Origin of the sequence: Thiomicrorhabdus cannonii (assembly GCF_013391695.1) — a bacterium.
In the GTDB taxonomy this organism is placed as follows: Bacteria; Pseudomonadota; Gammaproteobacteria; order Thiomicrospirales; family Thiomicrospiraceae; genus Thiomicrorhabdus; species Thiomicrorhabdus cannonii.
In genome coordinates, this window is record NZ_JACBGH010000001.1 from 1 (window position 1) to 230,686 (window position 230,686).

233 protein-coding genes, 1 tRNA gene and 2 riboswitches (1 of these 236 cut by a window edge) are annotated in these 230,686 nt (G+C 52.3%); of the genes, 137 read left to right on the forward strand and 97 right to left on the reverse strand.

What is annotated here, in order from left to right; genetic code table 11:
* The coding region (locus tag HZ297_RS00005) for an IS3 family transposase (protein WP_178860669.1) at window positions 1–146 on the forward strand (146 nt) is incomplete at its 5' end.
* Between the two features lie 65 nt (window positions 147–211).
* Here HZ297_RS00005 and HZ297_RS00010 read toward each other — a convergent pair.
* The 9 genes from HZ297_RS00010 to mutL form a co-directional block, all read right to left on the reverse strand.
* Window positions 212–1,531, reverse strand: a complete 1,320-nt coding sequence (locus HZ297_RS00010; RefSeq protein WP_178860671.1) for an adenylosuccinate synthase — start codon at window positions 1,529–1,531, stop codon at window positions 212–214.
* A gap of 71 nt (window positions 1,532–1,602) precedes the next feature.
* Window positions 1,603–2,772 carry an ATP phosphoribosyltransferase regulatory subunit gene (locus HZ297_RS00015; RefSeq protein WP_178860674.1) on the reverse strand — a complete coding sequence of 390 codons (1,170 nt, stop codon included), beginning with the start codon at window positions 2,770–2,772 and terminating at the stop codon, window positions 1,603–1,605.
* A 106-nt stretch (window positions 2,773–2,878) separates the two neighbouring features.
* Window positions 2,879–3,067, reverse strand: a complete 189-nt coding sequence (locus HZ297_RS00020) for a DUF2065 domain-containing protein (protein WP_178860676.1) — start codon at window positions 3,065–3,067, stop codon at window positions 2,879–2,881.
* 55 nt (window positions 3,068–3,122) lie between these two features.
* On the reverse strand, window positions 3,123–3,980 hold the full coding sequence (gene hflC / locus HZ297_RS00025; RefSeq protein ID WP_178860678.1) for a protease modulator HflC: 858 nt from the start codon (window positions 3,978–3,980) through the stop codon (window positions 3,123–3,125).
* A complete protein-coding gene (gene hflK, locus HZ297_RS00030; protein WP_178860680.1) occupies window positions 3,980–5,197 on the reverse strand; it encodes an FtsH protease activity modulator HflK in 1,218 nt (405 codons plus the stop codon). The genes hflC and hflK overlap by 1 nt, the downstream gene beginning before the upstream one ends.
* Before the next feature lie 171 nt (window positions 5,198–5,368).
* Window positions 5,369–6,676 carry a ribosome rescue GTPase HflX gene (gene hflX / locus HZ297_RS00035; RefSeq protein WP_178860682.1) on the reverse strand — a complete coding sequence of 436 codons (1,308 nt, stop codon included), beginning with the start codon at window positions 6,674–6,676 and terminating at the stop codon, window positions 5,369–5,371.
* 77 nt (window positions 6,677–6,753) lie between these two features.
* Window positions 6,754–7,020 (reverse strand): RNA chaperone Hfq, encoded by a 267-nt coding sequence (gene hfq / locus HZ297_RS00040; protein ID WP_218644492.1) that lies wholly within the window; start codon window positions 7,018–7,020, stop codon window positions 6,754–6,756.
* A gap of 275 nt (window positions 7,021–7,295) precedes the next feature.
* Window positions 7,296–8,246 (reverse strand): tRNA (adenosine(37)-N6)-dimethylallyltransferase MiaA, encoded by a 951-nt coding sequence (gene miaA, locus HZ297_RS00045; protein WP_178860684.1) that lies wholly within the window; start codon window positions 8,244–8,246, stop codon window positions 7,296–7,298.
* Window positions 8,247–8,275: 29 nt separating this feature from the next.
* On the reverse strand, window positions 8,276–10,108 hold the full coding sequence (gene mutL, locus HZ297_RS00050; RefSeq protein WP_178861511.1) for a DNA mismatch repair endonuclease MutL: 1,833 nt from the start codon (window positions 10,106–10,108) through the stop codon (window positions 8,276–8,278).
* A 296-nt stretch (window positions 10,109–10,404) separates the two neighbouring features.
* Here mutL and apbC point away from each other — a divergent pair, with 296 nt between their 5' ends.
* Window positions 10,405–11,529 (forward strand): iron-sulfur cluster carrier protein ApbC, encoded by a 1,125-nt coding sequence (gene apbC, locus HZ297_RS00055; protein WP_343034727.1) that lies wholly within the window; start codon window positions 10,405–10,407, stop codon window positions 11,527–11,529.
* 28 nt (window positions 11,530–11,557) lie between these two features.
* On the opposite strand, the gene HZ297_RS00060 is transcribed toward apbC, so the two are convergent.
* A complete protein-coding gene (locus HZ297_RS00060) occupies window positions 11,558–11,869 on the reverse strand; it encodes an STAS domain-containing protein (RefSeq protein ID WP_178860686.1) in 312 nt (103 codons plus the stop codon).
* 263 nt (window positions 11,870–12,132) lie between these two features.
* On the opposite strand from HZ297_RS00060, the gene metG reads away from it, so the two are divergent.
* The 10 genes from metG (at window position 12,133) to HZ297_RS00110 (ending at window position 21,795) form a co-directional block, all read left to right on the forward strand.
* On the forward strand, window positions 12,133–14,217 hold the full coding sequence (metG, locus tag HZ297_RS00065; protein ID WP_178860688.1) for a methionine--tRNA ligase: 2,085 nt from the start codon (window positions 12,133–12,135) through the stop codon (window positions 14,215–14,217).
* Between the two features lie 186 nt (window positions 14,218–14,403).
* Entirely contained in the window at window positions 14,404–14,982 is a 579-nt protein-coding gene (rsxA, locus tag HZ297_RS00070; RefSeq protein ID WP_178860691.1) for an electron transport complex subunit RsxA, read from the forward strand.
* Window positions 14,979–15,527, forward strand: a complete 549-nt coding sequence (gene rsxB, locus HZ297_RS00075; protein WP_178860693.1) for an electron transport complex subunit RsxB — start codon at window positions 14,979–14,981, stop codon at window positions 15,525–15,527. The genes rsxA and rsxB overlap by 4 nt, the downstream gene beginning before the upstream one ends.
* Window positions 15,527–17,947: an electron transport complex subunit RsxC gene (gene rsxC, locus HZ297_RS00080; protein WP_178860695.1), complete on the forward strand. Its 2,421-nt coding sequence runs from the start codon at window positions 15,527–15,529 to the stop codon at window positions 17,945–17,947. The genes rsxB and rsxC overlap by 1 nt, the downstream gene beginning before the upstream one ends.
* The gene (locus HZ297_RS00085) at window positions 17,944–18,969 is read left to right on the forward strand and encodes an RnfABCDGE type electron transport complex subunit D (RefSeq protein ID WP_343034728.1); all 1,026 of its coding nucleotides are present in this window, start codon (window positions 17,944–17,946) and stop codon (window positions 18,967–18,969) included. Before rsxC ends, HZ297_RS00085 begins: the two co-directional genes overlap by 4 nt.
* A 10-nt stretch (window positions 18,970–18,979) precedes the next feature.
* A complete protein-coding gene (rsxG, locus tag HZ297_RS00090) occupies window positions 18,980–19,615 on the forward strand; it encodes an electron transport complex subunit RsxG (protein ID WP_178860697.1) in 636 nt (211 codons plus the stop codon).
* A complete protein-coding gene (locus HZ297_RS00095) occupies window positions 19,608–20,372 on the forward strand; it encodes an electron transport complex subunit E (RefSeq protein ID WP_178860699.1) in 765 nt (254 codons plus the stop codon). Before rsxG ends, HZ297_RS00095 begins: the two co-directional genes overlap by 8 nt.
* Window positions 20,373–20,394: 22 nt before the next feature.
* The gene (gene nth / locus HZ297_RS00100) at window positions 20,395–21,027 is read left to right on the forward strand and encodes an endonuclease III (RefSeq protein ID WP_178860701.1); all 633 of its coding nucleotides are present in this window, start codon (window positions 20,395–20,397) and stop codon (window positions 21,025–21,027) included.
* Window positions 21,028–21,113: 86 nt separating this feature from the next.
* Window positions 21,114–21,548 (forward strand): DUF1841 family protein, encoded by a 435-nt coding sequence (locus tag HZ297_RS00105; RefSeq protein ID WP_178860704.1) that lies wholly within the window; start codon window positions 21,114–21,116, stop codon window positions 21,546–21,548.
* A 25-nt stretch (window positions 21,549–21,573) separates the two neighbouring features.
* Window positions 21,574–21,795 (forward strand): hypothetical protein, encoded by a 222-nt coding sequence (locus HZ297_RS00110; protein WP_178860706.1) that lies wholly within the window; start codon window positions 21,574–21,576, stop codon window positions 21,793–21,795.
* A gap of 17 nt (window positions 21,796–21,812) precedes the next feature.
* On the opposite strand, the gene HZ297_RS00115 is transcribed toward HZ297_RS00110, so the two are convergent.
* Genes HZ297_RS00115 through HZ297_RS00125 form a run of 3 tightly spaced genes read right to left on the reverse strand, consistent with a single transcriptional unit; the run spans window position 21,813 to window position 26,793 of the window.
* Window positions 21,813–23,015: a methyl-accepting chemotaxis protein gene (locus HZ297_RS00115; RefSeq protein ID WP_246261554.1), complete on the reverse strand. Its 1,203-nt coding sequence runs from the start codon at window positions 23,013–23,015 to the stop codon at window positions 21,813–21,815.
* A 56-nt stretch (window positions 23,016–23,071) separates the two neighbouring features.
* Entirely contained in the window at window positions 23,072–24,196 is a 1,125-nt protein-coding gene (locus HZ297_RS00120) for a fused response regulator/phosphatase (protein WP_178860708.1), read from the reverse strand.
* Window positions 24,193–26,793, reverse strand: coding sequence for a CHASE domain-containing protein (locus HZ297_RS00125; protein WP_178860710.1), 2,601 nt, complete (start codon window positions 26,791–26,793; stop codon window positions 24,193–24,195). Before HZ297_RS00125 ends, HZ297_RS00120 begins: the two co-directional genes overlap by 4 nt.
* Before the next feature lie 222 nt (window positions 26,794–27,015).
* On the opposite strand from HZ297_RS00125, the gene HZ297_RS00130 reads away from it, so the two are divergent.
* Window positions 27,016–27,480 (forward strand): peroxiredoxin, encoded by a 465-nt coding sequence (locus tag HZ297_RS00130; protein ID WP_178860712.1) that lies wholly within the window; start codon window positions 27,016–27,018, stop codon window positions 27,478–27,480.
* A 98-nt stretch (window positions 27,481–27,578) separates the two neighbouring features.
* Here HZ297_RS00130 and dbpA read toward each other — a convergent pair whose 3' ends face one another.
* Window positions 27,579–28,958 carry an ATP-dependent RNA helicase DbpA gene (dbpA, locus tag HZ297_RS00135; protein ID WP_178860716.1) on the reverse strand — a complete coding sequence of 460 codons (1,380 nt, stop codon included), beginning with the start codon at window positions 28,956–28,958 and terminating at the stop codon, window positions 27,579–27,581.
* A 171-nt stretch (window positions 28,959–29,129) separates the two neighbouring features.
* Window positions 29,130–30,806: a glutamine--tRNA ligase gene (gene glnS, locus HZ297_RS00140; RefSeq protein ID WP_178860718.1), complete on the reverse strand. Its 1,677-nt coding sequence runs from the start codon at window positions 30,804–30,806 to the stop codon at window positions 29,130–29,132.
* Window positions 30,807–31,055: 249 nt separating this feature from the next.
* On the opposite strand from glnS, the gene HZ297_RS00145 reads away from it, so the two are divergent.
* A complete protein-coding gene (locus HZ297_RS00145; RefSeq protein ID WP_178860720.1) occupies window positions 31,056–32,426 on the forward strand; it encodes an L-serine ammonia-lyase in 1,371 nt (456 codons plus the stop codon).
* Between the two features lie 146 nt (window positions 32,427–32,572).
* On the opposite strand, the gene HZ297_RS00150 is transcribed toward HZ297_RS00145, so the two are convergent.
* Together HZ297_RS00150 and HZ297_RS00155 are read right to left on the reverse strand one after the other, a co-directional pair.
* On the reverse strand, window positions 32,573–33,145 hold the full coding sequence (locus tag HZ297_RS00150; RefSeq protein WP_178860722.1) for a hypothetical protein: 573 nt from the start codon (window positions 33,143–33,145) through the stop codon (window positions 32,573–32,575).
* Window positions 33,146–33,334: 189 nt separating this feature from the next.
* Complete coding sequence (locus HZ297_RS00155; protein ID WP_178860724.1) at window positions 33,335–34,627, reverse strand: sensor domain-containing diguanylate cyclase; 1,293 nt, start codon at window positions 34,625–34,627, stop codon at window positions 33,335–33,337.
* 215 nt (window positions 34,628–34,842) lie between these two features.
* Window positions 34,843–35,053, forward strand: a riboswitch (cobalamin riboswitch).
* Window positions 35,054–35,246: 193 nt separating this feature from the next.
* On the opposite strand from HZ297_RS00155, the gene HZ297_RS00160 reads away from it, so the two are divergent.
* The 9 genes from HZ297_RS00160 (at window position 35,247) to HZ297_RS00200 (ending at window position 45,136) form a co-directional block, all read left to right on the forward strand.
* A complete protein-coding gene (locus tag HZ297_RS00160; protein ID WP_178860726.1) occupies window positions 35,247–37,115 on the forward strand; it encodes a TonB-dependent receptor plug domain-containing protein in 1,869 nt (622 codons plus the stop codon).
* The gene (locus tag HZ297_RS00165; RefSeq protein ID WP_218644493.1) at window positions 37,115–38,581 is read left to right on the forward strand and encodes a cobyric acid synthase; all 1,467 of its coding nucleotides are present in this window, start codon (window positions 37,115–37,117) and stop codon (window positions 38,579–38,581) included. The genes HZ297_RS00160 and HZ297_RS00165 overlap by 1 nt, the downstream gene beginning before the upstream one ends.
* An 8-nt stretch (window positions 38,582–38,589) precedes the next feature.
* Window positions 38,590–39,462 (forward strand): ABC transporter substrate-binding protein, encoded by an 873-nt coding sequence (locus HZ297_RS00170; RefSeq protein WP_178860728.1) that lies wholly within the window; start codon window positions 38,590–38,592, stop codon window positions 39,460–39,462.
* A gap of 121 nt (window positions 39,463–39,583) precedes the next feature.
* A complete protein-coding gene (locus HZ297_RS00175) occupies window positions 39,584–40,927 on the forward strand; it encodes a GGDEF domain-containing protein (RefSeq protein WP_178860729.1) in 1,344 nt (447 codons plus the stop codon).
* A 23-nt stretch (window positions 40,928–40,950) separates the two neighbouring features.
* Window positions 40,951–41,562 (forward strand): cob(I)yrinic acid a,c-diamide adenosyltransferase, encoded by a 612-nt coding sequence (cobO, locus tag HZ297_RS00180; protein WP_178860731.1) that lies wholly within the window; start codon window positions 40,951–40,953, stop codon window positions 41,560–41,562.
* Complete coding sequence (locus HZ297_RS00185) at window positions 41,562–42,257, forward strand: Dph6-related ATP pyrophosphatase (RefSeq protein WP_178860733.1); 696 nt, start codon at window positions 41,562–41,564, stop codon at window positions 42,255–42,257. Before cobO ends, HZ297_RS00185 begins: the two co-directional genes overlap by 1 nt.
* The gene (locus HZ297_RS00190) at window positions 42,250–43,353 is read left to right on the forward strand and encodes an aminotransferase class I/II-fold pyridoxal phosphate-dependent enzyme (protein WP_178860735.1); all 1,104 of its coding nucleotides are present in this window, start codon (window positions 42,250–42,252) and stop codon (window positions 43,351–43,353) included. The genes HZ297_RS00185 and HZ297_RS00190 overlap by 8 nt, the downstream gene beginning before the upstream one ends.
* The gene (gene cbiB, locus HZ297_RS00195; RefSeq protein WP_178860736.1) at window positions 43,344–44,282 is read left to right on the forward strand and encodes an adenosylcobinamide-phosphate synthase CbiB; all 939 of its coding nucleotides are present in this window, start codon (window positions 43,344–43,346) and stop codon (window positions 44,280–44,282) included. Before HZ297_RS00190 ends, cbiB begins: the two co-directional genes overlap by 10 nt.
* Window positions 44,279–45,136: a cobalamin-binding protein gene (locus HZ297_RS00200; protein WP_178860738.1), complete on the forward strand. Its 858-nt coding sequence runs from the start codon at window positions 44,279–44,281 to the stop codon at window positions 45,134–45,136. The genes cbiB and HZ297_RS00200 overlap by 4 nt, the downstream gene beginning before the upstream one ends.
* Before the next feature lie 124 nt (window positions 45,137–45,260).
* On the opposite strand, the gene cobS is transcribed toward HZ297_RS00200, so the two are convergent.
* The 10 genes from cobS to HZ297_RS00250 all read right to left on the reverse strand — a co-directional run bounded on the left by cobS (window position 45,261) and on the right by HZ297_RS00250 (window position 52,125).
* A complete protein-coding gene (gene cobS / locus HZ297_RS00205; RefSeq protein ID WP_178860740.1) occupies window positions 45,261–45,989 on the reverse strand; it encodes an adenosylcobinamide-GDP ribazoletransferase in 729 nt (242 codons plus the stop codon).
* Window positions 45,986–46,630 (reverse strand): histidine phosphatase family protein, encoded by a 645-nt coding sequence (locus HZ297_RS00210; RefSeq protein WP_178860742.1) that lies wholly within the window; start codon window positions 46,628–46,630, stop codon window positions 45,986–45,988. Before HZ297_RS00210 ends, cobS begins: the two co-directional genes overlap by 4 nt.
* Window positions 46,620–47,657 (reverse strand): nicotinate-nucleotide--dimethylbenzimidazole phosphoribosyltransferase, encoded by a 1,038-nt coding sequence (cobT, locus tag HZ297_RS00215; RefSeq protein ID WP_178860744.1) that lies wholly within the window; start codon window positions 47,655–47,657, stop codon window positions 46,620–46,622. The genes HZ297_RS00210 and cobT overlap by 11 nt, the downstream gene beginning before the upstream one ends.
* A gap of 29 nt (window positions 47,658–47,686) precedes the next feature.
* Window positions 47,687–48,223, reverse strand: a complete 537-nt coding sequence (cobU, locus tag HZ297_RS00220) for a bifunctional adenosylcobinamide kinase/adenosylcobinamide-phosphate guanylyltransferase (RefSeq protein ID WP_178860747.1) — start codon at window positions 48,221–48,223, stop codon at window positions 47,687–47,689.
* Window positions 48,224–48,225: 2 nt separating this feature from the next.
* Window positions 48,226–48,432 (reverse strand): hypothetical protein, encoded by a 207-nt coding sequence (locus HZ297_RS00225; RefSeq protein WP_178860749.1) that lies wholly within the window; start codon window positions 48,430–48,432, stop codon window positions 48,226–48,228.
* Window positions 48,433–48,441: 9 nt separating this feature from the next.
* The gene (kdsB, locus tag HZ297_RS00230) at window positions 48,442–49,203 is read right to left on the reverse strand and encodes a 3-deoxy-manno-octulosonate cytidylyltransferase (protein WP_178860751.1); all 762 of its coding nucleotides are present in this window, start codon (window positions 49,201–49,203) and stop codon (window positions 48,442–48,444) included.
* 29 nt (window positions 49,204–49,232) lie between these two features.
* Window positions 49,233–49,433 (reverse strand): Trm112 family protein, encoded by a 201-nt coding sequence (locus tag HZ297_RS00235; protein WP_178860753.1) that lies wholly within the window; start codon window positions 49,431–49,433, stop codon window positions 49,233–49,235.
* Window positions 49,434–49,463: 30 nt separating this feature from the next.
* On the reverse strand, window positions 49,464–50,540 hold the full coding sequence (lpxK, locus tag HZ297_RS00240; protein ID WP_178860755.1) for a tetraacyldisaccharide 4'-kinase: 1,077 nt from the start codon (window positions 50,538–50,540) through the stop codon (window positions 49,464–49,466).
* Window positions 50,541–50,562: 22 nt separating this feature from the next.
* On the reverse strand, window positions 50,563–51,294 hold the full coding sequence (locus HZ297_RS00245) for a ComEC/Rec2 family competence protein (protein WP_178860757.1): 732 nt from the start codon (window positions 51,292–51,294) through the stop codon (window positions 50,563–50,565).
* A 195-nt stretch (window positions 51,295–51,489) separates the two neighbouring features.
* Window positions 51,490–52,125, reverse strand: coding sequence for a helix-turn-helix domain-containing protein (locus tag HZ297_RS00250; protein ID WP_178860760.1), 636 nt, complete (start codon window positions 52,123–52,125; stop codon window positions 51,490–51,492).
* A gap of 173 nt (window positions 52,126–52,298) precedes the next feature.
* Between HZ297_RS00250 and HZ297_RS00255 the strand changes: the two genes are divergently transcribed.
* The 42 genes from HZ297_RS00255 to HZ297_RS00460 all read left to right on the forward strand — a co-directional run bounded on the left by HZ297_RS00255 (window position 52,299) and on the right by HZ297_RS00460 (window position 80,355).
* Window positions 52,299–52,583, forward strand: a complete 285-nt coding sequence (locus HZ297_RS00255) for a helix-turn-helix domain-containing protein (RefSeq protein WP_178860761.1) — start codon at window positions 52,299–52,301, stop codon at window positions 52,581–52,583.
* Between the two features lie 108 nt (window positions 52,584–52,691).
* Window positions 52,692–53,180 carry a helix-turn-helix transcriptional regulator gene (locus HZ297_RS00260; RefSeq protein WP_178860763.1) on the forward strand — a complete coding sequence of 163 codons (489 nt, stop codon included), beginning with the start codon at window positions 52,692–52,694 and terminating at the stop codon, window positions 53,178–53,180.
* The gene (locus HZ297_RS00265) at window positions 53,173–55,326 is read left to right on the forward strand and encodes a Mu transposase C-terminal domain-containing protein (RefSeq protein ID WP_178860765.1); all 2,154 of its coding nucleotides are present in this window, start codon (window positions 53,173–53,175) and stop codon (window positions 55,324–55,326) included. Before HZ297_RS00260 ends, HZ297_RS00265 begins: the two co-directional genes overlap by 8 nt.
* 57 nt (window positions 55,327–55,383) lie before the next feature.
* Window positions 55,384–56,124 carry an AAA family ATPase gene (locus HZ297_RS00270; protein WP_178860767.1) on the forward strand — a complete coding sequence of 247 codons (741 nt, stop codon included), beginning with the start codon at window positions 55,384–55,386 and terminating at the stop codon, window positions 56,122–56,124.
* Complete coding sequence (locus tag HZ297_RS00275) at window positions 56,121–56,747, forward strand: hypothetical protein (protein WP_178860769.1); 627 nt, start codon at window positions 56,121–56,123, stop codon at window positions 56,745–56,747. The genes HZ297_RS00270 and HZ297_RS00275 overlap by 4 nt, the downstream gene beginning before the upstream one ends.
* Window positions 56,737–57,084 (forward strand): helix-turn-helix domain-containing protein, encoded by a 348-nt coding sequence (locus HZ297_RS00280; RefSeq protein WP_178860771.1) that lies wholly within the window; start codon window positions 56,737–56,739, stop codon window positions 57,082–57,084. Before HZ297_RS00275 ends, HZ297_RS00280 begins: the two co-directional genes overlap by 11 nt.
* Window positions 57,071–57,292 carry a hypothetical protein gene (locus HZ297_RS00285; protein ID WP_178860773.1) on the forward strand — a complete coding sequence of 74 codons (222 nt, stop codon included), beginning with the start codon at window positions 57,071–57,073 and terminating at the stop codon, window positions 57,290–57,292. The genes HZ297_RS00280 and HZ297_RS00285 overlap by 14 nt, the downstream gene beginning before the upstream one ends.
* A 1-nt stretch (window position 57,293) precedes the next feature.
* Window positions 57,294–57,590, forward strand: a complete 297-nt coding sequence (locus HZ297_RS00290; protein WP_178860775.1) for a hypothetical protein — start codon at window positions 57,294–57,296, stop codon at window positions 57,588–57,590.
* A 10-nt stretch (window positions 57,591–57,600) separates the two neighbouring features.
* Complete coding sequence (locus HZ297_RS00295; RefSeq protein ID WP_178860777.1) at window positions 57,601–58,215, forward strand: DUF3164 family protein; 615 nt, start codon at window positions 57,601–57,603, stop codon at window positions 58,213–58,215.
* A gap of 8 nt (window positions 58,216–58,223) precedes the next feature.
* Window positions 58,224–58,400, forward strand: a complete 177-nt coding sequence (locus HZ297_RS00300) for a hypothetical protein (protein ID WP_178860779.1) — start codon at window positions 58,224–58,226, stop codon at window positions 58,398–58,400.
* Complete coding sequence (locus HZ297_RS00305; RefSeq protein ID WP_178860781.1) at window positions 58,397–58,672, forward strand: DUF6874 family protein; 276 nt, start codon at window positions 58,397–58,399, stop codon at window positions 58,670–58,672. The genes HZ297_RS00300 and HZ297_RS00305 overlap by 4 nt, the downstream gene beginning before the upstream one ends.
* A gap of 95 nt (window positions 58,673–58,767) precedes the next feature.
* Window positions 58,768–59,199 carry a gp16 family protein gene (locus HZ297_RS00310; protein WP_178860783.1) on the forward strand — a complete coding sequence of 144 codons (432 nt, stop codon included), beginning with the start codon at window positions 58,768–58,770 and terminating at the stop codon, window positions 59,197–59,199.
* Entirely contained in the window at window positions 59,196–59,759 is a 564-nt protein-coding gene (locus HZ297_RS00315; protein WP_178860785.1) for an HI_1489 N-terminal domain-containing protein, read from the forward strand. Before HZ297_RS00310 ends, HZ297_RS00315 begins: the two co-directional genes overlap by 4 nt.
* Window positions 59,743–60,183, forward strand: a complete 441-nt coding sequence (locus HZ297_RS00320) for a Mor transcription activator family protein (protein ID WP_178860787.1) — start codon at window positions 59,743–59,745, stop codon at window positions 60,181–60,183. The genes HZ297_RS00315 and HZ297_RS00320 overlap by 17 nt, the downstream gene beginning before the upstream one ends.
* Before the next feature lie 8 nt (window positions 60,184–60,191).
* The gene (locus tag HZ297_RS00325; protein WP_178860789.1) at window positions 60,192–61,079 is read left to right on the forward strand and encodes an AAA family ATPase; all 888 of its coding nucleotides are present in this window, start codon (window positions 60,192–60,194) and stop codon (window positions 61,077–61,079) included.
* A gap of 204 nt (window positions 61,080–61,283) precedes the next feature.
* Window positions 61,284–61,493, forward strand: a complete 210-nt coding sequence (locus HZ297_RS00330; RefSeq protein ID WP_178860792.1) for a hypothetical protein — start codon at window positions 61,284–61,286, stop codon at window positions 61,491–61,493.
* 150 nt (window positions 61,494–61,643) lie between these two features.
* Window positions 61,644–62,078, forward strand: a complete 435-nt coding sequence (locus HZ297_RS00335) for a DUF5675 family protein (protein ID WP_246261556.1) — start codon at window positions 61,644–61,646, stop codon at window positions 62,076–62,078.
* Complete coding sequence (locus tag HZ297_RS00340) at window positions 62,078–62,635, forward strand: hypothetical protein (RefSeq protein ID WP_178860797.1); 558 nt, start codon at window positions 62,078–62,080, stop codon at window positions 62,633–62,635. Before HZ297_RS00335 ends, HZ297_RS00340 begins: the two co-directional genes overlap by 1 nt.
* Window positions 62,636–62,637: 2 nt before the next feature.
* The gene (locus HZ297_RS00345; RefSeq protein WP_178860799.1) at window positions 62,638–63,021 is read left to right on the forward strand and encodes a DUF2730 family protein; all 384 of its coding nucleotides are present in this window, start codon (window positions 62,638–62,640) and stop codon (window positions 63,019–63,021) included.
* Window positions 63,018–63,308, forward strand: a complete 291-nt coding sequence (locus HZ297_RS00350; protein WP_178860801.1) for a VpaChn25_0724 family phage protein — start codon at window positions 63,018–63,020, stop codon at window positions 63,306–63,308. Before HZ297_RS00345 ends, HZ297_RS00350 begins: the two co-directional genes overlap by 4 nt.
* 197 nt (window positions 63,309–63,505) lie before the next feature.
* A complete protein-coding gene (locus HZ297_RS00355; protein WP_178860802.1) occupies window positions 63,506–64,069 on the forward strand; it encodes a DUF3486 family protein in 564 nt (187 codons plus the stop codon).
* Window positions 64,069–65,619, forward strand: a complete 1,551-nt coding sequence (locus HZ297_RS00360; RefSeq protein WP_218644494.1) for a hypothetical protein — start codon at window positions 64,069–64,071, stop codon at window positions 65,617–65,619. The genes HZ297_RS00355 and HZ297_RS00360 overlap by 1 nt, the downstream gene beginning before the upstream one ends.
* A 10-nt stretch (window positions 65,620–65,629) precedes the next feature.
* Entirely contained in the window at window positions 65,630–67,204 is a 1,575-nt protein-coding gene (locus HZ297_RS00365; RefSeq protein ID WP_178860804.1) for a DUF935 domain-containing protein, read from the forward strand.
* The gene (locus HZ297_RS00370; protein WP_178860806.1) at window positions 67,194–68,402 is read left to right on the forward strand and encodes a phage head morphogenesis protein; all 1,209 of its coding nucleotides are present in this window, start codon (window positions 67,194–67,196) and stop codon (window positions 68,400–68,402) included. Before HZ297_RS00365 ends, HZ297_RS00370 begins: the two co-directional genes overlap by 11 nt.
* 326 nt (window positions 68,403–68,728) lie before the next feature.
* Window positions 68,729–69,739 carry a hypothetical protein gene (locus tag HZ297_RS00375; protein ID WP_178860808.1) on the forward strand — a complete coding sequence of 337 codons (1,011 nt, stop codon included), beginning with the start codon at window positions 68,729–68,731 and terminating at the stop codon, window positions 69,737–69,739.
* 2 nt (window positions 69,740–69,741) lie between these two features.
* On the forward strand, window positions 69,742–70,260 hold the full coding sequence (locus HZ297_RS00380; protein WP_178860810.1) for a hypothetical protein: 519 nt from the start codon (window positions 69,742–69,744) through the stop codon (window positions 70,258–70,260).
* Window positions 70,261–70,315: 55 nt separating this feature from the next.
* Complete coding sequence (locus HZ297_RS00385; protein WP_178860812.1) at window positions 70,316–71,338, forward strand: phage protease; 1,023 nt, start codon at window positions 70,316–70,318, stop codon at window positions 71,336–71,338.
* A gap of 11 nt (window positions 71,339–71,349) precedes the next feature.
* A complete protein-coding gene (locus HZ297_RS00390) occupies window positions 71,350–71,751 on the forward strand; it encodes a hypothetical protein (protein ID WP_178860814.1) in 402 nt (133 codons plus the stop codon).
* A 22-nt stretch (window positions 71,752–71,773) separates the two neighbouring features.
* Complete coding sequence (locus tag HZ297_RS00395; RefSeq protein WP_178860816.1) at window positions 71,774–72,679, forward strand: Mu-like prophage major head subunit gpT family protein; 906 nt, start codon at window positions 71,774–71,776, stop codon at window positions 72,677–72,679.
* 70 nt (window positions 72,680–72,749) lie between these two features.
* Entirely contained in the window at window positions 72,750–73,160 is a 411-nt protein-coding gene (locus HZ297_RS00400; RefSeq protein ID WP_178860818.1) for an HI1506-related protein, read from the forward strand.
* Window positions 73,161–73,171: 11 nt separating this feature from the next.
* Window positions 73,172–73,573: a gp436 family protein gene (locus tag HZ297_RS00405; RefSeq protein ID WP_178860820.1), complete on the forward strand. Its 402-nt coding sequence runs from the start codon at window positions 73,172–73,174 to the stop codon at window positions 73,571–73,573.
* 8 nt (window positions 73,574–73,581) lie between these two features.
* Window positions 73,582–74,034: a phage virion morphogenesis protein gene (locus HZ297_RS00410; RefSeq protein WP_178860822.1), complete on the forward strand. Its 453-nt coding sequence runs from the start codon at window positions 73,582–73,584 to the stop codon at window positions 74,032–74,034.
* Complete coding sequence (locus tag HZ297_RS00415; RefSeq protein WP_178860824.1) at window positions 74,031–74,552, forward strand: phage protein Gp37; 522 nt, start codon at window positions 74,031–74,033, stop codon at window positions 74,550–74,552. The genes HZ297_RS00410 and HZ297_RS00415 overlap by 4 nt, the downstream gene beginning before the upstream one ends.
* Complete coding sequence (locus HZ297_RS00420; RefSeq protein WP_178860826.1) at window positions 74,549–75,163, forward strand: phage baseplate assembly protein V; 615 nt, start codon at window positions 74,549–74,551, stop codon at window positions 75,161–75,163. The genes HZ297_RS00415 and HZ297_RS00420 overlap by 4 nt, the downstream gene beginning before the upstream one ends.
* A gap of 17 nt (window positions 75,164–75,180) precedes the next feature.
* Entirely contained in the window at window positions 75,181–75,357 is a 177-nt protein-coding gene (locus HZ297_RS00425; protein WP_178860828.1) for a hypothetical protein, read from the forward strand.
* Window positions 75,358–75,367: 10 nt separating this feature from the next.
* The gene (locus tag HZ297_RS00430; protein WP_178860830.1) at window positions 75,368–76,543 is read left to right on the forward strand and encodes a phage tail sheath protein; all 1,176 of its coding nucleotides are present in this window, start codon (window positions 75,368–75,370) and stop codon (window positions 76,541–76,543) included.
* Window positions 76,540–77,040, forward strand: a complete 501-nt coding sequence (locus HZ297_RS00435) for a phage major tail tube protein (protein ID WP_178860832.1) — start codon at window positions 76,540–76,542, stop codon at window positions 77,038–77,040. The genes HZ297_RS00430 and HZ297_RS00435 overlap by 4 nt, the downstream gene beginning before the upstream one ends.
* Before the next feature lie 35 nt (window positions 77,041–77,075).
* Entirely contained in the window at window positions 77,076–77,357 is a 282-nt protein-coding gene (locus HZ297_RS00440; protein ID WP_218644495.1) for a phage tail assembly protein, read from the forward strand.
* A gap of 8 nt (window positions 77,358–77,365) precedes the next feature.
* Window positions 77,366–77,494 (forward strand): GpE family phage tail protein, encoded by a 129-nt coding sequence (locus HZ297_RS00445; protein ID WP_178860834.1) that lies wholly within the window; start codon window positions 77,366–77,368, stop codon window positions 77,492–77,494.
* A 17-nt stretch (window positions 77,495–77,511) separates the two neighbouring features.
* Window positions 77,512–79,629, forward strand: a complete 2,118-nt coding sequence (locus HZ297_RS00450; RefSeq protein ID WP_178860836.1) for a tape measure protein — start codon at window positions 77,512–77,514, stop codon at window positions 79,627–79,629.
* Window positions 79,622–80,155, forward strand: a complete 534-nt coding sequence (locus HZ297_RS00455; protein ID WP_218644496.1) for a phage tail protein — start codon at window positions 79,622–79,624, stop codon at window positions 80,153–80,155. Before HZ297_RS00450 ends, HZ297_RS00455 begins: the two co-directional genes overlap by 8 nt.
* On the forward strand, window positions 80,152–80,355 hold the full coding sequence (locus HZ297_RS00460) for a tail protein X (RefSeq protein WP_178860838.1): 204 nt from the start codon (window positions 80,152–80,154) through the stop codon (window positions 80,353–80,355). Before HZ297_RS00455 ends, HZ297_RS00460 begins: the two co-directional genes overlap by 4 nt.
* Here HZ297_RS00460 and HZ297_RS00465 read toward each other — a convergent pair.
* Window positions 80,339–80,644, reverse strand: a complete 306-nt coding sequence (locus HZ297_RS00465) for a hypothetical protein (RefSeq protein ID WP_178860840.1) — start codon at window positions 80,642–80,644, stop codon at window positions 80,339–80,341. The genes HZ297_RS00460 and HZ297_RS00465 overlap by 17 nt on opposite strands.
* 49 nt (window positions 80,645–80,693) lie before the next feature.
* Here HZ297_RS00465 and HZ297_RS00470 point away from each other — a divergent pair, with 49 nt between their 5' ends.
* From HZ297_RS00470 to HZ297_RS00510, 9 genes are all read left to right on the forward strand, one after another.
* Window positions 80,694–81,692 (forward strand): phage late control D family protein, encoded by a 999-nt coding sequence (locus HZ297_RS00470; RefSeq protein WP_178860842.1) that lies wholly within the window; start codon window positions 80,694–80,696, stop codon window positions 81,690–81,692.
* A 5-nt stretch (window positions 81,693–81,697) separates the two neighbouring features.
* Window positions 81,698–82,033 carry a GPW/gp25 family protein gene (locus HZ297_RS00475; protein WP_218644497.1) on the forward strand — a complete coding sequence of 112 codons (336 nt, stop codon included), beginning with the start codon at window positions 81,698–81,700 and terminating at the stop codon, window positions 82,031–82,033.
* 15 nt (window positions 82,034–82,048) lie between these two features.
* Entirely contained in the window at window positions 82,049–82,948 is a 900-nt protein-coding gene (locus tag HZ297_RS00480; protein WP_178860846.1) for a baseplate assembly protein, read from the forward strand.
* On the forward strand, window positions 82,941–83,492 hold the full coding sequence (locus tag HZ297_RS00485; RefSeq protein ID WP_178860848.1) for a phage tail protein I: 552 nt from the start codon (window positions 82,941–82,943) through the stop codon (window positions 83,490–83,492). The genes HZ297_RS00480 and HZ297_RS00485 overlap by 8 nt, the downstream gene beginning before the upstream one ends.
* Window positions 83,489–84,106, forward strand: coding sequence for a phage tail protein (locus HZ297_RS00490; RefSeq protein WP_178860850.1), 618 nt, complete (start codon window positions 83,489–83,491; stop codon window positions 84,104–84,106). The genes HZ297_RS00485 and HZ297_RS00490 overlap by 4 nt, the downstream gene beginning before the upstream one ends.
* A gap of 1 nt (window position 84,107) precedes the next feature.
* Window positions 84,108–84,431, forward strand: coding sequence for a hypothetical protein (locus HZ297_RS00495; RefSeq protein WP_178860851.1), 324 nt, complete (start codon window positions 84,108–84,110; stop codon window positions 84,429–84,431).
* A 726-nt stretch (window positions 84,432–85,157) separates the two neighbouring features.
* Window positions 85,158–85,409, forward strand: a complete 252-nt coding sequence (locus HZ297_RS00500; RefSeq protein ID WP_178860853.1) for a hypothetical protein — start codon at window positions 85,158–85,160, stop codon at window positions 85,407–85,409.
* 138 nt (window positions 85,410–85,547) lie between these two features.
* Window positions 85,548–85,961, forward strand: a complete 414-nt coding sequence (locus tag HZ297_RS00505) for a hypothetical protein (protein WP_178860855.1) — start codon at window positions 85,548–85,550, stop codon at window positions 85,959–85,961.
* Window positions 85,962–86,318, forward strand: coding sequence for a DUF1353 domain-containing protein (locus HZ297_RS00510; protein WP_178860857.1), 357 nt, complete (start codon window positions 85,962–85,964; stop codon window positions 86,316–86,318).
* A 2-nt stretch (window positions 86,319–86,320) separates the two neighbouring features.
* On the opposite strand, the gene HZ297_RS00515 is transcribed toward HZ297_RS00510, so the two are convergent.
* The gene (locus HZ297_RS00515) at window positions 86,321–86,992 is read right to left on the reverse strand and encodes a DUF6710 family protein (protein ID WP_178860859.1); all 672 of its coding nucleotides are present in this window, start codon (window positions 86,990–86,992) and stop codon (window positions 86,321–86,323) included.
* Between the two features lie 192 nt (window positions 86,993–87,184).
* Between HZ297_RS00515 and HZ297_RS00520 the strand changes: the two genes are divergently transcribed.
* Window positions 87,185–87,967 carry a DNA adenine methylase gene (locus tag HZ297_RS00520; RefSeq protein WP_178860862.1) on the forward strand — a complete coding sequence of 261 codons (783 nt, stop codon included), beginning with the start codon at window positions 87,185–87,187 and terminating at the stop codon, window positions 87,965–87,967.
* 80 nt (window positions 87,968–88,047) lie between these two features.
* Here the strand turns inward: HZ297_RS00520 and HZ297_RS00525 are convergent, their stop codons facing one another.
* Window positions 88,048–89,811 carry a DNA internalization-related competence protein ComEC/Rec2 gene (locus tag HZ297_RS00525; protein WP_178860864.1) on the reverse strand — a complete coding sequence of 588 codons (1,764 nt, stop codon included), beginning with the start codon at window positions 89,809–89,811 and terminating at the stop codon, window positions 88,048–88,050.
* Here HZ297_RS00525 and HZ297_RS00530 point away from each other — a divergent pair.
* Window positions 89,810–90,373 (forward strand): DUF2062 domain-containing protein, encoded by a 564-nt coding sequence (locus tag HZ297_RS00530; protein ID WP_178860866.1) that lies wholly within the window; start codon window positions 89,810–89,812, stop codon window positions 90,371–90,373. The genes HZ297_RS00525 and HZ297_RS00530 overlap by 2 nt on opposite strands.
* Before the next feature lie 97 nt (window positions 90,374–90,470).
* On the opposite strand, the gene HZ297_RS00535 is transcribed toward HZ297_RS00530, so the two are convergent.
* Window positions 90,471–92,882: a Lon protease family protein gene (locus tag HZ297_RS00535; RefSeq protein WP_178860868.1), complete on the reverse strand. Its 2,412-nt coding sequence runs from the start codon at window positions 92,880–92,882 to the stop codon at window positions 90,471–90,473.
* A 178-nt stretch (window positions 92,883–93,060) separates the two neighbouring features.
* On the reverse strand, window positions 93,061–94,278 hold the full coding sequence (locus HZ297_RS00540) for an ammonium transporter (protein ID WP_178860870.1): 1,218 nt from the start codon (window positions 94,276–94,278) through the stop codon (window positions 93,061–93,063).
* 43 nt (window positions 94,279–94,321) lie between these two features.
* Between HZ297_RS00540 and HZ297_RS00545 the strand changes: the two genes are divergently transcribed.
* From HZ297_RS00545 to HZ297_RS00570, 6 genes are all read left to right on the forward strand, one after another.
* A complete protein-coding gene (locus HZ297_RS00545) occupies window positions 94,322–95,257 on the forward strand; it encodes a 1-aminocyclopropane-1-carboxylate deaminase/D-cysteine desulfhydrase (protein ID WP_178860872.1) in 936 nt (311 codons plus the stop codon).
* Window positions 95,258–95,383: 126 nt separating this feature from the next.
* The gene (locus HZ297_RS00550; protein ID WP_178860874.1) at window positions 95,384–96,508 is read left to right on the forward strand and encodes an NAD(P)/FAD-dependent oxidoreductase; all 1,125 of its coding nucleotides are present in this window, start codon (window positions 95,384–95,386) and stop codon (window positions 96,506–96,508) included.
* 31 nt (window positions 96,509–96,539) lie between these two features.
* On the forward strand, window positions 96,540–96,926 hold the full coding sequence (locus tag HZ297_RS00555) for a DUF6858 family protein (protein WP_178860876.1): 387 nt from the start codon (window positions 96,540–96,542) through the stop codon (window positions 96,924–96,926).
* Window positions 96,927–97,080: 154 nt separating this feature from the next.
* Window positions 97,081–97,533 carry a hypothetical protein gene (locus HZ297_RS00560; RefSeq protein ID WP_178860877.1) on the forward strand — a complete coding sequence of 151 codons (453 nt, stop codon included), beginning with the start codon at window positions 97,081–97,083 and terminating at the stop codon, window positions 97,531–97,533.
* A gap of 18 nt (window positions 97,534–97,551) precedes the next feature.
* Window positions 97,552–98,037, forward strand: a complete 486-nt coding sequence (gene greB, locus HZ297_RS00565; RefSeq protein ID WP_178860879.1) for a transcription elongation factor GreB — start codon at window positions 97,552–97,554, stop codon at window positions 98,035–98,037.
* A 176-nt stretch (window positions 98,038–98,213) separates the two neighbouring features.
* The gene (locus tag HZ297_RS00570; protein ID WP_178860881.1) at window positions 98,214–98,684 is read left to right on the forward strand and encodes an HAD family hydrolase; all 471 of its coding nucleotides are present in this window, start codon (window positions 98,214–98,216) and stop codon (window positions 98,682–98,684) included.
* 32 nt (window positions 98,685–98,716) lie between these two features.
* Here HZ297_RS00570 and HZ297_RS00575 read toward each other — a convergent pair.
* From HZ297_RS00575 to HZ297_RS00615, 9 genes are all read right to left on the reverse strand, one after another.
* Window positions 98,717–98,812, reverse strand: a tRNA-Sec gene (locus HZ297_RS00575).
* A gap of 5 nt (window positions 98,813–98,817) precedes the next feature.
* Window positions 98,818–100,752, reverse strand: a complete 1,935-nt coding sequence (selB, locus tag HZ297_RS00580; RefSeq protein ID WP_178860883.1) for a selenocysteine-specific translation elongation factor — start codon at window positions 100,750–100,752, stop codon at window positions 98,818–98,820.
* A 7-nt stretch (window positions 100,753–100,759) separates the two neighbouring features.
* Entirely contained in the window at window positions 100,760–102,193 is a 1,434-nt protein-coding gene (gene selA, locus HZ297_RS00585) for an L-seryl-tRNA(Sec) selenium transferase (RefSeq protein WP_178860886.1), read from the reverse strand.
* 20 nt (window positions 102,194–102,213) lie between these two features.
* Window positions 102,214–103,311, reverse strand: a complete 1,098-nt coding sequence (locus HZ297_RS00590; protein ID WP_178860888.1) for a YeeE/YedE family protein — start codon at window positions 103,309–103,311, stop codon at window positions 102,214–102,216.
* 174 nt (window positions 103,312–103,485) lie between these two features.
* Entirely contained in the window at window positions 103,486–104,211 is a 726-nt protein-coding gene (gene prxU, locus HZ297_RS11965; protein ID WP_178860889.1) for a thioredoxin-dependent peroxiredoxin, read from the reverse strand.
* Window positions 104,212–104,681: 470 nt separating this feature from the next.
* Window positions 104,682–106,580 carry a TniQ family protein gene (locus tag HZ297_RS00600; RefSeq protein WP_178860891.1) on the reverse strand — a complete coding sequence of 633 codons (1,899 nt, stop codon included), beginning with the start codon at window positions 106,578–106,580 and terminating at the stop codon, window positions 104,682–104,684.
* The gene (locus HZ297_RS00605; protein ID WP_178860893.1) at window positions 106,577–107,428 is read right to left on the reverse strand and encodes an ATP-binding protein; all 852 of its coding nucleotides are present in this window, start codon (window positions 107,426–107,428) and stop codon (window positions 106,577–106,579) included. Before HZ297_RS00605 ends, HZ297_RS00600 begins: the two co-directional genes overlap by 4 nt.
* Window positions 107,415–109,379, reverse strand: coding sequence for a TnsB C-terminal domain-containing protein (locus HZ297_RS00610; protein ID WP_178860895.1), 1,965 nt, complete (start codon window positions 109,377–109,379; stop codon window positions 107,415–107,417). The genes HZ297_RS00605 and HZ297_RS00610 overlap by 14 nt, the downstream gene beginning before the upstream one ends.
* The gene (locus HZ297_RS00615) at window positions 109,370–110,026 is read right to left on the reverse strand and encodes a TnsA endonuclease N-terminal domain-containing protein (RefSeq protein ID WP_178860897.1); all 657 of its coding nucleotides are present in this window, start codon (window positions 110,024–110,026) and stop codon (window positions 109,370–109,372) included. The genes HZ297_RS00610 and HZ297_RS00615 overlap by 10 nt, the downstream gene beginning before the upstream one ends.
* Window positions 110,027–110,453: 427 nt before the next feature.
* Between HZ297_RS00615 and hsdR the strand changes: the two genes are divergently transcribed.
* Genes hsdR through HZ297_RS00635 form a run of 4 tightly spaced genes read left to right on the forward strand, consistent with a single transcriptional unit; the run spans window position 110,454 to window position 117,554 of the window.
* The gene (gene hsdR / locus HZ297_RS00620) at window positions 110,454–112,889 is read left to right on the forward strand and encodes an EcoAI/FtnUII family type I restriction enzme subunit R (protein ID WP_178860899.1); all 2,436 of its coding nucleotides are present in this window, start codon (window positions 110,454–110,456) and stop codon (window positions 112,887–112,889) included.
* Window positions 112,890–112,927: 38 nt separating this feature from the next.
* On the forward strand, window positions 112,928–114,388 hold the full coding sequence (locus tag HZ297_RS00625; RefSeq protein WP_178860901.1) for an N-6 DNA methylase: 1,461 nt from the start codon (window positions 112,928–112,930) through the stop codon (window positions 114,386–114,388).
* On the forward strand, window positions 114,388–116,115 hold the full coding sequence (locus HZ297_RS00630; RefSeq protein ID WP_178860903.1) for a restriction endonuclease subunit S: 1,728 nt from the start codon (window positions 114,388–114,390) through the stop codon (window positions 116,113–116,115). Before HZ297_RS00625 ends, HZ297_RS00630 begins: the two co-directional genes overlap by 1 nt.
* Window positions 116,112–117,554: a coiled-coil domain-containing protein gene (locus tag HZ297_RS00635; RefSeq protein WP_178860905.1), complete on the forward strand. Its 1,443-nt coding sequence runs from the start codon at window positions 116,112–116,114 to the stop codon at window positions 117,552–117,554. The genes HZ297_RS00630 and HZ297_RS00635 overlap by 4 nt, the downstream gene beginning before the upstream one ends.
* A gap of 139 nt (window positions 117,555–117,693) precedes the next feature.
* Here the strand turns inward: HZ297_RS00635 and HZ297_RS00640 are convergent, their stop codons facing one another.
* The gene (locus HZ297_RS00640) at window positions 117,694–118,311 is read right to left on the reverse strand and encodes a GDSL-type esterase/lipase family protein (RefSeq protein WP_178860907.1); all 618 of its coding nucleotides are present in this window, start codon (window positions 118,309–118,311) and stop codon (window positions 117,694–117,696) included.
* Window positions 118,312–118,489: 178 nt separating this feature from the next.
* Between HZ297_RS00640 and HZ297_RS00645 the strand changes: the two genes are divergently transcribed.
* Window positions 118,490–119,677 (forward strand): SPM autocatalytic domain-containing protein, encoded by a 1,188-nt coding sequence (locus tag HZ297_RS00645; RefSeq protein ID WP_178860909.1) that lies wholly within the window; start codon window positions 118,490–118,492, stop codon window positions 119,675–119,677.
* 9 nt (window positions 119,678–119,686) lie between these two features.
* Here HZ297_RS00645 and HZ297_RS12150 read toward each other — a convergent pair whose 3' ends face one another.
* The 15 genes from HZ297_RS12150 to HZ297_RS00720 form a co-directional block, all read right to left on the reverse strand.
* A complete protein-coding gene (locus HZ297_RS12150; RefSeq protein WP_178860911.1) occupies window positions 119,687–120,973 on the reverse strand; it encodes an HD domain-containing phosphohydrolase in 1,287 nt (428 codons plus the stop codon).
* Between the two features lie 204 nt (window positions 120,974–121,177).
* Window positions 121,178–121,717, reverse strand: coding sequence for a chemotaxis protein CheW (locus HZ297_RS00655; protein WP_178860913.1), 540 nt, complete (start codon window positions 121,715–121,717; stop codon window positions 121,178–121,180).
* Window positions 121,717–123,960 (reverse strand): methyl-accepting chemotaxis protein, encoded by a 2,244-nt coding sequence (locus HZ297_RS00660; protein ID WP_178860915.1) that lies wholly within the window; start codon window positions 123,958–123,960, stop codon window positions 121,717–121,719. The genes HZ297_RS00655 and HZ297_RS00660 overlap by 1 nt, the downstream gene beginning before the upstream one ends.
* A gap of 27 nt (window positions 123,961–123,987) precedes the next feature.
* A complete protein-coding gene (locus tag HZ297_RS00665) occupies window positions 123,988–124,221 on the reverse strand; it encodes a hypothetical protein (RefSeq protein ID WP_178860917.1) in 234 nt (77 codons plus the stop codon).
* Window positions 124,221–124,308: riboswitch (cyclic di-GMP riboswitch) on the reverse strand. (Overlaps the previous gene by 1 nt.)
* Window positions 124,309–124,442: 134 nt before the next feature.
* Complete coding sequence (locus tag HZ297_RS00670; protein WP_343034733.1) at window positions 124,443–125,348, reverse strand: bile acid:sodium symporter family protein; 906 nt, start codon at window positions 125,346–125,348, stop codon at window positions 124,443–124,445.
* A gap of 41 nt (window positions 125,349–125,389) precedes the next feature.
* Complete coding sequence (locus HZ297_RS00675) at window positions 125,390–126,118, reverse strand: DUF445 domain-containing protein (protein WP_218644501.1); 729 nt, start codon at window positions 126,116–126,118, stop codon at window positions 125,390–125,392.
* A 38-nt stretch (window positions 126,119–126,156) separates the two neighbouring features.
* A complete protein-coding gene (acpS, locus tag HZ297_RS00680; RefSeq protein WP_178860919.1) occupies window positions 126,157–126,534 on the reverse strand; it encodes a holo-ACP synthase in 378 nt (125 codons plus the stop codon).
* Between the two features lie 13 nt (window positions 126,535–126,547).
* Entirely contained in the window at window positions 126,548–127,297 is a 750-nt protein-coding gene (gene pdxJ / locus HZ297_RS00685; protein WP_178860921.1) for a pyridoxine 5'-phosphate synthase, read from the reverse strand.
* Between the two features lie 120 nt (window positions 127,298–127,417).
* A complete protein-coding gene (gene recO, locus HZ297_RS00690) occupies window positions 127,418–128,137 on the reverse strand; it encodes a DNA repair protein RecO (protein ID WP_178860923.1) in 720 nt (239 codons plus the stop codon).
* Window positions 128,138–128,149: 12 nt separating this feature from the next.
* A complete protein-coding gene (era, locus tag HZ297_RS00695) occupies window positions 128,150–129,076 on the reverse strand; it encodes a GTPase Era (RefSeq protein ID WP_178860925.1) in 927 nt (308 codons plus the stop codon).
* Window positions 129,077–129,124: 48 nt separating this feature from the next.
* Window positions 129,125–129,835, reverse strand: coding sequence for a ribonuclease III (rnc, locus tag HZ297_RS00700; RefSeq protein WP_178860927.1), 711 nt, complete (start codon window positions 129,833–129,835; stop codon window positions 129,125–129,127).
* A 1-nt stretch (window position 129,836) separates the two neighbouring features.
* A complete protein-coding gene (gene lepB / locus HZ297_RS00705) occupies window positions 129,837–130,607 on the reverse strand; it encodes a signal peptidase I (RefSeq protein ID WP_178860929.1) in 771 nt (256 codons plus the stop codon).
* Window positions 130,607–132,415 carry a translation elongation factor 4 gene (lepA, locus tag HZ297_RS00710; protein WP_178860931.1) on the reverse strand — a complete coding sequence of 603 codons (1,809 nt, stop codon included), beginning with the start codon at window positions 132,413–132,415 and terminating at the stop codon, window positions 130,607–130,609. The genes lepB and lepA overlap by 1 nt, the downstream gene beginning before the upstream one ends.
* A gap of 238 nt (window positions 132,416–132,653) precedes the next feature.
* A complete protein-coding gene (locus tag HZ297_RS00715) occupies window positions 132,654–134,105 on the reverse strand; it encodes a DegQ family serine endoprotease (protein WP_246261557.1) in 1,452 nt (483 codons plus the stop codon).
* A 104-nt stretch (window positions 134,106–134,209) separates the two neighbouring features.
* A complete protein-coding gene (locus HZ297_RS00720; RefSeq protein ID WP_178860933.1) occupies window positions 134,210–134,665 on the reverse strand; it encodes a SoxR reducing system RseC family protein in 456 nt (151 codons plus the stop codon).
* Between the two features lie 176 nt (window positions 134,666–134,841).
* On the opposite strand from HZ297_RS00720, the gene nadB reads away from it, so the two are divergent.
* Window positions 134,842–136,461, forward strand: coding sequence for an L-aspartate oxidase (nadB, locus tag HZ297_RS00725; RefSeq protein ID WP_343034734.1), 1,620 nt, complete (start codon window positions 134,842–134,844; stop codon window positions 136,459–136,461).
* A 73-nt stretch (window positions 136,462–136,534) separates the two neighbouring features.
* Here the strand turns inward: nadB and HZ297_RS00730 are convergent, their stop codons facing one another.
* On the reverse strand, window positions 136,535–137,074 hold the full coding sequence (locus tag HZ297_RS00730) for a chemotaxis protein CheW (RefSeq protein ID WP_178860935.1): 540 nt from the start codon (window positions 137,072–137,074) through the stop codon (window positions 136,535–136,537).
* A gap of 230 nt (window positions 137,075–137,304) precedes the next feature.
* On the opposite strand from HZ297_RS00730, the gene ygfZ reads away from it, so the two are divergent.
* Entirely contained in the window at window positions 137,305–138,393 is a 1,089-nt protein-coding gene (ygfZ, locus tag HZ297_RS00735; protein WP_178860937.1) for a CAF17-like 4Fe-4S cluster assembly/insertion protein YgfZ, read from the forward strand.
* A 121-nt stretch (window positions 138,394–138,514) separates the two neighbouring features.
* Here the strand turns inward: ygfZ and lysS are convergent, their stop codons facing one another.
* Both lysS and prfB read right to left on the reverse strand, forming a co-directional pair.
* Window positions 138,515–140,029, reverse strand: a complete 1,515-nt coding sequence (gene lysS, locus HZ297_RS00740) for a lysine--tRNA ligase (protein ID WP_178860939.1) — start codon at window positions 140,027–140,029, stop codon at window positions 138,515–138,517.
* Window positions 140,030–140,117: 88 nt separating this feature from the next.
* A protein-coding gene (gene prfB / locus HZ297_RS00745) for a peptide chain release factor 2 (protein ID WP_178860941.1) occupies window positions 140,118–141,213 on the reverse strand; the annotation gives its coding sequence in 2 pieces (ribosomal slippage) (window positions 140,118–141,140 and window positions 141,142–141,213; 1,095 coding nt in all).
* A 316-nt stretch (window positions 141,214–141,529) separates the two neighbouring features.
* Here prfB and HZ297_RS00750 point away from each other — a divergent pair.
* Entirely contained in the window at window positions 141,530–142,249 is a 720-nt protein-coding gene (locus HZ297_RS00750; RefSeq protein ID WP_178860943.1) for a DUF5610 domain-containing protein, read from the forward strand.
* A 68-nt stretch (window positions 142,250–142,317) separates the two neighbouring features.
* On the opposite strand, the gene HZ297_RS00755 is transcribed toward HZ297_RS00750, so the two are convergent.
* Both HZ297_RS00755 and HZ297_RS00760 read right to left on the reverse strand, forming a co-directional pair.
* Entirely contained in the window at window positions 142,318–142,971 is a 654-nt protein-coding gene (locus tag HZ297_RS00755; RefSeq protein ID WP_178860945.1) for a response regulator, read from the reverse strand.
* A gap of 53 nt (window positions 142,972–143,024) precedes the next feature.
* On the reverse strand, window positions 143,025–145,055 hold the full coding sequence (locus HZ297_RS00760) for an ATP-binding protein (protein WP_178860947.1): 2,031 nt from the start codon (window positions 145,053–145,055) through the stop codon (window positions 143,025–143,027).
* A gap of 200 nt (window positions 145,056–145,255) precedes the next feature.
* Between HZ297_RS00760 and HZ297_RS00765 the strand changes: the two genes are divergently transcribed.
* Both HZ297_RS00765 and trxA read left to right on the forward strand, forming a co-directional pair.
* Window positions 145,256–146,647 carry a class II fumarate hydratase gene (locus HZ297_RS00765; protein ID WP_178860949.1) on the forward strand — a complete coding sequence of 464 codons (1,392 nt, stop codon included), beginning with the start codon at window positions 145,256–145,258 and terminating at the stop codon, window positions 146,645–146,647.
* 41 nt (window positions 146,648–146,688) lie between these two features.
* Window positions 146,689–147,054, forward strand: coding sequence for a thioredoxin (gene trxA / locus HZ297_RS00770; RefSeq protein WP_178860951.1), 366 nt, complete (start codon window positions 146,689–146,691; stop codon window positions 147,052–147,054).
* A 105-nt stretch (window positions 147,055–147,159) separates the two neighbouring features.
* Here the strand turns inward: trxA and HZ297_RS00775 are convergent, their stop codons facing one another.
* Entirely contained in the window at window positions 147,160–147,792 is a 633-nt protein-coding gene (locus tag HZ297_RS00775; protein ID WP_178860953.1) for a CBS domain-containing protein, read from the reverse strand.
* A 239-nt stretch (window positions 147,793–148,031) separates the two neighbouring features.
* Here HZ297_RS00775 and HZ297_RS00780 point away from each other — a divergent pair, with 239 nt between their 5' ends.
* From HZ297_RS00780 to HZ297_RS00790, 3 genes are all read left to right on the forward strand, one after another.
* The gene (locus HZ297_RS00780; protein ID WP_246261558.1) at window positions 148,032–148,913 is read left to right on the forward strand and encodes a polyprenyl synthetase family protein; all 882 of its coding nucleotides are present in this window, start codon (window positions 148,032–148,034) and stop codon (window positions 148,911–148,913) included.
* Window positions 148,914–149,041: 128 nt separating this feature from the next.
* Window positions 149,042–149,422, forward strand: a complete 381-nt coding sequence (gene queD / locus HZ297_RS00785) for a 6-carboxytetrahydropterin synthase QueD (protein ID WP_178860957.1) — start codon at window positions 149,042–149,044, stop codon at window positions 149,420–149,422.
* A 150-nt stretch (window positions 149,423–149,572) separates the two neighbouring features.
* Window positions 149,573–150,358, forward strand: coding sequence for a prepilin peptidase (locus HZ297_RS00790; RefSeq protein WP_178860959.1), 786 nt, complete (start codon window positions 149,573–149,575; stop codon window positions 150,356–150,358).
* A gap of 86 nt (window positions 150,359–150,444) precedes the next feature.
* On the opposite strand, the gene HZ297_RS00795 is transcribed toward HZ297_RS00790, so the two are convergent.
* Window positions 150,445–150,738, reverse strand: coding sequence for a DUF3579 domain-containing protein (locus HZ297_RS00795; protein ID WP_178860961.1), 294 nt, complete (start codon window positions 150,736–150,738; stop codon window positions 150,445–150,447).
* A gap of 371 nt (window positions 150,739–151,109) precedes the next feature.
* Here HZ297_RS00795 and aroG point away from each other — a divergent pair, with 371 nt between their 5' ends.
* Window positions 151,110–152,180 carry a 3-deoxy-7-phosphoheptulonate synthase AroG gene (aroG, locus tag HZ297_RS00800; protein ID WP_178860964.1) on the forward strand — a complete coding sequence of 357 codons (1,071 nt, stop codon included), beginning with the start codon at window positions 151,110–151,112 and terminating at the stop codon, window positions 152,178–152,180.
* Between the two features lie 72 nt (window positions 152,181–152,252).
* On the opposite strand, the gene thiL is transcribed toward aroG, so the two are convergent.
* The 8 genes from thiL to glyA all read right to left on the reverse strand — a co-directional run bounded on the left by thiL (window position 152,253) and on the right by glyA (window position 159,539).
* Window positions 152,253–153,296 (reverse strand): thiamine-phosphate kinase, encoded by a 1,044-nt coding sequence (gene thiL, locus HZ297_RS00805; protein ID WP_178860966.1) that lies wholly within the window; start codon window positions 153,294–153,296, stop codon window positions 152,253–152,255.
* 80 nt (window positions 153,297–153,376) lie between these two features.
* Entirely contained in the window at window positions 153,377–153,865 is a 489-nt protein-coding gene (gene nusB / locus HZ297_RS00810; protein WP_178860968.1) for a transcription antitermination factor NusB, read from the reverse strand.
* Between the two features lie 10 nt (window positions 153,866–153,875).
* Window positions 153,876–154,337, reverse strand: coding sequence for a 6,7-dimethyl-8-ribityllumazine synthase (gene ribH / locus HZ297_RS00815; RefSeq protein WP_178860970.1), 462 nt, complete (start codon window positions 154,335–154,337; stop codon window positions 153,876–153,878).
* 142 nt (window positions 154,338–154,479) lie between these two features.
* A complete protein-coding gene (gene ribBA / locus HZ297_RS00820) occupies window positions 154,480–155,595 on the reverse strand; it encodes a bifunctional 3,4-dihydroxy-2-butanone-4-phosphate synthase/GTP cyclohydrolase II (protein ID WP_178860972.1) in 1,116 nt (371 codons plus the stop codon).
* A gap of 61 nt (window positions 155,596–155,656) precedes the next feature.
* On the reverse strand, window positions 155,657–156,307 hold the full coding sequence (locus HZ297_RS00825; RefSeq protein ID WP_178860973.1) for a riboflavin synthase: 651 nt from the start codon (window positions 156,305–156,307) through the stop codon (window positions 155,657–155,659).
* Between the two features lie 94 nt (window positions 156,308–156,401).
* Window positions 156,402–157,553, reverse strand: coding sequence for a bifunctional diaminohydroxyphosphoribosylaminopyrimidine deaminase/5-amino-6-(5-phosphoribosylamino)uracil reductase RibD (ribD, locus tag HZ297_RS00830; RefSeq protein WP_178860975.1), 1,152 nt, complete (start codon window positions 157,551–157,553; stop codon window positions 156,402–156,404).
* A 24-nt stretch (window positions 157,554–157,577) separates the two neighbouring features.
* Complete coding sequence (gene nrdR, locus HZ297_RS00835) at window positions 157,578–158,096, reverse strand: transcriptional regulator NrdR (protein WP_178860977.1); 519 nt, start codon at window positions 158,094–158,096, stop codon at window positions 157,578–157,580.
* A gap of 171 nt (window positions 158,097–158,267) precedes the next feature.
* Window positions 158,268–159,539: a serine hydroxymethyltransferase gene (glyA, locus tag HZ297_RS00840; RefSeq protein ID WP_178860979.1), complete on the reverse strand. Its 1,272-nt coding sequence runs from the start codon at window positions 159,537–159,539 to the stop codon at window positions 158,268–158,270.
* A 243-nt stretch (window positions 159,540–159,782) separates the two neighbouring features.
* Here glyA and ettA point away from each other — a divergent pair, with 243 nt between their 5' ends.
* The 4 genes from ettA to HZ297_RS00860 all read left to right on the forward strand — a co-directional run bounded on the left by ettA (window position 159,783) and on the right by HZ297_RS00860 (window position 163,503).
* Complete coding sequence (ettA, locus tag HZ297_RS00845) at window positions 159,783–161,453, forward strand: energy-dependent translational throttle protein EttA (RefSeq protein WP_178860981.1); 1,671 nt, start codon at window positions 159,783–159,785, stop codon at window positions 161,451–161,453.
* Window positions 161,454–161,474: 21 nt separating this feature from the next.
* Window positions 161,475–162,383, forward strand: a complete 909-nt coding sequence (locus HZ297_RS00850; RefSeq protein WP_178860983.1) for a sensor domain-containing diguanylate cyclase — start codon at window positions 161,475–161,477, stop codon at window positions 162,381–162,383.
* A 37-nt stretch (window positions 162,384–162,420) separates the two neighbouring features.
* A complete protein-coding gene (locus tag HZ297_RS00855) occupies window positions 162,421–162,909 on the forward strand; it encodes a DsrE family protein (protein WP_178860985.1) in 489 nt (162 codons plus the stop codon).
* Window positions 162,910–163,050: 141 nt separating this feature from the next.
* Window positions 163,051–163,503 carry a GNAT family N-acetyltransferase gene (locus HZ297_RS00860; RefSeq protein WP_178860987.1) on the forward strand — a complete coding sequence of 151 codons (453 nt, stop codon included), beginning with the start codon at window positions 163,051–163,053 and terminating at the stop codon, window positions 163,501–163,503.
* 91 nt (window positions 163,504–163,594) lie between these two features.
* On the opposite strand, the gene HZ297_RS00865 is transcribed toward HZ297_RS00860, so the two are convergent.
* The 4 genes from HZ297_RS00865 to dapA all read right to left on the reverse strand — a co-directional run bounded on the left by HZ297_RS00865 (window position 163,595) and on the right by dapA (window position 171,647).
* Window positions 163,595–165,508, reverse strand: coding sequence for a 5'-nucleotidase C-terminal domain-containing protein (locus tag HZ297_RS00865; protein WP_178860989.1), 1,914 nt, complete (start codon window positions 165,506–165,508; stop codon window positions 163,595–163,597).
* 173 nt (window positions 165,509–165,681) lie between these two features.
* Window positions 165,682–169,551, reverse strand: a complete 3,870-nt coding sequence (purL, locus tag HZ297_RS00870; RefSeq protein WP_178860991.1) for a phosphoribosylformylglycinamidine synthase — start codon at window positions 169,549–169,551, stop codon at window positions 165,682–165,684.
* A 59-nt stretch (window positions 169,552–169,610) separates the two neighbouring features.
* Window positions 169,611–170,741, reverse strand: coding sequence for an outer membrane protein assembly factor BamC (locus tag HZ297_RS00875; RefSeq protein ID WP_178860993.1), 1,131 nt, complete (start codon window positions 170,739–170,741; stop codon window positions 169,611–169,613).
* A 30-nt stretch (window positions 170,742–170,771) separates the two neighbouring features.
* Window positions 170,772–171,647: a 4-hydroxy-tetrahydrodipicolinate synthase gene (gene dapA, locus HZ297_RS00880; protein WP_343034737.1), complete on the reverse strand. Its 876-nt coding sequence runs from the start codon at window positions 171,645–171,647 to the stop codon at window positions 170,772–170,774.
* 203 nt (window positions 171,648–171,850) lie between these two features.
* Here dapA and HZ297_RS00885 point away from each other — a divergent pair, with 203 nt between their 5' ends.
* Together HZ297_RS00885 and HZ297_RS00890 are read left to right on the forward strand one after the other, a co-directional pair.
* A complete protein-coding gene (locus HZ297_RS00885) occupies window positions 171,851–172,321 on the forward strand; it encodes a peroxiredoxin (RefSeq protein WP_178860995.1) in 471 nt (156 codons plus the stop codon).
* Between the two features lie 94 nt (window positions 172,322–172,415).
* A complete protein-coding gene (locus tag HZ297_RS00890; protein ID WP_178860996.1) occupies window positions 172,416–173,825 on the forward strand; it encodes a PhoH family protein in 1,410 nt (469 codons plus the stop codon).
* A 91-nt stretch (window positions 173,826–173,916) separates the two neighbouring features.
* Here HZ297_RS00890 and HZ297_RS00895 read toward each other — a convergent pair whose 3' ends face one another.
* The 6 genes from HZ297_RS00895 to HZ297_RS00920 form a co-directional block, all read right to left on the reverse strand.
* Window positions 173,917–174,867 (reverse strand): LysR family transcriptional regulator, encoded by a 951-nt coding sequence (locus HZ297_RS00895; protein ID WP_178860998.1) that lies wholly within the window; start codon window positions 174,865–174,867, stop codon window positions 173,917–173,919.
* A gap of 164 nt (window positions 174,868–175,031) precedes the next feature.
* Window positions 175,032–175,853, reverse strand: a complete 822-nt coding sequence (locus HZ297_RS00900) for a potassium channel family protein (RefSeq protein ID WP_178861000.1) — start codon at window positions 175,851–175,853, stop codon at window positions 175,032–175,034.
* 33 nt (window positions 175,854–175,886) lie between these two features.
* Window positions 175,887–177,149 carry a UbiH/UbiF/VisC/COQ6 family ubiquinone biosynthesis hydroxylase gene (locus HZ297_RS00905; protein WP_178861002.1) on the reverse strand — a complete coding sequence of 421 codons (1,263 nt, stop codon included), beginning with the start codon at window positions 177,147–177,149 and terminating at the stop codon, window positions 175,887–175,889.
* The gene (locus HZ297_RS00910) at window positions 177,146–178,366 is read right to left on the reverse strand and encodes an FAD-dependent monooxygenase (protein ID WP_178861004.1); all 1,221 of its coding nucleotides are present in this window, start codon (window positions 178,364–178,366) and stop codon (window positions 177,146–177,148) included. Before HZ297_RS00910 ends, HZ297_RS00905 begins: the two co-directional genes overlap by 4 nt.
* Window positions 178,367–178,382: 16 nt before the next feature.
* On the reverse strand, window positions 178,383–179,774 hold the full coding sequence (pepP, locus tag HZ297_RS00915; RefSeq protein WP_246261559.1) for a Xaa-Pro aminopeptidase: 1,392 nt from the start codon (window positions 179,772–179,774) through the stop codon (window positions 178,383–178,385).
* Between the two features lie 41 nt (window positions 179,775–179,815).
* Window positions 179,816–180,406 (reverse strand): UPF0149 family protein, encoded by a 591-nt coding sequence (locus tag HZ297_RS00920; protein ID WP_178861006.1) that lies wholly within the window; start codon window positions 180,404–180,406, stop codon window positions 179,816–179,818.
* 164 nt (window positions 180,407–180,570) lie between these two features.
* On the opposite strand from HZ297_RS00920, the gene HZ297_RS00925 reads away from it, so the two are divergent.
* Together HZ297_RS00925 and HZ297_RS00930 are read left to right on the forward strand one after the other, a co-directional pair.
* Window positions 180,571–180,840 (forward strand): cell division protein ZapA, encoded by a 270-nt coding sequence (locus HZ297_RS00925; protein WP_178861008.1) that lies wholly within the window; start codon window positions 180,571–180,573, stop codon window positions 180,838–180,840.
* Window positions 180,841–181,192: 352 nt separating this feature from the next.
* Window positions 181,193–181,840: a 5-formyltetrahydrofolate cyclo-ligase gene (locus HZ297_RS00930; RefSeq protein WP_178861009.1), complete on the forward strand. Its 648-nt coding sequence runs from the start codon at window positions 181,193–181,195 to the stop codon at window positions 181,838–181,840.
* Window positions 181,841–181,934: 94 nt separating this feature from the next.
* Here HZ297_RS00930 and HZ297_RS00935 read toward each other — a convergent pair whose 3' ends face one another.
* Together HZ297_RS00935 and tsaE are read right to left on the reverse strand one after the other, a co-directional pair.
* Window positions 181,935–183,443, reverse strand: coding sequence for an N-acetylmuramoyl-L-alanine amidase (locus tag HZ297_RS00935; RefSeq protein WP_178861011.1), 1,509 nt, complete (start codon window positions 183,441–183,443; stop codon window positions 181,935–181,937).
* Window positions 183,444–183,519: 76 nt separating this feature from the next.
* The gene (gene tsaE / locus HZ297_RS00940; protein ID WP_178861013.1) at window positions 183,520–184,023 is read right to left on the reverse strand and encodes a tRNA (adenosine(37)-N6)-threonylcarbamoyltransferase complex ATPase subunit type 1 TsaE; all 504 of its coding nucleotides are present in this window, start codon (window positions 184,021–184,023) and stop codon (window positions 183,520–183,522) included.
* Window positions 184,024–184,073: 50 nt separating this feature from the next.
* Between tsaE and queG the strand changes: the two genes are divergently transcribed.
* Window positions 184,074–185,267, forward strand: coding sequence for a tRNA epoxyqueuosine(34) reductase QueG (gene queG / locus HZ297_RS00945; RefSeq protein ID WP_178861015.1), 1,194 nt, complete (start codon window positions 184,074–184,076; stop codon window positions 185,265–185,267).
* Here queG and HZ297_RS00950 read toward each other — a convergent pair.
* On the reverse strand, window positions 185,264–186,643 hold the full coding sequence (locus HZ297_RS00950) for an anti-phage deoxyguanosine triphosphatase (protein WP_246261560.1): 1,380 nt from the start codon (window positions 186,641–186,643) through the stop codon (window positions 185,264–185,266). The two genes, queG and HZ297_RS00950, sit on opposite strands and share 4 nt — an antisense overlap.
* A 171-nt stretch (window positions 186,644–186,814) precedes the next feature.
* On the opposite strand from HZ297_RS00950, the gene HZ297_RS00955 reads away from it, so the two are divergent.
* From HZ297_RS00955 to HZ297_RS00990, 8 genes are all read left to right on the forward strand, one after another.
* Entirely contained in the window at window positions 186,815–187,000 is a 186-nt protein-coding gene (locus tag HZ297_RS00955) for a hypothetical protein (protein ID WP_178861017.1), read from the forward strand.
* A gap of 77 nt (window positions 187,001–187,077) precedes the next feature.
* Window positions 187,078–188,298 carry an APC family permease gene (locus tag HZ297_RS00960; protein ID WP_343034740.1) on the forward strand — a complete coding sequence of 407 codons (1,221 nt, stop codon included), beginning with the start codon at window positions 187,078–187,080 and terminating at the stop codon, window positions 188,296–188,298.
* The gene (locus HZ297_RS00965; protein WP_178861019.1) at window positions 188,295–188,951 is read left to right on the forward strand and encodes a DUF2238 domain-containing protein; all 657 of its coding nucleotides are present in this window, start codon (window positions 188,295–188,297) and stop codon (window positions 188,949–188,951) included. The genes HZ297_RS00960 and HZ297_RS00965 overlap by 4 nt, the downstream gene beginning before the upstream one ends.
* A gap of 125 nt (window positions 188,952–189,076) precedes the next feature.
* Window positions 189,077–191,443: an AsmA family protein gene (locus tag HZ297_RS00970; RefSeq protein ID WP_178861021.1), complete on the forward strand. Its 2,367-nt coding sequence runs from the start codon at window positions 189,077–189,079 to the stop codon at window positions 191,441–191,443.
* Window positions 191,444–192,223, forward strand: a complete 780-nt coding sequence (locus tag HZ297_RS00975) for an SDR family NAD(P)-dependent oxidoreductase (RefSeq protein WP_178861024.1) — start codon at window positions 191,444–191,446, stop codon at window positions 192,221–192,223. It begins immediately after the preceding gene.
* Between the two features lie 179 nt (window positions 192,224–192,402).
* Complete coding sequence (locus HZ297_RS00980; RefSeq protein WP_178861026.1) at window positions 192,403–193,290, forward strand: substrate-binding domain-containing protein; 888 nt, start codon at window positions 192,403–192,405, stop codon at window positions 193,288–193,290.
* The gene (locus HZ297_RS00985) at window positions 193,291–195,297 is read left to right on the forward strand and encodes a putative bifunctional diguanylate cyclase/phosphodiesterase (RefSeq protein WP_178861028.1); all 2,007 of its coding nucleotides are present in this window, start codon (window positions 193,291–193,293) and stop codon (window positions 195,295–195,297) included.
* A gap of 111 nt (window positions 195,298–195,408) precedes the next feature.
* A complete protein-coding gene (locus tag HZ297_RS00990; RefSeq protein ID WP_178861030.1) occupies window positions 195,409–197,124 on the forward strand; it encodes a proline--tRNA ligase in 1,716 nt (571 codons plus the stop codon).
* Window positions 197,125–197,235: 111 nt separating this feature from the next.
* Here the strand turns inward: HZ297_RS00990 and HZ297_RS00995 are convergent, their stop codons facing one another.
* Window positions 197,236–198,435 (reverse strand): Bcr/CflA family efflux MFS transporter, encoded by a 1,200-nt coding sequence (locus tag HZ297_RS00995; protein WP_178861032.1) that lies wholly within the window; start codon window positions 198,433–198,435, stop codon window positions 197,236–197,238.
* Window positions 198,436–198,732: 297 nt separating this feature from the next.
* Between HZ297_RS00995 and ald the strand changes: the two genes are divergently transcribed.
* Together ald and HZ297_RS01005 are read left to right on the forward strand one after the other, a co-directional pair.
* A complete protein-coding gene (gene ald, locus HZ297_RS01000; protein WP_178861034.1) occupies window positions 198,733–199,848 on the forward strand; it encodes an alanine dehydrogenase in 1,116 nt (371 codons plus the stop codon).
* 5 nt (window positions 199,849–199,853) lie between these two features.
* Window positions 199,854–200,654, forward strand: a complete 801-nt coding sequence (locus tag HZ297_RS01005) for a M90 family metallopeptidase (protein ID WP_178861036.1) — start codon at window positions 199,854–199,856, stop codon at window positions 200,652–200,654.
* On the opposite strand, the gene HZ297_RS01010 is transcribed toward HZ297_RS01005, so the two are convergent.
* On the reverse strand, window positions 200,623–200,952 hold the full coding sequence (locus HZ297_RS01010; RefSeq protein WP_178861038.1) for a hypothetical protein: 330 nt from the start codon (window positions 200,950–200,952) through the stop codon (window positions 200,623–200,625). The genes HZ297_RS01005 and HZ297_RS01010 overlap by 32 nt on opposite strands.
* 192 nt (window positions 200,953–201,144) lie before the next feature.
* Here HZ297_RS01010 and ylqF point away from each other — a divergent pair, with 192 nt between their 5' ends.
* The 6 genes from ylqF to HZ297_RS01040 all read left to right on the forward strand — a co-directional run bounded on the left by ylqF (window position 201,145) and on the right by HZ297_RS01040 (window position 206,983).
* Window positions 201,145–202,086: a ribosome biogenesis GTPase YlqF gene (ylqF, locus tag HZ297_RS01015; protein WP_178861040.1), complete on the forward strand. Its 942-nt coding sequence runs from the start codon at window positions 201,145–201,147 to the stop codon at window positions 202,084–202,086.
* 170 nt (window positions 202,087–202,256) lie between these two features.
* A complete protein-coding gene (locus HZ297_RS01020; RefSeq protein ID WP_178861042.1) occupies window positions 202,257–203,552 on the forward strand; it encodes an efflux RND transporter periplasmic adaptor subunit in 1,296 nt (431 codons plus the stop codon).
* Complete coding sequence (locus tag HZ297_RS01025; RefSeq protein WP_178861044.1) at window positions 203,549–204,250, forward strand: ABC transporter ATP-binding protein; 702 nt, start codon at window positions 203,549–203,551, stop codon at window positions 204,248–204,250. Before HZ297_RS01020 ends, HZ297_RS01025 begins: the two co-directional genes overlap by 4 nt.
* Window positions 204,247–205,452 (forward strand): ABC transporter permease, encoded by a 1,206-nt coding sequence (locus tag HZ297_RS01030; protein ID WP_178861046.1) that lies wholly within the window; start codon window positions 204,247–204,249, stop codon window positions 205,450–205,452. The genes HZ297_RS01025 and HZ297_RS01030 overlap by 4 nt, the downstream gene beginning before the upstream one ends.
* A gap of 212 nt (window positions 205,453–205,664) precedes the next feature.
* Window positions 205,665–206,312: a phosphoribosyltransferase gene (locus HZ297_RS01035; RefSeq protein ID WP_178861048.1), complete on the forward strand. Its 648-nt coding sequence runs from the start codon at window positions 205,665–205,667 to the stop codon at window positions 206,310–206,312.
* The gene (locus tag HZ297_RS01040) at window positions 206,309–206,983 is read left to right on the forward strand and encodes a dienelactone hydrolase family protein (protein WP_178861050.1); all 675 of its coding nucleotides are present in this window, start codon (window positions 206,309–206,311) and stop codon (window positions 206,981–206,983) included. Before HZ297_RS01035 ends, HZ297_RS01040 begins: the two co-directional genes overlap by 4 nt.
* Before the next feature lie 69 nt (window positions 206,984–207,052).
* Here the strand turns inward: HZ297_RS01040 and HZ297_RS01045 are convergent, their stop codons facing one another.
* The 8 genes from HZ297_RS01045 to HZ297_RS01080 all read right to left on the reverse strand — a co-directional run bounded on the left by HZ297_RS01045 (window position 207,053) and on the right by HZ297_RS01080 (window position 213,242).
* Entirely contained in the window at window positions 207,053–207,871 is an 819-nt protein-coding gene (locus HZ297_RS01045; protein ID WP_178861052.1) for a PilZ domain-containing protein, read from the reverse strand.
* Window positions 207,872–207,888: 17 nt separating this feature from the next.
* Window positions 207,889–208,152 carry a hypothetical protein gene (locus HZ297_RS01050; RefSeq protein WP_178861054.1) on the reverse strand — a complete coding sequence of 88 codons (264 nt, stop codon included), beginning with the start codon at window positions 208,150–208,152 and terminating at the stop codon, window positions 207,889–207,891.
* A 38-nt stretch (window positions 208,153–208,190) separates the two neighbouring features.
* Entirely contained in the window at window positions 208,191–208,646 is a 456-nt protein-coding gene (locus HZ297_RS01055) for an efflux RND transporter periplasmic adaptor subunit (protein WP_178861056.1), read from the reverse strand.
* A 121-nt stretch (window positions 208,647–208,767) separates the two neighbouring features.
* A complete protein-coding gene (locus HZ297_RS01060; RefSeq protein ID WP_178861058.1) occupies window positions 208,768–210,126 on the reverse strand; it encodes a TolC family protein in 1,359 nt (452 codons plus the stop codon).
* Window positions 210,127–210,163: 37 nt separating this feature from the next.
* Window positions 210,164–210,673 (reverse strand): thioredoxin family protein, encoded by a 510-nt coding sequence (locus HZ297_RS01065; RefSeq protein WP_178861060.1) that lies wholly within the window; start codon window positions 210,671–210,673, stop codon window positions 210,164–210,166.
* A 45-nt stretch (window positions 210,674–210,718) separates the two neighbouring features.
* On the reverse strand, window positions 210,719–211,249 hold the full coding sequence (locus HZ297_RS01070; RefSeq protein ID WP_246261561.1) for a TlpA disulfide reductase family protein: 531 nt from the start codon (window positions 211,247–211,249) through the stop codon (window positions 210,719–210,721).
* Between the two features lie 110 nt (window positions 211,250–211,359).
* On the reverse strand, window positions 211,360–212,067 hold the full coding sequence (gene hda / locus HZ297_RS01075) for a DnaA regulatory inactivator Hda (RefSeq protein ID WP_178861062.1): 708 nt from the start codon (window positions 212,065–212,067) through the stop codon (window positions 211,360–211,362).
* The gene (locus tag HZ297_RS01080) at window positions 212,067–213,242 is read right to left on the reverse strand and encodes a DUF8605 domain-containing protein (RefSeq protein ID WP_178861064.1); all 1,176 of its coding nucleotides are present in this window, start codon (window positions 213,240–213,242) and stop codon (window positions 212,067–212,069) included. Before HZ297_RS01080 ends, hda begins: the two co-directional genes overlap by 1 nt.
* A gap of 200 nt (window positions 213,243–213,442) precedes the next feature.
* Here HZ297_RS01080 and purM point away from each other — a divergent pair, with 200 nt between their 5' ends.
* The 5 genes from purM to HZ297_RS01105 all read left to right on the forward strand — a co-directional run bounded on the left by purM (window position 213,443) and on the right by HZ297_RS01105 (window position 217,196).
* Window positions 213,443–214,492 carry a phosphoribosylformylglycinamidine cyclo-ligase gene (purM, locus tag HZ297_RS01085; RefSeq protein ID WP_178861066.1) on the forward strand — a complete coding sequence of 350 codons (1,050 nt, stop codon included), beginning with the start codon at window positions 213,443–213,445 and terminating at the stop codon, window positions 214,490–214,492.
* 104 nt (window positions 214,493–214,596) lie between these two features.
* Window positions 214,597–215,259 (forward strand): phosphoribosylglycinamide formyltransferase, encoded by a 663-nt coding sequence (purN, locus tag HZ297_RS01090; RefSeq protein WP_178861068.1) that lies wholly within the window; start codon window positions 214,597–214,599, stop codon window positions 215,257–215,259.
* 21 nt (window positions 215,260–215,280) lie between these two features.
* The gene (locus HZ297_RS01095; protein WP_178861070.1) at window positions 215,281–216,066 is read left to right on the forward strand and encodes a DUF3108 domain-containing protein; all 786 of its coding nucleotides are present in this window, start codon (window positions 215,281–215,283) and stop codon (window positions 216,064–216,066) included.
* Complete coding sequence (gene dcd / locus HZ297_RS01100) at window positions 216,063–216,680, forward strand: dCTP deaminase (RefSeq protein ID WP_178861072.1); 618 nt, start codon at window positions 216,063–216,065, stop codon at window positions 216,678–216,680. The genes HZ297_RS01095 and dcd overlap by 4 nt, the downstream gene beginning before the upstream one ends.
* Window positions 216,681–216,725: 45 nt before the next feature.
* Window positions 216,726–217,196: a hypothetical protein gene (locus HZ297_RS01105; protein ID WP_178861074.1), complete on the forward strand. Its 471-nt coding sequence runs from the start codon at window positions 216,726–216,728 to the stop codon at window positions 217,194–217,196.
* Window positions 217,197–217,288: 92 nt separating this feature from the next.
* Here the strand turns inward: HZ297_RS01105 and ilvA are convergent, their stop codons facing one another.
* Window positions 217,289–218,815, reverse strand: coding sequence for a threonine ammonia-lyase, biosynthetic (gene ilvA, locus HZ297_RS01110; protein ID WP_178861076.1), 1,527 nt, complete (start codon window positions 218,813–218,815; stop codon window positions 217,289–217,291).
* Between the two features lie 274 nt (window positions 218,816–219,089).
* On the opposite strand from ilvA, the gene HZ297_RS01115 reads away from it, so the two are divergent.
* From HZ297_RS01115 to HZ297_RS01150, 8 genes are all read left to right on the forward strand, one after another.
* The gene (locus HZ297_RS01115; protein ID WP_178861077.1) at window positions 219,090–221,075 is read left to right on the forward strand and encodes a TonB-dependent receptor domain-containing protein; all 1,986 of its coding nucleotides are present in this window, start codon (window positions 219,090–219,092) and stop codon (window positions 221,073–221,075) included.
* Between the two features lie 84 nt (window positions 221,076–221,159).
* Window positions 221,160–221,786, forward strand: a complete 627-nt coding sequence (locus HZ297_RS01120; RefSeq protein ID WP_178861079.1) for an SCO family protein — start codon at window positions 221,160–221,162, stop codon at window positions 221,784–221,786.
* Between the two features lie 92 nt (window positions 221,787–221,878).
* Entirely contained in the window at window positions 221,879–222,364 is a 486-nt protein-coding gene (locus tag HZ297_RS01125; protein ID WP_178861081.1) for a copper chaperone PCu(A)C, read from the forward strand.
* Window positions 222,365–222,482: 118 nt separating this feature from the next.
* On the forward strand, window positions 222,483–222,971 hold the full coding sequence (locus tag HZ297_RS01130) for a hypothetical protein (protein WP_178861083.1): 489 nt from the start codon (window positions 222,483–222,485) through the stop codon (window positions 222,969–222,971).
* A 166-nt stretch (window positions 222,972–223,137) separates the two neighbouring features.
* The gene (gene rpiA, locus HZ297_RS01135; protein WP_178861085.1) at window positions 223,138–223,800 is read left to right on the forward strand and encodes a ribose-5-phosphate isomerase RpiA; all 663 of its coding nucleotides are present in this window, start codon (window positions 223,138–223,140) and stop codon (window positions 223,798–223,800) included.
* 128 nt (window positions 223,801–223,928) lie between these two features.
* Complete coding sequence (locus HZ297_RS01140) at window positions 223,929–224,429, forward strand: TlpA disulfide reductase family protein (protein ID WP_178861087.1); 501 nt, start codon at window positions 223,929–223,931, stop codon at window positions 224,427–224,429.
* 33 nt (window positions 224,430–224,462) lie between these two features.
* Entirely contained in the window at window positions 224,463–225,743 is a 1,281-nt protein-coding gene (gene hemL / locus HZ297_RS01145) for a glutamate-1-semialdehyde 2,1-aminomutase (protein ID WP_178861089.1), read from the forward strand.
* A gap of 85 nt (window positions 225,744–225,828) precedes the next feature.
* Window positions 225,829–226,368: an elongation factor P hydroxylase gene (locus tag HZ297_RS01150; RefSeq protein ID WP_178861091.1), complete on the forward strand. Its 540-nt coding sequence runs from the start codon at window positions 225,829–225,831 to the stop codon at window positions 226,366–226,368.
* Between the two features lie 93 nt (window positions 226,369–226,461).
* Here HZ297_RS01150 and mpl read toward each other — a convergent pair whose 3' ends face one another.
* Window positions 226,462–227,850 carry a UDP-N-acetylmuramate:L-alanyl-gamma-D-glutamyl-meso-diaminopimelate ligase gene (mpl, locus tag HZ297_RS01155; RefSeq protein WP_178861093.1) on the reverse strand — a complete coding sequence of 463 codons (1,389 nt, stop codon included), beginning with the start codon at window positions 227,848–227,850 and terminating at the stop codon, window positions 226,462–226,464.
* A 67-nt stretch (window positions 227,851–227,917) separates the two neighbouring features.
* Here mpl and HZ297_RS01160 point away from each other — a divergent pair, with 67 nt between their 5' ends.
* The 3 genes in view from HZ297_RS01160 to HZ297_RS01170 are tightly spaced (at most 53 nt apart) and all read left to right on the forward strand, a layout consistent with a single transcriptional unit that may run on beyond the window.
* On the forward strand, window positions 227,918–229,123 hold the full coding sequence (locus HZ297_RS01160; protein WP_178861095.1) for a ribonuclease D: 1,206 nt from the start codon (window positions 227,918–227,920) through the stop codon (window positions 229,121–229,123).
* Between the two features lie 53 nt (window positions 229,124–229,176).
* The gene (locus tag HZ297_RS01165; RefSeq protein WP_178861098.1) at window positions 229,177–230,463 is read left to right on the forward strand and encodes a 6-phosphofructokinase; all 1,287 of its coding nucleotides are present in this window, start codon (window positions 229,177–229,179) and stop codon (window positions 230,461–230,463) included.
* A gap of 17 nt (window positions 230,464–230,480) precedes the next feature.
* A protein-coding gene (locus tag HZ297_RS01170; RefSeq protein ID WP_178861100.1) for a DUF2062 domain-containing protein crosses the window boundary here: on the forward strand, window positions 230,481–230,686 show its start. 319 nt of this gene lie beyond the right edge of the window; the window shows 206 of its 525 coding nt (coding positions 1–206); its start codon is at window positions 230,481–230,483; the stop codon falls past the right edge of the window.

Genomic DNA, 230,686 nt, shown 5'->3' on the forward strand with positions numbered 1-230,686 from the left:
ATCATGCTAAAGCGTTTAAAGATGCTGATCATCTGATTCAAGAAGTGCATGACTATATTGAGTACTATAATCACAAACGCATCAAGCAGAAACTCAAAGGCCTGAGTCCGATAGAGTATCGAAATCAGGCCTTGGGTACCGCTTAACTAAAATGTCCAAGTTTTTGGGGTCACTTCACAAGTCCGGTTTTTTTATGATATGCCGTCAGCGATTATTTGAACGGGTCTTCGATCACCAGCGTTTCGGCACGATCCGGTCCGGTGGACAGAATCGAAACCGGCACACCCACTTCTTTTTCCAGGAAACGGATATAGTTCTTAGCGGCATCTGGCAAAGCATCCCATGACTGAATGCCAACCGTTGACGTTTTCCAGCCCGGCATGGTCACATAGTTAGGTTCGCACCCCTCGTATTCGTCGGCACTGTAAGGCGGCAGATTAACCGTTTCGCCGTTATAGGTGTAAGAAACGCAAATCTTCACCTCTTCCAATTCGTCCATGACATCCAACTTGGTCAAGCACATACCGCTCAAACCGTTGATTTGAGCCGAACGGCGCAAAGCGACCGCGTCAAACCAACCGCAACGGCGCTGACGTCCAGTCGTCGCACCGAACTCGCGGCCACGGGTTCCCAACACTTTGCCGATAGGATCGCCCTTGTCGCTGGCCACGTCATACACCAGTTCCGTCGGGAAAGGGCCGCCGCCGACACGTGTCGCGTAGGCTTTGGTAATCCCCAAAACATAATCGATTTGCGTCGGTCCTACACCCGCGCCCGCGGCAGCGCCGCCGGCAGTGGTGTTGGAGGAGGTCACATAAGGATAGGTACCCTGGTCGATATCCAGCAGCGTGCCTTGCGCCCCTTCAAACATCAGGTTTTTGCCTTGGCGGTTATACTGGTCGATCAAATTCGGAATATCCGCCAGCATCGGGACAATCAACTGGCTGTAACGTTCGCATTTGGCCCAAAGTTCATCGAAACTGACCGGCTCAACCTTGTAGTAGTGCTCGAGCATATGGTTGTGATAGGCCAACGTTTCCGCCAGCTTCTCTTTGAATTTAGCCATGTTTTTCATATCGCCGGCACGCAGACCGCGGCGCGCCACCTTGTCTTCGTAAGCCGGACCGATACCACGACCGGTCGTGCCGATGGCTTTGTTGCCACGGGCGATTTCGCGCGCTTTGTCCAGCGCGACGTGGTAATCCAGAATCAAAGGACAGGCTTCGCTGACTTTCAGACGGTTTTTAACCTTCAACCCCGTTTCTTCCAACTGGGCGACTTCCTTTTCCAGAGCATCCGGCGCCAATACCACGCCGTTTCCAATGAAACACTCCACTTCCTCGCGCAAAATACCGGAAGGAATCAGGTGCAAAACAGTCTTCTTACCGTCAATCACCAAGGTATGGCCGGCATTATGGCCGCCCTGAAAACGCACCACCGCGGCAACTCGATCCGTCAGCAGATCAACGATCTTGCCTTTACCCTCATCGCCCCACTGGGTACCCACAACAACAATATTACGCTTTGACATATGTTACTTCTTAAACGTTAAAGAATTCTAAACCGATAACCTGTAAACCGCCGCAAACAGAGCGCATCAGATTATTTCAAAACCCATTGCCCGGCTTCTGCAACTAATCGCACGGCAGAAGCCTCAAGCGTCGCAAAATCATAGCAACTCACAACCTGATAGCCCTGCTCTCTCAACTCGGCAATCTTCTGCTTCATCGCCAAATCGGCCGCAACCGGCGCATAAACCACGCCTTTGGAGTTTTCGGCAACCGGCTCCAATAAATCCAATGCGGTGCGCAAATCCAAACTAAAACCGGTTGCCGGCAGCGACAACCCGAAATCGGCGCCGATACCGTCATAACGTCCGCCTTTGGCAATCAACTGCAGGCGGCGACCGCAACTGTAACAGCCGAAAATCACACCGGTATGATATTGATAACCGCGGATATCCGCCAGATCCAGATGAATATTCAAACCTTGCGTTGTCGAAATATGCGCAACCACTTTCTCCAGGTGCTCCAACGCGCCGTCCAGAACCGTCGACAGTCCGCCCAGATTGTTTTTGGCCTGCTGAATCACCGCACTGGCTTCGCCCGTCAATTGCATCAGAGCGGCAAAAACCGGCTTCAATGGTGCAGAAAGCGCCGACGCTTCCAACCAGGCGTTGTATTCCGGTATCGCCTTGCGTTTCAGAATATCCAACAACGCCGCTTTATCATCGGCACTCAACGCGGCCAGCGACATCAATTCGTCAACCACGCCGACATGCCCCAAACTCAGCTGTAAATTAGGCAAGTTAAGAACTTTAAGACTGTCGAGCATCAATTCGATGACTTCGATGTCGCTTTCCACACCGGCATGACCAAACAGTTCGGCACCGACTTGAATCGGGCTGCGCGAACCTTTCGCCTTGTTATTGCGGGTTTTAAGCACCTCACCGACATAGCACAAACGCGAAATCTGATCCGCAGCCTTCAGACGGTTGCTGACAATACGCGCCACCTGCGGCGTCATATCGGCACGCACCCCCATCATACGTCCGCTTTCCTGATCGGTAAAACGGCAGGTGTCAATCGCGCGATGGCGTCCTGTCCCGGTCAGCAAAGAATCGGTAAATTCCGCAATGGGCGGCAGCACCAGGTCATAACCGCTCAAATGAAAGCTGTCGATCAATTTGCGACGGTAAAATTCCAGCTTGTGGGCTTGAGGAGGCAAAAGGTCTTCTAGGCCTTCGGGCGTAAACCACGTCGATTGTTGCATCTTAAACTTCTTTTTCTTAACTTAAATTTTGTATGGCTTGTGCAATCAACACACCATTTATCAACTAATTCGCAAACCGATCTATTTTAAATCAATTTGGCGGCGTTTAATCAAAAATTAACAATAAAAGCATGCCAATACTGATACTGGCGAGTCCCATTATCCGCAATTGTCTCTCCGACAACTGCACCGCTTCCAGCATGGTTCTGCGCCACAGTTCCGGAAACACAAACGGCAACAAGCCTTCCAGAACAAACACCAACGCCAATGCGATCAATAATGTATTTTCAGCCATAGTTCCATAAAAAAGGTGGGTTACCCCACCTTTTTATTCCTGCAATGTGCCGCGATTATTTTACCGCGCCATTGAAATACTTGAAGAAATCCGCCTTCGGATCCACCACCATCACATCGGACTTGTCTTTGAACGATTTCTGATACGCATTCAGACTGTGGTAGAACGAATAGAACTCGGCATCCTTGTTATAGGCTTGCGCATAGATTTCAGCCGCTTTGGCATCGCCCTTACCGCGCAACACTTCCGCTTCAGAGTAGGCTTCAGCCAGAATAACCACGCGCTGACGATCCGCATCGGCACGAATTTTCTCTGCCGCCTCGGAACCTTTGGAGCGCAAATCCTTGGCCACACGGTTACGTTCCGCTTCCATACGGCGATACACCGAATCACTCACGTCTTTTGGCAGATCGATACGCTTGATGCGAATATCGGTAATCTCAATCCCGAACTCATTGGCGGCATTCGCCGTGGTGTCTTTGATTTTTTTAGCGATTTCGATACGCTCGCCCGAGATCACTTCTTTGACGGTACGGTTACCGAATTCGGCACGCAGACCGTCTTTAACGATCTGACCCAGACGCATACCCGCCAAACGGTTGTCACCGTTCATAGTGGTGTAGAACTTTTCAACGTCCTTGATACGCCACTTCACAAACGAATCCACTTCCAGGTTTTTCTTCTCGCTCGTCAAATAACGTTCCGGCGCGGCATCCAATGTCTGCACGCGTGCATCGAACTTACGTACGTTGTTGATAAACGGCGTTTTGAAATGCAGCCCCGGTTCGACGTCGGTCTTGACGATTTCACCCAGACGCAACACTACCGCCGTTTCCCATTGATTGACGGTAAACAGCGCATTGCTGCCGATAAACAAGACCGCGGCTACCAAAATAGATAATACGGATTTCATCAACGTAACTCCCTATTCTTCAGATATTCACGGATATTGCTTCTGCTGGATCCGGCTGTACCGCTCTGACTGTTGTTGACCATCGGCGTCGCTACCGCTGGCGACTCTTCCAGCTTAAAGGGAACCGTGGCCTGCCCGCTCACCATTTTATCCAACGGCAGGTAAAGCAAGTTATTGCTGCTCTCAGACCCCACAAACACCTTGCTGGTTGAACTCAATACGTTCGAAATCGCATCGATATACAAACGGTTACGCGTCACTTCCGGAGCTTTCTTATATTCACTCACAATACTGGTAAAACGCGCCGCTTCACCCGTTGCCTGTGCAATCACCTGATCATGATAAGCGCTCGCCTCTTCCAATTGACGGGCGGCCGCACCGCGTGCCTTCGGCAGAATATCGTTGGCATAGGCTTCGGCTTCGTTAATCAGACGCTCGCGGTCTTCACGCGCCTTGACCACATCGGCAAAGGCAGACTGCACTTGCTCAGGCGGCTGAGCATCCTGCAGGTTGACGCTCGTCAACAGCAAGCCGACACGGTAGTCATCCAGATTGGCCTGCGCTAACTGCTGTACTTTCAGCACGACTTCGTTGCGCCCTTCGGTCAATACGAAGTCCATGGTGTTCTGTCCTACGACTTCACGCAGCGCACTTTCTGTTACAGCGCGTAAGGTGTCATCCGGATCAGCCACATTAAACAGATACTGATTGGCACTTTGAATTTTGTATTGCACGGCGATTTTCAGATCGACAATGTTTTCGTCTTTGGTCAGCATCAAGGATTCGTTCGGCACATTGCCGGCACGGTTGCGTGAATCCGAACGATAACCGATTTCCGCAGTACGGATCTGGTCCACGTTGACGATACGCACCGTTTCAATCGGATAAGGCAGATGCCAATGCGGACCGGCTTTAGTTTCTTCGACAAACGCACCGAAACGCGTAACCACGCCGCGCTCGGCCGGATCGACGATATAGATACCGGAAAGCAACCAGATAACCACAATGACCGCCACGATCAGGCTTCCGCCAAAACCGCCGACACCACCGCCGCTGAACTTATCGTTGGCACCGCCTAAAATGCCTTGCGCCTTTTTCAGCAACGCATCTAGATCAGAATCGTCATTACCACGTTTTGGTGGTCTGTTCTGCCCGCCCTGATTTCCCGGGCCACCCCAAGGATCTTGGCCGGGTTTACCTGGTTCATTCCAAGCCATTAAACTCTCTCCATCGTTTGGCTTAGTCTTGACTGACCAAACCGCCTTTATTTTTGAGAACACGAAATGGGGACATTTTAGAGTTAAAGCACACAAATGTCACCCATTAAAACTTTTTATTGCGCACAAAAAACGTCGTCAAAAAAACTCAACAGGCCGGGTAGGCGTGCCTCAGGCCGCCTCGTCCGACAACACCTTAGCCTCCAGCAACTCCTGCCACTGCTGCACCTGCTCCCATTCCTGCCGGGTTAGATACATCTTAAACAAGCTATTGCCCTGCTCGTCGTAGCCTTCCTCCAGAATCGTGCCCAACTCATAGAGTTCGGCGCGGCGTTTGCCGGCTTTGACATCCAACGTCAGCGAAACGGTGTAGAAAGCCCCCTTGAAGAAAGAGGCCACACTGTCCATCAGCAGATCGACACCCTGCCCGCTTTTGGCCGAAAGCCAGACGCGGATCGGCGTGCCATGTTCGTCCACATCGACTTTCGGCTCTACCGCCGGCTCCAACTTATCGATTTTATTGAACACCATCAACTGCGGTACATCCTGTGCGCCGACCTCGGCAATCACATCCAAGACATCGGCGATCTTCTCTTCGCGGTGCGGATCCGCCGCATCGATCAGATGAATCAGCAAATCCGCTTCACGCGTCTCTTCCAACGTCGAGCGGAACGCCGTCACCAGATCGTGAGGAATGTGACGGATAAACCCGACCGTATCGGCAAAAATCACCGTACCGGCGCCCGGCAGACGCACCCGGCGCAACGTCGAATCCAGCGTCGCAAACAGACGGTCTTCCGCATAAACGCCGGCGCTGGTCATCAGATTGAAAAGCGTCGATTTACCGGCGTTGGTATAACCCACAATGGTAATGGCCGGCAATTCCGATTTCTGGCGCGCTTTTCGTCCCAAATCACGCTGCTTGCGCACCTTTTCAATGCGCGATTCAAGCTGCTTGATCCGCCCCTGAATCAGACGTCGGTCGGTTTCCAGCTGGGTTTCCCCCGGACCGCGCGCACCAATCCCGCCTTGACGGTCAAGGTGAGACCAACCGCGCACCAAACGGGTCGACATGCGTTTGAGCTGCGCCAGCTCCACCTGCAGCTTACCCTCATGCGAGCGGGCGCGCTGTGCGAAGATATCCAGGATAAGACCCACACGGTCCAGCACCTGACATTCCAAATAGCGCGAAAGGTTACGTTCTTGCGCGGGCGTCAGTGCATGGTTGAAAATCACCACATCGGCTTCATGCAAGGCGACCGCGTCTTTGATCTCTTCGGCTTTGCCTTTACCTACAAAGTATTTGGAGTCTGGATGCTGGCGTTTGGTAGTGATAAGTTGACAGATTTTGGCGCCCGCAGAATCGACGAGTTCATGAAACTCGTCCAACTCTTCACGATCCGCCTCATTATGAAAATCGACATGAACCAGAACGGCACGCTCCATTTCATGTCGATCAAGACGATCAAATAATTCCATTTAACAGTTCAATTCCCGGGTTGAGAGTGATTTGGGCTTAATGATAAGAATTGACTGCTCAGATACGATTAGACGGATTAGGCATCCGCATCATGACTGTCGTCGGTTCCAAATTCGTAAGCCTTGGGGTCACGCATCGGCACAATCGTGGAGATGGCGTGCTTGTACACCATTTGGGTCACATTGCTTCTTAACAACACCACAAACTGGTCAAACGAATCAACTCGTCCTTGCAACTTGACGCCGTTTACCAGATAGATAGACACGTTGATCTTCTCTTTACGCAACGCGTTTAAATAAGGGTCTTGAATCGGCAATGCTTTCGCCACCTTTTTTGTCTCCATGATTATTTCCTATTATTTTTAATATTTTTAATGTTATCAAGGGTTTGTTATTTTTGACTGCTCTATAGTCGCCCATTCGCGCGTTAAGTAAAAAAACGCCTTAACTGCTAGAATTTCACTACCACACCCCATGCCGTACAAGCATATCACAGCACAAGTATTTCTGAATCAATCAATTTTATTCGGCAATAAAGCACATTCCCACGCCCCACTATTCTAGTGTCTTTTTGTGCAGTTTCAATGAGGGACTATTGAAAATTGATTTTCCACGCCCTCTAAGAGGCTTCAATTAAATTTTGCACCACCGCCAAACGCTCCTCGCGTGTGGTGGCAAAAGGGTCGATTACCCGCATGCCCTGCTCCTTACGCAGCCAGGTCAATTGTCGCTTGGCCAACTGTCGCGTCGCCACGATTCCTTTGTGCACAAAGGTTTCGTAGTCGGTCTCGCCGCTTAAAAACGACCACGCCTGTCGGTAACCGACGCTGCGGATAGAAGTCATCTCAGGATGCAAGTCACCTCGTGCCATCAACTGTTTGACCTCATTCAAAAAACCCGCCTCCAGCATCGCCTCGAAGCGCCGGGCGATCTGCTCGTGCAATCGCGCCCGGTCCTCCGGGATCAAGGCGACCTTGACGAGCTCAAAGGCGCTCAACCCCGTTTTGGCAGGCTCGCGCAATTCCGTCAGGGTCTTGCCACTGACCTCATAGACTTCCAAAGCGCGGATCAAACGCTGCGGGTCATTCGGATGAATACGCGCCGCCGAAACCGGATCAACCTCGCTCAAACGCGCATGCAAACTGGCCGGATCGCTCTGCCACTGCGCCAACAGCCGTTCGCGCACCGCCTCGTCGGCGGACGGCAAGTCGGACATTCCCTGTTGCAAGGCATTGAAATACATCATCGTGCCGCCCACCATCACCGGCAGACGGCCACGCGCCAAAACAACCTCCACCAAACGATGCACATCCTCCACAAATTCCGAGGCCGAATAACTCTCCGCAGCATCATGCGTGTTGATCAGATGATGCGGCACGGCGCGCAACTCCTCGTCACTGGGTTTGGCCGTACCGATATCCATATCACGGTAGATCAAGGCCGAATCGACACTGATAATCTCGATCGGATAAAGCTTGGCCAAATCCATCGACAACTGGCTTTTACCCGAGGCGGTCGGCCCCATAATGGCGAGTACACGCTTATTTTCAATCCAGCTCTGCAACGACATCCCTTACCTTTTTTTGTTTATTAGCCGCTTTACTGACCGCGCATAAACAGTCCGTCCAACTGCTCCATCGACAACTGCACCCAGGTCGGCCGCCCGTGGTTGCACTGATCGGAGCGCTCGGTCGCCTCCATCTCCCGCAACAGGGCATTCATCTCTTCAATGGTCAGCTGACGGTTGGCGCGCACCGAACCGTGACACGCCATGGTCGACAACATGGCATTCAAGCGCTCTTCAAATTGCTGCGTCTGTCCGGCAACCGCCAGATCGGCCAGCATATCGTTGACCAAACGGACAATATTACCCTTCGCCAACAACGCCGGCACCGCGCTTACTTTCAATTGTTCCGGACCGAGCGGTTCCATCTCGAATCCCAATTTGGCAAACCAGTCGGCATACTCCTGCCACACCAGCAGCTGCGACGCATCCAACGTCAGCACCATCGGCACCAGCAAGGGCTGACTGATTAACGCACGCTGCTGCCACTGCTTTTTCAAGCGCTCATACACCACACGCTCGTGTGCCGCATGCATATCCACCAACACCAAACCGCGCGCATTCTCCGCCAGAATAAACACGCCATGCAGCTGCATTTTGGCAAAACCGAGCTTAAACTCGCTGACATCCGCAGGCGGCATTTCCGCTGCGGACGACAAGGTATTATAGGAAGCAAGCGGCTCCGCCACACCCGCCGACGACGGCATTTGAAACTGCAAAGCGGCTTGCAGCTTGCCAGACCCGGCCTGTTGAGTTTTAAAAAACGCCGTCTGCGCGTTTAAACGACTGTTGCCGTCGAAACCTTCTGCAACCGCAGCTTCCATTGGCATGCCTAGCGTTTTACCGCTGCCGTGCTCGGCATTCAGCGGCTTGGCCACGGCATCTCTGACCGAGCGCCGCAAAAAATCATACGCCCACGAACCGTTGGCAAAACGCACTTCATACTTGGCCGGATGCACATTCACATCCACCAGATCGTGCGGCATTTGCAGAAACAACACATACGCCGGATGGCGGCCATGATAGAGCACATCCGCATACGCCTGCTTGACCGCATAGGACAACAGACGGTCACGCACAATCCGGCCGTTCACAAACAGATACTGCATGTCGGTCTGGCTGCGGTTAAAGGTCGGCAACCCCACCCATCCGTTAAGCTGAATCTGCTGCCCCTCGAACTCAATCGACAGGCTCTGCTCAACAAACGGCTGGCCCATCAATTGGGCAAGGCGTTTACGCGCGCTTGCCTCATCGCTGACAGGCAACACCTGGCGCACCACCTTATCGTTATGCACCAGCTTGAATCCCACATCCGGGCGGCTCAACATGACACGCTTGACCAGCTGGTCGATATGCATAAACTCGGTTTGCGGTGAGCGCAAGAAACGTTTGCGCGCCGGCGTATTGAAAAACAAGTCCTCCACCGACACCTGCGTGCCGACGCGACCGGCCACCGGCGTAATGTCACCCCAATGTCCTTCGCCCTCACCGCGCAACTGCCAGGCGGCCGGACTGTCGGCGGTTTTACTGGTCAGACTGAAGCGCGAAACCGAACTGATACTCGCCAGCGCCTCGCCGCGAAATCCCAGGGTCGCCACCGCCGCCAAATCTTTTAAACTCTGGATTTTACTGGTGGCATGGCGGCTCACCGCCAGCAACAACTCCTCTTTGGGAATGCCGCAGCCATTGTCGGTAATCTGAATCAGCTTCTCGCCGCCCTGCTCAATGACGATATCGATTTGTGTCGCACCGGAATCGAGCGCGTTTTCCAGAAACTCCTTGACCACCGACGCAGGGCGTTCCACCACCTCACCGGCCGCAATCTGGTCGGCAAGATGCGAAGGCAACAAGGCTATCGGAGCGCGCATATCCGCCGCCGAAAGCGCCGCCCGCTTTTGATTTTCCGCACTCTGTTCCGCGTTATTCACCTTCAACATCCCATACCGCATAAATCGGTCAAACCCGAATAGTCGCGCATTATAACACCGCTCCCGCCGGATGGCGCGCCCTTAGCCAACTGCCCCGCCTAAAACCTTAACAAAACCCCACCCTTTCATTAAAACCCCATAAAGTGTAATTTTTTAATCCGCACCCGGCCTGTTAAAATGACCGCACTATTTTGCTGCACCATTTTGTTTTAAGGCTTTTAACAAAGGATTTCACTGTGGGTATTTTGAACAAACTTTTCGGCAACGGCATCTCCGAAGCCCAACAAGAACAAATCGAATCGGCGCTGAAAACCGTCATCGAACCCACTTCACAAAAAGATTTTCTGAGCCTTAAAGCGGTCAGCAATATGCAGCTCAAAAAAGGCGTTCTGCAACTGGAACTCACCCTGCCGTTTCCCTGCAAGAGCCTGTGGCCTGCGCTGGAGCAACGTCTCAGCCACGCCTTGACCCAGCTGAACGACATCAGCAGCGTGAGCTTTGCCTGGCACACCAAAATCGTGTCGCACGACGTACAAAAAGGCGCCACCCCGCTACCGGGCATTAAAAACATTATCGCCGTGGCGTCAGGCAAAGGCGGCGTGGGCAAATCCACCACCAGCGTCAACCTGGCACTGGCTCTGCAACAGGAGGGCGCGCGCGTCGGCATCCTCGACGCCGATATTTACGGCCCCAGCCTACCCACCATGCTCGGCATCAAGGACAAGCCGCAATCCAAAGACGGCAAAACCATGCAGCCGCTGATCGCCTACGGTTTACAAGTTATGTCCATCGGTCTGTTGATTGAAGAGGACTCCCCGATGATCTGGCGTGGCCCAATCGTCACGCAAACGCTGACGCAACTGCTCAAGGAAACCCAGTGGGATGATCTGGACTATCTGATTATCGACCTGCCGCCGGGAACCGGCGATGTGCAACTGACACTGGCGCAGCAGATTCCGGTCACTGGTGCGATTATCGTCACCACGCCGCAACAGGTGGCGTTGATTGATGCCAAAAAAGGGTTGAAGATGTTCGAGAAAGTCGAGATTCCGATTCTCGGCGTGATTGAAAACATGGCCACCCATATCTGCAGCCAGTGCGGCCATGAAGAGGCGATTTTTGGTGAGCACGGCGGCGAAACGCTGGCCAAGACCTACGGGGTGGATTTTTTGGGCTCCCTGCCGCTGGAAAAGCGCATCCGTGAAGAGGCGGATCGCGGCGAACCGACCGTCACCGCCGAACCGACCAGCGCCATCGCCCAGAAATACCGTCATATCGCTCATCAGGTGGGCGCCAAAATCGGCGTGAGCAAGCGCAACTACGGCAACCTGTTTCCGAATATCGTTATTCAGAAAAGTTAAGTTTAATTAAAATTTAGCCACGCAGGCCTCAAGCCTGCGGTTGCACCGCAAACAGCTGGTCGAAATGCGCCACCTTGAGAATATCCATGACCGCCTGATTGACGTGGACAATCTGGATACGGCGCTTATCACCGCCGGTGCGCTCGCGCAATAACAGCAGCATCCCCAAGGCAGAGCTGTCGAGATAATCGGTTTTGAACATATCGATGACAAATACGCTGCCGGCATCCGCCAGATAAGGCTTGTAGGCATCGTTGAAATCGTCATAGCAGCTCACATCAAAGCTCCCCTCAATGCTGATGACCACCTTGTTTTCCGCTACCTGACAATGAACGCCCACTCTACCCTCCGATTAACGTCCGTGCGTTTTGCATACGCACACTCTATTTTCAGGTGAATGATAAAGGAGTCATCCGGGCGTTTCAAACACAATCTGCAAAAAGACGTATCTTGCCCGGCCGGCCATACGGCAAAACTGCCGGTTAACCGGCAATTTTGAAAAACAATCAACACACCCGGCGCTTCAAACTGGCTATAATACTCGGTTAATTTCAATCTCAATGTAAATGCTTACAACAAACAGCAATGATGGATGCCACCAAGATGTCTGAAAACCAGCTCTCACACGCTCAAACACCACGCAAAATCCTGATCACCAGCGCCCTGCCGTACGCCAACGGGCCGATTCATCTGGGACATTTGGTGGAATATATCCAGACCGATATCTGGGCGCGTTTTCAGAAAATGCGCGGACATCACTGTACCTACGTCTGCGCCGACGACGCTCACGGCACGCCGATCATGTTGCGCGCCCAGGCCGAAGGCATCACGCCCGAACAGTTGATTGAAAAATCCTCGCAGGAACATCAGGCGGATTTTGCCGGTTTCAATATCGGCTTCGATCACTACCACAGCACCAATTCGCCTGAAAACGAAGAACTGGCCGGCTATATCTACACCCAACTGAAAGACAAGGGGCATATCAGCCGCAAGACCATTACCCAGTTCTACGACCCTGAAAAATCGATGTTCCTGCCGGACCGTTTCATCAAGGGTACCTGCCCCAAATGTAAGGCCGAAGACCAATACGGCGACAACTGCGAAGTCTGCGGTGCAACCTATAGCCCGACCGAACTGCTCAACCCCAAATCGGCGGTATCGGGCGCCACACCGATTGAAAAGGAAACCGACCACCTGTTCTTCGAGCTGTCGCACTTCGAAGACATGCTTAAAGAGTGGACCCACAAAGGCCATTTGCAGACGCAGATTTCCAATAAACTCGACGAATGGTTCGAATCCGGCCTGCGCGGCTGGGACATCTCCCGCGACGCACCCTACTTCGGCTTCCAGATTCCGGGTGAAACCGACAAATATTTCTACGTGTGGCTGGACGCGCCGGTCGGCTATATGGCCAGCTTCAAAGCTTATTGTGCCAAGAGCGGCCTGAACTTTGACGACTACTGGGCCAAAGACAGCGATGCCGAGGTGTACCACTTTATCGGTAAAGACATTATCTATTTCCACGCGCTGTTCTGGCCGGCGATGCTGTCCGGCGCCGGCTTCCGCACGCCGGATGCGATTTACGCCCACGGCTTTTTGACGGTTGACGGCCAGAAGATGTCCAAATCGCGTGGCACCTTTATTATGGCGCGTACCTATCTGGACCACCTGAATCCCGAATACCTGCGCTATTATTTCGCCGCCAAACTGAACAGCCGCATCGACGACATCGATCTAAACCTCGAAGACTTCGTGCAGCGCGTCAACTCGGATCTGGTCGGCAAAGTCGTCAATATCGCCAGCCGCTGCGCCGGTTTTGTGATGAAAAAATTCGACGGCCAACTGGCTTCTGAATGGTCAGCTTCGGCACAAGCGGTTTATCAAGGCTTGGCCAATGAAGCGGAGATGATTGCCGAACTCTACGAAAAACGCGAATACGGCCAGGCGATGCGTGAAATCATGGCGTTGGCCGACCGCGCCAACGAATACATTGCCGAAACGGCACCTTGGGTCTTGGCCAAAGAAGAAGGCAAGGAAAAAGAGCTGCACGAGTCGGTCAGCGTCGGCATCAACCTGTTCCGCGTCTTGATAACCTATCTGGCACCGGTGATTCCGGCCACGGCAGAAAAAGCGCGTGACTTCCTGAAACTTGACGGTTGGAACTGGTCGGATGTGCAGCAGCCTTTGATGGGGCACACCATCAATCCGTTTAACGCGCTGTTGACGCGTCTGGAGATGGATCAGGTCAATAAAATGCTCGACGCTTCCAAACAGACATTGCAAGCTACCGCACCGAAAGCAGCGGAAAAACCCGCCGAAAAAACTCAACAGGCCGGGTCGGTCAGCTACGACCCGTTGATGGAAGAGATCGAGATTAGCGATTTCGGCAAGATCGACCTGCGCATCGCCAAAATCGTCAATGCCGAAGCGGTACCGGAAGCCGACAAGCTGCTGAAACTGACGCTGGATATCGGTTTCGAACAACGTCAGGTCTTCGCCGGCATCAAATCCGCCTATGAACCGGAACAGCTGATTGGTAAACTGACGGTGATGGTGGCCAACCTCAAGCCGCGCAAAATGCGTTTCGGCATGTCGGAAGGCATGGTGCTGGCGGCCGGTCCTGGCGGGAAAGACCTGTACGTACTCTCACCGGATGAAGGCGCACAGCCGGGCATGCGCGTTAAGTAAACTGAGAAAAATTAACCATCATATTTAATGAACCACAGAGGCACAGAGGCACAGAGAAAATTCAGACGATGATTACTAAGCGCTTAATTCCGTATGCAGTTTAGTGAGGAAGTCTCTGCAAAATGATTATGTTTTGATAAACTCTGTGCCTCTGTGTCTCGGTGGTTAACTCATTAAAGGACACAGATGCAAGAATACGTTCTGATTCTCATTAGTACCGTTTTGGTCAATAACTTCGTATTGGTCAAGTTCTTGGGTCTGTGCCCGTTTATGGGCGTTTCCAAAAAGACCGATGCGGCGCTCGGCATGGGATTGGCCACGACTTTTGTCATGACCCTTTCCTCGGTATTGAGCTACCTGATCTACACCTATCTGCTGCAACCCTTTGGCTTGGAATACCTGCAAACCATTGGCTTTATCCTCGCCATCGCCGCGGTGGTCGGCTTTACCGAAATGGCCATCCACAAAACCAGTCCGGCGCTTTATCAAGTACTCGGCATCTACCTGCCGTTGATTACCACCAACTGCGCGGTACTGGGCGTAGCACTCCTCAATATCGGGGAAAAACACGACTTCATCTCCTCGGCCGTGTATGGTTTCGGCGCCGCCGTCGGTTTCACGCTGGTGATGATTCTGTTTGCTTCCATCCGCGAACGCGTCGACGCCTCCGACGTTCCCGCGCCCTTTAAAGGCGCGCCGATTGCCCTGATTACCGCCGGTTTGATGTCAATGGCCTTTATGGGCTTTGGTGGGTTGGTCAAATGATTGAAGCGGTAATTGTCTTTCTCGGTCTGGCGATTCTCTTCGGGCTGCTGCTCGGTTATGCCTCCATCCGCTTCAAAGTGGAGGGCAATCCCCTGGCCGAACGCATCGACAAGGTGCTGCCGCAGACGCAATGCGGGCAATGCGGTTTCCCGGGCTGCAAACCCTATGCCGAAGCGCTGGCCAAAGGCGAGTCGGAGGTCAACCTCTGCATTCCCGGCGGCACCGAAGTGATGATTCAGATCTCCGAAATCACCGGCCGCGAACCCAAGGAAATGGATGCCGAAGCGGCCGAACCCAAGCCCAAAGAGGTCGCCTTTATTGATGAAGACCTCTGTATCGGCTGCGTGCTGTGCATCAAGGAGTGTCCGGTGGATGCGATTCTCGGCGCCACCAAACAGATGCATACCGTCATCCAGAAAGAGTGCACCGGCTGCGAGAAATGCGTGCCGGTCTGCCCGGTGGACTGCATCTCCATGCTGCCGATCGAAGTCACCACCAAGAACTGGCAGTGGCCGGAACCGCAAACCGTGCAGGAGGCCAAATAATGGGACTTTTGCAACGACTCGCCAAACTCTTGCCGCTTGCCGACCACTGGTTGCACCGCTTCCACGGCGGGGTTTCGCCGCAATACAATAAATCGCTATCCGCCAGCCAGCCGTTGCGCGCCACGCTGATGCCCTCGCAACTGGTATTGCCGTTGCAGCAACCGGTTGGCCTGCCGGCCGAACCGATTGTACAGGTCGGCGAACGCGTCAAGAAAAACCAGCTGCTGGCGCGAGCCGGCAAAGACCCGCGTAAAGCGCTGGTCGTACCGATTCACGCCCCGACTTCCGGCACCGTTACCGCCATTATGCCGATGACGCTGCCGCACCCTTCCGGCTTGGAGGATTGGTGCATTGTGCTCACGCCCGACGGATTGGATGAGGCGATTGACAACGCGCTGCAAGTCGACGGCTCGGCACCGCAAACCCCGCAGGCGCTCAAAGACATCCTGCTGCAGGCCGGCATTATCGGCATGGGCGGTGCAGGCTTCCCCACCTACGCCAAAATCCCGGGCGAAGCGGGCAAAATCCACACCTTGCTGGTCAACGGCGCGGAGTGCGAACCCTTTATCACCTGCGACGATCTGCTCATGCAGACTCATGCCGACGAGATTGTGCGGGGCGCGCTGATCACCGCGCACGCTTTGGGCGCAAAACGCATTCTCTGCGGTATCGAAACCAACAAACCGGCCGCGATCGATGCGATGCGGCGCGCCGCCAAACAATTCCAGCAAGACAACCTCAAGGTTGAGATCAAAGAGGTCGCCACGGTCTATCCGATGGGCGGGCAGAAACAACTCACTTACGAACTGACCGGCGTGGAGATGCCGAGCAAAGCGCATGCGGTGGATGTCGGCCTGTTGATGATGAACGTTGCCACCTACAGTGCGATCTATCGAGCCGTGACCCTCGGCGAACCGCTGACCGCGCGTATTGTCACCGTGTCCGGTTTGGGGCTGGAAAAACCCTTCAATATGCCGGTGATGATCGGCACGCCGTTTGCCGAGCTGGCCGAAGCCGCCAAACCCAAAGTCGCGCTGGATTATCCCCTGGTCATGGGCGGCCCCATGATGGGCTTTCAGGTGCAGAACAATCAGGTGCCGGTGCTCAAAACCACCAACTGTATTCTGGCCAATCCGCCCGAGCCGGCAGAGATGCAGATGCCCTGCATCCGCTGCGGCGCCTGTATGGACGCCTGTCCGGTCAATCTGCTGCCGCAACAGATGTACTGGCATGCCCAGGCACATGAGTTCGACAAGGTCGAAAAACTCAATGTCTTCGACTGCATTGAATGCGGCTGCTGCAGCTATGTCTGCCCTAGCCACATTCCGCTGGTGCAATACTACCGCCACGCCAAATCGGAAATCAAAACCATCAAAGCCGAGGCGCAGGCAGTGGAACTGGCCAAACAACGCCACGAATTCAAACTGGCGCGTATCGAACGCGAGAAAGAGGAACGTGAAGCCCGTCTAAAAGCCAAAAAAGAAGCGGTAAAACAAGCCGTTGCGCAAGAAGCTGCCAGTGAAACCTCGGCAACAAAAGATAGCGCTACAGCCGCCAAATCCGGCGCGGCTGCGGCGGCGGCCCGTGCGGCGGCAGCCAGAAAAGCCAAAGCTGCGACGGCTTCCACGGATAATCAAGCCATTCTCGGCTCTTCGCCGAGTTCTTCGTTTCCGTCCGCCCGCCTGAAAGCCATCGAAGCGGCCAAGGCCGCCAGCGCCCGTGCCGCCAAACAAACGGCGGAAAATTCGCCAGAAGAAACTCAACAGGCCGGGTCTGACGACACCGCCGCACCCGCCATGGATGCCAAAGCCGCGGCACGCAAAGCCGCACAATTGGCGGCGCAAAAACGCGCTCAGGCAAAAGCCACTGCGAATGTTGAGGTTTCGGATAATAAAGAAACTGCCGATAAACCTGATACCAAACCTGATCCCAAAGCCGCTGCTAAGGCCGCGGCCATGAAAGCGGCGGCGAAACGTCGCGAAAAAACCCAACAGGCCGGGGCGGAGGGCAATTCAGAGGCACTAGCTCCGCAACCTACCGATTCAACAGATAACGATTCAACAGATAACGTTAAGACGGCCCCTGTCGATTTAACCGGCAGCAGCGCAGAAACACCCGCTTCACAGAAAGAGGCGGCGCGCAAAGCAGCGATGGCGGCCGCCAGAGAGGCCGCGAAAGCACGTGCAGCGGCCAAAAAACAGCCCGCGCCTCAGGCAACAAATGCTGCCGAGCCAAGTGCCCGCGAGACTGATGCGGCGACTGATGCGGCGACTGATGCGGAGTTAGATCCGGCCGAAGCCGCGCGCCTGAAACGCGAAAAGGCCATGCAGGCCGCTAAAGCCCGTGCCGTCCAGAAACGCCAGGCTGCAGACAACTCAAACACTGCGTCAGACGCCAGTTCACAGGAGTCCTCATCGTGACCGCCCTTTCCTCCCCTTACGCCCACAACAACCAAAGCGTCCGTAAGGTCATGCTGCAGGTGCAGTTGGCAGCCCTTCCCGCCCTGCTGGCGCATATCTACCTGTTTGGCTACGGTATCGTCATCCAATGGCTATTGGCGGTGGCCACGGCGATCGTGGTCGAATACACCCTGCTGAAATTGCGCGGCCGTCCGGTACTGCCTTTTATGACCGATATGAGCGCGTTGATTACCGTCACCGGCCTGGTGTTCTGCATTCCGCCGGAAGCGCCCTGGTGGGTGGTGGTCAGCGGCAGTGCCTTTGCGCTGATTTTCGGTAAACATCTCTACGGCGGCCTGGGCTACAACCCCTTTAACCCGGCGATGCTCGGTTATGCCTTCCTGCTGATCTCCTTCCCGGTGCCGATGACGCAATGGACCATGCCGGGCGAGGTGGTCGGCTATACGCTGGACTTTATGCATTCGGCACAGGTGATCTTTATGGGACACTTTGACGGCAACAGTCTGGACATGATTACCGGCGCCACCCCCTTGAACGAACTGCGTACCGGCCTGTCGCAAGGGGTGATGGTGCCTGACACGCTGCGCGCTCACGACAGCCAACTGCCGTGGGGACTGAACAGCTGGGCGTGGATCAATATCGCCTTTATTCTCGGCGGGCTTTATATGATTTTGAACGGCACCATCAGCTGGCAGTATCCGGTCGGCTTCCTTGGCGCGCTGTCGGCGATGGCCTTTATTTTCGAGCAGATTGATCCGGCCACCTATCCGCCGTTGAGTTTTGTGTTGTTAAGCGGCGGCACCATGCTGGCGGCCTTTTTTATTATCACCGACCCGGTCACGGCGAGCACCACGCCGCGCGGCAAGCTCATCTATGCCGCCGGCATCGGCGTACTGGTGTATGTGATCCGCTCGTGGGGCGCTTTTCCGGACGGTATCGCTTTTGCGATTCTGCTGATGAATATCGCCGTCCCCTTGATCGACCAATACACCCAGCCGCGGGTTTTCGGCCACCGCCGTTAAGGAGTTTTGGATGTCTTCAAGCGTTTCTTTATGGCAGACCATGGCGCGTTCCGCAGGCAAACTCAGTCTGTTTGTCGGGCTCAGCGTGGTGTTATTGCTCGCGGTCAAACAACTGACCGACTCCCCGATCGCCGACGCCGAACGGGCGACCTTGCTGAATACCTTTAACCAAGTTTTGCCGCCGGAGCTTTACGATAACGACCCGCTCAAGGATACGATGCAGATCACCGATCCCAATCTGCTGGTTCAGCTGGGAACGCTCTCGCCGGTCACCGTCTACCGTGCGCGCAAGAACGGCCAACCCGCCGGACTGCTGCTGACCAGCATCGCGCCCAACGGTTACAGCGGCAACATCACGCTGCTGGTCGGTGTCATGGCCGACGGCCGCGTTTCCGGGGTACGCGTGCTCAAACATCAGGAAACGCCCGGCCTGGGCGACAAAATCGAAATCCACAAAAGCCCGTGGATTCTGGAATTCAACGGCCGCAATTTGCGCGACGACAATGAGCCGCGCTGGGCGGTGAAAAAGGACGGCGGCGACTTCGACCAGTTTACCGGCGCCACCATAACGCCGCGCGCGGTGGTTCAGGCCGTCAGAAAGACGCTAGAAATGATTAACCAAGCAGGAGGTTCCCTGTATGAGTGAAGCCATTATTCCATCCTCACAAGCTCAACAAGATACCCCTGCGACGGCCAAATCGGCACGCTGGCAGGAGTATAAAAAAATCGTCGACAACGGCCTGTGGCAGAACAACCAGGCGCTGGTCGCCCTGCTCGGATTGTGTCCGTTGCTGGCGGTCTCCAACAACACCGTCAACGGCTTGGGACTGGGCTTGGCGACCCTGGCGGTGCTGATGGTCTCCAATGCGCTGGTGTCGCTTATCCGCAACCATGTTTCCGATGAAATCCGCATTCCGGTGTTTATCGCCATTATCGCCACCGCCGTGACCATCATCGACCTGCTGATGAACGCCTACTTCCACACGCTGCACGGCATTCTTGGCATTTTCATTCCGCTGATCGTGACCAACTGCGCCATTCTGGGGCGTGCCGAGGCCTATGCCTCCAAACAGCCGCTGGATCGCGCCCTGCTCGACGGCTTCTTTATGGGCCTGGGCTTTATGCTGGTACTGGTGATTTTGGGCGCACTGCGCGAAGTGATCGGTAACGGCACCCTGTTTGACCAGGCCTATCTGATGTTCGGCGAAGCGGCACGCAGCTGGACGATCCATCTCGGCGACGATTACCAGGGCGTATTATTGGCGATTCTGCCGCCGGGCGCCTTTATCGGACTGGGATTGCTCATCGCCTTTAAAAACATGCTGGATGCCAAAAAGGCCGCTAAACGCAGCAATCCATTAGGTATTCAGGTGGCGGTCACGCCGATGTCTTCCCCTAAATAATTCAGCTAAACAATTCAGTCTTATGAACAAGCAAAAACGCCTGGAAATCTTTCAACGTCTGAGTGCGGCGATTCCCGAACCGGAAACGGAACTGCATTACAGCACCCCGTTCGAGTTGCTGATTGCGGTGATTCTTTCGGCGCAGGCGACCGACAAAGGCGTCAATATCGCCACCGCCAAACTGTTTCCGGTAGCGAATACGCCGGAGGCGATTTATGCGCTGGGCGTGGACGGATTGAAGGAATACATCAAGACTATCGGGCTCTTTAATACCAAAGCGGAAAACATTATCAAAACCTGCAAAATGCTGGTCGAGCTGCACGGCTCGCAGGTGCCCGACAACCGCACGGATTTGGAAGCCCTGCCCGGCGTCGGGCGCAAGACCGCCAATGTGGTGCTTAACACCGCCTTCGGTCAGCCGACCATGGCGGTGGACACGCATATTTTCCGCGTCTCCAACCGCACGAATATTGCACCTGGCAAGAATGTGCTGGAGGTGGAAAAGGCGCTCTTGAAAAACGTGCCCAAAGAATACCTGATTCCGGCGCACCATCTGCTGATTCTGCACGGCCGTTACACCTGCACCGCACGCAAACCGCGCTGCGGCGCCTGCTGCATTTACGACCTGTGCGAATACAAAAACAAATCCGAATAACTTTTAACCACGAAGAACACGAAGGACCCGAAGATTTTTCTATCTCCCATCCTTCGTGCTCTTCGTGCACTTCGTGGTTCAATAAGATGTTATATACTTCAGAACGAGATAAACTTAGACAATTTTATGTGGATTGCTGGAAAAAAGCCCGCATGGGACTGCCGATGGAAGCCATGGAACAGATGGTCGCCCGCGTGATCGAAATGCATCCCGAATACCATGCGATGCTCGAGAACGAAAAACACCTCGGCAACGAATACAAACCCGAGGATGGCGAGACCAACCCGTTTCTGCACATGGGCATGCATCTGGCGTTGCAGGAACAGGTGACTTTGGATCGTCCGCAGGGCATCCAAAAAGTCTACCGGCAGCTGGGTGAAAAACTGGGGGATGTGATGGCGACCGAACACGCCATGATGGACTGTCTAGCGGAAGTGTTGTGGATTGCGCAACGCGACCAGACCGAACCGGACGAACAGGCTTATTTGCAATGCCTGCACATGCTGTTATTTAAACATTGAAACAAATCCAAACAAGCGAGACAAGATGAACGCCAGCCCATTGCAACGCGCCCTGCGCAACAGTATCGTTATCAGCCTGATTGTGGCCGCCTTGGTGATGGTTCAAAAAGGTTCGGCGCTGGACAGTCTGCTGACCGGCCTGTTCACTTTTGCGGTGACGCTGCCGGCGCTGTGGCTGTCGTTCCGCTATACGCAGCGCATTGCCGAAAAATACGCCGCTTCAAGCGACGACGACAAACAGCCCTAAAGATTTAACCCCAAAACTTATTGCGTTTTAAACTGTCTGATCAGCTTGCACAGCTGCTTGGAGAGCGTGCCCACATGATGTCCGGCCTGATTGGTATGCGAGGCACCATCGGCCACATGATGCGCCACCTCACTGATATGGGCGATATTGCGATTGACGTTTTCCGCCTGCTGACGTTGCTGCTGGGATACCTTCGTCATATGCGAATGGGTTTGATCGATCGTATCCACCGCAGACTTAATGGCGGTTAGCGAGTCACCCGCCGCATTCGCCTTATTGACGCTCAAATGCGCCTGTTCACGGCCGCGGTTCATCACGCCCACTGCCTGCTGCGCTGCGGATTGCAGGCGCTCGATGGTCTTCTCGATCTGCTTGGTCGACTCCTGAGTGCGGCTTGCCAAAATGCGCACCTCATCCGCGACCACCGCAAAGCCTCTGCCATGCTCACCGGCACGCGCCGCTTCAATCGCCGCGTTCAGGGCCAGCAGATTGGTTTGCTCGGCAATGTCCTTGATGACATCCAGTACGCTGCCGATAGTTTCGCTATCCGTTTCCAGGCGCTTGATCACCTGTGCGGCCTGCTCGACCTCTTCGGCCAGACGGCTGATGGTCTGCACGGTTTCATTGACGACCTGCCCGCCCTTATCGGTGGCGGAATTTGCCGCATCGGCGGCAGACAATGCCGCCGCTGCCTGTTGCGACATCGCCTCCACTGCCGTATTCATGTTTTTCATGGCGGAGGCCACCAATACCGTATCCTGCTGCTGCTGTTCGACACTGTGCTGGGTTTTGGCCGTCACTTCGTTCAACTGTTCGGAAGCCTTGTTGAGCTCATCCGCCACATCGGCGATGCGTTTGACCATTTCGCGCAGATTCTGTCCCATCAGATTAAAGCTGTAGGCCATTTCGCCAATGAAGTCATTGCTTTGCAAGGTACATTTCTGCGAGATGTCGTTATTGCTGATGGCATTGGCCACCTCGCCGATGCGCTGCAAACGGCGCAGCAACATCTTGTTCAGCAGCCAGAAATTGATAAAGCCGATGCTGATACCGGCCACAATGCATGACAGTACAAACCATATCAGCATGCCCTCCTTCCACACCACGAACAGGTCGGCAAAAAACGGAAAGGTTATGCCCATAAAAAAGCCAAACCCCATAAAGGCCAAAAACATATTACGCAGAATGCTCGGCTGGCTAAAATCAAAGGAGAACATCATTCACTATCCTGATTACGTTTAATATGCGATTTTAAAAGCATGAATTAGGCCAAAATTCAGAGTTGTAAATGCACCAGTGTCACATCGTCTTTCAGACCGTAATCACCGCTGAAGGCTTGCACGCTCTCATAAAGCTTTTCCAAAGGGGAGTGCGTTGCCAGCAGGGCTTCAAACTCCAATTGAATGCGCTGCTGTCCAAAACGCTCTTTCAGCGGAGACAGCGCCTCTATCAAACCGTCCGAATAAACGAACAAATCACTGCCGGCCTCAGCGTCCATTTCTACCGCCTCCGGCGGCATTCCCTCCAAAGACACGACCCCCAACGCAAACGTGCTCGACGGGATGCACCCGGCCAAGCGCTGCTGTTTGAAATAGAGGGCATCGGCCATGCCGCAATTCCAGATGCGCAACCGCGCGCGCGATGGCTGCCACTCCACCAGCACGCTGGCCATAAAGATATCGGCCGGCATCTTGCGGTACAACTCCTGATTCAAACGCAGCAGAATCGTTTCCATGGACGCCCCCTGCTCCGCCAGCAGGTAGAACAGTGCGGACACCAGCGGGCCGCCCAGAGCCGCGGCCAAACCATGCCCGGTAAAGTCGCCGATCAACAGATAACGCTTACCGCAGGGGGTTTGCGCGGAGAGCACCAAATCGCCGTTGGTCGTACTTAAGGGCGCCATTAACACGCGCAGATTGTCGCTGACAAAAAATGCATCGTCACGCATATTCAAAATAACGTTCTCGATATAGTTGCGCTCTTTATTCAACAGCGCATTCTGATGCGTCAGCAGACGATGACTGCGGGACAGGCTCAAATGGGTACGCATCCGTGCCAGCAGCAATGCTTCGGTAAACGGCTTGGTAATGTAATCCACCGCCCCCATCTCCAGGCCGCGTTTCTCATCGGCCACTTCCGACATCGCCGTCAGAAACATAATCGGAATATCACGCGTCGAGGCCACGGTTTGCAGACGTTGGCACACCTCAAAACCATCCATGCCGGGCATATTGATATCCAACAGAATCAAATCCGGTTTACGTTGCGCCACCGCATCCAGGCAAGCCTGTCCACTTTCCAGCAACAGCAGTTCAAACTGGTCTTCCAGCAAATCCTCGAGTACAAAACGGTTGATCGGCTCATCGTCCACGGCCAGAACATAGGGTTTGAGGTGTGTCATCTGTTTGTCTCCGACATCGTGAGGCTCTGCACCGTTGAGGATGACTCGAAAGGCGGCTGCAATAGCAACGTGAACTTCAACACGGCACCGCTTTCGCTGCCGTTCTCGGCCCAAATCTTACCGTTATGGGCTTGAATGATGTCTTTACAAATCGACAACCCCAGACCGGTTCCGCGCTGCCCGCTATCCAGCTGTTTGCTTTGCACAAACTTGTCAAAAATCTGCTCCAGAGCGTTTTCAGGGATGCCCTGCCCCTGATCGGCAACCGACACCAGTAAATGTGCCTGATCATAAATCTCATAATGGATTTTAATGCGCCCGCCGGCATGGGAGAACTTGATCGCATTCGACAACAGGTTGGCCAGAACCTGCGAGATACGCAAGCGGTCAAAATAGGCAAACTGCGGAGCCAGAGGCATTTCGACGCGCAGTTGGCGCTCCTTCAAGAGTGAGGCCTGCTCGGCCACCACCTGTTCAATCAGCGTCTTCAGCTCCTGCTGCTGCAGATTGAAATCCATTTTGCCCGTTTCCAACTTGGCCGAGTCAAGCAGGTCATTCAACAGCGCCATCAAACGCTGCGCACTGGTATTAATCATTTCAAAATAACGCTTCAGCTTATCCGCACTGGCCTGACCGACGCGACTCTCCCCCAGATTGGCATAACTTAAAATGCCGTGCAGCGGCGTGCGGATTTCATGCGACATATTGGCCAAAAACTCGGATTTGGCCTGACTGGCCTTTTCGGCAATCTCCTTGGCCTGGATCAATTCGGTCTGCAACGCCTTACGGCGCGAGATATCACGGAAGGCGACATGAATGATCGTGCGGCCATAGAGCTCGAGACGGGTCAGCACCACCTCCGTCCAGAAAGGATCGCCGTTGGCGCGGCGGTTCAACCACTCGAAGGTGTGCGAACCTTTCTTTAGACACAGCTTGAACATCCGCACCCCCTTGCGGAAAGAACGCTCGCCGTCCGGCTGGTACTTTGGCGAAAACACACGGTTCGGCAGCTTGAGTATCTGCGCTTTGGAGGCGTAACCGAAGGTTCTTAAAGTCGCCTCGTTGCAATCGATGACATGACGCCCTTCGGTCAGAAAAATCCCGTCGGTCGATTTCTCAAAGACCGTTTCAAAGGCATGCTTCTGCTCCTGCAATTCCCGCGTGTATTTTTTAATTTCCGCCTGCAGCTCGCTGTTATCCAGCGACAGCGCGCGAAACGTCAGGCGCTCGGTCATGTCGCGCACAAACGCCGCCACGACCTCCTGACCATCCAATTCGAACTTGGTCGCGCTGATCTCCACCGGGAACTCGCTGCCGTCCTTGCGGCGGTGCACACTCTCCGCCAGAATGCGTTTGCCCGGTACGATAGACTCGCACATCTGCTTGAGTTCGGCCGCGCTGAAGCGTGCATCAATCTGCGCCAGATGCAGATTCAGATACTCCTCGCGGGTGTACCCGAGATTACGGCATGCCGCCTGGTTCACATTGAGGATTTCGCCGTCGCAGTTGACCAGCTGGAAGGCATCCGAACTCTGCTCCAGCAGCTCCTGATAACGCGCCTTCTCGGCCTGCAGCACCTTTTTGCTCTGCACCCCCTGATAGCGGTAACGCAGATAGAAAAACACCAGCAAAGCCACAAAGAAACTCATCAACAAGCCGCTCAGCAAGGGTTTTTTGCTGACAAATTGCGGATGGGCAAGCGCGCGGCTGTTCTGCATCAGGTCGATACTGGCCGACAACTCCCACACGCGGGTGCCGATCAGCAATCGGTAGGTCAACTGGCGGAATCCGGGGCTGTCGCTGTCGATCGCTTCATTCACATAAGACTGCGGCGCTTCGGTGACATCGGTAATCGCATAATGGAGCGTGCGGTTGAGGAAAAAGTCCTCTTTAACAAAATCCAAAAACTCCTTCATGCGCAGGATCAGCAACACAAAGCCCTGCAATTCCGAATCCGGGCCGCGTTTGAAGATAGGCTGGTAGAGCAAGGCCGCATGCTGGGTCTCGACCTCCTGCACCAGACGCGTCGGCGCAGTGATCACCAGCTGGTTTAACTTCATGGCGCGTTCAATGGCGGTGCGTTCCGGCGCAATGGAAATCACATTGAGACCGAAGGCGCTTTCATTGCCCTCCAGCGGGTAGATGTAGTTGACCGGTACATAATAATCAGCCAAGGGCGCGCTCACCATTTGGCCGTCAATCAGCGAACGGATCCTGAAATCGCTGCGGCTCTCCTGACTGACGGCCGTTTCAAAATCGTTTCTATCCTCCTGATTCACAACAGGCAGCCACTCCAGCGCCTGAATGGCATTTTTCGACGAGGTCAACACCTGCGCATAGCTCAGGAACTCGTTTCGCGTCACCTTTTCGTTGAATTTAAAAACGGCGGCAAGGCTGTTTAAACGTTCCGTCTCGGTGCGCATGGCCCGATCGACCGCCACAAAAAAATTATTGGCATCCTGCTCAAAATGCTTTTCAAGCTGGCTCTGTTGCTCGACAACCAGTTCGTTATAGCGCACCACGCTAAAGACCGCGCCTAATGCCAGAACGAAAAAACTAAACAGATAGATGTGCTTGAGAGACTGGAACAGATTCACGTATGGGTATCTTTTGTTAAGGTGGTGTCGATGCGTTCTGCTCAGGCCGTGCGTCACAACCTGAAGACAAGACACCATTTTAGCCCAAACTCTTTTACCCGCCTAAAAAAACCGGTTTGGGCTGCTATAAATAAGCAGCTATAAATAATCTGCCGTAAACTTCGCAAACCCGCCGCTTTTAAGTATGATGAAACCCCGCTATCAAACACAAGGAAATCAATCATGTTACAACCTCATCAACCTGCTCCGGCGTTTCAGACCGTCAACCAGCACAACCAGCCGGTCAGCCTGGAAAGTTTTAAAGGCCGCAAAAACGTGGTGCTCTATTTCTACCCCAAAGACGACACCCCCGGCTGCACCATCGAAGCCAATGAATTCACGCGTTTGGCTTCCGAATTTGCGGCGGCCGATACGGTGGTGCTGGGCGTCAGCAAAGACAGTTGCGCGAGCCATCAGGCGTTCATCGACAAGTTCGGATTGCAAGTCGATTTATTGTCCGACGAAGACGGTTCCTTGTGCGAGGCCTACGGCGTCTGGCAGGAGAAAGAGAAAAACGGCGTGAAAAAAATGGGCATCGTGCGTTCCACCTTTGTCATCGACAAAAACGGCACATTGGTCAAAGCGCTGTACGGCGTCGCCCCCGAAGGCCATGCGCAAGCGATGCTGGACGCGGTCAAAACACTTTAAAGCGGTCAATTTCGGCAGAAACACCAAGCAAACGGGGCGCAAAAGCGCCCCGTTTTTTTGGCCCAAAAATTCTCAACAGGCCGGGTATAGAAGAGCGCTTATTCCACCCGGCCGACTTTGAATTTACGCCCTTTGATTTTACCCTGATTCAACGCGCTGACCACCTGACGCGCCGCGTCCCGCTCCACCGCGACATAGGTGGAATGTTCCACCACATCGATCTTGCCGACCAATGATGCGTCAATGCCGGCTTCCTGCACAATCGCCCCCAGCACGTCACCGCGCCGCACCTTGTCTTTGCGCCCGCCGGAAATATACAGAGTAATGTACTCCGGCAAACGCTGCGGATTGCGCACTTGCGGCACGGTGTCGATCGACTCGTACTGCAACACCTGATCCTGCACCGCACATAAATTATCGAGTTTGTAACGCTCCTTCTCGGTGAACAGCGTCATTGCAATCCCTTCCATGCCGGCACGCCCGGTTCGGCCGATACGGTGCACATAGGTCTCATGATTGCGCGGAAACTCGTAGTTGATCACCACCGGCAACGCCTCGATATCCAGACCACGCGCCGCCACATCGGTCGCCACCAGAAAATGCACGCTGTGATGCTTGAAACGAATCAGAATCTGATCGCGCTCGCGCTGCTCCATATCGCCATGCAACGCCAAGGCGCTGAAGCCTTTGTCGTTGAGGTAATCGGTCACTTCCTGCGCCAAGGCCTTGGTATTACAGAAAATCATGCCGTGTTCAAAATCGTTGTAAGCCAGCAAACGCGCCAGACTCGGCAGCTTGTCCTTGTGATGACACAGATAAAACTGCTGATCGATGGTCTCCAGATCGTGCTGCACCTCCACCGTCACCTGGCGCGGGTTTTTCTGGAAGCGGCGGCTGATGTATTCGATATCGTCCGGAAAGGTCGCCGAAAACAGCGAGGTCTGGCGGGTGTTCGGGGTGTAGCCGATGATCTCCACCATCTCCTGTTTGAAGCCCATTTCCAGCATGCGGTCGGCCTCGTCCAGCACCAGCGTATGCACCTGATCCAACTGCAGATGGCCTTTTAGAATATGGTCTTTCAAACGCCCCGGCGTACCCACGACGATATGCGCACCATGTTCCAAGGTGCTGATCTGCGGGCGCATCGGCACGCCGCCGCACAGCACCACAATTTTGACGTTGGGCTGAAAACGCGCCAGACGACGCAGCTCTTCGGCCACCTGCGTGCTCAGCTCGCGCGTCGGGCAGATCACCAAACCCTGCACGGCCAGCGTTTTCGGGTCGATCTTGTCGAGCATGGCAATGCCGAACGCGGCGGTTTTACCGCTACCGGTCTTGGCTTGCGCAATCAGATCCATGCCGGCCATCGCCAAAGGCAAGGCGGCGCGTTGAATGTCGGTCATCTGCACATAGCCGAGGGCTTGCAGGTTCTCCAATTGAGCGGCGGGAATGGGCAGATCGGCAAAACTCAGTGACATAAGATTCTCTCTTAAGAAGACGCGGGTAATTTAGGGTTGCACTTTTAACCACAGAGCACACGAAGAGCACGAAGTAGTTCTAAAACCCATTTAGAATCTTCATGGCCTTCGTGCTCTTCGTGGTTTTATTCAAACAAGGCATCCATTACTCAAAACAGACACCCCGTTGGCTTAACTGTTCCAGGTTTCGCGCAACGCCACCGTGCGGTTAAACACTAAGCTGTCGGCCTTGTTATCGCGGCAGAAATAGCCTTCGCGTTCAAACTGGTAAGCCACTTCCACCGGGGCATCCGCCAATCCAGGCTCGACAAAACCGTGTTTGACCACCAACGAATCCGGATTCAGCACACTCTCGAAATCATCCGCCTTGCCCGGATTCGGCACCGTGAACAGACGGTCGTAAATGCGGAACTCCGCCGATACGGCTTTGGTTGCTTCGACAAAATGGATGACACCTTTGACCTTGCGACCGTCAGCCGGGTTTTTACCCAGTGTTTCAGGATCGTAAGTGCAATAAATGGTGGTGATATTACCGTCGGCATCTTTGTCCGCACGCAGCGCCTTAATGATATAGGCGTTACGCAGGCGCACCTCTTTGTCCAATGCCAAACGCTGGAATTTGTTATCCGGCGCCACTTCGGCGAAATCGGCACGGTCGATATACAGTTCACGGCCGAAGAAGATTTCGCGTTTGCCCATCGCCTCATTCTGCGGGTGCATCGGTGCCTGAATCGTTTCTGGTGCACTGTCCGCATAGTTTTCGATAATGACTCTGACCGGGTCGATGACGCCCATGGTGCGCGGCGCAACCACGTTCAAGTCGTCACGCACCGCCGCTTCCAGAATATTCATGCCGGTCATGCTGTCTACTTTGGAGATGCCGATGCGTTCGGCAAAGTCGCGCATCGCCGCCGGCGTATAACCGCGACGACGCATCCCTGAAATGGTCGGCATACGCGGATCGTCCCAGCCTTCCACCAGCTTGTCGTCCACCAGCTGATGCAGCTTGCGCTTGGACATCACCGTATATTCCAGATTCAGACGCGAAAACTCGTACTGGTGCGGACGGTCCGGCTTGTTGAAATCGTCCAGATTGTCCAGCACCCAGTCATACAAGCGGCGGTTGTCCTGGAATTCCAGCGTACACAGCGAATGGGTAATGCCCTCGATCGCATCGGAAATACAGTGCGCAAAATCGTACATCGGATAGATGCACCATTTGTCGCCGGTTTGGTGGTGGTGTTCGAAACGCACGCGGTACAGGGTCGGGTCGCGCATACACATGAATGACGACGCCATATCGATCTTGGCGCGCAACACACATTCGCCCTCTTTGAAACCGCCGGCGCGCATCTTCTCGAACAACGCCAGATTTTCTGCAGGCGACGTATCGCGGTAAGGGCTGTCTTTGCCCGGCTCGGTCAGGCTGCCGCGGTATTCACGCGTTTCTTCGGCATTCAAAAAACAGACATACGCCAAACCTTTGTTGATCAGCTCGACCGCGTACGCATAGAACTGGTCAAAATAGTTCGACGAGTAACGCGGCTCGCCTTCCCATTCAAAGCCCAGCCACGCCACATCGCGTTTGATGGATTCGACATACTCGAGGTTTTCCTTGGCCGGATTGGTGTCGTCAAAACGCAGATTACATTTGCCCTGATAGTCGAGCGCCAAACCGAAATTCAGACAGATGGATTTGGCGTGGCCGATATGCAGATAGCCGTTAGGTTCCGGCGGAAAGCGCGTGGTGATGCTCTGGTGCTTATGATTCGCCAGATCGTCGTTAATGATATTACGGATAAAATTCACGGGACGTTCCACGCTGTCGGCTTTAACCTTGTCGCTCATCTGTTCAAAAACCTGTTTAAATTGTGCAAAAAGACCGGCAAACACCCGGCCTGTTGAGTTTAAAAAATGAAAAAAATTATAGCATCAAATCCGCCATTACTCGGCTTGTTTTGATGAAATCATCTGTCTGCCAGCCTCTCCACATGCAACGCTTAAACCAGGTTGGCTGTGCGTCGTGTATTTTTGCTTTGCAAGCCGGCTCAACTGTGTCTATGATGGAAAAACTCAACCATAAACGGTCAAAACCTTATGTTTATTAGTGCCTTAGAGCTTTTTAAGATCGGTATCGGCCCGTCCAGTTCGCACACCATCGGCCCGATGATCGCCGCGCGACAATTCATGCAAACGGTTGCGACCTATCTGCAGCCGCAAACTGCGGCAGACTGGCAAGTTCACTGCATTTTGAAAGGATCGCTGGCCTATACCGGCAAAGGCCACGCCACCGACCGCGCGGTGATGTTAGGACTGCACGGCTACGAAGCGGAAAACCTGCACGGCCTCAATGTCAGCGATCTGGTCGAGACACTCGCTACACGCCAACAGCTTGATTGCGCCGACCATCGAATCGCCTTCAAGATGCCCGACAATATCGCGTTCGATTTTGGCGAGCCGTTGCCCGAACACCCTAACGGCATGATTCTGCGCCTGCTGGATGAGAGCGGCCAAACCGCTCTGGAAGAAACCTATTTCTCGATTGGCGGCGGGTTTATCGCCACCAAAGCACAACTGCAAAAACAGGCTGAAACGGCGTTTGTGGAACCGGCTTTAGCTAGCCCCTATCCTTTCGACACGGCAAAATCCATGCTGGCCATGGCCAAACAAAACAGCCTTTCGATTGCCGAAATGAAACTGGCCAATGAGCTCACGCGTTACAACCTGACCGAACTTCATACACGGCTCGATGCCATCTGGCACGCCATGCGCGATTGTGTCGAAGCGGGCTTGAAAGCCGAAGGCACCCTGCCAGGCGGTTTGAACGTGAAACGCCGCGCCAAGGCGTTATTGGCGCAAATCGAAAACGACCCGGAAACGACGGTTAATGACTGGCTGTGCGCCTATGCGATGGCGGTCAACGAAGAAAACGCCGCCGGTCATCGCGTGGTCACGGCCCCCACCAACGGTGCGGCCGGCGTGATTCCGGCGGTGCTCTATTACTACGTTACACATCACCGCACACCGATTGAAACAATCCGCGAATTCCTGCTTACCGCCAGTGCCATCGGCGGTCTGATCAAGCACATGAGTTCCATTTCCGGCGCCGAAGTCGGCTGCCAGGGCGAAGTCGGCTCCGCCTCGGCGATGGCGGCCGCCGGGCTTTGCGCCATTCGCGGCGGCACACCCGAACAGATCGAAAACGCCGCGGAAATCGCGCTGGAACACCACTTGGGCATGACCTGCGATCCGGTGATGGGCTTGGTGCAGATTCCGTGCATCGAGCGCAACGGCTTCGGCGCTATCAAGGCCTATGCGGCGGCCTCTTTGGCGCTACGCGGCAACGGCGAACACTTTATGCCGCTGGACAGTTGCATCAAGGCCATGAAAGAGACCGGGCTGGAGATGTCGCACAAATACAAGGAAACCTCATTGGGCGGGCTGGCGGTTCATATTATTGAGTGCTGATACCGCTTTAATGAAAGAGTAACCGAATTTTATGATTGATTTATTGAACTACAGAGACCACGAAGAGCACGAAGACTTTGAAAAACTTCGTGATCTTCGTTGTCTTCGTGGTTCAGTTTTTTTGAATTTTCAAAAGAGTGCGTGACTTACTGCAAATCCGCCTTATCCGCCGGCACATAACTCAACTTGAGCAGACGCACTTCGCGCTGGGTTTCGGGATTGCGGTAAATGGTATGCATCGGCTCGCTGCGGACGAACTCGTAATTTTCATCCATAAAATGGCTGCGTTCTTCAAAAAAGCGTTTCAGAATCGAATGTTCCAACGTCCAGCCCTTGGGCATCGCCACGCCCTTGACCGCCTCCGGCGCATTCAATCCGGCCAGACAGATGAGGGTGTTGTCTTTGAGTTTGGTGAACTGCACTTTCAGCCAGTCACACTGGCCTTCCATCTCGCCGAATTGCGTCACCATGACCATATCGGCGCTTTGCCCGGCTTCCGCATCGGCGGCATTGATCAACCCCGCCTCCTGCAATGCCGTCATAAAGACGCGCACGGCCTGCAAATCCAAAAAACCAATGCGCAGCAAATCGTTGTCGGCGCATAACGCCATCGGATGTAAACTGCTATCCACCGTCGACAACGCCGCCAAAGCATCCGCTTTGCGTGCCGCTTGCGCCTTATTCACCACTATGCTGTAACCTTCAATCAGAACTGCCATCGTCTTTCCCTTTTAATTGGACACTTGGGCACCTCGACTAACCCCAGATTGACTTCTGCGGGACTTAAAGTTTCCTTATGCGAGGTGCCCACTTATTAACCGTCCTTACCTCTTCTGCGCATTATACCGACTTGGCGTGTTTTATACAGAAGCCTGCACGCCGGGCTGTCCAAAAGTGGGATGACGCCGTCAATTCTCCAATATTTTGTCGTAAATAATGCTGCGATTACGCCCCTGCTCCTTGGCGCAGTAGAGTGCCTTGTCGGCCTGAGACAACAGGGTTTCAAAATCGTCCGATCCGTCGTGCGAACATGACAACCCGATTGACAGCGTAACCGGTGCCACGCCCGTGGCTTTCCAATCGGCCCCGCGCATGGCCAGATGCAACTTATCCATCATCGGCTGCAAATGGTCGCAGTCATTCAGCGGCGCCACCCACACAAACTCTTCGCCGCCCCAACGGTATAAAACATCGGTGCTGCGCATCTGCGCCTGTAAAAGTTGCCCCACATAGGCCAACACCCGGTCGCCGCTCTGATGTCCGTAAAGATCGTTGATGTCCTTGAAAAAGTCCAGATCAAGCACCGCCACGCCCATTTTCTGGCCATGCCGTTTTGCCAGCTGAAACAGGCGCGCCGCCTCGCGTTCGCCTGCACGGCGATTCATCAGGCCGGTCAGCGGATCGTGTGCCGCCAGATTTTCCAATTGAAATTCGAGTTTCTTGTGATCGGTGATATCCCGCACCATCCCCACCACATGGGTGGGACGGCCCTCTTCATCGCGCTGACAGACCTTGCCGGTATCATCCACCCAGATATAGTGACCATTGCGGTTTCTGAGGCGGTAACGCGCCTGGTAAATGGTGCGTTTTTCCGCCAGATGCTCGTCCAAAATGTCTTTGACGCGCTCAAAGTCGTCGGGATGGACGTTTTTAACCCACGTATCCAGATGCGGCGTCATCTCATCCGGCCCATACCCGAGCATCCGTTTGAGCTTATCACTGAAAAACACCGAATTGTCCTCCAGCTGCCACTCCCAGAAACCGTCGGCCGCCTCGTTCAGCGCAAACCAGATACGGTTGTTGCGCGCATTCAAATCCACCTCAAGCGCCAGACGCTGATTGATATTGCGCGCCACCGAAACGAAATAGGTGTGCCCGGCATAGTCAAAATGCGAGGTATTGACCTCAACCGCCACTTCGCTGCCGTCCTTGTGGGCATGGCGGCCGATAAACCGGAATACCTCGTTGGCCAGAATCACCGCCTTGATTTCGCTCCATTGCGGCAATCCGGTCACATCCTTCTGCAAACTCAATACCGAATGCTGCAATACCTCGTCCGCTTTGTAGCCCAAATCCTCATAGCCCTGGCGGTTGCACCAGACGATATTGGAGGTTTCAGGATCGATCAGATAGACCGCATCATACACCGCCGCAAAGATCTGTTCGCACGGCGGCAACGAACCTGTCTCAATAAATTTCATACACCCACACTCTTGCGAATCGAAAAAACGCCCCGCAGGACAGCTAAATTAAATAACAGCTTATTTTATAGGGTCATAACAAGCTCTTGCAACGTAAAACTGCGTAACACCCATTGATTATACCTATCATACAGACAAGTTCCATAAAGCCAAAAACGCTCCGCGCCCCCTCTAGCGGCCTTGTACAAAGCGGTTGCCTGCCTATCTCTTAGCATGTAGAATACCGCGTTTCAGGTGCCTACCCGCCAATCGGGTAAGTTAAACGGGAAGTTTGGTGCGGGTCGTTTTTAACAACCTCATTCCAACGCTGCCCCCGCAACGGTAATAGAGAAGAAGGATGGTTATGCCATTGGAAACCGCGGTTTCCGAGAAGGTCATCCCAAAGTGCTCTTAAGCCCGGATACCGGCCTGAAAACCGTGCGCCGCCTAAGCGGCGTACTCAACCGATTGCGGTGGGCAATACGGAAGAATAGGCCAACTTGGCTGCGCAGAAGCAAGGCAAATCCGCTTCGCGCAAACAACGTAATTTATTCTCAACAGGCCGGGTACGCACACACGTTGCACCCCCGCTGTTTCCGTTTGCCTTCGTTCATATAAAATTATGAAATGAAGGAATATCATGAAATTAAATCCCCTTGTAAAGGCGATTTCAATCGCTTTACTCTCAGCACCGCTTGTTGCCACAGCCAATACAGAGCTCGAGCAGATCGTGGTCAGTGCCAACAATACCGAACAGTCCTTGCGCGACGTCACGTCGAATATCACGCTGATCAGCGCCGAAGAAATCGCCGAGAAACAGTATCAAACGCTGGCAGATGCTCTCAAAACCGTGCCCGGCCTCAGCGTAAAAGGTTCCGGCGGCTTGGGCAAGGCCACCTCGGTGTATCTGCGCGGTTTTGAAAGCAAAAACATTCTGATTCTGGTTGACGGCATGGATATGACCGACCCGGCCGGTTTGGGCGGCGCCAACCTCGAAAACATCTCCCTTAGCGATGTGGCACGCATTGAAATCATCAAGGGGCCGCAATCCGGCGTGTGGGGCGCCAACGCAACCGCCGGCGTGATCAATATCGTGACGCAAAAAGGGCGGGATCACAGCCACGTCGCTCTGGAGGTTGGCAGCGACCACACACGCAAAATAACCACCGGCATCAGCGCAGGCAATGAGCAATTCGATTTCAACTTCAATCTGATGAGCTTGGCCACCGATGGTTTCTCGGCTCTCAGACCGGCACAAGAGAGCCACGCATCATTCGAGAAAGACGGCTACCAACAAAACGATGTCAGCTTCAAAATGGGCATTCAACCAGCACCGCAGCACCGACTCGAAACCCTCATCAAACAATCAAGCGGCCAAAACGACTACGACAGCACCACCAACCCGGATGACACCACCAACAGCAGCCGCTTCGAACAATCGGTGCGCCAACTGCAATATCTGTTCAATTCCCCAGTGTGGAACAGCCGGGTGCATATCAGTCAAAACAGCCTCGACCGAACGCATATCGGCTACGGCAGTGAATATCACGGGCTCATCAATGAGCAGGGCGTGCAGCTGGGTCGTCGTTACGGCGAAGACAATTTCATGCAGATCGCCCTCAACCATAAAGAATATCTGGCCGAGACAACCTATCTGCCGCGCGGCCGTTTCAATAATGTCAGCTACGCGCTGACACACTCCCATCATCTGTTCGGGTCACTGACCCTGAACGAATCGTTGCGCTACGACGAATTTGACCGGTTTGACAATGCCGTCACCGGCAAAATCGGTTTCAGAAACCTCTTTACCTCCGATGTCTTTGTCGGCGCCAATATCGGCACCGCCTATAACGCCCCTACCTTGTCGCAGTTGTCGCGTCCCAATCCAGAGGCATTAAACCCCGAAAAATCGGAAAGTTATGACATTACATTGGGCCTGTACGGACTTGAGGTGACCTATTTCGACAACCGCATAAAAGACCTGATCGAATATGTCCCCTCGCCGCCGCCCTACACGCAACCCTACTACTATAAAAATGCCGAGCAGAAAGTGATCAGCAAAGGGGTGGAACTCGCCTACAAACGCAGTTTTGACGCGCTGGATACCGACATGCTGCTCAACTACACCTGGCTTAGCGCCAAAAACGAAAACGGCGACGATCTGCCTTACCGCCCCAAACAACAAGGCAGTCTGGCGCTCGACTATTACGGCATTAAAAACTGGCATATCGGCCTCGAAACCCGCTACATCGGCGAGCAATTTGCGACCACTTACAACAATGACGATGCCGAAGGCAATCCCTACCACATCGACATCGGCCATTATTTTGTGACCGACCTGAAAGCCGATTACCAGATCACGCCCAACCTCAGCCTCTACGGCAGAATCGTCAACCTAACCGATGACGCCTACACCGAAAACGTCAGCAAGGCCACACAAACCACCGCCAACTACGTCTACAGCAACGGCGGCCGACAATTCTTTATGGGAATCAAAGGTCAACTCTAATGTCACACGGCACCCTCATGATCCAAGGCTGCACTTCCGACGCCGGCAAAAGCACGCTGGTGGCCGGACTGTGCCGCGTGCTGCAAACACGCGGCTATAGCGTCGCGCCCTTCAAGCCGCAGAACATGGCGCTCAACTCCGCCGTCACTGCTGACGGCGGCGAGATCGGCCGTGCGCAGGCGTTGCAGGCGCAGACCGCCAAAGTGCCGTTGAGTGTGCACATGAACCCGGTGTTGCTCAAACCCAGCAGCGATACCGGCGCGCAGGTCATACTGCAAGGCCAGTCCATCGGCAATCTCAATGCCATGGACTATCACGCCTACAAACCCAAAGCCGCGCAAGCGGTTTTCGATTCCTTCCAAATACTCTCAGAACTTTATCCAAACATCATCGTTGAAGGCGCCGGCTCCCCCGCCGAAATCAATCTGCGGCAAGGCGATATTGCCAACATGGGCTTTGCCGAAGTGGTCGATTGTCCGGTCATTCTCATTGCCGACATCGACAAGGGCGGCGTCTTCGCGCATATCGTCGGCACGCTGGCGTGCCTGAGTCAATCTGAAAGGGATCGGATTAAAGGTTTTGTGATCAACCGCTTCCGCGGCGACATCGCTTTACTGCAAGACGGGTTGGATTGGCTCGAAGCCAAAACCGGCAAGCCGGTTTTAGGGGTGCTGCCCTATCTGCACGGCTTGCATCTGGATGCCGAGGATGCTGTAAGTGTGAACCACAGAGGCACAGAGACACAGAGCTCCAATGTCATTAAAATCATAAGCCCGCTGCTGCCGCATATTTCCAACCACACCGACCTCGATCCGCTGATACACCATCCGCAGGTCGATTTCCGCTGGGTCAAACACAACGAATCCATTCCGCCGGCCGATCTGGTCATTCTGCCCGGTTCCAAAAGCGTGATGGCCGACCTGGCCTGGCTTAAAGAGCAAGGCTGGCCATCCTATCTGCAAAAACATCTGCGTTACGGCGGCAAGCTCATCGGCATCTGCGGCGGCCTGCAAATGCTGGGAGAAAAACTGCTCGATCCCAATGGAATCGAATCCGATATCGCGGAAATGGACGCTTTGGGCTTTATGCCCTACCACACCGTCTACGGCGAAAAAAAGCAACTCAAAAACCGAACAGGCCGGGTATTGCTGGGCGAGCAAACCGCCGCCATGCAAGGCTACGAAATCCATCAGGGCTGCACCGATTTCGGCACGCTCACGCCCGCCATCCGTTTCGACAATACCGAAACCGACGGCGCCATCAGCGACGACAACCGGATTCTGGTCACCTATTGTCACGGCCTGTTCGATCAGGCGCCCGCTTTGCAAGCGTTGCTGGCTTGGACCGGCCTGTCCGAAACCGAAGTCTTCGATCTGAATGCCTATCGGGAAACGCAAATCGAGCGGCTCGCCGCGTGTTGCGCGCAACATCTCGACATCGATAAAATTCTGGAGATTATGGAGTGATTGACGGCATGATTCATAAGATTGCAAAATGGTGTTTACTGTTTCTCTTCACATTAGTAACGCAAGCCCACGCCGATTGTCCGCGCATTATCAGCCAATCGCCCTATATCACCCATCAGCTCGACTATCTGGGATTAAAAACGTGCCTGGTCGGCAGCAGCCGTTACAACCCAGAGTTGGGCTTGCCGACCACCGGCGGACTGCTCGACCCTGACGCACACGCCATCGCCGAGTTACAGGCGGATTTATGGATCACCTCCGACTGGACCAAACAACGCGACTTTGACGCTATCCAACCGACCGTCAAACACGCTTTGCGTCTGCAGAGTTTCGGCTCCATGCAGCAGATCGAAGACAATCTGATGGAAGTCGCCAAGGCCAGCGGCCAGCCTGCCGCCCTCCAAAAGGCCCAAGATTTCCCGGCGCAGTGGCGCCGCAAAGCCCAGGAAGTCAGGTCATTGAATCCGACATCGCCCAAAGTCCTGCTGATCTCCTCGTGCTCCGGCCAGCCGTACGCTTTCGGCCGGGACGCGTTTCTATCGGACCTCTTCACACAGATGGGCTTTGAAATCGTCGGCAAGCCACAGCGCATCACCCACCTTCCCATTACGCCCCAACAGAATGCATTGGAAGCCCTGATTGCCGAACTGCAGCCGCAAATCGTGTTTATTTTTGAGCGCCAGCTCGCGCCCGCCTGCCAGCTGATGCAGTTGCCAAAAGGCACGCGGATTATCACACTCGACGGCACCCATTTTTTGCAGCCCGCCCCGCTGTTAATCACCGCGATGCAGCGCTTTGAGCAACAGTGGCGGCGCGACGATTTTGGGCTTCGCAAGCTTCACGACCTTCATGACAAAACACTTATCAAACATCAAGAGTAGATTGAATCAGCATCGGGCGTCCATTTAGTGTATAACTAGAGGTTTTACATTCCTTCACACGCAGGGATATGGCATGAACCTTCATCGTCTTTTGAGCAGTGAAATTATGAACAATACCACTATGTTACAATCCTTTTTTATCGGCCAGCTTTATACGTCCGAACATAACGCCCTGCTGGAAAAACACCGCACTTTTATCGCAGCGGCCACGTTGGATTGCGCCCAGGCATTTTACGAAGTGCTATTGAACGATCCGGCCAGCAAACGCTTCCTCACCAACGAGCTGGTCGAAAACCAGCTCAAGGGCGACCTGCAACGCTGGCTGGCCACCACCCTGAGCGCCAAGCAGGATGAAGAGGCGGTTTTAAAGATCGTCAACATCCAGCGTCATGTGGGTGAAGTGCACACACGAATCGACGTGCCCATGTCATTGGTCAACAGCGCCATGAGCGTCATCAAACAGGTGCTGTTCAACGACATTCAGGACAACCAGGCGATTGGCTGCCACGAAAAAACCGAACTGGTCATCCTGCTTAACACCCTGCTGGATTCCAGCCTGAGCCTGATTAACGAATCCTATCTGGAAGGCCGCGTCAACAACGAACGCACTGCGCAGGAGTACCGCAACCGCTCGACGGCCCATGAAATCGCCATCGAAGTCGAACGCATCCGCGGCGCCCTATTCGGCTGGATGACGCAGTTCATGGCCGATCTGCTGTCCGGCACCCAGCAGCGTCTCATCAATATCCACCACCAGGAGTTCGCGCTGTGGATTCGCCATAAGCTCGGCTTTGTCTGCATGGACGATAGGGTCGTCAACAAAATCAAACACAATCTCGATGAACTGCAGACCTCGCTCGATGCGCTCTACCACCATCCCGACCAGCAGCGCGAAGAGCGCGTACAGAAAATCAGCGCGCTCACCAACGAATGCGGCTGGCTGCTGGGACAGATTGCCGACCATAATATCGAAAACGCCACCCGCGAAGACGCGCTGACCAGTTTGATAGAGCGCCGTTTTATGCCGCCGATTCTGCAAAGCGAAACCCAGCTCGCGATAAAGACCAATACGCCCTATTCGATTATGATGATCGACATCGACAACTTCAAAAAAGTCAACGACATCCACGGCCATCAGGCGGGTGACGCCGTGCTTTCGAGTATCGGCCGCACCCTCAAGCGCTCGCTGCGCGTCACCGATTACGCTTTCCGCTACGGCGGCGAAGAGTTCATGATTCTGATGCCGGAAACCGCGTTGAAAAACGCCGAACGCGCCGCCGAAAAACTGCTCGATAAAATCCGTCAGACCGACATCAAGATCGACAACGGCCGCCTGCTCAAAGTCACCGCTTCCATCGGTCTGGCGGCCTTCGACGGCCACCCCGATTACGAACAGATCATCAAACACGCCGACGAAAAACTCTATGAGGCCAAACACAACGGCAAAGACCGCTACGAAGCTTAACCCTTGATACAACGAGTGACCCGATGCAAACCCCGCAAGAGAAAAAAGACCATTACCATAAAATCCGCATGGAACGTAAAAAGGTGCAGATCGACGCCGCCATCGCCCGCGCCAATACCGAAAAGGGCCTGTTACTGGTGATTACCGGCAACGGCAAAGGCAAATCCACCTCGGCCTTCGGCATGGTGGCGCGCGCCTTGGGCCACGGCAAAAAAGTCGGCGTCTGCCAGTTTATCAAAAGCCGCACCGATACCGGCGAAGAGGCCTTTTTCAACGCCCAGCCGAATTGCGAATGGCACGTGCTGGGCGACGGCTTCACCTGGGAAACGCAAAACCGCGCGCAAGACATCGCCACCTCCGAGCGCGGCTGGGCGGTCGCCACCAAAATGCTGACCGATCCGAGCTTTGATCTGGTGGTGCTCGACGAGCTGACCTATCTGTTGAGCTACGACTACCTCGACAAAGACGTGGTGCTCAACGCCATCAGCGAACGTCCGGAAATGCAGCACGTCGTCGTCACCGGCCGCTCGGCGATTGCCGAACTGCGCGAAATGGCCGATACCGTCTCCGAAATCAAGGACGAAAAGCACGCCTATAAAAGCGGCATCAAAGCGCAGAAAGGCATAGATTACTGATGTTGAGCCTATCGCCCCACGCCAATATTCAACAGGATTCACACCGCTTCGCCAGCTCCTGGAGCGGCGGCAAGGACGCCTGCATGGCGCTCTATCTGCTGATGCAGGCCGGCCATCAGCCGCAATTTCTGCTGACCATGATGCACGAAGACGGCCAAAGTTCACGCGCGCACAATTTGCCTAAATGGCTGATTGAAGCGCAAGCCGCCGCCATCGGCATCCCCAACATTCTGCAAGCCAGCGACAAGCCGAACTACAAAGACAACTATCTGCACGCCCTGCAGCAGATGAAACAGCACGGCATCAACAGCATCGCCCTGGGTGACATCGATCTGCAGATTCACCGCGATTGGCAGCAAGAACAGACTCAAAGCGTTGCTGTCACGCCGCTGTTCCCGTTATGGCTATTGGATCACCGCGCACTGGTCGATCACCTCATCGAAGTCGGTTTTAAGGCGCTCATCATGGCGGTCAATCCGCAAAAAGCGCCCGAAAGCCTGCTCGGAAAACTACTGGATCAGACCACCCTGGCCGAACTCGAAGCGCTTGGCATTGATGTCTGCGCCGAAGGCGGCGAATTCCATACCGTCATCATCGACGGCCCGATTTTCAGGCAGCCGATTGAACTGCCCGAACCGATTCTGCGTCGCGGTGCCGAATTCGGTTACAGCTTTCTGGATTTCAGCCGTGGCTGATGCGTCGTCCGCCGTGCATGGCGGCCAAGTCTATGCCTATGCACGGCAGACCGGTTTGCCCGAAGCGGAAGCGCTGGCGCAGGTGCTGGATTTTTCCGCCAGCATCAATGCCGTCACGCCCATAATCGACTGGCCGAATCTGCTGCAAACCATCCAGCAGCGCCTGCCGCACTATCCAGACCAACAGGCGGTCACACTCAAACAATCACTGGGCGCACGTTTTGAATTGGACGCCGACGCCATCGCGCTGACGCACGGTATCACGGCCGCCATCCACGATTTTTTCGCCGCGCAACGTCCCGCCAAGGTCGTGCTGATGACCCCGCTTTACGGCGAGTACCTCAAGGCCGCGCAGCGCTTTGCCGGTGAGGTGATTGAACTGCCGCTGCAAGCGGCGGATTCACCAAGTGCGCTGCTTGCACACCCGACCTTTCAAAACCTGCCGGCCAACAGCTGGGTGGTGCTGGTCAACCCGTCCACCCCGCAAGGCCACTTCAGCAGCCCGCAAGCGTGGTTGCCGTTTTTAAGCCATTTAAAAACTCAACAGGCCGGGTTGCTGGTGGACGAGGCCTTTCTGCCGTTTATCGGTTTTGAAGCAAAACACAGCTTCAGACAATTTCTAACAGAATTTAACAACCTGTTGATTTTTCAATCCTTAACCAAATACTACACCTGCCCAAGCGCTCGTTTGGGGGCGGTTTTCGGCGATCCGGAACTGCTGCAAGCCCGCTTCGATAACGGCTGGCCGGTGTCGGTGTTTGACGAACAATATCTGCTACAGGCGTTGGCCGACCCAACCCTGGAGGCACGCACCCGCGATTGGCTGCACTCGGCCAAACCTGAATTCATCGCGGCGTTACAGACCTTAGCGGTGGTTGAAAAAATCTACCCAAGCGACGCCAATTATCTGCTGCTCAAACTGACGCGTCCGGTGGCCGACATCCAAGCCAAACTCCAGCCGCAGGGCATGCTGATTCGCGACTGCCAAAGCTTTGGGCTGGATGCCTGCCATGCCCGCATTGCAATTAAACTGCCCGCCGAAAATGCCCGGCTCATTGCCGCACTATGTCAACTTGAGGCGTCTCCATGCTGCTGAGTGATCCGGGCTTTATTCTGGCCGTGGCGCTACTGGCCGTGATGATTGACCGGCTGTTCGGCGAGTTTCTGAACCGCTGGCATCCGGTGGTATGGATGGGCAAGCTGATTGCGGGATTTGAAGCGCGTTTTTACGCCGACTCAATCGCTCGCGGTTGCCTGTTGGTGGCTTGGGTGCTGGCCATATCGCTGGCGGCGACGCTGGGCGTGCTGTTGGCACTGCATGCTCTGCCGGACGGTTTGAACCTGTTGGTGAGCGGCGTGCTGGCCTCTACGCTACTGGCGCACCGCATGCTGTATGACTCTGTCAAAGCCCTTGTCACCAGCAACGACCCCAATGCCGCTGTGGCGATGCTGGTGAGCCGCGATACCGCCGATTTAAGCCAAAGCGACTGCTACAAGGCCGGTATTGAAACCTATGCCGAAAACCTCTCCGACGGTTATATCGCCCCGTTGTTTTATCTGCTGCTGTTCGGCCTGCCGGGCATGGTGCTGTACAAGGCAATCAACACGCTCGATTCGATGATCGGCTACCGCACCGCACGCTATGAGCGTTTCGGCAAGGCCGCCGCCCGTCTGGACGATGTCGCCAACTGGCTGCCGGCACGAATGACCGCCGTTCTGATTATGCTGTTGCACGGCCAGTGGCGCTTCTGGCGTTTTCACGCGCAAGGCCGCGGCCACGCCAGCCCCAATGCCGGCCATCCGATTACCGCCATGGCCTTGGCGATTGACGTCAAACTCGGCGGGCCAACCCGTTATTTCGGCCAGTGGCACAACAAGCCTTATTTTGGTTCTGAAAAGGCGTCTGAAACGATTTCAACCGATGACGTTTTACATGCCTTACAGACCCGCAACCGGCTCGACCTGATTATTCTACTGAGTTTAAGCGCCGCCTTGCTGGCCACACTTGAAGGAAATGGATTATGACTCCCTGGCTCGGCCGTTTATGGCTGCTTTTTGCTGTGCTGACAATCTCGGTTCAGATGGCTCAGGCCGCCCCCGTGCAACGCATTGTGAGCCTAGCACCGCATCTTACCGAAATGCTCTATTCGGCCGGCGCCGGCGACAAACTGGTCGGCGTCGTCAACTACTCCGACTATCCCCAAGCCGCACTCAAATTGCCGCAGGTCGGCAGCTACAACGCCATTAATCTGGAGGCGATTATCGCCCTGCAACCCGACCTGATTCTGACCTGGCGTTCCGGCAATCGTGTGCAGGACAAGGAGCGTTTGCAGTCACTGGGTTTGACGGTGTTTGAAAGCGAGGTCGAAAATTTGGAGGATATTTCCGATCTGATCGCCAAATTGGGCGAACTGGCCGGCACACAGGAGATTGCGCAACCAAAAGCCGCGGCCTTGCGTGCCGAGCTGCAAAGCCTGCGGGAGCATTACCAACAGAAAACGCCGGTTTCAGTGTTTTACCAGATCTGGAACAAACCCTTCATCACCATGAACGGCCGGCAGTTTATCAGCCAGGGCTTGGACGTCTGCGGCGCGCATAATATTTTCGCCGACCTGCCCACCCTCACCGCGCAGGTCAATCTGGAAACCATTATCAGCCGCAATCCGCAGGTGATTTTATTGGGCGGACAACAGCACTTCCAGCACTCCTGGCTGGCTGACTGGCAAGCCATGCCGCAAGTCACCGCCATTCAAAACCGCCAGATTCACCGCCTCAACAACAATCTCTACCAGCGTCCCACCGAGCGATTTATCCACGCGCTGACGCCGCTGTGCGAACTTTTGGACAATGCCCGTCAGGCCTACGGCACATCAAACTAAAGAGGGATTCGATTGGGGTGCCCTTTTTGTGGTTACTATTTTTGGGCACGCAAAAATAGTGACGAGAAGCCTTTGAGGATTTCAAACCCATGCCATAAAGCCAAAGGCTTCTCAATTGCAGTCGCTAAAAATTGAAATAAAACCCGACAAAAGCGATCATCACCACCAGTTCGGTGATTTCGATCGACGCGCCGAGCAGGTCGCCGTTCAAACCGCCGAGCAACTTGAAAGCCCAAACACGCACTACCCACCACGACAGCAGCAAACTTAGACCCCAAAACTGCGTTGTCCACAAAATGCCCGCCACACCGAGGAGCACCCACACCCACATCCTCTTTTTGGGCAGGTGCAAAATCATGTCGCGCGCGATGCCGCCGCTGACATAGGGCGTGGTCAATAACAGCGCCTGCGCCGACAAGCGCCCCCAAAACGGCACCAGCAACAGCACCCAGCTCAAATCGGCGCTCAGCAATTCCGTCAGCGCAATCCATTTCAGCAACAATAGCAGCGCGATGGCAATCGCCCCGCCGCTGCCGATGCGGCTGTCATGCATAATGTTCAGCGCCCGTGTTTTGTCGCCGTGCGCCCCCAACCAGGCGTCGCTACTGTCCGCCAATCCGTCCAGATGCAAGCCGCCACTCACCCACACCCAAAAGGCCAATACCAGGCCGGCTACCAGATTGGCCGGCAACCACAACGCCAGCTGTGCCAAGCCCCACAGCATCAGGCCGATGACCAAGCCCACCAGCGGATAATAGGCCAGCGAGGCCCCCGATTCCTTGGCGGAAACCTCGGCATAACTCGGCGCCGGCAACCGTGTTAAAAACTGCCATGCCAACCAAAAAGATTTCATTCTGTTTTCTCCTGCCAAGAGTCGGCTTGGATGATTTCACGCAACTGGCAAAAAGGGCCTTCAGGCGTGGCCGTGACCTCGATGCCTACCCGGCAGCCGTAGCCGATTTGCAACTGAAACAACTGTCTGTCTTCTATACCCAATACGCTTTGTAGCACCAACCGCATCGGGCCGCCGTGGGTCACAATCAACAGGTATTCAACCTTATCGGCCAACGCCTGCTGAAGCGTGTGTTGCCAGGCAGCCAGTACGCGCTGCTTAAAGGCCGCATAAGGTTCCGCGCCGGGAATATCAGTGTGAAAAGGGTCTTGCAGATAGGCTTGCAACAATCCGGGAAATTGCGTCTGCACACTGCCATAAGGCAATCCGTCGAAGAGACCGAAATCGCGTTCCTGCCAGGATTCATCGAAAACACTCTCGGAAAAAGCGTTGCTAGAAAACTCAACAGGCCGGGTCTGCAGTTGCGTTTGAACAAATCCGGCGCAACGCACTAGTGGTGAGGAAATCAGGCGGGACGGCTCTGATTTGGGCCACGCCGTCTGCATCTGCGCCCAGCCTTGCGGGTTTAAAGGGCTATCGGTACGACCGCGCAGCCAGGCGTTATCGGCGCACTCGCCGTGGCGCAGCAGCTCAATCCGCACCCGATACCCCGGCCTGTTCAAAGGTCGCCATCTGCGCGTGCAGCGCGCAGGCCAGCTTGATCAGCGGAATCGCCAGCGCCGCGCCGCTGCCTTCGCCCAAGCGCATTTGCAGGTCAATCAACGGCGCAACCCCCAAATCGGCAAACACCGCCTGTTGCGCCGGTTCCACCGACTGATGGCCGAACACCATCCACTCTTTGGCTTGCGGCGCAACTTTGCAGGCCAGCAAAGCGGCGGCACAGCTGATCACGCCGTCAATCACCATCGGCAAGCCGTGGCGTGCGCCATGCAAATACGCGCCCGTCAACGCGGCGATTTCCAACCCGCCGACATGGCGCAACACACCCATCGCATCCGTCATCGCATGACGGTGCAAATCCAGAGCGGTTTGAATCACTTTAGCTTTATGTTGTTTCTGCTTGTCATTAATACCGGTACCATGACCGACAACCGTTTCAATCGGCACATCACACAGCTGACTGATGATCGCCGCCGCGGCCGTGGTATTGCCGATTCCCATCTCCCCGCCGATAAACAGGTCGGCACCGGCTGCCAGCGCACGCTCCACCGCCGCTTCACCCGCCTGCAAAGCGGCTTGCAGTTCGCTTTCGGTCATCGCCGCTTGCTGCATGAAATTGGCTGAACCGCTCGCGACGCGCACCGAAACCAGATTCGGCAAGGGCCCTAAATCCGCAGTCACATCGTTAAACACCCCCACGTCCACCACTTCAAACTGCGCGCCGTTTTCACGCGCCAACACCGTAATGGCGGCGCCGCCCGCAGCAAAATTCTTGACCATCTCCTGCGTGACCACCGCGGGAAAAGCCGACACCCCCTCTGCGGTGACGCCGTGATCGGCGGCAAACACCGAAATCCACGGCAATTTGATCTCGGGGCAAACCTCGCCCTGACACCCCGCCAACCAGATCGCCAATTCTTCCAAGCGCCCCAGAGAGCCGGCCGGTTTGGTCAACATGGCCTGGCGTGCGGCGGCGGTTTGCAGGGAGGTTTGGCAAAGTGATTTCATGGGGGTCCTTTATTGATACACAGAAAGATTTAGGCAGGTGCTTTTAGGGTCATCGGCAATCCGGCGGCCATAAAGGTCACCCTATCGCTCAGTTCGGCGACTTGCTGATGCAGCCGCCCGAGTTCATCGACAAAACGGCGCGTGAATTCGCCGAGCGGCACCACGCCCAAACCGATCTCGTTGCTCACCAGAATCAGCGTGCCTCGAAAGCGCGGCAGAATTTCCAATAACCCGGCCTGTTCAGTTTGCAAACAGTCGTTTTCGAGCAGATTCAGCGTCCATAAGGTCAGGCAATCCACCAATATGCAGCTGTCGGGATGATTATAGGCTGTCAGTGTTTGGGCGAGATGAACGGGCGTTTCGACCGTCTGCCAATGCGCCGGTCGATCCTGCTGGTGTTTCAGAATGCGTTTGAGCATCTCCGCATCCGCCTCGCCATTCGGCAGCGTGCTGGCGGCGGTGGCCACGTAAATGACCTGTGACCCGGCCTGTTCGGATTGGGTGGCGCGCTGTTCGGCAAAACGGCTTTTGCCGGAACGGGCACCGCCGAGGATGAATTCGACCATCGCTAGTGCCCGGCCGGATTGGTGAGGAAATAATAGATCATATAGCCGACGTACATCACCAGCATGACGATACTCAGCAAGGTCACCGGACGCAGCCCTTTCTGTTCGACCACAATGCCCTGCTGCGCGAGCTTGCGCAGGCGCAGTTTGTGTTTAATCAACCAGTAGAAAAAGTAGGCAATGGCGGCAAGCGACAGGTATTTGAGCATAAGAGCGCTTTATTGAGGGGCCATCAAGCGGCGTACGCGTTCCAGATCGGCCAAGGTATCGACGCCGACCCCTGCCTCGCACAAGGCGTCCAGCACCAGAATTTTCTCGCCGTGCCACAAGACGCGCAGCTGCTCGAGTTTCTCGACCTGCTCCAGCGCACATTCCGGCCAGGCCACGTACTGTTTCACAAAGCCGGCGCGGTAGGCGTAAAGCCCGATATGACGTTTGTAATCCCAGTTGGCTGGCAACGTTTTGGGCTCTTTATTGAAGGTGTCGCGCGACCACGGCAGCGGCGCGCGGCTGAAGTTGATGGCACGGTTGGCCACATCGCGGCTGACCTTGACTGCATTCGGATCAAACAGCGTTTCGATGTCGTGGATCGGCTCGCACAGCGTCGCCATGGAGATTTCCGGATGGTCGCGCAGCCCGTCGGCCACCTGATGAATCAACTCCGGCGGCAGCATCGGCTCGTCGCCCTGAACGTTAACAATGATTTCGTCACCGCCGATATGCGCCAGATCAATCACTTCGGCAATGCGCTCCGTACCCGACTGGTGGTGCGCCCCGGTCAAGCACACTTCCGCGCCAAACGCCTCGCAAACGGCCTGCACCTCTGGCGATTCGGTGGCGATGATAATGCGCGCCGCACCCGACTTTTTCGCCTGCAACCAGGTCCACTGCACCATCGGTTTGCCATGAATCTCCATCAACGGCTTGCCCGCCAGACGACTGGACTCGAAACGCGCCGGAATAATCACACTAAAGGCCATCTTTACAACACCCTATCAAAAAAGGAGGATTACGCCTTTTGGGCGCGGTATTTTTCAGCTTCTTCGGCGCTAATCTGGCGCGCTTCGTCTTCCAGCAGAATGGGGATGCCGTCACGCACCGGATACGCCAAGTTGGCCGCGGTGGAGATCAGCTCCTGCGTGGTTTTGTCGTAAATCAGCTTGGTTTTACTGACTGGGCAAACCAGTATTTCTAACAGTTTCGGGTCCATAAGGTCTCACTATCTGTACTTAAGCTGCGCTTAAGCGTGGGTTGATTCGGTTAAGGTCGCCAGGCTCCGCTTGGCTTGGATACGCGCGACAATCTGCGCGCTCAATGCCGCATCCACATCGGGCTGCACATCCAACACCCACCAATCGCGCTCGGCCAGCTCGGGATTGCGCGTTAAAAATGGGCTACATTTTACCGCATCTTTGGCGGTCATGATGAGCGGATTTTGCGGGTTCAGCGCCAGCAGTTCCTCGGGCTGATAGGCGTGATGGTCGGCAAACGGATGCGCATTCACCGTCATCCCCAAGCCGCGCAAACTCTCAAAAAACCGTTCGGGATTGCCGATACCGGCCAGGGCTTCGACCGTTCGGCCGGCAAAACTTTGCGGCGTCTGAATCCGTGACGCCTCAAACAGATGGCGCAGGCGCAACGGCTGTAACGCCATCGCATAACTCTTGTGATCCCACGCCTGTATCCACCCCTGCACCCTGGCCGGTTGTTGGATGAGGTTCAATTCGCCGTTATACACCAAGAAATCGACCTGCTGCAATCGATCAAGCGGCTCTCGCAAAGGCCCGGCAGGCAGACACAAACAATTGCCGAACAGGCGCTCGCTATCGACCAGCACAATTTCCAGATCGCGCGGCAAGCCGTAATGTTGCAGGCCGTCGTCGCTGATGACCACATCCAGCGAGTGTTGGGCGAGCAAAGCTTCCAGCGCAGCCTTGCGTTTGGGCGCAACCACAACAGGAACCCCTAATTGCTGCGCCAGCATCACCGGTTCGTCGCCGACCTCCTTCGGAACGGACTGCGGCGTCACCTCGCGCGGCCACACCCGGCTGTTGCCGCCGTAACCGCGGCTGATAATCCCGACACGCAAGCCGTGCGCCTGCAACTGCCGCGTCAGCCAGCTAATAAACGGCGTTTTGCCGCTGCCGCCGACCACCACATTGCCCACCACAATCACACTGACCTCCGGTGGCGTCGATAACCCGGCCTGTCTAAAATCTAGCAGGCGTTTTTGCGCAATCGAACAAACCCACCACGCCAAGGGTTTAAGCAGCTGTGTCTGCCAGCGGGTTTCACGCCAAAATCGCGGCCAACTCATCGCCGCTGTTTCCGCTTATGACTCATTGATACAACACCCCTTGTTCTGCCTCTAAACAGCGATGATGATACCACTTTTGGCGCCGTTTTCTGACCTCATAGTCCGCGCGGCGCACAAATTCATCCCCGCCTAAGGTAAAGCCGATGCCGCCGGAGCAGGCCGTGTTATACCAATTGACGCTTGGCGGCAGACGCTGCAAGGTTTCCCTATTCGGAAAATGAAAACGGTTGTGGTACCCGCTGGAAAACAGCACCACTTTGGGCTGAACCGCCGCGAGCCAGCTTGCCGAAGACGAATAACGGCTGCCGTGATGCCCGGCAATCAGCAGTTCGGCGCGCACGGACTCCGCCGCAGCTTGTTGCAATAACCGCTTTTCGCCGCGCTCGCTCAAATCGCCGGTAATCAGCACACACTGCTCCGCCGCACAGGCTTTGAGCACACAGGAGGCGTCGTTATCAGTGTCCGCTTCAGATGCGTTCCGCAGCGGCCACAGCACGTCAAACCGCACACCGTCCCACTGCCAGTCTTGCCCGGCATAGCAGCCCGCAACCGGCTGCTGGAGCGGGTTAAGCTGCGCCACCTGTGAGACTTTTTGAGGCTGCCCGCTCACCACCTCGTTCACCTTGTGTTCTTGCAGCAGCCGTGCCAAGCCGCCGGCATGGTCGATATCGCTGTGACTGACCATGACCAAGTCAACCGCCTGCCAGCCGCGGCTGCGCAAAAACGGCAGAATCGCCAACTTGGCGCCGTCCATCTTGTCGCCCCAACTGTAGAGAGACAGATAGATGGATAAATTGTGGGAGAAATCGATTTTGAGCGGTATTTAGTGGTCAACAAACGGATTGACGCGGGTTTGAAGGGGATTTTAAGTACCGACAAGTGGAAATTTAAGTGCCATTCAAATGACACTTAAATTTGACAAGAAATGTAACTGGCGACACATAATTCACTAAAAACTAAATAGGCCTGCACCATCAACATCATGGCTAAATGTTTTCTTAAACTCTTGCTCGAGCCTGTTTAGTTCAGTCACGCTAGCTTCTTTGGCTCTAATAAATGTCTCTTGCAAAGAGGGGTTGTTAGAGTTTTGTTCTATAAACCTATCAAAAGAAGAAATGGCATTTTTTACCTGGCTGATTAACGCTAACATAACCTGTCTTTTGTACATATTCTCGCTAGGGTTATCGATTGTTGCATTGTACATTCGAATAAATAATTTGATTATATCTGCCTGATTTCCATCTATATAACCCTCCTTAACCATCGTAGAAATCAAGCCATATGCAACGTGTTCGTCAATATCAGGATTACACTCAAGCTCACCATCACGCATCTTAGGCCCTCTTCCACTCTTTATCCATTCAAGAGAGTAACCTGCCTCCATTGCCATTCTTGCAATTGAGTCAAAGGCTGGAGTAGCTTCATTTTTAAACCATCTTTGAAGAGTATCCGTGGCAACACCGGCAACAGATGCTGCATATTTTCTTGTTCCAAGAGAGTCAGCAACTTCTTTTATTCTTGTTCCCATTTGTTCATCATAAATAGGAAGCGGGTTCCCTTCCTTCCATTCAATTCTCTTTCCCATAAAAATCACCATAAAAACATATAGTTAATAAATTTAACGAATTTTTTCTTCACAAAATGAAAAAGTAACGAATTTTTACTATTTACACGCAAGAATATATTCGTTAGTATATGAACAACCAAAGATAATAATCTTTAATTAAGAAAATATTCGGCAAACATGAGGATTATATCATGAACCATGAAGAGATTAAGTCGGCCTTAGCAGAGCGAGGCTATACGCTTTCAGCAGCATGTGAAGCGATGGGTAGAAGTTACGTACAGTTTTACAACGTAACAAATAGATCATCAAAAAGCTTTTACATAGCCAACTCAATTGCAGTTTTGATAGATAAGCCTGTTGAAGAGGTTTTTCCTGATATCCCGCAGTATGCAGACGGCAACAGACCAAATAAAAACCAAAACATGATTGATGCTGGCAAGGCAAAGCTGAAAGAGGCTGGATTGTTATCGGCATGATCAACACCTGTTTATTAGAGTTGATAACAGACTATATCAATGCAATACAACTCGGATAGAGCACGGTAAAGAGTTTATTTGGAAGAGTAATTTTTAGGGGTTTCCAACGTGGCAAGAATCAATTGGAAAAGAGTCAGACCAACCTGCATCAGTCATGCAATGGAGCTGTGCATTGAGTACGGCAGACAAAAACACAACCTGTCTGTTGACCGCATCGCCGACCGTATGGGGCTTCCACAAAAGTGGACACTATATAAATGGATGGAAAACGGCCGTATTCCTTCAATTGAAATCCCCGCGTTTGAACACGCTTGCGGAGCGAACTTTGTCACGGTCTATTTGGCAACGGCTGCGCATAAGCTGCTGATCGATATCCCAGTCGGCAAGAAGCCTGTCGATACCGACATCCTGACTTTAAATGCCAACTTCAACGACGCCATCAGTTTGCTCACACGCTTTTATAAGGGTGAAGCAGACATGCAAGACACCCTGAGCGCCCTCACAAACACGATTGAATCTATCGCCTTTCACCGCGAGAACATCCAAAAAGACCATGCACCAGAGCTGGACTTTGGAACGGAGCATGAAGATGAATAAAGAATACTACAGTGCACAGGAATTAGCTGGTATGCCAGGCATGCCTTTGACTGCCAAAGGTGTGCACTTGAGGGCAGATAACGACAACAAAAGCTGGCAAAAGCGAAAAAAGGTAAAAGGCAAAGGGTTTGAATACCACGTCAGCTCACTGCCAGCAGAAACGCGCAATCACTTGGCCAAGTTAGCGGCAGAAGAAGCAGCACGAGAAGTCAGTAAAAAAGCACATGATGCTGGCCTTCAAGTGGCTAAAAAGCTTGCCTTGAAAATGAAAACAAATGCAGACATTAGTGACCTTAAACGCCAGCAGATTTTGGCTAAAGCTGCTCATTTGACAGGTACCAATAGAAAGCGTTTTGAAAGTCGCATCATCATGCTTGAACTTTGGCAGACCTATGTTCGCTCGTCAGATAAGGGCATCACCAAAGCAACCGATGAGTTTTTGCTGATGTGGCGTCATAACCTAATCAACATTCATGAAGACATACGTTTTATTAAGGATTTTATTGATGATGGCCTTGTTTACAGCACTTTAAATAAGTGGAAGAACGATCCAGAAAGCCTGCTTCCAAAGTACGGCCACCGTAAAGGTAAGACCATCATCGATCAGCAACCAGAGCTGAAAGAATTCATGATTGCCATGATCTACACCCATCCTCAGGCAGGTGCAGAAGACTTCATGTTGGCTATCGAGACACGCTTTGAAAGTGTTGAAAAAAGCAAAGATGGCATTCGTATTCCAAACAAACGCACTGTTGAGCGTTGGTTAAAACGCTACAAAGAGGAAAACGAATCTGTCTATGTTGCGATGACCAATCCAGATAAATGGAAAAACAATTTCATGCCTGCAATGGGCACGTTGGAAGTTGATGCACTGAACGAAAAATGGGAGATGGATGCCACCCCTGCTGACTGGATGTTTGAAGATGGTCGTTACAGTCTGCTAGCTAAGATCGATGTCTACAGTCGCTGGCCAAAGTTCATTCTGAGCAAAACCTCAACCTCAGGCGCACAAGCAAAACTACTACGTGACTGCTTCATTGAGCATGGCATACCAAACATCATTAAAACAGACAACGGTGCGGATTATGTCTCTTTGCAAATCAAAACAGCACTTAAATCCCTTGGAATTGAACAACAGATTTCAGCACCGTTCAGCCCATGGGAAAAACCGCACATAGAGCGCTTTTTCAGAACACTGGCTCATTCCATTCTTGAGCTGCTACCTGGATTTATAGGTCATAACGTATCAGAACGTAGTGCTATCGAAGACAGAAAACAGTTTAGCGAACGCCTTTTTAAAAAGGACGAGGTCATCGAAGTGAAGATGACAGCAGACCAGTTTGAAAAACACGTCAACGACTGGATTCAGTACATCTATATGCATGACAAACACAGCGGGCACGAAGGGAAAACTCCATTCCAAATCGTATCTGAGTGGCAAGGACCTATCCGCAAAGTACAAGACGAGCGTGCATTAGACATTCTTCTTTCAGAAGTTGGTGAGCGTGTTGTCGGAAAAGACGGCATTCGCATGGATAACTTTACCTATATTGCTCCAGAACTTGGACCTATTACAGGTCAGCGCGTCCAGATCAGAAAAGATCCAGTCGATGTCGGAACCATTTTCGTATTCAAAGATGGTGAGTTTATTTGTGTGGCTGAAGATGCTCGTTTTGTAGGTGTTCGACGTCAGGAAATCGCTTACATGGCCAAGCAAAAAGCAATGTCAGAACGCAAAGAACTCAAAAAACAGATTCGTTCTGCGCAGACAAAGCAGAAGGTCAAAGACATTGCCGAAGAAATCCTTGCTGCCAAACGCGAACAAAACAACATCACGATGCTGCCTAAACGTACTGAAGAGTACCGTAACGACATGCTAGACGCAGCAAGTGAAGCGGCAAGCATGACAGAACAAACTCCATATCAAGCAGAACCAAAAGCATCTCCTATCGCCGTTCAAAACGATTCAGACCCTCGCGAAGTCTACAGAAGATGGTTGCGACTGGATCGGCGCGTGCAGGCTGGCGAGCAGATCGATAAACGTGACTTTAACTGGTATTGCAACTACCCAGAAATGCCAGAGTTCAGAGACATGAAAGAGTTTTTTGAAGAGTTTGGATTGGGCTTGGAATCAAGCTCAAACTGAATAAAACGCTGATTTAAACCGCCATTTAAATCAGCCTTAAATCCTAAAGGAGGCTAAATGATAACACAAAACTTGGGAAACACCATTGCCCCTCTACAAAACGTGGTGCTCTGCTCACAAGCCATTACCAGGGCCCTAAACCGTCCTGAGCACTTGCCAGGAATTCTTGTGCATTACGGTAATTCTGGCTGGGGTAAAACATACGGCGCAACCTGGAGTGCCAACAAGTTCCGAGCCCACTACGTGCAGTGCAAATCGGCCTGGACACGCAAAGCCTTCCTTAAAGCGGTACTCACCGAAATGGGTATCGCACCGGCCTCTACCATTTATGAAATGGTCGACCAGATTGCGCAGGAACTGGCGCTATCCGGCCGCCCGTTGATTATCGATGAAGCCGACTTTCTGGTTGACCGTGGGTTTATTGAGATTGTGCGCGACATCTACGAGAGCAGCTTCGGCACCATCCTACTGATTGGTGAAGAGCAGATTCCAGCCAAGCTCAAGAAGTGGGAACGCTTCCACAACCGCGTTCTGGAATGGGTACCGGCACAGCCAGCCACTCTGGCCGATGCGCAGACGCTGACCAAGATTTACGCGCCAAACGTCACCATCCACAGCGACCTGTTGGAACGCGTGGTCGACATGAGCCGCAATGTCACACGCCGTATCTGCGTCAATCTCAATCTGATCAACGACACCTGCAAGCGTGAAGGTTGGGCAGAAGTGGATATGAGCCTCTGGGGCAACCGCGAAATCTATACAGGTCAAGGCAACATCAGAAAAGGAATCGGTGGATGACACGCAGAGCTGAAATCAAAAAATCGGGAACTTTAACGCCACGTGAATACATTTGGGGCGAAATCCGGAAACTCAAGAAGTTCACACTCAATGACATTCTTGATAAAGCCCCAAAACACTATCGACTCAATATTCAAAAGGCGCGTCATTACCTGCGTGGATGGGAGCGTGCCGGCTATCTTTCGAGCGTGTTTGATGTACCTGTTAGCGGCAAAAAACCACCAAAAATCTACACCCTAGAGAAAGACACCGGCGTTAACCCTCCTCGTGTCGACATCAATGGCAATGAGTACAAAAAAGGCATGGTTCGTGAACAAATGTGGCGAACCATGCGCATGGTTGGGAGCTTCACAGCAGCGCAATTGGCGGCGAATGCAACTACTGATGATGTGGTCATCACTGAAACAACTGCGAAAAAGTTTATTCATAGCCTTTACCAGGCTGGCTATCTTCGCTTGGTAAAGCCAGGTCACAAAGAATACGGAACTGCCGAATACCAATTAAAACCAGCCGCATGGACTGGCAACAAACCACCGCTTGTCAGTCACATGAACGTGGTTTTTGACCAGAACACCAATAAAGTCGTGTGGCCCAAAGATGAGGACATTGAAAGTGAGTACTGATTACCAAAACGAAGCCTGGTTCATGGCTTTACAACAGGCCGTGGCTAATGAATCACAAGCCAAAGTGGCCAGCAAGTGCGGCATCAGCCCAACGGCCGTCAACCAGGTATTAAAAGGGACCTATCAAGGCAACATCAACAACGTTGCCGAAAAGGTTTCCGGCGCCCTGCTTGAGCACAGCGTGATCTGTCCGGTACTGGATGTCATCACGACAGATATCTGTGCAAGCCATCGCAATAAACCATTTGCGCCTAACAACCCTATGCGAGTCAACCTGTACAGAGCATGCCAAACATGCCAGCACAACCCTAAAGGAAGGATGCATGAACGAACCTAAATATTACAAAAAACAGGTTATCGGCAATGGTGTTGATCCAGAAAGACCATTCCGCCAAATCACCTTAATGACAACACCAAAAAACGAGATTTGGATGCAAATTTTCGATGATGAAAACGAGCCAAAAATCAAAGTAAAACTTCCATTGTGGGATGCCAGAGCCTTAAGAAAAGCACTGGATGAAGCGATTAAAGCATCAGGAGAATAACATGAGCCAAGTAACCGACACCACTATCGAACAGCGTCACGTTGACTTTATCTACAAGCTAAGCCTGGCCAATGGCGCGGTGCAGAAAGTGCATCAGCAAGGCTTGGCGATTTTGGACGTGCAGATCACGCCGCAGGCCACCATTTTCCACATCCAACCACCTGAAGCAGGCCACCCAATCTGGAAAGATGCGGTGGAATTTGGTGCCAGAAAAACCACCAACCAATTGTGGCGCGCCGAATTGACCGCCTTTGGAAAATCCATTGCCCAGCTCGTCTGGAACACCACCACACACTAAGGAGAAAACCATGACACAAGCCATCCCAGAAAACTACATGAAAGACGCCTCCGGGCGCCTGGTACCGACCGAGTTGGTCAGTGATATCGACAAGCAACGTAACGATCTTGTGCTGGAGATTGTCGGCCATGCGCAAGCCGTCAGCGACGCCATTGCCAAGTTCAAAGCCCAAACGGCTGGCGACATTCAGGCCTTCATCGAACTATCAGGCGAAAAATACGGCGCCAAATTGGGTGGTCAAAAAGGCAACGTCACCCTGATGAGTTTCGACGGCCGCTTCAAAGTGCTACGCGCCACCAGCGAAAAGCTGGTGTTCGACGAGCGATTGCAGGTCGCCAAGGAATTGATCGACCAATGCATCCACAAATGGGCCGAAGGCTCAAACGCCGAGATCCGCGCCCTGATCGAGCACGCCTTTCAAACCGACAAGCAAGGCAAGATCAACACCGCGCGCATCTTCAGCCTGATGAAGCTAGACATCAAAGACCCTGACTGGGTCAAAGCGATGGAAGCCATCAAGGACAGCATTCAGGTAGCGGGTTCCAAGAGCTATATCCGCGTCTACGAGCGTGTCGGCAACAGTGAAAGATACGAGCCAATCGAACTCAATATCGCAGCGGTGTGAGGTGAGTTATGGATCGCATTGATTACACAGATTGGAATAAGCGAACCTACAAACCACCTACGGACATAGAGGCTACCAACAGTAAGCTTGACCCAACAAAGGTCGAACAAACAAAACGCCTGAACGAACAGAAAGAACGCATCCGCGACAAGCAAGAGCCTTGGGATGCATTGGAGGAAATATGACCATTAATTTTAAGACAACGGATGAAGAATTTGAGTTGATTGAGAAGATTGCTCAACGCGCAGTGGACTTAGGTCTTTATGAGCCGGAAGAACACGAAGATGTTCTGATGGATATCACAGTTGCCCACAACAATGCCAGAAAGCTGGATTTGCAACGCCTGCTAGATGCTGATCAATTTAACTTTCTGCATGACGTGTCAGGCATTGCCAGATACCTGAACCGTGAAACAGGAAAATTAACAAACTTCTTTGTACCGCGGTTTGCAGCATAACAACCCGGCCTGGCAACAGGCCATTTAAGTAAGCATCCTGGGTTTTACTGTCATTTAGCCTGGGGTGCTTTCTTAAGTGAGTAAGAGACAAAACAATGAGCAGACAATCAGAACTTGCCCAAATCCACATCGCCAAAAAAGACCTTGGTATGGAAGACGACGCCTACCGCGCCCTGCTTCAAGCCGTGGCCGGTGTTGAATCGTCGTCCGATCTGGACTTTCACGGCCGTCATGCCGTGATTCACCGCATGAAAGAACTCGGCTGGAAGCCAAAACGTCGCAAGGTTGGCCCTGCCACTAGAGCCAAAACACGCGCCCGCCCTAAGGCGGCAATGGGCGACAAAATCCGCGCATTGTGGCTGGAACTGCACGAGCTTGGCATTGTCCGCGACAAGTCAGAAGCCGCCCTGATGGCTTACGTTAAACGCATGACCGGTGGCAAGTTTGAAGCCCCTCAGTTCTGCGATACACCAGAAGCCATCATGATTATCGAATCCCTTAAAAAATGGAAGCAACGCGCTCAATGAAACTCCGCTGTCCTCACTGCGGCCATGCCGCTGGAATCATCGAATTTGCCAATGAAGAAGCCGCCCGTCAGGCAGTGTATTTAGCGGCCGATCTGCCCAAGCCGCTCGGCAAGCTGGTCATGCGCTATATCGGCCTGTTCAGACCAGCCGAACGCCACTTGCGCTGGGACAGAGTGCTCAAGCTGATGCAAGAACTCAAAACCGACATCGATGCCGGACGCATAGAGCGCCACAGCCGCATCTGGCCAGCACCGGAAGCCGCTTGGGTAATGGCACTCAATGCCATGTTGGAAAAGGCCGACAACGGCACACTCACCCTGCCGCTCAAGAGTCACGGCTATCTGTACGAGATTATCAGCTCTGAGCAAAACAGCATTGAAACGCGTGAAGAGCAAAAGCAGGAAGAAAAGCGCCAACAGGCACAGCACAGAACGCCTAAAGAAGTCGAACAACCCAGAACAACAGACGATTTAAACGCCGGTGAAATGGCCCTTAAATCCGCTTTTGAAACCCTTCGAGTACGCCGAAGAAACGGAGGAAACAATGAGCAAGCAGATTGATACCAGCGACCAGCAGAATGATCTGTTCGGAGGACAAGTGGATGCGCCCATCGCGCAGGTATTTGAACAATACCAAAAGCTCGACAGCCTCGCAGACTGCCCCAACCAGAAGTGGCCAGAACGTCTGGCGGAGTTCCATGACGTCATCGAGCATTACTTTAAAGAGGTTTTGAAGCAAGACAAAGACGTTGCGCATAAACACGCCGACGGCGTCACCACCATGATAGCCAAACACTTCGGCGGCCGCCCGTTCTATATGCCAAAAGGCAAATCGCTTGATCGTTCACTGCGCGACCAACAGATTTTCAAGCGTTTCACCGGCCATAACCAGGACAAACTGGCCGAAGAATATGACCTGAGTGTCGCCCAGATTTACGCCATTGTGGCAAGACAACATCAACTTAGACAAAGAAAACTCTTTTAGGACAAACCATGTTTGATTTTTTAGACCCACTGACAACAAACGACTTTGATCAAAAGACCGAATTCCTTATCGATGGCTTTTTGGCCAAGCACCTTATCACGCTGGTTTATGCCGATGGCGGCATGGGTAAAAGCTGGTTGGCAATGGCCATCGCCAAACTGGCCAGCGATCAAGGTATGGATAGCGTATACCTGGATTACGATAACCCGATGAACGTATTGAAAGAGCGCGGCGTTGAGCAAAAACTGATTCAGGCATGCCCAACCCTGCACTATTCTCACCGTTCCAAAACCAAGCTACAGCCTTTTGAAATGCTGTGCGCCATCGAGGAGCAGGCCGTCGGCGGTCGTTTCTGCAATACGCTGTTTGTGATTGACAGCTTGCGTGACTTTGGCGACGTCAACAACGACGCCAGAGCCATGCTACTGGGCGAAAAACTCAAAAACATCCGTGAAGCTGGCGCGACCATTTTAGTGCTGCACCACTCCAACAAGGATGGCAAAAACTATCAGGGCAGCAACAATATCCGCAATTCCGTCGACAACATGTACCAATTGCAAAAGATTGAATCGCCACAAGGTGAAATCCGCTGGTTACTGACCGTCAAGAAAGAGCGTGCCGCGATTGTGGACACCGCGCTATTGATCAGGATTGACGACCTATCCATGATGCCGGTTGACCTGCAAGCCGCCAAAACCAGCCCTGAAGACCAGGCATTCATCGCCGATGTAAAGTCAGCCATCGCCAAACAGCCAGGTATAAATAAGACTGAACTGCTCGAAGCCTGCGGGTTTAAAAAAGACGATAAAACGGCACGCGATAAACTGGATCAGTTCGATGAAATCCACTGGGTGTCGCAAAAGGTGAAAGGAAGTTATACATACAATTTGGCCTAACGCCTGCCATAAAAGCGAATCATATCTTGGTCTTTTTGACCATAAAAATCGTGGTGATAACGGGCCTTTAATAGGCCCTTTTTTGTGCAAACTATCTACTTGTCAATGTTTGATTTTTGAAAAACAAATATTTTCATTCGCTACAGAACAAATTAAATTTGGAAACGCACTTTAGTAATGGCAAACACATAAAAAGAGCGCTAAATGATGAGTAACCGTAATACCACCATTACATTGAATCACCGCCCAGTTGACCTGATCGATGATATTAAAAATATCAAAACGCTATTTGCCGAACTGCTTTGTCACGACAATCCAGCAGAAGTGATGGGTACCGATACCGGCGTCAAAAGTGCCGGAAAGCTTATGCTATTGCTTAATGACTTGGAAGATCAAACACGCAATCAGATATAAAGTTAACAATCATTACAACTGCTACAACCGCCATGAATAACGGGAGTTGTAGCGGTTGTAAGACTTGTTTAATCAATCACTCAACCCATCCTAAAAACTTATCAACCGCTTGATATCCAGCCATTTTCGCAACGCTCTATCCTAGAGCGTATGAAAACACCGCTACTTACCTTACAGCTACACAGATCAGATGGTACCGACCAGGGCACGCCAGGTGTCCTTTCGCATCTTGGCCAAAAGGTCTGTTACATGATGGAGCTGCCTGATCGGGATAATCGTCCCAACCTTGGGCGCATCCCTCCTGGGCGCTATTTGGTCAGGTATCTTCCTCGCTCTGCATCTGGCAAGTACCGCGATGTGTACCACGTCACCAATGTCCCAGACCGCGCCGGCATTTTGAGCCATCCGGGTAATGTCGCCGGTGACAAGCTCAAAGGCTATCGCACAGATTCATGGGGATGCCTATTGCCGGCATTACGCCTCGGCAGGCTCTATGGACAAGTGGCAGGACTGGCCAGCCGCGCCGCCCTGCGCCGCATTCACGAAATAACGCAACGAAACGATTTTTACTTGGAGGTTTACTGATGGACATTGGAACGCTTTTAACCGGCATCGGTTCTGCGGCATCCGGCGGCCTGATCGGTTTATTCGGCACCGGCATCAAGATGTGGGCGGAACATAAATCCGAAGAGGCCAAGCGCACATTTGAATTGGCGATGCGCGAGGCTGATCGCAAAGAGATGCAGCTGGAGCATGACCTCAAGATGAAAGAGGTGGAAGCCATGGCCAACCGCGACATCGCCGTGGCTCAACAGAACCGTCTGGCAACCGAAGCCAGTGCCGCATCAGAAGTGGAAAAAGCGGAAATCAACCTCAGACAAACAAGCTACACCATGGACAAAGCCACCTATGGCGGTGGGTTTGTGGATGCCATTCGCGGCCTGATGCGCCCTACCTTAACCGTCTACTTTGCCGTTCTGATGGCGTTGATCGCCTGGCAGTTGATGAAGCTTAATGGCGGCCACTGGGTCAATCCAACCGATGCGCAAATGATGCTAAGAGACACTGTCAATGCGTGCATCTTTTTGACCACTACAGCCGTCACATGGTGGTTCGGTTCACGTCCTATCAAGAGAGGGTAAGCATGTCAGTGGATTATGAGTTCTGGAAGTTCTGGATGGCCGTGGCCAACTTTATCGGCACGGTCATTTTGGCGGCTTACATCTTTGTTACCAGCCGTTCGCGTGTCAATACCGAGCGCATCGACAAGCTGGAAAAGCATACGGATGACCGTATCGATAGGCTTGAGCAGCACGTTCACCAGCACATCGGCGATCACGACAAACGCCTGGAACGTGTTGAAGAGCGCAATAAACACATGCCTACGCATGAAGACCTCAAACAGGTGCATGAAAAGATCAATCGCGTATCGGATGGCGTCAGTGCCATCGATGGCAGGCTGAGCGGCATGGATAAAAACCTGACCATGATTCAAGAATTTCTGATGAACGAGGGAAAGAAACGATGAACTTCAAAGACCATGTGATTGAGCACTGCCGCCGTCTGATGCTGGAGCAGCTCGAGCAGGAAAACGACTACGCCCAGAACCATTTGATGATCAAGCAGAGCCTGTTTATGGCAGGTCAGACGCTGTCTTTCGATAAGGTACTGGCAGAACTGCACTGGTTGCAGGAACAAGGCTTGGTAACGCTGGACAGCTTTGGCGGATTTACCGTGGCCAAGCTAACCCATCGCGGACTGGACGTCGCCACGGGTGCATCGCAAATGCCAGGCATTGCACGGAAGTCGCTATGAGCAAGGCGCGGCAACGCAGGCTCAGTTTGCATCAACGCAACACGATGCTGTACGAGCTTAGAAAGTGGTCTAGGGAATGGGATAGAGAGCAGCAGTTAAAAGTGAAAAAACGATTCATAAAGCGGCTCATTACGTCATCTTTCGTCTTGGCTCTAGTAGCTATGTTTATTCATAAATTCATCTTCGCAGGTTAAATCATGGGACGCGCATCATCGGTAGAACAAATTCCACCCGACATCCTTGAGCAGCTGCAGGCATTGCTGAGAGACCCCCGCGTTTCTCAGCTGGATGCCACCGCCAAAATCAACAAGGTGCTGGAAGAGCAAGGACATGAAACCGTCTCCAAGAGCGCGGTGAACCGTTATGCCCAAAAAATGGCGCGAGTCGGTCAAAAACTGCAGGAGGCGCGTGAAGTATCAAGGATGTTCATTGACCGTTTCGGCGAAGACCAAACCGGTGAGGTGGGCAAGTTGGTCAACGAGATGATCCGCACCCTGGTATTCGACATTACTCTCAAAATGCAGGGCGAAACCATTGATCCAGACATGGCGCCTGAACTGGCCAAGATGGTCAAGAACCTGTCAGAATCCATGCACAAGTTGGAACAGGCTGCCGCCACCAACACCAAACGCGAGCAGGAGATCAAACGACTGGCCGCACAACAGGCCGCCGATGCCGCCGCCAAATCCATGACCCGCCAAGGCATGAGCAAAGACACAGTAGATGCCATCAAGCGCGATATTCTAGGGATTGCCAGCTGATGCCGTTCGTATCCAAACAAGATGCGCTCTTCGCTCAAATTGGTAAAGAGTATGATCCTGAATCGGTGCTACTGCCCTATCAGAAAGTATGGATGGCGGACGATTCGCAATTGAAGATTGCCGAAAAGTCGCGTCGTACCGGTTTGACCTGGGCGGAAGCCGCCGATGCCGTGCTGTCTGCCAGTGCCGAAAAATCGGCTGGCGGTACCGACCACTTCTATGTCGGATCGGGCAAGGATATGGCCATCGAATTTATCCAGGCGTGTGCCATGTGGGCCAAGCAATTCAATCGTGCAGCAGGCGAAATCGAAGAGGAAATCCTCGAGGATGAAGACAAGGATATCCTTACCTTTAACATCCGCTTTGCTTCCGGTTACAAAATTCAAGCGCTCTCCTCCAACCCGTCAAACATGCGCGGTCGCCAGGGTAATGTCACCATCGACGAATCGGCTTTCCATGACCGTCTTGCAGAGGTTCTGAAAGCGGCACTAGCCTTGACCATGTGGGGGGCTAAAGTCCGCCTGATCTCCACCCATAACGGCGTGGACAACCTGTTCAACGAAATCATTCAGGACTCGCGTGCCGGCAAGAAGCGTTATTCGGTGCATCGCCTCACTATCGACGACGCCTGCGAGCAAGGTCTATACAAACGCATCTGCCAGATTCGCGGCATGGAATGGAGTCAGGCAGCCGAGGATGAGTGGAAGGAAAACCTGCTCAAAGACACGGCCACCCGTGAAGATGCATTGGAAGAATACTACTGCGTACCCAAGCAAGGCGGTGGCGTTTACCTTAACCGTGCGCTGCTGGAAGCGCGTATGGTCGATGCACCTATCTTCCGTTTTGAGGGGTCGCCTGAATTCAATGCCTGGCCTGAGCACCTGCGCGAAGCAGAAGTCAGAGACTGGTGCGAACTTAACCTGCTGCCGGAACTGGCCAAGCTGGATGCCAAAACCCTGCACGCCTTTGGTGAAGACTTTGCACGCTCTGGCGATATGACAGTCATCGCACCGATGGTCATCAACCAACAGCTCAAGCGCAGCATCCCGTTTATGGTCGAATTGAAGAATGTGCCGTTCCGCAACCAGGAGCAGATTCTGTTGTACATCGGCGACCGCCTGCCACGCCTGACCGGCGGCGCGCTCGATGCCAGAGGCAACGGCCAGTACCTGGCCGAGCAGGCTAAATACAAATACGGCGGCGGCCGCATCCAGGAAGTCATGCTCTCCGAGAAATGGTACCTGGAGAACATGCCCAAGATGAAAGCCGCACTGGAAGACGACACGCTCCATATCCCACGCGATGCGGACGTACTCAACGACTTCCGCGCCATTCAGATGGTTCGCGGCGTACCGCGTATTCCGGAAGGACAGACCAGCGCGGGTCGTCACGGCGACTCGGCGATTGCTATCTGCCTGGCGTATTTTGCCAGCCAAATGGAAGTTCAGGTCTACGGCTACCATGCGGTACCTAAAGCGACTGATGCCAATTACGACAGACCACGCAGACAGATTCACACTACCGCCGGCTTCCGGCGAGGCATGATGTAAGGAAACAACCATGGAAAGAGTATCCCAAATCGTCGACCACCGAGGCGAACCGATCAGAGTCAAGGCGCTGACGGAAGAAGTCGCCCGCCCTTCCATGACCGGCATCCGTCAGGCTTGGCACACCGATACAATTGCCGGTGGTCTGACGCCGGAAAGACTGGCGCGGATTATTGAATCGGCCAATCAGGGCGACAACTACGACTATCTGACGCTGGCCGAAGAGATGGAGGAGCGCGAGCCGCACTACAGCTCGGTACTGGGTACGCGCAAACGTGCCATCGAAGGCATTGATCCAACCGTTGAGGCACCAGCCGACGATGCCCAGGCCGTCAAGATTGCCGATGCGGTGCGCAAGCTGGTCAAACATGAAAGCTTTGCATGGCTGGTTCAGGACTGTGTGGATGCGCTCGGCAAAGGCTATGCCGTTTCTGAAATCATGTGGAACCGTGGTTCACTGTGGATGCCAAGAAGTTACAAATGGCGCGACCCGCGTCACTTCCAGTTTGACCGTGAAGATGCCCATGCCCTGCGCCTGCGTGACGAGAGCGACCTGCTCAATGGCATTGCACTGCCGGCCTATAAGTTTGTGGTGCATGTGCCGCGATTGAAGTCTGGCATTCCGGCACGGGGTGGCCTGGCACGTTTGGCTGCCGCCACCTATATGTGCAAGCAATACTCCATTACCGACTGGATGGCCTTTGCCGAGGTGTTCGGCATGCCGATCCGTATCGGTAAGCACGGCAACAACGCCACCGAAGATGATATCCGCACGCTGATCAATGCCGTGGCCAATATCGGTACCGATGCGGCAGCCGTCATTCCCGAGTCGATGAGCATCGACTTTGTGGATGGCCGCAAGTCCGGTTCAAACGATACCTTCGAGCGTCTGGCCAAATACCTGGACAAGCAGATTTCCAAGGCGGTGCTTGGGCAAACCATGACAACCGACGACGGCAGCAGCCAGGCACAGGCCAACGTCCATAATGACGTACGCATCGATATCCTTGAGTCCGATTTAAAGCAGCTTGAAAGCACCATTAACCGCGATTTAATCAAGCCTTTTGTGGATTTGAACTTCGGCGTGCAAGAGGACTATCCGCGCGTGGTTTGGCAGATGCCGGAATCGGAAGACATCGACACCCTGGTCAATGCGCTGGAGAAGCTGGTTCCGCTTGGCTTGAAAGTCGAAGCCTCTGTCATCCGCGACAAACTTGGCCTACCTGATCCTGACAAAGATGCCGAACTGCTGGGGCAGCCGCAGGCATCCACCGAACCGGTTATGAATCGCGCCATGCATTCGGCTTGCCAGTGCTCAAGCTGCCAAAGCCAAGCTAAAGCGCTGAATATGGCACAGGCTGTCGATCCACTGGATGATCTGGAAGCGGAAGCGATGCAGGAGTGGCGCAAGCAGGTTGATCCGGTACTCAATCCAATCGAACAGGCGCTTGATGCCTCCGCTAGCCTGGAAGACTTTCTACAGCGGCTGCCAGGCCTGATCGAGCAGATGGACAGCAGCGACTTTATTCTCAAGCTGGCCGAGCAGACATTTAAGGCACGCGGTCTGGGAGATGAAGATGCCGGTTAAGTACAACCAACCTCCGGTACCCAAGGAAGCGCTGCGCTGGTTCAAGTCAAAAGGCATTCAGCCCTCTTTCGACTGGAAGGATGTGTGGCAGGAAGAACACGCCATCGCTTTCACTGTGGCTAAGGCGATGGAGTTCGATGTGCTCGAAACCATCAAGCTATCCACCCAGAAAGCCATTGCACAAGGGCAGACATTAGCCGAGTTTAAACGCGATTTAAAACCCGCTTTAATCAAACTTGGCTGGTGGGGTCGTCAGGAACAGAGCGACCCGATGACGGGTGAGACGCGTGACGTACAGCTGGGATCGTCTCGCCGATTAAAGGTCATCTACCGCACCAATCTGCGCACCGCTAGAGCGGCAGGCCAGTATGAGCGTGCGCAACGCACCAAGGCTACCATGCCTTACCTGATGTATGAACTCGGCCCATCCGAGAATCATCGTGAAGAGCACGTTCAGTGGAGCCGCATCATCCTGCCCATCGACCATCCGTTCTGGTCAACGCACTACCCGCCGAACGGCTGGGGATGCAAATGCCGCGTGCGCCAGATCAGCGAGGCAGAAGCGCAGCGGCTTGGTGGAGTGACGGCTGACCCACACATCCAGTACCGCGAATGGGTGAATGAACGCACCGGCGAGATCCTTCAGGTACCGCAAGGCATTGATCCGGGTTGGGACTATAACCCTGGAATCGCCAGGCTTAAATCACTGGACGAACACCTCTACCGCAAATCACCCGGCCTGGTCAAACGCACCCTGCAGTCTGACATCCGCACCAACCACTATGAAAGCTGGGTAGGTAAAGTATTGGCAGACCAACTGACCAAAGGCCGATCCATCACCGTGGGTGTCATGGAGGCCGGCGTTATGAGTTGGCTGGTCAAACAAAGCCTGTCACCCAAAACCGGACTGATTGAACTGGAAGACCGTTTGCTGGTCGGTAAGAAGGCACGACGCCATATCGATCACGGCAATGCGCTAAATGAAGCCACCTGGGCGATACTGCCTTTGCTCATGCAAAAGCCGGAAAGAACGCTATGGGATACGCAAAACAAAACCATGCTTTATTTGATTACAACCAAGCAAGGACTGGTGAAGGTGGCGATCAAACCAGACGGTACCATTGCCACGGCTTACGTGGTGGAAACTAAGGATGTGGAGAATTTGATTCAGTCAGGTGTCTATCTGCCGATAGAGTAATGAGGTAATGGCGAGCAAGTGGCGCCGGAATCGAACCGGTTAAGGCTCAGGAGAGCCACGCTTATTGCGAACCACTCCACCACTTGCCATCCACCTACAATGGTACGCCGATTGGATTAAAAATCAAGTTGCAGCGGTTTGAATGCCACGAGCGAAAATAAAGCGATTTGAGCGGTTTTTATTCAAAACATAAGCATTGGTATAGATTCAAAAGACTTAAACGATTGTGTGGAAATTTAAATGTGCTTTAGGCCGTATTGCATTGTCTTTAAGTAAGCAATCATCTACTATTCCAATAACGTGTAGTAATGGTGAGGAAATTACTTATGAGAAGTGAAAAGAAACGTCGTACGTTGAACTACAAGCTAGCGGTTATGCCAAAGGCCAATAAAACCTTGCAGAACATGCTTGAGACGGCATTATTAAATAGTGGCGCGCTCGAAAAAGCAGCTGATCGCGAAGAATCTATTTATGGTAGTGATGATTCATTTCGGCTATTAAATGATCCCAAGCAGCACCGCGGTATGTTTTTTGGCAAGTTAATGCTGTGGGAGAAAAACCAAAGTCATTCCGCGATTACCATAGATAAGTCTGCTAAATCCTATGCTATTAGAACAGTACAACCAAGTGACTTACAAAAACAAAGTAATGCCCAGGCCCAAAAAGAAGAGTTTTTAGAGTCTATGCTACATTTTGGGGTCTTAGATAATCATCTAGTCATTATGTCCAGTCCTTCGCTTACTGCTAGACAGCTGGAAACACACTTAACATGGCTATTAGGAACAAAATCTAACCACTTGCCACATGGTGGGATTTTCTCATTAAGCGATAAGCCAACCACGGCAACACGAAGAAAACTGGAAGAATCTCCCGCAAGAAAAGTTAGCTTTGGTGCTCCAATAACAGCTATTACCCCAGATGAGGAAATGACAAAAAGTTCATCGTCTAACAGTGTTAAATCAATTCAATTTGTTCCTGCTGGAATAACCGGCGAATTGATTTCTGCTATTTTTAAAAACCTAGGCGCGCCTGTACCAAAGCTGGATGATGCTTTGGATGAAGCAAATTTGAAATTGAAACTGGAAGTTACTTATCTGAGACAAACGACAAAAACTGGACAACAGTTTCTTGACGAGTTTTCGACTTCCATGAGGCATGCTCACGAAGATGATGTTGTAGTTGAGCTTGCAAACGGCACTAAGTTAAAAGGTAAAGACCTAAAATTATCCACGAACATCAATGTACAATTCAATAATGGTGCAATTGATGAGAATGATATGTATCATGCGATGCACGATTGGCTGACTCGCTTGATCAGTGAAGAAGAAATTGAATAGTAATGTTTAGAATTTACCTAATTTACATTGTTGTTGCCGTAATTGGCTGGTTCTGCGGACAGGTAGCTTCTCAATGGTTATCTAGTCTCAATGAACTTCATTGGCTGAGACCCGCTATATCTGTAGGTGTGGGATCGCTAGCGATCAAGCAGGCAATGGCAATTAAAGATCGTCTAGGTAAAGTTCAGTCTATTGAAGGATTAACAAATTCAGAGCGGAATCGCATTAAAACGATTATTGACTCGCTAAAAAAAGAAAGTCTATTCGGATTAGTCATCGTCATAACTGGCAACATTGTGGTCGCTATAATGGCTTTTACAAGTTTAAACACGAATACTTCGCTTAGCTTAATTCTGTCTATATTTTGTTCTGTGACGTTATTCTCACTCGTTTTACTTGTACGGATGCATTGGTCATTAGGCAATCAAATCGATGGATTTGAAGCGCTTATTAGAAACAGAATAGAAGACCAGAATAGAAGAAAAACGCTTTTAGAAAAGCTAAAAGATTCAAATTCCTAAAAACTTATCAAGCCCTTGATATCCACCCATTTTTCCATCCTCCTAAACTGGAGGCATGGAAAAGCAAAACACCCTCACATACCAAACAGCCCTTTGCTCTGATCAGTCAGTTGAACTGAGAGCGGCGCTTAATTACGTCCTGACCAGTACAGAAGCTCCCGAATGGATCCATTTGATTCCATCAGGTGAAAATGTCATAGGTAGGGATGGCCGTACCTGGAAAAACTCCAACCCGCAACGCATCATTCAGGCGTTTGACGCCAATCAAGCCGACATCCCCGGCGACATCGAACACGCTACCGAACTCAAAGCCCCTAACGGCGACCCTGCCCCTGCCATTGCCTGGATCAAAGAACTTGAGATTCGAGATGGTGCTGTCTGGGGTCGTGTCGAATGGACAGAGCATGGCCAGGAGCTGGTCACTGCGAAGAAGTACCGCTACATCTCCCCTGTTTTCAAATACGAGAAAGGCTCCATGGAGATCGCTCAGATCACCAGCTTTGGCCTGACCAACAATCCAAACCTGTTTTTAACCGCCCTTAACCAAGCCCAAAACCCATCTCAAGACCAACTGGAGGATACCATGGACTTAAAAGCACTGGCAAAAGCCCTTGGCCTGCCGGAGAACGCTTCTTACGAAGACATTCTCAGCGCAGCCAATCGCATGAAGTCTGAACATCAGACTGCCCTTAACCAAGCGCAGAATCCATCACTGGACAAGTTCGTGCCACGTGCCGACTACAGCCAGATGGAACAGCGCGCACTCAACGCGGAACAAGCCTTGGCAGACAATCAGGCCAAAGCCCTGAACGCCGAAATCGACCAAGCCATTGAGTCGGCCTTGAAAGACGGCAAGATCGCACCAGCTACGGTCGACTACCACAAAGCAGCCTGCCATCAGGAAGGCGGACTGGAGCGCTTCAAGCAGTATGTGGCTTCTGCTCCTGTCATTGCGCCTGACAGCACCCTGGACAAACCTGCAGACAGCGACAAAGCCAAAGCACTGAATGCCGAAGCGCAAGCGGTGGCGGCCATGTTCGGCAACTCTGCAGAAGACCTTGCCAAATACGCTAATTAAGGAGACGCATCATGCCATTAACTCAAGATCGAAACACTCATCAGCGCGACGGTGAAATGCTCAGCCTGTCTGTAGCAGCCGGCGCGGTGATTTACGCAGGTGCCTTGGTTGTCCTGAACGCTTCAGGCATGGCCGCACCTGGCTCAACTGCAACCGGACTGACCTATGTAGGTCGTGCAGATGAATCTGTCGACAATTCGGCAGGTGCGGATGGCGATGCCACTGTCACCGTGCGTCGCAAGACGGCATTCAAGTGGAAAAACCAAACCGGTGATCTGGTCACGGAAGCCGGCCTGCTGAAAACCTGTTACATCGTCGACGACGAAACCGTTGCGGCGACTGATGGCACAGGAACACGATCAGCGGCCGGTACGGTCATCGGCATTGATTCAGACGGCGTCTGGGTTGAGTAATCAGTAACGAAGGAGACACAAGATGTTAGTGAATAAAAGCACTCTGGCCGAGGTTTTCAAAAACCTGAAAGCCACGTTCAACAAGGCGTTTGAAAACGCACCGACCGTCTGGCCTAAAGTGGCTATGAAGATCACATCAACCACCTCGGAAAACAGCTATGCCTGGCTAAGCAAGTTCCCGCGTATGCGCAAATGGGTGGGCGAAAAGCATATCAAGCAGCTTGAGGCGCACAAGTACACCATCGTCAACGACGACTTTGAAGCGACCGTTGAAGTGGATCGCAACGATATCGAAGACGATCAATTGGGTATCTACGGTCCGCAGGCGCAGATGGCCGGCGAGTCTGCCAAGAACCTGCCAGATGAACTGGTAGCGGAACTGGTGGATAAAGGCTTCACCAACACCTGCTATGACGGTCAGTACTTCTTTGACACCGATCACGAAGTCAAAGGCCAAAGCGTCAGCAACAAGGGCACGGCTGCCCTGTCGATTGCATCGTTGGCCGCAGCGCAAGCTTCTTACGGCGCGGCACGTACCGCACTGAAGAACATGAAAGACGAAGAAGGCCGTTCGTTGAACGTCACCCCTAACGTCCTGCTGGTACCGCCTGCATTGGAAGACGTGGCCAAAGCCTTGATGACGGCAGATCGTCTGGAAGACGGCAAGGTCAACATCTACAAGGGCACGGCGGAAGTCGTGGTAATGCCTGGCCTGACATCGGACACGGCGTGGTTCCTGTTGGATACCACCAAAGCGGTGAAGCCTTTCATCCTGCAGGTCCGCAAAGAGCCGGTACCGGTGGCGATGACCGATATCAACAGCGACATCGTCTTCACGAAGAAGAAGTTCCTGTTCGGTGCCGAAGCGCGTATGGCAGTTGGCTATGGCTTCTGGCAGATGGCTTACGGTTCAACCGGTCAAGGCTGATCCATAGCTGATCAATCAACCATCGGCCCGCAAGGGTCGGTGATCTGATACCCGACAAAGGAATCGCATTATGAAACAGACTCTCATTGTGACGTCGGTTAGCCCCTTCTTCCGCAGAGCGGGACTACGCTTCACCAAACAGCCGACGCATCTCGATGCATCGGAATTGACAACTGAACAGATCACCGCACTCAAGGCTGAAAAGAACCTGATGGTGCGTGAAGTTCAGGAAGAAGACACGCCGCCAGCACCGTCCATGACGGACAACAAAGATGGCGACAGCATTACGGTTGAACAGTTGATTGAAGCGATTGCTCAGCTTGATCCGCAAAACACCGCGCATTACACCGGCAAAGGCGTGCCACAGCTGGATGCCTTGCAGGCAATTGTAGGTTCAAAAGTCAGTGCTGCACAGCGTGATGAAGCGTTTGTGGCGTTTTCCGAACAACAGCTACAACCTGTACAACAACCGCAAGAATAAAGGCATAGAGCATGGTTTACGCAACGCAACAGGATATTGAAAACCGCTACGGTGTCGATGCGCTTTTGGTCATTGCCGACCGCAACGAGGACCAGGTGGTTGATGCCGCCGTGGTCGCCGCTGCACTGGAGGATGCCAGCGCGGAAATCGATTCGTATGTGGGTGCCAAATACCCGTTGCCATTGGCGACAGCGCCGCGCGTGCTGTCCCAGTTGTGCGCAGACATTGCCTTTTACAAATTGAGCGCCGATGCAGACGCCGCCACCGAAGAACGCCGCAAGCGTTACAAGGATGCGCTCGATCTGCTCAAGCGCTTTAGCCGAGGTGAGGTGACGCTAGGGTTGCCTCAACCTCCCCAAACAACCAATGGCGTGGCTTACATCCAATCGAAGCCGCGTCACTTTAAACGATAGCAAACAAGATGGCCGGCGTCGGACTGCACTTTGACAACACAGACCTGCAGCGCATCCAGATCAGGCTGAACAACCTGGTCGGCAGAGATGCACAGGCGGAGCTGCTGGAAAACGTCGGTGCCATTGCGGAAAGCCAGACGCGCCATCGCATCAGTGATGAAAAACGCAGTCCGGACGGCGAACCCTGGGCGGCCTGGTCTGATGGTTATGCCAAGACCCGCCATTCAGGTCACCGCCTGCTGGAGAACGAAGGCGAACTGCTGGATAGCATTCAGTACCAGGTGAGCGGCAATGAAGTTGTGGTCGGATCCAATCTGATCTATGCCGCTATTCATCAGTATGGCGGCGCTGAAGTCGGTCGACCTGGTTTATTGGCCAGACCCTATTTGGGTATCAGTGACGCTAACCAGGACGAACTGGATGCGGTATTGGAAAGCTGGATGCAAGGATTGATGAAATGACCACCACCAACGAACTGTTAAACGCCATTAAAGACGACCTTAAACAGCGGTTTAGCGCGCTTAAAACCTGCGAGGTGCATCCTGGTCGATTCAACCTTGGTGAACTGAAACGTCTCAGTGCCAAAACACCGGCTTTGCTGGTAAGCGCCCTGGGTACGCTAAAAACTGAGAACACTGGCACAGAGCAGTCGGATTCAACCAAGCAGCTGGCGGTGTATTTTGTGACCAAAAACGCACCTGGACTCAGCGCAGACGATGCCTGTCGCAACCTGGTCGATGCGCTGGAGATTTACTTGGAAGGCCAATTGCCACGCTGGGGACTGGTCGGAATCAGTGAGCCGACAGCAATCCGCTCAGACAACCTCTATACCAGTGAGGTGGATAAAAACGGCGTGATGTTGTGGGCCGTTACCTGGCAGCAACGAATCCGTCTGGGCGAAAGTCTGTTCGCCGAAGACGGTATTTTGCCGACCACGCTGTATGTGGCGGTGAACGGTTCGGAGCATGCACCGCTATGAAACAGACCATTCCTGGTGTGAACAGTTTTGAAGGACTGGAAGACATCGCCAGACGCCTGAGCAATATGGTCAGAGTCGGATTTGTCTCGGAGGTGGATTATCCCAATGCCCGCGTCCGTGTGCATTACGGAGTGGACGCACAGGGCTCGCCGCTGGTATCTGGCTGGCTACCTTGGCTGACAGGTCGTGCCGGCAACGACATCGAATGGCACGCGCCGGAATTGGGCGAACAGGTGTTGATGATCTCTCCTAGCGGAGAACTGCAACTCGGTGTGGTGTTGCCAGCACTTTACCAAGCATCGCACCCAGCACCTGCCAGTGCCGCAACCGTGCATCGCATGCAGTATGCAGATGGTGCCGTCATCGAGTATGACCGCGCGGCCCATCGGCTTAAAGCCACCTTGCCGGCTGGCGGCTCGGCTTTATTAGTCTGCCCGGGTGGCGTGCAGATCGACGGAGATACCACCATCAACGGTGCCGTGACCATCAACGGCGACACGCAGATCAGCGGCAGCGCCGATGTCAGTGGTGATGTGGTGGCCAACGGCATCAGTCTGACCACGCACACTCACCCTGGTGATAGTGGCGGAACGACCGGACAGCCTCAATAAAACAGAAGGAGTTAACCATGAAGCAAACTAAACAGACATACACCGTTTTAAAGCCGTTTGTGCAGGACCATCAGGTGCGCAAGGTCGGCGACACCCTGGAGCTGTTCCCCAAGCAGGCGACCTATCTGGTCACCGGCGGTTTTTTGGAAGCAGCCAAGACTACCAAATCCAAATCATCCACCACTAAAGGCTAAGGAGTAACCCATGGCTGAACAATTCTTACACGGCGTTGAAGTCCTGGACATCGATTCAGGCCCGCGCCCTATCCGAACAGTTAAATCCTCGGTGATCGGACTTGTCGGCACAGCTCCTGATGCCGACGCTACCGCTTTCCCATTGAACACCCCAGTACTAGTTGCCGGTTCAAGACTGGAAGCAGCCAAGCTTGATATGGTGGGTACCGGCAATGGTACGCTGCCGGCTGCCATTGACGCCATCTTTGACCAGGTCGGCGCGATGGTTGTGGTGATCCGTGTCGAAGAAGGTGTGGATGCCGCCGCTACCCAATCCAATGTGATTGGTGGTGTCGATGTGGCTACAGGTACTTATACCGGTATCCAAGCACTTTTAGCGGCCGAGAGTATCGCCAAAGTCACGCCGCGTGTTTTGATTGCACCAGGCTTCAGCCATGTGCAGGCAGTGCTGACGGACATGGTATCGATTGCCGAACGCCTGCGAGCTGTAATCATTGCCGACGGCCCGAACACCAATGATGCCGATGCAATCACCTACCGTGAAGCGCAAGGCTCTAAACGCGTATTTATTGTCGACCCTTGGGTCAAAGTATGGGATACCGCCACCAGCTCGGAAATGATTCAACCGGCTTCTGCCCGTGTTGCCGGCATGATTGCCAAGTCGGACAACGAGCGCGGATTCTGGTGGTCTCCGTCAAACCGTGAAATGCTCGGCATTATCGGTACCGCCCGTGCCGTCGACTTCACGTTGGGTGACGTCAATGCACGCGCCAACTACCTCAACGAAAACGAAGTGGCCACCATCATTCAGAAAGACGGTTACCGCTTGTGGGGCAACCGCACCTGCTCGGCTGATCCAAAGTGGGCTTTCCTCTCGGTGGTGCGTACGGCTGACATGATCAATGACAGCCTGTTGCGTGCGCATATGTGGGCGGTGGATCGCAATATCACCAAGACCTACGTTGAAGACGTGCTCGAAGGCGTCAATAACTACCTGCGCCATCTGACCAATATCGGGGCGATTCTGGGTGGTAAAGCCTGGGCTGATCCTGAGCTGAATAGCATCGACCAGATTCAGCAAGGCAACGTCTACTTCGACTTTGACTTCACGCCGCCTTATCCGGCAGAGCACATCACCTTCCGTTCGCACATGGTAGGCGACTACATTGAGGAGATCTTTAAATGAGCCAGAACGTACTGAAAAACTTCACGACCTCGGTTGACGGTCGTGGCTATGCCGGCATGGCCACCGAACTGGTGCTGCCAAAGTTGGACATTGTGACCGAGGACATCCGTGCCGCCGGCATGGACAGCTCCGAATCGGTCGATATGGGCATGGAACCGCTCGAAGCGGAAATCACCTTGAGCGGCTATGACGTACCGTTGCTCAAGTTGTGGGGCGTGACCGGCAGCAGCGTGCCTTTGACGGCGCGTGGCGCTTTGCAGTCAGACGACGGTACCGTCAAGGCCGCCGTGGTCAACCTACAAGGCAAGTTCGTCGGTTTGGATTTGGGGACTTGGAAGCCGAAAGACCTGTCACCCAAGAAAATGAAAATGAAGGTCAGTTACTACAAGCTGACCATCGACGGGGAAGAGCTGATCGAAATTGATATCGCCAACCTGATCCGCAAGGTCGGCGGTGTTGACCAGCTTGCTGAAATTCGTGCCGCGCTCGGTTTATAAGCGGCCTTTAACCCATTTTAAGAAAGGAAACCATTATGTCTAAAACCGTTGTTGTCACCTTGCCGATTGCCCAGGCTATCGGCGGCAAGGAAGTCGATAAAGTCACCCTGCGTAAGCCCATGGCCGGCGAATTGCGTGGCCTGAATATGCTTGACCTGGTACGCATGGACGTAACCGCTATCGGTACCGTTCTGCCGCGTATCAGTGATCCGCTCATCAGCGCCGACGACTTCTCGACGCTGGAGTGTGAAAACCTGATGGAACTGGCCAGCGAGGTGGCCGGTTTTTTTACGGGGAATCCCTCCCCGATGAAGTAGATAACGCCATGGCGGCGATTGCCGCCGTTTTCCACTGGCCGCCACGAGAAATGGCGGTCATGTCGCTTGAAGAACTGATGGGGTGGTTTGAGAAAGCCAAAGCCATACTGCAAGCCCAACACCCCGCCCCACCCTAATTCCATTTGGAGGCAGCATGAACGACATGAAACTGGCCATGATCATCAGTCTGGTGGACAAGGTCAGCCAGCCTCTGAAGAAGGTGGCAGACGCCACCGGCAAACTCAACAAAATCACCGAAGCCGCCAACGGCTTGGCCAAGAAGGTAAGTCAAACCGGCCTGGTGAACTACTATCAACGTCTGACCAGCAGCACAGATCGCGCAGCGCGCATGCAGCACATGCTGGGTCAGGCACTCGATACCATCCGCAGCAAGGCCTCGCAAGTCAATGGCCACTTCAAGCAGCTGGTCAGCGCCGGCGGAGAGTTCACCAACCGTTTCAGCAAAGCCTTTGCCATTGCCGGCGGTACCATCGGTGCCGGCGTGTTCGGCTTTAAGCGCACCTTCTTGGATACGGCCGCCACCTTTGAGCAGTTTGAGTCTGTTTTAGAAACGGTTGAAGGTTCCAGCTCAAAAGCTAAAGCGTCAATGGACTGGATTCAAAACTTCGCTACCAAAACACCTTATGAACTGACTCAGGTAACAGAGGCATTTGTGCGTTTACGCTCTTACGGCATGGATCCTACAAATGGCCTGCTGAGAACCTTGGGAGATGCGGCAAGTGCGATGGGCAAGCCGATTATGCAGGCGGTAGAAGCGATTGCTGATGCGGTAACGGGTCAAAACGAGCGTTTAAGAGAGTTAGGTATCACGGCATCTACAGTTGGTGATGTAGTGACCTACACCTACACAGCCAAGGATGGTTCGACCAAAATCCTGCAAGCATTGAAGAATGACCGCCAACAAATTCAAAAGGTTCTGACCAGTATTTGGGATAGCAAGTACGCCGGTTCAATGGATAAGCAATCCAGCATTTGGATCGGTATGTGGTCTAACCTGATGGACTGGTGGACAAACTTTCAAAAGATGGTCATGGATGCTGGCGTATTTGACTACTTAAAAGCCAAGCTGCAAGGCGTCCTAGACAAGATCAACCAGATGGCCGCCAACGGCCAACTGCAGGTCATTGCCGAACGCTTTGGCCAAGGCTTGATTAAAACCTTTGACTCGCTCTGGGCGTGGGCAGAGCGGTTTGCGACCGGTTGGGACAAGTTTGTCGACAAAGCCAATGCCGTGGCCGATGTATTGGGTGGATGGGAAAACACCATTATGGCCATCATCGCCCTGCCGTTGGTACCGGCCATCGCCGCCTTTGTGCAAGCGTTCACTATGCTGTCAGTGGCCATTCTCGCTAACCCTGTCGGCCTGGTCATCACGGCCATTGCTGCAGCCGCCGCATTAATCATCGCCAACTGGGAAAAGGTCAAAGCTTTCTTTGGTGGCTTCTGGTCGTTTATGACCAATGTGGGCAAAGGCATTATCGAAATCGTGACCTCCATTGGTAAATGGGCGGCCAATATCTGGGAAGCCCCAAAGCAGGCGTGGAACGATTTTTTAGGCTGGATTGACGGTTTTTTAAACAAGCTTTCAAGCCCGTTTAAAACCTTGATGGAGTACGGCTCCAAACTCAAAAGCATCCTCGGTTTTGATGAAGAGCAAAAACTGACGCAAAAGGTGCAGCAGGTGGTGGAGCCAGCCAAGAAAGTCAGCCAACAGAATACAAAGGTCATTGAATACCAGAGCACGGTAAAACCAATTGAAAAGGCCTCTGATACCAGTCAGATGCAAGTGCATTCGGTTCCATTTGAAAGCATTAACCAGTTAAACAATTCCGCCAAAATATTGGATGACTCGAAACGTCATTTAAATGATTTTTTAAGCTGGATTGAAGGGTTTTTAAATAAGCTTTCCGCTCAATTTAAACGGTTCATAGAGCACAGCTCAAAATTAAAAACCGTTATGAAAGTTGACGATGAACAACAGCTAACCCAAAAAGTGCAGCAATTTGTTGAACCTGCAAAAAAAGCCGCTCAACTGGTGGCATTGACTTCAGTGGTGGCCACCGCGCCGGCAATGGCATCGGCCGCCCCGACAAGCTACCAGGCCATGCCCATCAAGGTGGAGGTGAATGCCCCTATTACCATCAGCGGCGATGCCGGACGCATGGCTGACATTGGGCCGCAGATCGAGCAGCACATCAAGGCGGCAGTGGAAAAGGCGATTCAGGAAACATTGAGAGGACGCAATGGCTGATTTAAACACGATTAAGTATGACGATGTGGTCACCAGTTTGCGTGACCTGTCGCGCATCCGCGAAGGGTTTGAGGCGGTTTCTGGACAGCTTGGCCACTCCGGTGCGGTAATGATGATGCTGGGGCCGTTTATGTTTGCGCTGGACACAGCGGCCTACCAATCGCTGACCCATACGGTGGAATACAAGTGGGCCGACTTGGAGCGTATTGGTAACCGCCCGATGAGCCAGTTTACCGGCATAGGCAAAGAGACCGTAGAAATGCCAGGTGTGATCTACCCGCATTACAAAGGTGGCTTGCACCAGGTGCAGGCCATGCGCGAACTAGCTGGCCTGGGTAAACCGCTGCCCATGGTGGATGGTACCGGAAAAATCTGGGGCGAATGGGTCATTGAGCAGGTGCAGGAAACCCTGCGTGTGTTGGTGAAAAACGGCGCACCGCTCAAGATTGAATTTAGCCTGAACCTCAAATACTACAGCCGCGAGAACGCTTCGACGGTGGCTAACAAGATTGGAGCCTTGCTATGAAGTACCTTAGCCAACAAGGCGATACGCTGGATTTGATTTGTCACCACTACTATGGCGGCACGAGCGGTTATGTGGAACAGGTATTGGAGGCTAACCCCAGCCTGGCGAACTATGTGGTGCTGCCGGCCGGCGTGTTGGTGGAGCTGCCCGACCTGGTCAAGCAGCAGGCACCGGAAGAAGAGATTAGTTTGTGGGGTTGATGTATTTGGCGCACTCGAAAATCTGCTCTTTGCCGGTTTTGGAGTCGATAGTTCTTAACCCCCAAATCATCACCGGCAGTTCGCCTTTCGCCCAGGTGCAGTGTTCTGTTACCGACTCAACCAAATCATCGTTATAGGTCAAATCTGCCCCTTGCTCTCGGTTTGGATCAGTGGGATTCATCATTGGATACATCGTCCAGTGATGGTCGTCTTTTTCATGCCACAGTTTGTAACTATCAGCCGATGCGGCAGTAGCGATAAACATTAGTAAGAACACAAAGATACGCATACAAAACTCCTTTTTTTCAAAACTCTATCACCAACCGGAGGTAATGACAATGACACCTATATTCACATTTAAAGTGGATAGCAAAGACTACTCTTCTAGATTCAACCCCTTCTTAATATCACTCCGAGCCATCGACCTACCAGGCTCAACCAGCGATTACATCGAACTGATTCTGGATGACGCGGCCGGAAAATTAAAGCGCGAGGACTTTGGCGCCAAGTTTGAAGTCAGCTTGGGGTTTGAGGGTGAAAAGCCGGTCAGCGTCGGTACCTATATCTTTGATGAAGTCACCTTTGAAGGCCATCCGATGCAGATGCGACTGCTGGCCTCGTCGGTAGACTTTCTGAAAGACCTCAAAGCCGCCACCTCAAAGACCTGGTCAAACACCACCCTGGGCGAAGTGGTGTCGTATCTGGCCAGAAAGCACGGTTACACGCCCAGCATCAGCGAGAGTCTGGCAAGCAAAAAGATTGAGCAGCTGGATCAGACGGCCGAATCCGATTTGCAGCTGCTGAACCGTTTGGCCTCCAGTTACGGCGCGGTGTTTAAGGCGGTGAAAGGCTATATGGTCTTTAAGCCTAAAGGTGACGGTCTGAGTGTATCCGGCACGCCTTTAACCGCCGTGACCATTGAGCCGACTATGGTGACGCGCTGGCAGATCAATGACCGTGGCCGTCCGCGCTATGGTGCAGTGCGCGCCAGCTATTACGACTACAACGCCGCCCTAGTCAAATACGTGACCGTGGGTGACGGCGATGTTCAGGAGGAGTTGAAAAACACCTATGCCTCGGAGGAACAGGCTTATTCGCACGCTGCCGCCAGATTGCAGGAACGCACCATGGCTACCATCGACGGCTACCTGTTACTTCCCGCCACGCCAAAAGTTATCAAGGGGTTGATATCCGAGGGTGTGTTGGAACTTGTTAAATTTAGAGCCAATGTTGATGGCCGTTATCACATCACCCGTGTGGAACACACGCTGACCAAGAACTACGGCTATCAACTGAAGGTGGAATTCAGCAAGCAGTGGACAGGTTATAAGAAATGATCGGCATGAGTAGAACAACCGGCAAGGCTATCAGTGGCATGGACCACTTGCGCCAACGCATTGCCGATGTTCTGACCACGCCTATCGGCACTCGGGTTATGCGCCGTGATTACGGCTCCCGGGTGTTCGAGTTGATTGATAACCCTACCAACGAGCGCTTTAAAGTCGAGATGACAATGGCGGTTTACGAGGCATTTAAAGACCCTGTAAACGGCCTTTATGATCTGGTTTTAACAAGCGTGACCGTTACGGCCGACACAACCGGCCAGTCCTATGTCGACATCGAAGGCAAGTATGTGCCAAGCGGTGAAATGCTGAGACTTGAACAAATTTCATTGTAATGTCGAGGTTTATAGATGGCTGGTGGATTCACGGCGGTTGACCTATCCAAACTCCCCGCGCCAAGTGTTGTAGAAACGCTCTCTTTCGAGCAGGTGTTTGCCGAAATGTTGGCCGACCTGCAGGCGCGTTCCGATACCTTTACGGCTCTGGTTGAATCCGACCCGGTTTATAAAGTCCTTGAAGTGGCGGCGTATCGTGAACTGCTGATTCGTCAGCGTGTGAACGAGGCGGCTAGATCGGTCATGCTGGCTTATGCTCTGGGGAACGACCTTGATAACCTGGGTGCCCTTTTCGGCGTTTCTCGCTTGGTGATCGATGCCGGCGATGAAACGGCCACCCCTCCGGTGTTACCTACCTATGAGGCCGATGCTGATTTCAGATACCGCATCCAACTCTCACTAGAAGGCTACTCCACTGCAGGCCCAGAAGGAGCGTACGTTTTCCATGCGCTGTCAGCAGATGGCGCAGTACTGGATGCCAGTGCCACCAGTCCTTCACCTGGTGAAGTGGTCGTCACCGTCTTGTCACGCACCGGCGATGGCACCGCAGATCAAGCACTGCTCGATACCGTCAATGCGGTGCTGTCTGCAGAAGACGTTCGCCCACTGACGGATTCCGTTACCGTGCAAAGTGCCACCATCGTCAACTACACCATCGAGGCCACACTGCACTTCTACGCCGGCCCAGGCTCAGACGAAGTACTGGCACAGGCGCAAGCGGCCGTGGAAACCTATGCGGCCAATCAGCACCGCCTTGGGTTGGATGTGACACTCTCCGGCATCTATGCCGCCTTACATCAGCCAGGTGTGCAGCGTGTCGATTTAACACAGCCTGTGGCCAACATCGTGGTGGATCGCCAAAGCGCCACCTATTGCACGGCTATTACCCTAACCGATGGTGGCCTCGATGAGTGATAAGCCAACGCTACTGCCGCCCAATGCAACGGCACAAGAGCAAGCCATCGAGCAGGCCACGGCACGTATTGAGGATGTGCCTGTTGGCATCCGCGACCTATGGAACCCAGATACCTGCCCAGCAAGTCTATTGCCGTGGTTGGCGTGGGCATTATCGCTTGATACGTGGGATAAAAACTGGACTGATGAAGTTAAGCGTAAGGTATGTGCATCTGCAGTATCGGTACACCGTAAAAAAGGCACCATTGCAGCACTTAAAAGAGCGTTAACAAGTCTAAATCATGATGTCGCTGTGGTCGAGTGGCATCAGGAAACACCTCCAGCTGCCCCATACACGTTTTACCTAGAAGCGGCTGTTGACCAGATCGGGATACCAGATCTATCCAGTTACAACACTATTATCACCGTTGCCAAAGAGGCCAAAAACTCGCGCAGCTGGATGACCGGCATCGAAGTGCACGGTATCACTCGTGCTAGTCAGTATTACGGTGCTGCGGTCTTTAGCGGAGAAACAATCACGATTATGGCGGAGCCAAACACATGAACTATTACATGAAGCTCACAGAAACCGGTGTCGCGAAAATCGCAGCATCACAAATGGGCGGTGATCGAGTCAGTCTGACCGAAATGGCAGTTGGTGATGGTGACGGGAATGAAGTCGGTCAGCCGGTTGGTGATGAAATCACACTGGTTCGAGAAGTCTATCGTACCCAGATTAGCAGCCTTTATGCTAACCCAAACGATAGCACGCAGATGATGGCAGAAATGGTTATACCAGCAGAAGATGGTGGATTTGCTCTGCGTGAGGTCGGGATATTCGATACGGATGGCGATTTGTTTGCCTATGGAAATTTTCCAGAAACATATAAGCCAATTGCAGCAGAAGGCTCGACACGATCAATGGCGATTGTCGCGGCCATCAAGATAGAAAACAGTAACAATGTCCAGCTGGTGATTGATGCCAGTATTGTCTATGCAACGCGTGCCTGGGTACTCAATACGATTACTACGGCGTACTTAATACCTGGTGGAGAGGTTGGTCAAGTACTCGCAAAAGCATCAGACAGCGATGGTGATTTTGTATGGAAAAACATAGTCGACGATGCAGAATTAAAAAGAGTAATCAGATTAAATAGTTATTTCATGGGGCAAAACTAATATGGCAAGCGGAAAACTTGGCTCAGCGGCATTGGCAGCTGACACCTATACAACGGTTTACACCGTACCGGCCGGTAAAGCGGCAACCATCAATATTGCACTGGTCAACCGAGGTGCCGATACAGCGTTGGTCAGAGTCGCATTAACTAACGAAGCGGTAACACCATTAGATGAGGACTTTATCGAATATGACGCTAAATTGCCTATTGATGGCGGCATTTTAGAGCGCACCGCAGTGGTAGCCAGCGCAGGCGAAAAAATCATGGTCATGGCAAGTACCGCCAGTGTGACAGTGCGCGTGCATGGATTTGAGGAGGATGCGTAATGGGTAGAGTAATCAGCGAAAGTCCAAGTTTTAATCCAGTAATCGAGGTTAATCCAGACTTAAATGTTAACCCAGATGTCAATATATCCGGCATCGCATTAACGGAATCAAAGCTGCCAGGAAAATTGCCATTTTTTGGTAATGGCGCTCGCAGGGTAATTAATATGTCAGGTAGTTTTACTGTGCCTGATGGCATTACATCTATCCGTGTGCGATGCATCGGTGCAGGAGGTAGTGGTGCGAACTACGATAGTAATGGCCAGGCTGGCGGTACGTCGTCTTTTGGCACATTAATCTCAGCGACTGGTGGCGGCGGCGGTGTGTTTAAAGTAGGCGCTGGAGAGGCAGCATCTCCGGCTGGTGGTGCAGGCATTGGCGGTGACTTCGTCGCGCAAGGCGGTAAGGGCGGTCGTGGATACATATCATCGACGTCATATCGCGCTGCAGGCGGCGGAGGCGCAGCAGGGAGTCAGCTAGGAGATGGCGGAGATGGTGGGCACTGCCCAACATCGGGATTTAAAGACTGGTTTGGATCAGGCGGTGGAGTTGGATTTAATGATGGCGGGTACTGCAGCCAGTTGACTACGTCTGACACTGCAGGTGGAGCATCTGCATTTGGTGCTGGTCAATCCACTCAGCCAGCACCGGATCTTATAGGAGGTATTGCCGATAAGGGTTATAGCGGATCGATTAATGCCCTGTCTTTAATCATCGAGCACCACTTTGATGGGTTCACCGGAGGTGGCGGCGCTGGCAGTGTGTCATCAGGTCCTGGCGGTAATGGTGGTCCTGGCGCTGGTGGAGGTGTTGGTGCAACCACCGGCGGTTCTGGCGGCATTGGTGGCGGCGGCGCTTACGGCGGATCATCAAGTGGGCCTGGCGGCATTGGTGGCGGTGGAGCCGGCTACCTCGATGCAGATGGTAGATCAGTATCAGGCGGTGCTGGTGGAGGGTATGCACATGGTGTGTTTACTGTAACGCCTGGTCAAGTGTATACAGTGACGGTAGGCGTGGGCGGGGCTGCACCAGCTGGCGCCGGTAATGGTGGCAACGGTCTTGTAATCGTGGAGTGGTAAAATGAATTATGCAAGAATTGTAAACAATATCGCCGTAGACGTGTCATCAGATCCGCAATCGAGTTTTCACCCGTCAATTGCAGAGGAGTTTGTCGCAGTACCTGCAGACGTTAAGCTAGGCTGGATTTTAACGGACGGCACATGGAGCGCACCAGCAGAGGTTGAGCCGGATAAAATTGCACCGGTCTATCCAAAAGTCGGTCCGACCACGTTTAAACTGCTGTGGACAAGCCCTGAGCGTCTAAAGCTTAAAGAGTTGCGAGCCACAGACATGGTCATCGACGACTTCTACGACATCATCGAAGACCCGCGCTTAAACGAGATTGATCTAGGCTTAACCTCCACGCAGGACGGCGTTGACTACTGCTTGGCCAAACTTGTTGAGTCTGGTGTGGTGACGGATGCAGGTAAGGCAACCAGACGCGAGCAAATCCTGACCGGGAGCATGCAATAAATGACACCATCAGGTGTCTTTGTCGAGGTGCTGCTGCCATCCAACTGGTGGCAGCGCCCGCGCTACCAACTCACCCAACCAATAAACTGCGCCGGCCACACCGTACCGGCCGGCTTTATCTCCGACGGCGCCACCGTGCCGCGCATCCTCTGGCCTATATTTCCGCCGATCGGCCGCTATCTCAAAGCCACACTCGTCCACGACTACTACCTGCAGCAAGGTATCGACCGCAAAACCGCCGACCACCACTTCAAGCACTGCCTGATTGCACTGGATGTCGAACCTTGGCGCGTGCATGCCATGTACTATGCAGTGAGGGTTTATGGAATGTTCACGGTGCAGCAACGTAAAGTTTGACTTTATTTGTCCTCGTTAACTAGCAACCTTCCAAGCTCAAAAATAGCCGCAAACTCAACATTCCATACATACGAAATTCGATTACCAGTTTCTGTTATATAAAAGTGATATCCATCTGTATGAACCAAGTTATAAATTTTTGATGCATCAAATACTTGATCAGCTTTTGTTTTTCCCTCCCTTTTTAAAATACCAGTCATGCCTGAGTGATATCCGTTATTAAACCAACTAATTCTAAATGGTAAGAGAGTGGTTACAGAGTGATTACGTTCGTCCTTTTCCCAAGGGTTTCCTTCATTATTTCCTATGTAAGCCATTGTTTGAACAAAACGTTCCTTTCTCCAAGGACTAGAAATAACTACATCTTCATTGAGGTCAACAATAACTTCACTTGAACTGCGCATCTTCTCAAACCAGGATAATCCATGGTGAGTGCAACAATTAAGCCCAAAGAAGAATCCAACATCAGTTTCTGGTTCAGAATCTCTATCAGCAGTGCAAAACTCAACAAATTTGTTGTATTGGATTTTCCTTGCTAGTCCATTTATATAAGGCATAAGGGCATCAGGGTTAGCCTGATAAAGTTCGACTCCCAAGTGAACCATTTTTGAAAAATGTGGGTGTGCTTTAGAGCGGCTTTGATCAAAACCAAGCAGCCTTTTAAGAAAAGACATTTTTTATCAACTCCTTGAAATCCAGTAAAAGAAAGGAGTGATCATAATATCAGGAAAGGAAAGGAGCGACCCGCAGACTGAGCCAACAGTCAGCGAGCCATCCACACATGCTACCAAGAGCATGTGTGAACCAAGACTCCCCGCTCACGCGCGAGCCGGGGGATTGTACCATTCATGCTATTGGAGCACACCATGAAACATTACCCTGTTATCCCTTGGATTGGCGGAAAGCGCCGTTTGGCCAACTGGATTCTACCTAAGTTCCCACAACACCAATGCTATGTCGAAGCTTTTGCAGGAGGAGGAGCACTCTTCCTTGCTAAAGAGGAAAGCAAGGTCGAAGTACTCAATGACTTTGACGGAGAGCTGATCAATCTATACCGCGTCATCCAACACCATTTAGAAGAGTTTTTACGCCAGTTTAAATGGGCGTTAACAAGCCGTAAAATTTACGAATGGCAGCAGCTGGCAAATCCGGAAACACTCACCGATATCCAGCGTGCAGCACGTTTCTACTATCTGCAGAAGTTATCATTCGGCGGCAAAGTTAAAGGTCGTACATTCGGTACGGCAACAACCAGTCCGCCACGTCTCAATCTAATGCGCATCGAAGAAGACCTCAGTCAAGCACATGTAAGGCTGTCTAGAACCTACGTAGAGCACTTAAGTTGGGAGAAAGTCTTTAGCAAGTACGATAGAGAGCACACGCTTATATACCTTGATCCACCCTACTGGCAAACAGAAGGCTATAGCAGCGAATTTGGTTGGGAAAATTATGAGCTAATGAATAAGATGGTGCGTGAATGCAAGGGCATGGCCATCATCAGCATCAATGCACACCCTGACATCATTAAACTGTTCGAAGGGCTACACATGGAAACCAAAGACATTAAATATACGGTCGGATGTGGCAGCGGAAGCCAGGCTACTGAATTGCTGGTCTGGAATGACAATGTTCAGCGAAAACTGAAATAGACCTGTGGATAACTTATAGGTTCAAAGAGCATTAAACGGCCATTTAAACGCTGTTTAATGTTCGCGTACTAAGTGTCGCACTATCGCGAATTATGTGGCGCGCTACACCAACGCGCGCCGGTATCGTAAACCATCACATGTTTGGCGGTTTCCAACACCACCGCCTGTCCTTGGCCGACATCCAGCAGATGCACTTTAAGCTGATTGGTAGGCGGACGCGGAAAATCGACCACGGCGCGATAAATCGGCCACAAAGCCAACCATGCCACGGCCAAATACCAACGGCTGCGATGCTGTTTGGCAAACAGGTACAACACACCAAACAAAAGCACCGTCAACAGGCTCAAACTCAACAGGCCGGTTGGCATGAGTATCGGCAGGGAAAAGCCTGCAAACCATGCCAGAAGTTGCCAGAAAGTCTGCCAAATGGGATCCACACAAGCCATCAGCATCACCGCCCATTCTGGCGACCACCAGGCGACAAAACTCACCAGCCAGAGCAGCGGCAGACCGATAAAACTGACAAACGGCACCGCTATCAAATTCGCCGCAAAACTGATGGAGGGCACAAAATGGTACGCCCACCACAGATACGGTGCCAGACCAAGCGTCAGCACCAGTTGAATCCACAGTAGCTGCTGCCAGCGTTTGGCGGCTTTGATGGCCGGAATCTGCACGCTCGCAAAAATCAGCGCAACCGCCAGAAAGGAGAGCCAAAAGCCGTCACTGAGTACCGAACGCGGATCCCACAGCAATACCAATAAAGCCGCCAACGCCAGTGCCGACCAAGGCTGGAATGTGCGCTTTAGCCACCACATCAGACCAATCGCCACGACCATCAGATAGGCACGTTGCGCCGGTATGGCCGCGCCGGAAATCAGCAGATAGACAGTGGCAAAAAGAATGGCGCCGATGACACTCAACTGCGGCAATGTCAGTCGTTCGCAACGATACAACCCCAGCCACCATAAGATTTTGAAAAGCAGGATGCCCAATAAAGCCGCAATGCCCATATGCAAACCGGAAATGGCCATCAGGTGAACCGTGCCGGTCTGCTGCAAGACCGTCCATTGGGCGTCGCTAATGGCGTGCTTGGCGCCATAGGTCAAGGCGGCGTAAAGGCCTTGCAGCTCCGAGTTGGCAAACACCTGATACAGCGATTGCGCAAACCTGAATCTCAACGGTTCGCTGTCCGGCGCCGCCAACAAACGGTTATGAGCCTTCCAGGGCGCCTTTTCGAGCACATAGCCTTTGGCGGCCAGATGGTTTTGGAACAGCCAGGTTTCATAATCGAACCCGCCCAGATTGATGCTGGCGTGATTGGCGCTCAATTTCACCGCAAGCGCCCATTGCTCACCCGGTTTAGGCGTTGGCAAGGTGCTGTCCGGCGGACGATACCAACTCAACTGCACCAGCGGTTTGATTGAGCTGTGCCACCCGGCCTGTTGAGTTTTTTGCGGCGGATTTTCAGCGCTGATCGGCTCCATGCTGTCTATCAACAAACGCAACTGAACGCGCTGTTGGCCGTTTTGCCATTGGGTTTGCGGCAGATCGACCACGCTCCCCTCAATCAGCAAGGGCCGGTCATAAAGATTTTCTTGGAGTGCGGGATTAAAAAAAGCGTGCCCAAACGCCAGGCTCCAACCTATAATAAAGCCCGCTACGATATTGCCGGCCCGGGCCATCAGCCGTGGTTTGCTCCGCCCGCCATAACGCAATATTAGAACGCACAGAATCAATCCCGGCAGCAAAGCGGCCAGGGCCGGCCATAACCCCCAGTTTTGCGGGGTATGGTAGAAACCCAGTATTGCCAACAGCAACGCGATTACGAAACTGACAAACATGCCTAAAAAGCTCATTAAACGTTATCTGCCCTCGCCCGACAAAATCAGAAATGCCAAAGGTTTGGGGATTCTCGGTAAGTGGCTGCAAAATCCCAGTATCTGGCATCTGCACCGCCGCTCGGTATCGCGCGCCTTTGTTATCGGCATGTTCTGGATGGCCATTCCGATTCCGTCGCAGATGCTAGTCTCCGCGGTGTTCGCCATCCTGTTCCGCGCCAATTTGCCGCTGAGCGTCGCGCTGGTGTGGATCAGCAATCCGCTGACCATGCCGCCGATTTTCTACTTCAATTATGTGGTCGGTACGTATATTTTAGGACAACAAGCCGCCGAAGATTGGCATTTCGAGCTAAGCTGGGAGTGGATGATTCACACGCTGGGCGATCTGTGGATGCCGCTTTTCCTCGGCAGCGCCGTGGTCGGGCTGGCACTGGGCTTGATCAGTTATGTGATTATCAACCTGCTGTGGCGTCATCACGCGATCAAAGCCTGGAATGCACGCCGCAGCAAAAAATGGCGCAAGAAATTCCGCGAAGAAGAAAAATCGCACAAACACCCTTCCTGAACTTGCTGTAAAAAATCCGTTTTACAAACTCAACAGGCCGGGTCTAAACGTCTAAACGCCCCCCGTAAAAAAGGCCGCTAATGCGGCCTTTTTTAGTTTACTGATCATCCTGCTCGTGATCATGTTTCTCGTTCATTTTCTCCAACGCCTGCACCACACGCGCATTGATGCTGCCTTCCGGGAAATGCCCCTGCTCGTCGACCGTGCCGACCGCCATATTGGTCAGCAAGCCCAACGCATCGTCAATGTGGCTCATGGTATAGACATGGAAATCGCCGCGCTCCACCGCATCGCGCACCTTGGCGCTCAACATCAGGTGCGCCACATTCGCCTCGGGGATAATCACCCCTTGCGAACCGGTCAGACCGCGTGCTTCGCAAACCTTGAAGAAGCCCTCGATTTTCTCGTTGACGCCGCCGATCGGCTGGATTTCGCCGAACTGGTTGATGGAACCGGTCACGGCGATGTCCTGTCGCATCGGCACCTGCGCCAGAGAGGAAATCAACGCCAGCAGCTCCGCCGACGAGGCCGAATCACCCTCGACGCCCTGATAGGACTGTTCCATCACGATCGAGGCACTGAAGCCCAAGGCGCGCTGCTTCATGTAACGGCCGCGCAGATAGCCGCTCAGAATCAGCATCCCTTTGGAGTGGATCGGCCCGGCCATTTCCGCTTCGCGTTCGATATCCAGCACGCCTTCGTCGCCGGCCGAGGCCTGGGCGGTAATGCGCACCGGCTGGCCGAACGACTGCTTGCCAACCGTCAGCACCGTCAGACCGTTGACCTGCCCTACATGACTGCCTTGCAAGGAGATCAACACCTGCTGTTCGATAATCGCGCGGTGGTAGTAATCCTCCATCAGGCCGGTGTGGAAATCGCGCTGCAGAATCGTCTCTTCGATGGTTTTGCGGGTCACGCGCTCCTCACCGTTGGCACGCGCAAAGGCATTGGCCTCGGCCAGCACATCACGCAAAATGGCCTTGTTGGTATACAGACGGTTGGCGTCTTCGGCCATGCGTGAGGCGTATTCAATCAAACGCTCGTAGGCGCTGACGTCAATCGGCAGATCTTCCCACTGCCCCACTTCGTACGCCAACTGGCTGGCCAGCGTGAATTCATGCTCCGGCGTGCGCTCCAGCTCCACTTCAAATTCCACCTGCACCTTAAACAGACGGTCGAACTCCGGATCGATCTCCTGCAAGGTATAAAAATGCATCGCCTGTCCCACCAGCACCAGGGTCAGGTTCAGCGGAAAATCGGGCAGATGGTAAGGCACCACATTGCGCGACGACGGAATCTCGAAGGTGATCTTTTTGCTCATCAACGCCGCTTTCAAATGCGACCAGATATCGGGATCGCGCAATACCGACTGAATCCCCAGAATCAGAAAACCGCCGTTGGCCTGCTGCAACAGACCGGCCTGATGGCTCATTGCCAGACTCAAATTATCGGTGGCGGACGCCTGCGCCGAATTGATGGCGTAACCGAACAGCTTAGGCATACTGGCGTTTTGCTCATAAATCACCGGCGCGTGTTTCAAATCGCGGTGATCGACCAGCAGATTCACTTCAAACACCGATAAACCTTGTTGTTCCGACAGCAATTCATCCATGCTCACCTGAGTGCCCGGCGTGGTGACCTGATCGTCAGTCTGATCCCAGAAGAGGTGCAGCTTGGCAACCAGACTGGTTTGCAGATCGTCCAGATAAGCTTTGATCTCGTCACTTTCGCCAAACTCCATTTTGAGCGTGTCGATCAGCGGGCGGATATGATCATTGGCGACATCGGTATTGAGTTTTTTACCGGCATCGAGGTATTCATGTTGCAGGAACGGGAAATGTGTCAACGCCTGGTTAAGCGCATTCTCCACCTGCTCGATCGCTTGGGTAAAGTGGTTCTGCGTCTGTTCGTCAAACTCCTTGAGCTCGCTGAGGCGATAACGTTTGTCGTCGATGATCGCCGAGAGCACAAAATTATTGTCGGTCTGCAGAATCTCCACGCTCAGACTTTCCGCCAATTCGAATGCCGGTTCCAACACACGCTGCTGCTTGTTGACGAGTTCGTTTTCAAGTTGCTGGCTCTTGAGCTGGTAGGCATGGCCGTCGAATACGATCGGCAACTGCGATTTAAGCTGCGTGATCAGCGCCTCCATCGAGGCTTTGAAGGCATGACCATGCCCCGCCTTGAAGTACAGGTATTTGGTTTTATTGTTTTCGCTGAAATCCGACACCAGCACCACATCCTGCGGTTCAGGACGCTGCAATGCCGCCTGCTTCAACAGCGCCTTGGTCATGCCGATACGCCCGACGCCGGTTTCACCCATAATAAAAATATGGTTCTGGTTACGCTTCAGATGCAAACCGAAATTCAGCGACTGATAAGCGCGCGGATGAAAACGCTGCATGAACTCAATGACATCCCGTTCTTTTATATTCTGGATTTGTGCATCAAACGATTGTGAATCGATCGAGGTGAAACGGTAGAGTTGATTGGCTGTAAGTTTTCGCATTCAGATGACCATTAGCGCTAAGCGGTTGTTTATCTTTTAGTTTGTTGAGCCATGCAGCCAAAGCCGCATAAAAAAGGGGGCGATTCCCGCTGGAAAAGCCCCCTTATCATACCCGACAAGCCCAAGAGATTGAAACCTGAAACTGTCTCACCCTGTCAGGCTGCCGTTTCCCGCCCGGTTAGAAATCGTCACGCGGCGGATTGGCGTGGATGCGGTGCAGACTCAAGTCGGCGCCATTGTATTCCTCTTCCTGCGTCAGACGCAGGCCAACGAACTTCTTGATGAGACCGTAGACAATCACTGAACCGACCACGGCAACCGAAACCCCCATCAGCGTTCCGACGATTTGCGACTCAATCGCCACGCCGCCCAGACCGCCCAGCGCTTCCGTCCCGAAAATGCCGACGGCAATCGCCCCCCACACGCCGCACAGGCCATGCAGTGCCCAGACCCCGAGAACATCGTCCACTTTCAGCTTCTGCTGCGTCCACACAAACGCTTTGACAAACAGCGCCCCGGCAATCGCACCGATCGCCAACGCGCCCAGCGGGCTGACCACGTCAGACCCGGCGCAAATCGCCACCAGACCGGCCAGCGGGCCGTTATGCACGAAACCGGGGTCTTTGTTCCCCAGAAAGGTCGCCGCCAGAATGCCGCCGACCATCGCCATCAAGGAGTTCATGGCCACCAAGCCTTGAATGCCTTCGATCTTCTGCGCCGACATCACGTTAAAGCCGAACCAGCCGACGGTCAGAATCCACGCACCCAATGCCAAAAACGGAATACTGGAAGGCGGATGCGCCTGCTTGATTCTGCCCTCTTTGTCGTAGCGGCCGTGACGAGCGCCGAGCAGCAGAATCGCGATCAACGCGATCCAGCCGCCCACGCCATGCACCACCACCGAACCGGCAAAGTCATGGAATCCGGCTCCATAAGTGGCTTCCAAATAGGCCTGCACGCCTAAATTACCGTTCCAGGCGATGCCTTCAAAAAACGGGTAGATAAACGCCACAATAAAAAAGGTCGCCGCCAGCTGCGGATAGAACTTGGCGCGCTCGGCAATCCCGCCCGACACAATCGCCGGAATCGCCGCGGCAAAGGTCATCAGAAAGAAGAACTTGACCAGATCGTAACCGGAACGCTCGGTCATCGCCTGCGTCAGTGCACCGTCCAGATTCAAGCCCAAAAACACGCCGTAGGCCATGCCGTAGCCAATAAAGAAATAGGCGACGGTCGACACCCCCAAATCGCTCATAATCTTCACCAAGGCGTTGACCTGGTTTTTATGCTGCACCGTGCCCACTTCCAAAAAAGCGAACCCGGCGTGCATAAACAGCACTAAAATAGCCCCCAAGAGAATAAACAGCACGTCGATACTGGTTGTTAACTGCTCCACCGTTTGCTCCAAATATAATTGATTGCTTTATATATTTTAAAGTATGGATTCTACCAAAATCACATCACCGATTGCGACAATTCCCACGCCGCTAGTGCGTCTTCAGCATCCGCTTTTTGCGTTGTATGGCGTCAATGTCTGGATAAAGCGCGACGACTTGAATCATCCGCTGATTCAAGGCAACAAGTGGCACAAACTCAAATACAACCTCGATGCCGCCATACAACAGCAAAAAACCGCCCTGCTGACGTTTGGCGGGGCCTATTCCAACCATATTGCCGCCACGGCCTGCGCGGCCAAACTGTATGGTCTGGAAAGCATCGGCTTTATTCGCGGCGACGAGCTGGCAAAGCAAGCGGATAAATGGAGCCATACCTTACAAACAGCCGCCCAAAACGGCATGCAACTGCATTTTTTGTCGCGCCAAGACTACCGCTTAAAGCAGTCATCCGATTTTCTGGCAACACTGGTCACCGACTTTCCTAACGCCGCTATTCTGCCGGAAGGCGGCAGCAATGAACTGGCGTTGCAAGGCGTCGGCGAATTAATGGCGGAAATCGAAACCCAATTACCGAGCTGGACCCATCTCTACTGCGCGCTGGGCACGGGCGGCACCTTTTCCGGCCTGGTCAAACACGCCCAACCAGCCGCCGGAGCCGAGCGTCACATTTATGGCGTTGCCGTGCTGGGCGGCGCGGCTTATCTCCTGCCGCAAATTCACGAGTGGATCGGCCCCGAGGCAAGCGTTCAATGGCAACTGTTAGAAGATTATCATGCCGGCGGTTACGGCAAGTTGCCGGCCGCCTTGCAACAATTCAAGCAGGAGATGGAAGCGCGCTGGCAGATTCCGCTTGATCCGGTCTATAACACCAAAATGCTCTATGCATTTTTCAGCGAGTTGCAGACCGGCCGACTGCCGGCCGGTGCAGAGGTGATCTTATTGCATAGCGGCGGTTTGCAAGGAAATCCCCCGCTTTAATCCGGCGAAAGGTTCCGCAATAAATTTATTTTGGTATGATGAATTAAAAATTTTAAGTCGCATTTTGATAAATCTTTTCTATAATGCATTAAACAATTTAATGGACTAACTTCGGGAGCCATTGAGATGAACATTACTATTTTAGGCGCCGGTTTCGCCGCCCTTACCGCCGTTAAACAAACCCGCAAACACGCCCCGGACGCCATCATTACGGTGATTGCGCCTAAAGAAGAGTTTGTCTACCTCCCAAGTCTGATCTGGATTCCGTCCGGTCTGCGCAAGGGTGACGATTTACGCATCAACCTGCACAACTTCTTCAACCGCCAACGCGTGCAGTTTGTCGAAGCGAGCGTGGAAAACATTATCAACGGCGGCCGTACCGTGGTGACCAATCAAGGCGAATTTCATAACGACGGTTTGATTATCGCCTCTGGCGGCCGTTTCATTAAAAAACTGCCAGGTATAGAGCACGCCATCACCCCTTGCGAAGGCATTGCGGCGGCCGAGCGCATCAAATCGCGCCTGGAAGGCATGAGCGGCGGCACCATCGCCATCGGTTTCGGCGCCAACCCCAACGAACCCTCGGCCATGCGCGGCGGGCCGATGTTTGAATTCCTGTTCGGCATCGACAACCTGCTGCGCAAACAAGGTCGCCGCGACAAATTCAAACTGGTGTTCTTCAACCCGGCACCCGAACCCGGCAAACGTCTCGGCCCGAAAGTGCCGGAGAACCTCGTCAAAATGATGAGCAGCAAAGGTATCGACACCCACTTGGGTCACAAGATGGTCGGCTTTGAAGAAAACCTGGTCAAAACCGAAGGCGGGGAATTCCATGCGGATTTGATTCTGTTTATGCCCGGCATGACCGGCCCGGCGTGGCTGCCAAACAGCGAACTGCCCAAGTCCGCCGGCGGCATGATTGTGGCTGACATGCACTGTCAGGTCGAAGGCTACGAACACACCTTTGTGGCTGGCGATGCGGGCAGCTTCCCCGGACCGGACTGGCAGGCCAAGCAGGCGCACGCTGCCGACCTGCAAGCCAAGGCGGCGGCTAAAAACCTGGTGAAATCACTGAAAGGTGAGACCGATTTCGAGGCCTTCAAACACGAACTGATTTGTATTGTCGACACGCTCAAGCACGGCATTTTGATCAAACGCACCGAACAAGGCACCACACTGCTGCCGCCTTGCCGTTTGATGCATTATGCCAAACGCGCTTTCGAGTGGCTCTATCTGCGTCAATACCGTTGATTTTTTTAACCCAATAATGGAAAAACGCATCATGCAAAAGAAAATGTTTCAGGAAAAATACCCGATTTTTGAATTGAAAATCGCCAAGTCAGATTGCAAATACGACAGCGTCGCTGCCATTTTGGACGACTTGCAGGCCAAAATCGAGGCGCACCCTAAGGCGTGCTTTATCGCCCGCTTCGACCATCTTAGCCACACGCAAAGCATTGAAGGCGAGATCAATCCGCAAATCAAGGATGCGCAAAACATTATCTTCTGTTTCGGCTTCCAAATCCCCGGTGCCGATCCAGTGGCGGTGCGTCCACGTGCGATTGGCGTGACCGATTTGGGTGACACCTTTGTGGTCAACTTCATGGAAGCGCCTAATCCGGTGGCCCAAGAGACCATGCAGACTTGGGTGAAAGATTTGGTTAAATAAGCCCAAATCAACCTTGGTTGTGCCAAGCCCTCTTTTGAGGGCTTTTTTATGCGTGCTACCCGGCCTGTTGAGTTTTAAAATCGGCCGACAAACTTTGTCAATGCGCTGATTCCCGCTATACTACAAGCACGATTGATTCAGGTTTATTAACGCTATGCGCCCCTTTCGCCTTCATGTTCAGCTGACAACGCTACTGTTACTGCTATTTAGCCTCTTTGGCGCGCCAAACGCCGTGGCTGCCGAGCAATCGACCGTTGAACTGAGCGAACTCAGCGATCAGGCGCTGCATATCAAATTGGTGGAAACCGCGCTGCGTTACGATTTTTACAATAAACGCTGCCGCGGCATTTCGGTGTCCCAAGAGGTCAACGAGGTCAACCGCCTGTTCCTTAAAAAATACGGCCTGACGGTGAATAACTTCATCAAACAGCAGATACGGACCGATCCGCGTGACTATCAAGAGCAACTCAAGCAGGCGCTCTATGCCGAACTCGCCAAAATGGGCGGTTGCGACGCCTCCAAAGAGCAAGGCATGATTGCGCGCTTTCAAGACGATTTCCGCTTGCTTTTGAGACGCGCCGAAAACTCCAACTGGTTTCCCGAATAAATCCCCTCCTAGAAGATTATGAGTCAAAGTCACCATCTGATTACCCGCGAAGGCCGCGTGGCGCTTGAAAAAGAGTTGGAGCACCTGTGGCGTGTGGAACGCCGACTGACTACGCAGGCTGTTACCGAAGCCGCTGCTCACGGAGACCGGTCGGAAAACGCCGAGTACAAAGAAGGTAAACGCCGCTTGCGCGAAATCGATCGCCGCATCCGCTTTTTAAGCAAACGCCTCGATGTGGTCAAGGTAATCGATTATTCGCCTGCGCAGGACGGCAAAGTGTTTTTTGGCGCCTGGGTGGAACTGGAAAACGACGAAGGCGTCACGGCCCGCTACCGTATCGTCGGCACCGACGAGTTTGACCCCCAAAAGCATTTTATTAGCGTCAATTCACCGATGGCGCGGGCATTGATCGGCAAGGAGATCGATGACGAAGTCGTGGTGCAAACGCCGGAAGGCAAACGCGTCTGGTATATCAATCAAATCCAGTACCGCCCTTTCGATTAATGCCACCCCTGAGCACCCGGCCTGTTGAGTTTTTAAAACGACTTTGCGAACGCTTTTCTCAAAGGGCCATTTCTAATCCGCAAAGCAATTTGAAAGAGTCATTATGAGTCTTATCAACATCAAGTTAGCCAATTCACCCTACATGAACAACAAACCCAATTGAACAAGGAAAAATAATGCTGAATATCGAAATCCCCGGTAACAACACCCTGGCATTGCACCACCTTGTCTTGGACTATAACGGCACGATTGCTTGCGACGGGCAGCTAAAAAACAATGTCTTAGCCAAATTACGCGAACTTTCCGGGTTATTGCAGATTCATGTCATCACCGCCGATACCCATGGTTCGGTTCATGAGGCTTGTGCCGATGGGTTCATCACCGTGCATGTGATCGGAAAGCGGGATCAGGACCGGCAAAAGCAGGCCTATATCGAGCAACTGGGAGCGCAGAGCTGCGTCGCGGTCGGCAATGGCCTCAATGATGCGTTGATGCTGAAAGATGCCGCTTTGGGGATTGCGATTATGCAGGAAGAAGGCTGTGCGACCAAAACGCTTTTGGCCAGCGATCTGCTTTTCGGCTCGATTGAAGAACTGCTGAATGCCTTGTTGAAGCCCACACGGATCATGGCATCCTTGCGAAACTAAGGTAGTGGCGAAATGCCAATTTCAAGAATAAATGGCGGAAGAGAACAGGAGTCGAACCTATCAAGGACCGCGTAGCAGCCCCTCCCGGTTTTGAAGACCGGGCGCCCCACCGGGGAACGATCCCTTCCAAAATCTAGCGTACCGACCAGGTTCGATCCCGATCGGTTTCGGCATGACGTAAAACATGCTCATCGCGCAGTCGTCGAGTATAGCCAACCCGATCAAAGAACTCAAGAATTTGCTGCGCCACCTTGCGGCCGCCGCTGCCGTCACTAAAAATGGTATTACGCAACGAGGCTATAGTCGCGCCCTTACCATTCGCATTTAACTGACTCACGATTTGCGCTAACGCCTCCACCGCTTGCGCCGTAAAATAATGATCGCGTGCCACGGGATAGAGTTCACCCAGCCTTGACAGGCGCTTGAAAAGCTTGCGCACTTCAAACTCGGCCATACCGTTCAACCTCGCTACATCACGCACTCTCGGCGGATTAAACGGCGTTTTCTCAAGCAGAACTTTTAAGTGTTCAAAGCGCGTCCTGTCTGCTTCACTTAATTCGGCCGAATGCGTCGATAGATGCAGCCAGGCACGGTTTTGAAGGATACTGCCGTCCGCTATAAGCGAATTGCATAGCGCTTCAAAAACAGGTTTGGAAAGGTTTACCGAGATCATTCGCCGCAGGCGGTCGAACTCGACCCCGATCATATCCGGGGCCCGTTCATGTTCGGCCTCCAGCTTTGCCAGCAAGCTGTTTTGCAGGTTTTGCCACACATTCGCAGAGAGGCCGATACGGCTCTGATTATCGGCGATCACCTGCAAACCGATTACATCGCACAGCTGCAATATTTCATCCTGCTCCAGATTCCATGCCAACCTGAAACGCTCGAGATCGACGCCCACCTCTGAAATTTCACTTAAAAAACGCAGATTCGTCTGCAGGTCCTGCGTCGCAAGATGATCCAGCAATGCCAGTCGTTCAGGAGTACGCTTATAACGACCGGGAGGAAAGATATCCAAAACCTTACCGCCAGCGACGGTTCTCTGACCGCCCGCATCGCGCAGAATGAAGCGGTCGCCATTCAAAGCCAAGGTTTCGCGTTCTAACTGGATCTCGGCAAAAGCGCTCTCTCCCGGCTCGGCCTTTTTGCAATCCAACAGCGCAACCCGACCAACAATATCTTCGGTTCCCAAGTGGACATGCACCGTCTGTAAATGCTTAAGCGTTTTTTGCGCAACAGGCACCTTTAACCGGACCTGAAAACGGGAAACAGGGAGTGCCAACGCTGGATCGGTCAACCACATGCCCCGGTGCAAATCACTCTTTTCAAAATCCCCTTTTAAAGCGATGGCGCAACGCTGCCCTGCATAACCGGCATCAGCTTTTCTATCCTGAACATGAAGCCCCCGCACTCTCGCGGAAAAACCCGCTGGTGAAATAACGAGGTTATCGTCGAGATGCACGCTGCCGGCCAACGCGGTTCCGGTGACAACCGTGCCAACGCCCTTTAAGGTAAAAGCGCGGTCTATGGCGAGGCGAAAGCTGCCTTTGGACGGTGTGGATTGATAAGACTGCGCTTCTTGCTCAAGAAAGGCTTTAAGCTCTTTAACACCGATTTCTTTGACGGAGGACAGAGCAAAAACCGGGCTTTGTGCAAAGTGACTGCCCTTAACCAAGTCTGCAACCTGCTTAACAACCTCTCTTAGCCGCTCTTCTGCAACCAGATCGATTTTGGTGATGGCAATGGCCCCACGCGAGATTCCAAGCAGATCGAGCAGTTCAAGGTGCTCACGAGTCTGCGGCATGGGCCCGTCATCCGCCGCGATCACAATGAGCGCAAAATCGATTCCTGTAGCGCCCGCCAGCATGTTGTGTATCAGCTTCTCATGGCCAGGCACATCCACAAAACCCAGAACGGTTCCATCACTCAATGGCGTATAGGCATAGCCTAAATCCAAGGTGATGCCCCGTTTCTTCTCTTCGGGTAAACGGTCTGCGTTAACGCCTGTTAATGCTTGCACCAGCGCGGTTTTTCCATGGTCGATATGACCTGCTGTTCCAATCAACATCTAAAAATCACTTGGTTTCATGAATCGGCATCTGTGCTAATTGTGACAGCTGGCGAATAAAAAATGCTTCGTCTTCATGCGCCAAACAACGCAAATCCAGCAACATTGCATCGTTATCAATGCGCCCGATGACGGGACGTTCAAGCTTGCGAAGAGCTGCTTCCATGCGATGCAGGATGCCATTTTTTCTGCTGTTAGAGCGAATCGACAATCCTGCCGAAGGCAAACGCTCGACCGGTAAAGACCCTGAACCGATCTGAGAGTTCAATAAAACAACCTCTACGCTCACCGGTAGAGGCTGCAATGCGGATTGAAGCATCGGCAAAAGACGTTCAGCCGCGGCCTGTATATCAGCCTGAGGGCGCGTTAGTTGCTGAAGAGTCGCCAGCTTGTTTTGAAGGCTGTCTGGATTACGATACAGGCGCAATACCGCCTCTAAAGCCGCCAAGGTAATTTTTCCCACCCGCAAAGCACGCTTCAGCGGGTTTTTCTTGATCTGCTCGATCAACGCCCTTTTTCCAACGAGCAACCCGGCTTGCGGACCGCCGAGCAGTTTATCGCCGGAAAACGTCACTAAGTCGGCCCCGGCCTCGATACTCTCGCGCGGCGTCGGTTCATGGGGCAACCCCCAGTCCTCAAGGTGCGCCAAGGTGCCCGAACCTAAATCCACGACAAACGGCACCTCACTCTTATGCGCCAATTCCGCGAGTTGTTTTTCGGGAACGGCATGCGTGAAACCTTGAATTTCATAATTGCTGGTATGAATTTTCATCAGCATGGCGGTTTTGGATGTGATCGCACCCTGAAAATCTTTAAGATGGGTGCGGTTGGTTGTTCCAACCTCAACCAACTTGGCACCCGAGCGGCTCATAATATCGGGGACACGGAAAGCACCGCCGATTTCAATCAGCTCGCCGCGCGAGACAATCACCTGTTTTTTGCCTTTGGCACTGGCAAGCGTATTCAGCGTTAAAAACACCGCCGCCGCATTATTGTTGACCACTGTCGCAGCTTCAGCGCCGGTCAGCTCGCATAACAACTCTTCTACTAACGCATCGCGGTCTCCACGACCGCCGGTCTCAAGATCATATTCCAAAGCGCAAGGGTAACGGGCGGCATCGACCATTGCGGCAATGGCGTCAGGAGGCAGCGATGCACGCCCAAGATTGGTATGCAATACCGTACCTGTCAAATTAAAAACCGGACGCAGATTGGGCACAGCCTGTTGCTGTAAATCCTGTATCACTTGCCTAATCAAGCCGCTTTCAATCTCGTCCTTGTCGCCAAGATCAACGCCATCCGAAACTTGTTGACGCAAAATTTCCAAATGATTGCGAATCACCCGTGTAACGGCGGAATGTCCGTATTCGTTGATAGATTGCGCCAGTCTCTGGTTTTCCAGCACTCGACTGACAGATGGTATTTTTGCAAACTGGTTCATTAAATCTCTTTTTTTAAAAATTATGACAAATATTTTTCCATGCGGATGCCAAAGTAAGCGCCCCCCAGTATTGCAGCCAATGCGACAAAAGAACCCAGAGCTAAAGTTGCCGTACCTGAAAGCCCGTGTCCAATGGAACATCCCATTGCCAATACCGCGCCAAAACCGACCAGCAAAGCTCCCAGACTGGAAACCACAAAATCTTTTTTTGAAGAAAACCCCTCGATCTTGAATTGCCCTTTGATGATGGCGCTGATTGCCGAACCTACAATCATACCTAAAACGGCCACCACGCCAAAGGAGAGCAAAGCCCATTGTGGCTGTAAAGACCAATGCACCAAATCCCCCATGGGGGCTGCAAAAGTAAACGACTGTACACCTAATCCGGCAGGAGGCGTATCAACAAAGGAGGTCTCCTCCAGCATATAGGCTGAATAACTGCCGCCAGTCAAAATATAGGCTGACGCTATGACCCCACCGATTACTACTGCTGTGATAAGCGGTTGACGTTGCTTAAATGCAGACGATTTCAATAGCAAAATAAACAGAATAGCGCCAATCGATGCGCCCAGCATCGCCCGCAAAGTTGCAAGCTGTTCTGTTTTTCCAAACAGCAAACTGGCGATATCTTGTGAGCCGCTGTTGTTGAAGTTAACACTCAAAGGAGCTATCAGAGGCATGACCCAGTTGGCGTAAAAATCGGTTTTTGTCATCAGATAGGCCATCAGCGCGATCAACACCACCAGCCATAGTGCCTTAATACTTCCCTGCCCCAATCGGACAAGATTACGCATCCCGCATCCGGCAGCCAACACCATCCCAAAACCAAAAATAAATCCGCCGACCACATAACGCCCCCAGGCGAATTCGGCCGTGCGATAGGGCGGCATCGTCTGTGAAAGGTCGAATAATCCCAGCCCTTCTCCAAGCGAAGTCAAAAATAGCGCCACCGCAATCGCACCAAAATACGTTGCCAAACGCGAAAACTGGTATTGATTGACCCAATCACGCAAACCGCCAACCGGACAAAATGCACTGTATTGTGCGGCGAAACCAAACGTCAGAGACAAAAACAGTATGCCCAAATAGTATGGCCAAAAAGTGATTACTAGCTCCATTCAAAAACCTCAGTAAAATTTCTTAATTGATGTCGTAGAATTGTAACCACATTTATGTTCCAAATGTTGCAGTTCCTGCATTCATTAAAGTTGGCGCTGGCTTATCTTTTGCTCTTCCCAATAAAAAAACCCGCCATAACAGCGGGTCTTATGATTGCCGAGCTAAATGCCTGGCTATTCGTCTTCCATTTTAGGATTCCAAACTTTCCAGACGTTACCGACTAAATCCGGCCCCGGTTTCAGGGTCGGTTTACCAGGTTGCCAACCTGCAGGGCAAGCTTCCTTGCCGCCGGTGGCGCGAACATGCTGGAAAGCCTGCAGTTGACGAATAGTCTCGTCCAACTTACGACCAACCGGCGGGGTCAAGATTTCCATGGCTTGAATCACGCCGTCTGGATCTATAATGAAACGGCCACGTAATTCAATACCTTGGTTTTCGTCCCAACATCCATAAGCTCGACCGATATTACCGGCCTGATCCGCTACCATTGGAAATGGAACATCTCCACCCACCATTTTGACAAGTTCATGGTCATTCCACATTTTATGGACAAAATGACTGTCCACACTGACCGAAATGACTTCAGCATTTAGTTCTTGCAACTTTTCATAATTCGCGGCGACCGCCGACACTTCAGTTGCTCAAACAAATGTAAAATCACCCGGGTAAAAACACAGCAACACCCACTTACCTTTAGCGGTAATTTCAGATAACGTAACCGACCCGAAACTACCTTTGTAGAAAGCTGGCGCTGTGAAATCAGGGGCTTTCTGCCCGACTGTAACACCCATTTTAGCTACCTCTTCCTTTGGTTGAGAGGCTTGTACAGTTCCCTCAGCCGGCTCGTTGGAAGGAACCGAACTGGTGACTCTGGTACAAGACGCACCTTCATTTGACATATCGCCTCCTTATAGAAAGTTTTGAAGAAAGGCAGTTCGACTATATGAAAAGTACTTATCAATGTCAAGTGTAGGTTTACACACAACATGAAATATTAAATACGACAATATCAAATACTTGCCAAGAATTTTACAAAAATCTTTTTATTGAAATGTTAATAAACGGCTGTTTTTTTACATAAAAAACACTGATTGAGATTTTTTCCTCTGCCCACCATTGTCTTTGAGCAAGAGCTCTTCTACGCATTCGTATGAAATCTGTCGTTCCTTTTGAAGATAAGGAGCAGGTGATGTGATGCCTTGATTGAAGGAGCCTTACTCTCTTGATATCCCATGAGGCGGCAAATCTCAACAGACAATGGAAAAACTAGTACGCCCTCCTCCTCGAGGAGGATTTTTTGCGTATTTAGGATATGAAGAATATTGGCTAATTGATTTAGCGGAGACTTCAGAACAGAAGATGAATCGATTTAACGTGGGAGGTTATCTGATCGGCAAACCATTGCCTGTTTTTCTATATCAGATCTATGAACAATAAAGCTTGCTCTATCATAAATTAGGTAAGGCGTTTTATAGGCAGGAAAAACACCGAGTTCATCCAATATTTTTCGGGTTAATCGAGTACTTCGATGCAACCCAATCAAGTCTGAAATCTGGCTTAATACAATATAGTCTCTAAAAAAATCTTCTACAGAACTTTTCAAATACACGTCATGAGGAGAGAGTCTTTCCGATTTAGGAGTGCTTTCAATAAAGCCCTCTTTTGCCAAATTAAAAACGGCCCGGTTAGTAATCTGAAACTCTTTACACACCTGCTCTCTACTAATGTATTTGCACTCGTCAGTCACTGAAAAATACTTCGGCTTTAATCCGAGTAAATCAGATTGCGACACAAAAACCTTAATCCTAGAATTAACAACAACCTGACACCCCAGATCCCCCTGTTTAATCTCATCAATCAAAATTGAGTATGTAACATTCGCAACTTTGAATTTGTGCATGGCGTCATAAAGGCTTATCGGGTTTTTAAGGCGCTCGGAATGAGCCTGAATAAAATCTTCATTCAAAAAATAGAAGTTATCATTCCCTGTTTCAAAGTCAGTCTTGATGACAACGCCAAGTGCCACCAAGTCATTAAGTTTCCGATTTGCAAGCCCGTATTTTTGGTGAAACCTTTCCCATTTAAGCGGAAGATACTCTTTAAGCTTATTTATATCCTGCTCTTTAAATAAAGGCATTTTTGAGCTGAAATTAGATAACCCCAATTTGTAAGGATTCAAAATCCCCTGTTTTAAAAAGAGTTGATACACCTCATTAGAGATTTCTAAAATTTGTCGAACTTTGATAGATCCTATCAAATTTCCGGGGATTGTCGTGGAGTTGACCGAATTTGGTCTAAAACCACTTTTATCGAAGATAAAATTATCAAAATGCTCCTTTAAAAAGGGCGCATACTTGCGAAGGTTTCTTAAGCCTACCCAGTCCTTGTAGTTTTTGAGATGTTTGTTTGGATGAAACTCGTCACTGTATATATCAACTAAGCTCCTACCCTCGTACATCGAAATTAAGAACTGATCCATCTCCAACCATAGTTGTTCATAGTCTTCAACATATTCGACTCTTTTACTGAATTCGAGTTTAGCCAACTCAAACTTTACAGGATGCCTTCCTGATGCTCGTTGTGGATCAACGATATAGAATATCGATTCCAACCATACTTCTGGAGTGTCCCATAAGACTTTGGGAACATAGTCCGAACTACTTTTTCCTGTTTCATAAAGTTCTTTCAAAATCTGAGCAATTGACACTTCCAATGGAGTCGCAGGTTCAAATCCTTCGACCTGTTTGGAGACGTAATCCCGGTTATCCAACTTTATGAATTGATTTGCCGCTGACACTGAACTAGACGGACTCTCAAGCATCTGCAAATCAAATTCAAACGGTTTTTTTCGGTATGAAAATTCGGGATGATTTTGAGGAAACTGAACCAGGCGAATTTTATGAATCGGACAAGCCACAAAGAAGATATGCTCCCAAGCACCATGTTCAATTTGATGTTCTTTCAAACACTCAGGACAAACCTTTTTATGGACTGAGAAATGCTGCTCTCTAAGCTTTATTTTTCCATAGTCTAGTCTTTTATCTTTAATGTGATTTGGCTTAACCACGTTAATTCCAAGCGTGGCATCTGGATTTTCAACTACCTCAAAATACAGATAAAGGGGAAAATGTGGCCAATTGACGTTGTTAGAAACATCCGGAAAAAACTCAGCCATGAACAATTTCAGATCATCATAGGCATTAGCCAAGGCTATTCTTTGCAAATAACCAATATTGGATTCATGAGGGTGACGCTCTACTCTAATCATCCATTCAGCCTTTCAATAGCAAAGTTTAAGTCCTCTAAAATCACTTTGGTTCTTCCTTCGGTCAACGCCATTGAGACACAAAACTCGACTATTTTTGTTATTTTTCCAATATTGTTTCCGGATTCATTCAGAATCCTATTAACCTGATTCGTTTCCAGAAGCACGTCGGTATTGGTATTGAAATGTGACAGGTATTTTTTTAGGAAAGCCACCCTCTTTTGTGATGTGTCCTTCAACGCCGCATATTTTGACAAATTGATTGTTGAGTGAATTCTGCGTTTGAGTTGCAGCGCGGAATCATCCAACTGAAAAACCTCTTCTATTGTTGGCATACCCGAGATAACAACCACCAGACCTTTAGTGGCATTGAGCAGGCTTTTCACCCACTCGGATGTTTTTTCCGCTGTTCTTTTGGTTTTGCTCAATAGCACATGCTGAAATTCATCCATAATCAAGACGTCAATTTGATGGATTTCGACCAACTTCAAAAATATTTTGGTTCTCTCTAACGCCGTTTGAGTTTGCGTCATTTTGTAATCAGGCCGAATGGTTTCAATTAACTCACCGCAAAGTGATTTAATCGTTAAATCTGATTCCAAGCTAATGTACGCAAACTTCAAATCGTTCTGCCTTGCATGCTCTTTGAACGATTCCAAAGTAGTTGTTTTACCTGCGCCAGACTCTCCCGTTAACATCAATCCACAGGACTCTTGAGTGGTTTGCGCCCTCACTAAACAATTACTAAACTCCTTCAGCGCAAACAACATGTCATCATGCATGACGACAGTGCTATGAAATTTTTTATAATCTGGGTGACCTGCAATCTTCGCTGCATCAATTTGCTTCATCACTGTTCCTCAAAATCTCTGCAATCTCATCATCAGACAAACCGGCTACCAATGTTTTTTTGTCACGAGCCTGGGACTGAACAGCGTGTATTTTCTGTTTAGTCGTAGAGTGTTTCGGTACCAAAGATTCATCTTTGCTTAAGGTCTCAATGGCTTGATAGCGCCCGGCAATTTCAGAAATATTGATAGATTTAAATTGCTCACGCATATCCTCAATCACTTTTTTATGAGCACTATAACTTGGCCTCAAATCCCGAATACTCTGGTCGTTAGCCATAACAGGAATGTAACCCTTCGTTTTCCGGTCAATTACCCAAATACAACTGATATCACTCTTTTTCCATGCCACCTCGACCTCTTGATCCATATACGCTCGTTTAAAGTTTTTATAGTCCTCCCCCCCATGGTTGTATCTAATTTTTTTCATTTCAATTCCGCCTTTGGTCAATTTACGTTTCTCCACTTTTGAGAAGATTGGCGGAAACTTTTCAATATCACTAATCACACTTACTTTTCTTTGAGACACGCCTTGATGCCACCTCTGTAAAGGCGAACATTGAAGTGATTTATGTTTGCGGTTGTTGTAGGTTTCTGCGATAAACAAAACGAGCTCTCTGTAAAATTCATCAAACGTCTGCTTTGCATCTTTTTGAGGATTGTATCTGGGGTCTTTGTCCTTTGGTTTTGGCACAAACCCAGGCTTCCCCTTCAGAAAACTGTCTGTTAGCGTTCTAAAGAAGCGTTCGATGTAAGGTTTATCAGTAGGACTTCTTGGGCGACTAACGGACATTTCAATATTAAGATTTGATAATCCATTAACCATTTCAGATGACCAATAATCCGTTCCGTTATCCATGACTACTTTCTGAGGCACGCCATATACAGGCCAGTCAACATTATGTATGCCTAATTCCTCAAGAAACTTGGCCTTAGGAGATAAGACTTGCAACATACATTCTGAGGAGGATTCAGATGATGGAGACTCGGTCGACAAATACACCCCGGCAATCGCTCGTGAATATGCATCAATACAGGCAGTCAGATAAGGTCGTCGCACATCCTGCTGTCCACCCAATTCGACAATCACATAAATATCCAACTGCGTACTATCAATTTCTACCCAGTGCAACGGATGCTCTGGCTGATAGCTTTTCGATGTATGTGCGAAAAGGTTCTTGGCTTTATTACGACCTTCACGGCGTTCAGTCACAATGAATGGGTCGATGGCTTTAATGAAACGATAGACCATTTGATAGCTTGGAAGCCTCAATGGCACTTCTGAGTTTCCATCTGTATTCATTTGTTTGATGCGTGATATCACCGCCTCATAGGTTTGCCGGATTGTTGCCCCGCGAGGTTGCAAATACAACTTATCAACTACCTCATCAATAATCTCGTAGACCTCATCCTCATAACGTCGTGTATGATTGCCGCGGTTATCCAGCGTCATCATTCTCACGAACATGTTTTGTGGCGTATTTCGGGCATTTTGATACTTTTTAATCCAACGATAGAGTGTGCTCGGTGAAGGCGGCGAATCATCCTTATATTTTTTAGCCATCTCTTGGATATGACGTTCTAAGAATCGAGGCTCCATCTTCAGAATAGGGTAAACCTCCATTTCATTGATATAACGCAACGCCTTTTGCATTTTTTGTTGCTGTTTTTCTGATAATTGAATCGGCTCAAAATCGATAATATTCGAAGGTTCTGGCTTCTGTAATTTATGCGGCGTTGAATAAATATAAGCACTACCCTCAATAATGAATGAGAGAACTTCCTCTTCACTTTTTTCATAAGATTCTGAGTGAATTGACTGCAAGCGAAACCGCTTAGGTGCAATCTCTTCCAGTTCAAAAAGTACATTGTTCCAAATAATTTGAACCCCGGTTTCCAAAGGGCATGATCCCTGGCGCTTGGGAAGTAAGGTGAATTTACTTTTCAATTCCACTTCCATTCTCCTCTGGATGGATGCATCTTGGCTTTGGATCCCAAATATGGAATCTTAATGAGCTCAGCATGAGATTTATGCAAATAGGCAATCGACTCCAAATAACTTTCTAAGCCAAATTTATGTTGATGCTCTTCAACAAGAAAGCCTGGTTTTTCCAATAACCATTTCTGCGTTTCAGTGATAATCGATGGTTCCAGATCATCTTCATAACGCCTTCTTGCATCAAGCACTTCTTCAGCATTACGAACTTGACGACCTTGCCTAATCTGGCTGTCTGTCACAACTGCAAACACATACTCTTTTCTTAAAAAAACCTCTTGAATAACTTTAAAACGTTGCTGGTTAGCCAGGTATTTCGTTTCTGGTTTAACTTCAAACAGGTACATTTCGCCCGTTTCAGTCACCAGACAAAAATCTGAGGTGTACTCTCTAACTTTCCCCTCAAAGACATAATCAATTCGATTGGATTGAGAAATAACCTTACAAACAGTTGAGTGACTGAGGGCCAAATAAACAAAATCTCTTTCTAGAGAGGACTCATACGGAATGCGCTGATCTTTAAACGCGACACTGCCTATGTAGTTCTCGCCGCTTCGGTGACGAATATCTCGATTCTGAGTTTTAAATCTTCTAAAGTTTTTCATGCGCCCTTCTTTTTCGTGTTTATGTCATTTCATGTGTAATTTAAAGATCAAAAAAACGCCTGTCAAGAATTTTTATATAGATAACATGTTGTTTTTAAAATAATTTATTTTCAAAAAGTTTGAAAGAAAATTTCTTTTCGAAAAGTTTGAGAATAAGTGTTTTCTTTCAAAAAATTCAAAAGAAAATACTCTGGGAGACCAATATGAAGTTCCGTTTCAGGGAAAATTCCCTGAAATTTTTTTTGAGATATGACCAATTAAAAAAACAATTCGGTGTTTTGCGCTGGAATTAATTCAAGTTGATCGTAAATGCCAAGAATATTGAGGGATTTCTATCCACACAAGGAAGGTGAAATTTGCAGTAGAACTGCAAAAAAGATACGTATAAAATGCACCTAAGCTTAAAATTTGCGATGCCTCAAACCCTATGAATACGAACAAGCAGCAATTCTCTGAAACAGACATTATCACAAAGTTCATCCTACCAGCCCTAACCAATAAAGGCTGGAACTCTATGACCCAAATCCGTCAAGAGGTGAAGCTGCGTGACGGCAAGGTGATTGTTCGTGGGCAAATCGCTGCCCGTAAAAAGGTAAAGTCTGCGGATATTGTGCTTTATCACAAACCCAACCTTCCTTTGGCGGTGATTGAAGCGAAAGCCAATAAACACGAAATCGGCAAAGGAATGCAGCAAGCCTTGGATTATGCCGGCCTGTTAGAAACCCCGTTTGTGTTTGCATCCAATGGTGATGGTTTTATCTTCCATGATAAAACAGCAACAACTGGTTCAATCGAAACTGAAATTACGCTTGACCAATTCCCTACTCCTGACGAGCTTTGGCAAAAATACTGTGCTTGGAAAGGTTATTCGGATAGCCAATTGCCTATCATTACCCAATCCTACCATGATGATGGTTCCGGCAAATCACCACGCTACTATCAGCTACAAGCTATAAACAAAACCATAGAGGCAATTGCCAGAGGCCAAAACCGCATACTCTTGGTGATGGCAACTGGCACCGGTAAAACCTATACGGCATTTCAAATCATCTGGCGCTTGTGGAAATCGAAAACAAAAAAACGCATTCTGTTTTTAGCCGATAGAAATGTCCTCGTAGACCAAACTCGCATTAATGATTTTCAGCCGTTTGATACCGCCATGACTAAGGTGGAAAAGCGCACGGTTGATCCCGCCTATGAAATTCATCTGGCGCTTTACCAAGCTCTAACGGGACCAGAAGAGTCGCAAAAAGCCTACAAACAAGTGGCACCGGATTTCTTTGACTTGATTGTGATCGACGAATGTCACCGTGGGAGCGCGGCCGAAGACTCCGCATGGCGTGAAATTCTGGAGTACTTCTCCTCCGCCACGCAAATCGGTTTAACCGCAACCCCCAAAGAAACGGAAGAAGTGTCCAATATCGACTATTTCGGTGAGCCTGTTTACACCTACTCGTTAAAGCAAGGTATCGAAGACGGTTTTCTTGCGCCTTACAAAGTGGTTCGTGTTGACCTGGATATTGATGCCTTAGGATGGCGCCCAACCAAAGGGCAAACAGATAAACACGGGGAAATCATTCAAGACCGCATCTATAACGCAAAAGATTTTGACCGTACTCTGGTCATTGATGAACGCACGCAATTAGTGGCCGAAACCATTACCTCGTATCTCAAGCGCACCGACCCGATGGCAAAGACCATTGTGTTCTGTAATGACATTGACCATGCCGAACGGATGCGCCGTGCTTTGGTCAACCTGAATCCAGAACAGGTTAAGAAAAACGAAAAATACGTGATGAGAATCACCGGAGATGACGAACTCGGTAAAGCTCAGCTAGATAACTTTATTAACCCCAAAAAAGCCTATCCAGTCATTGCGACAACCTCCGAGTTGATGACTACCGGCGTCGATGCTAAAACCTGTAAACTCGTCGTGCTGGATCAATCCATTCAGTCCATGACCAAGTTTAAGCAAATTATTGGACGCGGTACTCGCATTGATGACCGTTTCAACAAACTTTGGTTTACAATCCTCGACTTCAAAAAAGCCACGGAATTGTTCGCTGACGAGCGTTTTGACGGAATTCCTGAGCGAGTCATGGTTACTAAACCCGAAATTATTAATGACCCAGACAACCCAGAGTTCGATGACCAACTCAACCACCCTGAAAACGAGAATGAAAGTGCAGACGGGGTTGAAGAAGCGCAAGGTGATTATGCAACTGGCAGCGAGCACGAAGATGAATGGACACAAACGGGTGAAGATACCGGTGGTGAGAAGGAACCTTTTGTCAAATATTACGTTTCTGGCGTGACCGTCAAGAAATTAGCCGAGCGCGTTCAGTATTATGATGCTGATGGTAAATTGGTGACCGAGTCCTTTAAAGACTACACCAAGAAAACCATACAAAAAGAGTTCGCCTCGATGGATGAGTTTGTTAAAAAGTGGCAAGCATCAGAACGTAAGCAAGCAATCATTGAAGAACTAGAAGCCAACGGTGTTATCTGGCAGGCACTGGAACAGGATATTAGTCGTGATATGGATCCATTCGACTTAATCTGCCACGTTGCTTTCGACCAACCTCCTCTGACTCGAAAAGAGCGCGCGGAAAACGTCAAAAAGCGTAACTACTTCACCAAGTATTCTGAGGCGGCTCAACAGGTACTTAATGCCTTGTTGGATAAATACGCAGACCAAGGTGTAACGGAAATCGAATCCATTCAAGTGCTTAAAGTCACGCCATTTGATCAAATGGGGCAACCCAAAGAGATTGTTAAAAACGCCTTTGGTTCAAAGCAAGCCTATGAACAGGCAATTAGTGAATTAGAAGCCCTACTCTACGCCCCAGAACAATCGGCTTAATCTGACAACAATAAGAATAAAAATACATAAAGGTAACCATGTCTATATCCACAGTTATTAAATCGATTCAAGATATTATGCGTAAAGATGCAGGTGTTGATGGTGATGCACAGCGCCTAGGTCAACTTTCTTGGATGTTATTCCTCAAAATCTTCGATGCACAAGAAGAAGAGTTGGAGTTCGAACAAGACAATTATAAAACACCGATTCCTGAGAAATACCTTTGGCGTAACTGGGCGGCAGATGCCGATGGCCTAACCGGTGATGCTCTTTTAGAGTTTATCAATAGTGACCTATTCCCAACGCTTAAAGAGTTAACGGCACCAATGGATACCAACCCTCGCGGGTTTGTGGTCAAAGAAGCCTTTAGCGATGCCTTCAACTACATGAAAAACGGTACCCTACTGCGCCAGGTTATTAACAAGCTCAACGAGATAGATTTTGGCAATTCACAAGAACGCCACCTGTTTGGTGATATGTATGAGCAAATCCTCAAAGACCTGCAAGCAGCAGGCAATGCCGGCGAGTTTTATACCCCAAGAGCAGTCACGGAATTTATGGTCAATCGCATCAATCCGCAACTCGGCGAAAAGGTATTTGACCCTGCTTGCGGGACGGGCGGATTCTTAGCGTCTTCCGTTGAACACCTCAAAAAACAAATCAAAACCACCGAAGACCAAAAACAACTGCAAGGGCAGATTTGGGGCGTCGAGAAAAAGCAATTACCGCATCTACTGTGTACCACCAATATGTTGCTACACGGTATCGAAGTGCCAGTGCAAATCCGCCACGACAATACCCTAAGCAAACCGCTTTCTAGTTGGGATTCGGATACCGATGTTATTATCACCAATCCACCATTTGGCGGCACAGAAGAAGACGGTATTGAACAAAACTTCCCAGCCGAATTTCGCACTCGTGAAACCGCCGATCTGTTTATGCAGTTGATTGTGGAAACCCTAAAAGACGGTGGTCGTGCGGCGGTAGTGCTGCCTGACGGCACATTGTTTGGTGAGGGCGTGAAAACCAAACTGAAAAAGATGCTAGTGGAAGAATGCAATCTGCACACCATTGTCCGCCTGCCAAATGGTGTGTTTAACCCTTACACGGGCATTAAAACCAATATTCTGTTTTTCACCAAAGGGCAAAAGACCGAAAAGATTTGGTTCTATGAACACCCTTATCCAGAAGGCGTAAAAAACTACTCCAAAACCAAGCCGATGAAGTTTGAGGAGTTCCAAACCGAAATCGACTGGTGGGGCAATGAAGCCGATGGTTTTGCCAGCCGAACTGAAACCGAGCAGGCGTGGTGTGTGTCGATTGATGAAATTATCGAGCGCAACTACAACCTAGACATTAAAAACCCGCACCAAGCCGAAGAAATCGTTCACGACCCAGAAGAATTGCTGGCAACTTATGCAACGCAACAAAATGAGATTCAACAACTGCGTGATCAACTCAAAACCATTCTAGGCAATGCATTGGAAGGTAAAGCGTGATGTCTTTACAAGCGAAAAATTCGAGTGCAGAAAACCTAATTACCCAACATCTTGATACTTGGACACAAGCGATTGAAACCAAATCCACCGCTGGGCGAGGCTCAAGCAATAAGCTGAATTTAGTGGGCATTCAAAAACTGCGAGAGCTGATTTTAGAAATGGCCGTGCGGGGCTTGCTCGTACCGCAAGACCCTAATGATGACCCCGCCAGTGTTTTGCTTGAAAAGATTGCTGCTGAAAAAGTGCAATTGATTAAAGATGGAAAAATCAAAAAAAACAAAGCCCTGCCAGAAATCACAGATGACGAAAAACCATTTGAGCTACCGAATGGATGGGAGTGGGCATCAAATTTAACTATTTTTGAATTGGTAAAAGGAAAAAAGCCCAAACATCTATCAGAAAAAAAAGGAATATACCCTTATTTAGATATTGAAGCTTTAGATAGGGGTAATGTTCTTAGATTTACAGATGATGAATCCGCACCAAAATGCACAACTGATGATTTATTAGTTGTTTGTGATGGTTCTAGAAGTGGCTTAATTTTGGAAGGGCAAAATGGGGTTATTGGATCAACATTAGCAAGAGTCGATACATCTAATAGTTTAAAGCCTTTTATAAAGTTGTTTTTTCAGAACGCATATCAACATCTTAATTCAAATTTAAAAGGTGCTGCTATTCCCCATTTAGATACCAAAGCTCTGAGAAGTGGGTTTATGGCTTTACCTTCTTTGGAAGAGCAAAAACGCATAGTCTCAAAAGTTGATGAATTAATGGCTTTGTGTGATCAATTGGAAAGCCAAACACTGGATTCAATTGCTACCCATCAAACATTGGTGGAAACGCTGTTAGGGAATTTGGTTAATCCAGACAATACCGCCAATTTTGACCAGGCCTGGTCATTAATTGCCCAAAATTTCGATGTGCTCTTCACCACCGAACACAGCATAGACACCCTAAAACAAACCATTCTGCAATTGGCGGTCATGGGCAAACTCGTCCCACAAAACCCAAACGATGAACCTGCCAGCGAACTACTCAAAAAAATCGCCGCCGAAAAAGCCCAACTCATCAAAGACGGCAAAATTAAAAAATCCAAAGCCCTGCCCCCCATCACCGATGCCGAAAAACCCTTCGATTTACCAAATGGTTGGGAGTGGGTAAGGTTGATTGATGTGACTTCAAAAATTACAGATGGTGATCATAAAACTCCAAAGCGTATAGAAATTGGGGAAATGCTTTTATCTGCTAAGAATGTTAGAGATGGTTTCGTTGATTTTGATGATGTTGACCGTATTTCTTCGGTAGATTATAAAAAATCAAGAGAACGTTGCTTGCCTGAGACTGGTGATTTGATGATGGTCTCCGTTGGTGGAACAATTGGCCGCAGCTCTCTTGTGCCTGAACAAAGTAATTTTGCTTTGGTTCGAAGTGTGGCTTTGATTAAGCCTCTAAAATTTAACTCAAACTACCTTAAATACCTTGCTGATTCACCTATGCTTCAGAATCTTATTCATGGCAATAAAAGAGGTGGAGCACAACCTTGCTTGTACCTTTCAGAAATTAGTAAGTTTGTTTTTCCTATTCCACCAAAAGAGGAACAAACCCGCATAGTCGCCAAAGTGAATGAGCTTATGACCCTCTGCGACCAAATCAAAACCCAACTGCAAACCGCGCAAACCACCCAATGCCACCTCGCCCACTCCATTACACAGGAAATTCTTCAATGAATCGATGGTCTGAAGCTTTTGACAGTCACCAGTTTCACACACACTGGCAAGAACTAATCAAAGTTATTGAATCAATCCAATTGGGAGCAGAGACTGACGAAAATATCATCACCGAATTTACTCGTTTAGTGAAATGTCAAAAGCTCATTGACTCTATTCTTAAGGCAATTGATAAAGATACCTTTCACCTTCAAACATTGTCGAATGCCCAAGGGCCGATTCAACAAACACAATCCCATTTAACTAATTTTAGAAATGATCAAAGCAATATAAGTCAAATCCAAACGGCTAATAATCACATTGATCAAGCGCTAAATATTTTCAGACCTTATATGGTTATGCCTAACGCAGTTTCCAAAGGTTTAAAAGAAGTTTCTAAAAGCCAGCAAGACTTATTAGAGCAACTGAAACGGTCATTGTTGGAAACGAGTCATGAGCGTTTAAACGAGCTTAATCGTGTTGTTGGAGAAGCCAATAAAAACCTTAAAGAAGTCGAGTCAGATTCAGAGAAATCTTATTCACTTTATCAACGGTTATTTGGTGAGGATGGCAATTCAGGAATCAGTGCAGATATCGATTCCCTACTGAAGAAAATCCAATCTTTGCTTGCAGACTCGACTCAATCAAATCAATCAATTCAAAAGATTGAACAGCAAATTAACCAGCTGCATAAAAATACCGAAAATTATGAAACAAGTGCCAAACAAAGCACTCAAGAAATCGAGAAATTGTTAGCGGATACGGAAGAAGAACTGAAAGCACTAAAATCTTTCTATGTGAAAGTTTTTGGCACACCTGATGAAGAAGGTGGATTAGCTGGTGGCTTGAAGGCTGAGCTTGAAGAATATAAGCAAGCCTTTAAGAAGTATGAAACCGAACATAAGTCAAAGATTCAAGAGCTAATCAACGAAATTGAAAGCTTACTCCCTGGTGCGGTCAGCGCTGGACTATCCTCAGAATATAAAAAACTAAAGGATGAATGCGAGAAGCCAATATTTTGGTTTACGATGCAGTTTTATGTAGCACTGAGTGTGCTTCTTGCCGCTGGCATAGCCAGCTTTGTATTTTCAGTTCAAAAAGAGAGTATGGTCGAGTCCCTCATATACAATTTATTGCAAGGGTCTCCAATTATATTGCCTGCAATTTGGTTTGCTATTTTTACATCCAGACGCCGAAACGAACTTGAAAGATTACGTCAAGAGTATGCCCACAAGCAAGCAGTGACAAGTTCCTACCAAAGCTTTAAAGAGCAAATTGACCGACTAGGCGAAAATCAACCTGAAATGCTTGGTGCGTTAATGACTACGGCAATAAAAACGATTGGTGAAAACGCATCGAAGGTATTAAGTAACAACTCAAGGGAATCATCACCGATTCACGAAACAGTTAATGCCGTTAGTCAAGGCATTAAAAAAGTCACTCAAAGTCAAATTAACTGACATATTGAATTGATTGTTACCTGAAAGCGCGATGTATTAAAACTGAATACGAATCAGGCTAACCCCGCCCAATCCATAAATATTTTTTATAATCCAGACTATATGTGTAAATTTATTTCAAGTTATGTGTAAACCTACATCAAGGCGTTAACAATGCCCCGGCCTCTTGCAGTTTTACCAAAATGGCCTGTGCCAAAGCCTCATAACCCTGCGCATTGAAATGCACATAATCCGATTTCATCGTCAACCGCCCCATCAGTTCGGGGACAATCTCATCTTCCAGCGGTACGGCATATTCATCGGCCAGCTCCTCATACCAGGGCGCGGCTCGCATCCACACGCCCTTTTCAGGAACGCTGACCAGTAACACGCCAATACCTTCGTCCTGCAAACTGGCGATCATGTTGCCGAGGTTGGCGGCAATGCTTTCCTCGGGCTGCTTTTGGAGCATATCGTTGCCGCCTTCCAGCAGAATCACCAGCTTGGGTTGATGCGCTGCCACCACCTCAGCCAAGCGCTCCAAGCCTTGCGCGGTGGTTTCACCGCTGACGCCGGCATTAATCACTTTACGGCCACTCAAACGCGCCAATACCGCAGGATAGCTCTGCTCCGGCTTGACACCAACGCCCAGTGTCAGACTGTCGCCAAAAGCCACAATGGTGTCTTCGTCCTGCAAAGGCGGCAGTTGCGGTTTGGCACACCCCGCCAGAAAAAACACCCAAATGATAGGCAAAACCAGTTTCAATGCAATTTTCATACCTATCCTAAAGTTTCTTCCTAAGCTGCCGATAAAAAGGGAAACAAAACATACATCTATAAAAACAGAGCCCGGCATATAAATCAAGACAAGGGCCGCACACACTGGGAACCCTCAAGGGAAGACGTAAGGAGGCACAAAGACCTCTCTTTACTCACCATATAAATGGGACTCTACCATGAAAATTCTCGACCAGAATCTGCAGCTTTCCGCGCAATATTATGCGCGCACCGAAAGCGCACAACAGCGTGTTCACGAAAACTATGTAAACGGCCAGCTGCAAAGCCGTGAAACCCAAACGCAATCACATATGGCCGAAACTGCCGGAATGAGCACACTCTCAATTGGCAAACAGCTAGCTCAGAATACACCTGGCAACCACCAATTAGGGCATTTTCGCTCACCAGACAAACAGGAAACGTTTGAAGCTCCGCTGTCAGGACAGCGTCAAACCAGTGTCTTGCCTGCGCAAGCCCAGGGCGTTAAGACGCAAGACGCCTCCGAAGGGAAACCCGCCCTGCCGCCGCATCTGCAACGCATGATTGAAGCGGTGGAAGCCATGATGGAACGCCTCACAGGCAAGCCCTATCATCTTAAAGTCTACGGTTATGACGGCGGCAAAGAGGATACGGCTCACGCTGCTGATGCACCAATATCCCAAGGGCAAGATGCGCTGCAAACCGTGGACGGAATGCCTGTTTTCGGTGAACGTTGGGCGATGATGAGTCACTATTACGAAGAACAACATACCCAATTCAGTGCCCAGGGCAATGTGACCACCGCAAACGGTGAGCAGATCAGCTTTAACCTCAACCTACAGATGAGTCGCAGCTTCTCTGCCCAGTTTATGAGCGAACGTCAGCAGGGCTGGGTCATGAAAGACCCGTTAACCGTCAATTTCGGCGGCACACCGGCTGAACTCACGCTCAACAAATACCAGTTTGATATTGATGCAGACGGTCAGGCAGATCAAATCAGTTTTGTGGCGCCAGGCTCCGGATTTTTGGCATTCGATAAAAACGGCGATGGTCTCATCAACGATGGCAGCGAACTATTCGGCGCACAGAGCGGCGACGGCTTTAGTGAATTAGCCGCTTATGACGATGACGGCAACGGCTGGATCGATGAAAACGACGCCATTTTTTCCAAACTGGAAGTATGGCAGAAGGACGCCAACGGACTGGACAAGCTGCAAGGCTTGCTGGAACTCAATATCGGGGCGATTGCGCTAGCCAATGTGGCCACGCCTTTTGACTACAAAGACAGTGACAATGCCATGCAAGGCCAGTTGAAAAACAGCGGCATCTTCCTCTATGAAGACGGTCGAGGCGCCGGCACGATCCAGCAGATTGATTTGGCAGTTTGACGTCAAGGCTTAATAAAAGTAACTGCGAATGGCTCGATGCAACTTTTCAGCGAGCGCCTGACGAGGCAGACTGGCAAATTCAGCGTGCAATGCATCGGCGATGTCGATAAAACGTTCGACTAAATTCGGATCAAAATGCTGCCCTGCCTCCTCGCGAAGAATCTGCAGGGAGGCAGCCACACTGAAAGGTTCCTTATATGGGCGCTTTGAGGTTAAGGCATCAAATACATCCGCAATGGCAAAAATACGCGCATTCAGAGGGATATTCTCTCCTTTGAGCGCATGCGGATAGCCCTTGCCATTATATTTTTCGTGATGGAACTCAACAATATCCTTGGCGCTGTTGAGCCAGGTCGATACCCTGACGATATCGGCCCCCTCTTTCACATGGCTCTGCATCACTGCAAACTCTTCATCGGTCAACTTTCCAGGCTTGAGCAGGATGTTATCGGATATGGCAATCTTGCCGATGTCATGTACAAACGCTCCCTTAATCAGTTCTCTGCAGCGTTCCTTTGAAATCCCCATGCGTTCAGCCAATGCCAAAGCATACAGAGTCACCCTAAAATTATGCTCATCCGTATCCGAATCGCGTTTTGAAATCGCGGAACCGATCAGTTCGAGCATCTCCATATTGCCTTGCAGGATTTCAAGCTTGCGGGTCTGGGTTTCTTTAAAAAGGGACATGACGACAGGATATATGACCGCAGCGGCCACTAAAACCGACAACATCACCGCCAACATCGCTTCAATCAGGTGGCGGTACTGCTGTTTAAGAAATAGTTCGGGATAGGTATAGACCATTTCGACATAACCAAATATTTCCTTTTCTTTTTTCAAAGGCAGGAATATCTGGATATACAGCTTATCGTGGTCATAGAAGGCATTGTAGATATGCTCGTTTTTAGGATTCATATGCACGCGCGCTTCAACGGCGCTTTTGGCCAACGGATCGCTTGAAGTCGCTGCAATGACTTCCTCACCCTCTACATCATAGAGTTCAACAAAGCTGAAATAGCGGGTGACATACTCATTGGCCACCTGTAAAAGCTGCTGTATATCCGTTTCCGTCAGCTGGCTGCCTCTTTCCAACAAACTCAGTTCGGAAGCGTGCGTCACAATCATCTGCTCCGCCAAGACTTGCGCGCTTTCAACCGCATCCTCTTCAAACTGCTCTATACCGTAAAACCAAAGGAATGCCGACGTCAGCATACCGGCAAAAAAGGCCGTCAAACCGATGCGAAAAATCAATTGTTGATGTAATTGACGTGAGGATGCGGAACGGATAAATTTCACAATTAACCCTACTTTGAGTAACAGTTAAACGAAACTTTATAGAATAATCAGACCTACGACAAGGTATTTAATCGGATATGCAGCATACAGCATCTTGAACGTTCTGTATTAGCAAAACATTGGGTTCGACTAGCGCGCTGTCGCCTGAAATAAAAAACCGCCCAAATTAGGCGGTTTTTTAGGTTTCTTCTAAAGTATGGCGCCTTACGCGGCTGCCAGCTTCTGAAAGACGCCCTTGTGCAATAAGTGGTCGACATTCAGAACGATGGCCATCTTGTCACCCACACTGGCCAGGCCCTGGATAAACTCGTCACTGACACGGTCACCGGACCTGAACGACGGTGCAGCCTGTAAACCGTCGAGATCAATGTCTTCCACATCGCTGACGCCGTCTACCACCAAACCGACGGTTTTTTGCAGGTTTTCCTGGGCATCACCACCTTCCATTTTGGTAATAATGACAACGGTGCTGTCATTATAGGTGGCCTGCCCGATATGGAAGCGTTCGCGCAGGTCGACAATCGGCACGATCGTACCGCGAATATTAATGACCCCTTTGACATATTCAGGCGTCTCCGGCAACTGGGTGGTTTTTTCCCAGCCGCGAATTTCCTGAACACGCAAAATGTCGATACAGTAGGTTTCAGCTCCCAACACAAAAGTCAAAAACTGTGCCTGATGCTGCTTGCCTTTTTGATCTTCAACTGCTTTATTCAGCGAGCGATTCTGGGTTGGCGCATCCATCAGAAATCACCCCACTCATCAGAGTCACCCGTATGCTTTGGTGCCGGTTTCACCTCAAACTTGGGGGCTTGCTTAGATTGCGAGTTGAGTTGCGGCTTGGAGTGCGCCAACGCCTGCATCGGCTTTTTAGCGGCCGGAGACGCCAGGCGGCGCGCTGTTCCCATATCGTGTCCTATTTTGAAGAACGCCATATCTCTGCTCAAATTATTCGCCTGCTCACTCATGCTTTCTGCCGCCGCAGTGGTCTCTTCAACCAACGCAGCATTCTGCTGAGTGACCTGATCGATCTGGCTGATCGCCACATGCACCTGAGTCACACCATTGGCCTGTTCTGAAGAGGCACGGGCAATCTGTTCAATCATTACAGTTACCGATTCAATCGATCGATTGATCTCGTTCAACATCTCTCCGGATTGCGAGGCCAATTGCGTGCCTTGACCGATACGCGTCACGCTTTCATCGATCAAAGTCTTAATATCCTTAGCCGCTTCGGCTGACTTTTGCGCCAGAGCACGCACTTCACCGGCCACGACCGCGAAACCGCGACCGTGATCGCCCGCTCTTGCCGCTTCGACCGCAGCGTTCAACGCCAGCAAGTTAGTTTGGAAAGCAATACCGTCAATTAATGTGACGATATCAGCAATCTTATGGCTCGACTCCTGAATGGCATTCATTGCACTGATCGTCTGCTGCATCACTTGGCTGCCTTCATTGGCTTGCGTACGCACGCCTTGCGCCACTTCCGCTGCACGCTGTGAGTTCTCGGTATTTGCCTCAACGGTAGAGTTCATCTCATCCATCGTCGCCGAGGTTTCTTCCAATGCAGCCGCCTGTTCCTGTACACGCTGGCTCAAATCGGACGAGCCACGGGAGACCTCTTCGGCAGCGCTGCTGACAATGCTGGATGCCTCGACCGCCTTGGAAACCACTTCAACCAGTTTTTGGGCTGAGGTATTCACCGCCTGCTTCAAGGTTTCCAAATCACCGCGGTATTGCGCGCTGATGGTGTTGGTCAAATCCCCTTCCGACTGTGCAACCACCACACGGATAATCTCCGCCATCGCGCTGTCCAGATCCTGCATCGAACTGTTGATACGCTGTTTCATCAGATCCAACTGACCACGTGCATTCACCATCACGCGCTCTTGGAAACGACCGTCTTGCATCGCCCCCATGACATTGTTGATATTGGCAATCACTTCGTTGATTGCATGCATCGCTTCAGAAGTGTTAACCAGCATAGTACGGTATTCACCCTGTGCATTGGTATTCACAGTCACGTCAAACTGACCTTCATACAACGACTTCATAACGCTACCCATTTCAGTCATGACATTGGTCACGTTATCGGCACTGATGTTAATGCCTTCTTTAAGCTTGTTCAAATCACCCACATAGTTGTTGGTGATACGTTTTGAGAAATCACCTTGAGCCAAAGCGCCGATAGTTGTGTTGGCATCGCCGATTGCCTGCTGCATGCTCTTCAATAAGCTGTTCAACGCTTCTACCGACAAACCGATTTCATCGCGGTTCAGCACAGTTACCTGTTTGTCAAACTGGCCGGTTTTAACCACCTCCTGCATCGCTTCCTGCATCGCTACCACCGGACGCACCACCACACGCATAATCCACAGGAAGAAACCGACACCGATAATTAAAGAAACAATCAAGATAGCCATGGCAATTTTGATGGCAAAACTACCGGCAGCAGTACCTTCATCCGCAGACTGCTTGCTTAGCTCTTTTTGAAGCTCTACAAGCGCACCCAGTTCATCCCGATAAGTACGGCTGACCTGACGTGTTTCAGGAGAAAGATAGAGATTCAATGCAGCGTCTGTTTGCCCTGAGGTGGCCAATTCAATCATACGCTGCCTCATCACACCTTGCGCCTTACGGGCTTGAATGGTTTTCTCCAAAAGTGCCCGGCCTTGCGCCGACTTGATGCTCTCTTCCAAATACGTATAGGCTTGGTTATTCGCATCACGACGATTGTTAATGCGGCGCATGGCCTCATCACGTTCTTGCTGATCGCGCGCCTGAATCAACTGGCCGACATCGCGCTCTACGGCAACACGACGCTGATCAATCCCTAACAGCGCCACCACTTTCGGTACGCGATCCTCGACGACCAGATTCAATGAACTATTAATGGTATTGATTTGCATTAATGACACCACCCCTAAAATGATGGTCATTACTATCAGGATTGAAAACGCTAACACCAACCTGAGCTTGACTGTCATAGCCTATTCCTCTTTTTAAGATTTAATTCAATGTAAAAACGGTTTATAAATTCTGCTTGATGACGTTTCATCGTCATCAGGAAGGCTGCAACCGCCATGCATCAGCGCCAAAGTGTTTAGATAGACGAAGGCATCTGGCGAATCATCGGCAAGAGCGCGATTCTTAGCAGCTAAGAGAAATTGAGGGCACAACAGGAGGAAGGAGACTTTCAATAAGCCTGCAAGCGAACACGGGCAAACCCCGATAAATGGCTTGATCATCTGGCAACCGGCTGTCTTAAATGTTAATAAACAGTAAGACCCTTGGCTTTCCGTCCTTGCTTCACAACAAGTTTGGCACAACAAATTCGGTGGGAAATATACAAAAACCTTATTGATAGGTCAAGAATTTTTATTACGTTTTATTACAAACCTCTTTTGGAGGTTACGATTTATTGCAATTAACCTTATTTAATCAAGTTGAATTCAAAAGCAGACCGCATTCAGTCCTCTTTACGTCTGCTCCACAGACTTGCAAACAGTGCGCCCGACAGATTGTGCCAAATGCTAAACAGCGCACCGGGCAAAGCACTCGCCGCGGTGTAATACTTAAGCGCCAGTGCAACACTTAACCCGGAGTTCTGCATTCCCACTTCAATTGCCACGGTTCGTGCAATCACCGAGTCGTAGCCCAGTCTTCTGCTCAGCCAGTAACCACTTGCCATGCCGGTCAGATTGTGCAGAATCACCGCCAGCATCACCGTCAACGCCACACTCTGCAGATTGGCCTGATTCAACGCCACCACTATCGCAATAATAAACACAATCGCCCACACCGACACCCACGGAAACAGCCATTCAACGCTGGCTGCACGTGCACCCAAGAAGCGTCTGAGCAACATGCCGACCGTCACCGGCACCAAAATCAATTTGAGCAGACTCACCATCATGTCATGCGCCGGCACCTCCACCCGCTGCCCCAGATATGCCCAAGTCAACAACGGCATGGCCAACACCGCCAGCAAGGTGGAAACCAGTGTCATACTCACCGACAAAGCCAAGTGCCCTTTGGCCAGATAAGTCATCACATTGGAAGCCGTGCCGCCCGCCGTCGCGCCTACCAGCATCATGCCGACGGTCAGTTCGCTCGACAATCCCAAAGCAATGGAGATCAGAAAAGCCGCCAACGGCATGACGCCAAATTGAATCAACACACCGAGCGCCACCACTTTTTTGAGGCGCAAGACCTCCTCAAAATCCTGCAGGCGCAAGCTGAAGCCCATGCCAAGCATCACCACCATCAACAGCGGCATAATCCAGCTTTGATAACCCGCAAACCCCTGCGGCCAGAAGAACGCCAACAGCGCAAAACCCACTGCCAATAACGGAAACAGACGTGTCAACAACACCTTATCTCTCCCAATAAAAAACCCGCATAACGCGGGTTCATTTAAACAACATACTGCGAAAGCAGCGCCGAAAGCAGGCCGATCAGGCCGCCGAAGACCCCGCCCCAAACCACCAGCCAGCCAAGATGTTCTTTGATCATCTGCTGAATCAGCTGTTTGACCAACTCCGGCGTCAACTCGGCCAGACGCGATTCGATAATCGATTCGATTTTATGCTGGATATCCGTCATCACATCCGGACGGTCAATCTCGTTTTGCAGCAACGCAATAAAGCCCTCCTGCTCGGTGATCTCAATCAGCGCACTTTGCAGATTGGTCACAAACGGCTCTTTGAGCGGTTTAAGCGCGTCGGCCCCGCCGAACATACTCAGCATGCCGCCAAACGACGAGTTCATAATGGTCTGCACCAGTTTGTCGTAAGCGGGCGTTAGGTCCACCTTTTCGATCACCGGCGCCAGTTTTAAATGCTGCGAAATGTCGCCCTGCCCGCTGACAAAACGGTCGATATTCGCCTGATTGAAAAACTGTTCCATCATCAAGGTGCGGATGGCGTTCTTGAAATCCTCGAAACGATTCGGGATAACGCCCGAACCATAAAGCCCCGGCACGCGTTCAAACAGCATATGAATCGCCAGGGCGTTGGTCAGCGCGCCCGACAAAGCGAACAGGCCGGTCCAGAACAGCAGATCATTCGCGAGCACCACACCTATAGTTAAAATCAAAGCGGCAAGCAGATTGGTCAACAGACTTTTGGAAATGGTGAGTGTCATTCAGTTCAGTTCCTCACTTAATTAAACACTAAAAACGCTTAACCTTCGGCAATCACAAACGCCACGGCGTGGGTTTTTTCATCACTGACACTGATCTGCCAGCGTTGAATACCGAGCTGTTCGGCTTTGGATTGGGTCGTACCTGACAGCGCAAGATAAGGCTGACCGCTGTCATGATGGCGAATGCTCATATCGCGGAAACAGACCCCCTGGCTGATGCCGGTTCCCAATGCTTTGGAAACCGCTTCTTTGAGCGCCCAGCGTTTCGCCAGAAAGCGTTCCGGGAAACGCTGGTTGGCAAATTTGATTAGTTCCTCATCGGAGAGCAGACGCTGTGCAAAGGCCTCGCCCTGACGCGCATACACTTGCGCGATACGCGCCACATCCACAATGTCAGTACCGATGCCGATAATCATGGCGGAGCTGATTTCAGTCCTGCAAATAGGCTTGCTGGCGCGCTTCGACCATCAGGCGCTTCATCTCGCGCACTGCTTCCGGCAAGCCGGAAAACACCGCCTGCGCGACAATCGCATGACCGATATTCAGCTCTTCAATCACCTTGATGGCGGCGATGGCCTGCACATTGTGATAATGCAAACCGTGCCCGGCATTGACCACCAAGCCCAAACGGTGCGCATATTCCGCCGCATGACGGATGCGTTCCAGCTCCGCCGCCACTGCAGCAGGCTTTTCCAGTTCGGCATAAGTGCCGGTATGCAGTTCGATGACCGGCGCGCCGACTTCCTTGGCCGCTTCAATCTGAGTTTCATCCGGATCGATAAACAGCGACACGCGGCAACCCGCTTCCGCCAGACGGGCGCAAGCTTCGGTTAACCACTCTTTCTGGCCGGCTACATCCAGACCGCCTTCGGTCGTCAACTCTTCGCGTTTTTCCGGCACCAGACAGATGTCTTCCGGCTGCAGCTGGCAGGCGATTTCGATCATCTCTTCGGTCGCCGCCATCTCCAGATTCACCTTAGTCTGGCGCATCGCGCAGATACGCGCCACATCTTCGTCCTGAATGTGACGTCGGTCTTCACGCAGATGCAAGGTGATGCTGTCGGCACCGGCCATTTCCGCATCCAACGCCGCCTTGATCGGGTCGGGATAACGCGTGCCGCGCGCCTGTCTCAAAGTGGCTACATGATCAATATTCAATCCCAGATAAATCGGCGACATGGTTTTCTCCCGAAAAGTGATTTTAGAATCTCAACAGGCCGGGTAAGAAGACCCCTACCCGGCCTGTTGAGTTTTTTTACCGTTGTTAAATCGTCATTTACTCGACTACTTAAAAGTAGCCTACTTAAATAGTTGTCTTGCCAGAATCGGCTTGTTTCCCAAATAAACGCTGAGAATCTGCCGCAACAACACTTTCCACTGCGGCAGACAGGCCTCGCAAAATCGGCGCTCGGCCAGCGCTTGCAAACACGCGCCGCTTATCAAGACTCCGCCCTGCTGCATACCTTCCTGATACGGATAGGCGCCCATTTCCGGATAATAGAGATAGTCCTGCGCGGCTTGCAGCGGCTGATGATGGGCGTCATCAACGCCGTTCAACTCCACCCCCAAGGCCTGCAGCAACGCGCTCTCAAACTGGCGCAACACCCAGGCCTGTTCGCTGCGGTTGTGCGTTTTGAGGAGCGCAAACAGGGCCTGTTCGTAGTCGGCGAACAACTCCTCCACCGCCGCACCGTGATACAGCAGGCGATAGAGCAGCTCGTTCATATAAAGCCCGCAGAAGCTGGCTTCGCCCTCCAGCGGAAAACGCAAAGGTTCCGGTTCAAACAGGCTGAGCGTCACCAGATCGGACGTAGTGTGCGCTTTTTCTTTCCACTGAATCTGCAATTTCTGAAAAGGCTGCAGCACCGCATTTTTTTGCAAGGCGCTGCGCGTTTTGCCTCTGACGCCGCGCACCACCGCATTGATTTTACCGTGCTCGGGTGTCAGCAGCGTCACCAGCAGACTGGTTTCGCGGTAGGCGCGACGGTGCAACACATAAGCAGGCTGGCGAATCTCCACGCCAAACTCCGCTTAGCTGCTGTAATTGTCGTTGTAGCCCAAGCTGGCCAGGGCGCGAATGTCGTCCGACCAGTTCTCTTTGATTTTGACCCACAGCTCCAGATGTACGCGCGCGCCCATCAAGGCCACCAGGTCTTTGCGCGCCTGGGTGCCCATTTTTTTGATCATCTCGCCTTTGTTGCCGATGACGATTTTCTTCTGCCCGGCACGTTCCACCAGAATCAGCGCGTGTACAATCCAACGCCCTTCATCCTGATCCCATTTGAACTCTTCGATTTCCACCGTAGCGCCATAAGGCACCTCTTCACCCAGCGTACGCATGAGTTTTTCGCGAATGATCTCGGCGGCGAGAAAACGGGTGGAACGGTCGGTGATTTCGTCTTCGGGGAAAATCGCCGCCTGTTTGGGAATGTACTTCAACACTTCCGCGACAATCAGATCCAGACCGTTTTTCTTGTAGGCCGATACCGGAATCAGCGTCGTCATCGCAACCTGCTCGCCAACCTGTTGCAGGAACGGCATCAACTCTTCTTTGTTTTTGAACTTGTCGATTTTGTTGACGACCACGACCACCGGCACCTCCACGCCTTTCAGACGGTTGGCGACCGCCTGGTCCTCTTCCGTCCAGCGCCCCGCTTCGACCACAAACAGAATCACGTCCACGTCCTCGAAGGCGCTGCGGGCGGTGCGGTTCATGTAGTCGTTGATGCTTTTCTGTCCGCCCAGATGCATACCCGGGGTATCGACATAGACAATCTGGTAAGACTCGGTGGTATGAATGCCGTGGATGCGGTGACGCGTGGTTTGCGGCTTGTGCGAAGTGATGCTCAACTTCTGCCCCAACAGCTCGTTCATAATGGTCGACTTACCGACATTAGGACGGCCGATGACCGCGGCAAAACCGCATTGAAAATCATGTACTGTGGTGGCTTGATCCATCGTTTAGTTCCTTAATATGGTCGCAGCGGGTGCGGAGAGTATGACGGGTTACAACTCACCCAGGGCTTCGAGCGCGGTTTCCGCCGCTTTCTGCTCGGCCTTGCGCCGGCTCGAAGCGGTGGCCTCAAACTTGGTATTGAGGCGTTCAACATAACAACTCACGGTGAATTCCTGCGCATGAGCCGCGCCGTTGACACTGATAATGCTGTATTCGGGCAGAGGCTCCTGACGCGATTGCAGGTACTCCTGCAGGCGCGTTTTCGGGTCTTTGCCGATATTCTTGGGATCGAGTTCGGCCAACCGTTTGGCATAGAAACGCTCCACCAATGCGCGGCAAGCTTCCAATCCGCCATCTTCGTAAACGGCGGCGATAATCGCCTCGACCGCATCGGCAATTATGGAGTTGCGGCGGAAACCGCCGCTTTTCAGTTCGCCCGGCCCCAATACCAGATAATCGCTTAAATCGTATTCCTTGCCGATCACCGCCAAGGTATCGCCCTTAACGAGATGCGCCCGCACCCGGCTCATGTCGCCTTCCGGCAGTTTGGTAAACTGGTGAAACAAAATATCCGCAATCATGAAGTTGACCAGGCTGTCGCCCAGAAACTCCAAGCGTTCATTGTTTTTAGCGCCGACACTGCGATGTGTCAGCGCGCGTTGCAAAAAGTCCAGATCGTTAAACTCGTAACCGATTTTGTTGGACAACTGCTGCAATTTAGCCTGTCGCTCTACACCCAAGGTTGCATTTGGAGATTTCATATCACTCAATTCCTTTACCGAGGCGATTCAAGTGAATACCGTTATCCCAGTTCATCCAGATACCAAAGGCCTTGCCTTTCAGATTCTTTTCCGGCACAAAGCCCCAGAAACGGCTGTCGTTACTGTGGTCGCGGTTATCACCCATCACAAAGTAATGGCCTGCCGGGACGGTAATTGGCCCCATATCATGGCTGGCTTTATCCAGATCCAATAAAATATCATGCGTTTTACCGCTGGCAAAGGTTTCCGCGACGACTTGCGCGCCGTTCATCACCGCACCGGAGTCATTGCCCAGATATTTGCCTTTCGGCAGCTGCGCAACGGCTTGGCCGTTAATGAACAAAACACGTCCCATATAGGCGATTTCATCACCCGGCAAACCAATAATACGTTTGATGTAATCCACGTCCGGATCGTTAGGATAGCTGAACACCACGACATCACCGCGTTCCGGTTCGCCGACCGGAATCAGTTTGGTCTGCGTGACCGGCAGTTTGATGCCGTAAGAGAATTTGCTCACCGCAATGAAGTCGCCGATCTCCAGCGTCGGATACATCGAACCTGACGGAATGCGGAAAGGTTCAATCACAAAAGAGCGCAGAATCAGCACCACCAAAAAGATCGGAAACAGCGAGCGCGCATATTCGATAATAATCGGCTCGTTTTCAGTGGTAATGGCTTTTTGACGTTTCGGACGCCATACCACGCGATCGACATACGCGATTACGCCGGTAATGGCGGTGACAATCACCAGTATCAGTTCAAAGCTCATCAGCCCTCTCCTCCTGTGTCCAGAATCGCCAGGAACGCTTCTTGCGGCAATTCGACACTACCGATCGACTTCATGCGCTTCTTACCTTCTTTCTGTTTCTGCAATAGTTTCTTCTTACGCGACACGTCACCGCCGTAACACTTGGCCGTTACGTTTTTGCGCAGGGCCTTGACGTTGGTACGGCCGATGACCTTGGCACCGATGGCCGCCTGAATCGCCACATCAAACATCTGGCGCGGAATGACTTCGCGCAGTTTCTCGATAATAATTTTGCCGCGCTGTACCGCAAAGCTGCGGTGCACAATCACCGCCAAGGCATCCACCGGCTCGCTGTTGATCAGGAAGTCCATACGCACCAGATCATCCGCCTGGAAGCGTTTGAACTCGTAGTCCATCGACGCATAACCGCGGCTGCAAGACTTCAAGCGGTCAAAGAAATCCAATACCACCTCGTTAAGCGGCAGTTCATAGTTGATGGAAACCTGTCCGCCTGAATATTGCATATCTTTCTGGATACCGCGTTTTTCGATACACAGTTTCATCACCGCGCCGACATGCTCCTGCGGCACCAGGATGTTCGCCTGAATAATCGGCTCGCGAATCTCGGCAATCGTGCTGGGATCAGGCAGCTCTGAAGGGTTGTCAATGCGGATCACATCGCCCTTTTTGGTCAATACTTCGTAAACAACCGTTGGCGCTGTGGTGATCAGATCGAGATCGTATTCACGTTCCAGACGCTCCTGGATAATCTCCATGTGCAACATGCCGAGGAAGCCGCAACGGAAACCGAAGCCGAGTGCTTCCGAGGTTTCCGGTTCAAAATGCAGCGCCGCATCGTTCAGGCGCAGTTTGCGCAAGGCTTCACGTAAATCCTCATAATCTTCGGAAGTGACCGGGAACAGACCCGCAAAAACGCGCGGCTGAGCCGGTTTAAAGCCCGCCAACGGTTGAATGGCCGGTGCTGCGGCATCCGCCAGGGTATCCCCTACCGGCGCGCCGTCGATGTCTTTAATGCCGGCGACCACATAACCTACTTCACCGGCTGACAGGAATGACTTGGAGGTACGTTTGGGCGTGAAAATCCCCACATCGTCAACCAGATAGTCTTCCTTGGTCGACATCACGCGCATTTTGGTTTTTTTGCCGATTTTGCCGTCAATCACACGCACCAAGGAAACCACGCCCAGGTAGTTATCAAACCAGGAGTCGATAATCAGGGCTTTCAATGGCGCATTCGGGTCACCTTGCGGCGGCGGAATCTTGGTGACGATATCTTCCAGCGTTTCTTCGATGCCGATGCCTGCCTTGGCACTGGCGCGAACCGCATTTTCGGCTTCAATGCCGATAATCTCTTCCACCTCTTCGATCACACGCTCCGGATCGGCCGCCGGCAGGTCGATCTTGTTGAGCACCACCAGCACTTCCAAACCTTGTTCAATGGCCGTATAACAGTTGGCTACGGTTTGTGCCTCAACCCCTTGCGAGGCATCCACCACCAGCAAAGCGCCTTCACAGGCGGCCAACGAGCGCGACACTTCATAGGAGAAATCCACGTGGCCAGGCGTATCGATAAAGTTCAACTGATAGGTATTGCCGTCTTTGGCCTTGTAATGCAAGGTCACGCTTTGCGCTTTGATGGTGATACCGCGCTCACGTTCGATGTCCATGGAGTCCAACACCTGGGCTTCCATTTCGCGTTCGGTCAAGCCGCCGCAAAGCTGAATAAAGCGGTCAGCAATGGTTGATTTGCCGTGATCGATGTGGGCAATAATGGAAAAGTTTCGGATCAGTTTCAACGCGTCTGACATTTAGGCTCCAACAATAAGATAGCGCCCGTACGGGCGCTCCCTGAGTCTTTTTTAATAAAAATCGCTATAAAAAAAGGGGCTTACAGCCCCTTATTCCCTCAGAGTAAACGCTCATAATAACGCTTCACCCCGAAGTTTCGGTTCAAAATCTAATAGTTGCGTATTTTACGACAATTTATTCGCCGACGCAGCGATAAATCTCACCGTTTTGACGCAACCACGCCTCCGTTCAAACCGCTTATTTTTCCAACACCAACGGCAGGAACAGCGAACGTTTATTGCGTACTACCCGCACCGGCAACGAACGCCCCGGCTGAGCCTCTTTAACAATCTGACGCAAGGCGTCCACACTCTTCACCGGCTGGAAGTCGATGGTGACAATCACATCGCCCGGACGAATACCGGCTGTTTTCGCCGCTCCGTCACGCACCGCCGTCACCTTGACGCCAAACGGCAAATTCAAAGCATCCAGTTCGTCTTTGGTCAGCGCCTCGACGCTCGCGCCCAAGCGGTCGTTTTTAACCTCGCCCATTTGAGCGGAAGCCAGTTGCTCGGCCTTATCCATCTCCGTCAGTTTCACCGTCAAATTCATGCGCTTGCCCTGACGCAGCAACACGACCTTGATCGGCTCATTGATTTTCGCCATACCGACCATTGGCGGCAAATCGGATGATTTCTCCACTTTCTGGCCGTTAAACTCCAGAATAATGTCCCCGGCGCGAATACCCGCGCGCTCCGCCGGCGTATCCGGATAGGTTTGTCCCACCAGCGCACCGGTTGGCGCCTCCAGACCGAATGACTTCGACAAATTGCTGGTCACTTCCTGCACCTGCACCCCCAGGAAACCGCGGGCAACCTTGCCGCTATCCATCAATTGGTTGGCGACATTCATGGCAATATCGATCGGGATCGAGAACGACAAGCCCATCGAACCGCCGCTCTTGCTGTAAATCTGCGAGTTGATACCAACCACTTCACCGGCCAGGTTAAACAGCGGACCACCCGAGTTACCGGGGTTAATGGAAACATCCGTTTGAATAAACGGTACATAACTGTCATCCGGCAAGGCGCGCCCCAGGGCGCTGACGATACCGTGGGTCACCGTATAATCCAATCCGAAAGGTTCGCCGATGGCCAACACCCACTGCCCCACCTTCAAGCCCTTGGAACTGCCTATCTTGGCCGACTGCAAGCCTTTAGCGTCAATTTTAAGCAACGCCACATCGGTGCGCGGATCGGAACCGACCACCTGCGCTTTCCACTCTTTGCGGTCGCTCATGCGCACCACGATATCGTCCGCGCCATCAATCACATGGTTGTTGGTCAGAATGTAACCGTCTTCACTGATAATAAAACCGGAACCCAGCGAATGGACTTCATCTTCCTGCGGCTGTTCCGGCATCGGCTTCATCCCCGGGATGCCGAAGAAATAGCGCAGCAGCTCATCCGGCATACCGGGAACGCCAGGATGACCGGAACGCTGAATTTTCTTGGTGGTGCTGATGTTCACCACCACCGGGCTATTGTCCTCGGCCAATTGGCTGAAATCCGGCAACCCATAAAACTGAGGAGTGGCTGACGACGCGGCCGGAGAAGGGGGATTCACGACATTGTCGGACATGGCATAAGGCGCCTGTGTCATAAATAATGCACCGGTCATCGCCAAAGCAATCAACGAGACTTTTTTCATACAACTCACCCTGCGTTTAATATTCCTAATAAGAAAATGAACAACACCCTTATGCTAACCAAAGACCAACCAGTAAAGTCTTAAAAAATCCTTGAAAGCACGGATTAGCCGACGACTTCGCTGATGTGCGGCAACAACGGGCGATAAAAACGGCGCGTGATCCACCAGCCCAGCAACAGCCCCGCTCCGCCGCCAAATACCGCCGCCCAGTCCAAAAGGGTTTCCGAACCTTCCAATATGGTCGATGCCAGGGCTTTTAAAGTAACTGCCCCAATAAAAAGGCCAATCAAGGGCAGTCCGTACGCCATAAAGGCGTGCCTGACCACAATCGATTCGTCCAGCGTCAAAACCACCTTATCCCCTACTTTGGCATTGAGCTGATTGATGACGGTCAGCGGCGCGTTCGATGTTGAAGAAAACAGTTTGGAAAGCGCACCGGTACCGCAACCTGATGCCGACTGACAGCCGCCACAGGCGCTTTGACGAGCATATTCCACCCGCGCATAATCGCCTTCCACGGCAACCACCACGCCTTGCGTTCTCAAAAGATTTTGTTCCATATTCGCTTCAGCCCCTGCGCTAGTTCGTATAAAAACTTCGTATCAATCGTGCGATTCTCTATAATAAGCGCTAGTTTAATGCTTCCCGCCTGACTTGTCTGCCAAGAACATCCCCCGGTTCCGCAACAAGCGTTTGCTCAACACCGATTCAACCCCCAATATTCAAAGGAAACTGAGTGGTTAACTCGAAAAGTTTGAAAACAGAGATTTTGGTGATCGGCAGTGGTATTGCCGGGCTGTCCATCGCACTGAAACTGGCCGCCAAACACAAGGTGATTGTATTGGCCAAATCTTCCCTCTCAGAAGGCAGCACCAACTATGCGCAAGGCGGCATCGCCGCGGTACTCGACCCGTTCGACAGCATCGAATCACATATTGTGGATACCGAGGAAGCAGGCGCCGGGCTATGCGATCCTGCCGCGGTTGAGCTGGTGGCCAAACACGCCGCGCACTCCATCCGTGAACTGATTGAACTGGGTGTACCTTTCAGCCGGTGCGAAGGCAACGAATGCACCTACCCTTTTCATCTGACGCAGGAAGGCGGACACAGCCACCGCCGTGTCATCCATGCCGCCGACCACACCGGACACTCTGTCTTGGAAACCTTGATTCAGGCCGTGTACAGCCATCCGAATATCACCCTGCTGCCCGATCACATTTCCATTGACCTGATTCTCAACAAAGCACATAAGCGTTGCATTGGCGCCTATGTGCTGAATAAACGCGAAAATACCGTTTACGACATCTGGGCGGACTTCACGGTGCTGGCCACCGGCGGCGCCAGCAAAGCCTATCTGTACACCAGCAATCCGGACACTTCGACCGGTGACGGCATTGCCATGGCGTGGCGCGCCGGCTGTTCGGTCGCCAATCTGGAGTTCAACCAGTTCCACCCGACCTGCCTTTATCATCCGCAGGACCGCTCGTTTTTGATCAGCGAAGCGGTGCGCGGCGAAGGCGGCATCTTGCGCCTGCCTGACGGCACCGCGTTTATGGAACAGTATGACAGCCGTAAAGACCTGGCGCCACGCGATATCGTCGCACGCGCCATCGACCACGAAATGAAAAAGCATGGACTCGATTGCGTCTATCTGGATATTACCCACAAATCACGGGAGTTTATCCAAAACCACTTCCCCACCATTTTTGAACGTTGTTTAAACGACGGTATCGATATCAGTGAGGAACAGATTCCGGTGGTTCCGGCGGCACATTACACCTGCGGCGGCGTTGTCACCAATCTGTCCGGTGAAACCGACCTGGCCGGACTCTATGCCATTGGTGAAACCGCCTACACCGGCCTGCATGGCGCCAACCGCCTGGCCAGCAATTCATTGGTAGAAGGGCTGGTGTTTGCCGAAACCGCGCGCCAAAGCATCGAAAAGGCTTATGAACAGCCGCTAAATAACGACGAAGCCCCCCGCCCCTGGGACAGCAGCCTGGTGACCGATCCTGCAGAAAAGATTCTGGTTTCCCATGACTGGGACGAACTCAGACGCGTGATGTGGGACTATGTCGGTATCGTACGCACCAACGACCGCCTGAAGCGTGCCAGACAGCGTATTCGCAATCTGCAAAAAGAGATTAATGAATACTACTGCGAACATACCGTGCACAGCGACTTTCTGGAACTGCGCAATCTGGCGCTGGTGGCGGAGCTGATGGTCAAAAGCGCGCAAACCCGCAAGGAAAGTCGCGGCCTGCACTACAATCTGGACTACCCCGGCCTGCGCAAAAAAGCCAAGCCGACCATCCTAAAACCCAAACCTGCTAAAAAAACCAAACATAAAAGCTGAATCCGGCAGCTAAATCCCGGGCATAAAAAACGCACCGAAAGGTGCGTTTTTTATGGATTCAACAGGCCAGGTCTCAGCCGTTACCCACCGGCATATCTTGAGGCGTCGTCACCTGCTCGATCAACCCTTCCGAAGTCAGCTTATCGAGATCGATCAAAATCACCATCTTGCCTTTGGGCTTGCTGACTTCGGCGTTTGTTTGACTCGACTGCGTCTGAATGGGCGCCAGCGTCGTCAATCCCAGAATAAACTGGTTATCGATCGTGGTACCCACATCCGGTGCAGGTTGCAGGCCATTCATATCAAACTGCTGCACATCTGAAACGGCATCCACAACCAGACCGACAACGCGTTCGCCCTGAGAGGTAAAAACATGCACCACAATCACCACCGTGGTCGCATCATAGCTCACGGCAAGCTTGAACTTCTCGCGCAGATCAAGAATCGGCACGACATTGCCGCGCAAATCCACCACCCCTTTTACAAATTTGGGTACATTCGGCAGCGGCGTAGGTTCTTCCCACCCTCTGATCTCCTGCACTCGCCGAATTTCAACAGCAAACTCTTCCTTGCCCAAACGGAAGGTCAAAAAATCTTTTTTTAATTCAGACACACCCTGTCTCCAATCTGTATGCGACGCAAAACGCTTTATTAATTTTTTCAATAATAACCGCAATAGTAATGGCTGGTTGGCTAAAATTCAAATCCAATTCCCCGCTGCGCACTTTGCACCAATAAACTGGGCAGAAACGTGCTGCAAACAGCTCGCAAACACACAAGCCATTTTGCGATTTTGGCGGACACAGAGTATCATTTGAGCACATTTTGCAAAAAGGACTTTTTATGAGTTTTGTGGAACACACCTCCAACCCTGCTTGGAAAGATTTTTTACTGCAATTGGGCGCACAATTTGATGCGGCAGGTAAAATTTCCACTTTCGGACAGCCGGAAATCGAACGTTTTCTGATCAAGCACGGCCCGGTCGTCACCAGCCTTTGCCATCAGGCGCTTCTCAAGGTTAGCGGCAACGATGCCTTTACATTTCTGCAAGGCCAATTAAGCAACGATCTTGGCGACGTCACCGACAACCAAGCACAGTACAGCGCCTATTGCGATCCGCAAGGTCAGGTTCTGGCGACTTTTCTGGTTTTCAAATTCCGTGGCGATTTCTACCTGAGCTTCGACGGCTCGCTTAAAGAAAGCATTCAAAAACGCCTGAAAATGTTTGTACTGCGTTCGGCGGTGCAAATCGAAGATGTCAGCCATGATTTCATTCATATCGGCTTTGCCGGCGAGTTTGCCGATTTGGACGTTCAACGCCGCCTAAGCACCAAAATCAAAGAGATTTACGCATGCGGACCGGCTCAAGCCGAAGAACTACAGGACAGTTTTATCGTCAAAGTCCCCGGCCCTTACCACCGTTATGAGATTTTCGGCCCCGCCGAACAGATGCAATATGCCTGGACGCGTCTGCGCGAAAACAGCGACTTGACCAACAGCTATGATTGGGACCTGCTCAACATTGCCGCCGGTATTGCCGAAATCGAGCACGCCACCAGCGGCAAAATCGTGGCGCAATTTTTGAACCTCGATAAAATCGGGGCGATTAACTTCAAAAAAGGCTGCTTCCCCGGGCAGGAAATCATTGCACGCATCCACTACCGCGGCAAAGTGACCAAACGCTTGCTGCGCCTGCATCTGGATAGTGTCGAAGCCTTAACCGCCGGCGACACCCTGACGCTGGCGGATGACAGCGGCAAAAACCACAACCTCGACATCATCAAGGCGCGTCCGGACATTTTCAAGGGCACGCTTTGCCTAGCCGTAGGCACGTTAAAATCGCTGGAAAACGCCGAAGGACAGCTAAAACTCGCCAACGGCGCTGCGGCCATCATTGAACCGCTGCCTTATTCGATTCTGGATGACGAATAACCCGGCCTGTTGAGTTTTTTCGGCGACTGCTTCGCCGAAATTCTCGGCCTCAATTCGTCAAGCACAGATAGCAAAAAGCCCCGAATTCGGGGCTTTTTGTTTATTTGGCATTAACGTCGAATCAGGTCGCCGGACGCATATGCGGGAACAAAAGAACATCGCGGATAGACGCCGAATCGGTGAACAGCATCACCAGACGGTCGATACCGATACCTTCGCCCGCTGTCGGCGGCATACCATGTTCCAACGCGGTGATGTAATCTTCGTCGTAATGCATCGCCTCATCGTCACCGGCCTCTTTGGCGGCAACCTGCGCACGGAAACGCTCGGCCTGATCTTCGGCGTCGTTCAACTCGTTAAAACCGTTGGCCAACTCGCGCCCGCCGATAAACAGCTCGAAACGGTCGGTGATAAACGGATCCTGATCGTTACGGCGTGCCAATGGCGACACTTCGGCCGGATATTCGATAATGAAAGTCGGATCCATCAGGCGGTGTTCAACGGTTTCTTCAAAGATTTCCGTCAACACTTTGCCCAAACCGCTCGCCTCATCCACCTTGATGTGCAGCTTGCGCGCCACGTCACGCGCCGACTGCAAATCTTCGAGCTGTTCGCGCGTAATATCCGCATTGTATTGCAGAATCGCATCCTTCATGCTCAAGCGCGCAAACGGTTTGCCGAAATCGAACGTCTGTCCCTGATAAGGCACCTGGGTTGAGCCGACGGTCATCATCGCCAGTTCTTTCAGCAACTCTTCGGTGTAATCCATCAACTCATGATAGTCGGTGTAGGCCGCATAGAATTCCACCATGGTGAATTCAGGGTTGTGGCGGGTTGAAAGCCCTTCGTTACGGAACGAACGGTTGATTTCAAACACGCGTTCAAAACCGCCCACCACCAAGCGCTTCAGATAAAGCTCCGGCGCAATACGCAAGAACAACGGCATATCCAGCGCGTTGTGGTGCGTCGAGAATGGCTTGGCCGAGGCGCCGCCCGGGATGACGTGCATCATTGGCGTTTCCACTTCCATAAAGCCTTTGTGGCTGAGGAAATTGCGCACGTGCTGCACAATCTTGGAACGCAACAGAAAGGTCTTGCGGCTCTCTTCGTTGACGATCAGGTCGATGTAACGCTGACGGTACTTGACCTCCTGATCCTGCAAACCGTGGAACTTGTCCGGCAGAGGACGGATCGACTTGGTAATCAACTCGATATGTTCAACATGGACCGACAACTCACCGGTATTGGTTTTGAACAACCAGCCCTCGGCGCCGACGATATCGCCCAAATCCCACTTCTTGAACTGCTCGTTGTAGAAACCTTCCGGCAACTCGTCACGTGTCACATACACCTGAATGCGGCCTTCATGGTCCTGCAGCGTGGCAAAACTGGCTTTACCCATAATGCGACGCAACATCATACGGCCGGCCACCTTGACGCGCACCGGTTCCATGTTCTCCATCTCTTCCTTGCTCAACTCGTTATAGCTGGCATGCAGCGCGGCCGAGCTGTCGGTGCGGCGGAACGTATTCGGGTAAGAATGCCCTATCTCGCGCAATGCCGTCAATTTGGCGCGGCGTTCGGCGATGATTTTGTTCTCATCCACTTCAGGTTGGGTATTTTGAGTTTCTGACATTCGATCACTCTCTTCGCATTGGTTTAACCGGGCACTTAAAAAACTCAACAGGCCGGGTTAAGGATTCAAAACTAAAAATAAATAATGGTTACAGCCCGGATTTCAAACTGGCGACAATAAACTGATCCAGTTCGCCGTCCAATACCGCACCGGTATTGCCGGTTTCAACCCCGGTACGCAAATCTTTGATGCGCCCCGAATCGAGCACGTAGGAACGGATCTGGCTTCCCCAGCCGATATCCGATTTGGAGTCCTCCAGCGCCTGTTTCTCGGCATTGCGGCTCATCATCTCCAGCTCATACAGCTTGGCACGCAGCTGCTTCATCGCTTCGGCCTTGTTCTGATGCTGGGAGCGTCCGTTCTGACACTGCACCACGGTATTGGTGGGCAGATGGGTAATACGCACCGCCGATTCGGTACGGTTAACGTGCTGACCGCCCGCACCGCTGGCGCGGTACACATCGATACGCAAATCCGCCGGATTGATATCGATTTCAAAGCTGTCGTCAATTTCCGGAGAGATAAACACCGACGAAAACGAGGTATGACGGCGGTTGCCCGAATCAAACGGCGACTTGCGCACCAGACGGTGCACGCCGGTTTCGGTGCGCAACCAGCCGAAGGCGTGATCGCCCTTGACGTGAATGGTGGCGCTCTTAATCCCGGCGACATCGCCGTCCGTCACTTCCATCAGTTCGGCATCAAAACCGTGCGCATCCGCCCAGCGCAGATACATGCGCAGCAGCATACTCGCCCAATCCTGCGCTTCGGTGCCGCCGGAACCCGACTGGATTTCCACATAACAGTTATTGGCGTCCATCTCGCCCGAGAACATGCGCTGGAACTCGAGTTTTTCAAGCTTTTCGCCCAAACCGTCGAGTTCGCCTTTGATTTCCTCGACCAACTCGGCGTCGTTTTCCATCTCCGCCAATTCGACCAACTCGTTGCAGGAACTCAAGCCCTCTTCCAACTCGTCAATCGTCGCCACAATGTTCTCAAGCGCCACTTTCTCTTTGCCGAGCGCCTGCGCATTTTCGGGATTATTCCAAATCCCCGGATCTTCCAACTCGCGCAAAACCTCGACTAATCTTTCCGACTTGGTCTCATAGTCAAAGATACCCCCTAAGCGACGTGGTGCGCTCTTGGTAGTCCTGCATACGACTGTAAATCGGGTTTAATTCCATCTACTTAGCCCTTCTTTTACACGGGTAAAAAATAAACGGGAATAATAACAGGATTTGCAATTTTTTGCTGACGATTGTATTGACGAAATGCACGCTTTTACTCAAGCATTCCAACAATCGGTCGATACCTTACACATACTAAGGGAAACTGCAGGACAAAACGGCGTTGGGCACGGACCATCCGTCTTTAAAAAAACCATACTTTCAGCGCTTGTCCTCACCATCATCATTAATTATTTACGCCATATAGCAATAAGGCGTAAGATGATGAAAAAGAACATAAATCTCTCTACCGATTTAAAAAGAGGACAACTCCATGGCTATCGAGTCCATTCAAAATACAGCGATCAACGCCTACCGCAAAGAACGCGGCCTGGCGCCGGAGCACGCCAATCCGGAAAACAGCGGCAAACGCGTGCATGGTCAGCCTGATCTACCCGAACAGGCCAGCGAAAAAGCCCATACTGTTCACGAAGCACGCACCACGTTGCGCCAGGAGCAACAGGCCAATCTCGTGCAACACCTTTTCGGCAACCCCGAAACAGCAAGCAGCAACGCCCTGAAAATCACCTTTCAAGAGGCGATTGACAAATTAAACGAGATCCTCAGCGCGGAACTCGGAAAAAGCGACATGCCGCCGATCAGCGAGGAAGCCCTGCAAGCACAGGGCGGCATGGATTTCTGGTCTCCGGAAAACACCGCAAAACGCATTGTTGACGGCAGCACCGCGATGCTGGCCGCCTTCCAGAAAGCCAACCCCAATCTGCAAGGTGAAGCATTGATCACCCGCTTTCTGGATGTCATCGGCAACGGGATTTCGCAAGGTTTCGACTCCGCCAAGGGCATTCTGGACGACATGAAAGTACTGGAAGGCGACATCGCCACCAATATCGATAAAACCTACGAACTGGTTCAAAAAGGATTAGAGGAATTCAAAGCCAACTTCCTGGGTACAGCGACGACTGAAGAAGTGGCCAAGCTAACAACCGACAACCTTGTCGAAGCCGCCACCAATACTACTGAAAAACCGGTTTAAAGAACCTGCACCGGCCATAAAAAAAGGGGCTATCAAAGCCCCTTATTTATACCAACCTGAAAATTGAGTTATTCAATCTCTTCCAGACGCACTTTGGTCAAGCCAGACTCATTCGCATAGTTGGTGATTTCTGCAGTAGACGTCACACCCATCTTGGTCATCAGGTTTTCGCGGTGCTTGGAAACCGTGCGGTCACTGATATCCAGAATCTCCGCGATCTCTTTGGTTTTGTAACCTTCCGCCACCAGTTTAACCACCTGCTTCTCACGCACCGACAATTTTTTGTTGGCCGTCATCTTGTCGGTTTCCGCATCCAGAATCGGCTGGATTTCGGAGTGAATAAAGGTTTCCCCCTCTACCACCTTGCGCACGCCGGCAATCAACTCTTTCTGCGATACCGACTTCATGGCAATACCATTGACTCCCAACTCCAACACTTCCATCCACACGCTGGGGGTTTCCGCCGCAGTCAGCACGATAATCTTAGTATCGGCATAACGCTTCTTGATATGCGAAATCGCGTTCAAACCGCTCAACTTCGGCATAGACAGGTCCAACAGCACCACCATCGGCGTTTTGGTACGCACCAGCTCCAAACACTCCAACCCGTCTTCGGCTTCGCCAACGACAGCGAAGTCTTCTTCAGATTGCAGAATGGATTTGAATCCGGCTCTTACCAAGCTATGGTCTTCGGCCAATAAAATCGTAATCTTCTTAGTCATGAAATCCTAACCTCTTGAAATAGAAAGACTTCCTGTCATTCATATTGTAAATTTCAATTATCTTTTGCGCTATTATGACTAAAAACCTGATGATTCTCAAGGTGTTTAACCGCAGATTGCAATGCATCCACATGCGCTTGAATACCCGCCTCTCGCACCTGCTCATCCGGCTCGCCTTGGGTTATTTGCTCGACCTCCCGCAACAGCGCGACCCAGACCTGCAACTGAAACACCATGCAATTGCCTTTCATATAGTGCGCCAGGGCCTTGATCTCATGCCATTGCTGCGCTTTCAGCGCCTGTTCCAACTGCACCAGATTCTGTTTAAACTCCTCTACAAAAGGCGAAAACAGATTCTGAAAATGCGCCGGAATATGCTGCAAATCTTCCACCAGCCTCCCGGCCTGTTCAGTTTTTTGGTCGGCATCGTCCTGCTCATCGACGAGCAAAGGCAAAACAACCTCATCCTGATTATCTGCCTTATCCTGCACGGCAACGGCACAACCTTGGGCAGAATCCAACAACTCCAACACCTGCTCCTTGCTGATGGGCTTGACCAGCCAGCGCGAAAACCCGAGTGATGCCAATGTCTTGCCTTGGGGAATTAACTCTTCGCCGCCGCCGGCGGTCACGGCAAAAACCGCTTTCAGCTGCGCCGCCGCTCCGTGGTGATCAAGCGTCTGAATCAACTCCATCACCTTGAAACCGTCCATAATGGGCATCTGAATATCCAGAAATACATATTCAAACTGATGCTGTTGAAACATATTCCAGGCCTCTTGTCCGTCATGCGCCTCATGCACGTCACACCCCAGCTCCCTCAAATAACCGCTCAATACCATCCGGTTGATTTTGGAGTCATCCACCACTAAAACCTTGGCATGCCGATAGTGCAATGTGTCGGTTTCAACGGCATGTGTCGTAACCGATTCGATCTTGCCGTGACCATTTTCTTCCGCCGCCGGCAACCGCAGCGAGAAACTGAACGTCGTCCCCACCCCAACCGTTGAGGTCACGGCGATCTCCCCGCCCATCAGATCGATAAGATGCTTGACCACCGACAACCCCAGCCCGGAGCCCATGGTGCGGGTAGCCCCTTCGGTTTTAAACTGCGTAAACGGATCAAATATCTGCTTCAGCTTATCCTCTTCGATCCCTTCGCCCGAGTCGGTCACCACAAAAGAGAAGTTGTCCTGTTCCAGCTGACGCACCTCTACCGACACGCCTCCCATCGGCGTGAACTTAATGCCGTTGACAATCAAGTTAATCAATATCTGCGAGAGCCTGACGCTGTCGCCAAACACCCAATCCTGCTCACCGCGATAGACCAATGAAACAAACACCCCCTTGTCGGTGGCAATCGATTTGGTCAGCTGTTTGACATAGTCAAATGTCTGCTTGAGCGAGAAGCGCCGTGGGTGCAGGGTGACGGATTCATATTCGGTTTGCGAATAGGTCAAAATATCGTTCACCAAAAAAATCATCTGCTCGGCGGTCAGATTAATGACCTTTAAGCGTTCCAGCAAATAGACGTCGTTAGCGTACAGGCTTTTCAACTGCCCGACCATGCTGTTAATCCCCAATAGCGGCGAACGCAGCTCATGACTCAACAACGCCAAAAAGCGGGACTGCTTGCAGTACGACTCCTGAATGATGCGGTTCTGCTCCTCCAGCAGTGCCTGCCGCTCATACAACTGGGTCAATGACAAGCGTCCTTGCGCATCGACAATCTCTCTTTCCAACTGCACCATCTCGGTGACATCGACACATTCCGCAAACACCACGCCCTGACCGTCCTGCTCAAAGAACTTCAACCGATGCTGAAAGGAGAGTTTTCCCTGATTCGTATCATAGGCGCAGACAAAACGTATATCCTTCAACGGATTTTCAATGATCTCCCGTACCTTCAAATGCAACAACGGGGTTTCCCCATTGCCGGTCAAATCGCCCAGACGGCTTAACGCCCGGTCGAAAAGCGACTGCAGCGCCGCTGAAGACTGCAAAATCATCTCAGGCTTTTCAGATGCGCAGCTCCACCAAAGCGTTTCAGCCATGACCCATTGTTCAAAAACTTGTTTTTCCATTACACCAATCCGGCCTTGAAACATTCCAATCGTTTTGTTCACATCATAGCGCAAACCACTTCAACAAAAGATGCTTATACATCCAAAACGAACGGTTTAACCCCATAAACGGCATTTTTGCGATTAAGTCGCCACAATGGCACCACAATCGACTAAAATGACTGTTTTTAAAGCCAACCCTTTACAAAACCATTGTCATCATGTCAGACGTCCAATACCGAATCGAAAAAGACAGCATGGGAACGCTGCAAGTTCCTAAAGACGCACTCTACGGCGCCCAAACCCAAAGAGCGATCAACAACTTTCCTATCAGCGGCACCCCCATGCCGAGCAACTTCATCAAGGCGCTGTGCTACGTGAAGTTCGCCTGCTCGGACAGCAACCGTGAACTGGGATTGATGAGCGAAGAAAAAGCCCACGCCATCCAAACCGCGGCCGATGTCATTATCAAAGGCCAGTATCTGGATCAATTCCCGATCGATGTCTTCCAGACCGGCTCCGGCACCAGCACCAATATGAATGCCAATGAAGTCATTGCAACCCTCGCCAAAAACCTGACCGGCGTCGAGGTTCACCCTAACGATGACGTCAATATGAGCCAAAGCTCCAATGACGTAATTCCGACCGCGATTCACGTGGCGGCGGCCATTGCATTGGAAGAGGAGCTGTTGCCGGCCTTGCGTCATCTGGCAGAAACCATCGAAGACAAAGAAAAGGAAGTGGCCGACGTCGTTAAAACCGGACGCACCCACCTGATGGATGCCACACCGGTCAAGATGAGTCAGGAATTATCAGGCTGGCGCGCGCAAATCACCGACAATATCGCCCGTCTGCAAGACACGCAAAAGCGTTTGCACAAAATCCCGCAAGGCGGCACCGCTGTGGGTACGGGCATTAACGCCGAACCCGAATTCGGGCGTTTGGTGGCCGCCAACCTGTCGACCATCACCGCCATTCCGTTTGAGCAGATGGAAAACCTCTATGTCGGCCTGAGCAGCCAGGACACCGCGGTGGAGCTGAGCGGTCAGTTGAATGTTTTGGCGACCAGCCTGATGAAAATCGCCAACGACCTGCGCTGGATGAACTCCGGCCCATTGGCGGGTCTCGGCGAGATCCAACTGCCCGCCCTGCAACCCGGCAGCTCGATTATGCCCGGCAAAGTCAACCCGGTCATTCCCGAGGCTGTGTGCATGGTCGCCGCGCAGATCATGGGCAATCACACCGCCATTACGGTTGGCGGGCAGTCCGGCAACTTCCAGTTGAACGTGGCCTTGCCGATGATTGTCTTCAACCTGTTGCAGAGCATCCATATCGCCGCCACGGCGGTCACGCAACTGGCCGACATGGCCATTAAAGGCTTTACGGTCAATACCGCCAACCTGCAAAAAGCGCTGGACGTCAACCCGATTCTGGTGACCGCACTGAACACGGTGGTGGGTTATGAAAAAGGCGCGGCTATCGCCAAGGAAGCCTACCGTAGCGGACGCCCGGTGCTGGAAGTGGCTCTGGAAATGACCGAGCTGGATGAAGCCACCCTGAAAAAATATCTGAACCCAGCGTTGTTAACCCAGGGCGGCAACCCTACCGTTTAACGATTTTTGACTATTTTTACACGCAAAAGAAGGAGCCTGACATGGCAGTAATCAACTTAACGGCGGCAGAATTTGAAAAAACCATCACCGATAATGAAATCGTCATTTTCGACTTCTGGGCGGAATGGTGCGGACCTTGCAAACAATTCGGTCCGGTTTTCGAAGCCGTTTCCGACAAATACCCTGAAATCGTCTTCGCCAAGGTCAATGTCGAAGAAGAGCAGGAGTTAGCTGGCATGTTCCAGGTGCGTTCGATTCCTACCCTGGTGTTTATGCGTGAAAAAATCGTGGTATTCTCCAACCCGGGTGCGATTCCAGGCAATGCGCTGGAAGAAGGCATCAAACAATTGCTGGCGCTGGATATGGAAAAAGTCCATCAGGATCTGGCAGAAGCACAGCAGCAATAAACACGCGGTTTTTTGCTTTTTAAACCTCAACAGGCCGGGTAGGTTCGCTTACCCGGCCTGTTGAGTTTTTGAATTCAGGTTTTCGCACAGTTTGCGCGATAACCGCTATACATACAGTTCGATCGGCGGCTCCTGCGACAGGCGCCTCACCAAATCCGCCAAGGTCACAATCCCCACCAACTGCTCCTGCTGATCCATAATCGGCAAAGCGCCGATATGGTACTCCGTCAGCGCCATCGCGATCTGGCGGATTTCGGTATCCAGCGTCGCCGTCACCACCTGCGACTGCATAATCTCCGCCACCCGCAGATTCTCGGCAATTTCGGCCACGCCACCGGATTGCACAATAATCTTTTTGAGCACATCCGACTTGGAGCAAATTCCCAGCAAACGTCCTTCCACCACCACTGGAAGATAGTGCACCTGATGTTTCTGCAGCGTCGCCCACGCCTCGTCCAACAGCGCATCCGGCTCGACGGTATGCACAGGTGACGACATGATTTCCGCCACTTTGACTGCGACATGGCGCTCCCGCTGCCCCTTCTGGGTTTGGCGGTAATGCTTTAATGCCTGGCCGGCCTGAAAACGCGGATTGGAATGATCGGGTTCCATGTTCATGTCTTCCAATCCGCTTTTAGGCGTTTCCTGCACGCGGGTAGCCGGGTCCACCTTCAAAACCGGCAGATTATGCGCAGCACCAATAAAACTCTGCCCTTCCGGGCTATAGACCACAAACATAACACGCCCTCCTTTCTTGGTTTATCGACCAAAGAACGGAAAAAATAAGTCATCCCATCCATCTTGCCGGCCGTGGATTTTCGCTAACGCCCTTATCCGTTCAGCCCCACACACCCAATACAATAAAAGATAATACCCCCGACGGCGGCAACAAACTGTATTTATTCATTTCCTCTGGTTAAAATAAGCGCCTGCCGTTAAGGGACAACGGCCACTAGCCATGCTGAATGGGAGTCACCTTGCAAGATCAACTCAAACGCTTTCAACAGCGCGTACACAATCAACTGGCCGCATTGTTAACCTTCGAAAACCACCCTCACGTGCCGCAACGACTCATCGATGCGATGCGCTACGCCACCCTCAACAGCGGCAAGCGTTTGCGCCCGGCGTTGATTTACGCCGTAGCCGAAGCGCTGAATATTCCGTTAACCCAAGTAGATAAAGCCGCCTGCGCGATTGAGTTGATTCACAGTTATTCTTTGGTGCATGACGACCTGCCGGCCATGGACGATGACGATTTGCGCCGCGGCCAGCCAACTTGCCACATCCAGTACGACGAGGCGACTGCCATTCTGGTGGGCGACGCCCAACAGACACTGGCTTTCTCGATTTTAAGTGAAGACGCTGCGCTGTCTGCCGACGTCCGACTGGAAATGATTCGTATCCTGAGCCGCACGGCAGGCATCAACGGCATGATTGGCGGGCAGATGCTCGACATCGCCTCTGAAGGCCAAAACATCGAACTGGCCCTGCTCGAACAGCTACACAATATGAAAACCGGCGCCTTGATTCAGGCCGCATTGCTCATGGGCGCCGCCGCCAGTCCGCTCTATGCCGAAATCAAAGCGCCGCTCGCCGAACTGGGTAAAACCATCGGTCTAGCCTTTCAAGTACAGGACGACATTCTCGACATTGAAGGCGATACAGACACCCTCGGCAAACCGCAAGGCAGCGATCTGGCAGCCGACAAATCGACCTATCCTAAACTGCTCGGTCTGGATGGCGCCAAACGCTACCGCAACGAGCTGATCGAACAGGCGCAACAGCAATATCGGCAACTGCCTTTTGCCAGTCCGTTTCTGGCGCAACTGATCGATTACATCGGACAGCGCAACCATTAAACCTTAGGCGTCGCTTAAGAAGCCAAAAATAGTTGGCTTTCAAAAGGTTGGCCGCGGGTTATGCTTTTCATGCGGGCGGCTTTTCGCTATAATTCTGCTTCTTTTCCCTTTTGTGTAGTTTTTAGGTTATGGCACAGACATTTGTTTTAAAAACGCTTTTAGATTTCGCTTCCGCACATAGCTTGCGCAGCTATCCGGGTGATTGTGCCAAACTCCACGGCCACAACTGGAAAATCGAGGTGCAGGTCATGGGCACGCAACTCAACGAAATCGGCATGGTCATCGATTTCAAAGAGATTAAACGCCATGCCAAAGAGGTGGTTAAAGAGCTGGATCACACCTTCCTGAACGACCACCCCTACTTCCACGAAACCAACCCGACAGCGGAAAACATCGCGGTATACCTCTACCGTGCGATTGCAGCACGCATCACCTCGCCCGAGGTCAAAATGCACAGCATCACCGTCTGGGAAAACGACCGCAACTGCGTGACTTATTCGGAAAACTGATCCCCGCGATCGCCCAGGCGCCAGACATTACCGACCAGACATTACCGATTTATGGCGCCTTAAAAAACTTTAAGCCACAAAGCCCTGCCGTTTGCCACCCGGCCTGTTAAAATCGCCTGCAACCTTTTCTATCCTATCAGCAGGTGATTCATGGAAGCCATCAGTCAAAGCCAACTTATCCTCTTCAGCGCCCTGATCGGTTTGATCGTCGGCAGCTTCATCTCCATGTTGAGCTGGCGCTTGCCGCGCATTATGCTGTTGGATGAAACGGAACAGTTCAAAAGCATCAGCCTGGGCGGTTCCAAATGCCCCAACTGCGACGCCCGCCTGCCGTGGTATCGCCTGATTCCATTGTTCAGCTGGCTGTGGAGCAAGGGGCGTTGCCATCACTGCCACACCCCGATTTCGGCGCGTTACCCGCTGATTGAACTGTCCACCGCCCTCGGCACGGTCGCGTGCATGTGGCTGTATGGCGCCACACCGCTCGGCTTTGCTGCGCTGCTGTTTACCTGGATACTCATCACCATCTGCGTCATCGACATCGAACACCAGCTGATACTCGACAACCTCAGCCTGCCATTGATGTGGCTGGGGCTGCTCTTCAACACCCAACACCTCTTCACCACGCCGGTGGACGCCATTTGGGGCGCCGCTATCGGTTATATGCTGCTATGGATTCTATTCCATTCTTTTAAATGGCTTACCGGCAAGGAAGGCATGGGCTATGGCGATTTCAAGCTGCTGGCGGCACTCGGCGCCTGGTTTGGGGTCATGGCGATTCCGCAGATTATCCTGATCGCCTCTGTGGCAAGCCTGGTGATCGGCCTGGGCGGCGTGGCACTCAAATTGCGCAGCTACCATTCGCCACTCGCCTTCGGCCCTTTTCTCGCCATTGGCGGCTGGGTCACGCTGATTGCCGGCACCGGATGGCTGTAAACGGCAAACTCCGAAAATAAAAAAGCCGCTGGTCGGTTAAACAAGCGGCTTTCTCAAAAGCATTACAAATAGACTGATTGACCCGATTACGATCCCAGTTTCGCCTCGGTCTCTTCGCAGACCTGCACCATTTTCAAATGGTTGGACTTGGCAAAATTCAATACATACTGAAACATAATCGGGTTTTTCACTTCCAGCTCAGTATCGATAATCAGACACTTCTCACCTTCATACAGCTCAGGATGCAGCAAATCGGAGAACACCAAACGGTGCGAATCGCCGTAACTCGCGCCCATAGAAGCGATACGATCAATCCAATCACTGGGTCTGAACTTGCGGCCGTCCTCGGTATAGCCTTGAATGATATATTTGCACTGCACGTTATTTTGCCTGAATCTTGTGTTGAATCTATTTATATAAGCGACTGTTAAATTCTTGGGCACTAAGTTTAGCACAAAAAAAAACTATCGCCATCCTTATCCATGCCCTATACACGGCTTTTTGAGTGATTTTTATTAAACGATTCGATAGCTTTTTTCTAATCCCCGCAAAACTCAACAGGCCGGGTCTGCCCGATTCCACTTCAAGGCTTTTAAAAAACCTAAAATCCTAAAGCAATTCAAGCGATAACATGGCATAATACCGCGTTCTTATAAGCTTGAAGCGCTATGACTGCTTTGAGCAAAATCACTTTTTTATGGCCCGCGACCGTCGCGCCGTTTTAACACGAAACTGTATTTTAGGGTTGAGTATGACGCAGTATCAAACCGATGACCTACGTATCAAAAACATTACCGAAGTGCGCCCGCCATGCGAACTGCATGACCAATTTCCGATTACGGAAACCGCTGCCAAAACGGTTTATGATACGCGTCAGCAAATTCACAACATTCTGTCAGGCCGCGACGACCGCCTGCTGGTGATTATCGGCCCCTGCTCCATCCACGACCCGCAAGCAGCGCGTGAATACGCCCAGAAACTCAAAGAGCAAATTGCCAAGCATCAGGACGACCTGTTGATCGTCATGCGCGTTTACTTTGAAAAACCGCGCACCACGGTCGGCTGGAAAGGCCTGATCAACGATCCGGGACTGGATGAATCCTTCCAGATCAACCGCGGTTTGGAATTGGCGCGCTCTTTGTTGCTGGACATCAACGACATGGCCGTGCCGGCCGCCACCGAGTTTTTGGATTTGATTTCACCACAATACATCGCCGATCTGATCGCATGGGGCGCTATCGGCGCACGTACCACCGAAAGCCAGGGGCACCGCGAACTGGCTTCCGGCCTGTCCTGTCCGGTGGGGTTCAAAAACAGCACCGACGGCAGCTTCCAGATTGCCGTGGACGCGATCCGTGCCGCCAACAATCCGCACATCTTCATGTCGCTGACCAAAGCCGGTCACTCGGCCATTTTTGAAACCAACGGTAATCCGGACTGCCACGTGATTCTGCGCGGCGGCAACAAAGGCCCCAATTACGACGAAGAACACGTCAAAGAAGCGGTTTCGCTACTGCAGCAAGCCGGCGTTCAGGACAAGCTGATGGTCGACTGCAGCCATGCCAACAGCCAAAAACAGCATGAGCGCCAGCTGGTGGTCGCCGAATCCATCGCCGAACAGCTTTCCAAAGGCTCCTATCACTTGATGGGCGCGATGATTGAAAGCCATATCCTCGGCGGCCGCCAGGATGTCAAACCAGGTCAGTCACTCACCTACGGTCAGAGCATCACCGATGCGTGTATCGGCTGGGAAGACAGCGAAAAGATTCTGGATATTCTGGCGCAAGGCGTGCAAAACCGTCGCCAGGCCACGGCAAAATAAGCCGGTTAACAAAAACCTAATGAAAAGCCCCGAGTTCGGGGCTTTTTTGTCACTGCACAAGACCGGCTGATTTCAAAAATGCTGGTAACCGTTGGCCTGGCAATACTGCTCGCCCAGCACCTCAAGATGACTCATCTGTTTGCCACCCTGCTCTTGCGGCTGATCCCAAAAAGCGATGCCCGCTGACGCAGTGATTCTGCCGATACGATACAGCTTATCCGGAAACTGCATTTTCAATTCGGCGTAGGCCGCCTCGCTCATGGTCAAACAGAGCTGGTAATCGTCGCCCGCAGCCAACGGCAAATGCCAGCTGGTCTGCTGCGCAAACCACGCCTGCATCGCCGCCGACAACGGCAGTTCCGACAGATACAGTTCCACCCCTAAAATATCCTGCGAGCCCGCCGCCTGCAAACGCGCCTGCGAACACTCCACAATATGGCCGAGGTCGGCCAGCAGGCCGTCGGAAATATCAATACCGGCATGCGCCTTGCCGCACAAGGCTCTCCCCAAAGCAAGCTGCGGCACGGGACGATGCAAAGCCTGCAAAGCCGACTGCCACTGACCGGGCGTCAACCCGGTCTGTTCAGTTTCGTTGAGCTGATGCAGCGCGTGTTTCAACCCCAGACCTGCATCTCCCAGACAACCGGAAACGCAGATCACATCGCCCGGCTTCGCACCGCTGCGCAGCAACGCCTTGCCCTGTTCAACCCAGCCATGCGCTGTCACGGTAATCGTCAAAGGCCCTTTGGTGGTGTCGCCGCCAATCAACGGAATCGCGTATTCGCGACTGATTGCCTGCAAGCCCTGCGCAAAGGCTTCAAGCCAGGCGGCATCATTGTGCGGCAGCGTCAGTGCCAACGAAAAAAATCCGGGTTTGGCGGCCATGGCCGCCAAATCACTCAAGTTCACCGCGAGCGCTTTCCAGGCGATATCATAGGGTTTGGCATCCACCGGAAAATGCACGCCGCTAACCAAGGTATCGGTGACCACCACCAACTGATGCCCGGCCGGAACAGACAAAACCGCACCATCGTCACCGATGCCGATATCACCCGACTGCACACCGGCACTCAACGGCTTGAAATACCGGTCAATTAATCTGAACTCTTCCGCCATCCTTGCTTCCCTTAAAAACCAAAAAAGCCTCGCAAGTCACCCTGCGGGGCTTTTTATGAATGCTCGACACACCTTGAAAATTAAGACGGCGCGCCGACTTCCAATGAACGAATTTTCTGCGCCACCTTATCCAGAATGCCGTTGATGTATTTATGGCTGTCTTCGGCACCGAAACGTTTCGCCAGCTCAACGCACTCGTTGATAATAACTTTATACGGAATCTCCGGTTTGGCCTGCAACTCGTACACGCCCATGCGCATAATCGCTTTTTCCACCGGGTCGATCATCGCCACCGAACGGTCCAGCATGGCGCCGTAGATTTCATCCAACGCGACCGCCTGTTGCGCCACCTGTGTCAACAACTCGTTAAACAGCGGCACATCCGCATCAATCAAAAAACCGTCCTGACTGAACTGGCGGCTGATGATCATCGGCTCATCGGCATTCAGCTGCCACTGGTACAGTGCCTGCAATGCCGCACGACGCGCCATGGTGCGCGATGAGACTTTTTTTTCAGTTTCCGGAATCTCTTCGCCCTGACCCGGATGAATGTTATCACTTGGTTTCATGCGCGACTTCTTAAATTTGCTTGAGAACGTTAACCATCTCGATGGCTGCCAGAGTGCATTCCACTCCTTTGTTGCCCGCCTTGGTACCGGCACGCTCAATCGCCTGTTCGATGCTATCGACCGTCAACACACCGAATGAGACCGGAATACCGCTGTTCAACTGCACTTGACCCAAACCTTTGACACATTCGCCGGCTACGTAATCGAAATGCGGCGTGCCGCCGCGGATGACCGCACCCAACGCCACAATCGCATCATACTTGCCGGATTGCGCCATTTTTTGCACCGCCAACGGAATCTCAAACGCACCTGGAACCAAAACCTGATCGATATTGGCCGCATCGCCACCGTGACGCACGATCGTATCGACCGCACCTTCCACCAAATGATCGACGATAAAGCTGTTAAAACGCCCCACTACCAAGCCGATTTTCATATCTGCGGCGGTCAAGTTTCCAACGATTGTGTTCATATTGCTAGTCTCATCTGTGAGGCCGAAGACTGACCCGGCCTGTTCAAAATAGGTTTAAAAAAGTAATCCGCGTATTTTGCCATAAAACCCCTCTACACGGGATACTTTTATGGCCTTTGCAGACCATGCTCAGTGCGGCGGATCACTCTTTTTTCGGCAGGAACTCGCTGATTTCCAGGCCGAATCCGCTCAACGCGTTCATACGCCACGGCGAACCGATGACCTTGATCTTCTTGATCTGCAAATCGGCGATGATCTGCGCGCCCAAACCGTAGGTTTTAGGGTCATCTTCCACCAGACGTTCGGGCGACTTGATGCCCATATCCTTCATCTGGAACTGCTGAATCTTATCCAGCAACTCGGCGGCATCCTCATGCTTGCGCAACACCACAATCGCACCGCTGCCTTCTTCCGCCACCTGCTGCATCGCTTTTTGCAACGACCAGCCGCACTCGCTGCGCTTGGAGCCGAAGGCGTCACACAGGGTATCGAGCATATGCACACGCACCGCGGTCGGCTCTTCAGGATCGATCTTGCCGTATACCAAGGCAAAGTGCGCTTTGTGCTCGACAATGTCCTGATAACCGATCAGGCGGAAATCGCCGTACTCGGTCGGCAGTTTGCATTCGGAAACACGTTCAATGGTCTGCTCGTGTTTCAGGCGGTATTGAATCAGGTCGGCAATCGTACCGATTTTAAGATTATGCTCTTTGGCATAGGCTTCCAGGTCGTCGCGGCGCGCCATGGAACCGTCTTCGTTCATGATTTCAACAATCACCGAGGCCGGTTCAAAGCCTGCCAAACGCGCCAGATCACAGCCCGCTTCGGTGTGACCGGCACGCGTCAGCACGCCGCCCGGTTGCGCCATCAACGGGAAGATATGCCCGGGTGTCACAATATCCTGCGGACCGGCCCCTTCAGCCACGGCGGTGCGCACGGTCACGGCGCGGTCGGCGGCGGAAATGCCGGTGGTGACGCCTTTGGCGGCTTCAATCGATACGGTGAAGTTGGTGCCGTGCGGATCGGTGTTGTCGCGCACCATCAACGGCAAATGCAACTGATTGCAACGTTCGCGCGTCATCGTCAAGCAGATCAAGCCGCGGCCGTAACGCGCCATAAAATTGATGTCCTGCGGCGTGACGGTTTGTGCCGGCACCAACAGGTCGCCTTCGTTCTCGCGGTCCTCGTCGTCCATGAGGATGACCATTTTGCCCAGCTTGTAATCTTCAATCAGCTCTTCGATGGTGTTTAGTTGCATGCTGTATTTATCCGTTTCCGTTGCTTAGTTCTGCTATTTAAAAACTATGATTTAAAAACTGTTATTTAAAACCATGTTCGGCCAAAAACTCCGGCGTGATTTTGGAAGTCTGTTCCGCCTGCGGCGCCGACAGCATACGTTCCAGGTAACGTGCCAGCAAGTCCACTTCCAGATTGAGCTTGCTGCCTTCCTTGAAATGCTTGATGGTCGTTTCCTGCAAGGTATGCGGCACGATGTTCACGCCGAACACGCAGCCGTTGACCTCGTTCACCGTCAGACTCACGCCGTTAATGCAAATAGAGCCTTTGGCGGCAATGTATTTGCACAGGCCGATGGGCGCTTCGATTTCGTAACGCCAGGAACGCGCATCCTGACGAATGCTTTTAACCGTGCCCACGCCGTCCACATGACCGCTGACCAGATGCCCGCCGAGACGATCCTGCAAACGCAGCGCCTTTTCCAGATTCAGCGGCGTACCCACCTGCCAGTCGCCGGCCGTGGTGACACTCAAGGTTTCGCCGGACACATCCGCCACATAAAAATCGCTACCGAACTCAATCGCCGTTAAACAGATACCGTTGGCGGCGATACTGTCGCCGATGGCCACATCCGTCATATCGAGCTTACCGGTATGAATCGTGACGCGCCAGTCACCCTGACGCGGTTCGATCTTCTGCACAGCGCCTTCGGCCTGAATAATTCCTGTAAACATGGCTTCCCTTTTAAATCGGTTAAATATCGCTGCTCCACTACCCGGCCTGTTGAGTTTTTTCGGCCGTATTTTGCAGCTTTCTACTGAAGGTTTCTTAAGCCTTTTTAGGCTTTAAAATCAGGCGAACATCTTCGCCAAACGGCGTCACCGACTCAATCTGCAGCTGAATTTTGTCGTTCATGCTGTCCACACCCGGCAACACAAACATCGGTTTGGCCATGTTGCCCATCAGCACCGGCGCGATAAAACAGTGCAACTCATCCACAAAGCCCGACTGCATAAACGCGCCGGCAACAATCGCGCCGGACTCCACCAAGACTTCGCGTACCTGCTCTTCCTGCCCCAGATAATGCAGCACCGCTTCGATATCCAAACGGTCTTCATCCGCCGCCACCGCCACCAGCTCGATGCCCTGCGCCATCATGGTCTCAGCCAAGGCCGCATTGCGCTCCACGGTTTCCTTGGAGGTCATCACAATCGTTCTGCCCGGCAAGCCGAGCATCTTGGCATCCAAAGGCAGACTCAAATGCGGATCCAGCACCACGCGAATCGGTTGTGCCGACACTTCGTCCAGCTGCAGCTCCGCCAGCACGTCGGCCGGCAGACGGACATTCAACCCCGGGTTATCCGCCAGCACCGTGCCGATACCGGTAACAATCGCGCCGCTCATGGCACGCATCCGGTGAACCTCCAAACGCGCCGCTTCACCGGTAATCCACTGGCTTTCACCATTGGCCATGGCGGTACGTCCGTCCAGACTGCTGGCCATTTTCACTCTGACGTAAGGTCGCTTCTGTTCCATCATCTTAATAAATCCCGGGTTCAAGGCTCGCGCCTCATTTTCAAACAGCCCGACCGCCACGTCAATGCCGGCTTGCTGCAATCGTTCAATTCCCTGGCCGGCCACCAGCGGATTGGGGTCCTCCATGGCCACCACCACACGCGTTACCTGCGCTTCAACCAGGCCGTCCGCACACGGCGGCGTGCGGCCGTGATGCGAACAGGGTTCCAAGGTCACATAGGCCGTCGCGCCCTGTGCCTGGCTGCCGGCTTCCGCCAGCGCCACGCGCTCGGCATGCGGCATGCCCGCCTTGTGATGCCAACCCTGGCCAACGATCTGGCCGTCTTTGACCAGCACGCACCCCACCGCCGGATTGGGTTTGGTGGAATAGCGCCCGTTTTGCGCGAGCTGCAGCGCCAGCTGCATATAGTGCTCGTCTGCGGCAGAAAAATGACCTATTTGCATCGCAACTCCCTGCTGACAAGCGGCTCAATGCTCTGATTCAAGCGCTCTCGATTCATTCTTGGCTTCGCCCTTACTATCGGTTTTGGCGGTCGTCGCCTGCACCAGTTTCTCGACCTCCTCGCGGAACGCGTTAACGTCCTGGAACGAACGATAAACCGACGCAAAACGCACATAGGCCACCTGATCCAGTTCGCGCAAGGCATCCATCAGCCATTCGCCCAGTTGCGACGACGGAATTTCACGCACCCCTTCGGACATCAGGCGTTTGATGATCTGCGTAATGACCTGCTCAATCGCCTCGCTCTTGACCGGGCGCTTTTCCAGCGCCTTGATCAAACCGCGGCGAATTTTGTCTTCGTCAAAGCGCTCGCGATTGCCGTCGCTTTTGACGACGCGCGGTAGCGACAGCTCGGCCGTTTCATAGGTGGTAAAACGTTCGCCGCATTGCAGGCATTCACGGCGGCGACGCACCTGCGCGCCTTCATTGGCCAGACGGGAATCGACGACTTTTGTTTCGGGTGCATTACAAAACGGACAATGCATAAACCTTGCACTCCAATATTAACGGCATTCAACACGTGTTATCTTAAGGGATAAACGGACGGATAAAAACAGAAAAGACCAAACCGTAAATACTAAAAAACCACCGCCTGGTGGTTTTTTAGCCGTGGCGTTAACGCCCCAATACGCGCTTTGCAAACGCGCTTGCAAAACTTATTTGTAAACCGGCTTGGCCGCACACAGCGCAGAAACCTTCTCGCGCACTTGCGCAATTACCGCTTCATCCCAGCTTTCGTTAGCCTGGTCGCACGCGTCAATGACGTCACACATCCAGCTCGCCAGGTTGATACAGTCTTCCTCGTTAAAACCGCGGGTTGTCGCGGCAGGCGTACCGACACGGATACCGGACGTGACGAATGGCGACATCGGATCGTTCGGTACCGAGTTTTTGTTGATGGTGATGTGCGCGGCATCCAATGCGGCGTCGACCAACTTACCGGTTAGACCTTTTTTGATCAGGCTCACCAGGAACAGGTGGTTTTCAGTACCGCCGGAAACCACGTCACAGCCGCGTTCCATAAACACCTTGGCCATCGCCTTGGCGTTCTTGACAACGTTTTCGCAGTAAGTTTTCCACTCTGGCTCCAAACACTCTTTGAACGCCACCGCTTTTGCCGCCATGACGTGAACCAAAGGACCACCCTGACCGCCCGGGAAGATTGCCGAGTTCAATTTCTTTTCCAAATCCGGATTAGACTTGGCCAAAATCAGACCACCGCGAGGACCACGCAATGTCTTGTGCGTTGTAGTGGTCACAACATGCGCGTGCGGAACCGGGTTAGGATACAAACCACCCGCCACCAGACCGGCTACGTGCGCCATATCCACAAACAGGTAAGCGCCAACAGAGTCGGCGATTTCGCGGAATTTAGCCCAGTCGATCACCTGAGAATAAGCAGAGAAACCGGCGATGATCATCTTTGGCTTGTGCTCGTTGGCCAATGCCTGCACTTCGTCGTAGTTGATTTTGCCCGTCACCGGATCAATACCGTACTGCACCGCATGGTAGATTTTACCTGAGAAGCTCACTGAAGAACCGTGCGTCAAGTGACCGCCGTGCGCCAGACTCATCCCCAAAACGGTATCGCCCGGTTGCAACAGCGCCATATAGACCGCCGCGTTAGCCTGAGAACCAGAGTGCGGCTGAACGTTAGCGTAATCGGCACCAAACAACTCTTTGGCGCGGTCAATTGCAGCCTGTTCAACGATGTCCGCAAATTCACAACCACCGTAATAACGCTTGCCTGGATAGCCTTCCGCATATTTGTTGGTGAAGCATGAACCTTGTGCTTCCATTACGCGAGGGCTAGTGTAGTTTTCTGAAGCGATCAACTCGATATGCGACTCCTGGCGCTTCTCTTCGTTTTTAATCGCATTGGCAATCAGATCATCATAACCGGCAATAGTCATAGATTTTGTGAACATGACAAGGATTCTCCGTCTCAAGTTTTAAGATTTTCAAAGTATGGGATTTTACAGTTTTTCAAAACAAATAACCACGATAATGAGGATATTTGCAATTCTTGTTTGCGAATTGGGTCGTTCCACTTTATAAACGCGCGTTTTTTCGGTAAAGTTGCTTAACTTTTTATTAACGTTTTTATTCACGTTTAATTGCGCTGAAATCAAGCGGTTTTAGCCCGTTCACAACAGGAAATACAAGTCACTATGGCACAATTTGTCTATACCATGAACCGCGTCGGTAAAGTGGTTCCGCCTAACCGTCACATTCTTAAAGACATCTCCCTCTCTTTCTTCCCGGGCGCCAAAATCGGCGTATTAGGTCTTAACGGCTCAGGTAAATCCACCCTGTTGAAAATCATGGCCGGCATCGACACCGATATCATCGGTGAAGCGCGTCCACAACCGGGCATTAAAATCGGTTACCTACCGCAAGAGCCGCAACTGGATGAAACCAAAGATGTACGCGGCAATATCGAAGAAGCCGTGGCCGACGTCAAACAAGCTTTGGCGGATTTGGATGCCGTGTATGCCGCCTATGCCGAACCCGACGCCGACTTTGACGCGCTGGCGAAAAAACAGGGCGAAATCGAAGATTTGATTCAGGCCAAAGACGGCCACAATCTCGACCGCAATCTGGACATCGCCGCCGACGCTCTTCGCCTGCCGCCTTGGGATGCCGACGTCTCCAAACTGTCGGGCGGTGAACGCCGCCGTGTCGCTTTGTGTAAACTGTTGCTGGAAAAACCGGACATGCTGCTGCTGGACGAACCGACCAACCACTTGGACGCCGAATCGATCGCCTGGCTGGAACGTTTCCTGTGCGACTTCCCGGGTACCGTTGTGGCGATCACCCACGACCGTTACTTCCTCGACAACGCCGCCGAATGGATTCTGGAGCTGGACCGTGGCGAAGGCATCCCTTACCAGGGCAACTACTCTTCTTGGCTGGAACAGAAAGAGAAGCGTCTGGAACAGGAAGCCAAAACCGAAGCCGCCCGCATCAAGACCATGAAGAGCGAGTTGGAATGGGTACGCGCCAATCCGAAAGGCCGTCACGCCAAATCCAAAGCCCGCTTGGCCCGTTTTGACGAGTTGAGCAGCGTGGAGCACCAGAAGCGTAACGAAACCAACGAAATCTACATTCCGGTCGCGGAACGTCTGGGTGAGAAAGTCATCGAAGTCAACCACATCACCAAAGGTTTCGGCGACCGCCTGTTGATCGACGACTTGAATTTCCGCCTGCCGCAAGGTGGCATTGTCGGGATTATCGGTGCCAACGGCGCCGGTAAATCGACCCTGTTCCGCATGCTGACCGGCCAGGAAAAACCCGACACCGGCTCTATCGAATTCGGTGAAACAGTGCAACTTTCCTACGTGGATCAGAGCCGTGATGCATTGAATGACAACAATACCGTCTGGCAGGAAATTTCCGGCGGCGACGATATCTTTATGGTCGGCAATATGGAGTTCAACTCCCGCGCCTACTGCAGCCGCTTCAATTTCCGCGGCGGCGATCAGCAGAAGAAAATCGGCCAGCTTTCGGGCGGCGAGCGCAACCGCGTCCACCTAGCCAAAACCCTGCGCAGCGGCGGCAACGTATTGCTGCTCGACGAACCGACCAACGACTTGGACGTGGAAACCCTGCGTGCTTTGGAAGAGGCGCTGCTGGAATTTGCCGGCTGTGCCGTGGTCATCTCGCACGACCGCTGGTTCCTGGACCGTATCGCCACACACATCCTGGCGTTTGAAGGCGATTCGCACGTGGAATGGTTTGAGGGTAACTTCTCCGACTACGAGGCCGACCTGAAACGCCGTAAAGGCGCCGATGCCGCGCAACCGCACCGCATCAAGTACAAGCCGATCAGTAAAAACTAATCTCAACGAAAGGACGCCGGCATGAATCAAGAAAACCTCAACTCGCATCTGATTGCCATTGCCAACGCCATGCCCGACCCGATTTTTATTATGGGTCAGGATGGCACTTATCTGGATATTGTCGGCGGCCAGGAGCGCACGCTCTATGCCGACGGCAGCAGCCTGATCGGCAAGACCTACCGCGACGTTCTGCCTGAAAAGATGGCCGAACGCTTCCTCAAGGTCGTGCAAAAAGCCATCCAAACCGGGCATTTGCAGGAGATCGAGTACCAGCTGGCCAACAGCGACGTCAACGGCGTGTCCGAAGGCCCGCAGGGCGGCCAGTGGTATGAGGCGCGGGTTTATCCGATTGATTCCGATGCCTACGGCCAGCCGGCGGTCATCTGGCTGGCGATCAATATCACCAGCCGCAAACACATGGAAGAACAGATCGAACACCTCTCTTCCACCGACCCGCTGACCAATCTCTACAACCGCGATTTCTTCCTCGGCATTGTCGATGAAGAGCTCAATAAAGCCAAACTCAACAAACAGGCGTTGTCGATGATCAAGATCGATCTGGACTGCTTTAAGCGCATTACCGACGGCTACGGCCACGAGATGGGCGACAAGGCGATTCTGACGGCGGCTCATGCCATTAAGAACGTGGTCAAGGAGCTAGGTTATGTGGGACGTTTAAGTTGCGACCAGTTTATGGTGGTGCTACCGCAAGTTAAAGCCGTGGATGCCTTCCGTATCGCAAAACTGGCGCAGGAAACCATCTCTTCGCAGAACATCAAACTCGAAGAAGGCGTGGTGACCTGCCTGACGAGTAAAGCGGGCGTGACCGAACTGCGTCAGCCGGATGAAGACAGTCAGGTGCTTTTCAAACGCGTCAATGAGGCGATTCAATCGCTGACCAAGTCGCGTGAAATCACCAAAATTCAATAAACGCAAACAACCAACCGCACACAACCAAGGAGTGGTTATGAAAAACTTGTTTAAACGTTTTACCCAGGGTTTGGTATTGGCCGTCGCTTTTTTAGGTTTAAATACCCAAGCTGCCGATGACGGTGCCAAGGTGGTTTACCACGTGGATTTTCAAGACACCACACGTTACTCCGCCACTCTGACCTCCATCAACAACATTCTTAACTTCTATGAAACGGAATTGATGGAACCGGAGGTGCATCTGGTGTTTGTAGGTTACGGCTTGCGCTTTACTACCGACGACAATCTGGACAACACCCCTTACAAAGCGGATGAAGAGCTGCTGAAGCGTCGTGAAGAACTCAAAGGCCGCCTGAATGCGCTGATGACGGTACGCGGTGTGAAAGTGCATCTGTGCGACAAGACGCGTGACGAAGTCGGTCTGCCACGTGACAAGGTCTACAAAGGGATCGATTTTGCTCCCTCCGGCGTTGCCAAGATCGCCATGCTGCAAAGCCAGGGCTATGCTTACCTGAAAATCCAATAATAAGACTTCCCAAAAATTCGTCCAACAAAACTGAACAGGCCGGGTAGAAATCTCTTCTACCCGGCCTGTTCAGTTTTTACATTCCAATTTATTTCGATTAGAGTAAATACACTTCGTATATTTTTAAATAACGGTTAAAAAATGCTCGTACATATCGAAAAAGCGATTATTTCCGACATTCCATCTCTTACATCGCTACTCTTTCAACTATTCTCAAAAGAAGCAGAGTTCACGCCTGATATAACAGCACAGGAACAAAGTCTCCGCATGATCATCAACAACCCTCAATCCGGGGTAATCCTGACTGCGAAGCACAACGGTCAAACGATTGGAATGGTCAACTTACTCTTCACGGTTTCTACCGCTTTGGGCGGGAAGGTGATTTTGCTTGAGGATATGATTATTTCAGAGCAATACCGGTCTCAAGGCATTGGGTCGAAACTATTGGCTGAAGCCATTGCATTCGCAAATAGGGAAGGATTTAAAAGAATAACACTGTTAACGGACTTAACCAATGAAATTGGACAGCAGTTCTATAGCTCGCATGGATTTACCAAATCAACAATGGTTCCCATGCGCTTATTATTAGGGTAATTCCGACAACATTATTCATCCCCCAATAAACAAAAAAACCCGGCGCAGATAAATCTGGGCCGGGTTCTTTGTATCAAGCTTAGCTAGAAAATTAAGCCAATTTACCTGGGTAGTTTTCGATACCTGGGTTGTCCTTAACACCTTTAAGAACTGGGTGGTTAACTTTCTTCAGCTTCATGTCACCTTTGTGACGACGTAGGTAGTCAGCAGCAACGTCCCACATCAAGCGGCCAGAACCCACTGACTCAACCTGCGCCCAACCGGCAACAGTGTAAGTTTTGTTAGCTTCAAGCGGAGTGCCGTCGTCCAAACGCATGTCAGTAATACGCTTACCGAATTCTGCATTTGGCTCACAAGTGTAGTCCATACCACCTAGACGCACCATGTCACCACCTGATTGCAGGTATGGGTCTTTTTGGAACAGGTTCTCACAGATACCTTCCAGGATATCTTTCATCTGCGCACCGGTCACAGTTGACTTGTAAGTCTCACCGTAAGTCATAGACGTTTCGTCCATGACGCGTTCCATCGTGATGGTTTCGCCTGCCAATACAGACGTACCCCAACGCACACCTGCAGACATTGCGATTTGCGCATCGTGCTCTTCACGCAGCGAGTTTACGATAATCTGGTCCCATGTACCCATGAAGTTACCGCGACGATACAGCGTATCTTCAGCAACTGCCAACTCTTCGCTCAGGATTTCGCCGTAAGTTTTGCCTAGGCGCTCTTTGCTGTGGTAGTAGTCTGGGTTACGTGATTCGATGATGTCGGTGTCATACTTCTTCGCCCACAGGTGGTCGATGAAAGTAGTCACTTCTTTGTCTGCATCCAGAATGTTAGAGAATACAGGCAACAGTTTGTAGTCAACGCCTTTCAACTTACCGTTAACGATGTCCAGGTCCATACAGCCCACGAACTTACCGTTAGAACCGGCGTTGGTTACGTGACATACACCGCCTTCTGGTGTCTTAACTGGGATAGTCTTAGGAATACCGTCGTGCGTGTGACCGCCGAAGATCGCATCGATACCAGAAACGCGAGAAGCCATCTTGATATCTACGTCCATACCGTTGTGAGAGATCATCACGATGGCCGCTGGTTTTTCTTTTTCGCGGATCGCTTCAACCAACTCTTGCAATGCGTCTTCACGCAGACCGAATGACCAGTCTGGGAAGTTTGATTGTGGGTTAGCGTTAGCTGTACGTGGGAACGCCTGACCAACCACAGCGATACGCTCGCCGTTTACGATTTTGATGGTGTAAGGTTTGAATGCACGCGCTTCGTCTTCGCTGTACAAACCAGTACCGTTGTGACGTTCTACCATTTCACGGTATGCGTCGCCGAACAAAGAGTCTTCTTTGATACGGATGTTTTGAGCCAGGAATTCACCCTTGAAGTTGTTCAGGTTACGCAACACTTCTTCTTCAGTGTAGGTAAATTCCCAGTGACCGGTCATGATGTCTACGCCCAACAGGTTAGACGCTTCAACCATGTCACCACCGCGTGTCCACAACGCAGTACCTGAACCGTGCCACAAGTCACCACCGTCCATAGTCAAGGTGTTTTCACGGCCGCCCGCTTGTTCACGCAGCTTGTCCAGCAACGTTTTAACGTGCGCGAAACCACCTACTTTACCGTAAGTTTCAGAAGCTTCCTGGAAGTTGATGTAAGTGAAAGCGTGCGCCAGAGGCGTACCTTCTTGAACACCGATCTCTTTCAACAGTTTTGTCCCTACAACGTGTGGCAGCTTGCCGAAAGCAGGACCAGTGCCCAAGTTTACGTTTGGTTCACGGAAATAGATCGGCTTTAATTGCGCGTGTGTATCTGTAATGTGCAGAAGACGAACCTTGCCTTTCATTGGCTGGTTGTAGATTTCTGCAGATGCTTTAGCAGCCGCTGCCTTGTCTGCACCACCTGACATGGCGCTCGCTGTACCTGGTAACATCCCTGCGGCCGCAGCCATAGACATTACGTGTAAAAATTCACGACGATTTAAAGACATTCGGTCTCTCTCCGTTTTAGTTTTAAGATGCGTAGCCCGCCAAACTCAACAGGCCACCTTTAAAAAAGTCCAACAAATTTACTGGCCCGGGTGAGCAAAGTCAAATAAACGAAAGTTATTTGACTATAAGGTTTCTGGTATAAGAACTTTTGCTAACCCTATTAATTTAGCGCTTAGCCTACCCACTTACGCGCGTTGCGGAACAGACGCATCCAAGGCGCATCCTCCATCCAGTCATCTGGATGCCATGAGTTCTGCACGGTACGGAAAACACGCTCCGGGTGCGGCATCATAATGGTGACGCGACCGTCCGGCGTGGTCAGTCCGGTCATGCCGTTGGCCGTGCCGTTCGGGTTGAACGGATAGGTTTCAGTCGGATTACCCTGGGCATCGACATAACGCACGCCAACCAATCCGTCCACTTGCGCGGCGTTACCGGCACCGAAATCCATGCGCCCTTCACCGTGCGCCACCGCCACCGGAATACGCGAACCTTCCATGCCTTTCAGCAAAATAGAAGGCGATTCTTGAATTTCGACCAAAGAGAAGCGTGCTTCAAATTGCTCTGAGGTGTTGCGCACAAACGCCGGCCAGTTTTCCGCACCCGGAATAATCTCTTTGAGGTTGGAAAGCATCTGGCAGCCGTTACACACACCCAACGTAAAGGTGTCTTCACGCTTAAAGAAACCTTCAAACGTGGAACGCGCCGTTTCATTAAACAGAATCGAGTTCGCCCAACCGCGACCTGCGCCCAGCACGTCACCGTAAGAGAAGCCGCCGCAAGCGACCAGACCGCGGAAGTCGTCAAACTTGACTGCACCGGACAGCACATCCGACATATGCACGTCAATCGCGTCAAACCCGGCTTTAGTGAAGGCCGCCGCCATTTCCTGCTGGCCGTTTACGCCTTGCTCACGCAAAATCGCCACCTTGGGACGCGACTTGCCGGCAAACTCGGCGGTGATGTCCTCATTAATATCAAAGGTCAATTTCACTGACAATTCGGTATTGGCATCATTGTCGATCGCATCGAACGCCTGCTTGGCGCAATCGGCATTGTCACGCAGCGCTTGCATACGGTAAGAGGTTTCTGACCACCACTTCTGCAACGTTTTACGCGGTTTGCTCAGTACCGCCTTACCATGTGCATTGATAACAATCTGATCATCCTGCACAGGCGAACCGATCCAGTGCGTCATTGCACCCAAACCGTGGGCGGCAAGAATATCGGCAACACGTGCCTTATCAGCAGACTTAACCTGCACAACCACACCCAACTCTTCGGCACACAACGCCGCAACCGGCTCATTACCCAATGCAGACACATCCACATTCAAACCGCAGTGGCCGGCAAAGGCCATCTCTGCCAGCGTCACCAGCAAACCGCCGTCGGCGCGGTCGTGATATGCCACCATCAAGTCTTCGGCCAACATGGCTTGCGTGGCGTTGAACAGATTAATCAGGTCATCCGCTGAATCCAGATCGGCAGCAATGTCGCCAATTTGGTTATAAACCTGTGCCAAACAACTCGCACCGATGCGGTTTTGGCCGCGACCCAAATCAATCACCAATAATTCCGTGTCACCCAGATCGGTACGCAACTGCGGTGTGACGGTTTTGCGCACATCTTCAACCGGCGCAAAGGCGGTGATGTTCAACGAAACCGGTGAAATCACCGCTTTGTCCTGATCGCCGTCTTTCCAGACGGTTTTCATCGACATGGAGTCTTTACCAACCGGCACGGCGATACCCAATGCAGGACACAATTCCAACCCGACGGTTTCAACGGCGTCATACAAAGCGGAATCCTCGCCCGGATGCCCGGCCGCGGCCATCCAGTTGGCGGACAATTTAATGTCGCTCATTTTGGCGATTTTAGTACAGGCGATATTGGTAATCGCTTCGGCAATCGCCAAACGCGCCGAAGCCTTCGGGTTAATCAGCGCGACTGGTGGGCGCTCGCCCGAGGCCATCGCTTCACCCGTATAAACAGTGTAATCAGAACAGGTAATACCCGCGTTGGCCACCGGCACCTGCCAAGGTCCGACCATTTGGTCACGCGTCACCATACCGGTGATGGTACGGTCACCGATAGTAATCAAGAAAGACTTGTCGGCGATCGTCGGCAACTTCAACAGACGCTCAGTCGCCTCTTCCAAGTCAATCACCGCCGTTTCAAAACCGGGCTGAGGAATCAGGCGCGATTCGACCTTGCGATGCATCTTAGGCGGCTTGCCCAACAAGACATTCAACGGCATATCCACCGGATTGTTGTCAAACACCGTATCGTTCACGACCAATTGCTGTTCGGCTGTCGCCTCACCCACCACCGCGTAAATGCAGCGTTCACGTTTACAGATTTCGATAAACTGATCGATCTTGTCCGGATAGACCGCGATAACATAGCGTTCTTGCGATTCATTACTCCAGATTTCCATCGGCGACATGCCCGGTTCGTCATTCGGCACTTTGCGCAAATCGATACGCCCGCCTTTACCGGCATCGTTTACCAACTCAGGGAAGGCGTTGGAAATACCGCCTGCGCCCACGTCATGAATCGACGCGATTGGCGTGTCTTTTCCTAAATAAGTACAACGGTCAATTACCTCTTGTGCACGACGCTCCATCTCCGGGTTTTCACGCTGCACTGATGCAAAATCCAATGCCTCGGAACCGGAACCGCTATCCACCGAAGACGCCGCACCGCCACCCAGGCCGATCAACATCGCCGGGCCACCCAGAATAACCAGCTTGGCACCGACCGGAATATCGCCTTTTTTGATATGCATATCACGGATATTACCCAAACCGCCGGCCAACATAATCGGCTTGTGATAACCGCGCATCTCTTCACCGTTGTGCGTCATCAGCGGATTTTCATAGGTACGGAAATAGCCGTTAATGGCCGGACGCCCGAACTCGTTGTTGAAGCCGGCCGCACCCAGCGGCCCTTCGATCATAATCTCAAAAGGCGTGACAATACGCCCGGGCTTGCCGTATTCACGCTCCCAAGGCTGTTTGAAACCCGGAATATTCAGGTTAGATACCGTAAAACCAGTCAGGCCGGCTTTAGGCTTGGAACCACGGCCGGTCGCGCCTTCGTCACGGATTTCACCGCCTGAACCGGTTGCCGCACCCGGCCAAGGAGAGATGGCCGTCGGGTGGTTATGGGTTTCCACCTTGATTTGGAAATGCACCGGCTCTTCCGAAAACTCGTATTTACGTGTTTCCGGATTCGGGAAGAAGCGCGTCGCTTGTGGCCCTTCCAATACCGCCGCGTTATCACTGTAAGCGGACAGTACGCCAGCCGGACTCTTTTGATAGGTATTACGGATCATACCAAACAATGAATTTGGCTTGTCTTGACCGTCGATAGTCCAATCAGCATTAAAGATTTTATGACGGCAGTGCTCGGAGTTGGCCTGCGCAAACATCATCAGCTCAGCGTCTACCGGGTTACGCTGCAAACCGTTAAAGGCATCCACCAGATAATCGATTTCATCCTCGCTCAACGCCAATCCCATTTGACGGTTGGCTTGAACCAAGGCTTCACGACCGCCGCTCAATACATCCACCGTCGTCATCGGCTTCGGCGTTTGATGCGAGAACAGGTTTTCCAGACCGGCAAAAGAGGTGTGTACCTGCTCCATCATACGGTCATGCAACGCCGCTTGCATTACCTGCATATCGGCTGCTGCAACACCTTTCATAAAGTAAACGATACCGCGCTCAATGCGTTTAACCGCATCAATACCGCAGGTGTGGGTAATATCCGTTGCCTTCGAAGACCATGGAGAAATGGTACCCAAACGCGGCGTGACCACGCAGCTTTGCGCATCCAAGGTCGCATCCAGGTTATCTTGCGTATTGTTCAACAAGGTTTTTAAATGGGCGATATCATTCGCGCTTAACTCACCATTCAATTCGACAAAATAGACATATTGCGAACGAATCGCTTCGATTGACCCCAACGCCTTAAGCTTAGTCAACAACTGATTTAAGCGATAGTGCGAATGCGCCGGTTTACCCCAAATAATCTGCATAGAACTGTCCTTCAAAAAACAAAAACCCCCGAATCTCGAGGGCAAAAAACTAAAATCGGTTACTGACCCAATAAACCTAAACGCTTGAACAAGTATTTGCGTTTCTCTTCATTAAGCGGCACATCGTCTTCCAGCGCCTTGGCCGTCAAATAGGTTTTGGCTGCATCTTTCTCATCCGCTTCCAGCTGCAATACCACCACTTTCGGCAACTGCACCTTGTCGGCATCATCTTTCCAGAAGGCCAGCTTGCCCAAGAACGAATCGTCTTTGCGCGCTTCGTCCGGCACTTTCACCATTAACTGACGCTTGACCTTGTCTGACTCATCCACCTGCCAATCGGCACGATAGATCATGGCTTGCAAATAACTCCAGCTCTGGTCCATATTGGCGTGCAATACCAGCCCGGCCAACTCCTGCTGTCCGTTGAACTCCTCGGTCATCTTGCCGGTCACTTTCAACTGCGCCAACGCCACATCCGACGTGGAGCCGAAGAAAATCATCGCCTGGTACAGGGCTTCGGCTTCAAACAGAGGGTTATATGGCTTGATACGCCACTGTTCTTCTCCTCCGACACCAAGATTGCTATCCGGTGAGAACAGCATATGGTGATGGAAATAGACGCGCGTTTTATGGCTATTCATGTCGGTTTCAATGCGTGCCACCAAACGGTCATAAACACCGTCGGCGATTTCAGGACGCCAGCTATTGAGCAGCTTGGTCAGGAAGCCGACATCATCCAGCGGCACCAATGTCGTACGTTTGGTGAACTTGGATTTGATAATACCGATATCCTTGCGCTCTTCCTCCACTTCCATTCCCAGCGTATTCAGGAAGCGCTTGATGCTCTGCCACACATGCTCGCTATTAACCGTATCCACTTCCAGCCAACGCTCGGACAGATTGGACTGGATAGCCACACCATCCGCTTTATAGGTAGGAATGTAATCGTTCTGCTTAACCTGAGCTTGCGACTGCTGGAACACAATCTCCATCTGCTCCTGTTTTTTGGAAGGATGGAACAGGTTAGGCGGCATTTCGAGGTTACGCGCCAACTCTTTGTTGTTTTCGCGATAATTCGGCTCATCCGAACCTAACAGATTGGAAACGGTAGAACAACCGCTTAAGCCCGTCATAGAACCGGCCAGTGAAACAGTCAGAACGATTGGTAGCAACTTTGTGGTTGATTTCATGCGTGCGGTATGTCTCTTGATTTGACGAAATTAAAGAATGCCGGCTTGCTGCATCGCAGCACGGACAACCGGTTGGGCGTTTGCAGACAGCGGCGTGAGCGGCAGGCGAATGGCGTGACCGATCAACCCCATTTCCGCCAGGGCCCATTTGACCGGAATCGGATTGGATTCAACAAACAGATCGCGATGCAGCGCCGCCAAAGGGGCATCCAGGCGGCGTGCGGTTTCCGCATCACCGGCCAAGGCAGCTTTATAAATTTCATGACACGCCTTAGGCGCCACATTGGCGGTGACCGAAATGCCGCCGTGTCCGCCGGCCAGAATGAAATCGACCGCAGAGGCATCATCGCCGGTATACAGATCAAAATCCTCGCTGACACCGGCCTTGATTTTGGCGATGCGAGAAATATCCCCGGTCGCTTCCTTGATGCCGACAATGTTCTTGATTTTGGAAAGACGGATGACCGTTTCGGGCAACATGTCGCAGGCGGTGCGACCGGGAACATTGTAGAGAATCTGAGGGATATCGACCGCTTCAGCCACCTTTTTGTGATGGAGATAGAGACCTTCCTGAGTCGGCTTATTGTAGTAAGGCGTGACCAGCAAGCAGGCATCTGCACCGGCATCCTTGGCGCACTGCGTCAACTGAATGGCTTCGCTGGTTGAGTTAGCGCCCGTACCGGCAATCACCGGAATACGCTTATTGACCTTGTCGACAACGAACTTGACCACCGCGCAGTGTTCTTCCATATCCAGCGTCGCAGATTCGCCTGTTGTACCTACCGCAACAATGGCATCCGTACCCGCTTCAATATGAAATTCCACCAATTTTTCTAGCGATGCAAAATCAACCGATTCATCATCTAACATAGGTGTGACCAAAGCCACCATACTGCCTCTAAACACGGCGAAATACTCCAATAGATTAGCGCTAACTCAAAAAAGAGTAATCTTACCCTTTCCCCCTCAACTCTTCAACTTAAATTAACCCCCGGATTCAGGCGCCCCAAGGCAATTTTTAGGCACTGAAATAATTCGCTTTTTTAAAGGTTGAATCACTCTTTAAAACTCGGCATACTGGACTCAAATCAACGTTAAAGGAAAAGCTTATGAGCCTTGCCATAGGTGAAAAAATCCCCGATTTCTCGCTTCCCGCCACCTCCAATCGCACCATCAGCCAAGCCGATTTTCGCAATCGCTACACGGTTCTGTATTTCTACCCCAAAGACAGCACCCCGGGATGTACGTCAGAAGGCCTCGACTTTACCGCGCTGCACAATGCATTTGCACAACTAAATTGTCAGATATTCGGTGTCTCTCTGGATTCGATGCAACGCCACGAAAACTTCAAAAGCAAACAGGCGTTTGCATTTGACCTGATTTCCGACACCGATGCCGTGCTGTGCAAACTGTTCGGCACATACCAGCTCAAGAAAAACTTCGGCAAAGAGTACATGGGCATCGTGCGCAGCACCTTTTTAATCAATCCGCAAGGCGAACTGGCCGCGCAATGGCGCCAGGTCAAAGTCAAAGGGCATGCGCAGGAGGTACTGGAGAAACTTAAAACACTTTCCCGCTAGTCCGCACACCCGCTAACCCGGCCTGTTGAGAATTTTTAGCGTCAGAATTCACGCAAAACCTAACGATGCTCTTACGATTACAAGGAAGCCTTCCATGACAAACGAAAGCCGTAAATTGTTCATCCTCGACACCAACGTACTCATGCATGACCCCATGGCGCTGTTCAATTTTGAAGAGCACGACATCTTCATCTCCATGACCGTATTGGAAGAGCTGGACACCGCCAAGAAAGGGATTTCCGAGGTTTCCCGCAACGTGCGCGAAACCAACCGTTTGATCGACCAGATTATCAGCGACGCCTCTTTCGAAGAGATCAAACAGGGCCTGCCGCTAGAGCGCATTCATCCGGGCAACGGCAAGGAACGTTTGCATCTTGGCAAACTGTTTTTTGAAACCGAGCCGCTACTGGCCAAGCTCCCCATCTCCCTGCCAAGCCATAAAGCCGACAACCACATCCTGCAGACCGGCCTGGCTCTGAAGGAACGCTTTCCGAAGCGCAACGTGACGTTGGTCACCAAAGACATCAATATGCGCATCAAATCCTCGGCCGTAGGCCTGCATTCCGAGGATTACTTCAACGACCGCGTGCTTGAAGATGTCGACCTGCTTTATACCGGCTGGGAAAAACTGCCCGAACACTTCTTCGAAGAACACGGCAAGGAGATGAAATCATGGCAGGACGGCAGCCGCACCTTCTATGAACTGAACGTTGGCAAGGACTGCACCTGGCACGCCAATCAATGCCTGGTCAGCGAAAACGAGGCCGGTTTCAACGCGATTGTGCGCTCCGTTGCCAACGGCAAAGCCACGCTCGAATACATGCAGGATTATGGCCGCGGCTCCCACGGCGTCTGGGGCATCCAGGCGCGCAACCCCGAACAGAACATGGCGCTCAATTTCCTGATGGATCCGGAGATCGACTTCGTTTCACTGCTCGGGATTGCCGGTACCGGTAAAACCCTGCTGGCACTGGCTGCGGCGCTGGAACAGACGTTGGACATGAACATCTACAACGAGATCATTATGACCCGCGCCACCATCCCGATCGGCGAGGACATCGGCTTCCTGCCCGGTACCGAGGAAGAGAAAATGACCCCCTGGATGGGCGCCTTGATGGACAACCTTGAAGTGCTCACCTCTGCCGAAGGCAGCGCCACCAACTGGGAGAAGGAAAGCACGCAACAGCTGATCAGCAAACGCATCAAGATTAAATCGATGAACTTTATGCGCGGTCGCACCTTTCAGAATAAATTCATTATCCTCGACGAGGCGCAGAACCTGACCTCCAAACAGATGAAGACCCTGATTACCCGTGCGGGCAACGGCACCAAAATCGTCTGTATCGGCAATATCGGGCAGATCGACTCCCCCTATCTTTCGGAAACCACCAGCGGTTTGACCTATGTGGTCGACCGTTTCAAAAACTGGCCGCATAGCGCGCACATTACCCTGCAACAAGGCGAACGTTCGCGACTCGCCCTGTACGCCTCTGACAACCTGTAACAGCGCATCGCCAAAAAGCAAAAAGGCCGCAATGCGGCCTTTTTCTATAGCTATTTAAGTATCAGCTTGAGCCTTGTGGCCTCAACCGCTATTACTTAACACGATCCTTCATCACTTCTGCCGGCAGGGTAAAGCCCTGCTCCAACGCCTTGTCACGGCAGTAGTTGATCGCGAAATCCAACAACTCACCCACTGCACGATGGCGGAACTTATGCTTCTGACGTACATGCGAGAACGGACGTACAATCGGCGGATCCAACGGGATCGCTTTCAAGGTATTCAAACGCAGCTCTTTTGACAGCGTGGTGCGCGACACAATCGCCAGACCCACACCCGACTCCACCGCCATTTTGATAGCCTCAGGGCTGCCCAGCTCCATCACCACATTCAGGTCGCTGTAGCTCAACCCTTGCTCGCGGATGTAGTTGTCGATAACCGAACGCGAACCGGAGCCCTCTTCACGCGAAATGTAAGGGTACTTGCGAATCTCTTCAATAGAAACCCGGTCGCGTTTGGCCAGAGGATGATCCAACGGGCAAATCAACTGCATCTCATCCAGACGGCAGACGTCGACTTCCAGGTTTTTATTGTGAACCGGCGCTTCCACCAGGCCCAAATCGATCATATTGTTCTCGACCATCGAAACAATCGCATCGGTATTGCCGACCTGCAGGCGGATATTCACATCCTCAAACTGCTTTTTGAATGCGCCCAGCAGGCTCGGCAGCATATATTCGGCAATCGTGGTACTCGCACCGATCACCAAACTGCCGGTCACCTCACCGGTCAACTCGCGCACTTCACTGTTCATCTTCTCGTAATGCTCGAGAATCTGGTCGGCATAGTCATAAACCACTTTACCGGCCTCGGTCAGCGTGATCTTGTTGTGGGTACGATCAAACAGACGCGTATTGAAAAAATCTTCCAGCTGCTTTACCTGAAACGTCACGGCCGGCTGCGTCATATGCAGTGTTTCAGCCGCTTTGGTAAAACTCATGACTTTGGCAACGGTATGGAATACCTGAAGACGTCTATCTGCCATCCGAAATTTCCTTTATGGTCGATAAAATATTTTAAAGCTTTCAGAATATAGGCCTTTTATAGGCCAATGTCAAACATATTAATGGCCGCATAAAGCGGCCGCCAACCGGCTTTCAAGGCGACTGCATCCATCCCAGTTCAGCCAACCTGAAATAACCACTTGTTTTAATTGGTTTTGGTCTTTTCCAACTGGTTTTTCAGTTCGCGGATTTCGCTGGTCATATGTTTAACGATCTTCTCAACATGCTCTTGATTTTCAAGCGTTTGCTTTTCCAAACGCTCCTCCATCAAACGCACATAATTCAAAATCTCGCGCTCCTGCTGGCGCTGGCCGCTGCCAATCAAAAACGCGGCGATATTCGCGGTCACCAACGAAAACAGCACAACCCCGAACAAAATCAGAAATGCGCCAAACAGACGGCCGTTTTCGGTGGCCGGCACCACATCGCCGTATCCCACCGTCGTCACCGTCACAATCGCATACCAGATACCATCCGAAAAGGTGCGGTCTTCCAGATAGGCAAAGGCACCGCCGGCCCCCACTATCAGAAAGGCGGCGCCGACCAGTATCTGCCCGAAACGGTGCCGTTTAAGAACTGCTTCGGCATCGCGATAAAAGTGCGCAAAGAAACGCAAAAACATCAACAGTCTGAGCGAACGGACAATCGCGATCCACTCGCTGCTCCACTCGATCACCGGGCAGGCAAACAGCACAATCAACACATTCAGCCAGTTTTCGAGCAGATAACGCTTGCGGTCGCTCACGTTATAGAGATTGACCCCCAACTCGGCTGCAAAAACCACCCAGACGACAACCGACACCCAATAGGTATCGAGTGAAGAACCGGAGTAAAACAGCAACAGCTGCACAAAAACCGCAAAAACCGCCAGCAGTACCAACACTTCAAGCTGCGCGCCGATGCGCTTGGCTTTGGCATTCTCACGATAACTGACGCCGCTGATGCCGAGTAAAACCTTATAATCCATAATCTCTCACCACCGTTTGAAACTATAAACCGCCTAGTCTTCCACTGACCGTTTAGCCAAGAGCGGCAAAGCGTCACGCCCGTTCAAGGCCTGCGACATCAACCAGTTTTTGATGGGGGCAAGGCGATTGGCCAACGGCAGGAATCCGCGTCTAAAGACGGTTTTCAGCGACGCATCCTGTTTGAACAACCAGTCAAAACCTTCCATTGAACGCTGCACAACCGCATTGTCGCCACGCCGCCATCTCTCGTAGCGGCGCAATACCGAAAGCCGGCCGATCGGCTTGCCTTGCTGCCGCGCATCAACCAGCACATCAATCAAGGCAGCCACATCCAGCAACCCCAGATTCACCCCTTGTCCGGCCTGCGGATGAATGGTATGCGCGGCATCGCCGACCAATGCCAAACCAGACTTGACGTAATGCTCGGCATGGCGTCTCACCAACGGGAATGCGGCACGCTCGGCCACCTCAATCACGCGTCCCAGCTTCCAATCCGACGCCTCACCCAGCTCGCGGGCAAAGGCTTCGTCCGATAGCGACAGCGCCCACTGCATCTTCTCCAACGGCAAATACCAGGCAATGGAGCTGATATTGTCATTCATCGCCAGATAGGCAAAAGGCCCCTCCTTGCGATAACGCTGCCAACAGGTATCTTGGTGCGGCAGTTCGGTCTTGACGCAGCCCACCACCGCACACTGCTCATAATCGTGCGTGTCCAGGCCGATCGACGCCAATTGTCTGACCTGCGAATGGGCTCCGTCAGCGCCGACAATGAGACGCGCTTGAATCGTTCCAATATCTTCCAGCACCAACCCGGCCTGTTCAGTTTCCAAAGCCAAATTTTTAAGCTTGGCGCCGAACAACACCCTGACCTTGGAACAGGTTGCCAGCTGCTCCCACAAAGCCGCCTGAATAATTTCGTTTTCTACCGTGTAGCCTAAATTAGGTTCGTCCATCTCTTGCGCCGAAAAATGGACTTCGCCGGCCGTGACTTCATCCCAGACGTGCATGGCAACAAATGGATGGTAACGTCTTGCGGTGATGCCTTGCCACGCCCCCAGATTGCGCAAAATATTTTCCGAAGCACGCGTCAGCGCGCTGACGCGGGTTTGATAGGGCGAATCGGGCCGCCACTCCACTTGCGGCGCCTGCTGCTCCAGCAACAGCACCTCAAAACCTTGCTTGCCGAGACCCAAAGCCAGGGCCGCACCAACCATGCCGCCACCGACCACGACCACATCCCAAAGTGTATCCTGCGGATTTTGTACCGTGCGAAAAGCTGTTTGTAGTGTCATCGCGGCACTCCTCTCGACGCTCCGCCCTCCGATCCGCCCATCGCAAATCGGGCAAAACGTTTTTTGAGACCCGGCATCGCCTGCAAGGCCATGAGCCCGATTCCACGCAAATGCCCAACTAGCGGCGAATGATGCTGAAACACCTGAATCAAACTGTCTGTCAATCCCATCACTTTCTCATGATCTTCGGCACGCGCGCTGGCGTAAGTTTGCAAATAATTGATCTCACCCGGATCCTGACCGGCATTCAAGCCTTGCAAAAACTCGCCAATATCGCGAATCCCCAGATTCAAGCCCTGCGCCGCCACCGGATGCTGGGTGTGCGAGGCGTTCCCCATCAACAGCGCGCGCGCCTGCGTCATCTGCGGCACATAGGTCTCTTTAAGCGGATAGGCCACGCGCGGGCTCACCTCGCAAAAACCGCCGAGACGCTCCCCCATTTTGGAGGCAAACAAAGCCATAAAGGCGGCATCATCCAGCGCCATCACGCTATCCAACTGTTCTTCAGGACAGACCAGCACCGCTTTGTGGGCGTGACCCTGCATCGGCAACAGCGCCACCGGACCTTCCCCGGTAAAACGTTCAAACGACCAGCCTTGCGGGTGTTCGCGCGTGGTAATCTGCGCAATCACACCGTAAGCGTGATAGGACTTCTGCTGTATCTCCAGCCCCAACACTTTTCTGACCAGCGATTCGGTGCCATCGGCGCCGACAATCAATTTGCTCAGCACCGTCAGCTCATGCTCGGCTGCTTGCAGCTTGGCAACCACCTGCCGGTCGTCCTGTGAAAAGTCCACCAAACGCGCCGGACATAGCAGTTTGATCTTGTCCAATCCCTGCACCGCCTGCCACAGCACCTTGCCGAGGTCGCTCGACTGCACACTGTAACCCAACGCCGGCACCCCGACCTCGTCGGCATGCAACAAGGTGATCCCCAAATAACCTTTTTGCGACACATGCACATGCTCAATCGGCGTTACAAAAGCACGCAAGGCCTCCCAGACACCCAGGCTTTCCAATATCTTTCGGGAGCCATAGGAAAGTGCCAACACCCGTCCGTCGAAGGAGTTCCGGGCCTGCTCCGGAGCGTCTGCCAAGGGCACTGGCTCGGCCATGACGACCTCAAAGCCTTTTTGCGCCAACCCCAGTGCCAGCATCAAGCCAACCGGACCGCCGCCGGCAATAAATACGTCTGTTTGCAAGGCGTCGTTTTGCATGCTTCACCACTCTGAATTAACTGTCGGTTTTTTGGAGATAAACATTATTTTCCTGCATCCAGGTTTCGATCTCTTTGACGCTGCGCGGCAAGCCCTGCGTCAGCACTTCATGCCCGCTTTGCGTCACCAGGACATCGTCTTCAATACGGATGCCGATGCCCCACCACTGCGGATCGACATCTTCGGCTTCGGCCGGAATGTACAGTCCGGGTTCAATCGTCACCACCATGCCTGGCTGCAACTCTCGCCATTCACCCTTGATTTTATACTGACCGACATCATGCACATCCATACCGAGCCAGTGGCCGGTGCCGTGCATAAAAAAGCGTTTGTAGGCTTGCGACTTGATGAGCTGCGCCGGCTTGCCCTGCAAAATGCCGAGTTTGATCAAGCCGCGCGTCAGAATATCCGCCACCTTTTCATGCAGCCGATCGTAAGGCACGCCGGGCGCGACCATCGCCACCGCCGCCTGCTGTGCTTTCAATACCAGGGTATAAAGCTGCAGCTGCGCCTCGCTGAAACGCCCGCCCACAGGAAAGGTATTGGTAATATCCCCGGCATAACCTCTGAACTCGGCGCCGGCATCCACCAACAGCAACTGATGCTGCCCCATCAAGTCGCTGTTTTCGGTATAGTGCAAAATGCAGGCGTTATCGCCGCTGGCAACAATCGAATTAAACGCCACCTTCTGCGCTCCGTGGCGCATGAATTCGGCTTCCAACTCCGCCTGCACCTGATACTCGTAACGCCCGTCAGCCGCATGCCGCATCGCCGCCAGATGCCCCTGCACGGAAATTCGCGCCGCCTCACGCATCAATGCAATCTCTCGGGGCGACTTGAACAGACGCATTTCATGGATGACCTCATCCAGATCACACAACTTGGTAGGCGCAGCCACGCCTTTTCTCACCTGCGCCTTGAGGTTGGTTAACCATTCGGCCACCGGCTCCATCCAGGTTTGCATCTGCGCGAAACTGAAATAGAGGCTATCGATATTCTGCAGGTACTCGCCGACCGCTTCCTGCATCTCGTCAATCGCATAGGCCGCATCCACCTTCAAAATAGGCGATGCCATCTCCACCCCCAAACGGCGCCCTTGCCAGGTTTCCTGCTCGGCATCACGCGGCCGCAAAAACAGCACGCTTTCCGCCGTCTCTTTTTTAACCAAAAGCAACACACAGTCGGGTTCGCCGAAACCGGTCAGGTATTGAAAATCGCTGTCGGCCCGGAACGGGAACTCGACATCGCGATTGCGAATCTGTTCATGGCCGGAAGCCACCAAAACGGCACTGTTTTGCGGCAACTGCTCAAACAACCGCTTGCGGTGCTCGAGCGCCATCTCAATCAGGTAATCGGCTTTGTGGATTTCATGAGGTGTGTCATAAACAAGCGGGGTATTTGCAGGCATGGTAAGGCTCAAATCAATCTCGTCCAGGAAGGATTTCAGTATTAATGAATGGTGTCAGAAAACTCGTTGTCATCCGCCATAATCGGTGCCGACTGTGTCGGATTCAACTCTTCGTTGAGTGTCAAGATACCAATGCGCACGAATTCGATCAATTGCATCAGATCATCCTCGTCGGCATCGCCCAGCTCTTTGGCTTCGGCCAGACCGTCAATATCAATGCGCGCAATATCGCCGAAATCGGCCAGCAATTCGCGCACATCGGCCGGAATCTGTTGCTCCGCTTCCTGCAGACGGCCAATCAACCCCAAACCGTACAACACGCCTTCACATAACTGACCGAGCATCATCGCACGTTCCACCAGGTCGGACTCGTCATCCGGCAAACACAGCTCCAACTCAAAACCGGAACCGTTCAAGCCCTTGTCGGTGGTCAGATAAAGCTCGTGCAACGCCACCAAAAACGACTCTTTGACCGACTTCACCTGCGCCTCTTCCAACAGCTTGCGAATCCATACGCTCTCCTCGATGTCGTTGTCACCGCAAATCAAGCCGATCAGCATCCCCTGAATAAACGCCGGCGACTCCAACTCCGGGTAAGGTTTGAGTGCCGTCTGTAACTGTTCAAAATCCATCTTCGATATTCTCTTGTTAATCCGAAACGATTGATGAATAATACCATACTTACAGGTGCAAATACCCAGCGCATCATCGCAAAAGCGTCACTCGCGACACTTTGCCGGATGCACTGCCGGACTTCACTGCACCCGTTCTTTCTCAGCCGACCAGGAGTTTTACAGTGTTGACCCTCACCCTGATGAACCATACCTTTGAAATTCCATGCGACCCGCATGAGAAAGACCGTCTGATCGAAGCCGCCACCCTCATTGAAGACCGTTTGGAACAGGTACCGACACTCAAGGGCGAAAGCAAAGTGCTGATGGTTGCCCTGAACCTGGCCTACGAATACCTGCTGATGAAAGACGAAACCGTACAGTACACCCTGCAGCTTGAAGAACAGATCGACGAGACGATCGCACAGCTGGCCGGGGAAAAACAGGTCTCTTGACGCTCTCTCTTGACCCACTCTCTTGAGTGCTTCTGACCTCGCAAGCCAAGCACTTGCCGGGCATCAATCCGACTGATTGACAACCATTAAAATAAATCATCAATTAAGCATTAATTCCCCTTCTGGCGGGCTTGGGCTGAGTGCTATAATACGCTCACGGCACGAAGTTGCTGGGCTTAAACCCCGTTCCGATAATTACAACCTTGGGGCCAGAAACTTAGCGTGGTGAGCATCTCGTTAGCTTTGCTAACCCGAGAAGCCTAAACGCTTTGCGGAGGCTGCCACCTGAACCTTACGGTTCAGGGATTTTAGCCTGGTGATTTCGTGTCCACCCAATTACCCTCCTATGCTTATGACTGATTTTCAATCCAGCGGCGATCTACGTAAACAGCTCCGCCAAGCCCGAAAAGCGCTCACTGCGCAACAACAGACCCAGCACGCCGCCCAGGCCTGCCAACATCTGCTGGCCGAACTGCCGCAACTGCTACCCAGCACCCCCACCGCATCCAGCCCTCCCATTAAAGTTTCTGTTTTTCTCAGTCAGGATGGCGAACTCGGCACCGAACCGCTCATTAAAGCCTTATGGCAACAGCCGCAACTGGAGCTCTATCTGCCCGCATTGGAAACCCTGCCCGACTGGCACATGGGATTTTCCCGTTACACACCCGCTACGCCGATGAAGCGTAATCCATTGGCGTTCAACATTCCCGAGCCGGATTGTGCGCTTCAAGAACATCTTAGCGGTGAACAGATGGATATTGTAATTATGCCGCTGGTGGGATTCGACAAACAGGGCAATCGCATGGGCATGGGCGGCGGTTATTACGACCGCACCTTTGCGTTCAAACTCAAGCACCCCGATGCACGTCCGCTGCTGATCGGCTGGGCACACAGCTGCCAGCAAGTCGAGCAGCTCGAAAACCAGCCGTGGGACGTGCCTTTGGATGCGATTGTCAGCGAAAAAGGCCTGCTAAACTTCCGCCAAGCGCCAAGCGCCTGATTCTCAAATTTCCCCAAAAACGCGATCCAAAAAAACAAACAGGCCGGGTAGAGTGCTCTACCCGGCCTGTTGAGATTTCTGAAAGCGTGATTTTCTACAATCCCGCAACGACCTGCTCGGATAATGGAATGCGCAATTTGCGGCCCACATAGAGCTGGTTGGCATTTTGGATACGGTTGAGTTTTTTCAACGTCTGTGTCGAGATATTGTAGTTGCTGGCGATCTCCGACAGCGTATCTCCCGGCTGCACCTTATACTGCACAAAAAGGGTTTCGCCCCAACGCGGTTTCTGGCCGTTGGCCTCAACAAACTGGCGCAAACCGCGCGCGATCGAACCGGCCATTTTGGTCTGGAAAGCGCTGTCCACCAATTTACGGGCTTCATGCGGGTTGGAGATAAACGCGGTTTCGATCAGCAACGACGGCATATCGATCGACTTCAACACCGCAAACTCCGCCGCCTGCACTTCATGCTTGTGCATTTTCACCGATTTGGACATCTCTTTAATGACATCGGCCGCCAGTTTGCGACTCGCGCGGATATTGGCCTCGCGCGACAGATCGCTCAAGGCAAACGCCACATCGTTATCGCGGCCCTGCAGGGAGATATCCTGCAAAGAGGCGTTCTCGCTTTTTGCCAACAGGCGCGCCATGACACTACTCGCGCCGCCTTTCGACAGAACATACACCGAACCGCCGCGCGCCGATTTATCATGGAACGAATCCGCATGGATCGAGATAAAAATATCGGCATTGTTCTGTTTGGCGATTTTGACGCGCTCATGCAACGGAATAAACACATCACGGTCGCGCGTCAGCACCGCGCGCATGCCGGGCTGCTGGTCGATCAAACGTTTCAGCTCACGCGCCATCTGCAGAGTCACGTTTTTTTCATAGACACGATGCGCGCCGACGGCACCGACATCCTTGCCGCCATGTCCGGCATCAATCGCCACCACGACCTGATGGTCATCCACCAGCACCGCGCTGTCCTGATCCAACAGCGACTGGGTTGCCAGATTCTGCTTGATCTCATCGGCAATCGTCGAAGAGGCCGGTTTTTTAGCGTCTGCCAGGTCAACCAGCGGCGTAGTTTTGGAAGTTGCCGCCACTAAAGTCGCCTGCGGATGGCGAACCTTTTCCGTTCTCGGCGCTTTGTTCGGCGTTTTGTTGGTGCTGGCCTGCTCAACCCCTTGCAGCTGCGTCAAATCGACCACCAAACGTTCCGCACCTTTGCTGTTTTTTCCTAGCGTGAAGAAGTTGTAGTCGTAATTTTTATGCAGATCGAGCACCACCGACAGTTTTTCGGCGGTTTCGCTGACGCGCAGACGATACAGGCGCGAGTCCTTGAAATACTGGTTTTTGAAATTCAGGCCGTTATCGGTTTTATAGAAATCCACCACCACGCGCGACGGGTTATTGAGTTTGTAGACTTTGAAGTCGTGATTCTGCTTGATGTCAAACACCACGCGGGTTTTATCGGTTTTCTGGCCTACGCGAATGTCCGCGAGCTGCGCGCCGGCATAAACCATAGACGCATAGGATAACAACAGTGCTGCCAATACAGAGGCCCAGATTTTTTTGGTAAAACTGAGTGATTTCATCGTCCTATCTCTCAAGCTGATTTCTATTACCAAACCCTATAACAAACAGCGTGCCAACTTGATCGTCAGAAAACCGTCACTCCCCTGCAAACGCCGCCAAAACGCGGTTTCCGAGCGGACTGAAGGCCTCGACTTCTGCTTGCCGACCACTGTTGAGATGGCTTAAACGAACCTCTATGTCCGCTGCGGGTAACACCCCCTGCGCCTTCTGCGGCCACTCCACCAGCGCCACATACGCATTAGACAGCACATCCCTTATGGCTAGATACTCTAACTCCTCAGGATCGCAAAGTCTATACAAATCAAGATGATGTATCGCAAATTTATAAAAATTATAGGTTTCCATCAGCGTATAGGTGGGGCTTTTGACTTTTTCGCCGGGCAAAAAGTGCTGGATAAAGGCGCGCGAGAAGAACGATTTTCCGGCCCCCAGATCGCCTTTGAGATAGAGCATCAGGCCGGTTTCATAGGCTTGGCTGGCGTTACAGGCGTCTGCCAGACGCTCCGCAAACGCCCGGCTCGCGGCTTCGTCCGCCAAAAAAAGTATCTGTTTGTCGGTTTTTCTCTTAGAATCTGTCATCGTATTATCCAACGCTTTTTAGCGCTCCAAACGCCAAACCAAAATACACCATGTCACCAGCCGATCACCAGCAACTTGCACAGCACATCAAACAATGGGGAAAAGCACTCGGCTTTGCCGACGTGGGCATTACCCATGCCGATCTGTCGGCCTTCGAGGCCGGTTATTTTAACTGGCTGGGAGAGAACTTTCACGGCGAAATGGCCTATATGGCGGCCCACGGCACCAAGCGCACCCGGCCTGCCGAGTTGGTGCCCGGCACCGTGAGCCTGATCAGCGTGCGCCTGAATTACCTCGACCTTGACGCCGCCAATCCGCTGACACAGCTGCACCAGGCGGATAAAGCCTACATCTCGCGCTACGCGCTGGGCAAGGACTATCACAAACTGATGCGCAAACGCCTGCAAGCGCTCGCCGAAAAAATTCAAACGCTTGTTCCCGATTTCAGCTACCGCGCCTTTTGCGACAGCGCGCCGGTATTGGAACGCCCGATTGCCCAACAGGCCGGTTTGGGCTTTACCGGCAAAAACAGTTTGATTATCCATCCCCGCGCCGGCTCGTGGTTTTTTCTGGGCGAACTCTACACCAACCTCGCGCTGCCGGCCGACGCGCCGTTTGAAAAACAGGGTTGCGGCCCTTGCCGGGCATGCATTGTAGAGTGCCCGACCGGCGCGATTGTCGGCAATGGCGTGGTCGATGCGCGTAAATGCATCTCTTATCTGACCATCGAATACAAAGGCGCCATTCCGCCTGAACTGCGCCCTCAAATGGGCAACCGCATCTACGGCTGCGACGACTGCCAGTTGGTCTGCCCGTGGAATAAATTCACGCATGCCACCCAAGAAAACGCCTTCACGCCGAAGCACGATCTGGATCGGGCTGATCTGCTGACTCTCTGGCAATGGAATGAAACCGATTTTATGAAGCGCCTGGAAGGCTCGCCGATCCGGCGCATCGGTTTTGCCCAGTGGAAACGCAACCTGGCCGTGGCGTTGGGCAATATGCGTGGCGACAACGCCAAATTGCAAGCCGCCATCGAGGCATTAGAAAAAGAAACGGGGCAGATTTCACCCCTCGTCGATGAACATATCGACTGGGCTATTTCTCAACTTAGGGAACGCCTAAAGACGGACGCGTTGCAAACGCCTGAAAACCCGCTCGAAAAACTCAACAGGCCGGGTATGAGCGACACAAAACCGTTTTACGCCAAGCGCTACTATCTGCCCAAACCATCCGATGCTTAGAGCACATCAAACACCGAGCCCTGCGTCGGCGTAAACAGCTTGGCATACAGGCGCGAAGCGTAGGTATTGGTCATACCGGCGATATAGTCGCAAATCACCCGCTGCTGTGCCTGCTCGCTTTCCGCCTGCGCATATTTGGCGTAGGTGCTGCGCGGCAGCAAGGTGGTGGGGTTGGCGCGCAGCGACTTGAACAGGTCGAGCACAATCAACTGGCCTTTGTATTCCATCTGCTTGACTTCGGGAATGGTGATGACGTTCTTGAACACGAAGCGCTTCAATAATTCGAGCACGGCGCTCTCGCCTTCGGCCAGTTTGGCCTGATAGCGCAACAGCGGATGTTCAAACAGCGGGTTCTGATCGATATAGATGCTCTCCACCATCAGGCCGACCATCTTGCTGATGGCGTGTTTGCGGGCGCGTGACGACGGACTGAAAAGGCGCGCCGTCATCTCCTCCCCCCACAAGTGATATTGTTTGAAAACCGGGTCTTCCATGACTTCGGCCTGCCACAGATCGCGCGACACCATTTTCATCGCGACCGCGTCCTCCAAATCGTGAATACCGTAGGCGATGTCGTCGGCCAGTTCCATAATGGTGGTATCCAGCGCCTTGTAGCGCGTACGGTTATGGCAGGCGCCCTCGCACATCGTCAGCTCGGTGAAATGGTTGCGATCCGACTCGCAGAACGGACTCAGCACCCAGTCGAATATCGCCTTCTCTTCGCTGTAGAGACTTTTCGGCGGATTCCAGCGGTGCATCTGCAAGGTTCTGAAATCGGTGACTTCCGGCTCCAACAATTGCGATTGATAGTCGGCATTATGGGCGATCACCTCATTGTAAAGCGCCGGATATTTCATGACCCCCAAGGTGGTGCGGCACGACAGATCCAAACCGTTTTCCGGCGTGTATTCGCCCAATCTGGCCAGAATGCGCAATGTCTGGGCATTGCCTTCAAAACCGCCGAAGTGGCGCATCATATAGTTCAGCGCCACTTCACCGCCATGCCCGTAGGGCGGATGCCCCAAATCGTGTGCCAGACAGATCGCCTCAATCAGATACATCGACGGCAGCCACGGCAGATAATCGGCCTCCTTACCCCCTTCGGTGCCCACCGTAATGAGTTGCTCAACCAGACCGGAACCGATCTGCGCCACTTCCATCGAGTGCGTCAAACGGGTGCGGTAGAAGTCCGATTCGCTCAGACCGAAAATCTGGGTTTTCGCCTGCAGGCGTCTAAAAGAGGCGGAATGGATGACCCGCGCCCGGTCGCGCTGATAAACAATGCGCGCCTGGCGCGATTCCTGCCCCTGCAAAAACTCACTGTAACGCTGTGTCCACGATTGTTCCGGGCTCGACACCATGATCTCTCCATCCATGCGGTTTTGTTGGCTACCATCATACGCAAAGCGCCGGTTGATGCAAGCCAAGGCAGCAAAAGCCCGCGATTATGGCCTGCACCAACAATTAAAATTTGCGCTTTATGGGGTGAGTTTGTATAAATGACCTAAAACGATACAAAAAGTATTGTCATTACGGAGGTGATACCCATGAAATTGTCCTATGCGTTGTTAACGTTTATTGCATCATCCATCTTGCTATCCGGTTGTGAAAACCAAGAGCTGAAAAAGTGCATCGACCAACAAAGTTACCTGTGGAACAGCAGTTCCAAAGACCCTAATGCCAATAAAGCCTATTGGGCTGCCGTAGAGCGTTGTAAAGCAAAATACGACTGATTCCCCCAAGTCTGGTTGAAAACACTGTTTAAAATCTCAACAGGCCGGTTCCCTAAAGCCCAAAGATTCCGCATACCGTGATTAAACTCAAACGCACCATCTCCCTCCCGCAAATGGTCTTATACGGCCTGGGCACCACCATCGGCGCCGGCATTTATGCGCTGGTGGGCGAAGTCGCCGCCCGTTCCGGCTATATGGCTCCTTTGGCCTTTTTTGCTGCGGCACTCTTGGCCGCCACCACGGCGCTTTCGTTTGCCGAACTCTGCGGGCGCTTTCCCAAAGCGGCCGGCGCGGCACTCTATGTCAAACAGGGTTTCAATTCCGACCAACTCTCGCGCCTGATTGGCCTGCTCGTGGCTCTGGCCGGACTGGTTTCCGCCTCGGCGCTGATCAACGCCTTTTCGGGCTATCTTGCGCAACTGGTTCATCTGCCCGGCAATTTCACGCTGATCGCTGTTGTATTGGTCATTATCACGATCGCCATCTGGGGCATTGCCGAATCGGTTTACATAGCCGGCCTGTTCACTTTGATCGAGGTCGGCGGACTGGTGTGGATAGTTCTCGTCGCTTCGCCCAATCTGGCGCACCTGCCGGAAATGGCGCCGTTGTTTATCCCCGATTTTTCGCTGCATAGCGCTTTTTTAATCTACAGCGGTGTGCTGCTGGCCTTCTTTGCATTTATCGGTTTTGAAGACATGGTGGATGTGGCCGAAGAGGTCAAACACGTGCGCCGCACTTTGCCCTTGGCGATTATTCTGACGTTGCTGATTACCGCCGCGCTCTACTTCAGCATTATGCTCCTGGCGCTGCTGACCGTTCCGCTTAGTGAACTGGCCGCCAGCAGCGCCCCGCTGGCCTTAATCTATGAAAAACAGACCGGCCAGCCGGCCACCGCCATCAGCATTATCGGTATGCTCGCCATCATTAACGGCGCCCTTATCCAGGTGATTATGGGGTCACGCGTGCTTTACGGACTCAGCAGCCGCAGCCTGCTACCGCTGTTTTTCAGCCATGTCAACGCCAAAACCCAAACCCCCGTTAATGCCACCCTCGCTGCCGGCGCATTGGTGATGGTGCTGGCGGTCAGCGGCGACCTGTCCACCCTAGCGCAAACCACCTCCCTGCTGATGTTGGTTGTGTTCTCCCTGGTCAACCTCTCGTTATGGCGCATCAAAAAACATCAGCCGGTGCCCTACGGCAATCTTTCAATCCCGCGCTGGATTCCCTTGATCGGTTTTTTGGTCAGCGCCGGCTTGGTGTTTTACGAATTATTGAATGCCTTGCAGGGCTATTTATGAACACCTCCTCCCCTTCAGCCATAACCGCCTCGCATGCGTGGGGCATCTGGACATGGGCGCTCTGTTTTAGCGGCGTGACCCTCTGGTCGGTTATTGATCCCAAGGATTATCTGACGTGGTTTCTGGAATCCTTTCCGGCATTGATCGCCGCCGTGATAATAATCCTGACCTATAAACGCTTCCCCCTGACGCCGTTGAGTTACCAGTTGATTCTGCTGCACAGCTGCATCTTACTGGTCGGGGCGCACTATACCTACGCCGAGGTGCCACTGTTTACCGAGCTGCAACACTGGCTCGGCACGGCACGCAACGACTACGACAAGGTCGGCCATTTCGCCCAGGGGTTTATTCCGGCGCTGATCGCCAGAGAGATCCTGCTACGTCTGGAGGTATTCAATCAGCGCAGCTGGTTGAATTTCTTTATTGTCTGTTTTGTGCTGGCCGTCAGCGCCAGCTATGAACTGTTGGAATGGTGGACGGCACTGCTCTCCGAAGAGGCGGCGGAGGCGTTCCTGGGCACGCAAGGCTACGAATGGGATACCCAGTCCGACATGGCCTGGGCACTGTTTGGCGCGATTATCGGATTACTCAGCATGAGCCGGCTGCAAAACAAACAACTGGCGCGTCTCTCAGCAAACCTAAAAGCGCGCTAGAAAATGCAATGCGGTTTTCAGCCAGCCGCAATTATGCTTAAATGTTTACTATTCGTCCCATCAGCCCGCCAAACCGGCAGGCCTGGGTGCAGCAAATTCATCTCATCAGCGGGAGGAGACTCAAAATGGGTGCGGTCAAAAAAATTGCCTTGGGTGTCGGCGGAATTGTCGGTTTGGGTGTGATTGGTGCAGGCATTTTTCTGGCCACCATCGACCCTAATGACTACCGCGACGAAATCACACAGGTTGTTAACCAGCAGACAGGTCGTGAGTTGCAAATCGGCGAAATGAAGCTGTCGCTCTTCCCGCACCTTGGTTTGAGCCTGCAAAATGCCCAGCTGAGCAATGCCAAAGGCTTCGACCAGACGCCGTTTGTGGCCGTCAAGGAGGTCAGTGTCGGCGTGGCGATTCTCCCGCTGCTGCAAAAACAACTGCAGGTGGACGCCCTGACGCTCTACGGTCTCAAACTGCATCTGCAACGCAATGCCGAAGGTGTCACCAACTGGGATGATCTGGTCAAGCCATCCGCAGAAGAACACCATGAAGACCGCCATAAAGAGGCTGCCGATGAAAAAGGCAATCCTCTGGCCAAACTGGCCGCGCTAAACATCGGCGGTCTGGACATTCAGGACAGCGAAATCGTCTGGCAGGATGATCAGGCGCAACAGCGCGTGCAGCTTTCCCCGTTCACCCTGACCTCCGGCGCCGTTACGCTGAACGAGTTTTTTGATTTGGATCTGTCGATGCAGACAGAAGTCAGCCAGCCAGAGCTTAAAGTCCATACACAACTGCACGCCCAGATCAAACTGCAAAGCGACGGCCTGATAACGGTACGCGATCTGAAACAGACCAACCGCTTGAACAGCGGCTCGCTGCCTTTTGAACAGGTGACGACCGATCTGGCGGCCAACGAACTGACCTTCGGCTTAGAAAACCAGCAACTCTCGCTTCCTGCGGTTAAATTGCATTACGATTTCAAGGGGGCGAAAGACTTTGCCCTGAGCCAGTCGCAGGGCGAACTCAGCTTAAACGGCGTTGGCTTTGATCTGCAATCGCAACAACTCAAATCCGGCCCTATTCAACTGAAAGCCGAAGCTAAAGGCAGCCAGCTGCCTAACGGCGAAGCCAAACTGACTCTGAGCGCCCAGCCGGCACTCGACCTGAAGGCGCAAACCGCCTCGCTCAAGGATTTGCAGCTTGAAACGCTCAACACCCGTCTCAATGCGGACGTGAAAGTAACCGAATTGAAAGACGGCGCCAAAATCAACGCCAGCGCCGAACTGCTGCCGACCGATTTGCGCGCCCTGCTGAAACAGTTGGGGCTACAGATCGAAGCGGTTGACAAGATGTCCGACGCCAAAGCACTCACCGCCTTCGGCGCGCAAGTCAACGCAAGTTACGACACCACTAGACAGGCTATGAACGCCAGCAAAATCCACGTCAAACTGGACGACAGCACCTTGTCAGGCAATGCATCGCTTGCCGGTTTCGACCGTCCCAATATCGCTTTCAACCTGAATCTGGACAAAATCAACCTCAACCGCTACCTGCCGCCTAAACCCGCCAAACCGCAAGAAACCAAGGAAACGGCACCAGCGCCAGAAGATATTGAGATTCCTTTGCCCAAGGAGTTGCTGCGCAAACTGACGGTTAACGGCACCGTCACGGCCGGCAACGTTCAGTTCGACAAACTCAATCCGCAAAACATTGTCGCCACCCTCAAAGGCAAGAACGGCGTGTATGACCTAAATCCGTTGAAAATGAACATTTTCAACAGCACCCTGTCGGCTAGCGCCAAACTGGATGTCAGCGGCCAAGAGGCTAAATATGCCTTCAAAACCGACGCTCAAAACGTACCGGTTGGCGATGTCCTGCTGGCCTTTACCGACGATGACCGCATCAGCGGATTGGGCACCGTCAAGGCCGACCTGACTACCGCCGGCGAACGCCTCTCCCAAATGAAGCAGCACCTTAACGGCACGGCCGCGGTTAACCTTAAAAACGGCGCGGTGAAAGGCTTCAACCTGGCACAATCGATTCGCCAGGCCAAGGCGAAAATCGCCGGTGAGAAAGCGGCCGGTTCGACGGAAGAGCTCAAAACCGACTTTAGCGAGCTGATTGCCGAAGTGGCCATCGCCAACGGTGTCGTCGATACCAAAAAACTCTCCGCGCAAGCCCCTTTTATGCGCATCAGCGGCAGCGGCAAGGTTGATCTGGTCAAAGAAAGCCTGGACTATCTGGTCAAAACCAAAATCGTGGCCAGCGACAAAGGCCAGGGCGGCGAAGAGTTGCAGGAACTCAATGGACTGACCATTCCGGTCAAACTCAAAGGCGCCTGGACCTCACCCGATGTGGGTCTTGACCTAGGTTCGATTCTGGAGCAGAAAGCCAAGCAGGAAGTGGAACAGAAAATCGAAGAGAAAAAAGAAGAGGTCAAAAAGCAGTTTGAAGATCAACTCAAACAGAACCTCTTTAAAGGATTGAAATTCTAAATGACTTCACAACCTCGCTGCGATTACCGTGTGGCGCTGATTACCGGCGCCTCCTCCGGAATCGGCAAGGCAACCGCCAGCGTATTGTCTCAGGCGGGTTATGCCCTGATCCTGTTGGCGCGGCGCGAGAACCTATTGCAAGCCTTGCAGTCTGAATTGGCAACACCTTGCCATATCATCGCCTGTGACATCAATGATCATGCGGCGCTGAAAACACACTTGGAGGCGCTACCGGAGGCTTTCCGACCGGTAGAGGTGCTCATCAACAACGCCGGCTTGGCGTTGGGCCTCAACCCGGCGCATGAAACCGACTGGCAGGACTGGCAAACCATGATTCAAACCAATTGCCTCTCTTTGGCGTATTTAACCCGCCAAATCCTACCGGGCATGGTGGAGAACAACCGTGGCCATATTATCAATATCGGCTCGATTGCCGGCACCTATCACTACAGAGGCGCCAATGTCTACGGCGCCACCAAGGCCTTTGTGGAGCAGTTTTCGATCAACCTGCGCAGCGATCTGCTGGGAACGGCCGTGCGGGTCACCAATTTGGAACCCGGCCTGTTGAATCAGAGCGAGTTTTCGCTGGTGCGCTTTAAAGGTGATGCCAGCCGTGCCGAGCAGGTTTACGAAGGCGTAAACCCTCTCAAGGCGGAAGATGTGGCCGAAGCGATCCGCTGGATACTCCAGCAGCCCGCACACGTCAATATCAACCGCCTGGAAATGATGCCGGTTCAGCAGGCGCCTGGCGGGCCAATTACCCATCGGAACGTTGTTTAACTTAACTGTCACCAAAATCTAAAACGCATGTAATAACATAGTGTGATTGCTTCAACGGATAATCAAACCTTGCTATTTTGATCATGCGGGCTCTTTTAACGCAAAAAAATTGTGGTAAAGTGAACTCCTTACACTTGTTAGTCTGAACCAATATGCCAAACCAGCCTTGCAGAAACATCATGACTCTATACAAAACCTTTCTGGCGCTGTTGGTTGCCGTGATTTTAAGCGGCTGCAGCAACAAAGAATCCGACCGTCTGGAGATCATGACCAATTCCTGGATCGGTTTTTCCCCGCTGTTTTATGCCAAGGAACAGGGTTGGCTCGAACCGTTAAACATCAAACTCTCCAACGTCGTCTCTCTGGGTGAAAACATCCACATCTACCAAAACGCCCAGAAGCACGCTTTTACCGGCACACAGCACGAATTTTATCAAGTCAGCAAAATGCAGCCCGATCTGGTGCCGGTGATTATGTTCGACCGCTCCAACGGCGGCGATATGGTCATGAGCAATGTCACGCTGGAGGCTTTGCAGGCCATGCAGTCGCCCATTGATGTCTACCTGGAACTCGACACCGTCAATAAAGTCGTGTTTGAGGATTTCATCAAACAAAACGCGCTGGAAGACAAACGGTTCAATTACCGCAACAAAGACCAGGTGAAAATCGTCACCACCATCAAAAACCAGACGTTTTCCGAGCCGACGGTTATCGTGACCTACATTCCGTATAACTTCGAACTGCAACAACGCGGCTTCAACACCCTGGCGTCAACCGAAGACAACCTCAACCTCCTGGTAGTGGATGCGCTCTACACCCCCAAAAGCGTGCTGCTGAAACATCGCGAGCAGTTCGTGGGGCTGAAACAGGCGATTTCCAGAGCGCTGGAAGCGCTCAGAACCGATCCGCGCAGCTATTACAACACCGTTAAACCCTATCTTGAAAATGGCTCATTCGAAGATTTTCAGAGCAGTCTGCACGATATCGAGTGGCTTGACAACGAACTTGCACCGCCATTAATCGAGCGCCTGAATCGCGCACAATTTCCTATCAGAGACCTGCTGTAAATGTTCGGTATCCAACATTTTCTACTTTCCATCATCCTGATTATTGTCACCGTTTTCTACAGCGTTTTCTTCTACTACTTTTTGGAAGATCAGCAACGCAAAACCGACCTGATTCTGGAAAACATCCGCCATGATCTGTCGGAAAGCGCCTATGTGATCTCCACAGAAACCCACAATCTCGAATCGATCAAAGGTTTCACCTCTTTTTTGAATCGCAAAGTAGCCAACAATCCGCTGATCGACTCGATGGCGGTGGCCTACGGCAATCAAATCCTGGTGACCACCGATCCTCACATCCTCGCGCCGCCGCCACGTCAGCTGACGGTGTCCAGATTCGACAAAATCAGTGCTGCACAACTCATTCAGCAGCAGATCTTTGAAGCCCCGATTCGCTTCTATATTCAAGACGAGCCGCATGAATTGTCGCTCTTTATCTACCCCGACCAGGACTACCTGATTAACTATTTCTCGCAGCATCAGATCGATTTTATTGTGCTGTTCGGACTGATTCCGCTGGTACTCTTTGCGCTGTTCTGGCTGGCATTGCGTCAGTTCCTGACCAATCCGCTCGAAAAACTGCGCCAGTACGCCTACTATCAGTCAGAAATCCCCTCCCAATGCAAAATCCGCGAGTTGGAATATGTACGCGCCTCCATGGTGCAAACCTTTGATCGCCTGGAGCAGGAACGCGACGAGCTTTATCGCCTGGCGCGCACCGACGAATTGAGCGGGCTAGCCAACCGCAATCAGCTCAATGAACGCTTGAGCTGGCTGATTGCCGAAGCCGCCCGCAACAACAGCGAATTTGCACTGCTGTTTATGGATCTGGACGACTTTAAAAAGGTCAATGACTCTCTGGGCCATGAAATCGGCGACAAACTGCTGCAGAGCGTGGCCGGGCTGATTCAGGATGTTCTGCGTAAATACGACATCATCGCCCGTGTCGGCGGCGATGAGTTCGTGATTGTCTTGAGTCATTACAAAAACAATCTGGAACTGACCCATATCATCGAACGTGTCCTCGCCCGCATCAAGGAAGTCCACCTGGTGGATATCCATCCGGTTAAGGTCGCCGCGAGCATCGGCGTGGCCTTTTACCCCAAAGACGGCAACAATATCGTCAACCTGCTCAAAAATGCCGATATTGCCATGTACGAGGCGAAAAACTCCGGCAAAAACCAGTTTAAATTCTTTACCGAAGAGCTGCACCGTCAGGTTCTGGCGGAAATCGAACTGGAACACGATATCCGCGAAGCACTCGATCACGAACAGTTTGAGCTCTATTACCAGCCCAAGATCTCCATTCATGATTTCAAGGTCATCGGAGCGGAGGCGCTGATACGCTGGAACCATCCGACAAAAGGCTTTATTCCGCCAGATCAATTTATCCCCGCGGCAGAACGCAACGGTATGATTGTCGAACTCGGTTGGTGGATTCTCAGGCAGGCGATTTGGCAGCAAATGCAATGGAAACAACAAGGCATAATCGATATTCCGGTGTCCGTTAACCTGTCTGCGGTGCAGTTTCTCGACAACCATTTCGACGAAAACTTCAAGGATCTGATTCATACCCCCGGGTTTGAGGCGAGCAAACTCGACGTGGAAATCACCGAGTCGGTGTTTATCGAACGCTCCCATAACAATTTGAACTCCTTATTCCGTATCTCCAAACTCGGCGCAACCATCTCACTGGACGATTTCGGTACCGGCTACTCCTCGCTTGCCTACCTGAAAAGCTTTCCGCTCAACACCCTCAAAATCGACAAATCATTTATGGACGACTATGCCTCGGAAACCGGTGCCGCGTTTATCGAAACCATCGTTAAAATCGCGCAAACCCTCAAACTCCATGTGGTGGCCGAAGGGGTGGAAACCCACGAACAGTTGGAATACCTGAAACGCATCGGTTGCGACAGCTATCAGGGCTACTACTGTTCCGCGCCTTTACCGGTTGGGAGGTTTGAAAACTTCATCCGCGAACATATCGCCGCAAAATTCTGTGACTGAATATCGCTGCGGGCACTTAAACGGCCACCATAATTGGCACACGATTGGCGCCGCCCGTGTGCTAAAATACCGCCAACTTTTTTCCTGTTGCTTTGAAGGTATTACAGCGTAATGAAAACATCCAACCTTTTGCTCTCCACTACCCGTGAAACCCCTTCCGACGCGGTGGTTATCAGTCATCAGCTGATGATTCGTGCCGGCATTATCCGTCCGCTGGCGGGCGGCCTTTACAACTGGCTGCCGCTGGGCGTGCGCGTGCTGCGCAAAGTGGAGGGGATTATCCGCCAGGAGATGGATCGCGCCGGCGCGCAAGAGGTGTTGATGCCGGTGGTGCAGCCGCTGGAACTGTGGGATGAATCCGGCCGTGCCGAAGACTACGGTCCGGAACTGTTGCGCTTTAAAGACCGCCACGATCGCGATTTTGTGCTGGGACCGACGCATGAAGAGATCATTACCGATCTGGTGCGCCGCGAAATCCGCAGTTACAAGCAACTGCCGGCTAATTTCTACCAGATCCAAACCAAATTCCGCGACGAAATCCGCCCGCGTTTCGGGGTGATGCGTTCACGTGAATTCATTATGAAAGACGCCTACTCTTTCCATATGGATCAGGACAGCCTGCAAGCCACCTACGATACTATGTACGATACCTACAACCGCATTTTCAGCCGCTTGGGTCTGAATTTCCGCGCGGTGCAGGCCGATACCGGCTCCATCGGCGGTGAAGGTTCGCACGAATTCCACGTACTGGCCGATTCCGGTGAAGACGATATCGCCTTCTCGACCGAGTCGGATTACGCCGCCAACGTCGAACTGGCCAAAGCGGTCGCACCGCGCGGCGAACGTGCCGCACCGACGGCTGAATTGACCAAAGTGGCCACACCGGGCAAGCACAGCATTGAAGAAGTTTGCGACTTCCTGCAGTTGAAGAAAAAAGTCGTGGCCAAAACGCTGTTGGTCAAAGGCGCGACCGATGCCCATCCTGTGGTGGCTTTGGTGTTGCGTGGCGATCACGAACTCAACGAAATCAAAGCACAAAAACTGGAACTGGTCGCCGATCCGTTGGAAATGGCAAGCGACGAGGCCATTTTCGCTGCGGCAGGCTGCAACGCCGGCTCCATCGGCCCTGTCGGCTTGAACATTCCGGTGATTGTTGACCGTACCGCGGCCTTGATGAGCGATTTTGTCTGCGGTGCCAACGAAGACGGTTACCACTTTACCGGCGCCAACTGGGAGCGTGATGCCAAAATCACCCTGGTGGCCGACATCCGTAATGTCGTCAAGGGTGATCCAAGCCCGGACGGCAAAGGCAAACTGGAAATCCGCCGCGGTATCGAAGTCGGCCATATCTTCCAACTGGGCAACAAATATTCGGCGGCACTCAATGCCAACGTGCAAAACGAAAGCAGCCGCGCGCAGATCCTGAAAATGGGCTGCTACGGTATCGGTGTGACCCGTGTGGTCGCCGCCGCCATCGAACAGAACTACGACGACAAAGGCATTATCTGGCCGGAATCGATCGCCCCATTCCAGGTGTGCATTGTGCCGATGCAGATGCACAAGTCGCCGCGCGTGGCCGAAGTGGCGGAACAACTTTATGCCGAACTGCAAGCCAAAGGCGTGGAGGTGCTGTTTGACGACCGTGCGGAACGCCCCGGCGTGATGTTCTCCGATATGGATTTGATTGGTATCCCGCACCGCATCGTGATTGGCGAGCGCGGGCTGGACAACGGCATGCTGGAATACAAACACCGCCGCGACGACGCGTCACAGGATGTCGCGCAAGAAGGGTTTATCGACTTCCTGATGGCGAAGCTAAACGCCTAAAACGCGACTACCGCGTGGCAATAAAAAGCGGCTGTAAATTCACTTTACGGCCGCTTTTTTATTTTAGGCACACTCAGGCAGACCCGGCCTGTTGAGTTTTTTTAACGCCTGTTAAACCTGTTTTCTCACACTGATCCATAATAGGGCCGCGACAAGCCACATCAAGCCTTGCGCCCACGCCATCCATTGCAGGTTGGCATGCACCAGCGGTACGACCAATGCCGCCACCAATCCCGCCGTTCCCATCTGAAACAGACTCTGCACCGACGAGGCCAGACCACGCCGGCTTGGCAGACAATCCAGCGCCACAATGCTCAACCCGGGATTCGCCAGCGCATAGCCCACCGCATAAAGCACAATCGGCCCCACCACCCAGAGCGCTTCCGGCTGCCACCCGGCCTGTTCAAACGCAATATTGGACACCACTGCAAACAAGCCCACTAACAAAGCGCCGTTTATCACCGCCTCCATACTGAAACGATTGGCCAAGCGGTGTGAAAAGAACGAACCCAGCAGGATCCCCGACACGACGGGCACAAAGAAGACCCAGAAGTCCTGCTCCTGAAGGTGCAAGTGGTCAAAAATCAGACTGGTCGAGCCGGCCACGTACACAAAAAAACCGCCGACCAACAACCCTTGCGCCATCACCAGACGCAAAAACTGCGGGTGCCGGGCACTTTGCCAATAAGCCTTGGCAATCGCTCCCGGATGAATCGACTGCACATGCTCCGTTGCCTGGGTTTCACCGACGTGACGCCACATCATCCACCCTATCACAATCGCATAAGCACCCAAAAAATAGAAAATCGAGCGCCAGCCGCTGTGCACTTCCAGCCAGCCACCGATAATCGGCGCGATGGCCGGTGCCGCGGTAAACAGCATCATCACCAAGGCCATCGCCTTTTGCGCCTCCTGTTTGGGAAACACATCGCGCACCATCGCCCGGCTGGCCACCACACTGCCGGCCGCCATAACCCCTTGCAGCAGTCGCCCCCAGAAAAGCTGGTCGTAACTTTCCGCCAAGGCGCACAGCAGACTGGCCAAAAAATACCCCAGCAAGCTCCACAGAATAATGCGGCGGCGCCCCCACTTGTCGGCCATCGGCCCCCAAAAGAGCGTAGCCAATGCAAACGCCCCCAAATAAACCGCCAGTGTTTGGGTGAGCAGTTCACGTGAAGCCATCAGCTCGCGCTCAATCGCCGGAAATGATGGCAAATAGGTATCGATGCTGAAAGGCGCCAGCATGCTGATAAACGCCACAACCAAAATCAACAGGCCGGGTCGCAATGGGGAAGGGTTTGAAAATGTCACCGAGCGTCTCAAACAGATACATGGAGAGCTGTGCACGAGATAGATACACGATTAAAAAGGGCCAAAATCCGTCTGATTTTTGTTGAAAACTTGCTAATAGCTAGCTATTAGCTGCGTTTTCCGCCGCAATCAGCCAAATTTTGCTTCATTTTTTCTTCGCGCCCTACTCGTGCAAAGCTCTCAAATGGAAAAAACGTGCGCGGTTATCTCCGCCGAATGGCGATGGATTTAGTATAAACTAGATGTTGCTTTGTCTGGCGTCATTTCCCCTACCGCAACCGTGCAAGGAGGCAACACGTGATCATAGGCGTGCCCAAAGAGATCAAAAACAACGAATTCCGCGTCGGTCTGATCCCCTCCAGTGTCCGCGAACTGGTCGCGCACGGCCATCGCGTCTTGGTCGAAACCCAAGCCGCGGCCGGCATCGGCCTTGACGACACCGATTATCAGCAGGCCGGTGCGACGTTGGTTGACTCCGCCGCAGAGATTTTTGCCCGCGCCGAACTGATCGTTAAAGTGAAAGAACCGCAACCCCATGAAATCGCCCTGTTGCGCCCCAACCAAGTGCTGTTCACCTACCTGCATCTGGCGGCCGATCCGCAGCAGACACAAGCGTTGCTTGACAGCCAGGCCATCTGCATCGCCTACGAAACCGTTGAAGACCCGCATGGACGCCTCCCCCTGCTTGCCCCCATGTCGGAAGTGGCCGGCAAACTCGCCGTGCAGGCCGGCGCACATTTTCTGCAAAAATCGCAAGGCGGCCGCGGCATTCTGCTGGGTGGGGCCGCGGGGGTAGCCTCCGGCAAGGTGGTCATTATCGGAGCGGGCACCGTCGGCCGCCACGCCGCACTGATGGCGGTCGGCCTGCAGGCGGATACCGTGGTGCTCGACACCAATCTGAATGCCTTGCACGCCTTGGAAGCGCAGTTCGGCAATCGCCTACAAACCCTTTATTCCAACCGCGACAATCTCGAACAGCAACTGCTGCAGGCCGATTTGGTCATTGGCGCGGCGCTGATTCCCGGCGCCAGCGCGCCTAAACTAATTACCGCAGAACACATCCGCCACATGAAAACAGGGGCAGTGATTGTCGATGTGGCCATCGATCAGGGCGGCTGCGCCGAAACCTCGCGCCCGACCAGTCATGCCGAACCCACCTATACCGTTGATGGGGTGATCCATTACTGTGTGAGCAATATGCCCGGGGCCGTGCCGCATACGTCGGCTTATGCCCTAAACCACGCCACCCTGCCTTACATCCTGGCCCTGGCCGACAAGGGTTATCAGAAAGCCCTGCTGGAGGATCCGCATTTCAGAAAAGGCCTGAATGTCTGCTGCGGTCAACTCACCCATCCCGGCGTAGCCCAGAGCCTTGGGTTGGATTCTATCAATCCAGAAATAGTGCTCGCATAACACCTATGAAATGGCTTAAAAACCTGCTGACGCGTTATGCCCTCAAGCACCACCCTTTAAACCATACGCAGTGGCAGAGATTAATGACCGGCTCGCCGCTGTTTAGCGACTTGAGTGCGGTCGAGAAAGCGCATCTGCGCGAACTCACCATCCTGTTTTTAGAGCGCAAACATTTTAGCGGCGCTTTGGGGTTGCCAATAGACGACACGATCAGAACCACCATTGCAGCCCAAGCCTGTCTGTTGTTGATTAACCTGAATTTCGACTATTTTGATGACTGGTCGGACGTGGTGGTTTACCCCAGCACTTTCAAGGTCAAACGCCACCACGCCGACAAGCTGGGGATTGTTTCCGCCGAAGAACAGACTCTCGGGGGCGAAGCCTGGCTCAAAGGCCCGGTGATCATCGCCTGGGACAGTGCGGTAGCAGACATGCAGACGCCGCGTTTCGGACACAACGTTGTCATCCACGAATTCGCGCATAAACTTGATATGCTCAACGGCAAAGCCAACGGCATGCCCCCTTTGCATGCCGATATGCCGCGCCAGGAATGGACACAAGCCTTAAGTAACGCCTTTGAGACCTTGCAACGCCAAGTGAGCCGCGGCCACCGTACGGCAATCGATGCTTATGCGGCGACCTCGCCGGCCGAGTTTTTTGCGGTGTGCAGCGAACTGTTTTTCAGCGCCCCGCAAACACTGCACCGCGCCTTTCCCGAGGTCTACGCACAACTTGCCCTGTTTTATCGTCAGGACACGCTAAAACGCCACCCTTCTATTCGTCGACCAGATAATCCATCAGAATAATATAGAGTTTTTCCAGCACCTTGATGTTTTCCAGCGTCCGTTCATGGTCGCAATCAGGATGCTCCAGTGCATCGCGGTTCAATTGCCACAGACGTTTGCAGGTATGGATGGTCACGCGCAACTCATAAGGACTGGGATTGCCGGCTTCGGCCCAATCGGCCGGCATCATATCCTCTTCAGCCGCGACAAATTGGCAGAGATTGCCCTGCTTGGCAACAGGATATAGCACCTGACGCCCCGTAGGACGAACAGATGAGGAGGAAGGAGGAATCGGTTTTAAACTCAAAACAGTCGCCATAGTACGCTCCTATTGGCTGTGCAATACGCATGTTAAAGACCTTACCTCGCCCCCAGTATATAACCTAGTAAACAACTAGGAAATAGATATTTTTAATCACGCCATAATCTGATCGCCTTTCTTCTCGGAACGGGAATCGCCACTGCCTCCTTAAAACGTTATAATGCCCGCAACGAAACGCGGGAGGGGATTATGGCTATTCAATGGTATCCGGGACACATGCATAAGGCACAGAAAGAGGTGCGCGAAATCTTCAATCAGGTGGATGTGTTCATCGAGGTGCTCGACGCCCGTATCCCTTTCAGCAGCGAAAACCCGCTGATTGCGCAAATCCGCCAGGACAAGCCGACCATCAAAATCCTCAACAAAACCGATCTAGCCGATCCGGCGAGAACCCAAGCCTGGCAGGCCTTTCTTGAGCAGGAAAAAAGCGTCAAGACCCTGGCCTTCAACGCCCAGCAACAAGACAAACGCGAACAGATCATCAGCCTGATCAAAAAAATGGCGGCCGACAAAGCCGATACCGTCAAAACCATCCACGCGTTGATTATCGGCATCCCCAATGTGGGCAAATCCACGCTCATCAACAATATCACCGGCCGCACCATTGCCAAAACCGGCAACGAACCGGCCGTGACCAAAAACCAGCAGCGCATCAAGCTCGAAGAGAACATCACCCTGATCGACACCCCGGGCATGCTCTGGCCGAATATCGAAAACGAGCACAGCGGCTATCGCTTGGCGATTACCGGCGGCATCAAGGAAACCGCCTTTGAATTGCCGGACATCGCCTCCTATGCGGCGGAATTCATGCTGGCACACTACCCCGAAAACCTCAAACAGCGTTACGGCTTGGAGGAGTTGCCGGTCAGCGACATCGAACTGCTGGAAGTCATCGGCCGCAAACGCGGCTGTCTGCGCGCCGGCGGACGGGTCGACATCGACAAGGTTTCGCGCCTGTTTGTTATGGAGTACCGCGACAACCTGTTCGGCCCGGTCACCCTGGAAACGCCGGAGATGATGCTCGAGGAACTCAAACAGGTAGAAGTGCTCCGTCTGCAAAAAGAAGAGAAGAAAAAGGCCCGCGAAGCCGACAAAGCGGCCAGAAAAGCGCGCCGCAAGCGCAATAGCTAGGTTTCGCCAAAAAGCCCAAACGCGTTTTAAAAAACTCAACAGGCCGGGTATCCAGCGCATTTGAGATAAATCAAATTTAGTGACGTAATCCGGCCCTTTTCACAGTTTTGCCATAATCCTCGCGAATTGGGCGTGCTAAGATGACTGCAAAATCTCACGGGAGTTCAGTCATGCCCTCACACCCTTCTCCTGCCTCCTCTGCAGCTTCTTCTGCCAGTTTGGACCAGGCCTTTAAAACCCAGATTCTCACCGATTCGCCCACGCGTTCACGCCGCGGCTGGATATGGCCGCTGGTGTTACTGCTGATCGTATCGGCTGCGGGCATCGCCTGGTGGTTCTCCCAAAAACAGAGCAGCGGCAACTACCAGTACATTACCGAACCTGCCGATATTGCCGACCTCACCATCAAGGTCACCGCCACCGGCACCTTGCAACCGCTCGACCAGATCGACATCAGCTCGGAAACCTCCGGCACCGTCAAAGCGGTTATGGTGGAAGAAAACGATCACGTCAAACAGGGTCAGGTTCTGCTCAAACTCGACACCACTACATTGGAAGCGCAGGTCCGGCAAACACAGGCCAATATCCAAGTCACCCAGGCGCAAATCCGCCAGGCCGAAATCGCTACTGAAGAAGCGCTGGCAACCTATCGCCGCAAACAAACGTTACAACCGCAAAACTTCATTTCCGCCGAGGAACTCAACGCCGCCAAAGCGGCTTATGAAAAGGCGCAGGCCAACCTGCAATCGGCCCGAGCCCAACTGTTGCAGGTGCAGGCCACCCTCGCCCTGCATCAGGATCAACTCCGCAAAGCCACCATCATATCGCCATTTGACGGAGTGGTTCTGTCACGCCAGATCGACCCCGGGCAAACCGTCGCCGCCTCCCTGCAAGCACCGGTTTTGTTCACTCTGGCGCGCGACCTGACCCAAATGGAACTGTTACTGGATATCGACGAAGCCGACATCAGCAGCGTCAAGACCGGCCAAAAGGCGGCCTTTTCGGTAGACGCTTACGGCGATCTTCATTTTCCCGCTGTCATCACCAAAGTGCATCTGGCACCGCAAACAGTCGACGGGGTCGTCACCTATCAGGCCCGCCTTAAAGTCGACAATCCGGACGGCAAACTGCTGCCCGGCATGACCTCTACCGCCGACGTCATCGTTGCCCAGATTCCGCAAACGTTGCTGGTCCCCAACAGTGCCCTGCGCTTTGAACCTCCGGCCACTCAGGACAGCAGCAGCCGCAGTCTGGTGAGTCAGTTATTGCCACGCCGCCCGCCGGAAGCGAAGAAAAACAATAAATCGGCCAACGGCAGCCAGCGGGTTTGGGTACTGCAAAACGGCCAGCCTGTCGCCATACCAGTCAAAACCGGCGTCAGTGACGGCCTGCGCACCCAAATCCTCTCCGGCCTCGAGGCGGGGCAAAACGTGATTGTCGATACCTTGCAGGGTAATCAACCATGAGTCAGCCGCTACTGGCATTGCAAGAGGTATGCAAGGTCTACGGCCAGGGCGCCGCGCAGACCCCGGTGCTGAACCACATCGACCTGCAGATTGCCCAAGGCGAATTTGTCGCGATCATGGGCCACTCCGGCTCCGGAAAATCGACCACGCTGAACATTCTCGGCTGCCTGGATACGCCGACTTCCGGCACCTACCTGTTTGACGGCATGCATGTCGAACAGATGAGCACCCAGCAGCGCGCACTGCTGCGGCGTTTTTACATCGGCTTTGTATTTCAGGGCTTCAATCTGCTCAATCGCACCTCCGCCCTTGAAAACGTCGAGTTGCCGCTGATTTATCGGGGATTGTCGCGTGAGCAGCGTCAGCAACTCGCCATGGACGCCTTAAAGGCTGTCGGATTGGAGGATTACGCCCATCACACGCCCGGCGAACTCTCCGGCGGACAGCAGCAGCGTGTTGCCATTGCCCGCGCCATTGTGACACAGCCCAAGGTACTCATGGCAGACGAACCCACCGGTAACCTGGATACACAGCGTTCCCACGAAATCATGCAGATTCTGCAAAGCCTCAACCAGGAACAAGGCATCACCATCGTGATGGTCACCCATGAAGAGGAGATGGCTGCCTATGCGCATCGGCGCATTCTTTTCAAAGACGGGCAAATTGAATCGCCCGAGCTCCCGCCGGAGGCCGTATGATCTGGAATGCGTTTGTCCTGGCCTTGCGCGAAATACGCCGCAATCTGATGCGCTCTTTTCTCACCGTGCTGGGCATCGTCATCGGGGTTGCCTCGGTGATTACCATGGTCACCCTTGGCAGCGGTGCGACCGCCCAGGTCACACAGGATGTCGCCAGCCTTGGCTCCAACCTGATCAACGTCAGCCCCGGGCAGCGCATGGGCATGGGGGTTCGTACCAACGCCCCCTCTTTTAAACGCAGCGATGTGCTTGCGCTGAAGAACGAACTGCGCGGGGTCAAAGCCGCCGCACCCGTATCGCGTTCGGCCATTACCGCCAATTTCGGCAACGCTCACTGGTCCACCAGCCTCAGCGGCACGACCGCCGATTATTTTGAAGTGAGAGAGTGGCGCACGCAACAGGGCCGCCTCTTCACCGAAGCCGAAGAACGCGCCGGACGCGCGCTCTGTGTCATCGGCGAAACGGTGCGCGAACAGCTCTTCGGCAAAGAGAGCCCCATCGGCAACCAAATCCGTTTCCACAAAATGGCCTGTACTGTCATCGGCCTGCTGCAATCCAAAGGCCAGAGCAGCTTCGGTTCCGATCAGGACGACATCATCCTGATGCCGCTAAAAACCTTTCAACGCCGCATCAGCGGCGACCAGGACATCAATCTTATTCAGGTGGCGATTCTGCAAGGATTGGACACCAGCGAATATAAGCGCAAAATCGTCAAGCTGATGCGCGATCGCCGCCATCTGAGCGATAACGAAGACAACGACTTCTCGGTGATGGACATGAAAGAGATTGCCAATATGCTCAGCAATATCACCAAAGTCCTCACCATGCTGCTCGGTGCAGTAGCCGCCGTCAGCCTGCTGGTTGGCGGCATCGGCATTATGAATATCATGCTGGTCTCGGTGACGGAACGCACCCGGGAAATCGGCATCCGCTTGGCGATTGGCGCATTGGAAAAAGAGGTGCTGACGCAGTTTCTGGTGGAATCGGTGGTTCTTTCGACCTTTGGCGGCATTTTCGGCATTCTGCTGGCCTTTGTCGCCTCGTCGATTCTGGCCATGCTGATGTCGGTGCCATTGGTCTTCAATATCTGGGTCATCATCGCCGCCTTCCTGTTTTCGGCTTTCATCGGTGTATTGTTCGGTTACTTCCCGGCACGCAAAGCCGCGCGTCTTGATCCTATAGTCGCCTTGCGACATGAATAAAGGCGATTCGCCCAATCGCCCTTAATCAACATAGTGAGTGTTGCTGAAGGGCATCCGTAAATATTGATTCTAATTAATAAAACCATCAAAACCCTTCCGAACTGGCGCACGCCAATTGACAAGCAATCAGGGCAACTCTACGCTTTAGCCATATCAATCTGCGAATTTAACCTTGCGGCTGCCGCACCTTAGCCACAAGAAAGGTCATCACCATGAAACTGCCTATCCCCGATCGCACCGCTGCCGGCCAAGCCCTCGCCAAAGCGCTGCAAAAATACCAGCACCAGGACGATGTCATCGTATTGGCGCTACCGCGCGGCGGCGTACCGGTTGCCTATGAAATCGCCATGGCGTTAAACGCCCCCTTGGATTTGATGCTGGTCAGAAAACTCGGGGCACCGCACTACCCTGAGTTGGCAATGGGCGCGATTGCCAGCGGCGGCATCCGCGTACTAAATCAACAAGTGCTTGCGGGCTACGCTATCCGCGAAGATGATATTGCCGTAGTAGAGGCCAAAGAACGTGAAGAACTGCTGCGCCGTGAAAAGACGTATCGCGGCGACCGCCCTCTTCCCAATCTGAAAGATCAAACCGTTATTCTGGTTGACGATGGTCTGGCAACAGGCTCCACCATGCTGGCGGCGATGAAGGCGGTACAACAGCAACACCCTAAAGCAGTTGTGGTGGCCGTCCCCGTCGCTCCGCCGGAAACCGTTTATCGACTGCAGCAAATGGCCGACGAGGTGATATGTCCAATCCAGCCGGACGATTTCTATGCAATCGGACAATGGTACGCGGACTTTTCACAAGTCAGCGATGCCGAAGTTATCGCTCAACTGAATCAGGCTTGGCAATCATGATCTACCACCCCAGTTTTCAGCCTCCGCTGCCGCAAGATGTCCTTATCCAGGCAGGCGATGTCGTACTGGAAGGGATTCTAAGCGTACCGCAATCCGCCAAAGGTATTGTGGTCTTCGTGCATGGTAGCGGCAGTAGCCGCTTCAGCCCACGCAACCACTATGTCGCCAAGATTTTAAACCAGGCCGGGTTGGGCACTCTTCTGTTCGATCTGTTAACGCCGCGTGAAAGCCAAATTGACGAGATTACCCGCGAGCTCCGCTTTGACATTCCGTTATTAAGCCGCCGCACCATCGCCACGATCGATTGGCTGAATGAACACACCACCCTCAGCAAACTCTCTATCGGCTTATTTGGCGCCAGCACCGGAGCGGCAGCGGCACTCAATGCGGCGCAGGCACGCCCTAACGAAGTGGAATGTGTGGTTTCCAGAGGGGGACGCCCCGATTTGGCGGCGGACGCTTTGCCGGAAATACTGACGCCCACGCTGCTGATTGTGGGCGGCTATGATAGTGAAGTCATGGAATTGAATCGTTGGGCACAGCAGCACATGACACAGGCGAACTGTGAGTTGCAAAGCATCCACGGAGCAACCCACCTGTTTGAAGAACCCGGCACTCTCGAAGCCGCGGCAGAGGCGGCCAAGAACTGGTTTTTACACTATTTGAGTTAATCTCGGCATGAGCGCTTATTGATAGGCTTTCGCAAAGCCGCTTATTAACAAAAAGGGAACAGAAAGGGATCAGTCTTCCTTCAGATACTTTTCGGCAATGCGCAAAGCCTCGTCAGGTGCCAACCCCTGATGCATAAAATCGTAGGCGATTTGCTGCTGCTCACTTAAGAAACGGCGTTCAAAGTCGGCAACCATGGTTTTCCAGGCCTGCTTGTCACGTGGCTGTTCGGGGGTGTGGGCTAACAACTTCGCGAGCATTCCCAGGGCCACCGTGGTCTGCATCATTTCCTGGTAACCATCGGCAAAGGCTTCAAATAAACGCTGCAATTCATGATGCAGCGCCTGACCCTGCAGACTATGCAAGGCATGGCGCATTTCATCCAGCAACTGCTCTCCGGACTCGCGCCCCGACTGCATTTGCGACACCGCCAGATTCAAGGCCATACTGGCCTCTTGATAATCCCCCTGATCGGTGGATAGAGGCGAACCGTCTTCGACGAAGTTGAATTCATTGATCTGGCTATCGCGCATCGAAATCAATGCACTCTGCGCATCCGACATCACAATGCGATGGTGCGCAAGCAACTGCGAACTGGTCACCTGAGCGATATGGCAGCCGCATAGATAACGCCCCTCCTGCGCCCGCTGATGCACCACCTCGACCCCTTCCAAACAATAGACTTCATCGTTTTTCAGGTTTTTGACGCGCAAACTCAAAAGCTGTTCAGGAAAGAACAAATCCGGCTCTTTGACCCAAAAACTCAACCCGGTTAGATTGACGTCATGGCCTTCAAAGGGGTCAGAAAAGCCAGAATCCTCGTAATCCGTTACCAGAAACTCACGCGAAAAACGCGAAGATTGTCGCTGTTCCAAATCGAGTTGAATCACGCACCAGACTCCCGTCGTTACACTTTAGACTTGAATCCCAACGCGAGACATTCAGACTCCGGCAACCAGCCCAAACAGCTTCTGACCTTGAGCGACTGATAGTTGCGCACGATCGGCATAATGGTCAACACACCCCAAAGAATCTGATACCAGTGCCAACCAATCGCAGACGGCTGTGCGGCCCACCAGAGATTATTGACGCCAAAATGTTTGGTTTTAAACAACAGGTGCAAAGCCAAACGCCAGTATTTCAAACCATAACGAATGCGTGTAGATAACATGAATTCTCTCTTTTAACCAAACAATAATCTAACAAGAATTATTCGGGCTGCAAGGCAATCAAAGGATTGTTTTCTTCAAACACCGTGCTGCCCTGCGGGGCATGAATTTTAACCACCTTGGCGGCAAACGGTGCGGTAATTCTAAAATATTTGCCCTTAGCCTGAGCCATTTTCAATTCGGCCTTGGCCTTATCCAGAGAGGCTTTGGCAACATCATGCTGCAACTGTGCCGCATCGAGGGTGCGTTTAGCGGTTACGGTTCTGTCAAACAAGTCCAAGGCCTGTTCCAACTCGACTTTGGCGTCGCCGAATTGCGCGTTGCGCATCGCAACTTCGGCGCGCAGCGACTCCAGACGCGCCTGATAGGCCTGCTGATCAATCTCCAACAGCACAGTACCGCTTTTAACCTCTTGCCCTTCGGTGACATAAACCTTGGTCACCTGCCCACTGACCAGCGCGCCGATGGTCACCTCCTGCGCCATTGCAGCGGTCATTGGCAGAAATAGCGCCGCAAAAGCCCAAAGGCGCCCAGTTTTTAACGGGTTGTGTCCATATTCAGTTGTTTTTAACATCTCTGTTTCTCGCATTAAATCCATTAGGAACCATCAGACGGGGTTATGGGGTAGGCTCATCCTGCCGAGCCTTACCGCCCGCCATTTCGGAAGAGCTTTCAAAAAGGGGTTTGCCCGTCAAACTATCCAAACTGGCCCACAACAAGGCCTGTTTAAACTGCCAGGCCACCTGGTTGTAATTAGCCTCCGACAAACGCACCATCGCGTCACCCAAATCGGTTTTACTCTCGTTCTCATAAAGCGCGCGGCTGTAATCCAGGTACAGATCCGCGTAATCGCCGAATATCTTGTTTTGTTTCTGCTCGGCTTCCAGGAGTTTTAACTGAAAGTAAATATCCGCCACCTTATCACGCAACTTCTGCTCGTACAGACCGATTTGCGCTGCGACCGCCTGCTCGTCGGCCTTGGCTTCATTGACTTTGGCGTCACGCAAACCGCTGTCGTAGAGCGGCATATTCAATGTCAGACCGATATTCCAGTTGCCTTCACGCTTCTCCGGATAGCTCGACAGCTGCCCGGCCCACCCCTCCAGCGCGATATCCGGCATGGCCGACGCCTGTTGGCTTTGCACCTTCAACTGCGCTGCTTCCAGGCGCTTTTTGAGGGCATTCAATTGCGGATTTTCCTGCAAAACGTTTTGCTGCAACTTTTCCAGTGTCGTCTCGTTCAGCTGGCGTTGCGCGAAATTCTTCAACGCCGGAAAACTCAACTCATCCGGTCTTGCATCCGGCAGTCCCATCAAATTCGCCAGCGCCAGACGCGTTTGCAGCTGCTGATATTCGGAGCGGCTGCGTTTCACCAGAATCTGCTGGTATTCATTTTCGAGCTTCAAGTAATCGACATCGGAGAGGCGCTTCAGCTCCAGTTCGTCCTTGGCCTTATCCAAACCGACATACGCCACCGCCATAGCTTCGTTGTCGATACGGTACTGGAAGTCCGCCAGCAACACATTGAAAAACCCCTGCATCAACTGCAACTTGAGCTGATTTTCAGTGTTTTCAGACAATAAAGTTTGGGCCTCTTCATGGCGTTGCAGCGCTTCGACCTGCGAGCGGTTGCGGTCAAAATCATACAACGACTGCTTGGCATGTAAAGCCGCCATGTGGAACTCTTCGGTCTCCTCGGCATAATCGCGCCACGCCAATCTGCCCAGCAAATCGAGCTGCAAGCCGTCTTGCGCCTGCTGCGCGCCCAACTGCGCCTGGATTTTGGCCAAATTCGCCTGCTCTGTGGCCAATAGGGGGTGAGCATGCATCGGCGCGGACATCACGTCCTGCAGGGTCAGGGGATTGGGCAGCGTATAGGGCAAAGGCGCCTGCTGCTGCGCTTGCGCCAGCGGCAGTCCGCAACACAACGCCGTGGCCAGAACGATCTTTCTCAGCGCTGAAAATTCCGCCCGCACAGGTTTAGTATGAGATAAAAACAAGGGCACAATCACCTCACTTCTGCTGGCGTTTGTATTTGGTAAACGGCATAGTCTTATAGGCGCCGTCGATCACATATTGGGCCAATAATTTGAACTCTTCCTTGGTGCGCGTAGGGCCGGTATACTTCAACAGCGGATTGCCTTTCAAATCGAAGATCATCATGACCGGCGTGGCGCGCACGCGGTATTTCTTTTCGGACATCTGCTGTGCGGTCGAGACTGTACCGTCGAAATCGGTCACCTCGTTACTGCCTTCGATATCCACTTCAAAATTCAAGAAATGCTCCTTGAACAAAGCAATCACATCCGGCTCGGTCATGATGGTCGTTTCCATACGACGGCAAAACGGGCATTCGTCCATCTGAAAAAACATAAATACGCCCTGTTTGCCCGCCTCCCTGGCCGCCTCCAGCTCTTCGCGGTAATTGCCGAACGATTCGTCAAAAAAACCACCCTGTGCCCAGCTCGCCTGGCTCAAACCGCTCAACACGGCAAACATCGTACCTAAAATCCACTTTTTCATCGGACCATCCTTTCCTCAAAGATTGTTTACTACGGCAGTCAAGCGCTATTTCTTCATTTCGGCAAAACGCTGCATGAACTCTTCCAGCATTTTCTGATCGACCATTCCCGTCCGCGCCGCCACAACGGTGCCGTCGGGAGCCACCATGTACGTGGTCGGCAACCCTTGCAACGGCCCCAACGGCGAGGTACGGCCGTCCACTTTCTGTTTGAAGCGCACCACCGGATAGCTGATCATCTGCGATTCGGCAAAGGCCTTGACCTTTTCGGGATCGGTGTCCTCATAGTTCACACCGATGACGATGGCATCCTTGTCTTTGTGCGCTTCGTGAAACAACACCAGGTCCGGAATCTCCACCAGACAAGGCGGACACCAGGTAGCCCACAAATTCAATACCACCCATTTGCCCTGATAATCCGAAAGCAAGGAGGTCTTGCCGTCCAAATCCACCAGTTCGATCGGTTTGCTGGGCGGCTCCGCCTGAGCCGGTAAAGACAAGCCCAGACCTAACGCAACGGCAAATGTGTAAAATGTGCGACGCATGGTCGCCGACAGTGTAGCAGAAGAAAAAAGCATACTTTCCCTATATCTTGTTATTTTTACTTATTATTGATTAAAATTTCAATACATCCGAAAACGTTTCAAAAAAAGTGAACAGGCCGGGTAGCGACCATACCACAGAAGCCTTACACGTGCCCCAAGACCTTTTTAACAAACGGCAAGGTCAAACGGCGCTTTTCAACCAGGGAAGCCTGATCCAGCATTTTCAGCACCGCCAGCAACTCCTGCAAATCATTGGAAAACTGTTTAATCAAATAGTTACCCACCTCTTGCGACAGTTCAATCCCCAAGCGTTTGGCATGACGCTGCAGCGCCATAATGACCTCTTCCTTCTCATTCAAAGAGCTCAGCTTAATCGGCAGTACCGTCATTAACGCCTTGGTCAGCTCCGGCGTCGTCAGCGCCCACTGCACTACCGACTGCTCGCCCGCCAAAATAACGTTATGTCCTTGCACGCTCGATTTCGTCAGAAGGTTGGCCAGCGCCACCTCCCATTTGGCATTACCGACAATGCGCTCCATGTCGTCCAAACAGACCAAAGGCGTCTGTTCCAGCCCAACCAGTACGTCCGGAATCAACGGCAAGCCCTCGTCGCGCATCGGCAAATAGACACTCGCCTGCCCCTTTTCGGTGACGTAACGGCATGCCGCCTGCAGCAGATGGGTTTTGCCCACACCGCTGTCACCATACAGATAAAACGCATTCCCCGCGGGATGCTTCAGCGCCGATTGAAGCGCATTTAACGCCACAGCCAACGACTCCTGCTCGGTCACGAAAGTTTCAAAACAGGCATCATCACGCAAACCAATTTTAAGCGGCATCTGCACAAACATCACAGCCCCTCCCGCGTATTGGCTTCATACTCTTTCGACAGATCGATCAACTGCGTGGCAGGACGCTCCATCAATCCCGGCAATAGCACTTCGATCCGTGCGGTCAGCGCACTTTGCGACTGCAGCTTGGCACCTTCAATCCCCATACAGACATTCAGCAGATCCTGATAGCGCCCCTGATACACCACCTCAAATTCCGCGCGACCGCCTTGCAACGCCACCAGCGTCGCCTGATGAACCGCCGGGCGCTGTGACTGCAAGTAACGTTCAATCTCCATCAACTGTTCGGCACTGCTCAAGCGGTTGATGCCGATTACAGCCGCCCCCAAAACGGAGGCGCTCTGGCGATAGCTCTCGGAATAAAACGCCATCAGCCGGTCGAACAAGGCCGCGGTTAACGCCAAGCCGTTTGGCCCATTGGTGGATGCCGACAAAACACTCTGCCCGGACTGATCATACAAACGCCATAACAAGGCATTTTCGCCCCGCAGCGACTTCTCCAAGCGGAAGCTCAGCAAATATTGACTGCCGCTTTGCTTCAGTAACGCCTGAATCTGCTCGGGCGCAACGCTATCGGCCAACGGATAAACCCAGGAACTTTCCTTAACCGGCAACGCCAAAGGCAAGGCCAGCAGCTTTGGATAGGGGCGGAACTCGATATCAGGACGGTAACCCAACGCCTCCGGCGTCAGCTTCAAGATCCCGCCCTCCTGCAAGAACGAGCCCATCACCAACGTCTTGGGACGCTCCTTCTGCGGCCAGACAATAATGTTTTTTCCCTGAAAGGCTTTCAGCAAGCGTTGACGGTCAAACTCCAAGCGCAGATTCTGCCCGACCGTCACCCCTTCCTCCTTGCGCGGTTCAAACGCATAGCGCGTTAGCCAGGATTTGGCGTCGCGAATAAATTCGCGCCCTTCCTCACTTTGCAACAGCGACGCGTCTCCGGTCAGACGCAACAGCAAATCGCGCATACCCTGCAGAATCTTTTGGTTCAAATCGGGCGTTTTCACGACCTGACCGGATGCATCGACCTCCGGATCAAACCCTTCCACCAGGGTAAAAAGGGCCTGTTCATCCAGTGGGGCGGCGGAATTCACGACGTTTGACAACGCCCCCTGCTCGGCATGAGCCGTCACGCAAAGCGTCAAACCCACCCCCAAGACAAACTGTCGCATGCAACTGTGTGTAATTTGAATAAAACTTCTCATATCCGGCTCTAAAATTTTCGTTACAATATCATAATATTTTTTTGTCGTCCGGGGCGGGAGTTTTCACCCTATCCCTCAGACGCGCCTAGACGCGGACGAACCTAGAAGCCCGGATGGCAAAACCCCGTTTACACCTGACTTTTAAAAAATTGGAAATCAGAAACACTATGACTTCAAACAACGTATCCATCAGTTACAAAGACGCCGGCGTCGACATCGACGCCGGCAACGCTCTTGTCGAAGCGATCAAACCGATCGCCAAAGCCACTTCGCGCCCTGAAGTATGCGCCTCTCTGGGCGGTTTTGGAGCCTTGTTTGAATTGCCGATCAACAAATACAAAAACCCGATTCTGGTTTCCGGCACCGACGGCGTCGGCACCAAACTGCGTCTGGCGATTGACAGCGGCAAGCACGACCAAGTCGGTATCGACCTGGTTGCCATGTGTGTCAACGACCTGATCGTCCAGGGCGCAGAGCCGCTGTTCTTCCTGGATTACTACGCGACCGGCCAGTTGGATGTGGCGGTGGCAACCGATGTGGTCAAAGGCATCGGCGAAGGCTGCCTGCAATCCGGCTGCGCGCTGATCGGCGGCGAAACCGCTGAAATGCCCGGCATGTATCCTAAAGGCGATTATGACCTAGCCGGTTTCTGCGTCGGTATCGTCGAAAAAGCCGATTTGATCGACGGTTCTAAAGTCAAGGCCGGCGACGTCATGCTCGGCCTGTCATCAAGCGGTCCGCACTCCAACGGTTATTCTTTGATCCGCAAGATCATCGAGGTGTCCGGCGTTGACCTGCAAAAAGACATCAACGGCCAGCCGCTGATCGATGCGTTGATGGCGCCTACCCGCATCTACGTCAAGCCGATTCTGGAACTGATGAAGTCGGTTGAAATTCATGCGCTTTCGCATATTACCGGTGGCGGCCTGTTGGAAAACCTGCCACGCGTGATGCCGGAAAACACCATGGCTAAAATCAACACCAACAGCTGGAAGCGCCCTGCGGTGTTCGACTGGCTGCAGGAAGCAGGCAATGTCGCCTACGAAGAGATGCACCGCACCTTCAACTGCGGTATCGGCATGGTGCTGGTGGTTGACCAGAAAGACCAGCAGAAAGCGATTGACCTGTTGACTCAGGCAGGCGAAACCGTATCGGTTATCGGCCAGATCGAAGCGTCTGAACAGAGCACGCCAAGCGTATCGCTGTTTAAAGGTTAATCGAAAACTTGCGTTCATCTGAAACCGGTGATGTTTTCATTGAGAACATCGCCGGTTTGTTTTTGTAAAGCATAGACTCACATACCGTTTTAACAGGTTTTGATATGCAACACCCTTTGAAAATCGCCGTGCTGATTTCCGGTAACGGCTCCAATCTTCAAGCCATTATCGACTACCAGCAACAGCACCCTGACGTTTACCAAATCGGCCTCGTTATCTCCAATAAAGCCGATGCCTTCGGATTGCAACGCGCCGAAAAAGCCGGTATTCCGACGTGCGTCATCAACCATAAAGACTACCCCGACCGCGTCAGCTTCGACCGGGCAATGCAGCGCGAAATCGACGCGCAAGAGGTGCAACTGGTGGTGCTCGCCGGTTTTATGCGCATTCTCAGCGCCGAGTTCACCACACATTATCTGGGACGCATGCTCAATATCCACCCGTCCCTGCTTCCCAAATATCCGGGATTGAACACCCATCAGCAGGCGATCGACAACGGCGATGCCGAACATGGCTTGAGTGTGCATTTCGTGACCGCCGAACTTGACGGCGGCCCCTTGATTTTGCAGTCGCGCGTCAGCCTGTTACCGGACGACGATGCCGTCAGCCTGCAGCACAAAGTCCATCAACAGGAACATCAGGCTTACCCGTTGGTGGTGCGCTGGTTCGCAGAAGGCAGATTGCAACTTAAAAACGGACAGGCCTGGTTTAACGGCCAGCCTTTGGCCGAACCGATTCAGCTTGAAGAGTTTTCTGGCGAACTCTAAAACGATATAGGAATCACGATAATGACAGCTTCCACGATGCGCATCATAAACCGACTTCTGCAGCCGCTCACACGGCAGCGCACGGCATTATCCACAACCCTATCGTTCGGCCTGCTGCTTTCCGTGGCCAGCTTCACCACCCAGGCTGCCGCCCGCAACCTGCCGGAATTCAACGCAATGTTTGCGGTGCACGCCTTCAATATCAAACTCGGCACATCCGAACAGCAGCTGAGCTGCGAAAACAGCGACTGCACGCTGGTCGCCACGGCCAAACCGAGCGGTTTCGCGAGCCTGTTTGTCAAAGAATACACCGAAGAACGCGTTGCTTTGCAGCAGCATAACGAGAGCCTTGCCTGGCAGAGCTACCAGAAAATTATCCACCGCAAAGACGGCAACGACAAAACCGTCACCTTTGAACTCAGCGACGGCCAGCCGAGCGAAGTGCTTTATCCCGAAAAACAGCGTCGCTGGCCCCTGCAAGGCAAACTCTACGACATGGCTTCGATTGCCTACGCGTTGCAGTTTGCCCGTCTTAACAACCAGCCATTGAGCGATTTTTACCTGCAGGACACGCACGGCCAGGAAGCCATCACCTTGACGCCAATGCCTGACCTCAAGGAAGTGGCACTGGCCGACTTTGAAACCAGCTACCCGGCCGAGGCTTACGGCTTTGCCACCAGCAAAGCCAAGGTAAAAGTCTGGCTATTGCCGGAATACAGCTTCTTTCCCGCCAAGATTGAGGTTTATAATACCGAAGCTGACAAAACCATTATTTTAGTACTAGAAGAACTGCCCGAACTGTTATGAAACTAAGCGACCGCGATATTATTCAACACCTTAAGGTCGGCAAAATCGCCATCGACCCTCAGCCCAGCCCTGAAAAGATCAAGGGAATCAGCGTCGATTTGCGTCTCGACAACCGTTTCCGCGTCTTCAACGACCACACCGCCCCCTATATCGACTTAAGCGGGCCGCGCGCCGAAGTACAGCGCATTATGGATACGGTGATGGGGGATGAAATCATTATCGGCGAAGGCGAGGCGTTTTTCCTGCACCCCGGAGAATTGGCGCTGGCCGCAACGTTCGAGTCGGTCACTATTCCCGACGACCTGGTCGGCTGGCTCGACGGCCGTTCCAGCCTGGCGCGCCTCGGTCTGATGGTGCACGTCACCGCGCACCGCATCGACCCGGGCTGGCACGGTCAGATCGTGCTAGAGATTTTCAACAGCGGCAAACTGCCGCTGGCATTGCGCCCGGGTATGGATATTTGCGCCATCAATTTCGAGACCCTGTCGAGTGCATCGGCCAAACCGTACAACAAGCGTTCCGATGCCAAATACCGCGATCAAAAAGGGCCGACGGCGAGCCGCATCAACCAAGATCAAAAAGATGACAAACAGCTGGATTTATTAGCCGACTAACTCAGATAGCGACTGCACCACTTACTCATTAATAGAAACATTAAGATGAGTTTGGTGACACGCTTCACTTTTACAGGAAGCCCGACATTGAAAACGCCCTTTAAAGCCTGTATGCCAGCGCTTGCTGCCGTTGTGATCAGCATTGCACCACTCTCGGCCTTAGCTGTCGACACCACCGATTTCAGCAAGCCGCAAATGAAAGAGTGGGCCATCGAATTCAACCAGATGCAGGAATGCCTGACACAAATCGACGAAATGGCCGTACTTCAATATGACGAAACCCTCAATCGTCTGCAAAACCAACTCGGTGCTCTGTGTCAGGCCGGCAAAACCGATGAAGCGCACAACGCCGTCCTGGCCTTCCAACACACGGTTGAAGCCTCAGGCGTTTTTCAACAGATCCAGAGCTGCGGGACAAAACTGCGCGAACACGGTTTTATGCCGCCGTTACCGCAAGTGACCACCGACAAGACTGCAGCAGCAGGTCCGCAAGTCTGCCATCAATTCGTGCGTTAAAATCCGCCGTTAAAAACTCAACAGGCCGGGTAGAAATCATTTCCTACCCGGCCTGTTGAGTTTTTCAAACGCGTTTTTTGGCTTTTAGAGTTTTATTCCGTAGGGCGCAAAAACAGCTGATAACCCGCATTTTCCTGTTCGTTCACATAGGGATAACCGAGATTCTGCAGATAATGCTCAAAACCGGCGCTCTGCTCCGGCGGCACCTGCACGCCCACCAGCACGCGGCCATAAGCCGCACCGTGGTTACGGTAGTGGAACAGACTGATATTCCACTCTTCGCTCATCTGCGTTAAGAACTGCAACAACGCCCCCGGTCTTTCCGGAAACTCGAAACGGTACAACAGTTCGTTTTGAATGCCTTGCGCGTGACCGCCGACCATATAACGCAAATGCAGCTTGGCCATTTCGTTGTCGGACATATCCTGCGCTTCGTATCCGGCCTGTTTCAAGCTTTGCAGAATGCCTTGACGTTCGGCGCGCCCGCCCTCGGTACGCACCCCCACAAACACCACCGCCTTTTGCGCATCGGCATAACGGTAGTTGAATTCGGTAATCGCACGGCGGCCGCCCAGCAGCTCGCAAAACTGTTTGAAACTGCCCGGCTCTTCCTTGATGGTCACCGCAAAAATCGCTTCGCGCTTCTCGCCCAATTCGGTGCGCTCGGAGATATGGCGCAAACGGTCAAAATTCATATTGGCGCCGCTGACAATCGCCGCCATCTCCAGACCGGCCACGCTGTACTGTTCCACAAACTTCTTCATGCCGGCCAGAGCCACCGCGCCCGCCGGCTCGGCAATGGCACGCGTATCTTCAAAAATATCCTTGATGGCGGCACAGATTTCGTCGGTATCGACGGTAATCATCTCATCGACACAGCGTTGTGCAATACGAAACGGAATTTCGCCAACCTGCGCCACCGCGACACCATCGGCAAAAATCCCCACCTGATCCAGCACCACGCGCTCGCCGGCTTCCAGCGCACGCGTCATACAGGCCGCATCTTCCGGCTCCACACCAATTACGCGGGTTTTAGGCGACACCTGCTTGATCACCGAGGCGATACCGGAAATCAAGCCGCCGCCGCCCACCGCCACAAAAATCACGTCAAACGGTTTGCTGTGCTGACGCAGCATCTCCAACGCAATCGTGCCCTGTCCGGCAATCACATCCACATCGTCGTAGGGGTGAATAAAGGTCAGGCGCTGCTGTTCCGCCAGTTGCTTGGCAAAACGCGACGCCTCGTCATAGGTATCGCCATGCAACTCGACATGACCGCCCAGATTCTTGACCGCATTGACCTTGATGGGTGGGGTGGTACGCGGCATCACAATCGTCGCCTTAATGCCCATTTTGCTGGCCGAAAGCGCCACGCCCTGCGCATGGTTGCCCGCCGAGGCCGCAATCACGCCGTCGGCTTTCTGCTCTTCCGTCAGATGCACCATGCGGTTGTAAGCACCGCGCAGTTTAAACGAGAATACCGGCTGCAAATCCTCGCGCTTTAACCACACTTTGTTCTGCAACCGTTTTGACAACAAAGGCGCCACCTCCAAAGGCGTTTCATCGGCGATGTCGTAAACCGGCACAGTCAGCACGCGGCGCAATATCTCTTCTGGCATTCCACTTCCCTTTCAATGCGGATCACTTAAATTGGCGCTCATTATATCACTCCTGACCTTAAGGAGGCTGCCGATGTCCGTTGCAGAAAAATCTGGGACTTTCATCACAAAACTTATTCGGGCGCATGGCATCAAGACTTTCTCAATTATTCAGGCAGGATTGCGCAACACTCTTCGCCAACCCTTAAAACTCTCTCCAATCTGGCCATGCTTAAAAGTGCATAGAATACGCGCACTCCTGTATTAACCAAATAAAAACATTAAAGGATCCAACATGTTCCAGCGCAATAAATTGGCACTCGCCATTCTCACCACCCTTGCCTGCCCCTCGGCCGTTTACGCCACCGAAATCGCCCCAGTAGAGGTCGTGGAAAACAAGGAAGTCAATGTAGAAACCCAAAACGCTGAAACCCTGACGCAAACCGGCAACACCGAAACAGGGCAGATTTTGCGCCAGTTTAACGGTGTGGATGCGTCGCGCATGGGCGGGCATGGCTTGGATGTCAACATTCGCGGTCAGCAAAACACCCAAATCAACGTCGTTCTGGACGGTGCCGAAATCGCCGGCGGCTGTCCTAACCGCATGGATCCGCCAACCTCCTATGCAGAAATCGGCAGCTACGACAGCGTCACCGTGGTCAAAGGCATGCAATCGGTGCAATACGGCGCCGGCGGCACTGGCGGCAGCATGATTTTTGAACGCCATGCCCCGGTGTTTGAAGACGGCAAAAACATTCAAGGCGAAATCAGCGCGGCCACCAGCAGCAACGGCATCAACCACGATGTGAATGCCAAAGTCGCGGCCGGCAGCGACAAGCTTTATGTTGTGTTGCAGGGCGCCAAAAAATCGGCCGACAGCTATAAAGACGGCAACGGTGATACAGTCAATTCCAGCTACGAAACCCAACAAGGCCATATTGACGTTGGTTTCCGCGCGAATGAAAACAATGAATTTAAATTCTCCTACGAGAAAAGCCGCACCGAAGATGCGCTGTATCAAGGCTCGAGCATGGATGCTCCGCTGTCAGAGGGCGAGATCAAACGCTTGAGCTATAAAGGTAAAAACCTCGCCAAAAACCTGCAGGGCCTGGAAGTTGAAGTGTATCAATCGACGGTTGATCATGTGATGAATAATTTTGAACTTCGCACCCCTACGGGAACAAAAATGGAAACGGTGTCCGATACCGAAACCACAGGCGGAAAAATCAAACTAACCAGCCAATTTGGCCATACGCAGTTGGACTATGGTGTTATTTTGCAAAGCGAAGTTAAAAACGCCGTTCTGTCTAACATTACGATGGGAACGGACATGTTTGCAATGTGGCCTGATGTATTGACCACGCAAAACAGTGTTTTTGCAGAAAGCACATCCCTGTTCAAAGATAACCAAAAAGTGATTTTAGGATTGCGTTACGACCAAGTGACCGCTGAAGTTCGTGATGCCAACGGTGTCAGCTCACCAGCTAATTCACCGTCTAACCTCTATACCACCAACTATCCAGATTATTCAGACGACACCAAAATTGAAGAAGGCAACTGGAATGCGTTGGCCCGCTATGAAAAAGCCTACAGCAATGGTATGAATAGCTTTATCGGAATCAGTCGCTCAACTCGAACTGCAGATGCCACCGAGCGTTTTATGGCGAAATCGAATTGGATTGGCAATCCAAATCTAACCCCTGAAAAACATACTCAAGCTGATTTAGGACTAGGGCAAACCACTCAGAAAATGAATTGGAACCTTTCTGCTTTCTATGATTCAGCGGAAGATTACATTACAGCTTACAAACAATCGGGAAAAACCTTATACAAAAACATTGATGCAGTTATTTACGGCTGGGAGCTGGAAACAGCAGCCAAACTAAGCAATCAATTCAAAGTCGGCTTAAATGCAAGTTGTACGCGCGGTTTCAATACTACCGATAACGCCGACTTGATGGGTATAAACCCGCTTACAGGTAAAATCTTCGCTGAATATGCCACTCACAACTTAACGGCTGGTGCACGTGTTAACATGGCCAGCGAGCAAAAAGCAGTGGATGATGCCTATGATGAACTGGAAACACCGGCATGGAGCACTGTTGACCTATATGCCGGCTACCATGTCAACAAAACGTTTACACTATCAGCCGGTGTCGACAACTTGTTTGATCAAGCTTACTATACGGCCCTGAATCGCACCGATACATTATCAGGTAATCTCTATAAAGTTTATGAACCAGGCCGCAATGTCTGGGCTAAAGTTTCTGCCAAATTCTAAGTTGGGCAAATGCTTTAGCTAATACGCAGCCGTCCAAGCGCATTTCGCTTAGGACGGCTTTTGAGTTTAAGCAAGGAGAACTCCATGCAAACAAAAAACCTGTTTACGATCATCATATTAGGAATCATCATCGGGTTGGGCTCTTTCTTTATCCCCAACCTTTTCCAGCCACAGGCACAAACCGGCGCCAAACTTGTTTCCGACGCGCATCCGCAAGGCGGTGATTTCACCTTGACCGCCGTGGATGGCAAGCATAGTTTGAGTGACTACAAGGGCAAGCTGGTGCTGATCTATTTCGGCTACACCTTCTGCCCCGACATCTGTCCCACCAATCTGGGCAATCTGTCGGTCGCCTATCGCAAATTAACGCCCGAAGAGAAGCAAAACCTGCAAATACTATTCGTGTCGGTCGACCCGGAACGCGATACCCCGCAACGCCTGCAGCAGTATGCCAACTACTTTGAATCCAACATTGTCGGCCTGACCGGCGAGCCGCAAACCCTTGCCGAAATCGCCCAACGCTACGGCGTGGTTTACGCCAAAGTGAATGACCCGAAAAACGGCACCAATTACGCGGTAGACCATTCCGCCTTCACCTATGTAGTCGACCAGCAAGGCCGATTGAAGGAACAGCTGCCGCATGCCACCCAACCGGATCAGTTCATTCACACCATTCGACGCTACTTATCGGCAACCGCCGTATCCGAATAACGCGAAGAACCCTATTGAATTTATTACTTAAAACCCCTAAATTGTGAACCACAAAAAACTCAACAGGCCGGGTTAGGCCAAAAGGAAACCCTATGAACTACAAACGCAAACTCCTGGCTGTGACCTTTTCTGCTTTGACGGCTTTCGCCAGCGCCAATACCTGGGCAAGCCAGGCGGACGATTTGCAAGTGAACAATCCCTATGCACGTGAAGTGCCTCCGGGAGCCCCTGCCAGTGCCAGCTTTATGGAATTGAACAACCCGACTGACCACGACATCACCCTTACCGGCGCACAATCGGCAGCCGCTGACATTGTCGAGCTGCATACCCATACCAACGACAATGGCGTCATGCGCATGCGCCAAATCCCACAAATCGTGGTACCCGCACATGGCCAAGCTACACTGCAGCCAGGCGGCCTGCACATTATGCTGATCGAACCGCAGGAAACCCTTTCTGCCGGCCAAACTATCGAAGTGCAACTGCAATTCTCCGACGGTAGTCACAAAACCGTTTCCATGCCGGTTAAATCCCTAACCGGCATGGGCATGCAAATGCAGCATGGACATATGCACTAAGGCCAGTTTAGTTATTCCGATCAATGCCATTGAAATAATAAATTGGATTTTTAAAACGGTTAGCAGGTAGACTATGCAGCCGTTTTAACCTGAAAACATAACAAAAATAGGTAGATAGATGAAATTCACAACGCCAAAAACCGCTGCAACTCTTTTGCTTTCAGCGCTTTTTTCAGCCTCAGCTTGGGCTGATGACGCAAATAACAATATCAGCCAAATGAAAAACATTGATCTTTGTGTCAACTATTCCACTCTGGAATCAGAAGCCGACAAAAAAGCCTATTTTGACGAACTCAACAAACGCGGCCAATTAAGCTATAAAGATCTAGAACGCCTAGAGAAACGCGAAGTAGGTACCAGCTCGACCATTTGCGGCATGTATATGGCGCTGGGCAAACCTCTGGCAGAGCAGTCTCGCCAAATTCGCCCTATGACATTCAAAGCCGTACACGTTTATCCTGACATGTATTACGTGTCGCAGTCCGGCATGATCGTCGATGTTTTAGAGCGCAAAGAAGGCGTTATGCCTCCTTCTTTATCGGTGGACACACCCAAAGTTCAGCCCTCCCCGATGCATGAACACAATATGATCAAACCGGCACAATAAGTCCGTTTCCTACAACCTCCCCACATTGGGGTGAGGTCGTATTTTCGAGCCTCTCACTCTTTTTTAAAAGCTATACAACACGTTGCTAATTGATTAAAATGTGCGGTTAAATAGCGTATAGCTGCTAATACAGAACAAAATAAAAAAATCAGGAAAAGAGATAATCATGACGCAAGATGAACTAAAACAAAAAGTGGCTCAAGCCGCTATCGAATACGTGGTTCCAGACACCATTATCGGTGTGGGTACAGGCTCTACTGCCAACTTCTTCATCGACGAATTGGCCAAAATCAAAGGCTCGATTAAAGGCGCCGTTGCCAGCTCGGAAGCGACCGCACAGCGTCTGAAAGGGCATGGCATTCCTGTTTTCGATCTGAACTCAGTAGACGAAATGTCTGTTTATATTGACGGCGCGGACGAAGCCGATCCTGCTCTGCATTTAGTTAAAGGCGGCGGCGGCGCGCTGACACGTGAAAAAATCGTACTGGCTGTGGCTAAAAAATTCGTCTGTATCGCCGACGAAAGCAAAAAAGTCGCGGTGCTTGGCAAATTCCCGCTACCGATCGAAGTCATTCCGATGGCGCGTAGCTATGTTGCGCGTGAAGTCGTCAAACGCTTCGGCGGCGAGCCGGTATTGCGTGACGGTTTCACCACCGACAATGGCAATGTGATTCTGGACGTTCATGGTCTGCAAATCACGGATCCGGTGGCTATGGAAAATGAACTGAACAGCATCGTGGGCGTCGTTACCAACGGTTTGTTTGCGGCGCGCAAAGCCGATGTGTTCCTGTGTGGCACACCTAACGGTGTAGAAACCATTACTGCGTAAGAGAGTTTGTCGCACTCTACAGGCCAAACTCCATCACAAAACGGGTCCATTGCTCCGCAATGCCGGCCCGTTTTTTATTTCTATTTCATACTGGCTGTGTAGCCGCATTAAAACGAAGGGTATCCGCCATGCAAAATCTTGGCAGTAAACTTTTTGGTCTTTTAGTCGTAGGCTTGCTGGCCTCCCTGCTCTATTTCACGGTATTTTCAGACGGTCTCGGCAAAGCACCGAAAGTCAATGTAAAGACCGCTCAAGGGCAACTTGATCTCAGCCTTCCTAGAAAACCGGTACTGGTAAACTTTTGGGCCACTTCCTGTCCGGGCTGCATTGCCGAAATGCCGCACCTGGCGGAGATGAAGCGCGAACTCGGCGACCGCTTCGAGCTCGTGGCTGTTGCCATGCAATACGACCCAGCGTCGCAAGTGCAGAAGTTTATCGAGAGCAATCCCTACCCATTCACATTCGTGATGGATACGGACGGTAAAATCGCCCAGGCTTTCGGCGATGTACTGCTCACCCCCACCAGCTTTTTGATCGCCCCCAATGGCAATATTGTTTACCGTCAGATCGGTGAAGTGCAGTTTGATCTGGTCAAAGAACGCATCAAACAGATGAGCCCGCAACTTTAATCGTGACTTAACCGAAATCACCAAGGAATCCCCATGAGTAAATCACACGATCTTTTTCAGGCCGCGCAAAAACACATTCCCGGCGGCGTTAACTCTCCCGTTCGCGCTTTTAAAGGCGTAGGCGGCGACCCAGTCTTCTTCAAAGCCGCCAAAGGCGCCTATCTGGTCGATGAAGACGACAAGAGCTATATCGACTATGTCGCCTCCTGGGGTCCGGCGATTCTCGGCCATGCCCATCCGTTGGTGATCAAAGCTGTTCAGGAAAAAGCCGAAAGCGGCCTGTCATTCGGGGCCCCGACCAAAATCGAAACGACTATGGCCGATCTGGTCTGTGAACTGATCCCGTCGATGGACATGGTACGTATGGTTAGCTCGGGTACCGAGGCGACCATGACTGCGATTCGTCTAGCGCGCGGCTACACAGGACGCGACAAGATTGTCAAATTCGAAGGCTGCTACCACGGCCACTCAGACTCCTTGCTGGTCAAAGCCGGATCCGGCGCACTGACGCTGGGCGTACCTTCTTCACCGGGTGTACCGGCGGCACTGGCCGAAGAAACCCTGACATTGACGCACAATGATGCTGACGAAGTGCGCAAGGTGTTTGCCGAAATCGGTGACAAAATCGCCTGTATCATCGTCGAGCCGGTGGCCGGCAATATGAACTGCATTCCGCCGGAACCGGGCTTTTTGGAAACCCTGCGCGAAGTGTGCGACCAATACGGCAGCGTGTTGATTTTTGACGAAGTCATGTGCGGTTTCCGTGTCGGCCTGCAAGGCGCGCAAGGCCGCTACGGCATCACGCCCGATCTGACCACCTTCGGTAAAATCATCGGCGGCGGCATGCCGGTCGGCGCGTTTGGCGGCAAGCGCGAAATCATGCAGCACATCGCGCCACTGGGCCCGGTCTACCAGGCGGGCACGCTGTCGGGCAATCCGGTCGCCATGGCGGCGGGCTTGAAGACATTGGAATTGATCAGCGAACCGGGCTTCTTTGAGGAACTGGAAGCCAAAACCACCCGCTTGGTGCAGGGTCTGCAAGCCGTCGCTGACGAATTCAAGATTCCGTTCACCACCAATCAGGTGGGCGCCATGTTCGGTTATTTCTTCAACGAAGAGAAGAACATCAGCCGCTATGCCCAGGTTGCCAAAGGCAATATGGAGCGTTTCCGCGCTTTCTATCACGGCATGCTGGACGAAGGCGTCTATTTGGCTCCTTCCGCCTTTGAAGCGGGCTTTGTTTCCGCGGCACATACCGAAGCGGATATTGACGCCACGATCGACGCCGCGCGTCGCGTCATGGCCAAACTGTAACAAACGATTGCGGCAAAAGCCGGTAGTCGTAAACACAAAAGGCGCTTACAATAGCGCCTTTTTTATTGCTATCGATTTTTATCCTATGCAACATACGCCGGAACACGCCGTTAGACTGTTTAACACGCTTTTTGTACCCACTTACAACACCGAGTTGGTCTGTTGTGAGTCCGAACCCATTTATCGCCCTGCCGATGCCGAACACCCGCATCATCGCATTGTTTTCGCCCACGGTTTCTTTGCCAGTGCCTTGCATGAAATCGCGCATTGGTGTGTGGCGGGCAAGGAGCGCCGTTTGCTGGAAGATTTTGGCTACTGGTACGAACCGGACGGCAGAAGTGCCGAAAGACAGGCGGAATTTGAAAAAGTCGAAGTCAAGCCGCAGGCATTGGAATGGATTTTTTCACAGTCGGCGGATTTTCAATTCCATTTCAGCGCAGATAATTTAAGCGGCGGGGTCGGCGCATCGGATGGTTTTAAACAAGCCGTGTTTGAACAGGTACAAGATTATCTGCAACTGGGGCTGCCGGAGCGTGCCAGAATGTGGTCGGATGCCTTAATCAATCACTACCGTCCCGGCCGCCCGTTGCAGGCCGCAGAATTTTCACTTGAGAAGGTTTTTTAAAACCGGCCTATTTGCGGCGCGGCGGTTTGAGCATCCACACAATCCACGCCACCACCAGCAATAAAATACCCAGCTCCAGCAACGCCCACATAATTAATCCCGCAAGGCAGCAAGCAATTTCTGGTGAATGCCGCCAAACCCGCCGTTGCTCATCACCACCACCGTATCGCCGGGCTGCAACGCCTCGGTCAATTGCGCCAACAGCGCCTCGTAACTGTCCGCCACACTCACCGGCGCTTTGAAGGCATCCAATGGCAGCTGCCAGTTCCAAGCCGGGTCGATAAAGGCGAATACCGCATCGGCTTGGTCAAACGCCGCCGGCAAGGTCTTGGCATGCACGCCCATGCGCATGGTATTGGAACGCGGCTCGAAAACCGCGACCAAACGTCCGCTTGGAGACTCATCACTACCCGGCCTGTTGAATTTTTGCAGGCGGTTTTTGACGCCTTGCAACGTAGTGGCAATGGCCGTCGGATGATGGGCAAAATCATCATAAATCGCAATGCCTTTGGCTTCACCCACCAACGTCATGCGGCGGCGAATGCCTTTGAAATACGATAACGCCTCCACTGCAATCCGCGCCGGTACGCCGCAATGCACGGCCGCAGCCACCGCGCTCAAGCCGTTGCGCACATTGTGCAGACCGTTCAGCGGCCATTTGACGCGCCCCATGCAACTGCCCTGAAAACGCACTTCAAATTCCGAACCATCGGGCTCATACAGATGGTAGCTCCACTGCGCGCTACTGCCCTGCTTCTCGACCGGCGTCCAGCAGCCTTTGGCAATCACCTCATCCAAATTCGGCTCGTCGTTCGGCATTACAATCAAGCCGTTGCCGGGTACGGTGCGCACCAGATGATGGAACTGCTTCTGGATGTCTTTGACGGAATCGAAAATATCGGCATGATCAAACTCCAGATTATTCAACACGCAGGTGCGCGGATGGTAATGCACGAACTTGGAACGCTTGTCGAAAAAAGCGGTGTCATATTCGTCAGCCTCCACCACAAAAAACGGTGCTTCCCCCAAACGGGCCGACACGCCGAAGTTTTCGGGCACGCCGCCAATCAGAAAGCCCGGTTGCAAACCGGCGTGCTCCAAAATCCACGCCACCATCGACGCGGTGGAGGTTTTGCCGTGGGTGCCGGCCACGGCGATCACCCAACGGTCTTTCAGAATATGTTCCGCCAGCCACTGCGGGCCCGACGTGTAAAACTGCTGGGCGTTCAAGGTCGCCTCCACCGCTTTGTGGCCGCGGCTTAAGGCGTTGCCGATCACCACGGCGTCCGGCCCGCTTTGCAAAAAACGCACATCCTGGTCATCGCCCACGGCAATGCCGGCCTGTTCAAGCTGGGTGCTCATCGGCGGATAAATCGCTTTGTCCGAGCCGCTGACCTCATGCCCCATCGCCTTGGCAAGCTGCGCGATGCCGCCCATAAAGGTGCCGGCAATGCCCAAAATATGAATTTGTTGCTTTTTCACATCCCTTCCTTCTCGTTTACTCGTCGGCACGCTTGCGCTGGCTGCCGCTTGCTTTTACACTTGCGCTATGAAAAAAATCAGCTCTCATTTCGACTACACCAACTATCTCGACATTCGCACCGCTGAGGCGCTGAACGCCTATGCCGAGCGTCTTCTGCAAAACGGCGAGGTGCAGTGGATCGCCATCGACACCGAATTCGTGCGCACCGACACTTACTTCGCGGAACTCAGCCTGGTGCAGATTCAGGACTGTCTTGGCCAAGTCGCCATTATCGACCCGCTGCCCATTCAGGCTGCCGACCCCGAAAACGGTTTGCAGGGCTTGGTGAACATTCTGATTGAACCGCGTCTTACCAAGGTGTTTCACTCAGCCCGTCAGGATTTGGAAGTATTGTATCAACTTGCACAGCAGATGCCCGTGTCAATTTTTGATACGCAACTGGCCGCCGTTTTCTTCAAACATGGCGACATTGCCGGCTTTGCCCGCGTGGTCGAAGCGGAACTGGGCTGCAAGTTGTCGAAGGACCAGACGCGCACCAACTGGCACGCTCGCCCTTTGAGCGAACAGCAGATTCAATACGCGATTGACGATGTGCGTTATCTGGCACCGCTTTATGAGAAATTCAAATCACACCTCACGCCGGCGCAACTGAAAGCGATTGAAGAGGATTGCGCCGCCCTGCTGGATGAAAGCCTCTATCAACCCAACCCAAGCCGCGCCGGCGAAAAAATCAAAGGCGTGCGCGGCTTCAAACCCAAGCAGCTGGCCATAGTCCATGCTTTGGCGGAGTGGCGCGAACATTACGCGATTGAACACAATCAACCCAAGAAATGGGTCATCAGCGACGAGGTGATCACCGCCATCGCACAACGTCCGCCGAAAACCGTCGAGGCGCTCTACAAAGTGCCGCAGATCAAAGCGTCATCGGTCAAGGAGTTCGGCGAGCAGTGGATTGCGTGCATCGACATCGTATTCGCCGCCGACCCGGCCAGCTGGCCGCAACACGAACCCAAACCGCCGGCAGCCGATGCGCAGGAAGAGGTCTTGATCAGCTTCTGCATGGCTTTATGCCATCAAATTGCGCTGGATTACCGCCTCAATCCGCATAATCTCGTGAATAAAGCCGAACTGCTGGCGCTGATTCGCGGCATGGAAAGCGTGGATTTGAACGGCTGGCGCGGCTTGTTACTACTCGAACCGCTGCAGCAGCTGCTACGTGGTCAGGCCGCACTCTCCATTGCCGACAACCGCCTTGCCGTGCAGCTGTCATAAAACCTTCCTTTAATTAACTTATAATTGCCCTATCAGTATTTCAGGTGTAAACCATGACAACCCAGCAAAACGAGCCATCCAACGTCCTTTATGCGCAGGCCGGCGGTCCCAGCGCCGTGCTCAACGCCAGCGCCGCTGCGGTGATTGAAACCTGTCGCCAATATCCGCAGCGTTTTGGACGGATTTTTGCCGCCATCAACGGCATCAAAGGCGTGTTGGAGGAACAACTGGTCGATACCGCTACACTCGGCACAGACGACTTGGAACGCCTTAAAAACCATCCCGGCGCGGCGTTTGAAGCCTGCCGCTTCGACCTTGACCCGATTGAATACAACCCCGCCCAATATGAACGTGTTCTGGCGGTGTTCAAAACCTATCAAATCGGCTACTTCTTCTACAATGGCGGCAACGGCTCCATGGTCACCGCGCAGAAGGTGGCCGATTACTGTTCGGCACACGGCCACAAGGTCACCTGCATCGGCATCCCCAAAACCATCGACAACGATTTGGCTCTGTCGCATTGCAGCCCCGGCTTCGGCAGCGCCGCGAAGTATCTGGCGGCCAGCCTGCTGGAGGCAACGCTGGACTTGTATTCCATGCACAACACCTCCACGCGTTTTTTTGCGCTGGAGGCCATGGGGCGCAATGCCGGCTGGCTGGCGATGGCAGGCGGCCTGATCAAACAACAGATTCCCGACGTACCGCTGATTATTCTGCCGGCGGAACGTCGCTTTGATCGCGCCGCATTTCTACAGAAAGTGGCCGGCTTCTTTAAAACCCACGGTTACTGTAGCTGTATCGTGTCCGAAGGGTTGGTGGATATCAACGGCGACTATATCTCCATCGAAAGCGTCGAACATACCCATCTGAAAGACTACACCCAACTCGGCGGCGTGGCGCACACCATCGCCAAAATCGTCGCCAACGAGTTTGGCTGCAAAACGCACAGTGCCGTGCCGGATTATCTGCAACGTGCCGCCAGCCACTGGGTTTCACAGACCGATTGGGAATTGGCATACGGTGCGGGCGTGGCTGCGGTGGACGCGGCTCTGGAGGGCAAACACGGCGTGTTGCCGGTCGTCGAAATGACGGCCAACGAACCGTTTGCATGGCGATTCAAGACGGTGGATCTCTTTGCCGTGGCCGACTTGGAATACCGTGTCGAAGACCGTTTTATCAGCGAAGACGGCATGGATATTACCCAAGCCGGATTGGATTACTTGCAGCCGTTGATTCAAGGCGAGCGGCCATTACTTTACCGCGATGGCCTGCCGGATTTGCGAATTATGACCTTCCAAACCATCGAACGGCAATTACCGCTCTATCAGGCGGTTAAATAATCAACGGAGTACTGGGCATGTGGCGTTACCTAAAACTCAAAATGCACCAGATCGGCCGTCAAACCCGCCAGTCGGTGTTTCTGAACAAATATTTCCCTCGCTTCAAGGATAGGGTTTACTGGGCGGGAGACCGCACCTCATTTGCACGCGCCGGTTTTATCGGGTCGGTGTGCATGATGCTGCCAGTGCCTTTTCAGATGGTGCTGGGTTCGGTTTTCGCCTA

Bases quoted from the DNA above. Each gene is read 5' to 3' on its own strand.
- HZ297_RS00010 (WP_178860671.1), bottom strand. From the start codon at position 1,531: ATGTCAAAGCGTAATATTGTTGTTGTGGGTACCCAGTGGGGCGATGAG.
- HZ297_RS00015 (WP_178860674.1), bottom strand. From the start codon at position 2,772: ATGCAACAATCGACGTGGTTTACGCCCGAAGGCCTAGAAGACCTTTTG.
- HZ297_RS00020 (WP_178860676.1), bottom strand. From the start codon at position 3,067: ATGGCTGAAAATACATTATTGATCGCATTGGCGTTGGTGTTTGTTCTG.
- hflC (WP_178860678.1), bottom strand. From the start codon at position 3,980: ATGAAATCCGTATTATCTATTTTGGTAGCCGCGGTCTTGTTTATCGGC.
- hflK (WP_178860680.1), bottom strand. From the start codon at position 5,197: ATGGCTTGGAATGAACCAGGTAAACCCGGCCAAGATCCTTGGGGTGGC.
- hflX (WP_178860682.1), bottom strand. From the start codon at position 6,676: ATGGAATTATTTGATCGTCTTGATCGACATGAAATGGAGCGTGCCGTT.
- hfq (WP_218644492.1), bottom strand. From the start codon at position 7,020: ATGGAGACAAAAAAGGTGGCGAAAGCATTGCCGATTCAAGACCCTTAT.
- miaA (WP_178860684.1), bottom strand. From the start codon at position 8,246: ATGTCGTTGCAGAGCTGGATTGAAAATAAGCGTGTACTCGCCATTATG.
- mutL (WP_178861511.1), bottom strand. From the start codon at position 10,108: ATGCGCGCTCCGATAGCCTTGTTGCCTTCGCATCTTGCCGACCAGATT.
- metG (WP_178860688.1), top strand. From the start codon at position 12,133: ATGTCTGAAAACCAGCTCTCACACGCTCAAACACCACGCAAAATCCTG.
- rsxA (WP_178860691.1), top strand. From the start codon at position 14,404: ATGCAAGAATACGTTCTGATTCTCATTAGTACCGTTTTGGTCAATAAC.
- rsxB (WP_178860693.1), top strand. From the start codon at position 14,979: ATGATTGAAGCGGTAATTGTCTTTCTCGGTCTGGCGATTCTCTTCGGG.
- rsxC (WP_178860695.1), top strand. From the start codon at position 15,527: ATGGGACTTTTGCAACGACTCGCCAAACTCTTGCCGCTTGCCGACCAC.
- rsxG (WP_178860697.1), top strand. From the start codon at position 18,980: ATGTCTTCAAGCGTTTCTTTATGGCAGACCATGGCGCGTTCCGCAGGC.
- HZ297_RS00095 (WP_178860699.1), top strand. From the start codon at position 19,608: ATGAGTGAAGCCATTATTCCATCCTCACAAGCTCAACAAGATACCCCT.
- nth (WP_178860701.1), top strand. From the start codon at position 20,395: ATGAACAAGCAAAAACGCCTGGAAATCTTTCAACGTCTGAGTGCGGCG.
- HZ297_RS00105 (WP_178860704.1), top strand. From the start codon at position 21,114: ATGTTATATACTTCAGAACGAGATAAACTTAGACAATTTTATGTGGAT.
- HZ297_RS00110 (WP_178860706.1), top strand. From the start codon at position 21,574: ATGAACGCCAGCCCATTGCAACGCGCCCTGCGCAACAGTATCGTTATC.
- HZ297_RS00115 (WP_246261554.1), bottom strand. From the start codon at position 23,015: ATGATGTTCTCCTTTGATTTTAGCCAGCCGAGCATTCTGCGTAATATG.
- HZ297_RS00120 (WP_178860708.1), bottom strand. From the start codon at position 24,196: ATGACACACCTCAAACCCTATGTTCTGGCCGTGGACGATGAGCCGATC.
- HZ297_RS00130 (WP_178860712.1), top strand. From the start codon at position 27,016: ATGTTACAACCTCATCAACCTGCTCCGGCGTTTCAGACCGTCAACCAG.
- dbpA (WP_178860716.1), bottom strand. From the start codon at position 28,958: ATGTCACTGAGTTTTGCCGATCTGCCCATTCCCGCCGCTCAATTGGAG.
- glnS (WP_178860718.1), bottom strand. From the start codon at position 30,806: ATGAGCGACAAGGTTAAAGCCGACAGCGTGGAACGTCCCGTGAATTTT.
- HZ297_RS00145 (WP_178860720.1), top strand. From the start codon at position 31,056: ATGTTTATTAGTGCCTTAGAGCTTTTTAAGATCGGTATCGGCCCGTCC.
- HZ297_RS00150 (WP_178860722.1), bottom strand. From the start codon at position 33,145: ATGGCAGTTCTGATTGAAGGTTACAGCATAGTGGTGAATAAGGCGCAA.
- HZ297_RS00155 (WP_178860724.1), bottom strand. From the start codon at position 34,627: ATGAAATTTATTGAGACAGGTTCGTTGCCGCCGTGCGAACAGATCTTT.
- HZ297_RS00160 (WP_178860726.1), top strand. From the start codon at position 35,247: ATGAAATTAAATCCCCTTGTAAAGGCGATTTCAATCGCTTTACTCTCA.
- HZ297_RS00165 (WP_218644493.1), top strand. From the start codon at position 37,115: ATGTCACACGGCACCCTCATGATCCAAGGCTGCACTTCCGACGCCGGC.
- HZ297_RS00170 (WP_178860728.1), top strand. From the start codon at position 38,590: ATGATTCATAAGATTGCAAAATGGTGTTTACTGTTTCTCTTCACATTA.
- HZ297_RS00175 (WP_178860729.1), top strand. From the start codon at position 39,584: ATGTTACAATCCTTTTTTATCGGCCAGCTTTATACGTCCGAACATAAC.
- cobO (WP_178860731.1), top strand. From the start codon at position 40,951: ATGCAAACCCCGCAAGAGAAAAAAGACCATTACCATAAAATCCGCATG.
- HZ297_RS00185 (WP_178860733.1), top strand. From the start codon at position 41,562: ATGTTGAGCCTATCGCCCCACGCCAATATTCAACAGGATTCACACCGC.
- cbiB (WP_178860736.1), top strand. From the start codon at position 43,344: ATGCTGCTGAGTGATCCGGGCTTTATTCTGGCCGTGGCGCTACTGGCC.
- HZ297_RS00200 (WP_178860738.1), top strand. From the start codon at position 44,279: ATGACTCCCTGGCTCGGCCGTTTATGGCTGCTTTTTGCTGTGCTGACA.
- cobS (WP_178860740.1), bottom strand. From the start codon at position 45,989: ATGAAATCTTTTTGGTTGGCATGGCAGTTTTTAACACGGTTGCCGGCG.
- cobT (WP_178860744.1), bottom strand. From the start codon at position 47,657: ATGAAATCACTTTGCCAAACCTCCCTGCAAACCGCCGCCGCACGCCAG.
- cobU (WP_178860747.1), bottom strand. From the start codon at position 48,223: ATGGTCGAATTCATCCTCGGCGGTGCCCGTTCCGGCAAAAGCCGTTTT.
- HZ297_RS00225 (WP_178860749.1), bottom strand. From the start codon at position 48,432: ATGCTCAAATACCTGTCGCTTGCCGCCATTGCCTACTTTTTCTACTGG.
- kdsB (WP_178860751.1), bottom strand. From the start codon at position 49,203: ATGGCCTTTAGTGTGATTATTCCGGCGCGTTTCGAGTCCAGTCGTCTG.
- HZ297_RS00235 (WP_178860753.1), bottom strand. From the start codon at position 49,433: ATGGACCCGAAACTGTTAGAAATACTGGTTTGCCCAGTCAGTAAAACC.
- lpxK (WP_178860755.1), bottom strand. From the start codon at position 50,540: ATGAGTTGGCCGCGATTTTGGCGTGAAACCCGCTGGCAGACACAGCTG.
- HZ297_RS00245 (WP_178860757.1), bottom strand. From the start codon at position 51,294: ATGGACGGCGCCAAGTTGGCGATTCTGCCGTTTTTGCGCAGCCGCGGC.
- HZ297_RS00250 (WP_178860760.1), bottom strand. From the start codon at position 52,125: ATGGGAAAGAGAATTGAATGGAAGGAAGGGAACCCGCTTCCTATTTAT.
- HZ297_RS00255 (WP_178860761.1), top strand. From the start codon at position 52,299: ATGAACCATGAAGAGATTAAGTCGGCCTTAGCAGAGCGAGGCTATACG.
- HZ297_RS00265 (WP_178860765.1), top strand. From the start codon at position 53,173: ATGAATAAAGAATACTACAGTGCACAGGAATTAGCTGGTATGCCAGGC.
- HZ297_RS00270 (WP_178860767.1), top strand. From the start codon at position 55,384: ATGATAACACAAAACTTGGGAAACACCATTGCCCCTCTACAAAACGTG.
- HZ297_RS00275 (WP_178860769.1), top strand. From the start codon at position 56,121: ATGACACGCAGAGCTGAAATCAAAAAATCGGGAACTTTAACGCCACGT.
- HZ297_RS00285 (WP_178860773.1), top strand. From the start codon at position 57,071: ATGAACGAACCTAAATATTACAAAAAACAGGTTATCGGCAATGGTGTT.
- HZ297_RS00290 (WP_178860775.1), top strand. From the start codon at position 57,294: ATGAGCCAAGTAACCGACACCACTATCGAACAGCGTCACGTTGACTTT.
- HZ297_RS00295 (WP_178860777.1), top strand. From the start codon at position 57,601: ATGACACAAGCCATCCCAGAAAACTACATGAAAGACGCCTCCGGGCGC.
- HZ297_RS00300 (WP_178860779.1), top strand. From the start codon at position 58,224: ATGGATCGCATTGATTACACAGATTGGAATAAGCGAACCTACAAACCA.
- HZ297_RS00305 (WP_178860781.1), top strand. From the start codon at position 58,397: ATGACCATTAATTTTAAGACAACGGATGAAGAATTTGAGTTGATTGAG.
- HZ297_RS00310 (WP_178860783.1), top strand. From the start codon at position 58,768: ATGAGCAGACAATCAGAACTTGCCCAAATCCACATCGCCAAAAAAGAC.
- HZ297_RS00315 (WP_178860785.1), top strand. From the start codon at position 59,196: ATGAAACTCCGCTGTCCTCACTGCGGCCATGCCGCTGGAATCATCGAA.
- HZ297_RS00320 (WP_178860787.1), top strand. From the start codon at position 59,743: ATGAGCAAGCAGATTGATACCAGCGACCAGCAGAATGATCTGTTCGGA.
- HZ297_RS00325 (WP_178860789.1), top strand. From the start codon at position 60,192: ATGTTTGATTTTTTAGACCCACTGACAACAAACGACTTTGATCAAAAG.
- HZ297_RS00330 (WP_178860792.1), top strand. From the start codon at position 61,284: ATGATGAGTAACCGTAATACCACCATTACATTGAATCACCGCCCAGTT.
- HZ297_RS00335 (WP_246261556.1), top strand. From the start codon at position 61,644: ATGAAAACACCGCTACTTACCTTACAGCTACACAGATCAGATGGTACC.
- HZ297_RS00340 (WP_178860797.1), top strand. From the start codon at position 62,078: ATGGACATTGGAACGCTTTTAACCGGCATCGGTTCTGCGGCATCCGGC.
- HZ297_RS00345 (WP_178860799.1), top strand. From the start codon at position 62,638: ATGTCAGTGGATTATGAGTTCTGGAAGTTCTGGATGGCCGTGGCCAAC.
- HZ297_RS00350 (WP_178860801.1), top strand. From the start codon at position 63,018: ATGAACTTCAAAGACCATGTGATTGAGCACTGCCGCCGTCTGATGCTG.
- HZ297_RS00355 (WP_178860802.1), top strand. From the start codon at position 63,506: ATGGGACGCGCATCATCGGTAGAACAAATTCCACCCGACATCCTTGAG.
- HZ297_RS00360 (WP_218644494.1), top strand. From the start codon at position 64,069: ATGCCGTTCGTATCCAAACAAGATGCGCTCTTCGCTCAAATTGGTAAA.
- HZ297_RS00365 (WP_178860804.1), top strand. From the start codon at position 65,630: ATGGAAAGAGTATCCCAAATCGTCGACCACCGAGGCGAACCGATCAGA.
- HZ297_RS00370 (WP_178860806.1), top strand. From the start codon at position 67,194: ATGCCGGTTAAGTACAACCAACCTCCGGTACCCAAGGAAGCGCTGCGC.
- HZ297_RS00375 (WP_178860808.1), top strand. From the start codon at position 68,729: ATGAGAAGTGAAAAGAAACGTCGTACGTTGAACTACAAGCTAGCGGTT.
- HZ297_RS00380 (WP_178860810.1), top strand. From the start codon at position 69,742: ATGTTTAGAATTTACCTAATTTACATTGTTGTTGCCGTAATTGGCTGG.
- HZ297_RS00385 (WP_178860812.1), top strand. From the start codon at position 70,316: ATGGAAAAGCAAAACACCCTCACATACCAAACAGCCCTTTGCTCTGAT.
- HZ297_RS00390 (WP_178860814.1), top strand. From the start codon at position 71,350: ATGCCATTAACTCAAGATCGAAACACTCATCAGCGCGACGGTGAAATG.
- HZ297_RS00395 (WP_178860816.1), top strand. From the start codon at position 71,774: ATGTTAGTGAATAAAAGCACTCTGGCCGAGGTTTTCAAAAACCTGAAA.
- HZ297_RS00400 (WP_178860818.1), top strand. From the start codon at position 72,750: ATGAAACAGACTCTCATTGTGACGTCGGTTAGCCCCTTCTTCCGCAGA.
- HZ297_RS00405 (WP_178860820.1), top strand. From the start codon at position 73,172: ATGGTTTACGCAACGCAACAGGATATTGAAAACCGCTACGGTGTCGAT.
- HZ297_RS00410 (WP_178860822.1), top strand. From the start codon at position 73,582: ATGGCCGGCGTCGGACTGCACTTTGACAACACAGACCTGCAGCGCATC.
- HZ297_RS00415 (WP_178860824.1), top strand. From the start codon at position 74,031: ATGACCACCACCAACGAACTGTTAAACGCCATTAAAGACGACCTTAAA.
- HZ297_RS00420 (WP_178860826.1), top strand. From the start codon at position 74,549: ATGAAACAGACCATTCCTGGTGTGAACAGTTTTGAAGGACTGGAAGAC.
- HZ297_RS00425 (WP_178860828.1), top strand. From the start codon at position 75,181: ATGAAGCAAACTAAACAGACATACACCGTTTTAAAGCCGTTTGTGCAG.
- HZ297_RS00430 (WP_178860830.1), top strand. From the start codon at position 75,368: ATGGCTGAACAATTCTTACACGGCGTTGAAGTCCTGGACATCGATTCA.
- HZ297_RS00435 (WP_178860832.1), top strand. From the start codon at position 76,540: ATGAGCCAGAACGTACTGAAAAACTTCACGACCTCGGTTGACGGTCGT.
- HZ297_RS00440 (WP_218644495.1), top strand. From the start codon at position 77,076: ATGTCTAAAACCGTTGTTGTCACCTTGCCGATTGCCCAGGCTATCGGC.
- HZ297_RS00445 (WP_178860834.1), top strand. From the start codon at position 77,366: ATGGCGGCGATTGCCGCCGTTTTCCACTGGCCGCCACGAGAAATGGCG.
- HZ297_RS00450 (WP_178860836.1), top strand. From the start codon at position 77,512: ATGAACGACATGAAACTGGCCATGATCATCAGTCTGGTGGACAAGGTC.
- HZ297_RS00455 (WP_218644496.1), top strand. From the start codon at position 79,622: ATGGCTGATTTAAACACGATTAAGTATGACGATGTGGTCACCAGTTTG.
- HZ297_RS00460 (WP_178860838.1), top strand. From the start codon at position 80,152: ATGAAGTACCTTAGCCAACAAGGCGATACGCTGGATTTGATTTGTCAC.
- HZ297_RS00465 (WP_178860840.1), bottom strand. From the start codon at position 80,644: ATGCGTATCTTTGTGTTCTTACTAATGTTTATCGCTACTGCCGCATCG.
- HZ297_RS00470 (WP_178860842.1), top strand. From the start codon at position 80,694: ATGACACCTATATTCACATTTAAAGTGGATAGCAAAGACTACTCTTCT.
- HZ297_RS00475 (WP_218644497.1), top strand. From the start codon at position 81,698: ATGAGTAGAACAACCGGCAAGGCTATCAGTGGCATGGACCACTTGCGC.
- HZ297_RS00480 (WP_178860846.1), top strand. From the start codon at position 82,049: ATGGCTGGTGGATTCACGGCGGTTGACCTATCCAAACTCCCCGCGCCA.
- HZ297_RS00485 (WP_178860848.1), top strand. From the start codon at position 82,941: ATGAGTGATAAGCCAACGCTACTGCCGCCCAATGCAACGGCACAAGAG.
- HZ297_RS00490 (WP_178860850.1), top strand. From the start codon at position 83,489: ATGAACTATTACATGAAGCTCACAGAAACCGGTGTCGCGAAAATCGCA.
- HZ297_RS00495 (WP_178860851.1), top strand. From the start codon at position 84,108: ATGGCAAGCGGAAAACTTGGCTCAGCGGCATTGGCAGCTGACACCTAT.
- HZ297_RS00500 (WP_178860853.1), top strand. From the start codon at position 85,158: ATGGGTTCACCGGAGGTGGCGGCGCTGGCAGTGTGTCATCAGGTCCTG.
- HZ297_RS00510 (WP_178860857.1), top strand. From the start codon at position 85,962: ATGACACCATCAGGTGTCTTTGTCGAGGTGCTGCTGCCATCCAACTGG.
- HZ297_RS00515 (WP_178860859.1), bottom strand. From the start codon at position 86,992: ATGTCTTTTCTTAAAAGGCTGCTTGGTTTTGATCAAAGCCGCTCTAAA.
- HZ297_RS00520 (WP_178860862.1), top strand. From the start codon at position 87,185: ATGAAACATTACCCTGTTATCCCTTGGATTGGCGGAAAGCGCCGTTTG.
- HZ297_RS00530 (WP_178860866.1), top strand. From the start codon at position 89,810: ATGCCTAAAAAGCTCATTAAACGTTATCTGCCCTCGCCCGACAAAATC.
- HZ297_RS00525 (WP_178860864.1), bottom strand. From the start codon at position 89,811: ATGTTTGTCAGTTTCGTAATCGCGTTGCTGTTGGCAATACTGGGTTTC.
- HZ297_RS00535 (WP_178860868.1), bottom strand. From the start codon at position 92,882: ATGCGAAAACTTACAGCCAATCAACTCTACCGTTTCACCTCGATCGAT.
- HZ297_RS00545 (WP_178860872.1), top strand. From the start codon at position 94,322: ATGGATTCTACCAAAATCACATCACCGATTGCGACAATTCCCACGCCG.
- HZ297_RS00550 (WP_178860874.1), top strand. From the start codon at position 95,384: ATGAACATTACTATTTTAGGCGCCGGTTTCGCCGCCCTTACCGCCGTT.
- HZ297_RS00555 (WP_178860876.1), top strand. From the start codon at position 96,540: ATGCAAAAGAAAATGTTTCAGGAAAAATACCCGATTTTTGAATTGAAA.
- HZ297_RS00560 (WP_178860877.1), top strand. From the start codon at position 97,081: ATGCGCCCCTTTCGCCTTCATGTTCAGCTGACAACGCTACTGTTACTG.
- greB (WP_178860879.1), top strand. From the start codon at position 97,552: ATGAGTCAAAGTCACCATCTGATTACCCGCGAAGGCCGCGTGGCGCTT.
- HZ297_RS00570 (WP_178860881.1), top strand. From the start codon at position 98,214: ATGCTGAATATCGAAATCCCCGGTAACAACACCCTGGCATTGCACCAC.
- selB (WP_178860883.1), bottom strand. From the start codon at position 100,752: ATGTTGATTGGAACAGCAGGTCATATCGACCATGGAAAAACCGCGCTG.
- selA (WP_178860886.1), bottom strand. From the start codon at position 102,193: ATGAACCAGTTTGCAAAAATACCATCTGTCAGTCGAGTGCTGGAAAAC.
- HZ297_RS00590 (WP_178860888.1), bottom strand. From the start codon at position 103,311: ATGGAGCTAGTAATCACTTTTTGGCCATACTATTTGGGCATACTGTTT.
- HZ297_RS00600 (WP_178860891.1), bottom strand. From the start codon at position 106,580: ATGATTAGAGTAGAGCGTCACCCTCATGAATCCAATATTGGTTATTTG.
- HZ297_RS00605 (WP_178860893.1), bottom strand. From the start codon at position 107,428: ATGAAGCAAATTGATGCAGCGAAGATTGCAGGTCACCCAGATTATAAA.
- HZ297_RS00615 (WP_178860897.1), bottom strand. From the start codon at position 110,026: ATGAAAAACTTTAGAAGATTTAAAACTCAGAATCGAGATATTCGTCAC.
- hsdR (WP_178860899.1), top strand. From the start codon at position 110,454: ATGAATACGAACAAGCAGCAATTCTCTGAAACAGACATTATCACAAAG.
- HZ297_RS00625 (WP_178860901.1), top strand. From the start codon at position 112,928: ATGTCTATATCCACAGTTATTAAATCGATTCAAGATATTATGCGTAAA.
- HZ297_RS00630 (WP_178860903.1), top strand. From the start codon at position 114,388: ATGTCTTTACAAGCGAAAAATTCGAGTGCAGAAAACCTAATTACCCAA.
- HZ297_RS00635 (WP_178860905.1), top strand. From the start codon at position 116,112: ATGAATCGATGGTCTGAAGCTTTTGACAGTCACCAGTTTCACACACAC.
- HZ297_RS00640 (WP_178860907.1), bottom strand. From the start codon at position 118,311: ATGAAAATTGCATTGAAACTGGTTTTGCCTATCATTTGGGTGTTTTTT.
- HZ297_RS00645 (WP_178860909.1), top strand. From the start codon at position 118,490: ATGAAAATTCTCGACCAGAATCTGCAGCTTTCCGCGCAATATTATGCG.
- HZ297_RS00655 (WP_178860913.1), bottom strand. From the start codon at position 121,717: ATGGATGCGCCAACCCAGAATCGCTCGCTGAATAAAGCAGTTGAAGAT.
- HZ297_RS00660 (WP_178860915.1), bottom strand. From the start codon at position 123,960: ATGACAGTCAAGCTCAGGTTGGTGTTAGCGTTTTCAATCCTGATAGTA.
- HZ297_RS00665 (WP_178860917.1), bottom strand. From the start codon at position 124,221: ATGATCAAGCCATTTATCGGGGTTTGCCCGTGTTCGCTTGCAGGCTTA.
- HZ297_RS00675 (WP_218644501.1), bottom strand. From the start codon at position 126,118: ATGACACTCACCATTTCCAAAAGTCTGTTGACCAATCTGCTTGCCGCT.
- acpS (WP_178860919.1), bottom strand. From the start codon at position 126,534: ATGATTATCGGCATCGGTACTGACATTGTGGATGTGGCGCGTATCGCG.
- pdxJ (WP_178860921.1), bottom strand. From the start codon at position 127,297: ATGTCGCCGATTTATCTGGGATTGAATATTGATCATGTAGCCACTTTG.
- era (WP_178860925.1), bottom strand. From the start codon at position 129,076: ATGGATCAAGCCACCACAGTACATGATTTTCAATGCGGTTTTGCCGCG.
- rnc (WP_178860927.1), bottom strand. From the start codon at position 129,835: ATGAAATCTCCAAATGCAACCTTGGGTGTAGAGCGACAGGCTAAATTG.
- lepB (WP_178860929.1), bottom strand. From the start codon at position 130,607: ATGAGCTTTGAACTGATACTGGTGATTGTCACCGCCATTACCGGCGTA.
- lepA (WP_178860931.1), bottom strand. From the start codon at position 132,415: ATGTCAGACGCGTTGAAACTGATCCGAAACTTTTCCATTATTGCCCAC.
- HZ297_RS00715 (WP_246261557.1), bottom strand. From the start codon at position 134,105: ATGAAAAAAGTCTCGTTGATTGCTTTGGCGATGACCGGTGCATTATTT.
- HZ297_RS00720 (WP_178860933.1), bottom strand. From the start codon at position 134,665: ATGGAACAAAATCTTTTGAGAACGCAAGGCGTGGTGGTTGCCGTGGAA.
- ygfZ (WP_178860937.1), top strand. From the start codon at position 137,305: ATGAGTTTTGTGGAACACACCTCCAACCCTGCTTGGAAAGATTTTTTA.
- lysS (WP_178860939.1), bottom strand. From the start codon at position 140,029: ATGTCAGAAACTCAAAATACCCAACCTGAAGTGGATGAGAACAAAATC.
- HZ297_RS00750 (WP_178860943.1), top strand. From the start codon at position 141,530: ATGGCTATCGAGTCCATTCAAAATACAGCGATCAACGCCTACCGCAAA.
- HZ297_RS00755 (WP_178860945.1), bottom strand. From the start codon at position 142,971: ATGACTAAGAAGATTACGATTTTATTGGCCGAAGACCATAGCTTGGTA.
- HZ297_RS00760 (WP_178860947.1), bottom strand. From the start codon at position 145,055: ATGGAAAAACAAGTTTTTGAACAATGGGTCATGGCTGAAACGCTTTGG.
- HZ297_RS00765 (WP_178860949.1), top strand. From the start codon at position 145,256: ATGTCAGACGTCCAATACCGAATCGAAAAAGACAGCATGGGAACGCTG.
- trxA (WP_178860951.1), top strand. From the start codon at position 146,689: ATGGCAGTAATCAACTTAACGGCGGCAGAATTTGAAAAAACCATCACC.
- HZ297_RS00775 (WP_178860953.1), bottom strand. From the start codon at position 147,792: ATGTTTGTGGTCTATAGCCCGGAAGGGCAGAGTTTTATTGGTGCTGCG.
- queD (WP_178860957.1), top strand. From the start codon at position 149,042: ATGGCACAGACATTTGTTTTAAAAACGCTTTTAGATTTCGCTTCCGCA.
- HZ297_RS00790 (WP_178860959.1), top strand. From the start codon at position 149,573: ATGGAAGCCATCAGTCAAAGCCAACTTATCCTCTTCAGCGCCCTGATC.
- aroG (WP_178860964.1), top strand. From the start codon at position 151,110: ATGACGCAGTATCAAACCGATGACCTACGTATCAAAAACATTACCGAA.
- thiL (WP_178860966.1), bottom strand. From the start codon at position 153,296: ATGGCGGAAGAGTTCAGATTAATTGACCGGTATTTCAAGCCGTTGAGT.
- nusB (WP_178860968.1), bottom strand. From the start codon at position 153,865: ATGAAACCAAGTGATAACATTCATCCGGGTCAGGGCGAAGAGATTCCG.
- ribH (WP_178860970.1), bottom strand. From the start codon at position 154,337: ATGAACACAATCGTTGGAAACTTGACCGCCGCAGATATGAAAATCGGC.
- ribBA (WP_178860972.1), bottom strand. From the start codon at position 155,595: ATGCAACTAAACACCATCGAAGAGCTGATTGAAGATTACAAGCTGGGC.
- HZ297_RS00825 (WP_178860973.1), bottom strand. From the start codon at position 156,307: ATGTTTACAGGAATTATTCAGGCCGAAGGCGCTGTGCAGAAGATCGAA.
- ribD (WP_178860975.1), bottom strand. From the start codon at position 157,553: ATGCAAATAGGTCATTTTTCTGCCGCAGACGAGCACTATATGCAGCTG.
- nrdR (WP_178860977.1), bottom strand. From the start codon at position 158,096: ATGCATTGTCCGTTTTGTAATGCACCCGAAACAAAAGTCGTCGATTCC.
- glyA (WP_178860979.1), bottom strand. From the start codon at position 159,539: ATGTTCACAAAATCTATGACTATTGCCGGTTATGATGATCTGATTGCC.
- ettA (WP_178860981.1), top strand. From the start codon at position 159,783: ATGGCACAATTTGTCTATACCATGAACCGCGTCGGTAAAGTGGTTCCG.
- HZ297_RS00850 (WP_178860983.1), top strand. From the start codon at position 161,475: ATGAATCAAGAAAACCTCAACTCGCATCTGATTGCCATTGCCAACGCC.
- HZ297_RS00855 (WP_178860985.1), top strand. From the start codon at position 162,421: ATGAAAAACTTGTTTAAACGTTTTACCCAGGGTTTGGTATTGGCCGTC.
- HZ297_RS00860 (WP_178860987.1), top strand. From the start codon at position 163,051: ATGCTCGTACATATCGAAAAAGCGATTATTTCCGACATTCCATCTCTT.
- HZ297_RS00865 (WP_178860989.1), bottom strand. From the start codon at position 165,508: ATGTCTTTAAATCGTCGTGAATTTTTACACGTAATGTCTATGGCTGCG.
- purL (WP_178860991.1), bottom strand. From the start codon at position 169,551: ATGCAGATTATTTGGGGTAAACCGGCGCATTCGCACTATCGCTTAAAT.
- HZ297_RS00875 (WP_178860993.1), bottom strand. From the start codon at position 170,741: ATGAAATCAACCACAAAGTTGCTACCAATCGTTCTGACTGTTTCACTG.
- HZ297_RS00885 (WP_178860995.1), top strand. From the start codon at position 171,851: ATGAGCCTTGCCATAGGTGAAAAAATCCCCGATTTCTCGCTTCCCGCC.
- HZ297_RS00890 (WP_178860996.1), top strand. From the start codon at position 172,416: ATGACAAACGAAAGCCGTAAATTGTTCATCCTCGACACCAACGTACTC.
- HZ297_RS00895 (WP_178860998.1), bottom strand. From the start codon at position 174,867: ATGGCAGATAGACGTCTTCAGGTATTCCATACCGTTGCCAAAGTCATG.
- HZ297_RS00900 (WP_178861000.1), bottom strand. From the start codon at position 175,853: ATGGATTATAAGGTTTTACTCGGCATCAGCGGCGTCAGTTATCGTGAG.
- HZ297_RS00905 (WP_178861002.1), bottom strand. From the start codon at position 177,149: ATGACACTACAAACAGCTTTTCGCACGGTACAAAATCCGCAGGATACA.
- HZ297_RS00910 (WP_178861004.1), bottom strand. From the start codon at position 178,366: ATGCAAAACGACGCCTTGCAAACAGACGTATTTATTGCCGGCGGCGGT.
- pepP (WP_246261559.1), bottom strand. From the start codon at position 179,774: ATGCCTGCAAATACCCCGCTTGTTTATGACACACCTCATGAAATCCAC.
- HZ297_RS00920 (WP_178861006.1), bottom strand. From the start codon at position 180,406: ATGGATTTTGAACAGTTACAGACGGCACTCAAACCTTACCCGGAGTTG.
- HZ297_RS00930 (WP_178861009.1), top strand. From the start codon at position 181,193: ATGACTGATTTTCAATCCAGCGGCGATCTACGTAAACAGCTCCGCCAA.
- HZ297_RS00935 (WP_178861011.1), bottom strand. From the start codon at position 183,443: ATGAAATCACTCAGTTTTACCAAAAAAATCTGGGCCTCTGTATTGGCA.
- tsaE (WP_178861013.1), bottom strand. From the start codon at position 184,023: ATGACAGATTCTAAGAGAAAAACCGACAAACAGATACTTTTTTTGGCG.
- queG (WP_178861015.1), top strand. From the start codon at position 184,074: ATGTCACCAGCCGATCACCAGCAACTTGCACAGCACATCAAACAATGG.
- HZ297_RS00950 (WP_246261560.1), bottom strand. From the start codon at position 186,643: ATGGATGGAGAGATCATGGTGTCGAGCCCGGAACAATCGTGGACACAG.
- HZ297_RS00955 (WP_178861017.1), top strand. From the start codon at position 186,815: ATGAAATTGTCCTATGCGTTGTTAACGTTTATTGCATCATCCATCTTG.
- HZ297_RS00965 (WP_178861019.1), top strand. From the start codon at position 188,295: ATGAACACCTCCTCCCCTTCAGCCATAACCGCCTCGCATGCGTGGGGC.
- HZ297_RS00970 (WP_178861021.1), top strand. From the start codon at position 189,077: ATGGGTGCGGTCAAAAAAATTGCCTTGGGTGTCGGCGGAATTGTCGGT.
- HZ297_RS00975 (WP_178861024.1), top strand. From the start codon at position 191,444: ATGACTTCACAACCTCGCTGCGATTACCGTGTGGCGCTGATTACCGGC.
- HZ297_RS00980 (WP_178861026.1), top strand. From the start codon at position 192,403: ATGACTCTATACAAAACCTTTCTGGCGCTGTTGGTTGCCGTGATTTTA.
- HZ297_RS00985 (WP_178861028.1), top strand. From the start codon at position 193,291: ATGTTCGGTATCCAACATTTTCTACTTTCCATCATCCTGATTATTGTC.
- HZ297_RS00990 (WP_178861030.1), top strand. From the start codon at position 195,409: ATGAAAACATCCAACCTTTTGCTCTCCACTACCCGTGAAACCCCTTCC.
- HZ297_RS01005 (WP_178861036.1), top strand. From the start codon at position 199,854: ATGAAATGGCTTAAAAACCTGCTGACGCGTTATGCCCTCAAGCACCAC.
- HZ297_RS01010 (WP_178861038.1), bottom strand. From the start codon at position 200,952: ATGGCGACTGTTTTGAGTTTAAAACCGATTCCTCCTTCCTCCTCATCT.
- ylqF (WP_178861040.1), top strand. From the start codon at position 201,145: ATGGCTATTCAATGGTATCCGGGACACATGCATAAGGCACAGAAAGAG.
- HZ297_RS01020 (WP_178861042.1), top strand. From the start codon at position 202,257: ATGCCCTCACACCCTTCTCCTGCCTCCTCTGCAGCTTCTTCTGCCAGT.
- HZ297_RS01025 (WP_178861044.1), top strand. From the start codon at position 203,549: ATGAGTCAGCCGCTACTGGCATTGCAAGAGGTATGCAAGGTCTACGGC.
- HZ297_RS01030 (WP_178861046.1), top strand. From the start codon at position 204,247: ATGATCTGGAATGCGTTTGTCCTGGCCTTGCGCGAAATACGCCGCAAT.
- HZ297_RS01035 (WP_178861048.1), top strand. From the start codon at position 205,665: ATGAAACTGCCTATCCCCGATCGCACCGCTGCCGGCCAAGCCCTCGCC.
- HZ297_RS01040 (WP_178861050.1), top strand. From the start codon at position 206,309: ATGATCTACCACCCCAGTTTTCAGCCTCCGCTGCCGCAAGATGTCCTT.
- HZ297_RS01050 (WP_178861054.1), bottom strand. From the start codon at position 208,152: ATGTTATCTACACGCATTCGTTATGGTTTGAAATACTGGCGTTTGGCT.
- HZ297_RS01055 (WP_178861056.1), bottom strand. From the start codon at position 208,646: ATGACCGCTGCAATGGCGCAGGAGGTGACCATCGGCGCGCTGGTCAGT.
- HZ297_RS01065 (WP_178861060.1), bottom strand. From the start codon at position 210,673: ATGAAAAAGTGGATTTTAGGTACGATGTTTGCCGTGTTGAGCGGTTTG.
- HZ297_RS01070 (WP_246261561.1), bottom strand. From the start codon at position 211,249: ATGCTTTTTTCTTCTGCTACACTGTCGGCGACCATGCGTCGCACATTT.
- hda (WP_178861062.1), bottom strand. From the start codon at position 212,067: ATGTTTGTGCAGATGCCGCTTAAAATTGGTTTGCGTGATGATGCCTGT.
- HZ297_RS01080 (WP_178861064.1), bottom strand. From the start codon at position 213,242: ATGCGACAGTTTGTCTTGGGGGTGGGTTTGACGCTTTGCGTGACGGCT.
- purM (WP_178861066.1), top strand. From the start codon at position 213,443: ATGACTTCAAACAACGTATCCATCAGTTACAAAGACGCCGGCGTCGAC.
- purN (WP_178861068.1), top strand. From the start codon at position 214,597: ATGCAACACCCTTTGAAAATCGCCGTGCTGATTTCCGGTAACGGCTCC.
- HZ297_RS01095 (WP_178861070.1), top strand. From the start codon at position 215,281: ATGACAGCTTCCACGATGCGCATCATAAACCGACTTCTGCAGCCGCTC.
- dcd (WP_178861072.1), top strand. From the start codon at position 216,063: ATGAAACTAAGCGACCGCGATATTATTCAACACCTTAAGGTCGGCAAA.
- HZ297_RS01105 (WP_178861074.1), top strand. From the start codon at position 216,726: ATGAGTTTGGTGACACGCTTCACTTTTACAGGAAGCCCGACATTGAAA.
- ilvA (WP_178861076.1), bottom strand. From the start codon at position 218,815: ATGCCAGAAGAGATATTGCGCCGCGTGCTGACTGTGCCGGTTTACGAC.
- HZ297_RS01115 (WP_178861077.1), top strand. From the start codon at position 219,090: ATGTTCCAGCGCAATAAATTGGCACTCGCCATTCTCACCACCCTTGCC.
- HZ297_RS01120 (WP_178861079.1), top strand. From the start codon at position 221,160: ATGCAAACAAAAAACCTGTTTACGATCATCATATTAGGAATCATCATC.
- HZ297_RS01125 (WP_178861081.1), top strand. From the start codon at position 221,879: ATGAACTACAAACGCAAACTCCTGGCTGTGACCTTTTCTGCTTTGACG.
- HZ297_RS01130 (WP_178861083.1), top strand. From the start codon at position 222,483: ATGAAATTCACAACGCCAAAAACCGCTGCAACTCTTTTGCTTTCAGCG.
- rpiA (WP_178861085.1), top strand. From the start codon at position 223,138: ATGACGCAAGATGAACTAAAACAAAAAGTGGCTCAAGCCGCTATCGAA.
- HZ297_RS01140 (WP_178861087.1), top strand. From the start codon at position 223,929: ATGCAAAATCTTGGCAGTAAACTTTTTGGTCTTTTAGTCGTAGGCTTG.
- hemL (WP_178861089.1), top strand. From the start codon at position 224,463: ATGAGTAAATCACACGATCTTTTTCAGGCCGCGCAAAAACACATTCCC.
- HZ297_RS01150 (WP_178861091.1), top strand. From the start codon at position 225,829: ATGCAACATACGCCGGAACACGCCGTTAGACTGTTTAACACGCTTTTT.
- HZ297_RS01160 (WP_178861095.1), top strand. From the start codon at position 227,918: ATGAAAAAAATCAGCTCTCATTTCGACTACACCAACTATCTCGACATT.
- HZ297_RS01165 (WP_178861098.1), top strand. From the start codon at position 229,177: ATGACAACCCAGCAAAACGAGCCATCCAACGTCCTTTATGCGCAGGCC.